The organism is Echinicola soli, assembly GCF_006575665.1.
Taxonomy (GTDB): domain Bacteria; phylum Bacteroidota; class Bacteroidia; order Cytophagales; family Cyclobacteriaceae; genus Echinicola; species Echinicola soli.
On record NZ_CP041253.1, the window covers coordinates 1,566,960 to 1,797,645 of the forward strand.

Below are 230,686 nucleotides of genomic sequence, written 5' to 3' on the forward strand. Positions count from 1 at the left end.
GAAGCCCTCATCGTCCAGAAAGGTGTCGTCCCCGGAAATCACCCCGAGTGCGGGCGTAAAGTTGAGGGCGGTGACAACATTGTCCAGCACTGCCCTGAAATCTTCCAGGGTTGTCGGGGTTACAATGGACTTTTCGGGCTTGGCCTCCAGGAATTCCTCACATGAGGACAGGAGGACGGTCAAACTTATGATCATGGTGATGGAATGGAAAATGTTGTTGTTTTTCATGGTATGTTCGGTTTGCAGCAATTGTCGGTCGTTATATTGAATCAAGCTACGGCCATTGGTAAACAGGGAAAGTCCCGGTTTCCCGTCTGGAAACATTTCCCGCCAGTGTGATGATGTATGGTTTACATATGAAGAAAGTAGCGGTAAGGGACTTTGTGGTACTGTGTTGCGGTAAGCAAATGATTTGCCCAACGGATTTCTGTAGATTTAAAAGCAGCCACTGCCCATTCTTCCCCTTAATGCAATTAGGTAGATTTTATTTACGGTTGAACATATAAATAAGTGGGCAGGGCTGCTCGTTTGAGGTTTTACAAATCAACACGGATTCCCAGGGAAATACTCCCCAGAGGTTTTGCACTCCTGTAATCCGGGTCAAGAGGGTCGTCCTTGGCCGCCTTCCAGATGATGCCCAAGTTGTTGGCATAAACATAGATTTCTGTATTCTTGAGGGGCAAGCCCTGGGGGCGGTAGCCCAGCCTGATATCCTGTAGCCGGATATGGTCCCCCTTCTCCACCAGGATCCCTGCATATCGGTAGAAATTGTCGCGATCGGTGTCTAGTCCGTCCGGAAGTGATGGGATATGTGTCATGACCTCGTCACCTGGGCGCTTCCACCGAATGCCATAATCTGCATGGGTGACATTGCCACGCAACAGTTCGTTGTAATCCACCGAATTCCGTCGGTAATGGTAACCGGAGCGGAAAGAAATGTTGACCGAAAGGGAAAGGTTGCCATAGGCAATATCGTTCCTCAGTGCCCCAAACAGGGTTGGCCGGGCCGAGCCATGGTAGTTGACCGTTTCCATCGTGGCGTTCCCGGTGATTGATGCGTAATCGTCACTTTTTTCGCCGTTTACATAGCCCAGCGGCGCGCCCATATCCGGGTCCAGTCCGGCCCAGGGGTAGCTGTAAATGGCGTAGAGCGGCCTTCCCTCCATCGGGGTAGCTGGCCCGCCACCGTCACCGTAGCGAAGATAGGTGGAAACATTGCTCTGGTAGCCGTAACGTGTGACCTTTTCGGATACCGTGCTCACCATCAGGTTGGTCGACCAACGGAAGGTGTCCCCGGTGAGGTTTTGGGACCTGAGCTCCAGGTCCATGCCATGGGTACGGGTATCGGCAAAGTTTCCCCTGAAGTCCAGAAACCCACTGGAGGCCCCTACGGGGGAGTCCCCGATCAGGTCGGTTCCCTCCTTACGGTAGGCCTCAACAGTACCGGAGAGCCTTCCTTCCCACAGTTCAAAGTCAAGTCCCAGGTTAAGGATACCGATCCTCTCCCATGACAGGTCGGGGTTGGGGGGATTGATGATCTGTGCCATGGGGAGCCCGGTTATCCTGTTGAGGTTGCCGCCCCGGTAGCGCGCTGTGGTATAGGCGGTGACCGATCGGTCAATGTTCCCGTTGTAACCATAGCTGAGCCTTACCTTGAGGTAATCCATGGCTGTGCCGTCCATAAAACCTTCCTCGCTGACCGTCCAGCTGGTCCCCACAGACCACAGGGGAACCCCTTTTTGGTTGGCATCTACCCCGAAGAGGTTGGACGCATCCTTCCGGGCACTGAGCGAAAGGCCAAACCTGTCCCTGAAGTGATAGCCCAGGTTGAGATAATAGGAAACAAACCTGTCCGTCTTTCCGGAGATGGCTTCCCCGGAAAGGATATTGGAAAGCCTTCCGGGATTGTAATAGGTCCGGTAACGTGTGCCGTAATCAACCGGTTGGCTGATCCCCAGGGCATCATCATAACCATAGTAACGGGCGGACCTTCCGTTGGAGGACAGGTCCTTGGCCTCGAAACCGGCGAGGGCAGAGAATTCATGTTCCCCGAACGTCCTTGCATAATCCAGCTGGCCCCTGAAGTGGTGGCTGCGGTTTTCGGTTATCCCCCAATCCAGGATGTCACCCTTGGGGACGGGGAATGAGCGCGTGCCGTCCCCGTCCACTTGGGTGAACTGGTTGACAAGGTCACGGACATGGAAGGTTTTCCGGGGATAGCGAAAATAATCCGTTTGGTCCCCTTGCCAGTATTGGTGGAGAAGAGAGGCCTTTAGCCCGGGCAATATCCGGTAGCTGGCCCTTGAGTTGAGTCTCAGGTCCATAAACCTGTCCCTGCCGTCAAGGAGGCCGATCTCCTGCAACGGGTAATACCGCCAATCGAGCAGACCGTCATCCCGGACCGAGGAGATGAACCGGCTGCTGTATCCCCTGATGACTGGGAGGGGCACTCCGTTGTTATCCCCAAGGGCCTCATAGGGATATACCGAAGGAAGTTCCGTGCCGGTAATGTCCATGGTCCGTATATGGGAGATCCCGGCCATGATCTCCAGCCTGTCGTCAAAAAGCCGCCAGCTGTTTTTGGCCATAAGGGTCAGCCGGCTCTCACTGTTCCCGCGGATGTTGGCCCTGTTGCGGTCATATCCGGCGGAGAATGCGTAGCGGTAACCTTCCGATCCCCCACGTATCCCCAGGGAGTACTGCTGTCGGATTTCAGGCCTGTAATAGTGCCTTTCCAGGTCTGATCTGCTGTCATGAAGGGAGAGGGTACCGAGCTTTTCCTCCAGCTCCCCATCGGATATTTTTCCGTCCCTGTGGGCGATCAGGGCCTCCACCGCCGGGGAAAGGGGAGTTTGGTTCGAGGAAAGTTCATACCGTCCATAATAGCCCTCTCCGAACAGCCTTTGCTCAATATCGACCATATCTGCAGAGGCAATGCGCGGACGGTAGAACGGGTCAGGTTGTTGGGCAACCGTAACATTGGCATTCAGTGAGATGCGGGGCGTGCCCTTGCGTCCCTGCTTGGTCGTGATCACAATAACACCATTTCCTGCCTGTGCCCCCCAGATGGAAGCCGCTGCGGCATCCCTGAGAACGGTGATGCTCTCCACGTCATTGGGATTGATATTCTCCAGTGGACCGTCATAGGGAAAGTTATCGATGACCACCAGGGGATGGGTTTCGGCAAAAAGGGTCGATCTTCCCCTGATGCTGATAGGGTCGCCCTCTGCGGCCGACCTGTTGAATACCAGACCGGGGGTGACATCCTCCAGCCTGTCGATCAGGTTGGTGCTGACCTTCCTGTTGACCAGCTCTTCATCCAGGGCAACAAAGGAACCTGTTGCCCGCTCCAAGGGGAGTTGCCGATAGCCAGTGGATACTACCTCGACGCCTTCCAGGTCCCGTTCCCCTGGCATAAGTAGGATTTCCACCTGTTCGGGTGCACTGTCAAAGTCCACTTCCAGCTCTTGTTTGCGGTAACCGACAAAACTAAAGGTAAGGGTGGAAAGGCCCGTCCCCGAAATAGTGAAAAAACCCTCTGCGTCACTTGCTGTGCCGGTTTGCGTGCCCTTGACCTGTACGGTGGCCCCGGGTAGGGCAGAGCCTGTAACGGCATCTTTAATCCGGCCGTGGAGCCGGTATTGGCCATCCTGCCCATGGGACTCATGGATGGAAATCAACAACCATATACATAGTAACAGTTTCTTCATGTTTTTAGCGTTCAATAGTGGTAAGTGTGTCTTTTTGGGAACCATTGGCAATCCGCTCAATTATCGTGATCAATGCGTCGGGATCCTTGGGAATGCCCCCCGTACGGTAGACCCGATGGTCCTTTCCCACCAGTACCTGGTGGGGATAGCTGAAAACGTTGAAGTGCTTGACCAATGGGTGGTCGGTACCCAGGGTGCAGAGGTTCAGGAGCTTGTCGGAGGTGTATTTCCCCTGGCTTCGGCTCTTGTCCCAGCGTTGTTTGCCGGGATCCGTGCTTATGGAGACCAGCACAACATCAGGGTTTCCACCGAAATGTTCCTCCAGTTTGGAAAGGGTGTTCCTATGGTAGGAAATGCATGCCTTGCACCCGGTGTACCAGAAATCCAACAGGAGGGTCTTTCCCTTAAGGCTGTCAAGGTTGAACTCCCTGCCGGAAGTGTCCATCAGCGTAAAGGAAGGCAGCTCGGTACCCGTCTGTAGTCCTGATACAAGTTCCAGGAGCCTTTCCCTGTACCAGCCTCCCCTGATGGTTTCCAGGGAAGCAAGTGTCCTTTCCAGGCCGTTGTCCATCTTTTTGCTTTCCCTGAAGAGGTAATAGGTGAGCAGCCGTTCCCTTAGCTCTCCGGAATAGTCGTCCATGATCGTTTGATGGGCTGAGGTGCCTTCCAACAATTCGATGGATTTAAGGCGGTTGAACTCGTGGGATGCGAAATGCGCCGAATACAGTTGTGTCACCTTACTAATGTCAGGCAACCGGAGGTCCTTTATATCCCCAAGAACGACATCCTTCAGGTCGTTCACCATTGATGTTCTTGAAGGATCACCGGCATAGGAATACAGTAGGAAAAACCGGTTGAAAACATGGGCTGATTTTCTGTAAATATAATCCGCGGTGAGGATCTCCCTGCCTGCTTGGGAAATGTTGGACAGGGTGTCCAGGTATTTTAGGCCAGGCAGCTTGGAAAGGGACCGAAAACCTTCTTCAAGCTCTTTCAGGTGGCCCTTGAAGTCAAATGGGCCGATGTGCACCGGAATGCCATACCGGTCGGAGTGGGCTTTCAAAAGCATACGGTTGTTGTCCCTTGCAAGTAGCTCTTCGGGGTCGGCAGTATTGATAGATCTGGACTTCCCAAACCTTTCAGCATTGTCGATCAGTGAAAGCCGGTATTGTGCGGTGAACAATTGTTCGGAGGGTCCGTTGAAGATGACCTGTCGCTTCTTGTCGTCCCAGAGCGCCCGTACACTATCCCCGGGAAAAACAAGGTTGTCCTTGAGCAAATATCCATTCTCAGACTGGATACTGATATGTGAAGGCCTTGAAATGGGTGGGGTGGCAATGGAAAATACCTGTCTGTGGGAGGTGCCGGTGATAAAGGTACCCTCCTCAACAGGTACCTTTAAGGTTATTGGCCTGAACAGGGCCATATTGTCCCAGATATATTGTTCATATATCTGGACGGTCAGGCTGTCATAGTCATGGAAGGAGTTGATCTCCCCATAGATCACTGCCGGGGCACCTTCAGGTGAACCTCCGGCAGTGGGAGGTGAAGCAACTTGTCCATATAATTCGCTTCCAAAAAGGCATAGTAATGCCAGGAAGCTAATAAATGTTTTTTTTTTCATGCTTTGTCAGGGTTTTGCAGAAGACGTCAATTATCCAGCCCCAACGGGAAACAATGGATAAGCATGGACCTATTTATATGGCCATGGTTTCTGCATATTTAGAAAATGGATTGTTGTATCTCCTTCAGCCGTTCCGGAACAGGGTGAAGGAGGTGATTCCCCAGGGATATAAGCTTTTTGATGGACCGATTATTATTGCTGGTCATCAAAAGGAAATCCATACTTTATTCAATACCGAAAGGGGGAGGTTTAATAGGATCTATGGAACGGGATTGTAGTGGCTATCTCCTCAATGGGGATATATATCAGAAAGATCTTAGATCGGGTTTTTGGGCTTTCTTTCGAAGAGGATATCGAAGATGGTAATGCGGGACTGGATGTGATGAAGTTTGTGGACACGGGGTACATGACTTCTCCTTTCAAGGAAAGTGGCAAACAATTGGCAGTATGTGTTTTTGAATATGCCCATAATTTCCATATATCATTATGAGCCCCGAAAAGAAAGTAGAATTACATGCTCAAAATATGGAAGGGCAGGCTATTCCATTATCCTAATGCCACAAGGTTCTGGTAAACCTATACTATATGGATTATAGTTCCGCACATTAGAAACAAGGAGTGCCCGCCCTATTTTTAGATAGGTGACGGACCACTCTTTGAATTCTCGCGCGGAAAATTTACCAGATTTTGTGGCGAGACTCAGTGAGCAGTTCCATTTTAGGTACTGCATTAAAATTAGCTTATAGCTAAGTTATATCAATATGATTGATTCAAATATACGATAAAATTATCAAAATGAAAATTTATAATTCTAATTTAAAAATTTTTCTTTTAATAATAACTACGTATTCCCAGATTGGTTTTAATGAAACCAAGAGACTCAAAAAAGAAAATTCAAGAATTTAGCATAGATGAGGAATTTGAAGAAATTGGTGCCTTGTTTAATCAGGGATTGATTAAGAAACTTTCTAGGCTTGAAGAGCATAAGCCAACTAACCTTTCAAAGAAGCTTCAAATGGGGTATAATACTTATACTGAAAGGCTCAGAAATCCTGAACTTTTTTCTATTGAAGATTTGATCAAATTGTCTAAGTTGGTCGGTACTGACTACCAAATAATTCTTAGAATCGTTCAAAAGGAAATTAAGGAGAAATATGGTGTTTAAGTGCAAATAGCGATCAAATTGACCCCCTATTGCTCATTCGACTTCCTTGGCCCATAAACCACGCTTATCTTTCATTACTTGTCTCTGAAGCTTTAACATTGGGCTGTATGGTCATGACGGTAGCTCACCTCATCTTTACCAGGGGGACATTTAAGAAAGTGCAATCTTTCAAATATACATAAGCCTGTGTACGGCCATAGGGATCATAGCGGCCAGCATCATATTCTAGCCAGACTTTCTTACCATCCAATAATTTATTATCATTAGCAGATGCTTCTTGGCTGAAGTATTCTCTCTTTTTATAGCTGGTAGTGAGAGGTTCAAGGGTATTCATGCCGATAAACCGGATTTTTTCTAGTTCACCATCTGCATTGAATGTCCAGATCCTCCTTTATGACTGTTTTAAGTGGTAAATAAAGGTGAAGAACCTCTGCCTTAATTCTTTTCAAAAACAGTCCACTTTTCATTGCCACTAATAGTCTACTTATTTTAAAAATTTAAAATTATAGACTATTGTAGGTTTAATTTAAATTCTTTACATTTGTTTTATGATGGATCTAAATAAGATATTCCCACTAAAGCTCAGGAGTGCGAGACGTATTCTTGGACTAACTCAAAAAGAGTTGGCTGTGTCTTCTGGTGTTTCTCATCACTCCATAGGCAAGTATGAGAAAGGGGTGAGATTACCCAGTAGTGGTGCTATGATGGATTTAGCGAAAGCATTGAAAGTAGAAGTTGGATATTTCTTTTCAGAGTCGCATTATCCTATAGAAGATATTGAAGTAGAGTATCGGGAAGGGTTTAAGATTGGTACGACTGATGAAGGATTTTTGAAGTTAGAAGCTCAAAAGTTTCTGGAAAAGTATATAAGTATTGAAGAGCTGTCTGAGAGTCGAAAGGATTTCGAGAATCCATTAACACATAGAGTGGTAATTAATACGTCCGAAGCGGAACAATCTGCTATTGAACTTAGAAAGAAATTAAAGCTTGGAGATTCTCCCATTCATAATTTGACTGATTTTCTTGATCGTATTGGGATCAAGGTCTTAATGCTTGATTATGGAGATAACTTTGAAGGTTTTTCGGCCTGGATCGGCAAAGTTCCTTTAATCGTAGTAAATCCTTCTGGTAAGGTTGTGCCAAGATTAAGATTTACTTTGGCACATGAACTGGCTCATCTCGTACTAACAATCCCCAAAGGGATACAGGGGAAAGATAGGGAAGCTATTTGCGACGCATTCGCCGGAGCATTCTTAATGCCAAAATCTGTTCTTATTGACCGAATAGGAAGAAATAGAAAGACTATCTCACTAGAAGAGCTTAGAGCTTTACAAGAGTCTTATGGGATTTCAAAACAAAGTTTGGGGCTTAGGTTGGTTCATTGTAAGATAATAGGGTGGAATGATTATCACGAATTGCTGCAAGTTGAAGACTTTGGTAACTATTCCAAGAAGGAAGAATCTGCTCGTTACTTCCAATTGCTTTATAAGTTGATTCTTGAGGAGACCGTTGACCGAGAGCAAGCACAATATCTTTCAAATGTATCTCCACAAGATTTTGAGACAAGATTAAAGCAAGCCGAAACAATAAAAATAACAGTTGATGGGAATCTTGATTAATAATATTGCTGCGATTAATCTACTATACCGTATGGGATTATTGCGGTATATGGAAGGATATGGCATTAGACTCTATACAGTGGACTTTGCTTTGGATGAAGTTACTTACATAGAACGCTTTTTATTTAAAACAGTGAAGAAGAACCATAATGTCACCGTTTTAAATTTGGAGGGTGAAGATTTATCAGAAGCCTATAAAATTAAAGCTTCTCAAAATCATCAGATTTCTATTGGTACAGCTTGCTCTATTATTCAATGCATCAACTTTGACATAAAGTTTTTTAGTAGCGACAAAAGAGCAATTCAAGCAGCTAAGGTCTTTGGAGTATCGCACAAGAGTGTTGAGTCTATCCTGGATTTGATAATAGACGAATCTATTGGGATCACTAACGAATCTAAACTTGAAATAGCAAAAGTATTTAATGAAATAGGAGTAAAAATAAAATAACCAGACCCTTGGAAGAATCTGGTTGAGAATCGTTTACGAGAAAGGTTAGCAACCTAATCTCAGCTACTTAAAGCTTTATAGATTCGTTTGTCATGATTCAAATCTACTAGCTTTTTAAACGAAATCCAACCAATTAGATTATTTCCCAAATAAAGAGTCATAAACGAATATTGTTGCTAAGGTAAATTAAGACTTTTGAAGCGTTTTGTACTACGAATATAAAAAGTACAGTAGGACTCGTGCGTGGTTACGAAAAAACCATACTCATTTTAAAATTGAAAAATCAATGAAAAATAAAATTGATATAGAAGCCTTCTACTTAGAAGGCAAGAAGGTAGAAACAGGATGTTTCTACATGATTAAGGTCACTAGTGATATTACTGGTGAGAAGGATAAGTTTCTAGTAGAAAAAGAGAAAGTAACAGGCAGAGAGATTCTATTGCTTTCAGACCATACTCCCCCTAAAAACTTCATTCTTAAGATAAAAGGGAAGAATAAGAGAACTATTGAACTCGATGATATAGTTGATCTTACAGAACCGGGTATCGAGAAGTTTATCGTGTACCCTGCAAGCTGTACAGAAGGAAGCCCCTCCCCAAGGAGGGACTTCCATTTATTTCCTGACGATCAAAAATTTCTAAGCGAAAAACAGTATACGTGGGAAGCCATTACTGAGGGTAGAGTCAACTGGATTCTTATCAAAGGATTTAAACTACCTAATGGACTCAATCATGCATCAATAGATATAGCAGTAAAGATACCCCAGCAGTATCCTAGGGCAGAAATAGATATGATATTCTTCCCTGCTAAAATATCAAGAGATAACGGTAGAGAATTCTCCAGACAGACGCCTACAACTTTCAGAGGGAAACATTGGTATCAATGGTCTAGACATAGGAACAAGAGAATATCTCCTTGGAAGCCCGGTGTGGACAACCTAGAGACCCACTTGGATTTAATGTATCATTGTCTTCAACAAGAAGCTGCATGAGAATGTTGAAGCTGTACGAGAAACATTATGATGCCTTAAAGCATCATTTGTTTCCAGGTGATGGATTAGAATCCATTGCCTTTGTTTTATGTGGCAATACATTCTCAGGAAATCGTAAGGTCTTTACTTCCCACAAAGTCAAATGCATTCCCCATGAGAAATGTAATTTACGCGCTGAGGATAGAATTGATTGGGATGTTTCTTTGATTCAGGACTTAATAGAAGAAGCAGAGGTCAAAGGATTGTCACTATTTAAAATTCATTCTCATCCCGGAGGGTATAATGACTTCTCTGAAGTAGATAATATTAGTGATAACAGTTTCTTTCCTACTCTTAATGCTGAAATTGACCAAGGAATAGAGCACGGTAGCATAGTGATGACTCCTGACGGAATGCTTGTAGGGAGAATTGTCATTGGGAGCACGGATTATCAGAGAATAGATGTCTTTCAAGTTGTTGGAAATGTAATTCATATTCAATCTGATAACGGCGTTTGTGTTGATCTGCGAGAAGAATATCTTCGAAATAGCCAAGCATTTGGAAGAGGGACTCAAAGTCTATTGCAGAAAATGAAGGTTGCGGTTATAGGATGTTCAGGAACCGGTAGCCCTACAATTGAACAATTATATCGTTTAGGAGTAGGTGAGCTAGTTATTGTAGATTTTGATACGATTGAACGTAAAAATCTCAATCGCATTCTTCATTCTAAGGTAGAATTAATAGGAACAAACAAAGCTTATGCTATTAAAGAAGCTTTGGATAGCACTGGTCTTCCTACTAAGATTACAATCCATACTGTAGATATTACAGAATCAGAATTAGTTATCTCAGATTTGAGCACTTGTGATTTGGTATTCGGGTGTACGGATTCAGTTCTCAGTAGAGATTTGCTAACAGCTATATCCAGTTTTTACCTGATTCCATATATCGACATGGGAGTTAAGCTATCCGCTGATGGTCAAGGAGGAATAAAGTCTATTTATGGGGTAATAAATTATATTTCCCCTGGTGACTCTTTACTTGAACGAGGGCAGTATACTCAAGAAGATCTAAGAGCTGAAGGTTTATTTAAAGATGATCCTGATGAATATAAGGGTCAACTCGATAAAGGGTATATTAGCAATGTGAATGTTGAGAGTCCAGCAGTAATTTCTGTGAATGTGAATATTTCATCATTTGCGGTACTAGACATGCTAGAAAGGATACATCCATACCGAGATGATGGCCCAGAAAGAGTGAAACGGGTTTTCGTGTCATTGAGTGATCTTGATATTACCATTAATTCTAAATTCGATTCCGACAAGTATTTAATGGATAATAGAGGACGAGGTAACGTTTATCCGTTGCTATACATGCCAAATCTTTCTAGATGTGAAGAGGCTACATAATTGGTTTAGGAAAAAGTTGGGGTGGTTGCTACCACCCCAATATTCTGTAGAAGAAAGAGCGGAGGATGAGCCTCCTGTCAAGTTGAATGGTAGAAAGGTTTATCTATTAGGTAGTCCAAATCCAGATATAGCATGCCTTAAATGTCCAGGAGGCTGTGGAAAGCTAATATTCTTGGATTTAGATGAGAATGCCTCAATTAAGTGGAGGATTGTAAAAAAGAACCGATTAACAATTCACCCTTCAATATGGAATACTCTTGATTGCACCTGTCACTTTTGGATTATAAGAGGTGAAGTTAAATGGTGTAATGATATATAAACTATCACTAAACTACTTTCGTGTGGTTAATAATGATTCAAAATACAATGTGTAATAGTTATTTCTTAAACTATTGAAGTGTTAATAAAATTTGTCATATTTTAGAATAAAAATTGGTAAAATTTAATTAACTTATAATATAAACTTTAAAAAAGATAATTATGGGAATTAAACCAGGGCCAAAAAGAACTGCCAAATCAACGGGAAAACCAGACAGACGTCAACGAGATAATAAGGAAACTCCCGGAAATACACCATCTCTAAAGCCGCACAAGCACAAGAAAGGGGATTAAACAAAAATTTTTGTTAAAATTATATATTCCGTGTCCATCTGCCGAGATGGAAGGTCTTTCAGATCACAGAAGCCACCACTCCCGGAAGGAATATCGAATATATTAGTGGATTCAGCTGGCTGCGGAATATCCAGGGTATCCCGTTAAATAGCTAACGTACTGTTATCCAGGGCGAAACATAACATAAAAATAAATCAAAAGCCCCGAAAATCGCCCTTTCAGGCTTTTTCCGGGCTTTTCTTTTTCGTATTTTGAGTTTGCTGACCAAAATACGATGAAAGATATCATGCAACTGCCAATTTCCAAAGACTTTGACGGGTACTCTCCAAAGTATCACTTTTTCAAGAATTCATTATTGGACCAGATCCACGACAGCCTTCCCTGGGAAGCGCTTTCGGCCCTGCTCCCGGAGGTTTCCACCGGGTGCGGTGCCCCCGCGCTGGTTCGGCAGCAAGGGCATGTTTGCTCTGACGTTCCTGAAGGCTTATCTCAACGTTTCCGACCGCCAGCTGATCGAACGGTTCAATACCGAAGGAGCCTGCAGTACTTCTGGAACAAGGTACTGGCCGACAACCAACAGGTCCGTGACACGGGCATCATGACCTGCGTCAGGGCCCATATCGAGGAACACTGCAACTAGGAACATCCAGAAAGTACTGTTGGCACACTGGAGACAGGATGTGGAAAACAGCCATGTCCTCCTTATTTTATCTAAGCGATATTAAACACTCTTCTGCAGCTCAATTTCTGGCATTTCATCATAGGTTTGGCCATTAAGCATTCGCCCATTTTTCTTTTTGTTTTTGCCGCCCCATTGTTTAAAGAAAAATGCCACCTCCTTACGGACACATTGTTCTTGAATATCCAGCACCCAATCAGGATCCATAGGCCGGGGTTTGTGTCCGCTCTCTCCGCCTACGATCACCCAGTCGATACCTTTCAGGTTAAGATCTGGCAATGGGCCGATCAAAGGTTCACAGGAAAGGAACTTGACCCTGGCACCACTTTGTCGGAGCAAGTCAATACGGTCAGTGACCCTTTTATCTTCCACGGACACCCCCATCCAAATATTATGTGTCCATTTGAGCTGATCACTATATTGAAGTAAGATATCAGCTCTTTTGGTAAGTACTTGGAAGACATGCTGTGGATTATCATTCATCACCTTAAAGACCTTTTTGATAAAACTTAAGGGAACATCCTTATGAAAAAGGTCACTCATAGAATTCACAAAGACTACCTTGGATTTTTTCCAAGTGTAGGGTGTATTGAGGGCATCTTCATGTGTCCGTATTTTGAAGCCATCCTTGTATTTTTCTATGCCCATGGCCATTAATCGCTTAGCCATCACCTCTGCATAGCAAAACTTACAGCCTTGGGATACTTTATCACATCCTGTGGTGGGGTTCCAGGTCATTTCAGTCCATTCGATGCTTGATTGTGCCATTGGTTAAATATTACTTTTTACTAAAATCTTTGCTAAGTTATCTTTATAATAATCATGTCCCAAATAAAAGGCTCCTCTTCGCGTTTTTTCTCCGCCAACTGGTGTCACATTTATTTTTCCTTCTCTTGAAAGTCTTTTTAATACATCATTTCCGTGTACAGTCCTGAAACCTTCATGAAGGATAAACCAGTAAAGATCTACATTAGTCCTTGGTATTTTAAGATGAGAAAGTAGAGATGCTTCCAGTTTATTGACACGAGCTTGGGATACTTGATCCACAAACAGAGACATTGACCCATTTGCATTAAAATCCCATCCACGTCCTTCGTTTTTATCCACCTGCCATTTGGCCTCTAGCATTTTTTCAAAGCCATATATATGACTTGTGAAAAAGAACAAACAAAAGTACTGGTTGGCTTCTCTTTTAATTATAAAGGTATCCACATAATATTCATTTCCTAAATGGGACCTAAATGCAGACTTTAAATTTTCAATAAAGTCAATGCCTGTGTGACTATTTGGCCATTCTCTCTCGGGAAGCAATTCTCTAATAAACTTTTTGAGACATTCCGGAGCACCTTTTCGTTCAAACCGAAACATAAATTGAGTTGGCAGAAAAAGTAATACTTCACTCTTCTTGCTTTCCAGTAATTTTTTAATGTGGTTTAAACTAATGTTTTTGTATCCGTAAGGGTCTATAAAAACAAAAGCTTTTTCTCGTTTAAGTTTATTAATCTGTCCAATTACGTCGGGAAGAATAGCTTCATATTCCTTTGAACTTATTTTTAAGTCTCCAAATTGGGGGTAATAAAGCTTCTTATCGTTGATATATTGCTCAACTTTCTGAATCTTATCTGCATCTATGTCATTAAACCAACAATGATATGATGAATTCTCAATGCCTACACTTTCATTCCTAAAAAACATATTTTTAATGGCCCTCATAAAAATAACGGGACTTCCTTCACCTCCATTTTCGTAAACACCAGACCCGCAAAACAAATCATACAAGTAGATATCAGCCACATGTTGTGATCTGCTAAGGATATTTAAATATTTCTGGATATAGGTATCTAAAAGTCTGACCTTGGCTTCAGAATGGTTAAGCATTTGAGTTTGTGATTCCTTCATTTTCAAAATAATAGTTTTCGAAAATGTTAATTACAAAAAAACTAAACAAAAATAAAATACCCAATTTAGGGTATTTTTTCTATTGAATAAATTATTTCCACTAAGTATAATCTATGGCTATACATAACTATTGGTATTTATAAACTATGGTCACTGGGCCAATTTTTTACGCTGATATCTGGCCAAAAATACGGGGAATTTTCCTAGGGGCATTGGGCCATCTCTCATGAAAATGATTGTATTCTGATGATATTAATACTTTGGTTTCTGTGCTCGTAGATGGCAAAAGCCCCTTACCTTCTAAACCTACCTGAACTCCTCTCCCCTATGCCAATCCAAGTTTTCTTGACTTGGAGAATGCCTTTTATTTTCAGGCAATAATATTGGTCTTTCATGTAATTTTTTAAGACCATGATCCGCATTGGTGCTTTCATCATATGCATTGGTCACCACCATATGGTAGTTTTCATAGACAGTAATCAGGCCCTGGTCAAAGGCTCGGTGCATCGTTGGAGAGAGTGCCGGCCCATTAGTAATGCGGTCATCCTGGGTTTGGCTAAAGGGTATAATATGACAGGCATCTACCATGCTTTTTACTTTGGCACCCGTGATCTGCATGCCAGTAAAGCAGCAGGTGTTTTGATAAACCCTCGGAATATGCTTTTTAAATAGGCCATTTCTCACAAAGTACTACTCTTCCTGCTGGATCTTGATCTTTAGTCTTTGCTGGGGCACATCATTGATAATATAGTTTTCTGAGCTTTCGTAATAGGCATCACTGTTATACCACAATTCTTTTTCAGGGAAATAATGTTAATCAATGCCTCCTGTAACTGGACTCTTGAAGCAGGGTCTTGCATAAGAAAAAACAGTTTTTCCTTGAGGTATCCGTAAGCGATGGTCTCTGCCAGTTTGTTGATGCTCTTGAACGGTGCCTCTAAGAGGCCTTGATAGGTAAAAGGGCTGTCCCTGGGCTTTGTCCTTTTGTAAATGATAAAAAGGCTGGGTAAAGTCTGCCCTGTGGTCACGAAATTCTACCAAATACTCTGAAAAGTAGCTACCAGATCGGCATCGACAAGGAATTGGTTTTGCGTGATCATTCCTCGCTCGATCAGGTCTATCAGCGTCAGCAAAAACACAGACTTATGTGGAGCAGGCCCTATTTTGGTACTGCCCTGCTTGATACGGTGGAATGCTGTTATGTATTTGGAAAGCCGGGTCATTCGAGGAATGAAGATAAGGGAAAGCGGTTTAAAATACTATAATCGCTTATTTTTTTGAAACTTGTATACTGAAGTAAAGTGGTCAGTTGAATTTTGAACATTTCTAAAAAAAAATCATAGTCCTCCGGGCAAGGAAACTGCTAAGGAGAAGGCAACCAAAGAGGGGCAAAGAGGAGACGTCTAGGGAAGGTCCAAATTTTATTTGGCGATATTGAAGGAAAAAGGGTAGGGGGCCCCTATGGATTCTCCCAGTCCTATCCCATACCTCGTTAGGGATACATTTACTTTTGGCTAAATTCTTAGAAAATGTGGTGTTACTTGGGGAGCGAGTTGATGGGCAATATACCCTATTTGGGGTGTTTTATATGTTTTGGGTATTCTTTAATTTAAGGGGTAAATTTTATAGAAATAATTATATAAGACATATCAAAGGTTAGGTGGAGATATCGAAGTTTTGGCTTCATTGCCACAATTTGCAAATTACAGATGAAAATAGAAATCTCAGCTAAATCATAATTTCACTTTCTATCTTACCCCAGGAAAATTCAAAAAACTCTAGGGACTTACATTAAATTTTTATTTTCCAGCATATTGTACAACCTCTCAATTAAGCGTAAATCCCTCAGGAAAAGGTTCGACATTTGTTCTGTTGGGGCTACAAAACCTCTTTCAATTGATTTTGGGGAGGTTTTTCTTTTAAGTGCCCAGCCCGCAACAGATGTTTAAAAAGAAAAATTACCCTTCCAGTATACGAATCAAATCCTCATTAATATAAAACACTTCACGTCCGTCTTTTATCGGGCTGAGTATTCTGGCATCTACCAATTCACTGAAATATTTGGTCAAGGTTGTTCTGGAGGAAATTTGCATCGCATCACCAATTAATTTTTGCTTGATGTAGGGTTGACTGAACAACAACTCATTTACTTCCTTGTTATACCACTTGATTCTTGATCTCGCATATTCCAACGTAGACTCCATTTGGTTAAGTATGCTGCTGATGAGTTGGTTCGTTAATATGGAGGTTTTCTCCACTGCGTCCAGCATATAAAGAACCCATGGCTTCCAATTTCCTCGCTGGGAGACAACACCTAAGTTATAGTAGTAGTCGTCTTTATGGGTGATAATATATTTAGAGAGGTATAAAACGGGCTGGTCAAGGAGACCCTTGTTGGCCAGATACAGGAGATTTATAATCCGCCCTGTACGTCCATTACCATCCGGAAAAGGGTGTATCGCTTCAAACTGATAATGGGCAATGCACATTTTAAGCAACGGATCTGTATCGAACTGTGCATCGTCGTTCAAATAGACTAGCAGATTATCCAATAGTCGCTCGATAATACCTTGCCCTCTTGGTGGTGTATAGATTACCTCTCCTGACCTAAATTCGCTTTGCCCCCTTTGGATAACGGTCAGTGAGTGGGGAGGTCGCAATCCGCTTGACGTGTTTTTGATCTGTCTAAAAATAGCTATGATGCTTTCCAAGTCAATGGTACGCTTTTCCTGGGTACGTCTATAACCCTCCCAAAGTGCTTCCCTGTATCGCAATACTTCCTTGGTCGCAGGGTTAGCATGCTCCTCCTTCACCGTGTCTGAGACGGCTTTATAGAGCTCGTCTTCGGTAGTAAAGATATTCTCTATAGCCGACGATGCCTTGGCTTCCTGAAGTGAAATCGTATTGATCAACATATACGGGTTTGGCAACCGCTGCACATTGCTGTTTGCACCAGCCAATGCTCGGGATGAAGTGACCAGTTTCTTTAATATATCTACGTCGTCGGTTATCCCTTTCGGAGGGAGTAAAGGTAGATCATTGAAAGGTTTTGTTCTATCGTAAACCATAATGTGTTCAATAATTACTCCTTAATTAAATACATGTGCAATGTAATGAAATAAAGTGGACACATTTATAGAATATGTTCATTTTTTGAAATAAAATGGACATACTTAGGTTTTCAGTCCATTTAATGAATAAGTCTGGTAGCCACCTAAAATCAAATCAAATCAACTTCCTTGACTTCAACATAACATACAGATTCTCCAGCAACCGCAAATCCCGTATAAAAAGGTTCGACATTTGTTCAACAGGGGCTACAAAAAACCCTTTATACGTTCAGTATTTGGGGTTTTTTCTTTTTGGGGGATGGATTGGGGGACGGTCTAGTAAAAAGGGAATGAAGCTAATTACCTAACCGCAGCTAATGTCTGCGGTTAGGTAATTATGAAATAAATTTTTTAAGTAGTCGTAAATGTTATATTGAAATCATTACTCATCATATCCTTTTGAATGTTAATGAGTTCCTGAATACTTTCATCAACCAAGTCAAACTCTTCGATTTCAAATCCGGAGCTTTCTGATTGCTCCCTTTTTGCTGCTTCAAGTTTGGAAAAAATTAATTCATAATTACTTGTTTCTGACATGTTCTTATTGGTTAAAATTGTAAAGGTTTTCTGAATTGAGACTCAATTTGCATCCTTAACTGACCCAAAATAGCAAAATTTCCACATCTTGGACAAGTATATTTGCTATTTTTTGGAAAAGGAATATTTCCATTTTTGATTGGAATATTTTTATCAAAATTACCTTGCAATATCTGTGACGATTTGCATTTTGGACAGGTGAATTTCACCTCAACGATTTGATTTTGTTTTTTCTGAGTTAACTCGGGAGGTGTTCCAGGGTTAACCGAGTATCGATATATTTGAGTGTTTGGAGTTTCGAATAGCTTATACATGTTAGTAGACTCTAAAGTCATTCTTAATAATGTATAATAATTTGTAATAGCATTGTCAAGTTCAGGAGTTTTGGAGTAATCGGTAATTAAAAGCCTCATTTTCTGAAAATCTTTAATTTTAATAGATCTTCCATGCGTTAACCAAGCCGAGTGATTGCAAAGCTTAGCTGCAATTTCTCTAGCTCGTTTTTCTTTCTCATCTGTTGTGACAGACTTTCGAGTTGAACTATGAGTTTCCCAATCTTGAAATTTATATTTTGATAGCCATTGGGTCACCAATTTTTGAGAGAAGTTTTGAGCATTTTCACAATGTTGTATTTCTCCCGGGGAAATGTTCTGTAATATAGGAATGTATGCCGGATTTAATTTTTTGGTTCTTTCTACTTCTTCTTTAATTTTATTGAGACCTGTTAAAAAGCCCTCTGCTGAATATCTTTTATTATGGTTCATTATCTGGGCATCAATTGGCCCCAGTGATGACGACGGGCCCATTAATATTTCGTCACCTGCCATTGAAAAAATAGTTCCAGCGCTTTTAGCCGAACCTGGTATTATTATTCCAACATGTTTGTATTTAGACCTAACTAAATCTACCAAATCTTCAACTACCTCAGCCGACCCACCAGGAGTTTCTAAAATAATATCAATAGCATTGCCCTTTAGGTTATTAAGCTGATCTTTGAATGGCATAATATCTGCGAATTCAATAGAGATTGGGGCATTGATTCTCGGGGATAGATCTGCTGCATAAACCAATAGATCTCTTCCTCCCCTCAACCTGGAAATCTCCTTTAACTGCTTTTTTCTTTCTTGATTAATTCCGTTAAAATCAAATCTCTTTTCAAGATATTCTGTATATTTGCCCATTGTAGTTTCTTTTACAAATAAATGTATGCCTATTTGAATAAAAATGAAATACCATGATCACGGTATTTTTTTGCTTTTTAAACCTCCGAAAACTCCGTTTTTACACCTTCCCAAAACTGGTTTCCCTATCCACTACCCAAATTGAATCGCCATCAAATACTACATGAAATCCCCAATCCCATAACCTTTTAATTTCTTCCAAGTTTTCCTGTATGTCCAACATCGTAACCTCTTTTCCTGTCCACTTTTTGCAAAAGTCTATCCTCTCCTGCATTTTATCGGATATTTCAACAGGGGAATCTTTACCAAGATACTCTTTATAATAAGCGTAGTTTTTTAGAAAATTAATCGGATACTTTTTCATAACAAACGATTTTGAATTAAACATTTTCAATGAGTATAACCCATTGATTTAAAAGGAAATATCAATTTAAGAATTTTTCAAAACCTGTTTGTTACCGCTGGTAGAACTATATTTTTATTCATCAAATAAGCGGCAAACAGCAAAAAGGGAGTAACAAGTCGTTACTCCCTTTATAAGGACGTCCACTACTACCGGCCCCTGCCGTCATTTAAAATGGCAGTATTCACCAAGCCATCAAATGACCATCAAACAAAAATAAATGTGCTTACTGGACACTTGCCCCGCTGCCGTAGTGAATCACTACAGCAGATATTCAGGTTTCTTCTATCTGGGGGACGGTGCAGGTGATCGAGTATCAGCTAATTTCCCCATTTAAGTCTGTCCAAGTTTGGTAATATGATTCAATATCTTTTTCGATTATTTCGAAGAGATTTTCGAATGATATAGCGTCAACAGGATGAACATACGTCTTCGGGTCAGAGAAATTTGTACCATTATCATAGAACATTTGACAATGCCATTGTTTTACTGATTTGGGAATCAGTTCAAATTCAAAGTTTAAATGAAGACTTTGTTCTCAGAATCCCTTTCTTCAGTGAACTTTAATTCAACTACATCAATAGGGACTTTTCCAATGGTATTTCTAATAGCTCTTTTTAATTCATCAAGACCATTGAAATTAGAAGAAATTTTTGCCGGTGTTATCATAGTTTTATTTTAAGATCTACCGCTTCCTCCGCAGCATGAACAGACTTCTCCGGAAGCCGCAAGAACATGTCTTTTTTCATTGAGCTTTTTAAGTTTTTCATCTATGTCATTTTTCCAAACTCCAGATTTTTTTTCCTTTAGGTCTTTTTCATAGCTTTCAACAGCCTCAAGAGCCTCTTTTAATTTTTGGTATACGTCTTGTTCTTTCATATTATAGTTTAGTTTGGGTTATTGTGTTTAAATCAGCGTTCTTCATTCCTTCGTAGGCCTTAGTGATTTCTGCTGTCATGAGACTTCTACAGGTTTTTTTTTGGCCTGGAATTAAATCATTAATGTTGATCAGGGTGTCGTATAAATCTTTATAAGAAGTCCAATAGGTTTGATACAGGATATTTTTTTCAATTATATCGTGGTTCCAAAGGGAAGCCGTTAGAGATAATGCATTAACTGCTTTAACAATGTCTGGACCTATAAGATTGTCTTTATCTATTTCACTTATATCTTGCCATGCCATGTGTAAATCAATTACTCCTTGTCGCCTGAACATATTTTTATTAGTGTTATTAGCTTTACCGGAAAGAAATACAGCTATGAGGCTAATGGCCAATGAAATTCCTGCTACAAACAAAGATGCAATTTCGAAACCTGTCATAATATTAGCCTAATAAATTATTGCTTTGATCTGTTTTCTTTAAGTCATCCTTAAATATACGTAGGGAAAGTAAATAAGGGAATACCCCTATTTGGGTATTTTTTTATTATTGGAGTTACTTTATATTGCACCGTCAATCTACTAGAAAAATAAAAAGAAACCTTAATGACTATTTCCGAAATATTAGAAAAACTTCCTAAAGTAAAGGAGGATAGAGGGTATTGGTTGGTTAGAACAAAAGGTGGGTTGTATTATGAGTCTTTCTTCGATGGGGAGTTTATTGCAGTTGGGTGGGAGAAAATAAAACTGTCTGATGTTGCAAAAGGAAAAACAGATAATAAAACAGGGTTTCAGATTTTAAGGGAAATAATTTCTAAACATTACCCAGACGAATCTAGGCCAGGTTATGCTGCTAACCAATTATTAAAGTTCGCCTATGATATTAAGAAAAATGACATTGTTTTAATTCCCAGTGAAAATTCGGATATAATTGCCTTTGGAGAAGTTGTTGAAACTCCAAGTTATTCAGATATATATAGCAACGATAAGTGTGCTTTTTCTAAGAGAAAGAAAGTTAGGTGGTTAAAAACCATTGGCAGGAATAAATTAGATCCTCATCTCTATAAATTGATGTTTTCACATTTAGCAATTTCTGACGCTTCGGGTTATGCCGAGCAAATCGATAAGGAAATAAGCTCTTTTTTTGTAAAGGGAGGTAAAGCCCATTTAGTTCTTGAGGTTCAAGCTGAGGAAGATATTCCAGCGAAAAACCTATTTGAGTTTGGACTTTATTCTCTCGATATATTAGATGAATTTTGCAAGGTTGAGAGCCTGAAAATTAAATCAGATGAGTTTAATGTCAAATTAGACGTGCAATCTCCAGGATTTATTGAAATATCTGGAATGGATATTTCTGGGATAGTTCTTTTAGGATTAATTATTGTTTCAATTGCTGGTGGGGGAGCTAGTCTAAAAATGAAGAATGTTAATTTTGGCATCAATACGGATGGAATTATTGAAAAAATTGGAGGATTTCTGAGGGTTAATTCGAATATAAAAGCTAAGAAAAAACTCTTGGAGAACCACACAAAAAATCTAGATATTAAAGATCCTGAAGAACTTATTAAGCTTTTTAAGGAGTTAAATAAAAAATGAATAAAATTCTTAACATACTGTCCCTTGTTGGTTCATTTATGGCAGTGTTTGGGGTTTTGTTCTTAATTCAAGACCTAACCTTAGGTAGCATAAATAGATTTTCTCGTATTATCATTTTGGAAATTCTCCCTTTAAAGTATTTGGTTTTTACTACTACCTCATTATTGTTCATCCTTAAGTTTATTGAGTTTTATACACCTAATAGAAATTGAGATCCTGAAGAACTTACAAAAAAAGGGCACTCACAAACTGAGCCCCCTTTCCTGACTGACATTTTAAAAAGTGGATTGATGTTTTATTTAGCGGTGGTGTGCTACAGATGAAGGAAATTCCACGTCCAATAAGTGCCATCATAAATCAAAAATGCCATTCTCCCCTTACCACTAGAAGAATCTAAGGGATATTGATTTACCAGACCTCCATGTAATATTTGTTTCCCGTTGCCCAAAACATCTATTGCCGCATTGTTATTCCTCCTAATCAACACCCATTTACCTGGATACGGGTTAGGTGGCAATGAAATGGAAACCCTTGATGTATTGTAGCTCGATAGGTAGGTGTCTTTATCTGAGCAGGTGTAATTTGTTGATACCTGTTTTACACTGAAATTTAATCCCCCTGCAAATAAGCTGTTGAACCAACCTCCGTAGCTTTTGCTGGCGTCACTTGATGTTCCATCCCATTACCCCTGCACTAACACCATTTGGATCTATATTTCTTTGATCTAATCTACCTCCAATACTGCAATTGTGTTTTGGTATACCCGCTGAAGCTGAAACCACATCTGATGCGCTACCGCTTGAAAACACCCCATTACCTGACATAACAGATGGTTTATCTATATCACCTGGGTTTGAGGCTTTAATACCAGCAATAGGATTTCCCTCAAAGTCACTGTCAATATCTTGATCGACCTCTACCGCCAAATCGCCATTTTCATTGAAGAACCTAATATTATGTACTGGATCATCGTTTTCATCATAAGCAATAATTTCGACTCTTTGGCCAGTATTTTCCGTTTTTAAACTTTCTACCCGAAGGTTTGTGATATCAGCATTTTCAGCAAACACAGCTCCCCTGACGGTTAATTTACCCGGCTCGGTAATTCCCCAATCAAGTCCAGTAGTTTCATCCCCTAAATTGAAAGTTCCCTGACTTAGGTCAAAGAACTGTATCCATCGGACGAACCCATGTATCTTCCTGTAGGAATTTTAATTTTTTATTTAGGCCGGTATTGTACCCAGTTTGAAGGGAGAAGCTGGTAGAGGTCTTTTTGCTTGTGGCTTTGAATTCTTTCAAAAACATCCTTGAGCCATTCAAACTCATTGACATTGTTCTTTTTGCAGCTGGCCATAAAGGAATACATGGCTGCGGTCATCTCTACGGCTTGGTGCGATCCGGCAAAAAGGAAGGCTTTTCTGCCGATTGCCAAGGGCCGGACAGCATTTTCCACAAGATTATTATTCAGCTCCATCTGTCCGTGAAGCGTATAGGCACTTAACCCCGCCCACCTGGAGCGGGCATAGTGTATAGCCTTGCCCAGCGGGCTTCCCGGCCTGTACCTGTATTGGTTTTCCTCCAACCACTTCCCAAGGTAGTAACTCCATATATCGGGATTAAACCCGGTGACAAGGTATCGACCGAAGTATGGGCGAAATACCTGGATCCGGAGACCAAAGATTGCTATCAAAATATGTTTATTTTTTTTAAAAAATGAACATATTAAAGGTTTCAGCCCATTTAATCAATAAGTCTGGTAGCCACCTAAAATCAAATCAACTTCCTCGACTTCAACATAACATACAGATTCTCCAGCAACCGCAAATCCCCCAGGAAAAGGTGCGACATCTGTTCTGGTGCGACTATTACCTTTTATCATAAATAGCAGTACATTAATATCTTATGGGCCTTTATTTTTTATATAGTGCCAAATAAGGCACACAGGGCTGGCTGTTCAGGACAACCCGAAAAAGGCTGGGGCGGTGTTCTCCCAGCTTTGTGACCATTTATAATCCGATGAACCTATGTCAAATCATTCCATTAGGCAAAGTCAGAATTGTATGTGTCATATAAGTAAGCGGATAAATTTTGGTAGGAGTGAAAAAAAATAGTTTTTATTTGGGGTCACTTCCTGAAGTTTACCCGTCACTTTTATGAATCGGTAGCATACCGGATTATGTTTAAAATAATCATTGACCCTAAAATTGTTCATGCCCGAACAAGTTGACCAGTTTGTTACTGGATCTTGCCACAGTTTTTAATTTCTAAAAATGATCAAAGGGTCGCCATTTCGACCTGATAGATCCCAATTGAGTAATTCAACCAATGACCATGCTGTTACAAATACATGTAGGGTAGGTCATGCTCAATCAGATCTATGAGGTTTTGTCATGCCGATTCCAAACATCCACTAACCCAAAATATCATGAAATACATCACTGAATGGGACACTTCTTAAGATGGGGAAAAATGCTTCTTGGCTTAACTGCCATGGAAAAAGCAAAACTTCCATTAAAGATGTTCTATCCCAAACACTTAAATTATGAAAAAAATATTACCCCGGCCTTTGCTAAAGCTGTCAAACTTTTTCTTGATCGGCTTTATTGTACAGCTGTTTATGTCGACTGTCTTACTGGCCAATCCAATCAATGCCCAAAGGGAAAGTCTTAAAAACATTGACATTTCCATTAAAGCAGAAAAACAGAAACTCAAGAAGGTTTTTTCAAACCTTGAAGCCCAATCCAATTTGAAGTTTTCCTATAATGAATCATTTCAGAATATCGAAGGTGGTTCGATCAATTTGGAACTATCGAACAGCAATATGTCAGATGTACTTAAGGCCATTGCACTTCAGTCTGATATCAATTTTCTACGGATCAATGATAACATCCATGTCACTGCAGCTGGGAATAAAAATAAATCTTCTGAACGATCGACACATGAAACTGTCTTGGAACAGGTCACCGGGACCATTACCGATCAGGATGGTCAACCAATTCCAGGGGTGACCATACGGGTAAAGGAAACATTGAGGGGGACGGTAACAGATATCGACGGAAAATTTAAAATAGAAGTTGCTGAAGGTGAAACGCTTACCTTCAGTTTTGTTGGCTTTCTCCAGCAGGAGTTAGTCTATTCTGGACAACAAAGCCTTAGCATTGAACTTAAGCAGGACCTTCATGCCTTGGATGAAGTGGTTGTGATCGGCTACGGAACCACGAAAAGAAGTGATCTTACCGGAGCAGTATCCTCAGTGGATATGGAAGAGCTGAAGGACATTCCAGTGGTATCCCCCCTACAGGCGATTGCCGGAAGAATTGCCGGGGTGAATGTGACCATTACCGAGGGGTCTCCGGATGCCGAAATGAAGGTACGGATTCGTGGAGGCGGGTCCATTACACAGGACAATTCTCCTTTGTACATTGTCGATGGCTTCCAGGTAAGCAGTATCAACGATATTCCACCTGCGGATATTAAGACCATAGATGTACTGAAGGATGCTTCGGCCACAGCGATTTATGGTGCACAGGGGGCCAATGGTGTGATCCTGGTCACCACCAAAAGCGGAAAAATCGGAAAAACTGAAGTGACTTTTAATTCCTATGTGGGCATGAGAGAGGTCTATAATCTTACTGATGTACTCTCTCCTTATGAATATGTCCATTACCAAAAAGAATTGGATCCAGGGCCATCCGTCACGGGAACTTCATTCTATGGAATGTACGGACTATGGGATGACGTGGATATTTACAAATCCAAGGGGGGTAATGACTGGCAGAAACAGCTTTATGGCAATACAGGAGTCCAGAAACATTTTGATGTAGGATTGTCCGGGGGAAATGAATCTCTCCAGTACCTGGTAAACTATACGCGGGATGATGAAAATTACATTATGCTGAACTCTGCCTATAAAAGAGACAATATAAGTATAAAGATCAACAAGCAAATCAGTGACAGGTTAAAGGTTGACCTGTATTCGAGAATGTCCAATACCACTATCACTGGCCCTAGTGTATCCAGTGGAAGGATGTTGCGGGATGGGGTGAAATATGCCCCGGTGAGGAGTCTTACCTATATCCCCGAGTCTTCCCTGGCCGGGACTGAGGATATCAATTCGGCGGAAGCATTGAGCTCCTTGAACGATCCCATTTATAATATTACCAATGAGTATAAAAAGCAATATCGGTTTAATAACATCTATAATCTCGGTGTCACATGGGACATTGTGGAAGGACTAACTTTTAGAACCCGCGGGACTTACAGTTTTAGCAAGGATTATACGGATAATATCTGGCTGAAGAATACTGGGGAAGCCAGTGCCAACGGCGGACAGCCTGTAGCCAGAAGAACGGATCAGAAAGGTCAGCGATGGAGCATCCAGAATACCTTGAATTATGATTTTTCCACTCAAGACGGGAAGCATGAGTTCAATTTCCTGATCGGTCAAGAGGTATACAATACCCAAAGGAACTCCATGAGATCAGAGTCTAAGTTTTTTCCAGGTGATTTTAATGCAAACAATGTGCTTGCAATGTGGAATTATGGAACCCCTCTGCCGACTTATACCGATATAGGAGAGCCTTCCCGTACCTCATCGTTTTTCGGGAGGTTTAATTATCTATTGTCTGACAAGTACATTTTTACCTTTACCGCTAGGGAAGACGGGAAGAATGTATTTGCTCCGGGAAATCGGTGGGGATTTTTCCCTGCTGGGGCCTTTGCCTGGAAGATTTCTGAAGAACGTTTTTTGAAAGGAAAATTGGATTGGTTGAGCAATGCCAAACTGCGCGTAAGTTATGGTGAAGTGGGCAATGCAAGGGTAGGATCCTACTGGAGGCAGCAGTACAGTTTTCAAAGTGGGGATAACCGCTTGATCTATATCGGAGAAACTGCACAAAGTGCCTTGCAGCCTTCATCGGTATTGAAAAATGAAAACCTCACCTGGGAAACTAAGGTGTCCAGCAATATCGGCCTTGACATGGCACTGTTCAATAACCGCCTAAATCTGACCATTGACATCTATAGGGATGTCACTAGGGATTTGATACTGGCAGTAGTCCTTCCTGCCAACTCGGGCTATTCATCCCAGTACCAAAATGTAGGAAGTACATCCAACAAGGGAATAGAAATTTCAGCTACTGGATACATTATCGACCGGGGTGACTTCCAGCTATCGGCAAATTTCAATATAGCATTTAACCGGAACAAAATCGAACAATTGGACGGTTCGGATTACCTGATCGCTTCTTCTGGATGGGGACTGGACCTGGGATCAGATGATTTTAGGGCACAGGTAGGAGAGCCCATAGGCCAAATTTATGGCTTCGTGGGTGATGGCATGTATTCGTTTGATGATTTCACCTTTGACGAGACCCAAAAGAAGTGGATCATTAAGGAAGGGGTGGCTGATGTGTCATCGGTCATTACGACTTCCGGCAATTATTTTGGGCCAGGACATATCAAGGTGAAAAAATTAAGCGGGGAAGGCTCCCAGATATCAGCGGATGAAGACCGTACAGTCATCGGCAATACCATGCCCAAACATACCGGAGGTTTTACCCTTAATGCAGTTTTAAAAGGTTTTGACCTATCGGCAATGTTAAATTGGTCCTATGGCAATGATATTTATAATGCCAACAAGGTCGATTATACCACTTTTACAGGAGCCAAAAGGTACCAGAACCTGAGCAGCCTGATGAGCTTGGACAACCGTTTTACTACCATCGACCCGGTAACCGGTTATAATGTAATGTTTGGAAACGAAGCTGATCCCGAACGACTCCAGGTACTGAACCAGGATGCAACGTTATGGCACCCGATTACCAACCGTTCTATCTTGACCGAGTGGGCAGTCGAGGATGGGTCTTTCTTACGGCTCAATACCCTTACGCTTGGGTACACCTTGCCCGAAAGTCTGACTACAAAGTTCCTGGTGCAAAATCTCAGGATTTATTTCTCGGGATATAACCTTGCCATCTGGACCAATTATTCCGGACAGGATCCCGAAGTGGATACCAGAAGGTCAACTCCGCTTACCCCTGGGGTGGACTATTCTGCCTATCCCAAGGCCAGAACATTTTTGGCCGGTGTAAACATCACATTTTAAAAAAGAACCAGACCATGAGGAAAATAATTATTGTTCTGTTTTCAACCTTCATATTGACATCATGTGAAGAGTTTCTGACCACTGAGTCACCTTCGTCACTAAGCTCCGAGGTGGTTTTTAACACCACTTCCATGACCAAGGCCGCTATTATGGGCGTATATTCCAAAATGACCGATAGTTATATCTATGGTCAGAAACTATCGGTAAATTGGCAAGGAGTATCAGATATCGAGAGCAACGGCTCCTTCAGTACGACAAACTACAATTCCAACTCCAGTGACTATGGAGCGGGGAATTTTTATGATGACAGCTATAACAGGACCACCATCTGGCAGAGGTTGTATGAGTTTGCCGAACTGGCCAATACCGCTGTGGACGGTATCAGGAATTCACCCATATTGGAAACCTCTCCAGCAGTAATGAAGGCCTATCTTGGGGAGGCCCTCACCATGCGGGCTATGGCTTATTTTGAGCTGGTACGATATTGGGGCGATGTGCCTTTCAAAACCCAAGCCTCCCAATCTGATCTCTCCAATGTATATATGGAAAAGACCGATAGGGATGTGATCTATGCACAGCTGCTGAAAGATCTTCAGGAAGCGCAGGAATACTTGCCATGGTTAAACCAAATGCCGGAATATTCTACCAGTGAGCGGATCACCAAGGGATTTGCAAAAGGCCTATTGGCTCGTGTGGCCTTATTTGCTGGGGGATGGTCTCTTCGTGACGGCAATACTTTTCCTGATCTCGACGTGGAGCACCATCCGACCATTCCCGAAACGGGTGGGTATTTTGTGGGCAGGTCCAATAATTGGAAGGAATATTATCAAATAGCTGCCCGCCAATGTGCCGAGATTATTGGAAGTGGGGAGAATCCACATGCCTTGGATTCCGAATATGAAAATATATGGAAATCGGTCTGTGGCCTGGAGCCTAATGCAGCGAATGAAAATCTCTTTGAGGTGGCCTTTGGTCTGGGCAACAATGGAGATATCGGGTCACTAATGGGGTATCCAGTGGATGGGAATTCCAAATACGGAACCCGTGGATTTGGGGGAGGTTATGTAACTTCTACAGCCTATTATTTCTATTCCTTTGATGATCAGGACAAAAGAAGGGACGTGACCCTGACATGGTTAAGGTACACCTCAGAAAACAAAGAGGACATGAGTACCAATCCGTTGGATGTCAAGTTTGCAAAATGGCGTATTTATTGGATGAGCGACAGTTATTTGAACCTGCACAAAACAGCTACGTCCAGGGTATCTACAGGCGTCAACTGGATACTGATGCGGTATTCGGACGTTTACCTGATGTTTGCAGAGGCCATGAACGAACTGGAAGGCCCTGACGCGGTGGACCCTATTGCAGGGATCTCACCTAGACAAGCATTGGAAAAGGTCCGTGAACGGGCATTTGGTGCCGGCTCGGACAAAATCAAAAATTATGATTCGGACTTCTTTAGGGCAATTGTTAATGAAAGGGCCTGGGAGTTTGGATGCGAATCTATCCGTAAACAGGATTTGGTGCGCTGGGGCTTGCTTTACGAAAAGATAGAGGAGATGAAAAGGACGTTATGCCTGATGCTCGACCACAACCAATCCGTAAACATCTTTGACAAGGTTTACAGTCCAAGCGACTTTCCGTCGACCGTCTATTTTAAGATGGAAAATAATGGTGAGTATATCGATACCGAGTCGGTCAACTATTATGGAGACCTTCCGGCAGATCCAGGAGGGGATTTCCAATCTGTGAGCTGGTTTCCAGAGCAGGCTGCCAAGCCGGAGGAAGGCAACAATACCAATTATATCGATTGGCCGGTTAGGACCTTGCTGGCAGCCACTGGGCTAAATCCGTCTTATGACTATAGTGATTTTATGGGTCAGCTTCGCCATGGTGATGAAATTCTATCTAATCTGGTGCAATTTGAGATGGGCAATAATACCTGTTATTATCGCCACCCATTTGCGATATACTATGAGGATATCTACGAGTCCAAAGGGTACCTGCAAAATTCCTTTGGCTATTGATGGTACATATTGGGAACCTAAAGATATAAAACGATGAAACTGAAAAATATAATGCTAGGGGTAGTGGCATTGCTATCTACCCTCATGTTTTCCTGTATGGATGACATCAATGACTGGCCAGTGGACCCAAGTCATAACAGGCTTTTCCGTTCTTTGGTGCTTGATGTAGTAGAGGCCTTGCCCACCGCGGTAGAGCTCAAGTACAATCAAGTGGTCGATGCCGATAAATATATTTTCGAATTTAGCGAGGATAGTTTGCAGTTCACTGAAATTGTGAAAACCGTGGAGGTACTGGCCGATACGCTGACTCCTTTTTCCGCTTCTACCCAGTCGACCAAAACAGAATACCGGACGGTTTTCGAAGAGTTGGACGGAACTACAGCCTATTCGGTGCGCATGTATGCTGTGGACATCAGCACAGGACTGGAATCAGGTTTTAATGAACTGTTTTTCGAAACACCTGCCGAACAACTGTTTACCTCTTATGTGGCCTATACTAATCGTTTGGAAATGGTATGGGCTCCTTCTGATCGGGTGACCACGTTGATATTGAGTGATCCATTGACTGAAGAAGTTTTGATCGAGAAGAGCCTTTCTCCTGAGGAAATTACTACAGGCAGGGCCGTATTTGAAGGACTAAGTCCTGGGGTGGAGTATATGGCCCAAATTTATAACAATGAGAAAGTAAGGGGGACCCTTTCGGTACAGACCAGTGGAATTGCCGGAGGGTTTGTGATCGATGTAAATGTCGGTGATGACTTGTCTACCGTCATAGAAAATGCAGTAAGCCAAGGATATTCAGAACTTATCCTTTCGTTCGCTGGGCAAGCGCCATATGAACTGGGTTCGTTTACTATTCCAAATGGGGTGACAGGCTTGAGTTTTACCGGTTCTCCTGATGTAAACGGAGAATTGCCCCATCTTAATTTAGAAGAGGTTAGGCTAAGTGATCTGAATTTTGACGATCTTATTTTCGAGAATGTAGAAGTCACTGGGGACTACGGACGGTATTTTATCTTTATCGGTGATGATGGGACTGAATTGGACGAAATAATTTTCAGAAACAGCAGGTTAAGTGATTTTAGGAGTATTGTGCGCCTGGGCAATAATCAGATTGATATAACCAATGTGTTGTTCGAAAATTGTCAGATCGACAATGTGGGAGGCTATGGAGTAGTCAATATTGGCGGCAGCACTCCTACGCTGGACACCTTGTCCTTCACCAACAGTACCCTGACCGAACTGGCTACCCAATTAATGGATGTCCGGAACAGTATTGGTGAAGTCCATATTGGCAACTGCACTTTTGTGAACCTGTCCACCTCAATGAGCCAATTGCTCCGAATGGACACCAACAACCTTCTACTATCAGTGACCACGACCAATAATATATTTGCCGGTAATAATGGAGGGGCGTCTGTCAATTCACTGAGCTTTGATATGGGACAGACCGGATTGAATGTTTCCTTTGGGGGAAGCTATATTACGACTGACCTTGAGATCAACAGGTACGATTTTGCCAATATTACGCTGTTTCAAGGGACTACCTACGAGCTGTTCTTGGACCCTGATAACAGAGATTTTACCCTCAATCCAGATTCAGGATTTGGCGGCAGAGGAGTAGCAGGAGATCCAAGATGGTGGTACAGTGAAGAGTAGACAAGATCCTGATCAGGGAAGTTCTTCATTGATCAAAGTAATGTGGTGTGTTTCGGGATTTAGCACGCAATTCATCGAGACAGGATGGTAACATTTTGATTGGGTTTTGAAAAGGAAAGGCTATCCGCATCTGCAGGTAGCCTTTTTGATTTTCTTGGCAGGAAATCATTGTATTGGATTATTATTAAGCATATGGGGTCATTGTAATAATTTATCCCGTCCTATTCCTGAGAGAGGGGATACATAAAAGTTCTCCCTAATGGGCCATAAAATCATAAATAGAACCATAAAATGACATTGTCAAAAAAATATGCTCCAGGCACAGGATATCGGAGAAAAGCATCCGGGAAAACAGTGGTTGGGATGGGGGCTCTCTTAGCTGTTTTTCTATTCCTGAACCAAGGCAGGTGCCAAAATTTATATAATCATTATGATGATGGTAAGGTAAAGGTCATCAAGGGAACCGTCCAACAGGATGTTGTCGTAGCCCGGGACGGGAGCGGAGATTTTATTTATCTGGCTGATGCCATTGAAGCGCTGAGGGTCTATCTTCCCCATCCGGTGACCGTAATGATCAGGCCGGGGATTTATGTAGAAAAGGTAGAAATCCCTGCAACACTGACCAATGTCACTTTCAAAGGAGCAGGAGCTGATCAAACGATCATCCGCTATGATGATTACGCAGGAAAGGCTAAGATAGGCACCTTTGATTCCTATACCTTAAAAGTGTCGGGAAGTTCCCTTAGATTTGAGGATTTAACCATCGAAAATTCAGCAGGTCCAGTTGGCCAGGCCGTTGCCCTCCATGCCGATGGAGACCGGTTGGTTTTCGAAAATTGCCGGTTTATAGGGAATCAGGACACCATGTTTGCCGCTGGTGAAGGCAGCCGGCAGTATTTCCGCAATTGCTATATTGAAGGAACGACAGATTTTATCTTTGGAGGGGCCACCGCGGTTTTTGATCATTGTATTATCCACTCAAAGAAGGATTCTTTTATTACAGCAGCATCCACACCCAAGCATGTCAAGTATGGCTATGTATTTAAGAACTGCCAACTTACATCAGAACATGAGGTAAAGAAAGTTTATCTTGGCAGGCCTTGGAGGCCTTATGCCAAAACGGTTTTTGTGAACTGTGAAATGGGAGACCATATAGTTCCCCGGGGATGGCACAATTGGGGAAATCCTGAAAATGAAAAGACCGCTTTCTATGCGGAATTAAATTCAAATGGCCCCGGTGCAGAGCAGGACCAAAGGGTGGCGTGGTCGGTCCAATTAGACGGCCAACATAGTACTGCCTATAGCCTTGATGAAATATTCAAGAGGGTAGAAGAGCGTTCGGATGGTGAATTACAATGGTATAAATGAAGTTTGAAACAAATAAACAATATCCAGGATTACATGGAACACGTAAAGAATATGATACTGGCAGTAAGTGTACTTTGCACAGTCAGCCTAAGCTGCACTACCGCCAAGGAAGAAGGTAATACCGATCATAAGGACTTAAAGCTATGGTATGACAGGCCTGCTGAAAATTGGAATGAAGCCTTGCCCATAGGCAATGGACGCTTGGGAGCCATGGTATACGGCACACCCGAAAAGGAGCATATCCAATTGAACGAAGAGACTTTTTGGGCCGGAGAACCGGGCAATAATGTACTTCCGGAACTCCAGCCACTTTTGCCTGAACTTAGAAAACTTATCTATGCAGGAAAACACAAGGAGGCAGAAGCATTGGCGATGAAAGCCCTCCCACGTCATGCCGATGAAGGGAATAACTATGGAATGCCTTATCAAACGGTAGGGGACCTGTACCTTGACTTTGGTGCACTTGACGGTTTTACGGACTACTATCGGGACTTGGATCTGGAAAAAGCGGTGACCACTACCCGTTTTACGACCAAGGGAACCCAATTCAAAAGGGAAACTTTTGCATCGCTTTCTGATGATGTTATTGTCATTCGGATTACGGCCAATAAAGGCGGGGCCGTCAGCTTCGAGATCGGTGCAGACTCTCCGCAGAAGAAATTCAATGTAGAGGCGCAGGACCAACAGCTCATTCTCACAGGAACTTCTGGAGGAGTGGACAACAAAGAGGGAAAGGTAAAGTTCAGGGGAGTCGTCAGTATTCTTCCGAAGGGAGGGGAATTGGCCAATAACAGCCACTCCATTGGTGTCAGCAATGCCGATGAAGCCTTGGTTTTTATTTCCTTGACGACCAACTTCGATAATTACAGAAATCTGGATGACAGCACCCTCGACAATGCCAGTCAAAAATTGAAAAATGCCATGTCAAAGGATTATGGTGAACTCAAATCCTCCCATATCGAAAAATACCAGGGATTTTTTAATCGGGTGAAATTGGACCTTGGAACAACGGATTCGGTAAGGAAACCCACCAATGTCAGACTGGAAGAATTTGGCCAATCAAATGATCCATCCTTAGTAGCGATGTATTTTCAATTTGGTAGGTATTTACTGATTTCAAGTTCGCAACAGGGAGGACAACCTGCCAACTTACAGGGAATATGGAACAATATGGTTTCGCCTCCCTGGGACAGCAAGTATACCATTAACATCAACACGGAGATGAACTACTGGCCGGCAGAGGTGACCAATCTTCAAGAAATGCATGAACCGCTTTTTGAAATGGTAAATGAGCTGTCCAGAAGCGGAAAGGAAACAGCCAAAGGCATGTACGGAGCCAGAGGTTGGAACGTCCACCATAATACCGACCTTTGGAGAATAACCGGGCCAGTGGATGGCGCTCACTACGGGCTTTGGCCAATGGGGGGCGCCTGGCTTTCCCAGCATCTTTGGCAACATTATCTCTATTCGGGCGATATCCAATTTTTGGAAGACAACTATGATGTATTTAAGGGAGCGGCCTTATTCTACCATGATATCCTCCAACCGGAACCTGAAAAAGGTTGGTCGATCGTAGTGCCGAGCATGTCTCCGGAGCATTCGCACCATGGAGGAACAACCATTGCGGGAGGGACTACCATGGATAACCAATTGGTTTTCGATGTGTTTACCAACTTTATCAAGACCGCGGAGCAGTTGGGAAAAGATGAGGAATTGGTAAAGGCCGTTAAGGAAAAATTGGGCAAATTACCTCCCATGCAAATCGGCAACTGGGGCCAGCTTCAGGAATGGATGCACGATTGGGACGATCCATCCAGTGGACACCGTCATGTTTCCCATCTTTATGGTCTTTACCCCAGTAACCAGATTTCGCCTTTCCAACATCCGGACTTGTTTGAGGCAGCAAAGACTTCTTTGGTAGCAAGGGGAGACAAGTCCACTGGTTGGTCTATGGGATGGAAAGTCAATCTTTGGGCACGACTGTTGAACGGCGATAGGGCTTACAAGCTTATCCATGACCAACTTACCCCAGCCATTACAGAAGATGGGGAGAATGGCGGCACCTATCCCAATCTGTTCGATGCGCATCCTCCATTCCAAATTGACGGAAACTTTGGATGTACCTCTGGGATTGCCGAAATGATTGTACAGAGCCACGATGGGGCTGTCCATTTATTGCCTGCACTCCCTTCCGCTTGGGAAAATGGTTCTGTGAGCGGTCTTCGACTCAGGGGAGGCTTTGTTTTGGAGGAGCTTACTTGGGAAAACGGTCAGGTCAAAAAATGCGTGATCCGTTCGACGATAGGAGGAAACCTTAGGATCAGGTCCGAAGGATCCCTTAGCATTGATGGTGGAAAACTTGCACAGGCCAATGGAACCAACACAAACGCGTTTTTTGAGGTAGCCCAAATAAAAGAACCATTGGTCCATTCAGGGGAAGGAGACGGTAAAGCGTTCATCAATGACACAAACCTGTATGACATTGAAACGGTCAAGGGAGAGGCCTATACCTTAGTTGGAAGCTAATATAGAAAGTGATTAAGTAAATGACTTTGGGTAGTTTCGTGTAATTATGACTATTTTTACTGTAAAAGGTGCCAATTCAATGGTACCTTTTACTTTTATGATTCAGGTCAATAAATCCTTTGGAAAATATATGGAGCTAATGGGGTCATTTTATCCAGGATAGCTGTCATAATGATACAAGGGAATGAATTGCAGAACTACCAAAAATGAAAGATACCCAAGATAACCGTCTGCGCCCGGCCCTGACCGAGAAGGGAACCACCCAATTTTATGGTCAAAAGATGATGACGTATTACGAAGAAAAGTCTGATTTTGACATTTGGAGTGCCTTTAAACTGGGCAATGAAGCAGCCTTTAACTACATCTACCGGAAGCATATGAAGGGGCTCTATAACTATGCTTATCAAGTTTCTAGGGACCAGGATATTGCCCGTGATGCGATCCATATCCTTTTTATAAGAATCCGGAACAAAAGACGCTCATTAGCGGATGTTCAAAATATCAAAGGGTATTTGATGAGGGCGATCTATAGGATTGTACTTGATGAGCTCGAAAAAAAGAAAAGGAAATTCCAAGTTATCGATAATTGTATAGAGGAACATTTTCCAATCGAGCTTTCGGCTGAGACCAAAATGATCAACTTTGAGATATCTGAGGAAAGAAGGGTACAGTTGGAGGACGCCATGAACCAATTGTCCAGTAGACAGCGCCAAGCTGTGTTGCTGATGTATAAAGAAGATCTTTCCTACAGGGAGATTGCTGAAATAATGGGAATGGAACAGGTGAAGTCTGCCAGAAAATTAATTTATAGAGCAATTTCAAGCCTCAAGGCATTCTTCTCCAATTGATGGAAGTTATGCCAGTAGTTGTCTTCTGACCAATTAGAGAACACCGAATTATGAAAAAGTACAGTGAGTTTGAAATAGAGGATTTCCTGACCGACGAATTTTTTGTGCGATGGGCCAAGTCGTCGGACAAAGAAGCGGCCCATTTTTGGGAAAAATGGATGGAAAACAATCCTGCCAAACGTGAAGTAGTGATGGAAGCCTACTATGTCGTGAGTTCGGTAGGCTATAAGGAAGAAATCCATGCATCAGATCAAGAAGAAATCGAATGGCTTGAAGGCATTCTGAAGCAGAGCAGAGGGGATGAAGAGGTAGTGGGAGATGTAAAACACGGCGGATGGGCTTGGTTCAGAAGGATAGCAGCAGGGGTGGTACTTTTTTTCTGTGCATTTTTTGGTTACAAAATGGTCACTGCACCTAAAAGGGTAGTTCCAGAGCCCATAGCGACAGAATTGATTTATAAGGAAAACCCAGCCGGCCAAAAGTCCACCTTTAAGCTGTCCGATGGTACGGTAGTTTACCTGAATGCAAAAAGCGACCTGAAATTTCCGAACAGATTCAGTGATTCCATAAGAATGGTAGAGCTCACCGGGGAAGCTTTTTTTGAGGTTTCCGAGGACAAGGAACGTCCCTTTATTGTAAAGACCCAAGGTGTGAACGTAAAGGTGCTGGGGACTTCGTTTAATGTGAAGAGCGATGCAGAAGTGGCGGTGGCCTTGGTAGAGGGTAAAGTCACTGTAAGTCGTGATACAGGTGGGCAAGTCCATTTATCCCCCAATGAAATGCTGACCTATAAGGAGGACGGGAAGGTATTGAAATCCTCATTTGATCCATTTGAGATAGTGGGCTGGAAGGACAAATACCTCGTGTTTAGGGAAGACAGCTTTTTGGAGGTAAAGAATAAAATTGAGAAGTGGTACGGTGTCAAGATCCAATGTGCCCGGGATTTCCAAAGTGATTGGTCTTATACGGGGCAATATTACCAAGAAAGCCTGGACCGTGTGATGGAGGGCATAAGTGCGACTTCAGAATTCAGTTATCAAATTAAGGACAAAAAAGTAATTCTTATACCTAATCCCAAATAACCATGGAAACAAACTATATGACCATACAGGCTTTACCTAAGAGGTAGGCAGCAATTTAGTGAATTGCTGCCTCCCCAGTCATTGTCTCAATCGCCAAATCTCGAACAAAGACTGGTTTAAATCCAAAACTTAAACCAAACCAATGTATGGAAAATAGAGTACTTAGGCAATTAATTATGCTATCAAAATATTTTGTACTGGGTTTTTGTGTGCAGTTGTTCTTTACTGCGTTTTTGCTGGCCAGTACAAGCAAAGCGCAAAAGGAGAGCCTTGAGGATATCAACGTATCCTTAAAGGTGGAAAACCAGCAGGTCAAGGAGGTCTTTCAAAAACTGGAGCAACAGTCCAACCTTAAGTTCTCTTATAATGAGAAAATACAGAACCTTACCCATGATGCCATTTCGATAGATATGCGAAACGGAAAGATGTCCGATGTACTGCGGGAGATTTCCAGTCAGACCAATCTTAAGTTTCTAAGGATCAACAACAGTATCCATGTGGTCAACAAGGACAGAGGGGATAGCAGTGTGGATGAGATTATTTCCGAAAGGCCTGTTTACCATGTGACTGGGATGGTGACCGATACAGAAAATTTTCCAATACCCGGTGCTACTGTCAAAATCAAAGATGGAACCCGTGGAACTGTGACGGATATTGACGGGAAATACCAAATTGATGCGGTAGAGGGAGATGTGCTGGTATTCAGTTTTGTAGGCTTTGTCTCCCAAGAGATACAGATCACCAATCAGACGGTAGTGGACATTGTCCTTGAAGAAGACCTTAAGGCACTGGAGGAAGTGGTAGTCGTTGGATATGGTGAACAGAAGAAGGAAACGTTGACCGGTTCGGTGGTCAGTACCAAAGGAGAGATCATCGCCAAAAGTCCAGTCCCCAATGTGACCAATGCCCTTCAGGGAAGATTGCCCGGGGTGATTGCCACCAATACGACTGGAGAGCCGGGCCGTGATGATGCCCAGATCCTCATTAGGGGCCGAAGTACCTTTGGTAATTCACAACCACTTTTGGTGATTGATGGTGTGCCACGACCAGGGCAAGGGCTGGGCCGGATAGATCCCAAGGAGATCGAAAGTATTACTGTGCTAAAGGATGCTTCCGCAGCCATTTATGGAGCGAGGGCCGCAAATGGAGTGATATTGGTCAAAACCAAACGCGGCGGAAAGGCAAAACCAGAATTTAATTTTAGCTACAACCAAGGTTTTAGCCAGCCTACGCGCATATTGGATGTGCTTGATGCGCCTACTTATGCACAGGTACGGAACGAAGCTGAATTCAGAAACGGCTCTACGACCCCAATCTATACTGAAGAGGATATCCAAAAATACAGTGATGGCTCTTCACCACTGACCCATCCCAATACAGATTGGGTAGGAGAGACGCTGAAAAACTGGTCCCTGCAAAACAAGGTGAACCTATCAGTAAACGGGGGGAGTGAGGATATCCAGTATTATATGTCCCTAGGAGTCCAAAACCAGGATGGGCACTTTGTCAATAACCCTACCCAGTACAGCCAAGTCAATCTCCGAGCAAATTTAGATGCAAACATTACCGATAATTTCAAGGTGTCTCTAAATTTGGCTGGAAGAAAGGAAGACAGGACCTATCCTTCTACCGGTACCTGGGTAAATTTTGTCAATATCCTTTCTGCCCCACCAGTATTGACTGCCCAATATCCAAATGGGTTGATAGCTGCCGGTAGGTTTGAAGAAAACCCCTTGTTGCGTGACCAGGCAGGCTACCTAAAGCAGGAGAGTTATCCTATTCAGACGACCTTGCTTTTGGATTATGAACTTCCCTTTATCGAGGGATTGACCTTGACAGGGTCCTACAGTTATGATTTTAGGAACGATTTTGAAAAAACCTTTCAGAAACCCTATAGCTATTGGGAGTATGACCCGGCCACAGGGCAGTACAATGAAGAAATGTCGAGTTATTATGCCAGTCCTACAGTAAGGGATTACTTTGATCGATATTTTGTTACTACTTATAATCTACGTGCCAATTATACCAGAACGGTTGCGGAAAACCACCATTTTAACCTACTGGTCGGAGTAGAGAGAGCAGAAACTAAGGGAAACAATGCCTCAGCGTTTCGAAGGAACTTTCCCACCACCGTCCTTACCGATATAGATTTTGGGGGAACGGATCTATCTGATCAGAGTACAAGCGGTTCTTCTTCCCTGACCAGAAGGGACAATCTGTTTGGGAGGTTAAACTATGACTACAAGGAAAAGTACCTGGTGGAATTTTTGTTCAGGTATGATGGGTCTCCAATTTTCCCTGCCGGGGACAGGTATGGATTTTTTCCTGGATTGGCTTTGGGTTGGCGTTTATCTGAGGAAAATTTCTTGAAAAACAGCGCTGCCGTAGACTTTATGAAATTGAGGGTTTCCTATGGTGAGCTGGGAAATGATAATGTAGATGATCCCTATGCTTACCTTAATGCTTATTCCATAGGAAATGCCTATACATTTGGCGGGAGTGATGTGTTGGGACTTACCCCGGAGGTACTTCCCAATTACGATTATACATGGGAAGTCCTTCGGACGGCAAACATAGGCTTGGAAGCCACTTTTTGGAATGCCAAATTGGGTGTGGAGCTGGATGTCTTCAAACAAAACCGTTCCAATATCCTTGCCCAGCGCCAGGTAAGCATTTCCAGTACCTTTGGCTTCCCGGGGCTTCCTCCAGAAAATATAGGAAAAGTGAGCAATCACGGATTTGAACTGGTACTTTCCCACCAAAATCATGTTTCCGGACTGCTTTACCGCATAAAGGGAAACATGTCCTTTGCGAGAAACAAATACGAATACTTTGATGAAGTTCCGGCCGGAGAAGAATACCAAAACCTCACCGGACGTCCCATAGGGTCACTGCTGATTTGGCCTACTAATGGCGTTTATAACACACAAGCGGAAATTGACAACAGCCCTCACCTGGACAATGCCAAACCGGGAGACCTTAGGTATGTTGACTATAACGGAGATGATGTCATCAACGGTGATGACCAATACCGCTTCGGGAAATCCACTACACCGGAAATTGTATTTGGTCTGGACCTGAATTTCCAATACAAAAATTTTGACCTGAGCACTTTCTTCCAAGGACAGGGAAATGCGGCCTATTTCCCGGGAATTACCAGTTTGGGCGGGCAGAGCAATGGCGCAGTGATCAGGGCAGAGGATCGGTGGACGACTGAAAATACCGATGGGGCGATGCCTGCAGCTGGAGGGAATTTTGCCCAGTTCAGCGAGTTTAATCTTTATAGTGCAGCCTTTGTCCGGTTGAAGAACCTGGAGCTGGGCTACAGTTTTCCCGAACACTTATTGGAAAAACTCAAGCTGAACAGATTGAGGGTATATACCAATGCATTTAACGTATTTACCTTCAGTGAAATCGACTTTATGGATCCGGAGGGAAGGGGGGACGGAAATGATCCCAATTCGACCAGGACCGATGCTAATTACTATCCACAGCTAAGGGTGTTCAATATCGGCGTTGATTTCTCATTCTAAAAACAAAACAAGATGCAACCAACAATCAAAAAATATAGTCTGTTCGTTATTGTGACTGCACTTTTGGTTTCCTGTAATGGGGAGTATCTGGATATTAGCCCTAGGGACAGGATCACAGAAGACCAGGTGTGGAGTGATCCCAGCTTGATCGAATTGTACGTCAATGGAATCTATGCGGGAGTGCCCCATGGATTTGAAACCCATATGTGGTCAAAGTATACAGATGAGGCCTATGGCGACAATACCTGGCTGAGAGGAGAGTGGAACCCGGACAACATTAGTAGTTATGGACAGTCCAGTAACTGGATCGATTATTATGAACAGGCCTATAAGTATATCCGAAGGACGAATGTGTTTTTCTCCGAATTGGACGGGACGCCACTGAGTGATTGGGAAAGGGCCGCATTGTCCGGTCAGGTGAGGTTTCTCAGAGCCTTTATCTATTCGCATTTGCTGTGGAGATATGGAGGGGTGTCCATTGTGGAAGATGTTTTTGAATTGGGGGATGAATATACCTTCCAACGGGATAGTTATGGAGAGGTGGTGGAGTATATTATTGGAGAACTGGAAAGTGTTTTGGCCAACCCTGAGGTGCCAGAGTACATCAGTCCGGGTGCAGACAGTTTTGGCAGGGTCACCAAGCATGCGGCAATGGCTCTTAAATCAAGGGTATATCTGTATGCAGCCAGCGCCCTGACCAATACCGGTAACAATATATCGTTATGGGAAAAGGCAGCATCCTCTGCCAAGGAAATTATCGATCTGGGAGCTTACCAGCTCCATGACAACTACTCCGACGTGTTTCTGGATGTGAACGAAGAGCTGATATTTGCCAGGACATTCAATAGCACCACCGGTCATGCGGCCACCTTCATCAATACCAATCATGTATATGGAGGATATGGTGGATGGGGCGGTAGAAATGCTCCCTCCCAGAATTTGGTGGACGATTATGAAATGGCGAATGGTCAGCCTCCCTATTTGTCTGATGGAAGCATCAACCCAGCGTCTGGATTTGATCCACAACAGCCATATGAAAACAGGGATCCACGTTTTTACCAGACGGTTATCTTTAATGGGGATGAATTCAGGCCAGCCGACAGGGGAAACGCAGGGCCAAAGTATGATGTCACTCAGGAAGCAACGGCCATTAACAATGGTGAGCCGGTAATTACAGGGACAGTGGGACCGGACAATTATAAATTGAACGGGGACAATTCCAGGACTTCATATAGCCTCAAGAAATTCATTGACCGTAATTTGGTAATCAGTAGATCCCAGGCCTATCCCCAGCCATGGATTTTCTTCCGTCTTGGTGAGGTATATCTCAATTATGCCGAATCCAGCTATCACCTTGGCGAGGAGGCAAGTGCAAGGAATTATGTTAACCTGATACGGGAAAGGGCAGGGATACCGCCATTGAGTGATGATGTCGTTGGGGAGGAGCTCCTTGGCAGGATTCGCAATGAAAGAAGGATTGAACTTGCTTTTGAAGGTCATCGGTTTTTTGATGTCAGGAGGTGGATGATTGCTCCGGAAACGGAGTCTAAGGATATCATGGGCGTTGACATATTCGAATTGCCGGACAATACCCTTTATTTTAAGGAAAAAGTATTGATCGAAAGACCGAAATGGCAGGACAAGTTCTATTGGATACCCATTCCAAGAGCTGAAATCAACAAGGACAGCGGCGTGGCCCAAAGTCCTGGTTGGGACTGACCTCTCACTTGTCTTGAAATATTGGTATCTTTATGAAAACCACTGAAAGGATAATTCTCTTTTTCGGTTCTATATGGAATACTGTGGGTAAATTATCCACGGGACTGTCCCACTTGTGCGGATAGATCAGGGGAATAGTTTTGTTCCTACCGCACAAAGCCCCTTGGAGGCAACCTGATTTTACCAAGCTTAAATGCCCAGCGGCATTGGCCAGGACTCCCTTCTCACTATTTTAGCCGACAGAAGTGTCAGCAGGGATGCTCCGTTAGGAGCATTAGCTTGGTAACAGAAATTGGATACAGCATCCTAACAGTGCCGTAGGTACTGACCATGAGCAAGGAAAACATATATCATTATCGACTGCATCAGGAGCATGGGCACCCAAATTCATCCGTCCGCGCGATGCTTCGATCTCCATAGCCCGCTAGCGCTCAGTTTACCCATAGTAAATCATATAGAACCTCTTTTTATAACATTTCGAGCAAAAAATCGCTCTTCGATTTGACTTTTTTCATGATTGTTTAAGGGAATATGTGTATCCGTAATGTAGCACGTAAGCAAATATTATAAAGGCTCTTATTGTTTTCTGTTCTTTTATTCAGGTGTGAAAATGCTTTCAAAAGGTCTTCATGAATGTAACGCATTTCCATTGATGAAAAGAACCAAAAATCTAGGCCCTGGAGCCTTTTTCAAATTGAGTGAATTTGGTATTCCGATTACAGTTTCGTTTGGCTCAATTTGATTTTGTGCCAATTGCCGTGGGCTAAAAATGGGTGGGTCTTGCTTGTCCACTGCGCGAGCTAACGCATTTTTTTAACGCCCCCATTCACTGTCCCAATCCCGGTCGACCGGGACCAAAGGCCGAATAATGGCTTCCCGATGAATATTTCGTTTCTTCGAGGCTACGTGCAAAGTCGCGGAAAGTCATATTAGGGAATAAAACTTTCAAGGTGGCGAATTAGAGATTGACAGAAGTCTTCCATAATGGGTAATTTAGTATGCTCTCCCAAAATACCTGTCCCGAGAACTTTTATAAAACTTGACTTTGCTGGCAGTTACTTTCGTTTCTATGATTTGGTATAGATGTAAACAGTTGTCAAACTACCCGCCCTGTAGTGAAGGTGATTTCTTTCTGGAACAGAAGGCTCGCATTTGGTCAAAGTTAATTTTTTTGGATTGATTTTAATGGGAACTTGTACCTGTTTCATGTTAAAATAATACTATTCGGTTTTTTAATTATTTGGGATTATAGTGTTTGTTTTGTTTATTGATATTTATGCAAAGGAATTGTTTTTTTAACAGATAATTTGGGTTTTTTATTGTCTGATTTAATGTTTATATATGTTTTTTTTATCTTGAGTACATTTGAGTGTGTTTGATATTCCAGTTTGCGTATATATGCGTATGCAAACCTTCTTTTAACGGTAATTTAATCCATTATTTTGTGTGAAAGGTTGTTTGGTGTAATTAAATGGTTTTCAGAAGGTAATAAATGACAGTTTATAACTAAATTAATAGAAGTACGCTGAATTGATTATTGCTTTTTATGAAGCAAATAAAATTGAATTCAGGTTTTGAGCAATTTGAATTATGGGGAAATTATTTAAAATAGTCGTATTTTTTGTGATTGTCTTGGGCATCATGGAAGGTCATGCCCAACAGCTTCCCCAATTCAGCCAATATATATTCAACGGCCTTCATATTAACCCGGGCTATGCGGGGTATAAAGAGGAAGGATATTTACAGTCCACATACAGGTCCCAATGGGCAAACTTCCCAGGTGCCCCAAAAACCATGTCGGTTACGGCGGATTTCAGTGCCAATGAGGGGACAATGGGTTTCGGCTTTTCTTTTTTGCACGACCAGTTAGGTCCCTCTAAGACAATCGGCGGAATGCTGACTTACGCCTACCATATTCAGGTGGGGTATGATGGTTTTTTTGGCTTGGGCATTAGTGCAGGGATAACTGACTATGGGATAGATTATAGCTTACTGGAGGCGGTGGATGAAGATGATGATATTATTCACCAGGGAATTGTCAATGTGCTTGATCCTAATCTTAACCTTGGGCTATTTTATCACACCCCCAATTTTTATGCGGGAGTCAGCGCCTATAATGTGATCAATAATAAAGTATTTGAAAAACAGGGAATTGGTCGAGGCTACCAGGCATTTCATTTTTACCTGACTGCTGGAATGATGGTACCAATTTCTGACAATATATCATTTAAACCTTCGGTCCTTGCCAAGGAGGTAAAAGGGGCTCCTACCAATGTAGATCTGAACGCTTTGTTCTTGTTTTATGAAAGACTTTGGCTGGGAGGATCGTACAGGACGAACACAAAAGCATGGAAAAGTAATCTTCCAGAGAATTTGAGCAATCGGAATGCGGTGGCACTTATCGTGGAAATCTATGCCACGGAAGACTTCAGGGTGGGTTATGCCTATGATGTAAATATGAATGTCCTGCAGAATCACAGGCATAACTCGCATGAAATATCCCTAGGATATTATTTGTCCCCAAAAACGGTCAAGATGAGGAACCAAAGATGGTTTTAAATATGAAGAAAGTCATCGCACTTATATCGGTTTTATTGGTGACATTGACAGCCAGCGGCCAAAGTTCAATGCTTAGGTATGCTGAACAGCAAAAAGAGCAAACGAACTACAAGGTGGCTGCAGAGGTGTATGAAAAGGCCTATAATAGAAGGCCCACCTATACTTCGGCCAAAAATGCTGCCTATTGTTATTCAAAGAATAATGAATACAACCTATCCATTGAATGGTGGAAAAAGGCATTTGTTTTTACGGATGAGTACACGGATGAAGACATCACGGGTTTCCTTTCAGCTGCCCAAGCCCTTGGCAAAAGGGACCAAATGGTGGATTACCTGACAAAAAATGGGATATCCCAAAAGGGATATGGACAGGAAGCCCCAAGGCCCACCACTGCCCATGGGAGTGAGGACAGGGTACAATACCTGGAAGCGATCAACAGTACTGCTGCCGATTTTATCCTGGCCAAGGATACGTATGGCAACCGCTACTTTGTATCGGACAGAGGTGAGCTGTTGGATAATGTTAGGGTGAAGAAATTGAGGTTTGATGTCAAATCCAGAGTGTACGATAGAGACATTTATGAGTGGACTGGCCGTGAGTATCTTAAGATTTATCGTCAGGATAAGGATGGCAACATTGGGGCGATCAATATGGCTGGAAGTGGGTTTATGCACATGAGTGATCCCAGCATCGTAAATATTGAGGGAGTGGATTATATGTTCTTTTCTGTCACAAGAGACTTGAAAGAAAAAAGGAAGTCCCGTGATTTTGTGATACATCCCGAATTGTATTATGGCCCTATTGATGAGAAGGGGAAGCTTCTTTTTGTCCAGCCTTATCCGCGAAATTTGCCATTATCATACGGATTGATCACCCCATACGCTGATGCAGAAACCAGCCGCCTATATTATGCTTCAAATATGGAAGGGGGCTATGGGGGCTACGACCTGTATTATGTTAATTATTACAAGGAAGGAGATCGATTGATTTTTTCCGCGCCGTCCAATTTGGGCGAGAAGATCAATACAACATCCCATGAAAGGGATCCGTTTGCTTATAAGGGGGACTTTTACTTCGCCTCAGAGGGGCATTCCAATTTTGGAGGAACAGATATTTTTAAGGCCAACTTGCTGTCAGGTGGGGTTTTTGGCCAAGCTGTAAACCTCGGCGAGAAAGTCAATTCAGTAAGTGATGATTTTGCTTACCGACAGTTTGGTGATGAAGAAATTTATATAAGCTCCAACAGAAAGGGAGAGGAGGGGCTGGATGATATATACAGGTTGCTTCCTGGCCGTAGGAGGTTATTGGTGAAGGTAATGGACTGTAATGGAAATGTTTTGGAAAATGTCCAAGTGGCCCTTCATCAAATCGACGGGGACAGTGTGGAATGGGAGAAGAAAGAGGAAGGGGAATTTCTAGCGGATTTGTCAGCGGAGCAAAGGTATAAGGTTGAAATAGATCTAGAGGACTACTTTCCGGTGGTCGATAAGAGTATCTCTAGTGTCGGATTGGATTCTGGGACAATCAAAAGAGCGTATTATTTGGCCAAGGTACCTACAGCTGATATAGCCATCACAGACATCATCTATTATGACCTTGATAAAAGCCTTATCAGAAGGACTGAGCATGAAATCCTTGACGATGTCGCTGAAGTTATGGAGATGTATCCACAGCTGACATTGGAAGTGACTTCCCATACGGATTCCAGGGCTTCTCATGGCTATAACCAGCGACTGAGTAAAAGAAGGGCAAAGGCCGTGGAGGATTATTTGAAAGGAAAGGGAGTTCCCCTAGAGCGGATAAATGCCAGGTGGTTTGGTGAAGAGCATTTAGTGGTAGATTGTCCAGATGGTAAGGATTGTAGTGAAGACCAGCATCAACTGAACAGACGAAGTGAGCTCGTCCTAAGGGTTTCGGTAGAGGATTGGGTAGATAACGAAAAGACGTACAAGGATTATTGTTCACTTACCAGTTCACTTGACGAACTGCTAAGCAAAGCCGAAGCCGACAAGCTGAAGTTTAGAGGAAGGGAAGTTCGCTTGAAAGGAGAGCAACTAATGACTTTGGAGCGTCTGAAGCTGTTTTTGGAAAAGAACAAGGAGGTAGCATTGCTATTTGTGGGTTCATTTGACCAAGAGCTTTTTGAGGACAGAGTATCCATGGCTTTGGTCTATTTGACAGCAAAGGGGATATCCCCACAAAGAGTGTCCAGGAAATGGTTTGAGGATGAAGATGAAATTGAGGCTGCCAAGTACCGATCCCGAATGGCTTCTTTTGATAATGGACTTAAGGAAGTAATAATTGAAATAGAATGATACCGCATAGATATAAAATATTGCTTGTTACGAACCAGGCTCTGATGATCTTGTGCATGATTTGTGGAATTGTCAATGCACAAACCATCAATTATGGTAAGGTGGTCATTAAAGAAGGAACCACAGTCTCCACGCTGTTTGCTTTAGAGAATAAGCCGGAAGCTACCTTGGTCAATGATGGAACCTTATATGTGTATTCCCATTTTAAAAATGACGGGATATTCAACTTTACCCAGGGAGGGTACGCTGGAATGACGAGGTTTGTAGGGCAGACTGGAATTCAGAAAATTACAGGCAGTCAAATTGCTGAATTGAACGATGTGGTTTTTGATAATGCCAGTGACCCATACGCCTTTCAATTGGAAGGTACACTTAGCGTAACGGGAAATGGTGATTTTTCACGTGGTATTGTCCAAAGTGATGGATACGGAGGCTTGATCATTTTTGAAAAAGGAGCCTCACACAGCAATACCTCCGACATCAGCCATATGGATGGATTTGTTCAGAAAATTGGAGATGAATCTTTTATTTATCCCGTCGGAGATGGTGGGTTTTATAGGCATGATGGAATATCCGCTCCATCAAATGACCAATATTCCATAGAAACCAACTATTTCTTTGAGGATCCCGATCCAAGTTACCCCCGAGCCCAGAAAGAAGCTAAAATCCAGGTCATTGATGACTCGGAGTATTGGGTTTTGAACAAAGTCGAGGGAGGGGATGAAGATGTGGACGTAATACTTTCTTGGCGGGATGTGACGACACCGGCATTTATTTTAGGAGAAGAAAAAAGCCGTCTTCATATCGCAAAATGGGACGAGGAAAATGAGCAGTGGATAGATATGGGAGGAGAGGTAGATCTGGCAAACTATACCGTCACCGCACCGGCAAAATTAGCTGCCACCGGCGTGTATACTTTTGCTTTGGTGCAAGAAGGGGCGACAGATCTTCAAGTCACCAAAACATCATTTGAAAAAGTGGTGTGGGAAGGGGATGATCTGGAGTATGAGATCCGAGTTCAGAATAACAGTGATATCAATGCCACCGATGTAATGGTGGTGGATAACCTGCCACCTGGAACACGCTATAAGGAAATGGTGGTAGAGTCCGCTTTTGGACTGTTGGAGTATGAGTTGGAAGTTAGTGGTCAGACCTTGATGTGGAGTGTTCCGGCATTTCTGGCCGGCGATGAAATGGTCATTACGTTGACCATAACCACAGAAGGAGAAGGAACCATTATGAATTCGGTAAAAGTGAATTCAAACGAAGAAGATACCAATCCAGAGAATAACGAAGACCAGGATATTAACAAGGTCAATAAGTTTTTCATTCCAAATGTCATTACGCCGAATGGAGATATGGATAACGACGTCTTCAAGATCAATGGTCTGAATAGATTTAAAGAAAACAGGATCACTATCTTTAACAGGTTTGGCGATCATGTTTTTGAAGCTGAAGATTATCAGAACGATTGGGCAGCAAAAGGCTTGGTGGATGGCACCTACTTTTATATGCTGGAGGTCATGCTTGAAAATGGCCAAAAAGATGAGTTTAAAGGATGGATCCAGGTAATCAGGACTCCAATTAAATAATTTGATAAGTATAATTAAGAAAATATACCAAAACGATATGAGCATGAAAAATTTACTTTTAGTGTTGTTGTTTTGCTTGGGGGCAAGATATGCAAGTGCTCAAGTAGGGATTGGAGCCGATGTACCAAATCCATCATCTCAATTGGAGATAGCATCATCAGATAGAGGTGTTTTGATTCCAAGAATTGGTCTAACGAGCATTACGGATACCGAGACCATAACAGGAGGGAATGTGGAGAGTTTATTGGTTTATAATACTACGGACAATGATTTGATTTCTCCAGGCTATTATTACTGGTATGAAAATAAATGGAGAAGATTGGGGGCTGATGACGATCATCCAAGTAATATAGTCTATGATCCGGAAAAGAACCAGTTCTTCTATATCAATGAATCTGGCGAACTCGTCGAAATAAGCATTGAGGAATTGTTAAATGAGACGGTGACGACGCTGGTGGACAACGGAGACGGCACCTATACCTACACCTCGGAGGACGGTACGGCGACGTTGGTGGACGTACCTTCGGAGATCATCAATCAGCTCACCACTGGCGAAGGAGACGTTTATGAGAGCATCACGAACCTTATAGAAGAAGTGGGCGGGAACGTGCACTATGACGGGACGACCAACGAGTTCACGTATGTTGATGCGAGCGGCGATGAGCAGGTGATCAACATAGAAGAGCTGGTAAAGTCAAACGAGACGGTGACGACGCTGGTTGATAATGGAGACGGCACCTATACCTACACATCGGAAGACGGTACGGCGACGTTGGTGGACGTACCATCCGAGATCATTAATCAGCTCACCACTGGCGAAGGAGACGTTTATGAGAGCATCACGAACCTTATAGAAGAAGTGGGCGGGAACGTGCACTATGACGGGACGACCAACGAGTTCACGTATGTTGATGCGAGCGGCGATGAGCAGGTGATCAACATGGAGGCGCTGGTAAAGTCAAACGAGACGGTGACAACGCTGGTTGATAATGGAGACGGCACCTATACCTACACCTCGGAGGACGGTACGGCGACGTTGGTGGACGTACCATCCGAGATCATCAATCAGCTCACCACTGGCGAAGGAGACGTTTATGAGAGCATCACGAACCTTATAGAAGAAGTGGGCGGGAACGTGCACTATGACGGGACGACCAACGAGTTCACGTATGTTGATGCGAGCGGCGATGAGCAGGTGATCAACATAGAAGAGCTGGTAAAGTCAAACGAGACGGTGACGACGCTGGTTGATAATGGAGACGGCACCTATACCTACACATCGGAGGACGGTACGGCGACATTGGTTGACGTACCTTCGGAGATCATCAATCAGCTCACCACTGGCGAAGGAGACGTTTATGAGAGCATCACGAACCTTATAGAAGAAGTGGGCGGGAACGTGCACTATGACGGGACGACCAACGAGTTTACCTATGTTGATGCGAGCGGCGATGAGCAGGTGATCAACATGGAGGCGCTGGTAAAGTCAAACGAGACGGTGACGACGCTGGTGGACAACGGAGACGGCACCTATACCTACACATCGGAGGACGGTACGGCGACGTTGGTGGACGTACCTTCGGAGATCATCAATCAGCTCACCACTGGCGAAGGAGACGTTTATGAGAGCATCACGAACCTTATAGAAGAAGTGGGCGGGAACGTGCACTATGACGGGACGACCAACGAGTTCACGTATGTTGATGCGAGCGGCGATGAGCAGGTGATCAACATGGAGGCGCTGGTAAAGTCAAACGAGACGGTGACAACGCTGGTTGATAATGGAGACGGCACCTATACCTACACCTCGGAGGACGGTACGGCGACGTTGGTGGACGTACCATCCGAGATCATCAATCAGCTCACCACTGGCGAAGGAGACGTTTATGAGAGCATCACGAACCTTATAGAAGAAGTGGGCGGGAACGTGCACTATGACGGGACGACCAACGAGTTCACGTATGTTGATGCGAGCGGCGATGAGCAGGTGATCAACATGGAGGCGCTGGTAAAGTCAAACGAGACGGTGACGACGCTGGTAGACCACGGAGATGGAACCTTTACCTATACCGATGAAACGGGAATATCCGTCACTTTTGATGCCAATACCACCTTAGTGACCGACAACGACGACGGAACATATACTATCACCAACGACAATGGAACAGAAGTGACTATAGATGTTGCCGGTGATGTTATCGAGAATATTCAAAATGAAGGTGGTATTTATAATGAGATCACTGATGTCATAGCCCAGAACGAAACGCTTACCAGTGCCACCTTTGATGCTACAACAGGCATCTTAACCTACAATGATGAAGATGGGGTTGCTACTCCGTTAGACTTAGGAGCGATGATTCCTAATTTCGAGACGTTGACTTCCATAACACAGGATGCAGCAGCCGGAACCATTACCTATGTAGATGAGGATGGAGAAGAAAATGTATTACAAGTCGGTGATTTAATCGCCCAGAACGAAACGCTTACCAGTGCCACCTTTGATCCTACAACAGGTATCTTAACCTATAATGATGAAGATGGGGTTGCTACTCCGTTAGACTTAGGAGCGATGATTCCTAATTTCGAGACGTTGACTTCCATCACTCAAGATGCAGTAGCAGGCACAATTACTTACACCGATGAGGATGGAGCAGAAACCGTTTTGCAAGTGGCAGATTTAGTCGCCCAGAACGAAACGCTTACCAGTGCCACCTTTGATGCTACAACAGGCATCTTAACCTACAATGATGAAGATGGGGTTGCTACTCCGTTAGACTTAGGAGCGATGATTCCTAATTTCGAGACGTTGACTTCCATAACACAGGATGCAGCAGCCGGAACCATTACCTATGTAGATGAGGATGGAGAAGAAAATGTATTACAAGTCGGTGATTTAATCGCCCAGAACGAAACGCTGACCAGTGCCACCTTTGATGCTACAACAGGTATCTTAACCTACAATGATGAAGATGGGGTTGCTAACGATTTGGACTTAGGAGCGATGATTCCTAATTTCGAGACGTTGACTTCCATATCACAGGATGCAGCAGCCGGAACCATTACCTATGTAGATGAGGATGGAGAAGAAAATGTATTACAAGTCGGTGATTTAATCGCCCAGAACGAAACGCTGACCAGTGCTACCTTTGATCCTACAACAGGTATCTTAACCTATAATGATGAAGATGGGGTTGCTACTCCGTTAGACTTAGGAGCGATGATTCCTAATTTCGAGACGTTGACTTCCATATCACAGGATGCAGCAGCCGGAACCATTACCTATGTAGATGAGGATGGAGCAGAAAATGTATTACAAGTCGGTGATTTAATCGCCCAGAACGAAACGCTTACCAGTGCCACCTTTGATGCTACAACAGGCATCTTAACCTACAATGATGAAGATGGGGTTGCTAACGATTTGGACTTAGGAGCGATGATTCCTAATTTCGAGACGTTGACTTCCATCACTCAAGATGCAGTAGCAGGCACAATTACTTACACCGATGAGGATGGAGCAGAAACCGTTTTGCAAGTGGCAGATTTAGTCGCCCAGAACGAAACGCTTACCAGTGCCAACTTTGATCCTACAACAGGTATCTTAACCTATAATGATGAAGATGGGGTTGCTACTCCGTTAGACTTAGGAGCGATGATTCCTAATTTCGAGACGTTGACTTCCATCACTCAAGATGCAGTAGCAGGCACAATTACTTACACCGATGAGGATGGAGCAGAAACCGTTTTGCAAGTGGCAGATTTAATCGCCCAGAACGAAACGCTGACCAGTGCCACCTTTGATGCTGCAACAGGCATCTTAACCTACAATGATGAAGATGGGGTTGCTACTCCGTTAGACTTAGGAGCGATGATTCCTAATTTCGAGACGTTGACTTCCATATCACAGGATGCAGCAGCCGGAACCATTACCTATGTAGATGAGGATGGAGAAGAAAATGTATTACAAGTCGGTGATTTAATCGCCCAGAACGAAACGCTTACCAGTGCCACCTTTGATGCTGCAACAGGTATCTTAATCTACAATGATGAAGATGGGGTTGCTACTCCGTTAGACTTAGGAGCGATGATTCCTAATTTCGAGACGTTGACTTCCATCACTCAAGATGCAGTAGCAGGCACAATTACTTACACCGATGAGGATGGAGCAGAAACCGTTTTGCAAGTGGCAGATTTAGTCGCCCAGAACGAAACGCTTACCAGTGCCACCTTTGATGCTGCAACAGGTATCTTAACCTACAATGATGAAGATGGGGTTGCTACTCCGTTAGACTTAGGAGCGATGATTCCTAATTTCGAGACGTTGACTTCCATCACTCAAGATGCAGTAGCAGGCACAATTACTTACACCGATGAGGATGGAGCAGAAACCGTTTTGCAAGTGGCAGATTTAGTCGCCCAGAACGAAACGCTTACCAGTGCCACCTTTGATGCTACAACAGGTATCTTAACCTACAATGATGAAGATGGGGTTGCTACTCCGTTAGACTTAGGAGCGATGATTCCTAATTTCGAGACGTTGACTTCCATATCACAGGATGCAGCAGCCGGAACCATTACCTATGTAGATGAGGATGGAGAAGAAAATGTATTACAAGTCGGTGATTTAATCGCCCAGAACGAAACGCTAACCACACTAGTTGATAACGAGAATGGCACCTATACATATACCTCCGAGGATAACACCAGTACAACCTTTGACGTAACTCAAACAGGAGCTGGTAATCCAAATGATAACGGTACAACTGGCGAAGCCGGTGACATCTATGTAGACGAGGGCACAGGCGATATCTACGCTCATAACGGGAGTGAGTGGGTACAGAACAGTGATGAAATCGATGTATTCGGGGGACAAATTTTCCATACTGAGGTAGATGGAGGTTCTACTGTTTTTAATGTAACCCGTACAGGAGTAGGAGACCCGAATAATATTACCGAACCTTCATTTGTTGCCACCGCCGGCGATGTGTATGTAGATGAGAGCACAGGGGACATCTATACCCGTGACGGTACGTCATGGTCACAGGCCTCTGGTCTCAGCGATATTTTGGAAGACAATGGGGACGGTACGTTCACGCACACGTCTGTGGACGGGATGGATATTACCTTTGATGCGAACACGACAAGCGTGAGCGAGGCTGACGGTGTGTATACCTTTACCGATGCCGCGGGTGTGACGATCACGACGATCGACACGAACGCGTCGGCGCTGGGCTTTGACAACGCTGCGAGCGGTTTGGCGGCAGATAACGTGCAGGCGGCGATAGACGAGCTTGTTGCGGGTACTGACGGCCAGTTTTCGGTGATCGACCTGGTTGACAACGGCGACGGAAATGTTACGCTGGTTAAGCCCGACGGCACCAGTGCGACGGTAGCCAAGTCCGACCTGACCGATAATGCCGACGGTACCTATACCTTTACCAACAATGACGGCATTGACGTGACGATAGTCACCACGTCCGTAACGGACAACACTGACGGCACGACGACCATTACCGATGTGAACGGTGGTACGGTGACGGTGGACAACGACGGTGTAGATAATGTGGACGATGCCGATAACGACCCAACAAATGAGATCCAGGACGCCGGGGGCGTTGACTACGACAATACGGCTTCCGGGCTTACGGCGACGGACGCCCAGGCAGCGATAGACGAGCTTGTTGCGGGTACTGACGGCCAGTTTTCGGTGATCGACCTGGTTGACAACGGCGACGGAAATGTTACGCTGGTTAAGCCCGACGGCACCAGTGCGACGGTAGCCAAGTCCGACCTGACCGATAATGCCGACGGTACCTATACCTTTACCAACAATGACGGCATTGACGTGACGATAGTCACCACGTCCGTAACGGACAACACTGACGGCACGACGACCATTACCGATGTGAACGGTGGTACGGTGACGGTGGACAACGACGGTGTAGATAATGTGGACGATGCCGATAACGACCCAACAAATGAGATCCAGGACGCCGGGGGCGTTGACTACGACAATACGGCTTCCGGGCTTACGGCGACGGACGCCCAGGCGGCGATAGACGAGCTTGTTGCGGGTACTGACGGCCAGTTTTCGGTGATCGACCTGGTTGACAACGGCGACGGAAATGTTACGCTGGTTAAGCCCGACGGCACCAGTGCGACGGTAGCCAAGTCCGACCTGACCGATAATGCCGACGGTACCTATACCTTTACCAACAATGACGGCATTGACGTGACGATAGTCACCACGTCCGTAACGGACAACACTGACGGCACGACGACCATTACCGATGTGAACGGTGGTACGGTGACGGTGGACAACGACGGTGTAGATAATGTGGACGATGCCGATAACGACCCAACAAATGAGATCCAGGACGCCGGGGGCGTTGACTACGACAATACGGCTTCCGGGCTTACGGCGACGGACGCCCAGGCAGCGATAGACGAGCTTGTTGCGGGTACTGACGGCCAGTTTTCGGTGATCGACCTGGTTGACAACGGCGACGGAAATGTTACGCTGGTTAAGCCCGACGGCACCAGTGCGACGGTAGCCAAGTCCGACCTGACCGATAATGCCGACGGTACCTATACCTTTACCAACAATGACGGCATTGACGTGACGATAGTCACCACGTCCGTAACGGACAACACTGACGGCACGACGACCATTACCGATGTGAACGGTGGTACGGTGACGGTGGACAACGACGGTGTAGATAATGTGGACGATGCCGATAACGACCCAACAAATGAGATCCAGGACGCCGGGGGCGTTGACTACGACAATACGGCTTCCGGGCTTACGGCGACGGACGCCCAGGCGGCGATAGACGAGCTTGTTGCGGGTACTGACGGCCAGTTTTCGGTGATCGACCTGGTTGACAACGGCGACGGAAATGTTACGCTGGTTAAGCCCGACGGCACCAGTGCGACGGTAGCCAAGTCCGACCTGACCGATAATGCCGACGGTACCTATACCTTTACCAACAATGACGGCATTGACGTGACGATAGTCACCACGTCCGTAACGGACAACACTGACGGCACGACGACCATTACCGATGTGAACGGTGGTACGGTGACGGTGGACAACGACGGTGTAGATAATGTGGACGATGCCGATAACGACCCAACAAATGAGATCCAGGACGCCGGGGGCGTTGACTACGACAATACGGCTTCCGGGCTTACGGCGACGGACGCCCAGGCAGCGATAGACGAGCTTGTTGCGGGTACTGACGGCCAGTTTTCGGTGATCGACCTGGTTGACAACGGCGACGGAAATGTTACGCTGGTTAAGCCCGACGGCACCAGTGCGACGGTAGCCAAGTCCGACCTGACCGATAATGCCGACGGTACCTATACCTTTACCAACAATGACGGCATTGACGTGACGATAGTCACCACGTCCGTAACGGACAACACTGACGGCACGACGACCATTACCGATGTGAACGGTGGTACGGTGACGGTGGACAACGACGGTGTAGATAATGTGGACGATGCCGATAACGACCCAACAAATGAGATCCAGGACGCCGGGGGCGTTGACTACGACAATACGGCTTCCGGGCTTACGGCGACGGACGCCCAGGCAGCGATAGACGAAGTGGTCACCAATCAGGGGAACGACAATGACGGAGTGATCGGCAACGAGGTACTTGACGCAACGGATGGCGGCTCGCTGGAAAGAAGCGGAGCGGGGACGAATACGGATCCCTTCACGCTAGATGTTTCCGACGGTGGCATCGGTACTACAGAACTGGGGGACAATGCTGTGACCTCTGCGAAGATCGCAGACAATGCTGTTGGATCATCAGAGATCGCTGCCGATGCGGTAACGTCTGCCGAAATTGCGGACAATGCTGTTAATACTGCCGAGATCACGAACAAGGCAGTGAGCTTGGCCAAACTGGCAGACGGTACTTCTACAGGCCAGTTGATGCAGTGGAATGGTACCTCTTGGGTGTTAGTCAGTAGTGAGAGCCAAAATAGTGAACCTTGGTTTGACCAAGCAACAAATACCGAAGCGACTGATAATACCCAAGATATTTACCAAATGGGAAAAGTAGGTATTGGCACGGACAATATGCTTGGAACCACAGATGATGATGTTGCTTTGGCGGTGAACGGTAAGATACTGACCACTTCCAATATTTATGCGGATTATGTGTTTGAAGATTACTATGAGGGACGGTCTGTTTTAAATGAAGATTATACGTTCAAAACCTTGGAGGAGATCGAAAAGTTTATCAACGACAATCGCCACCTCCCTGGTATTACCAAAATTGATGGACTGAATAAAACGGAGAATGGAGATTTTGTAATTGATGCGACTAAGCTTTCCGTTCAGTTATTGGAGAAGGTCGAGGAATTATACCTGTATGTCATTGAACAGCAAAGACTGATAAAGGAAAAAGATATGGAGATCCAATCGCTGCGGAAGAATTTAGAGAAAATGGATAAGCGCTTGGAAAAACTAGAAGAAGCTTTTTTTCAGGAATGATCAGATGGGTTGTAGTAAATAAACATCCATGATAGGAGTGAAATTCAAAAATATTGTAATGGGGGGGTTCATTACTATCCTTGAAACATTCGCTTAAAAAGGAATAGGTACAACAAACCCTTCTTAGTGCTAAACACGTCCGGCACTAAGAAGGGAGTACTGATCCCCAGACTTACCGAAACTCCGGTGACGGCCTTGGAAAAAAATTCCCAACTGAAGGATTGCTTATCTACAACACTGATAAGGGCTGTGTACAAATATATTTAGGAAGTGCTTTTGAATGTCTAACGATAGATTTCAGAGCGGAGCTTACAAAAGATGTTGGGGTACACGACAATGCCAACACCCAGGTAACTTGGAACCCTATAAGATGGGGCTACCGCTCGTACAGCCGGGACAGATTTGTGATAAAAGATGATGGAAATGTAAGCATACAGGAAGGTGCCGAAGGCTACTCTTGCAGCACTGAAAGGATATTTCCGGCAGGATCTTTAAACCAGGCGATTTGAGGGCCTTCTTCATTTCTACAGATACCCTTTGAATCAGTTTGAATGTGACCGGTATATTGTTCGAAGCGAATGCCCCTGGCAATGAGTTCGTCCACGGTTTTTTCGATATTGTCTACCGTAAAATTCAGGACTGTAAAGACGGCAGGCTGGTGGTCGGGTTTAGGATAGATAATGATGGGTTGATTGCCGGAAGTCTTTACTTCCAGTATGCCCATGTTGTTTTTGGTTACCTCGAGCCCTAATACCTCCTCATAGAATTTCTGGGTTTTGGCGAGGTCCTTTGCAGCAAAACTACTGAATGCAAGATTGGATTGTAACATGATTGGGTAGATTATTGGTTTAACTGACTTCTTGGACAAAAGAGACCATTTGTTTGATCTTAGGATTTTTGAATCCGCTGAATACGTAGGTGTCACAGAAGGCAAACCTCCTGACCTTATCACTTTCCATGATGATCGCCCCACGAACAGCAGCCTCTTTGCCATGGGTGATGACTTGTTCGATCTCTGATTTGGCGGGTGTGCCATCTGTCATTTTTTCCAAGGCATCTATAAATGCTGCTTTTCCAGTGAGTGTTTTATCTCCCATAATGGTCCATTCGATATCATCGGTAACTTGATCGGCAATATAGGTTACATCGCCGCTGGCGAATGCCTCGTTAAACTTTACTAAAATTTTTCCTTTTTCTGTCATGGTTATTTGGTTTTAGATTGTATTTGGAGCTGCATAGCGCAGCAATACGTTCCCGCAGGTAAATGGCTTACTTTCCAAGAGCTTTAGCTTCATGGCGCTATCCTGAAATAATGGCACCCCTTTTCCTAATATAACGGGATTTACGATGATTCGATATTCATCGATGAGATGGTATTTCATAAAGTGGTGTGCCAAATCAGCTCCTCCAAAAAAGACCATGTCTTTCCCTGGCCGCTCTTTCAGCTGTTGAATAGTGACTGGATCCACTTTGTCCATGATAGTGGCATTCCAACTGGCCTTTTGGAGTGTTTTGGAAAAGACCAGTTTGGGGGTTTCATTCATCACCTGTGCAAACTCCCCTTGCTGCTCAGGCCAATATTCCAGCATCAGCTCATAGGATTTGCGGCCATATATAAACGTATCCAGTGAGTTGAAGAAATCCATCATATAGGCATCCATTTCGCGATTCCATACGTGCCAGCTGATATCACGATGCTCACCTTCTATATATCCATCGAGTGAGATCATCATGGACAAGATGATATTACGTCGCGCTGGTGGATCAATGGACATTTGTATAGGATTTTTTGGTGAGCTTGCTTATGATCCGTTCAAGCTGGTAGACATGCCGGCGGGTATGGAAAACCGTAAACCAAAGCCATTCGAGTCGGGTAAAATCGCCATATTCCGGAATGGCAAATTCCCTGCAAATCCTCGTGACATCGACTTTTTGAAAAGCCATAAACTGTTCTAAACGCTTTTCGATTGCTGGAATCAATACCGCCTTGTCGATGGGGCCTTTATCAGGTAAGATTTCCACTGGAGATTCCATCTTGATGGTGAAATCCAAGAATAAGTTCTTTACTTCCCAGACTTTTTCATCAGGTTTGCGATGGCATTCCGATGTTTCGCCACTGAGGATGTCAGCAGCAGCGTAGGATTTTAGCAGATGATTTCCCACCTGTCCGGCCGTCCAGCTGCCTTCAAAAGGTACTGTGTTCAACTGCTCTTCAGATAGTGTGTTGAGCATGGTGACCAGTTGATGGCTGATTTCCTTGAGTGATTCAAATACGTCTTTTTTAGTGCTCATAATCAGTAGGGGTCAAGTGTATGGCAATGTGGTCGGTGTGATTTTTTATTGTGGCTGGAGTCTGAGATAGTAAATGCAGGACAGGTCTAAAATACCAAATTTTGCGATAGGAAATATGACCTGCCTTCCAAAACCATCTACTGCCCAATTAATGATTTTATACTTTTTCATGATCCGTTAATTAGATGGATCAGGTAAAAGCACCTGCCATTTTTTACCAAATTTGTCTCGGAGGACCCCGAAAGTATCGCCCCAAAATTGCTTCCTTACCGGCTCGTGCACTTTTCCGCCGTTAGCAAGTCGGTCAAAGCATCGATGTATTTCAGTTTCATCATCAAAGGTGAGGTGAATGCTCATGTCATTCCCAGGCTGGTGACCGTCCGGGCCTTGCATGTCAGTGGCCATCAGTACCAAGTCACCATTGCGAAGTTCGGCGTGCATGATTTGGTCCAGTTGGTCCTTTGGGGTTTGTTCGGCCATGGGGCCTTCTGCCATGGTCATTAGCTGGAGATCGCCTCCCAAGCATTGTTGATAAAAGATCATGGCTTCTCTGCAGTTGCCGTCAAAGCTTACGTATGGGTTTATCTTGATCATGATATTTATTGTTTTAGGTTCAATACAAACTTACAAGACTATTTATATAATACTGGTGTGTAAATACGACGTACTAAGGGGTTGAATACGACAGGTTTACTGACTATCTTAGTGGTATGAAACATGTAACTATCCTTGTCCCCAAGGGACACTTCAGCATGGTCAATATAGAAGGGACCCATCACGTTTTTAGCTGGGTAAACGAATGGTTGGCCCAGTTGGGGCGTCCGCCGTACTTTGACCTTCAATTGGTAGGCCTCTCCAAGCCTACCCTGCAAAGTACAGGTCTTTTTGAAATCAACCCTGGACGGCTAATCAGCGAAGTGGAAAAGACCGACTTGATCGTGATTCCAGCGATCCATGGAGATATTGATCAGGTATTGGAGGCCAATAGGCCCTTTATTCCTTGGATTATCAACCAGTACAAGGCAGGAGCTGAAGTAGCCAGTTTGTGTATTGGCGCATTCCTGCTGGCCGAGACGGGCCTTTTGGATGGTAAAAAAGTGGCGACTCACTGGCATTTTGCCAATGACTTTCGCAAGCGCTTTCCCAAGGCCATCATGGTGGATGATAAGATCTTGACGGACTCAGATGGTCTGTACACCAGCGGTGGAGCATTTTCTTTTACCAATTTACTGGTCTACCTTATCGAAAAATTCCAAGGCCGGGAAACGGCGGTGCTGGCAGCCAAGTCATTTATGATCGATATTGACCGAGACAGTCAGTCTCCTTTTATACTCTTTAATGGTCAAAAAGAACATTATGACGATGCTGTGCTTAACGCGCAAAAGTACATCGAGGATAATTTTCAGGAAAAGGTCACTGTGGATGATTTGGCCAGTAAGTTTGGCGTGGGCAGAAGGAGTTTTGAGCGGAGGTTTAAGCAAGCTACCAGCAATACAGTGGTGGAATACATGCAGCGGGTAAAGATCGAGGCAGCGAAAAAGGAGTTTGAAAAGGCCCGAAAAAATGTCAGTGAGGTAATGTACGATGTCGGCTATAGCGACACCAAGGCCTTCAGAACAGTGTTCAGAAAAATCACAGGACTTTCTCCCGTCCAGTACCGTAACAAGTACGCTCCCCAAGAGGTAAAGAAGACACTATTGTCCAAATAGCGAGCGTCAATTGGAGTAGGAGAATAAGGGGATCAAGTGAAAAGTTGGGATAGGCAGAATCGTTTTTTAATGGGACGCTGGTTAGGCAGATTTTCACTGATGTTTTTGGCTTTAAGTGCTCCCAAAATATAGTAATGGACACTTTAAATACTGGCGTCCGACTAAATTTCAAATATGATTAAAACTGTTTTTAAATAGAAATTTGGGGTTTTTATTCCAATCCCTAAAATGACGCCCATCCCCCCTTTAGGGGATTTAGGGGTGAAAACAGCTGGTTTTTTCAATTTGACGATTGTTTTCTCGGACTCCAGTACTTTAAATAGCCTTTTTGGAATACATTTAACCTGAGCGTCTATATTAAATCGAACTGAGGTTAGAACCATGATTTTCTCAATGACGGCTCTTGGTATGCCTGTTTTTCATCAGTTGGCATTGACTCCCGGGTTAAAAAAACTGTCATTGCGATGAGTATGCAGTAAAAGGGATATCTTCCATCCGCTAATTTTTCAATCGTACAATCTTCAAATTTTCAACCTTTTCACCCGTAAATTTCATTGAGGATGCCGGCCAACCTGATCCCACCAGCTAGCAGCTGCTCTTCGATCACAGGGAAGGTAACATAATCATATTCGTATGATAATCGCTTGCTCTCAGGGAGATCGTAAACAATTCCCCGTAGGTGTACTGCTTCTTTTAACCAATTGGCATAAGGGGCAGCCTGAAGTTCTCTTACAGTGGCTTTATCAGCTTTGCTGTTGAGGTGATTGGCAAGCTCGGTATAGCTCAGTTTTTGGCGGTCAATGACCTTGGTGTCCCACACCGTATGCAGGTTGGTGCTTTGGCCAAAATAGGACACTTCCACTTCGTTGCCACCTTTGTCCTCTCCGGTGCCTACATGGAGCGGTTGGTGGAGATCTCCCACGATATGGATAAGCATTTTTAGGTTTTCTTGCCTTTTGGTCAAAGAAAGGGGCTTGTTTTTCAGCTCATCGATAAGCTGCAACATGACGCCATAAGCATTGCCGTCTTTTTCCTGGATCTCAGGTTCATAGCCTTTGCTTTCATGGACGGTCAAGAAATGCCAGGTATAAGTATAGTCATATGTTTGGTCCGAACGGACTTCATCCATCCAGTTGGCAGCCATTGCCAAGGATGTTGGGCCAAGGATGGCCGCAATATTTCGATGCGCCTTTTTGCTGAGATGCCATTCGGCAATTTGTCCGACTACCCGGTGTCCTGTTTTTCCCCAACCAAAAGAATGGGAACTTATTATTGTGCACAGCACAAGTGCAAAGAAAAGTTTTTTCATGGTTCCCAATATTATGATTCCGACATTAGCTCATTAATGGCGATCCAGGCCATTAATCCTGCACCTACTTCCAATGCACTTTCATCAATGTCAAAGGTGGGCGTATGTACACCACTGGTGATACCCTTTTCTTCATTTCGAATTCCCAAGCGGTAGAAACAACCGTCCATTTCTTGGGTGTAGTAAGAAAAGTCCTCCGCTGCCATCCAAATGTCCAAGTCTTCCACATTTTCTTCACCAAGGTATTCTTGGGCGGCTTTGTAAGCCCTATCCGTTAGTTCAGGGGCATTTTTTAAGAAAGGATAGCCTTTTCTCACTTCAAAATCCACCGATCCTCCCATGCCTTCGGCAATACCTTCAGCTATTTTTACCATTTTTTTATGGGCCTCGGCGCGCCAGTCTTCGTCCAATGTACGGAAAGTGCCTTGGATATTGACTTCATTGGGTATGATATTGGTGGCTCCCAGTGCTTCGATACGGCCAAAAGACAATACAGAAGGAATCTTTGGGCTGGCGTTACGGCTGATTATTTGCTGTAGTGCTACGATGATGTGGGAAGCGATCAGGATAGGATCCACGAGGGTTTCTGGCATAGCACCATGTCCACCTTTTCCGATGACTTTCAGGTAAAGCTCGTCAGCACTGGCCATGTACATACCTTTGCGAAAGCCTACCTTGCCGGCATCGATCAGCGGCATGACGTGCTGGCCTACGATACCATTTGGTCGAGGGTTTTCAAGTGCTTTGTCCTTGATCATTAGTGAAGCTCCCCCAGGGATTTTTTCTTCACCGGGCTGGAAAATCAGCTTTACTGTCCCCTCAAATTGGTCTTTTACAGCATGAAGGATCCGGGCAGCTCCCAAAAGGGAAGAGGTATGCACATCGTGTCCACAGGCATGCATAACTCCTTCATTCTTGGATTTATAGGGGACTTTATTTTGCTCAATGATGGGAAGGGCATCCATGTCCGCTCGCAGTGCGAGGGTTTTTTTGGAAGGATTCTTTCCCTCGATCAGTGCAACCAGCCCCGTATTGGCCTTTCGCTGAATATCGGTGATGCCGATTTGCTGCAAATGCTCTTCCACATAAGCGCAGGTATGGTGTTCTTCGAAAGAAAGTTCCGGGTTGGCGTGGATATGTCTGCGGATTTCTATCGTTCGGTCAAGCTGGTCAGCAGCCAGCTTCTTGATGGTCTCTTTCAGCATACTGATTATTTCGATTCTTGGATTATTTCAGCTTCTTCCTCTTTGCCAAAGCGCTGTTGGATAATCCTGGCGCTGGGAAAGTCTTGTTTGATGGAGTGGAAGAGTGATTGGGCTTCGATGCGATTTATATATCTGCCGACCTTTACCAAGTACCGGGGCTGTTCGTATTCCATTTCTGCTTTTACCTGTGAAGGCAGCGTATTATAGAGCTTGTTTCTGGTAGAAAAAGCCTTCTCCCTGTCCACTCCACTATAGACCAAAATCGTAAAGCCGTTATAAACACCTCTATTGGCATTGCTTCGGGCAAAACGAGTCAGCGAAGCTTGGAGGTCACTGTCCACGGGATCTCCTGCTTCCGCACTTACGGGGCCATTGCTTTGGTCGGGTGCCAGGCTTTCCTCCTTGGGAAGGTCTGGATAGGTGGCTCGGTAAGAGGACAGGTTTTCTTCGTAGTTATTATAGCTAGCTGCTGATTTACTCATTTTGCTGCCGCCTGCACACCCTGCCAATAGGGTGACTACGAAGATGGAAAGATAGGCTATATTCTTTTTCATAGTGGTTTTTTAATCTTCTATAACAACACACTTGCCAGAACTGATATCCTGCTCAACACTTTTATATTTTACGTCCTTTTTAACGTTTCCATTGGAGTATTGTACCGAAACACGGTCATTTCGACCATAGGCTTTTTCTGACTTCCGTGGAGCAACTACTTGCTTTTGGGCGCCTCTGTTGGCGGCAGCAGCGGCTTGTGCAGCCCTGTTGGCATGAGGGTTCAAGGTGCTGTTGGCCTCTTCCTTGGATGCTTGGATATTTGGTTCAGCCTGTTGCGCTTGTGCGGCCCTTACCTGATCCGGGTTTTGCTTAGGGAGTTCTGCCTTGGCCAGGAATGAGATGACATCCTCGTTTAGTTTGCCCACAAAGCGTTTGAACATTTCAAAAGCCTCAAATTTATAGATCAACAACGGATCTTTTTGCTCATACACCGCGTTTTGTACGGACTGTTTCAAGTCGTCCATATCGCGGAGGTGTTCTTTCCAGTTTTGATCGATGATGGCCAGGGTGACATTTTTCTCAATTGCACGGATCAGGTCCCTTCCTTCATTTTCGATGGTGTTTTGCAGGCTACATACCACACCGATTTGTTTGATGCCATCTGTGATGGGTACCATGATTTCCTTGACAGTGGCGCCCCTGTTTTCATGGACATCCTTCAGTACAGGCAAGGCACGGTCGGTGACCCGCTGGTTTTTGGAGACATAATTTTTGTAGGAAGCATCGAAGAGCTCTTGGCTCAATGCAGCTGCTGGCTTGGACTTGACATCGTCTTCACTGAATTTGTAATCAATGCCCAGCGAGCTGTAAATGTTCATGCGGAGGCTTTCCATGTCTTCGGTGGATTTGGCCACTTCCACGATACCCTCACATACATCGTACATGACGTTAAGGATGTCCAGCTCCAGTCTTTCGCCCATCAAGGCGTTCTTTCTTCGCTTGTAAACCACCTCACGCTGGGAGTTCATGACATCATCATATTCCAGCAGGCGCTTACGTACACCAAAGTTATTTTCTTCTACCTTTCGCTGGGCCCTTTCGATGGATTTGGAAATCATGGAGTGTTGGATCACTTCACCTTCTTCCAGCCCCATACGGTCCATGAGTTTGGCGATGCGCTCAGAACCGAACAGGCGCATCAAGCTATCCTCCAGGGATACGAAAAATTGGGAGGAACCTACGTCTCCCTGACGACCGGCACGTCCACGGAGCTGTCTGTCCACCCGTCTGGATTCGTGGCGTTCCGTACCGATGATGGCCAGACCGCCGGCTTTTTTGGATTCTGGTGTCAGCTTGATATCCGTACCACGACCGGCCATGTTAGTAGCAATGGTCACCGTGCCCGGTTTACCGGCTTCGGCTACCACTTCGGCCTCTTTGGCGTGCTGCTTTGCATTCAGGACTTGGTGTTTGATTTTTTTGAGGGTCAACATCCTGCTGAGTACCTCGGATATTTCTACCGAGGTAGTACCCACCAGTACCGGTCTTCCGGCATCGGTCAGCTCATTGATTTCATCCACCACCGCGTTAAACTTCTCCCTGACGGTTTTATAGACTTTATCATCTCGATCATCTCGTTGGATAGGCTTGTTGGTAGGAATCACCACCACATCCAACTTGTATATTTCCCAAAATTCTCCAGCTTCCGTTTCAGCAGTACCGGTCATACCGGATAGTTTGTGGTACATCCTGAAGTAATTCTGCAGCGTGATGGTCGCGTAGGTTTGGGTGGCGTCTTCTACTTTTACGTTTTCCTTGGCTTCTATCGCTTGGTGAAGGCCATCGGAGTATCTTCTGCCTTCCATCACACGGCCTGTCTGCTCATCGACAATTTTCACTTTGCCGTCCACCAAGATATACTCGGTGTCTTTTTCGAACATACAGTAAGCCTTCAGCAGTTGATTGACCGTGTGGATACGCTGGGCTTTGACACCGTAATCCTTGATGATCTCTTCTTTGCGAATTAACTTTTCTTTATCATCTATGGATTCATCTTTTTCCATTTCGGCGATTTCTGTACCGATGTCCGGAAGGATAAAGAAACTGGTGTCTTCGTTTTTCTTGGTGATTACCTCGATACCATTGTCGGTAAGGTCCACGGTGTTGGACTTTTCGTCAATTGTAAACAACAGCGGTTCGTCCGCTTCCGGCATCATGCGTTTGTTGTCCTGGAGGTAATAGTTCTCGGTTTTTTGCAGGATTACCCTGATGCCAGGCTCAGAGAGGTATTTGATCAACGGTTTGTACTTTGGCATACCGCGGAAAGCTCTGAAAAGGGCCAGGCCTCCTTCTTTTTGATTACCTTCGCCGATCAGTTTTTTTGCAGTAGAGAGGTAGCCTTGTATCAGTTTTCGCTGCTCATCCACCAGAGTGGAAACCCGTGGCTTCATCTCATAAAATTCATGCTCATCACCTCTCGGTACGGGGCCAGAGATAATCAGTGGCGTTCTGGCATCATCGATCAGCACGGAATCGACCTCATCGATCATGGCAAAGTGATGTTTGCCCTGTACCAGGTCGTCCGCATTGCGGGCCATATTGTCACGCAGGTAATCAAAGCCAAATTCATTGTTGGTGCCGTAAACGATATCCGAGTTATAGGCTTTTCTTCTTCCTGTGGAATTAGGCTTGTACTTATCAATACAGTCTACCGTCAAGCCGTGAAACTCAAATAATGGTGCGTTCCACTCACTGTCCCTTTTGGCAAGGTAGTCGTTTACCGTTACGATATGCACCCCACGTCCGGCCAGGGCATTCAGGTAAGCAGGAAGCGTAGATACAAGCGTTTTACCTTCACCAGTGGCCATCTCGGAGATTTTACCCTTGTGAAGGGCGATACCACCGATCAGCTGCACATCATAATGGAGCATGTCCCAGATGATCTCAGTGCCAGCAGCTAGCCATTGGTTATGCCAGATGGCTTCGTCTCCGTTGATTTCCACATTATCTTTTCTGGCAGAAAGCTCACGGTCATAATCATTGGCCTTTACGACCAGTTTACCGTTTTCTTTAAACCTCCTGGCAGTTTCTTTCATTACTGCAAAAGCCTCTGGCAATACTTTTTCAAGTACCACTTCCAAGGCTTCATTACGGTCCTTTTCGACTTTGTCGATCTGATTAAAAATGGCGTCTTTTTCATGCACCTTATCCGGCGCTAAAGCATCAATTTCCTCCTTCAGGGAGGCTATTTTATCATCAAAGGTCTTTAATTCCGAATCGACTATTCCCTTGATTTCTATGGTTTTGTTTCGTAGTTCTTCATCCGTGATCGACGAAAGCTTATCGAAGGCTGCATTGATCGTTCCTACGTAGGGGTATAATTCTTTTATATCTCGGTCTGACTTGGTCCCGAAGACCTTGGTCAGCCCTTTTGCGATAAAGTCTAACATAGTAGTTATTATATTGTAATTGGGCTTAAAATTACTTTCTTTTTATAACAATCGGTAGTTTTTAACCGTTCGATTGGTGCTTGTTGTGAAATGTATTGCAAAAACCTGGAAGTTAGATGACCACAGTGCCTTTAAAAACCTGTTCAGCAGGTCCTATCAAAATGATATTTTTAAAACTTCCGTTTTCCGCTGCTGTAAATTTAACGGCAAGGTTTCCCCCCAGCGCTTTGATGTTAACTTGATTGATGTTTTGCTGAGAGCCAAAGACAAGGGCGCATGCGGTTACGCCTGTGCCGCATGAGAGTGTTTCGTCTTCTACTCCTCGCTCATAGGTGCGCACATAGATATGGTCATCCCCCAGGATCGAAATGAAGTTGACATTGGTGCCGTTTGGCCTATAGTCATCGCTGTATCGGATGGATGCTCCCGTATCCACTACGGGGTAATTTTCTACATCTTCCACAAAACGGACGTGATGGGGAGAGCCTGTATTGACGAAGAAATCGTTACCGGTATTTTCTATGGAAGCTACATTTCCCATGCCCAGCTCCACTTCCCCATCAGCAATGCGAGCATCATGTGGGCCGTCGATGGCCATAAAATGAGCTTGCTCCCTGACGATTCCAAGGAAGCTGGAGAAAGCAACGGCACAGCGGGCTCCATTTCCGCACATGCTCTGAGAGCCATCGGCATTAAAATAAATCATTTCAAAATCATAACCTTCCTTGTTCCGGATAAGGATAAGTCCGTCGGCACCAATCCCGAATTTACGGTCACAAAGTTGGCTGACGAGTTCCAGGTTTTGCTCATCAAAATACTCCGCCCTGTCATCGATCATCACGAAGTCATTCCCTGTACCTTGATACTTGTAAAATGATATTTCCATATCCTCCTTATAAATTGAATAAAGTAATCCTGCTTTGTCAAATTAAGAAAGTGCCTTAAAGAGATCCCTTCCCGATAGCTCGGGACAGGCTGTTCCTCGGGATGACAACGTGTTTTGTCCCCGATACATCGGGAAGGAATCTCCTAATATAACCGTAACATGACAAAGTAGGAGTAAAATGGATGGCTCAAAAACCAATCCATTTCCCGTTTATCCTACAAACATAACCAACTTGTCATTAATTCAGACAAATGGTCTGATTATTGGTTTTATTTTATCATGTAAATAGTTAACTTGCTGAAATAGCAATAGAAAATAAATAGAAATAAAAGTACTGAATTACAAAATATTTTCGAAACAAAATTTTATCAGTAATGAAGAAAGTTTCATTTAATCCTTCCAGAAGGACTTTTATAACACAGAGCACCAAGGCCACATTGGCAGTAGGAATCGGCAGTAGCGCTATCGGGTCGGCTTTCTTGACGGCCTGTGGGGCGTCCAAGGAGGAAGAGGAAGCTGTTCAGTTGAGCACAGGTTTTTCCCAAGCTGGCTTGGCCTACGACTATGCCGCCCTAGAGCCGAATATAGATGCCACTACCATGGAAATCCACTATACCAAACATGCCGCAGGCTATGCCCGAAAGCTGAAGGCGGCCTGTGAAGCAGAAGGTGTGGACATGAGCAAGCCACTGGAAGAGACGCTTATGAAAGTGTCCAATTACACCACTGCCATGCGAAATAATGGTGGAGGACACTATAACCACGAACTATTCTGGAGCATCATGTCTCCTGAAGGTGGCGGAAAGCCAGCAGGGGATCTTGCAGCAGCTATCGATGAGGCGTTCGGTAGCTTCGATGCCTTTGTGGAGCAATTCGAAGGTGCCGCCAAAGGGCGTTTTGGATCAGGTTGGGCTTGGCTGGTAGTCGATGCCAATAAGAAACTGAAAGTGGGTTCTACCCCAAATCAAGATAATCCACTGATGGATGTTTCAGAACTCCAGGGGATCCCATTGATGGGGATCGATGTGTGGGAGCACGCCTATTACCTTCATTACCAAAACGAGCGTGGCAAATATGTTTCGAATTGGTGGAATGTGGTTAATTGGTCTGCTGTGCAAGAGCGTTACAATGCTGTTGTGTAATGTAAACTCAATTCATGTTGATAATAGAAGCCGAATAGGAAGTGTCCTGTTCGGTTTTTTTTTGGGTGAATGGTGAACTGCTTGGTAAGGTGGGATCAAGCAATATTTTTGGGGGATGAGAGATTTCCAGGTGGTTTTGATAAGCATGTTTCTCTTTAATGTAGCAATAGGAATGTGTACCCTATTGACCTGATTATAAAATCAGTATAAATCCTTCATTGCGAACGCAGAGCAACGGAGTGAAGCAATCTCGTTTTCTTAATATGGGATTGCCACGGCTCCTTCCCCAAATCCCACCCTACGCCCTGTTTAGCACCAGACAAGCTGGCAGTGACGGTATTTTAAATCGAGTTTATTATAAAAAATCAGCGCAAACCTTATTAATCTGCACCATCTGCGTGCTATCGAAACCAACCCTAATCTCCCCAACTTTTTAGCTTAATCCGTAATGCGGGGCCAGATGTCCAGGGATAGAGTACGTGGTACAAAAAAACTGAAAGAATGGAGAGCGGAAAAGGAAATCCATATAGCCGCCAGACAGGTTTAATAGTGGTGACCACTGCGGAGGCTGAGCAGTTTCAATGTCTCCGGGTTTAAAAGCACCAACTCTCCCCATATTAGCCACTGGGAGATATTTTTTTTTAAGATATAAAAATGGTCGTTTATATAGATTGTGGCAAATCGTTGATGAAATATAATTTTTTAATTCAACTGTTTTCGTATAAAAAAAATGGTTTTTAACGGGTTGTTTTTGGCATTTTATTTGCGCAATACGGGACATTGCAAAACCAACTATTATGATAATCATGAAAAGTACAATGAAAAACTGCGCCAAATGGATAATGCCCTTAAGTCTTGGGCTTGTAATGATGGCCTGCTCTGATGATGAAGAAACACCCAAAGAGGGGTACAGTCAGGTAACCTTGAAATCTACAGCTGAGGGCAATTCGGAATCCACTTCAGAAAACAACCGAGTGGATGTAAGCGGAATGAGCATTACTTCATTTCAGGTGGGAACCCGGGATATGGAGATGAAGTATGTGTCTCAGGCGGGGATCGATGCCGGGATCAGCATTGGCAACGGCATTCTGGAGACTAATATCAGTGCCGAACTGGGGAGCCAGGTCTCGCAGGAGAAAAGCCTCACCCTTGTGGCTGATGGCGAATCCCAGGTATCGGTCATCGGTGAAGGAGAGACGCCAAACGGAAGTTACACAGAGGTGATTTTCAAACTTTACCAGCACTCCGAAGCCAGTGCCGAAAGTGAAATGAAGGACAAATCCATGCTCATCCAAGGTGAAGTGGAAGGGAAATCCACTCAAGTGTGGTTTGCGGCTGAGAAGCAGCTGAGGGCTGTGGCCGAATCGTCTCAGGGGTATGAAGTGAATGGCAATACTGACATGACAGTGGTATTTGATCTGGAAGCAATGTTTGCCGGTGTGGAAATGGATGCTGCCTTGGATGCCAATGCCGATGGCGTCGTGGAGATCGGCCCGGATAATGTGGACGGCAATGCCGCCCTTTACAGCAAGATTGAGAGCAATATAGAAAGTGCGATAGTACTTAAAAATCAATAATTGGATAATCGGTTTTTTAACACACCAGACCAGAGACCGGTAATTTTGCCGGTCTCTTTGTATTTGTGCATTATTTGCCTTTTTTTGTTTCCTCAATTATACTAACTGTTGACTTTATGAAAGATCCCAAGACGCTCAGTGCCGTAGCGGCATTTCACGAAACCTTTAAACATCCAATTCTAGAAGTGCCTACTATTCCAGATGAGAAGCGGTCCAAACTCAGGGTTTCCCTGATTGCCGAAGAGCTGAAGGAATTGGAAGAAGCCATCAAAAATGATGACCTTGTAGAGGTAGCGGATGCCTTATGTGACATACAGTATGTATTGGCAGGTGCTGTGCTGGAGTTTGGGCTGGCGGATAAGTTCAAGGAGTTATTTGATGAAGTGCAGCGCTCCAATATGAGCAAGGCCTGTAAGTCTGTCGAAGAAGTTGAGGCCACCCTTTCCCATTACCAAAATCAAGGTGTCGAATGTTATTATGAACAAGAGGGAGACCTTTATCTGGTATTCAGAAAGGAAGATCGCAAAACCTTGAAGTCGGTCAACTATTCTCCAGCAGACCTCAAGGGCATTCTTTCAAAATAGGCCTATACGCCAAAATCACTTTTACTAACCATTAACACCACTTAATGATGATCTGTTCTTCTAAATCCATGTATGCGCTGGTATGTGGTTTATTAATAGCTTTTAGCAGCTATGGCCAAGAAAGGGCCAGAGATTATGGTTTTACCTTTGGTGTATTAGTACCAGGAAAATGGAATGCCATCACCGATGTAACGGGTGTGAAAGTGGGGCATCAGACACTGGTCAACGGTGATAGTGTTCGTACCGGAGTAACCGCTATTTTGCCCCATGGGGGCAATGTTTTTCAGGAAAAAGTACCCGGAGCAGTGTATGTGGGCAATGGCTTTGGCAAGTTGGCGGGCACTACGCAGGTGGAAGAATTGGGGAATATCGAAACGCCAATCGTGCTGACCAATACCCTGAGCGTGGCCGCAGGGATCGAAGGCGTGATCGACTATACATTTTCCAACCCAGAAAATGCTAATGTCCGGTCCGTCAATGCTGTAGTGGGAGAGACCAACGACGGTTATCTCAATGACATTCGTGGTCGTCATGTAAAACCAGCCGATGTCGTCACAGCCATCCAATCTGCCCGGTCAGGGGAAGTGAAGGAAGGGAATGTCGGCGCCGGAACAGGCACCATCTGCTTCGGCTTCAAAGGCGGAATTGGTACTGCGTCCAGAAAGCTGCCTACTGAGATGGGAGGGTACACTGTAGGCGTTCTGGTTCAGACCAATTTTGGAGGAGTCCTGCAAGTCGATGGGCTTCCCGTGGGAAAGGAGCTTGGCCAATATGCATTTAAAAACCAACTGGAATCGGCTGATGGCTCTTGTATGATCGTCGTGGCCACCAATGCACCTGTCCATGCCCGCAACCTAAAACGAATGGCGAAAAGGGCCATTATGGGGTTGGCCAAAACCGGTGGAATTGCCTCCAATGGCTCTGGAGATTACGTAGTGGCTTTTTCTACCGCTGAAAGCTTGAGGATTCCCTATGATTCCAATGGTGAAGAGCGGCTGTCAATGGAAGTGATCAACAACGATTATATGAGCGGACTTTTTCTCGCCACCATCGAAGCCACTGAAGAAGCCATCATCAATTCCCTTTTTGCTGCAGAAACCATGAAGGGCTATCAAGGCCGTGAGATCGAGAGATTGCCAGTGGAGAAGGTGTTGGAGATAAAGAGTGGCAGTGATCGGTAGGCAGTGGTCCGTCAACAGTAGCATTACCTGGACATGGATGTTTTTTCATAATAACTACTGAAGAAAACCCAGGAAAAGACCTGTTGTTCCGATAGCTGTGCTGCGGAATCACGAGCCTTGAGTTTTTACACAACAGCACCTGCGTTGGTCATTTCTTTGGAAAGGAAACCAAGATTATTACGGGGCAAACAATATTTCCGGAGAGCGGTTTGGCATTCACCACATAGGACCAGTAAGAGTGAATTCTCCTTATCGGTTTATGTGTGCTTTCAGTGCTCTTGGGTCTTGGCCAGTTGACTTGTAGTTGCCTCCTGTTTTTACGTTTGCTCAAAAAAGTGCCAGCGGCACGAATGATTTTGAAGCAATTTCAGGTCGCAACACTTGTGCGCTCCCGAAATAGTTCGGGACAGGCTGTGGTGTAGAGGCTAATGCCTATTTCGGGTTTAATGCTGTTTAGATAAGGGGATTTTCCAGTTCGAAAGGCGGTCATTGAGGGAATCATGGTTTTAATTTTAAATTTTAGCACAATAGATGCACCGCGGCGGGGTTTCCTCCATAGGCGGACAGGTTTGGTTCTTTTTTGACCTGTAGCAAAAAAGGGGCAAAGGTAAGGGGATGAAAACCACGCTGGAATTTAGCAAGAGAAATAGTAAACAGCCATCCCAAATACTTACTAACTAAACGGTATTAGTTTTGGGTTTAGGCCATTTCCCTGTCCCAAATCCCTCATTTTATAATTTTTAACAACCCCTCTATTTGTTTTTACAAGAAGCAATTCTATATTTACTTTGTAATTCAAAGTACTTTCTATGGATCAGCAAAAATACATCGATGACTTGCGGGAAATTCGCGAGATCATGAACAGGTCTTCTAAGTTTATTTCCCTAAGCGGCATGTCGGGCATAGCTGCGGGGATTATTGCGCTTATTGGAGCATATATAGCCAATACAATGGTCTATTCTCAGCTGGATGAAGGGGCTATCAATGATGTCGCCACGGATAAAATGCCCTTACTGTATCAGTTAATGTGGGTAGGTGGCTTGACACTGGTGTGTTCTGTGGCCGCAGGGGTATTGTTTACCAGAAATACGGCGAAGAAGAAAAAACAAAAGCTCTGGGATCATCAGACTAAAAGACTGTTGATCAATCTGGCCATTCCGATTTTGTCAGGTGGGATTTTCTGTGTGATCCTTTTGCTGCACGGACAATTGGCGTGGATTGCTCCGCTGACCCTGGTGTTTTATGGATTGGCTTTGGTCAATGCCAGTAAGTACACCTTGGGTGAAATCCGTGGTTTGGGATTAGCAGAAATAGCTTTAGGTTTGCTTGCTGCCTGCTTTACGGGATATGGAATTTGGTTTTGGGCGGTAGGTTTTGGGGTGCTTCATATTGTTTATGGATTGGTCATGCAATTAAAATACAAGTCGTGAAAGAGCTGTTAAAGGATCTTAATAAAGCCTTTGAAAATAAAATCAGGTTAGGAATAATGTCTGCCCTGGTGGTCAATGACCATTTGGACTTTACGGCATTAAAGGATTTGCTGGGGGTGACGGACGGTAACCTGGCCAGTCACCTTAAAACCCTGGAGAAGTACCGTTATATCCGCTACACCAAAGAGTTTTTGGACCGTAAGCCTAACACCAAATATTCGGCCACGGAAGAAGGGATTGAGGCCTTCGAGAAGCACATTAGAGCCATCGAACAATTATTAAAATAAAAAAATTTACCTATGTACTTTGTAATTCAAAGTACTTTTAAATCTAATTTATCATGAAAAACGAAAACACAGTATTTGAGAAAATTGGCAACTGGGTCAGTCATTCGGTTACCTTGAAATTATTGGTCATCACCATTTTGGTTTTATTATTATTGATCCCATCATCTATGATAATGGATTTGATAGCAGAGCGGGAAGCCTTAAGCCAAGCTGCGACTGAAGAGGTAAGTATGAAGTGGGCAAATAATCAACAGCTAAATGGCCCAGTGCTGACGATTCCTTTGGTATATGAATACAAGGAAAAGGAAGAACTCAAGGAGGTCGTAAAGTACCTATATCTCTTGCCTAACAACCTTCAGGTAGACGGAGAGGTGGTGCCGGAAAAACTAAAACGGGGGATCTATGAGGTGATCGTGTATAAGTCACAACTGGCAGTGTCGGGGAGTTTTGACCTGATGGAAAAAGTAGACCGCACCAATCTGAAGCAAATTCAATACGGTAAGGCATTTTTGACCATTGGTATTTCGGATTTAAGAGGGATCAAAGAAGAACTTGCCGTGGATTGGGGTGGAGTGGACTGTCAGGTAAAGCCTGGCTCAAAAGTCCCTTCCATTATCACACAGGGAATTACGGTGGATTTGCCCAATCTGGAAAGCAGCATGGGCACTAAGGTTCCGTTTCACTTTTCCCTTAATTTGCAGGGCAGCAGAAGCATATCTTTTGTGCCTGTGGGAGGAACTACGGAGGTAAATGTCAATTCTCCCTGGCCTTCTCCGAGCTTTTACGGCAATTTTTTGCCGGATCAACGAAAAGTTACCGGTCAAGGTTTTGAGGCCAGATGGAAGGTACTTCAGCTAAACAGAAACTTTCCGCAAAGTTGGGTAGACGAGATGCAGGGAAGTAATCTTCAGGCAGCGGCCTTTGGGGTGGATTTGATTTTTCCAGTGGATGATTACCAAAAATCCATACGCTCTGCAAAGTATGCTGTGATGACTATTTTGATGACGTTTTTAATTTTTTTCTTAGTTGAGGTCCTGAATAAACGCAAGATTCACCCTTTCCAGTATGCGCTGGTCGGTCTTGGGCTTTGTTTGTTTTATGTCTTGTTGGTATCGATTTCAGAGCACACTGATTTTAATACCGCCTACGCCATTGCAGCGTTTGGTGTGGTGGCCATGATTGTGCTTTATTCGTTGACGGTGTTCCGGAAGAAGAAGCTTTCGCTGCTGCTGTTGGCCGTATTGGTGGGGGCGTATAGCTTTTTGTATGTGACCCTGCAGTTGACAGATTATGCCCTGCTGATGGGAAGTGTGGGGCTTACCGTGATGCTGGCCATGACCATGTATTTCACGAGGAATATTGATTGGTACCAATTGAGCATCGGAAAAGAGGAAGAGAAGGGCTAGGGCTAGCGTGCCATGAATACAAATGCCAAGGTGTTTAGTACCTGTTGTATTTTTTCCATTTCTAAGCTGTTAGGTCTAAGCTTAAACAAAGCGAAGTGCTGCCCTTTGCGAATCAGGAGGGCAGCATTTTTTCACTTCTTCCTTCCTTCGTGGAATGTAATCCAAATATGAAGGCTAATTCCCCATTCTTATGTGCAATACAACCATAAAAACCTTTTATAAGGTCTTTTCATGGAAAATAATTTTTTATCACTGATGGAATCAATAATTTAATGGGTTCGAATCAAGTAATACCCTATAGAATATGAATAGACGCGAAGCAATGAAACGGACTGCCCTGATGTTTGGCAGTGCACTTTCGGTGTCCACTTTTGCTGTATTTCAGCAGGGCTGTACCCGTTCAAAAAATGCCATAGCGGGAGTTTTCAGTGATGAAGACACTAAGATAATGGCAGAGATTGGGGATATCATTATCCCGGAAACACCCGATTCCCCTGGAGCCAAATCCGTGGGAATTGGAGCTTTTATGGTGAAGATGCTGGAGGATTGTTATTCCCAGGAAGACCGGGAGAAGGTCTCCACAGCATTGAATTATTTTGAAGGCGAAAAGGATTTCTCTTCATTATCAGCAGATAAGCAAGTGGCGGCAGTAAGTGACTTGGACAGCCAAGTATATGGCAAAAGCAATGAGCTGGATGAAGGTCTTATGAGGGGCTATAAGATCATGAAGGAGTTGACTCTCTTTGGCTACTTCAGTTCTGAGGCCGGCGCCACGCAAGCCCTTCGCTATGAACTGGTACCTGGACGCTATGACGGCTGTGTCGATTTGAAGCCTGGCGACAAAGCCTGGGCGTAACCAAAAAAAAACAATCAATATGAATCTTAATATCAAAGCAGATAAAGAAAATACCTATGATGCTATTGTCGTAGGGTCAGGAATCAGTGGCGGCTGGGCTGCCAAGGAATTGTGCGAAAAAGGCCTGAAAACGCTGGTTTTGGAGCGGGGGAAGAATGTGGAACACATCAAAGGTTATCCCACCGCCAACCTGAATCCTTGGGAACTCGATCACCGTGGTTGGGCCACCAACGAAAGCAAAGAACAGCACCCGATCCAAAGTAAGTGTTATGCATTTGGAGAAGACACCCAGCAGTTTTGGGTCAATGATCTCGAAAATCCGTACAATGAGGTGAAGCCATTTAACTGGCTCAGAGGCTACCATGTAGGTGGCCGATCCCTGATGTGGGGAAGACAGTGTTATCGGTTGAGTGACATCGACTTCGAAGCCAATGCAAAGGATGGCTATGGGGTCGACTGGCCGGTGAGGTACAAGGACCTGGCCCCTTGGTACACCTATGTGGAGAAATTTGCCGGGATCTCCGGACAAGCAGAAGGGTTGCCTCAATTGCCAGACAGCCACTTCTTACCTGCCATGGAAATGAACTGTGTGGAAAAGCACGTGGCAGCACGTGTAAAAGAAAAGTTTGATGACAGGATCATCACCATTGGTAGGGCCGCACATGCCACAGAAGCTATCAATGGTCGAGGCCCATGTCAATATAGAAATCTCTGTGCAAGGGGCTGTCCTTTTGGGGGCTACTTCAGTAGTAATTCCGCCACGCTTCCGGCTGCCATGCAAACGGGAAATATGACGCTCAGGCCTTTTTCCATCGTGACAGAAGTGCTATATGATAAAGAGACCGGCAAGGCCAATGGTGTCCGTATTATGGATGCAGAAACCAAGGAGTACACCGAATATTATGCTAAAATCGTCTTTCTAAATGCCTCTACCTTAGGGACTGCGTGGATCCTGCTCAATTCTGTTTCAGATGCCTTCCCCAATGGTCTGGGCAATGGCAGCGAGCAGGTGGGACATAATTTAATGGACCATCACTATGGAGTAGGCGCTTCCGGGACCATCGAAGGATTTGGGGACAAATACTATTATGGACGAAGACCAAATGGCATCTACGTGCCGCGCTTTAGAAACATCAGTGAAGCCACCAAGCGGGATGATTATGTTCGCGGTTTTGGCTATCAAGGAGGTGCCGGGCGTGGGCGCGGTCAAGGTGGCCCAGCAGGAGTTGGAGCTGACTTTAAGCTTTCCAAGACACAGCCTAGCGATGACTGGAATTTTGGGATTGGATCTTGGGGTGAGCATTTGCCTTATTATGACAATAAAGTAAGTCTCAATCATGAGAAGTTGGATGCCTATGGACTTCCAACATTAGACATTGATTGTGAATTTAAGGATAACGAGCAGGCCATGCGTAAGGACATGCGCCAAAGTGCCATCGAGATTCTGGAAGCCGCTGGTGCTAAAAACATCAGTTCTTACGATAGCGCACCCCCTCCTGGACACTGCATCCACGAGATGGGTACGGCCAGAATGGGGAAAGATCCAAAAACGTCTGTCCTCAATGCCTACAATCAAATGCATGAAGTGCCCAATGTATTTATCACTGATGGCGCATTTATGTCATCTTCAGCCTGTCAAAACCCGTCACTGACCTATATGGCATTTACTGCAAGGGCCTGTGACCATGCGGTGAAAGAACTGAAAAAGCAGAATTTGTAAGCGGAGTTTCCTATTTGGCCATGGATAAAATAAATGAGTATGCCTCCTGCTTTTTATCCATGGCTATTTTTATACCAAATAATAAATAGTCTTTACGTCCAATGATCCAGTTACTCATGAAAATCCTTTCGGCTACATTGATGATATTCCTGAGTATTTTAGGGATCGTGGTGGTGAAAGTAAGCGATGACCCGACGATCGTACTTTCTTCGATTAGAGGTGAATACAGTAAGTTGAAATCGGTCAATGTCCCATTGGATGATGAGGTTTCAGATGAGGTGGAGGTGACCTTTTTAGGTGATCATGCGGATTTTTTTTCCATCAAAAAAATGGAAACCTCAAAGGGTGCTTTGATGGTGGACGTCCAGTTTACGCCAAGCATGGAATTTATTGGTCTTGCAGAAGCGGTCATGGAAGTAACGTCGGGAGATGAATTATTGACAAGCATGTCGGTTCGCGGCTTGAGTACAAAAGCCCTGGAAGGAGAAAATGAACCGCCTTTGGCTTTGGTAGTTCAGGCTCTTGGCTGGAACGTCGACTTAGGATGGACTGACCTTGCCAATCATACCAAATCTGAACTGCAAGGTGATGAATTGCTTGTAAAGTATTTTAGAAAAGCAGAAGGTGCAGAGATGGTAGAGATGATACCGGTAGCACGATACAGTCCACCTTTTATGCTTCCGTTTGGGTATTATGAGATGGGCAATGAAGCTCCTGTTTTGGAAGAGGTAGGGGTGTTGGCAAATAGTGGCAGCTATCCGGAGCACCAAACCCTATTCCCATCCCTCGAAAAAGGACAAACTTCATTTGATCCGGGTACGCTGTCTTTTGGTTTCTATACCACCAGTCCGAGCCATGTGGCCTATTCTGAGGATAGCTGGAATCAATCGCTTCATCCGGATCATGCCGTACATGCATGCAGAGTATATGCCGTAAAGGATCATGAAGGGAAATTGGTGGATAATCAATATTTGGTATGCTTTGAAGAAGCCGCCAACGGGGATTATCAAGATTACGTCTTTTTGGTGAAGCATGTGGTTGCAAAATAATTTTTTAGTATCATAGTCCTTTTAATTTCATGAGAGAGGGTATTTGAATTCGACTAAATTGTCCGTTTGACCTAGGGAAAAGTTTTCATTTTTAACTTTATTGACTCAATGGCATGTGACTGGTTTTTTTAGATAGATGATTCTTTTGGTTTTCACTTGTTAATTGTTAAAATTACTAAAACATTAAACGTTTGTTTAACAATTTTATCAAATGAACTTTGCATCATGGAGCCCAATGAAAAAAAGGTAAAAATCATGGAAGTAGCCGAAAAGCTCTTTGCTAAAAATGGCTTTTCGGCTACTTCTGTTAGGGAAATATCCAAAAAGGCAGATGTGAACATCGCTATGATTTCTTATTACTTTGAGAGCAAAGAAAAATTGCTGGAAGCAATATTTCACTATAAGGGGGACTATCTGAGGGTTATGGTAGAAAACTTACTTCAAAAGGATTCCTTTACCCGTTGGCAAAAACTGGATTGGCTGGTAGATGAATATGTGGACAGGTTTTTAGAGAATCAATACCTGCACAGAATTATCCTACGAGAGAGTGGCTTGCACAGCAAAGGAAGCTTGAGGGAGTTTATTGACAAGCAACGTTATGGACATTATAAAATGGTGAAGGAGTTTATCGAAAAGGGCCAAGTGGACGGAGAATTTAAAGAGGGTGTCGATTTATTGATGCTCTATTCCTTGCTACCGGGAACCACGAAGCATTTGCTTTTTCATGAGTCATTTATGAGGCATGTAGTCAAGGCAGAGTCAGGCAGGGAGATTGATCTGGAGGATCTCAAGATCAGGACGCAGTCATTTCTGAAAATGACCCTGCGAATGCTCCTTCAAAAAGAATAATGGCCATTGTTCAGGCCCTGGCATTGGTGATGAATACTGTGTTTGCCTGAAATGTGGAAATTGACTTATCGACCGGGTAAAGCATCAGTTATGTTACTGGTACTAATTTTATAACCTATTTTGCCCTTCACTGGTTAGGGAAATTTACATGTTTAAGTGTATTTTTTATAATATCCATATAGCCTAAATTTGGAGTAAATGATCTATTAGTGTGTATAAACTTTTTTAAAATGAAAACATTAAAGAAACTACTCCTCCTTACCATCGTGCTGCAGGTAGCCAGTTGTAGTATGGTCAGGGATGAAGATGGATCGGATCCCACTGATCCCGAAAATCAAACGGAAGCTGAAATTCCGAGCAACCTTCACTTTGCCTTTAAAACAGAAGATTGGGAAAGGCAAATAGACTGTACACATCTGGACCTGGATGCTACCAGCAGTGAGCTATTGATGGCTACTTCCCAGTCCACCGGTTCGAAGTTTTATTTTGTAGTACCGGCTAGCAGTAGCGAAATGGCAAAGGCTGCAAATTTGGGGAAATATCCCATTGGAATAGAGGAATATTTTTCCATGGCGCTGATTTTACCCATGAGCCAAGGCAGTGAAACAAGATTAAAATCTGAAATAGGATCTAGTGAATCCGATTCATTTAATGAGGTCGTATCGATTACCCTGGACAGTTCAGAAGGAGCCTTTGATTTTTATAGCGTTAAGGGCAGGTATAAAATGAAAATGGAGGGCATTGAAGATGAGGCATTGAACAAGACCTGTTCCGGTACCTATCACTTTAAGATTAGGACGGCAAGAAATTGATTTTGCGATTGTTTTGATTTTACCTCTGCTTAAGGCCTAGCGGTCTTGGGCAGGGGATTTTTCATGATGTAACTAGCTTTTGAGCCCAGACAATATCCTGGCCTTGCCTTGTAGATCTTGATGTACTGTGACCTGTTGATAGCCCAAATCACTAATCAGTTGCTCCATTTCCGAGGCAAAAGCCTCGTTAATTTCAAAATATAGTTTACCACCTTGCTTTAATGCTTCCAAGCCTTTGGTGGCAATTGTGCGATAAAAGATCAAGGGATCCGCGTCTGAAACAAACAAGGCCAGTGAAGGTTCATGCTCCAGGACATTTTTATGCATGTAGGCTTTTTCCAGTTCACGCACATAAGGTGGGTTACTGACCAGGATATCCAGTTCTCGGGCAGGAATAGGATCAGTTAGGATGTCCACGGCTGAAAAAGTTACCTTGGCGTTCAGTTTAAGGGCGTTGGTACGGGCGATATGTAAGGCTTTCTGGCTGATGTCTATCGCAAAAACTTCAGGCTGCGGCATTTCTAGGTAAAGCGTAATGGGGATACAGCCGCTACCAGTTCCAATATCCATGATGCGAATCCCGCCTTTGGGATTTTCTTGCAGGATCAAATGGACCAGCTCCTCGGTTTCATTTCGGGGAATTAGCACTGATGGATTTACCTTGAAATCCCTGCCATAGAAAGGCGCTTCTTCGAGAATATACTGGATGGGTTTACCCGTCTGAAGTTCATCTATGGCAGTGTAAAGTGACTGTGGGACATGCTCAAGCTTCTTGTCTTGGATGATATCTCCCCTCTTGACTTGCAGGAAATGTTCCAATATCCAAAAAGCAATGGATTGCGCTTCTGTATCTGGATAGTCTTTTTTTAATCCGTCCGAAATGGTTTGGTAAAGGGTTCTTGAACTGGTCATGTAAAAGGAATGGAGAGATAAAGTGAGCAATTACTAATTTATAAATCCCAAAGAATAGCGTTAATCCACATTGGATGATGATTTCAGTATTGACCAAAACCTGGTGACCTTTGGGCACGGTTATGAGAATAATTCCAGCAAGGAGTCTTTGGTCAATGTGCTCAATATGCTGCTTCCTTCGCCGATGATATCCTTGGATAGTTTCATTTTTGCTTCTTGTAGATGGAGGATTTTTTCTTCCACGGTGTTTTTGCAGACCATCCGGTAGGCGAAAACATTTTTTTTCTGCCCCATACGGTAGCAACGGTCAATAGCCTGGTTTTCTGTAGCGGGGTTCCACCAAGGATCCACAATATAAACATAATCTGCCGCGGTAAGGTTTAGCCCGGTCCCACCAGCTTTGAGGCTGATCAGGAATACCCTGTTTTCTTCGTTTTCCTGGAAGATTTTCACCCTTTTCTCGCGTTCCTTTAAGCTGGTTTTACCATCGAGGTAGGTATAATTTACATTTTCTTCCTGTAGCTTATCAGTGATCAGTTCCAACATTTTTACAAATTGGCTGAAGATGAGTATTTTATGCTTGCCGGTTTTTTCCAGAATATGTTCCAGCAGCAGGTTGATTTTTGCAGACTCTTGGACGGGTTCCCCATTTTTTACCAATGCGGTCGAATCACAGATTTGGCGAAGCCTGGTAAGCCCTTCCAGCACGTAAAAATTGGTGTTATCTTCACCATCTTCTTCAAGTTTTCCCCTGAGAAAATCACGGTATTCATTTCTATAGGCATCATAGAGCTTGCGTTGGACAGCTCCCATTTCGCAATATAGGTATTCCTCAGTTTTGTCCGGTAGTTCAGTGAGCACTTCCTCCTTGGTACGTCTTAGGATAAAAGGAGCGACTTTTTTGCGGAGTTCTACAGCCAAATGGCTCTGATCACCTTTTTTCAGTGGGTTGGCGTAATCCCGCTTGAAGGCTGCAAAAGTGGTAAAGAATCCCGGGTTTACGAAGTTCATCTGGGCAAAGAGCTCCGCGATATTGTTTTCGATAGGCGTGCCGGACAGGGCGATTTTAAGGGGGGATTTAAGTTGGGTCAGGGCGCGGTGACGTCTGGAGGAGACGTTTTTGATGGCTTGGGACTCGTCAGCCACGATCAGCTGAAACCTGATGTTTTTAAGTAACTCAATGTCGTTGATCACCACGCCGTAGCTGGTGAGCACTACGTCATGTTTCTTAAACTCCGCCGGATCATCGTAGCGCTGTCCATGATGGATAAAATAGTCCAGGTGTGGGGCAAATTTGTCAAGTTCATTTTTCCAGTTGAACAAAAGCGTGGTGGGCGCCACTACCAGAACGGGGGCGGATTTTTTGCCTTCTTTGATTTGACATATCAGGGATATCAGCTGCAGTGTTTTGCCCAGTCCCATATCATCTGCCAAAATACCTCCCCAGCCGTAATCCTTCAGGAAATTCAACCAGTTCAGTCCCTCTTGTTGATAATGCCTGAGTTGGGCATTTAGCTTTTTGGGCGGGGGGGTGTTTTCGATTTCCTTAAAGGAAGCCAGTCGTGCTTTTTTTTCTGCGATTTCTTGAAGTAATGCCTTGTGCTGCTCAGGATCTGCAAGTTCATCTACCAGTGAAAAGTGGGTTTTGGCCACTTTTAGGGTGTTTTTGTCTTGCAAGGAGGAGCGAAAGAGCTTTGCGAATTTCTCCATCCACTTTTCGGGAAGTATGCCGATGGATCCGTCACTGAGCTCGATGTAGTTTTGGCCGGATTCCACGGCTTTTTTGAGATCTTTGAGTTTTACCTTGTTATTTCCAAAGGCCACTTCCAGGTTGGCCTCAAACCAGTCAGGCTTAGTGTCCAGGTTGAAGTCTACTTGGGCCGGGTGGGGAGAAAACTTAAAGCCCTTTAGCTGGTCCAGCCCAAAAACCCTGACGCCGGATTCTTTCAGCTTCTCAAATGCATCAAGGAACCAGTAGTTGTCCATAAACTGGTCAAAACTCAAATAAAAAAAGCCTTGAAGCCCTTTGTGGGCAAAGGCCGGGTGCATTTTTTGGATGTCCTGGACGAGTTGTTCTTCCTCTTCCAAATCCGGTAAGTACACCTTATTGTTTTCATGATCTATGAGTGTGCCGTTTTCCAAGGGATAGGAAAGCAGTCCTTCCTTATAGCGGACGGCTGGTCTGAAAAGGACAAAATTGCCCATTTCTGAAATATAGAGGTGCCTTTGTGGTTTTTCTGTAGGTTCATCGATTTCGATTATTCCCGCTTCGTAGTTTACTTTAAAATCTTTTGCCAGTCGATGGATAAGGCCTCGTTCCATTTCGGGTCTGTCTTTTTCGGTAAAGCGAATGATAGGAGTAGACAGGAAATACAGTAAAGCCTTATGCTCCTTTGGGGTTGGGAAGTAGGCCAATCTTTTCTGATGAATGAGTAAAAATAAATCATAAATAACGCACTGCTCATCCAGTTCATCGACAAAGAACCGTTCGTTTTCTACTAATATATAAGGACGTAAAAGGTAGGTAAATTCTTCACGGGAAAGATTGAACTGCAAGTTTGCTGTTACTGCAGTGATTTTTTGTAGGTCTTTAGGCCTGGGCTTGTAGTTGTAATAATGGACCGATGGCGCTAGGAGATGAAAAGGCAATTCCTTGCCTATACTTAGGATAGCGAGGAATTTTTCATGAAGTGTGATTAACGTGTTGTCATCATTGCTTTTAGCCAACAACTTGTTCATGCTGGTCAACTGCGGAATTAGCTCCTTGATCCCAGTGGTAGGTGCCAATGATGCATCCTCTGGATCGTACACCCAGTCAAGCTTGGTCTTTAGTTCCTCCGGAGCACGTTTTGTTCCCTTTCCTTTGATAGCCTTGATACAGGACAGTTTACTTGAGTAATTGTTGATGAAAAATGCGATTCCGGCATTGTACGTCCCGGTGTCACTGGACGTGTGGTTCAGTAACTGCTCGCCCGAGCTCATGCTGTTCAGCGCCGAAAATAGCTCCTTGTCCATCGACTCAATCAGTGGTGAAGTATTGAATAAGCCTTCTAGTCGGCCTTTTGGATATACATTGAGCAAGTCCCCAGACAGGTTGATCTCAAAATAATCTTCAAAGCTTCCTGTTAATTCTTCCAGACCGTGTTCTGCCAGTACATATTCCATTATTTTGGCTCGTTTTGCAGGAATCGCGTAGTTTAGTTCTTTTGAGGATTGCTTCATTCGCTGATAAAACCATACCAAGGCGTTTTTTATCAGGATATCCTTTTGATAATTGCAGGATAGGGTGATGTTATCTTTATGAATCTGGATTGTAAGTTCGTAATGGTGGGAATAATCGGTCAATAGATAGACGAGACGATTGGTGGAGATCTTCACATCTTCTACTTTACAATGCCATCCCCTGTAGTTTTTGATAAATTCTAAATTTGAAAGGAGGACATTTGGGGCATCAGGGTCAAAGGCAATCTCCATTGGGCTCAGTGGATTTTCGGATTTTACTTTTGATGTTTGGGGGAGTCGGATATTCCCTTTCTTCTGAGCCGAAAGGTATAACATTGCCGCAGCAGTATGCTTGCACTCACCATTGTCCTCAAAATAGATACATTCACATGAGCCCACTTCTTTTCCCAAAAAACCTCGCTGAAATTGGCTGGCTTCTTCGAGGTTGATCTTAACCTCATAATGAGGTTGGATGTTTCCTTTGACGAAAAAATTAAGCTCCCGATTATGTGTATTAACACTAACTAATTCACAATCATCATTCCGAAAAAGTTGCTCTCCTCTTTGGTATATAGTGGGGTCTAGGAGTCTCAATTCCTCTTCCAAACAATTAATTTCCTGTCTCGATAGCTTCATTTTTTTTAAGATAAGACTGAAAAATCTCTAGATGGTTATAGCTTGCAAATTAAGATGAAAAAACGAGCTGGAAAAGTAGCGTCAGATCAATAATTCCCAGAATTGGATGCAAAAATATCCATACCACATCTCATAAAGGCAGCAGGCCTAAGCCTGCTGCCTGGAATATTGAGACTTCATGAAATGCCTTCCATGTTGTGTTGATAATAAAGAAAATACTACCATTTGCCTTTTTTCTGATCCTTGGGATGTATCCCATAGTGCTTTTTTACTTGGCCTGGAGGCATTTTCTTTTGACTTTTCTTATAATGGTGCCCATGATTTCGGTGGTGGGCCACACAGGAAGTCGTCAGTATTGCGGACCCTGTAAGAAAGAGCCCTGCAAAGCAGATGTTTAGTATAAACCGTTTCATATTTGCTTAAAAACCAATAATCAGGCCAATTTGATGGTTTTTGCCTGATTATTGGTTTATGGGTCACTCATAATCTTCCCTAAGACAGACAAATTGAAAAATATCACCGACTTTATCATTTTTGATAAAACCTCCTTTGAGGATGGCTTCTTCTTGGAATCCTGCTTTTTGCAAGACTCTCATGCAGGGAATATTGAAGTCATAGACCGTGGCAAAAACCCGCTGGACTTCAAAGTTCTTGAATAGATAAGGGACAAAACGTTTGACTGCCTCCGTGGCAATTCCCTGTCCCCAAAACTGCTCTCCAAGCCAAAATCCGATTTCCATATTGGTGCGGAGTTCATTTTCTCCTTTGTGGATGCCTATGGCGCCCACGAGTGTACTGTCTTTCTCGATGGCAAAATTTTGTGGAGGATTGAATTTAATGTTGTGCTCGATCCAGAAACGGGCATCATGAAGGGTGTAGGGCTGGGGAAAGCTATCTTTCAGGTTTTTGGCGATGGCAGGATTGTTGGCCAATGGGTACAGTTTGTGGAAATGCTGTCCGCCCCAGGTATTTAGCGTGATACCATTTTCTCCTTCGATTTTCATATACAGCGTTTGATTTTTTTGATGAACTAAATGATTTTGCACCCACTGCATAATTCATACCTAAATTAGGATTTGCAGAAAAAAAAATCAACGTGAAAAACGCCCCATGGAAGTTAGTCTTCCATGCCACTGTTTTTGAGTCTTTCAGCATTTTCCGCAAATCGCAGTGCACTTGTAAATTCTTCAAGATTGCCATCCATGACATCGGGAAGGTTATAGACCGTTTTGTTGATACGGTGGTCCGTTACCCGGCTTTGTGGATAATTATAGGTCCTGATCTTATCCGATCGGTCACCACTTCCTACCATGGATTTTCGCTGGGCACCTACTTCTTCGTTATGTTTGGCCAGTTCGATCTCATATATCCTGGACCGGAGTACCTTGAGGGCTTTTTCGAAGTTTTTGATTTGTGACTTTTGGTCCTGACAGGTGACCACGATGCCCGAAGGTTCGTGGGTAAGCCTTACGGCCGAGTAGGTGGTGTTTACGGACTGACCACCGGGGCCTGATGAGCAGTAGGTGTCCTTCCTGACATCGTTCATGTCGATTTCCACATCTACGTCTTCCATTTCGGGAAGTACTGCGACGGTAGCAGCAGAAGTGTGAACTCTTCCTTGTGTTTCTGTGGTGGGAACCCGCTGGACACGGTGGACGCCAGATTCGTATTTAAGCATACCAAATACATCGGCTCCTGAGACAGTACTGATGATTTCTTTATAACCTCCAGCAGAGCCAAAGGTAAGGTCAAGCACCGTAAGGTTCCAGTTTTGCTTTTCGGCGTAGCGTTCGTACATGCGGAATATATCTCCTGCAAAAATAGCCGCCTCATCACCGCCCGTGCCACTCCGGATTTCCAGGATGCAATCCTTGGAGTCATTCGGGTCTTTGGGGATGAGCATTTGTTTTAGCTCCTTCTCGTATTCGGTTTCCTTTTCCTTCAGTTCGTCTAGCTCCGCTTTTGCCATGTCCCTGAAATCAGGGTCTTTTTCGGTTTCAAGGATCGCTTTCGAACTTTTTATATTGTCCAGTACCAGTTTATATTCGTCAAATACTTTGACGATCTTCTCCAGGTCTTTGTATTCTTTGGTGAGCTTGGTGTATTTGCTCATATCGGACATTGCATCCGGCTGAATGATCAGCTGTCCCACTTCCTCAAATCGGTCTTTGATGTGCTCTAATTTATCAAGCATATAGTTTTTGGTCTTTGCAAGGACAAAATTAAGAAAATAAGTGACACGGCGATAACCATGGCCGCTTCATTCATCAGGTTAAATAATCCACTATAAAGCCTCGAAGGAGCAAAGGTTTTTCTTTGACATTGGCTGGTGCTAGTCCGCATTTTAAAATGACGACTTCCTGAACTGGCATTGGTAATGCCCATATTGCCAAAATGATTCTTCCCGGATCAAAAAAATAAATGGTTCTATATGGAATACTGTAGTTAGATTATCCACGGGACTGTCCCACTTGTGCGGATAGATCAGGGGAATAGTTTTGTTCCTACGGCACAAAGCCCCCTGGAGGCATCCTGATTATACCAGGCTTAAATGCCCAGCGGCATTGGCCAGGACTCCCTTCTCACTATTTTAGCCGACAGAAGTGTCAGCAGGGATGCTCCTTAGGAGCATTAGCTTAGTAACAGGAATTGGATACAGCATCCTAACAGTGCCGTAGGTACTGACCATGGGCAAGGAAAACATATATCATTATCGACTGCATCAGGAGCATGGGCACCCAAATTCATCCGTCCACGCGATGCTTCGATCTCCATAGCCTGCTAGGGCTCAGTTTACCCATAGTAAATCATATAGAACCAAAAAAATAGTAAGATTACCAAAGCTTCATTTCCTCAATGTTTAAGAAATATTCCTCCCCGTATCCCCGCAACTTGGTGGTACTATCCTTAATTGCATGGTTAGCCACTTCCCTTTCCTGCCTGGTTTTTTCTCAGGCCATTTAGAGGAAGAAAGCGCATAAAACTGGCTTTGGTGCCGTTAATACCCTAACTTTGGAGGGACTAAAAGAGGATCATGATGCGAATTTTATCCATAATAATAGCTGGATTGTTGATTTCCTGTGGCTCACGCAAAAAGGTGGACCGTGAAGTGTTTGATGCCGTCAATGAGTCCATGGAAATCAAAAAGGTCAATGAAGTGGATATCATCAACCTGGCCATCAAATGGGGCAATGAAATAAGTGCAGAAGCCCAGCAAGAGTTGATGGGGAAATTGAACAAGTCGATCAACGAAAAAGGAGTGGCCGGTGCAGTGGAATTTTGCAATGTGGAGGCACTACCTTCGCTAAATGAAGTGAGTAAGCGGCACAAGGTGGTCGTAAGAAGGGTTTCCCATGACTTCAGAAACCCTGCCGATCAGCCTAATGAGGAGGAAGAGATGTTGCTGGAGGCTTATGAGTACAATGAAGAAAATGGGGTGAAGAACTCTGCAAATGTGCAGGAAATCGGAAATGGTGAAATCCTACTCTATACAAAGGCCATTAAAATCCCAGGAGAAATGTGCTTGAATTGTCATGGTGATCCAGGCGTGGATATTGGGGAAGAAACCTTAGAGAAGTTAGACGCCTTATATCCAGAAGACAAGGCCAAAGGTCACAAAGTCGGAGAACTCAGGGGAATGTGGAGCATTGCCATTCCGAAAAAAGAAGTGGTGAAGAAACTGTAAAGATTTGATTTAGCGTATCAAGTAGCTAGAGGCAAGTATAAAGAAAAAGGTTCTCGGTTACTCACCTTGCAGGGGAAGTTAGGTGGGGTGAGCCAATAACCAGGAGGAACAGTTTACCGAACACCGAAACACTAAATCTCCTCCCCGATCATTTCTCCGATCCAGTAGGGCTGCTGCATGGATTGGAAGATGATGGTGCCACCATCGGCTTCTACGAAGGTGGCATGTTTGATGTTGATGAATTGGCTTTCTGAAGCGGTTTTCATCTCGATGAGGGTGCCTTCCGGTGCGTGTAGCTGGATGGAACTTTGCGGAAACCATTTTTTGAAGGATTTGTCCCTCACCGGAAAATAGCGGATGGGGCCGTCAAAGACCACGATATTCACCAGGTCTAATTTTTTTTCCAAATGAAAAAGCTGTTTATGGTCGTAGCCAATAATGTTTACGGCTGGATGCTTGGTAGCGATAAGGTACTCGAGCCCTTCTTCCAGGAATTTTTCCTGCTGACATGTCAAAAAGCGTAGGGGATACTGTTCTTCCAGAAGTTTGACATGCTCCTTTTGGTATTCGCTAGAAGCTAAGATTACATCAATTTTAATTCCCCAAGAGCGTACCATGTCTACCATCGGCTCGGCCACCAACACGGTGGGTACCCACTCCAATAATGGTGCGATCTGCTCGTAAGACAGCCGGGCAGTGTCCAGGATGAGCATGGCAGGTTCTTGCTGCTCTTTCACAAAATGATGCGATGACATTATCAGGTTGTTTTGAAAATGTTTTATTTTCAAAGTAACGATAATTTCTTTGAAGATGGAAGTTTGAAATACTTCAAAAACCGTTCGGAAAGATTTTAACGGTGAGACCGTCTTTTCCACATGAATAACCCTTTGATGAATCATAATTACTGCTAGTTTTTTTATACTTTTATGGGGCAAAAGCCATCCGCAATATTACGCGGTAGGCAGAATTGGGGAGCAGTGAAAGATCTTCCCATGTCACCAAAACCACTATTCAAATGGCATTGACAAAACCGTTTAATTTCAAGCAATGGATTGACGATAACCGACACTTGCTTAAACCGCCAATCGGCAATCAACAAGTGTATAAAGGGAATGAAGATTTTATCGTGATGGTCGTGGGAGGTCCTAATTCCCGGAAGGATTACCATTATAATGAAGGCGAGGAATTTTTCTACCAACTAGAAGGGGATATCGTGCTGAAAGTGATCGATGAGGGCCAGCCAAAGGATATAGAAATCAAGGAAGGGGAAATTTTTCTTTTGCCACCAAAAGTGCACCATAGCCCCAGAAGACCAGCCAATACTGTTGGACTGGTAATAGAACGGTACCGAAATGAAGGCGAAGAGGATGGTTTCATTTGGTATTGTGAAAACTGTGGAAATAAGCTTTACGAAGAATATGCGGCGGTGACAGATATTGTGACTCAGCTGCCACCGATCATGGAGCGCTTTTGGAGCAATCCTGAAAACACTACCTGCACATCGTGTGGAACCAAAATGGAAAAATAGTACCGTTTCAGTTAACAGGAAAATATGACTGCATACCGCTATAGCCTGGCTTTTGCCCAGGAAAGGGACCGTGAAGACCCCCTCAGGAAATTCAAAAGTCGATTTTACTTTCCTAAGGTAAATGGAGAGGAAGTTATTTACTTTTGTGGTAATTCCCTGGGACTTCAGCCAAAATCAGTCAAAGGGTACCTTGAGCGGGATTTGGACAGTTGGGCGACCAAAGCCGTGGATGGCCACTTCGATGGAGAAGATCCGTGGTTTTCTGTCCATGAAAGGTCCAAAGCCGCCTTGGCGGAAATAGTAGGTGCGAAAAAGCACGAAGTGGTGGCCATGGGCAGTTTGACCAGTAACCTTCATACGCTGATGGTGTCCTTTTATCAGCCAGGAGGTAAGCGGCATAAAATTCTGACAGAAGCGGGAGCTTTCCCTTCAGACATGTATGCACTGGAGACCCAGGCAAAGTATCATGGGTTGGATCCGAATGAGACAATCATCGAAGTGGCGCCCAGAACAGGGGAGCATACCCTAAGGACGGAGGATATTCTGCAAGCGATATCCGCACATAAGGATGAATTGGCTTGTGTGATGATGGCGGGGTTGCAGTATTATACTGGCCAGGTGTTTGACATGGATGCGATTACCAAGGCCGCTCATGACGCAGGGGCTCTGGTGGGGTTTGACCTTGCCCACGCGGTGGGGAATGCCCCTTTACGGTTACATGACTGGGGAGTGGACTTTGCGGCGTGGTGCAGTTATAAGTACCTGAATTCGGGGCCGGGAAATGTGGCAGGGATTTTTGTGCACGAGCGACATGGTGATAACCCGAAACTGAACCGTTTTGCAGGCTGGTGGGGGCATGATGAAAAGGTGCGCTTCAAGATGGAAAAAGGCTTTGCTCCCATGTATGGAGCCGATGGCTGGCAAACATCCAATGGTAACGTCCTGGGAATGGCGGCACACCAAGCTTCATTGGATATTTTCAAAGAGGCAGGGATGGCACACCTAAGGAAAAAAAGCGTACAATTAACAGGGTTCTTAGAATACCTGATTCGTGAAATAAGCGGTGATAGCGGAGTGCTGGAGATCATTACACCAAGTGCTGAAGAGGAGAGAGGATGCCAATTGTCACTGTTGATCCATAAAGGCGGAAAAGCCGTATTTGATGAATTTTACCGAAACGGGATTGTTGGGGACTGGCGAAACCCCAATGTGATCAGGATCGCTCCGACCCCCCTTTACAATAGCTTTGAGGATGTGTTTAAATTTGCCAAAATCCTGGAACAATCCTTATCGAAATTCGCTTAATAGACCAAACCTATTGCAAACCTATTAATATATAAAACCCATGAACAAGAATGATGTCAGCATAATTGGTGCGGGACTGATTGGATCATTGCTGGGGATCTACCTTCAGAAGAAAGGGATCAATGTTTCTATCTATGAGAAGCGGCCTGATCTGAGGGATAAAAGGCATGCCCCAGAGGGGCGTTCCATCAATATGGCGCTTAGTGACAGGGGATGGAAGGCGCTGGATAAGATCGGCCTTCGTGAAATGGTAGAGCCTTATGTGATTCCGATGTATGGAAGGAGAGTCCATGATGAGCACGGTGAGACCTCTTTCTTGTCCTACGGCAAAGAAAACCAAGCGATTTATTCCATCTCAAGGGGTAAGTTTAACCATATGCTCGTGGATGAAGCGGAGAGGTATGGAGCTAAAATGAACTTTAACCATACTTGCGAGGAGATCAATATTGGAGAGACTTCTTTAACAGTGATCTTGCCAGACGGAACAAAAGAACATCGTGAAACTGACGTAATCATAGGTGCAGATGGGGCTTATTCTTCTCTGCGAGATGCGATGCAGCGACAGACAAGGCTAAACTATAAGCAAGAGTACATCTCCCACGGCTATAAGGAGCTGACCATTCCGGCTACGGCTGATGGTGAGTTTGCGATGGATCCCAATGCCCTTCATATCTGGCCAAGGGGGCAGTTTATGTTGATAGCTTTGCCCAATCCTGATAAATCCTTCACCTGTACACTTTTTTTGCCTTTTGAAGATGGAAAAGTATGTTTCGACAAGATCAATGATGAAGGTGACTTGGAGAGCGTGTTTAAAAACTATTTTGCTGATGCCTTTGTGTTAATGCCTGACCTGAACAAGGAATACTTTGGTAACCCCACCTCTTCTCTGATCAATGTGGAGTGTTTCCCTTGGCTGGCCAATAAGTCAATGCTGATCGGTGATGCCTGTCACGCCATGGTTCCTTTCTTTGGCCAAGGGATGAATTGTGGCTTTGAAGATTGCTTTATCCTTGATGGACTTATAGAGAAGTATGGAACTACTTCTTGGGAATTGGTTTTTGAGAAATTCCAAAAAGTCAGAAAACCAGATACCGACGCCATCAGTGAAATGGCCAGAAATAATTTTACCGAGATGAGGGACAGCGTGGCCAATCCTCGTTTCCTTATTCGTAAGAAAATAGAGGCGAAGCTCCATGAACTGTTTCCCAATGAGTGGATTCCCCTCTATACGATGGTGACGTTTTCGGATATGAAATATGCAGATGCGTATGCCCAGGGAAGGCTTCAAGATGAAATAATGGATAAAGTAATGGAAGATCCGATGATATTGCAAAATTGGCAACAAGTGGATTATGGATCGATCATTTCACAGATAGAAACCGCTAGAATGGTATAACGCTGGGTGTTAGGTGCCAGATACCATGTCGCAATAATCCGGTTATGGCAAGATAGCTTTGTGGTCTTGGGAGCCTTTGGCTTTGTCTATCCTAAAGATGTCGAAGGACCAGGCCGCAAAGCTACGATTGTTTCACCACTGGGGGAAATACTTGACTTAAGACTGAATACTCGTTACTAAAGAATGCGTCAGGGCCTGAATTTTGTTGACACTTTTTACCTGCTTTTCCTTATCCACTTATAATGGGCGTTAGCGTAAAGGAGATGCCTTTGGCGTCATTTTTACGACTATGGGAATTCGCGTTGAACTGAAAACTTCATTGAAAACTGAATAAGCCTGCTTGTTACCATACAAGCCCTCCGAGGGTTGATTTTGCTCCCAAAGAACCCCACTTAACCTCCCGGGAGAGGAAGACAAGACTCTCACATTTCCATACTCAATACTCATGTCTCATTATCCTCACCGATAACGGTTTTTCTTGAGAATCTGAGCGTCCATGGAGATGCTGCCAGGGCCAGAAAGGAACAGAGAGGTAAATGTAGCCAAGTAAAGTAAGCCTATTTCCTTGTCGCCGAAGGGATCATCTCCGTGGATGATAAACACGGCCACGATCATGGTGATCATAAGAGGGATCAGTGCCAACCTGGTCATAAAACCAAGTGCCAGCAAGATAGCGCAAAAAAATTCCGCGAAAATAGTCAACTGTAAAGATACTGCAGGCCCAACCCCAATTGGGTCAGGGAATTTGGTCAGGTATTCGCTGAATTTAACAATTTTTGACCATCCATGAGTCATCATCAACGCAGCAGCACCCACTCTGAGGAGTAAAAGTGCCAAACTGCCAGATATAGGACTGTTGGAAAAGAGTATCTTTTTCATATTTTTTTACTTGATTATATAATGTGTTTATTCTAAAACGTAGGTTTGGTATATCTATTGGAACGAAGGTTTTGTGGTTTTATTCCCACAGGCCGTCGGGATAGTCTCCTTGGTCATGAAGACGCTTTAAAGCGGATACCACCACCGGCTTATCCTCTGGATACGTCACACCAAACCACGTTTTACCGCCTTCCAAAATGGCGATATTGGCTTTTTTCTCCTCAATGAGTGTATTGGCTACAGAAGGGATGTAAAATTCCGACTTGATGTTGTCTTTGTTTTCGGGGAGGAATGCTTTCCAGATTCTGTGAGCCTCTTCGAAAAACGAAGGATGGAAGCCCCAGCAGTTCATGCTCACGGGAGTGTCCGGTGCTATTACAATGGGGTCTTCTTCCTCTCTGCAGATGATTTCATCTTTCTCGCGGGCAATGCCAGTGCGTTCTGTCATACCGATAAGCTGAAAATTCTCATTGGTCTCGCAGACCCCACGACTGACGGTGCCGTTTTCGGAGAGTACATTTTTTATCGCATAACCTACCATGCAGTGAAGGTCTTCTTTGACGTCTTCCTTCAGGAATTTGCCCAGTGCTTGGAAGGCTTCTTTTCCATAGAAATCATCCGCATTGATCACGGCAAATGGTTTGTTGATGGCATCTTTGGCACAGAGTACAGCATGGCCGGTTCCATAGGGTTTTTTCCGATCAGGAGTTTGGAATTCCTCTGGTACGAGGCTGTCCAGGGATTGTACGACAAAGTCTACGGCTATTTTTCCTTCAAGTTTGGGCAAAAAGATCTCTTTCACGGTTTCCAAGATCTCTCTTCGTACGATGAAGACCACTTTCCCAAAGCCCGCACGAATAGCGTCGAATATGGAGTATTCAATGATCGTTTCACCATTGGGGCCAAATCCTTCGATTTGTTTATTTCCTCCGTATCGACTGCCGATGCCGGCAGCCAGGATCAAAAGTGTAGGTTTATTCATGAAGTTAAATGTTGAATTTGGTTTATCCGGTTTGTTTTGGAACTTAAAATTAAAACAATCTTTATTAACAGCCCATAAACCGTGCTAAAATTTGAAAACCAGATAATCGGTGTTGGTTTTAACCATTTTGAGCGTAAAAGTTGATTTTTTCCAGTTATCAGGTTATTTATAAGCCATATTTGTATAAAAATGCAAAAATAATTGTTTTTATAGTAGTGTGAGACGTCTAATTTATTAAGTTTGTATCCGATTACGATAAAATCGGTTATAATTACAACCAATCAGTTTGTCAGTTAACTAAAATGAAAAAAGTAGAAGCAATTATTAGAACATCTCGATTTGAGGTGATTCAGCAGTGTATTGCCGCACTAGGAGTGAAGTTCCTAACTTTTTATGAAGTAAAAGGGATGGGACTCGAGCACGCAAAAATCGAAAAGTACAGAGGGGTTGCTTATGAACCCGCTTTTATCCCTCGGACAAAATTAGAAATCATGGTTACCGAAGAATTGGTAGAACCTGTTATCAACTGCATCCTCAAAGAAGGCCGCACTGGGCAGATAGGTGACGGGAAGATTTTCGTGACCGATGTGCTGGAAGTCTACAGAGTGAGGAATGATGACAAAGGGGCCGATGCGCTGTAGTGAATTGAACTTTACCAATTCAATTTTATCCTAACAAACTAGAAGTAACCATATAAATTACCCATTCAGATGAATCAAGAATTATTTACCATCAACAATGTGTGGATGATGGTAGCCACTATCCTGGTATTTATCATGCACTTAGGCTTTGCCTCTTTGGAAGCCGGACTTACCAGGGCCAAAAACACCGTCAACATTCTCTTTAAAAATACTATTATCCCAGCCATGGGGCTATTGACTTATGGCTTTGTTGGATTTAATCTAATGTATCCGGGAGAAGCTTTTACAGGAGGCTTTTTCGGATTGAGTGGTTTGGGGTTGAGCTTGCCGGAAGGTTGGGACACCTTTAGGTATAACGAGGGCTATACCTTCTTTACAGACTTTATCTTTCAGGCCATGTTTGCCGCCACTGCGGCTACGATCGTTTCCGGTGCCGTAGCGGAGCGTATAAAGCTCGGCCCATTTATCATTTTCTCTACACTTTATGTAGCAATCTGCTATCCCATTGTAGGTATGTGGAAGTGGGGTGGAGGCTTCTTGGATAGCCTGGATACTCCATTCTATGATTTTGCAGGCTCTACCATCGTCCACTCTGTAGGCGGATGGGGAGCACTGGTAGGAGCCTACTTGCTAGGCCCAAGGATCGGTAAGTATACCGCTAAAGGCATGAATGCCATTCCCGGACATAATATTCCGATGGCAGTAATCGGTGTGTTCTTGCTTTGGTTTGGATGGTTTGGCTTTAACGGGGGATCTGTCCTTACCGCTGATCCCGGTACTGTTTCAAAAGTGTTTGTGACCACTTCGATAGCTGGTGCTGCTGGAGCTTTTGGTGCCTTGCTTTTCTCCTATATCAAATTCAAGTCCTATGATATCACCATGGTGCTGAATGGCATCTTGGCAGGATTGGTAGGTATTACGGCTGGGGCGGACCTGATGGGCGTTGGTGAATCTGCCATCATCGGTTTTGTGGGTGGTTCTCTGGTGGTTTTTGCTGTGGTCTTCTTTGATAACGTGAAGATCGATGACCCCGTGGGAGCCATTTCTGTCCACCTCGTTGGGGGCATTTGGGGGACATTGGCAGTAGGGCTTTTTGGCGATCTTGCTGGATTCTCCCAGGTAATGTCCCAATTGATCGGTATTGGAGCTGTAGGCCTATTCTGTGTGATTTTTAGCTTTGTGGTGTTCTATGCCATGAAGAAAACAGTCGGTATCCGTGTACATGAGCAGGAAGAAGTGGAAGGATTGGATATCAATGAGCACAGTATGCGTGCATATCCTGACTTTGCCATTAAGGAATAAAACATTTGAGTGTGTCATTATACTTCCAACCCTAACAAACCGAAGCCCCGCTGAATTGCTCCGCGGGGCTTTTTTTTATCGATCTCGGGTTTAAGGCCTTTTATCATTTTAGGGTTTTGTATTAAAAAAATGTGATTATACGGAATTGTGCAAGTAATCAAATTCATTAGAAGAAAGGCCATGAATTACACGGATTGCTACGAATTTTTTATGTTAATCATTGATTGGTATAAGGCAGTTTGCTGAATATGCTCAAACTGGCAGAAAAGCATATAATCATATAAAAAAACACCCACCTCTGATATAAGAGGTGGGAATTAACCAATAGATAGACTAAAGAAAAATCGCTAGCGAATGAAAAATATGAACTGAGAATCTAAATCTAAGTCGATATGGGGTTAAAATCAAAAAATATGATGCGCAACTATACGCAAATGCTTAAATATTTGTCATTGAGATTTTTGCCTGATTGAAAGTCACGTGTTAAGGGTTTTTATTACCTATAATCGGCAATTTTTTTTAGCCGATAGAAAAGTGTAAATAGAGATAGTTTTTTTGAAATCTGCTTTAGGCGGATGAGGCGGAAAAGTTGGGGGGCTGGGCATACCTGTCTAAGCATCAGTTAGGACGGAAGCTGTTTTATATGGAACGAGGGTAACGCTGATCCGCCCCGGCGGGACAGGTTGGGCAGATTTTTGCTGATATATTTTTTCCGGATTTTAGGAGGATTTGGAAATGCAAAGTGGAGACAGACCGAGCGCTGAAAGCTTGTCTGGAGCCAAGCAGGCTTGTCTGGCGCAAAACAGGCTTGTCTGGAGCCAAGCAGGCTTGTCTGGAGCCAAGCAGGCTTGTCTGGAGCCAAGCAGGCTTACTTGGAGCCAAGCAGGCTTGTCTGGCACCAGATAGAGCGTCACATTCATAACCATGGGCAACACCCATGGTAAATAGCCGAATATAATGTTTGCTGTTTTAGCTGAAATCACCTGGCCAATGCCCATAAACTCACGCTAAAACCCATTCCATACAGTTAGGGCATAATTCCAAACTCTGCAGGCATAGGGCATTCTTAAAAAGTATTATGAATTTTAGCTGCCTTCATAAATATTGCTTGATTCCTTTAGGTCTTGTTTTTGTCAGAATCAAAAAGAAATAGGCTGCCCTAAACCTTAGAGCAGCCTTCCTTGAGGTATAAATAATAGTTGGTCTTCGTTTTTTAATTTACAGTTCCGATCTCTACTTCCAAATCAGCCGCCATTTCCAATTCCACAGGATCCAATACGGTGATTTCGCCGTCTACTGCAGGAACATCATAAAGTGTATCTGCTTCGTATTCTTCAGTAGGCTCAAAAATGACGGTATAGTTTCCTTCAGCAAGTCCCCTCAGGGCGAAGGCACCAGATTCATCAGCAAAAGTGCTGACAGTGTCTTCATTAATGATGCCGTAGATTACCGGATGGGCCTCTACGGGAAGTACTTTCCCTTCGATTGAAGCGGATTGCTCTGCTACCACTCTCAAGACAGGCTTAAGGATATATTGTCCAGAGTTACCTGCTTTAACAATGGATTTTGCCGCGTCAAAATCGATGACCAGATCATACTGGATGCCTGCCATTAGCTCTTGGTCAAGCTGAAGTTTTAGCCCACTTTGTTGGGCACTTGGTGTAGTCAATGGGGTCTCTTCACCATCTATAACCAAATAATTGTCCTCACCTAATACCAGGCGCAACTTGGAAATCGAACCTGCAGAAATCTCTTCTGATCCGATAAAAGCTTCATTTCCATTGACCAAGGAAAGGAGGTTGATATATGCATCTTCTTCATCGTAAGGGATATAAATCCAGCCGTCACCATCTTCGTCTTCACCACCAGGTAAGAGCTCTACCCCCAAAACATCAATCCATACTTCATCATAATCCGCTGGTGCATCCACGAGCGATACATTTACCGTGGCTGTTCCTTCCATCGATTCCTTATCATCTGAGTTACAAGACGCCATTACAAGCAATCCTGCAAGTCCGAAGAGCCAATTTTTGAAGTGTAAAATTTTCATAACATAGTATTAGTTGGTTTAATATCAGGGTACTTCACAATTAGTGTGCCATTGAGGTGTTGTTTATGATGGTTTTTACTAGTTTCACGTATGGATTTTAATTTTTCATTGATTTTTCCAATCGTACTAACCTGAAAAAGTTCCAAGGATTTTTTATCCAATTAGGTTATTAATGAATAGTTGGTAGCCCAGTCCTATCACGATACCGCCAATAATGATGAATGGTGAAGGGATTTTGGTAAATTGGAGCATAAAATAAGTGATGGCAATGGCTGCGATGTTAAAGAAATTGGCAGGCATTGGCTCGAAGAGCAGATAAGCAGCGGCGATCAGCATACCACAGCTGACGGCATTGATCCCTTCCAGAGCGGCACGAACGGGCCGGTATTTCTTCAACTCGTCCCAAAATCTAATGACAAAGAAAATCAGGAAAGTGCCAGGCAGAAATATGCCTGCTGCAGAAACCAACCCGCCTATTATAGCTCCTCCTACTCCCAGTCCAGCACTTCGCATGGACAGGGCGCCTATGTACGAACTGATGCTGAAGGTGGGGCCTGGGACACCCTGTGAAATAGCATATCCGGTCAAGAATTCTTCAGAGGTAAGGTAAGCCTTGAATTCTACAAATTCAGTGTAGAGATAAGGGACCAGCACCTGTCCTCCCCCAAAGATCAAACTGCCGTTACGATAGAAATTCTCAAATAATCGGATAGGAAGAATTTTCGTAAAATGTCCCAAGGTCGCCGCTAAAATCAATACACCTCCCCAAAGCAGGAAGTTTGCCCACTGGATCCTGATGCCGCTTTTCTCTTCGATTTTAGGTTGTTTGTTAAATTTCAATGAGGTGGTGATGCCGCCGGCCACCAGCATAAATGGAAAAATGTAAGGCGAATTATAAAAGAAAGCCACAAATGCCGACAACAGCATCAGCACCATTGCTTCAGTGGTTTTTACCATCTTGCCAATGGTTTTTTGCGCGGCATAAATGATAAAACCAATAGCCATGGGCTGGATAAACTTGGCAAAATCCAGCGAACCTTCGGTTTGGGTCTGAAGGAAATCCACTAAAATAGCGGCTGCTGTCATGATGATAGTGGCCGGCAGTATCCATACCAAAAGCGATAGGTAAGCGAGGTTAGGGCCTCCTACCCGGTAACCAATAGCTGAAATGGTCTGTGTGGAAGTAGGGCCTGGCAGTATCTGGCAGAGGGCATGGAGTTCCCAAAGTTCCTCCTCGGTGATGTAGTGTCGTTTCTTGACCATGATATCCAGTACCATGGCCAAGAAGGCCTGCGGTCCACCGAAAGCCGTTACTGAAAGGGTGATGACATCCTTCAGGTAAAGGTAATATTTTACTTTGCGGATGGTCACCAGCGCCTATTTGCGAAGCCCTAATTCCCGAAGCCTCTCTTCCAGAAATTCACCTGCAGTAGCATCTGGAAATGCTTTTGGGTTTGCCCCGTCCACACAACTGTCCAGGCAGGCGAGGTCCATTTCTGATCTTGGGTGCATAAAAAACGGGATGGAATAGCGGCTGTTGTTCATCTTTTCACGGGGAGGGTTGACCACGCGGTGAATCGTGGATTTTAGTTTCCTATTGGTGAGCCTTTCGAGCATGTCCCCTACGTTGACGACAAGCTGGTCCGGAAGGGCTGTGATGGGGATCCATTGGCCATCTTTTCGAAGCACTTGAAGACCGTCCGCACTTGCACCCATTAGCAGTGTGATCAGGTTAATGTCACCGTGCTCCGCTGCACGGACAGCATCTGCAGGAACAGAAGCAGGATCTTCGATGGGGAAATAATGAATGGGGCGTAAAATGGAATTGCCGTGGAGTACTCTGTCCTCAAAATACATTTCATCAAGCCCTAAATGTAAGGCAATAGCCTGTAGCATGGCTTTCCCTGCAGCTTCGATGGTGCCAAAGACTTCCAGCGCCGTGTCTTTGAAGTCTGGAACTTCCTCTGGCCATACATTAGGAGGATAATCCTTTTTGAGCGGATCGGAATCAGGGATTTTGGACAATTCCTGGCCCACATGGTAAAATTCCTTCAGATCCCCGGTGTTTCTGCCCTTTGCATGTTCTTTTCCTTTCCCCGTATAGCCACGCTGATAGCCGATTTCTGGCCGCTCGTACTTGGATTTGATAGTGTCTTCCTGTGCAAAAAAAGCTTTGATCGACGCATAGAGCTTGTCTTGAAGTGCTTGGGTGAGCCCATGGTTTTTTATGGCTACGAAACCAATGTTTTCGTATGCATCACCAAGTTTGTGTACAAATGCCTCTTTTTGTTCAGCATTGCCCGAGGTAAAGTCGGATAGGTCCAAGGAAGGGATTTCTTTATAAAGGATTTCGCTCATGACTGGATTATTTTATCCTGCAAGGTAAATATTTTATAGTAAAATTAAATATCTTTAACTTAACCCAATTGTCCTCCAGCTATGAAAAACAACTTATATATTTGGTTTATCTGTAGTGTTTTTTGGCTCTCTTGCACATCAGACTCCAAAAAGGAAACGACCAGTGATCCTAACGAAATCGCCCAAACAACCACCCTAGAGGAAAAGGATATATCTTTTCGCTATCAGATGCAAGGAAATTCTTATCCGGATGCCATGTTGGAGCTTCATAATCCACTTGAAAACGAAACGTTCGATGTGGGCGCTGTGCCTTTTGAGTTCAATATTAAAAATTATCCATTCGAACACGGTAGAAATGGATTTCAGCTGAGAATGATCATTAACGGAGCAGATCCTATCGGGTATAATATGCCAATTTTCAGAAAAGAGTTCGAAACGGGTACTTATAAGGTGCTGGCATTTTTGGTGGATGATGATGGAATGGCACTTAAGGAATACGGAAATTACGTGGAGCGGGATTTTGTGGTGGGAAAATCAGCCCCCTTTCCGGAAAGTGATGATCCCTACATTGGTGTAAACCTTCCTGAAAACGGAACGGAATACCAAGCAGGGGAGGATGTTGTGGTGGACTATATATTGGTGGGAGGGGATTTGGAAGAAGACGGTTTACGGGTAAAAGTTACCGCCGAGGGACAGGAGTTTGTGACCGATGAATTAGGTGTTATATACATTGATAATTTGTCCAACGGATCACACAAGATCACGATAGCTTTGGTGGATGGTAGCGGTAAGGAACTGTCAGGAATATTTTCCAAGAGTATCAAGGAGGTGGTGGTGAAGTAAATTCGGTGGCTACATCAAGTTCCTTAAAACTTCCAGTGATCGCACCTCGAAAAAAGTGTCCAAGTGTAGTTTATAAAAGGTCAGTAAATCATCAAGTAAACTTTTTCTAACAGATGGGGGTATTTTTATGGAAGGATCAAATGGGTTTTTTAGTAGTTGAGTAAAGAATTTTTTTTCTTCCAGGGCGAAGGATCCATCATTTACATCAGGATGTACTTGTTCAAAGAATTCCCCAGCAGAATCAGGGGCAAACCCCAAAAAACCAGAGGTTTCCAGTAAGAACGAAAGAGGATAAGTGCTTAAACTAATGGGCTCACTGTCCAAAAAAGTGACCGATTGATAGATGAAATCAAACAGGTATTCATTTTGATAGTTTTCATAAATTGATTTGCTTAAGATTTCCCCCACAAACATGGCCACTCCGGAACGGTAAAAATCAAACGGTATTCGCTGAAATGGATAGGCCAATTTCACTTCCGAGATGCGGTTGATAGAGGCATTTTCTTTGTCGTAAACAACCAAGTCAAGTAGGCTGAGTGGCTGATAAAGTGCCATTTTTGATTTTGACCTTGCGCTTCTGACCCCATTGACAATATAGCTCTTTAGCCCTAAATCCCGCGTAAAGATCTTCACGATGATGGAAGATTCACGGAATTTTATGTAGTGGATGACGATGCCTTGGGTTTTCTTGATCATAGCTTGCGATCATTGTCTTAAGACTTGTTTTCGTAGAAACACTTTCGACAACGGGCCTCGTAGCTGTCTTTTTCACCGAGTACGACTTTTTCCTTGGCCGGTGTTAGCCGGTAACTGTACGAAGCCAAGTCGCCACATTTCATGCAGATGGCATGCACTTTCGTGACATACTCAGCACTGGCCAAAAGCTGTGGCATTGGGTCAAAGGGTTTCCCTTCAAAATCCATATCCAAACCAGCCATGATCACGCGTTTACCCGCAATAGCCAGTCTGTTGGCCACACGTACGATCTGCTCATCGAAGAATTGGACTTCATCGATTCCTACTACGTCGCATTCCCCGGTGAGCAACATGATGTCATCGGCGAATTGGACGGGTGTAGACCTGATCTCCGTTTCATTATGTGACACCACGTTACGTTCATGGTAGCGAGTGTCTATGGCAGGTTTGAAGATTTCCACTTTTTGCTTGGCGATGAGGGCCCTGTTTAGACGACGGATAAGCTCCTCTGTTTTCCCAGAAAACATCGATCCGCAGATCACTTCAATATGCCCTTTTTTATTTTTTGGGTTATTATTCCCTATAACTGGTTCTATGAACATAATTTTGCAATGTTAAGGAAAATTACGGAACAGTAGCTGATGATCGTAGCTTATTCGCCGTAATCCATGTGTGGCAACTTGTACCGTTCATTGACACGGATGCGGAGGGTGCCTTTATTTAGGCGAGCCTGGCATGTTAGCCGTTGGTTAGGCTTAAGCTTTCCCAGTTTTTGAAAATAAGCTTCCCTTTCGGTGAGCTCGGAAAGGTTTTCCATCCCATCTTCCACGATCATCATGCAAGTGGTGCAGCGTCCTTTTTTTCCACAAGCATGCATCCAATCTACATAATTATCATGGATAATTTCGATAACTTTGTAATCGGATCCTTTTGAGGAAATCTCCTTGTGGTATAAGTTTTCAATTATTATTTTAGGCATCAATCTCGAACGACTACAGCAAATAAAACTACTAATGAACGATAAAATTAACCTCAATTATTTAGAAAACTATGCCCATGATATATCAGAAAAGATATGTTCTGAATATTTCGGTACCAAAAAGTACATGTCTGGGCAGGAAATCATCCAATTGACCCCCAGTTCACAGGTTAATTTTATGGTGATCAAGACCTTATTTGAAAAGTGGAACGAGGAGATGGAGAAGATGAAGTCCAATCCCTATTTTGACTATAAGGATATAGCAGTGTCCGAAGCATTAAAGGAATTTATGAATGTGCTTTCTCGTGCGATCAAGATCGAGCACACCCATTTTTTGCCGCTGCTGGAAGTGGCGGTGATCGATACGGTACTCTTGGCACTGGATCCCATGGTTTACTTTTGGGGGGAGATTGAAAAATGCAAGGGGGATAGCCCCCATGGCCACCTAAAAGCTTCCAAAAAGTACATCAAATGGCATGAAGAGTTGCTGAACGAACTGATGGAAAAGGGAGGACATGGAGACGCCGAGGTGTACAAAAAATCCCTAAGTGACTCCTATCAGCAGTTACAGGAAAAATTAGCATCCCCAACCGTCCTGCTTGAGAGCTTGGCGCAGGCCTTACCGATTGACTGGGAACAGCTGGTTCCAGAAGTTGGGGAGCCAAAAACTTCAACATCCGCTGAGGAAGAGCAAAGTCAAGATAATGCTGACGAAGATCAAGCAGAAATGGCTGATTCGCAGGAAAAAGTGGAAGTTTCCCTTGAAAGTGGCTCATTGGCAGCCCAAGAAGGGGGGATTGATCCGGCCTTGGCATGGGCGAGATTTGAATCGGAGCAAAGCGGTGTACTGAAGGGATCCATATCATCGATGGATGAAGGGGTGGCCATTAACCAGCGGTTTATGTTTACCAAAAAACTCTTTGACAGCAATCCTGACCTGATGGGACATGCCTTAAAGTCCATTGATGAATGTGACAGTTTTGTGGAAGCCATAGAACTCGTCAACAAGCGCTATGTAACGAGGCTGGATTGGGATAAGGATTCTGATGAGGTAATGGAATTCCTACAGTTGATTTACCGGAAATTTGACGAAAAGTAGTCTTTAATTCATTCTTCCCAGCAACTGGATGCGGTGGGAATCCAGTTTGATAAAGATAAATAGCAGGATGGTGAATGACCATAGCGAGGAGCCTCCATAGCTGAAAAATGGCAATGGGATCCCTACTACGGGAAAGAGTCCAATCGTCATGGAAATATTGATCATAAAGTGAAAAAGTAAAATGGATATGACGCAGTAGCCATAAACTCTCGAGAAACGTGTCTTTTGTCGCTCAGCCAAGAAGACCAGCCGGATCAGTAAGGCTGCAAATAGGAACACCACCACCAGGCTACCAATCCAGCCAAATTCTTCTCCAAGGGTGCAAAAGATAAAGTCAGTATGCTGTTCTGGCACGAAATCAAATTTCGTTTGGGTGCCTTCCAGATAGCCTTTTCCCCAAAAGCCACCAGAACCGATCGCGATTTTGGACTGCGTGACATTCCAACCTACACCTAAGGGATCAATGTCAGGGTTAAAGAGCACCATAATCCTGTTTTGCTGGTGTTGGGGCAGTTTGGAAACGACCAAGTCAAGACTGTATGAATAAGCAATGATCGCGATTCCGATCAAGCATAATGTCACGATGCGCTGCCAGTTTTTCTTGCCCAGTAAGATCAGGATAAGGGTAAGGCCGGCCACCGGAAGTGCAATGTATAGATTATTGTCCACCGCCAGCGAGAGTAGGGATATAGCGATAAATACCAATGCAAAGACATAGTACTTCTGCGGCATTCCTTCCCGGTAGAGCATGATGAAAAATGCCATGTAAACCATCGCCGTACCAGTATCTGGCTGAAGCATGATGAGTGAAACAGGCAGCAAGATGACGAGAATAGCTTGAAGTTGGAATTTGGGCTGGCTCAGATCAAAGGAAGGTTTTTCGATGAATTTGGCCAAGGCAAGTGCTGTAGCAAATTTGGCAAATTCCCCGGGCTGCAATCGGAATGGCCCTATTTCAAACCAGGCTCGCTGTCCATTGATCTCCTTTCCGATAAAGGGGGTAAGCAAAAGAATAAGCAGGAAAATTCCATATAGAATAAGGCTAAGATTATCAAAGAGGCGATAGTCAGCCACCATGATGACCGTAATCAAGAGCACGGCCGTACCGATCCAGACTAACTGTTTTCCGCTGTTAATGCTGAAGTCGAAGATGCTTTTGGCTGCCTGCTCATCATATACCGCAGCATAGATATTAAACCAGCCGATCATCACCAAAGCTCCGTAGAGCAATATGCTCAGCCAGTCAATTTTATTGATATATAGGTCGTTTTGTCTCACGTTAGTCTCCGAAATCTCCGACCAGTACATACTCCTCGAGTGCCGGTCTTTCTATATGTCCTCTCAAATATTTTTCAATCATCAAGCTGGCGGTACTGGCAGCCGCTCGTCCTCCCCAGCCTGCGTTTTCCACGTAAACGGCAATAGCGATCTTGGGGTCCTCTTTTGGTGCAAACGCTATGAAAACCGAGTGATCTTCCCCGTGAGGGTTCTGGGCAGTCCCTGTTTTTCCGGCAATGGTGATGTCCTTGATAATAGCACGCATGGCTGTGCCATAAAGTGCTTCCGCCATGGCATTCTGTACCATGTCAAAATGGTGGGCCGCCACGCCGACATCATGTTTGGTAGTATATTCCTCGGGGATTTTACCTGGATCCCCATTGATGGCTTTGATGAGGTGTGGAGTATAATAATAACCCTTATTGGCAAATATTGCGGCTAAGTTGGCCATTTGGAGAGGTGTTACCTCCATCTCTCCTTGCCCTATTGACAGGGAATAGATGGTGCTGTATTTCCATCTGCCTTTTCCATAAATCCTATCGTAAAGTGAGCTGGAAGGAACACTGCCACTGTTTTCATATGGTAAGTCTACCCCAAGTTCATGGCCAAGTCCAAATTTTTCCACGGCTTCGTGCCACTTGTCCAGACCGATCTGTGTATCTGTATAGGTGTTGGAGGATATTTCCTGGTTGATCATTTGCCTGAAGGCCTGATAATAGTAAGGATTACATGAATTTCTAATAGCGCCAAATAAGTTGACAGGACTCGGGTGATTGTGGCAGGCCACCAAGGCTTTGTTACAGGCATAAGTAGTGTTTGGTGTCAAAGTCCCCCATTGTAGGCCGATTAAAGACTGGACTACTTTGAAGATTGACCCTGGAGGATATTTTGCCTGAATTGGCCTGATGAATAGTGGCTTGGTCGTGTCCGATAGCAAAATGTTGTAATTTTTACTGTAGGCAGCACCAGCGAGCAAGTTCGGATCATATACCGGTGCGGAGATTATGGATAGGATCTCTCCGGTCTTTGGTTCTATCGCCACCACAGAGCCCCTTTTCCCTTTCATAAGTTTTTCGCCGTACTGCTGTAATTGCATATCGATAGTAGATTGCAGATTCAGTCCTGCCACAGAGGCGGTGTCTAATGTGCCGTTTTTGAAGGAGCCTTTGTCTACACCTCGGACATTGACCATTTTGTATTTGGCTCCCTTTTTACCCCGAAGGATCTTTTCATAGTAAGATTCCAGTCCAGAGTGACCAATATAGTCTCCTTGGTTATAATAATGTAGCGAGTCCCTTTCCATTTGACGGGGTATTATCTCAGCGATGTATCCCAGTGCACTTGCAGCGATGGAGTCAGGGTATGCCCTTACCGATCTGGTCATGACGAACAAACCCGGGTAGTCGATCAGGTAATCCTGGATTTTCGCAAAATCGGTAGTCGAAATTTGCTTGATGAGCGGGGAAGGTTTTACCCATGAGTATTTTTTTGCAGCAGTGTACCGTTCGATAAGTTTTTGCTTTTCGATCTGAAAGATGTCACAGAATTTTGCTGTGTCCTTAATGCTGAACTCCTGTGGAATGACCATCAGGTCAAACACAGGATTGTTATAGACCAAAAGTTCACTGTTTCGGTCAGAGATCAAACCCCTGTAGGGGTAATCTATTATTCGCTGGACGGCATTTCGCTCGGCACGCCTCAGGAAACTATCATCGACCACTTGGATCATAAACAATTTACTCAGCAGGATTACCCCAACGATAATGATAACGATGACGATGACACTGTGTCTGTTTTCGTTCATTTAGATGCCTCTCCTTTTCTTATAGAACAAAACCTGAACGATCATTCCAATGATAAACGTAAAAACCGTGCTGCTCAGCGTTTTGTAAATCATCGGAATATACAAGGAAGTCCCTAGATTATCAATAAGAAAGAATGTCAAGTGATGCAGGAGGATAAGTGGAAGGCTGTACACCAAAAACCAACCTATGCCCATGTTGAGCAGTGTTGGTGGAGTGTTAGTGTCATAGCCGCCGGTGGGCGTAATGACCGTAAGCCAGGGTTTTCTAAAAAAAGCCATCATCACTGCACTAGCGGTATGGATACCCAAACTATCGTAAAATATATCAATCGAAAAGCCCAGGACAAAAGCAATTACCATTAACGGGATGGTCTTGATTTCAATGGGAAGCAATAACAGATAAATGGCATAAAGAAAACAAAAAGCCACGCCAAAAAGCACCAAGTTTTTCAGCACCAAAACTTGGATGATAAAATATAGAAAAATACCTCCGATAGAAGCGATGACTGTTCTGCTATTCATTGATGATTTCGGTGATTTCTTGAAGGGAATCCAATTCCACTTCCCGATTGTTTTCTACAAGATATACATATGTAAGCGTGCTAAAGTTTGCCGCCAATTCTATGGTAATATCCAGATAATTTGTTTCTGTCCCATTGCTGACCGAATCCACCGTTCCTACCAGAATCCCTTCTGGGAATACGGCATTGTAACCAGAAGTGACCACAGTGTCGCCGTGGGTCACTTGTACGTGCCTAGGGACGTATTTGAGTTTGGCTTTTTGCGGATTTTTACCGTCCCACTGGGTAGACCCAAAGACATCTGTGGATTTTATCTTTGAAGAAACCAAGAGGTCGGTATGGAGCAAGGAAATGACTGAGGCATAATGACTGCTGACACCTTTTACACGTCCCACGATGCCATCACCATTGAATACCCCCATGCCTTCTTTGATGCCGTCTTCAGCACCTCTGTTTAAGGTGATGTGGTTATTCCGCAGGTTAATGGAATTATTGATGACCTTAGCTGATCTAAATTCATAGGTGCTTTCCATCAGACTGTCCAGGGGGATGTTCACACTGTCCTTGACAGGGCGCAAGTTGGCCAGCTGCTTCATCAGCAGTGCATTCTTTTTAGCCAGTTCTTCGTTGGACCTGCCCAAGGTAAAGTACTCGGTGAAATTATCTTTGGTGCTTAGAAACGCTCCGGTAAAGCTATTGGAGCTGTTAAAGAAGACGGCTCCTTGTGGTGAATTATAAGAAACGATCAACCAAATGGCAACAGTTTCCAGCGTGATAAACAGCAAGAAGGCCCTTATACTATATAGAAATAATAAAATGCGTTGCATTCAGTCATCAGGTCATCAGCACGGTTCGGAAACTATTTATGTTTTTCAGGGCGGTGCCGGTTCCTCGCACCACTGCTCTTAGCGGATCCTCTGCAATATGGATAGGCAATTTGGTCTTTTGATGAAGTCTTCTGTCCAGGCCTTTGAGGAGCGCACCACCACCTGTGAGATGAATGCCGTTGTCATAGATGTCTGCAGAGAGTTCAGGAGGTGCTATTTCAAGGGCCTTTAATACGGCTTCCTCAATTTTGGAAACCGACTTGTCCAGTGCGAAGGCTATTTCGGAATAGGAAACTTTGATGACTTTAGGGATTCCCGTCATCAGGTCGCGTCCACGGATTTCGTAGTCTTCTGGTGCATCATCCAACTCGGTCAGGGCAGAACCAATGGCGATCTTCACTTTTTCAGCAGAGCGCTCACCGATCAGCAGGTTATGCTGCCTTCTCATGTAATCCAGGATGTCTTTGGTAAAGGTGTCGCCTGCCACCCTGATGGATTGGTCGGCGACGATTCCGGAAAGGGCGATCAGTGCAATCTCTGTAGTACCACCTCCAATGTCGACGATCATCGAGCCCATGGGTTTTTCAATATCAATTCCAATACCGATGGCTGCCGCAATTGGTTCGTAGACCATGTACACTTCTTTGGCACCAGCGTGTTCGGCAGAATCCCGTACGGCTCTTTTCTCTACTTCCGTGATCCCTGAAGGAATACAGATGACCATGCGATGGGATTGGGGAAACATACCTTTTTTGTGCCCAGGGATCATTTTGATCAGGCCACGTATCATTTGTTCGGCTGCATAGAAGTCGGCAATCACGCCGTCTTTTAGTGGACGCACGGTCTTGATGTTTTCATGTGTCTTTTCATGCATGTTCATCGCTTCCCTTCCCACAGCCAAGATCCTATTGCTGGATTTGTCAATGGCGATAATGGAAGGTTCGTCCACTACAATTTTTTCTTTATGAATTATAAGGGTATTTGCCGTACCTAAATCTATTGCTATATCACTTGAGAAAAAGTCAAATAATCCCATCCTGGTAGTTTTACTTAGAATTTACGTTTGAGTTGATCGTTTAAAGTTAGCATTAACAATGCTTAAATAAAACGAGGGACGACAAAATTATTACCTTAATTTGGATTTCTAATAGTGACCACTGACTTTTTTTAAGTCACTTGCACAGAGATACAAACAGCTCCGATGCCGAATTTCAAATTAGGGAGGTAAATAAGCGTTTTTTGGGTGATGCCAGATTGCCGAACCAAGCTTTGGCCTGAACAAGCAAAAAGCAGTCCAATTGTGTCGCTGGTCAGAAATTTGTCGCTGTTCGGGAGGTATAATCCCGAGCCAAATGAACCGGATTTGAAAGCCGGGGAGTTTGGCCAAATAAAAATCCCCAACAGGACTGTTGGGGATTGGGAAATTATTTTGGCAGGATATTTTAGTGCTTGAAGTGCCTTATTCCTGTCATCACCATGCTCATGCCTGCCTTGTCACAGAAGTCGATGCTGTCCTGGTCCTTAATGGAGCCACCGGGCTGTACTACTGCTGCGACCCCTTCTTTAGCGGCGATCTCCACGCAGTCAGGGAATGGGAAGAAGGCATCGGATGCCATTACTGAACCTTTCAGTTCAAAGCCAAATGATTTTGCTTTTTCGATGGCCTGCTTCAGTGCGTCTACACGTGAGGTCTGGCCTACACCGCTGGCAAATAATTGATCCTTGTTACTTAGTACGATGGTGTTGGATTTGGTATGCTTACACACTTTGGCGGCAAATACCAGGGCATCTTTTTGCTCTTCGGTAGGTGCTACTTTGGTAGCTACTTTGAAATCTTCCTTGGTTTCTGTGGACAGGTCCTTGTCTTGCTCTATAATGCCGTTTAATAAGGTTTTGATCTGCTTGGTACCACCTACTTTGGTTTTCTGGAGCAGGAGGATCCTGTTTTTCTTGCCTTTCAGTACTTCCAGGGCATCTTGGTCAAATGCAGGGGCGATCAGCACCTCAAAGAACAGGCCGTGCATTTCTTCCGCAGCTGCCCTGTCCACGGTTTGGTTGGTGATCAGGACGCCACCAAATGCAGAAAGGGTGTCTGCTTCAAAGGCTTTTTGATACGCTTCTTTTACTGAGGTTCCTTTTGCCACGCCACAGGCATTGTTGTGCTTTAGGATGGCAAAGGCTGTTTCTCCATCAAATTCGGCCATTAAGGCTACTGCGGCATCCACGTCTACGAGGTTGTTATAAGAGAGCTCTTTACCGTTCAGTTGGTCAAAAAGATCGTCCAGCTTGCCATAGAAATGGGCTTTTTGGTGCGGGTTTTCGCCGTAACGTAAAGCTTTTGAATTGTTTTCGCTTACTTTCAGTGCTGGAATTTCTTCGGTTTGGTTAAAGTAGTTGAAAATATGGGTATCGTAATGTGATGACACTTGGAATGCCTTGGCGGCAAAGTATTTTCTGTCTTCCAAGGTAGTGCCCCCTTGGTTGTTTTTCAATCGCTCTTCCAGTTCGCCATATTGGTCGCGGGAAGCGATGATGGTAACATCTTTAAAGTTTTTGGCCGCGGCCCTGATCAGGGAAATGCCTCCGATATCGATCTTTTCGATAATATCCTGCTCTGAAGCACCGGAGGCTACTGTTTCCTCAAAAGGATACAGGTCCACGATCACGAGGTCAATGGCAGGTATTTCAAATTCCTGAGCCTGGGAAAGGTCTCCTTTATCTTCTCTTCTGTGGAGGATACCTCCAAAAACTTTTGGGTGGAGGGTTTTTACTCTTCCCCCAAAGATGGAAGGATAGCCTGTTAGGTCTTCTACAGCAGTTACTTCCGCTCCTTGTTCTTCAATGAACTTTTGTGTACCTCCTGTGGAGTAGATCTTTACGCCTTGTTCTTTTAGCTGGGCGATGATCGGTTCAAGATTGTCTTTATAAAAGACCGAGATAAGGGCAGATTCTATTTTCTTAACAGCCATTTTTTGAAGTATTGAATGAAATAGGTTTGCGTAATTTTGTTTTAAACTGCAAAGGTAGGAAAATCAGTCTATTAAAGCAGGCTTTCGATGACTTTTGGAAAATATTTGTGTTCTAAAGCATGCACCTTGTTGGCAATATCCTCAGGACTGTCTGTTTCTTCCACTTTTACGCTTTCTTGGAAAATCACCCGGCCATCATCGTATTTTTCATTCACATAGTGGATGGTGATGCCTGTTTCCTTTTCGCCTTTATCTTTGACCGCTTCATGTACACGCATGCCGTACATCCCTTTGCCCCCAAATTTTGGCAGCAAGGCAGGATGGATGTTGATGATCCTTTCGGGAAACTGTTGGATCAGTCCATCTGGTACTTTTAGCAGAAAGCCAGCCAAAACTACTAAGTCAATTTCCAGTTCTTCGAAGGTCTTTTCGAGCACTTCCTCATCCATTTCTTTTCTGGTGAAGGAGATAAAGGGAATGTTATGGTTTTTTGCTCTTTCCAGCACATAAGCATCTTTTCTATTGGATGCGATGATGGCAACTTTTCCTTTGGTGGAGCCATCAAAGTGCTTGATGATTTCTTCAGCATTGCTGCCGTTTCCCGAGGCGAGTATGGCGATTTTTTTCAATTGAAAACCAGGTTTATGTACGTTGAACTACGTTTTGTGGACAATAATAATGTTAAATTATGATTGACCCGAAATATGTATTTGCCGATCTATGTCACCGTGTATTTTAGGGCGTACTACATCGACGGGCTTTGGTGGTCAATATAACCTGTCCATCCCAAAAGTACAAAAGCTACTTTACCAGTGGATGAGTAGCCTGATATTTTTCTTTGGACGGATTGGCCAACGGTATTGCGTAAACCAAGTGGTGCACCAGATTTTACGTTTCTATAAAAAAGCCATGCTGATCACTCCTGTCAACATCAGGAGCTTGGAGAGGTTGCTGAGCCTGGAGAAGTGCGTTTTGCGATCAGCATGGTAAATGAGGTACATAAAGTAAATGAATAATATGCCGATCAGCCCAAAGTAAAGGTAGAGCAAGTTTTCGTCTATTTTATATGCTACTACTAGAATGGAACCTACAAATATGGCCGCTATGATAAAGATGATGTTTTTCGTAGCACGAAAGCCCAAGACTACCGGCAATGTCTTACAGCCATGTTTTCTGTCTCCTTCCCGGTCTTCTATGTCTTTGATGATTTCACGGATGAGGTTGATAAAGAAGGCGAAAATAGCATAGGTGAGCACCAGCAGTTCTGACTTTTGATAATAATAACCTACGATCCAGATGGCCAGTGCGGTCAATAGAGCAACGGCCAAGTTGCCCACAAAGGGCAGCCGCTTTAGGGAGTTAGAATATATCCAAAGTAAAAAGGCCGCCATAAAATGAATACCTCCTGCTTTTAAACTGACCAAGCATGCCAATCCAATGCCGACAAGATTAAGAAAAGTGTGGAGAAACATCACCACTCTGCGGCGCATTCCCTTGCCGATGATGACTTCATCTGGCTTGTTTATATAGTCGATCTTTACATCATAGTAGTCATTTATCAAGTAGCCAGAAGCGGCTATCAAGATAGTAGACGTGACCAGCAGATAGATTTTAGGATCCAGAAGGGCAGGAATACCTGATAAGGTTTTTTCTACCAGAAAGTAGGCGGTCATCAGCTGTGCGAAAGCCATCATCAGCAGGTTATCTGCCCTGATGATCCTTAAAAAAGCAGCAAATGAAAAAGCTTTTTCAGCTGATGGAGAGTGATTCATAACCCAAAAATACGCGAAAGTCTCATATAAGTTCCGTATCACACACCTTTTCATAAAAAAGAAAAAACCATTCGCTATTGAACGAATGGTTTTTTTGATTAATAAACCCCTAATTAAAATTATAATTATGCCCTAAATTTAGGGAAATTACTTTATTATACCGTCCTGTACTGTCTTGTAAATTATAATGGTGTACGAAAGGGCTACTTTTCCAAACTTACTTGCCAGTTCCAGGCATCACGTAGTGCATCTTCTAGTCCGTACTGAGGTTCCCAGCCCAATATATTGGTGACTTTGTCTGTATTGGCCCACACTTTTTCGATATCGCCGGATCTTCGTGGGCCGATTTCGTAATTGAGCGGTTTTCCACTTACTTTTTCGAAGGCCTTGATCACCTCCATGACGGTATTGCCATTCCCTGTGCCCACATTAAAAAGGTCAAAGAAATTGTCTGGTTGGGCAGCAAGGTAGTGGATGGATTTAACGTGTGCATCTGCCAGGTCCATCACATGGATATAATCACGAATACAGGTGCCGTCTAGCGTATCGTAGTCGTCACCGAAGACCGTGATTTTTTCCCGGATGCCGGCACCAGTCTGTGTTATAAAAGGGATCAGGTTTGCCGGCACTCCCAGCGGAAGTTCCCCAATGAGTGAAGAGGGGTGGGCACCTACAGGGTTAAAATAGCGCAATGCTGCGACTCTCGTGGCGGCACCGCTTTTGATATGGTCTGTCAGGATATCTTCACAGATCTTCTTGGTATTTCCATATGGGCTTTCGGCATCTTTCCTTGGAGTGGATTCCTTTACCGGAAGCTCATCAGGTTGGCCATATACGGTACAGGAGGAAGAAAAAACGATGTCCTTTACGCTGTGGTCTTTCATGACTTCCAGCAGTATGATCAGGGAATTGATGTTATTGCTGTAATAGGTGAGCGGGATTTTGGTGCTTTCCCCTACTGCTTTGGAGGCAGCAAAGTGGATGACCCCTTGAATGTCATTTTCCCGGAAGACAGATTGCATGAATTCACGGTCGTTACAATCGCCCTCATGGCATTTTACAGGAGAGCCCAGAATTTTTTCTAGCCCAATAAGTACGTTTTTGTTGGAATTGGAAAAATTGTCAACGATGATGGGCTCATAGCCGGCATTAACGAGCGCTACAGCCGTATGGGATCCGATGTAACCTGCTCCGCCTGTGATTAAAATCTGTTTCATGAAATGAAGTTGTTTTTACTAGGGATAGTGAGTTGACAAATGATGTAGTGACAAATATAATTTAAACCCATCAGGCATGAAATTTTTCTTGGTTTTTAATGGCTGAAAACTAATTTTTTTAGTTGGAAGTTAATATCTTACAGGGGGCTGCTAGGGTCGAAAAATGGAAAAAGTAACTTTTTTCTATCCCTGTACCAAAAAAGAATACAACCCAAATAATAACAACAGTAGTATGATGAATTTTCAATTGACAGAAAACCAGTCCATGATTGCGCAGATGATCAGGGATTTTGGTGCAAAAGAAATCGCTCCTTTTCGAAAGGAATGGGACGATGACCAGATTTTTCCGCTTCCACTTTTTAAGAAATTGGGAGAACTGGGACTAATGGGAGTGCTCATTCCGACGGCGTATGGGGGAAGTGGTTTTGGATATTTGGAATATGTGACTGCGATCATGGAACTGGCCAAGTTGGATCCGGGAGTAGGACTGTCCATGGCGGCACACAATTCCCTCTGTTCAGGGCATATTATGCTCTTTGGCTCGGATGAGCAGAAGCAAAAATACTTGCCAAAATTGGCTTCATGCGAATTTTTAGGTGCTTGGGGGCTCACCGAACCAAACACGGGTTCGGATGCTGCCAATATGAAAACTACCGCGAAAGAGGATGGCGATTATTTCATCCTCAACGGAGCCAAAAACTTTATTACTCACGGCGTGTCCGGAGATATAGCAGTAGTTATCGCCAGAACGGGTGAAGTGGGAGACAAGCATGGCATGACGGCCTTTGTTATTGAAAAGGGCACTGACGGATTCCGTGGTGGCCGAAAGGAGGATAAGCTAGGCATGAGAACTTCCGAAACGGCGGAGTTGATATTTGAGGATTGCAGGGTGCATAAATCACAAATATTGGGAGAAGTAGGAGAAGGATTTATCCAATCCATGAAGGTGTTGGATGGTGGCAGGATTTCCATCGCAGCACTTTCATTAGGAATTGCCGAAGGAGCTTTTGAGGCAGCAGTCAGCTATTCCAAAGAACGATATCAGTTCAATAAACCGATCAGCTCATATCAAGGAATTTCATTCAAGCTGGCAGATATGGCGACCAAGCTGGAGGCGGCCAAGTTGCTGACATTTAAGGCTGCTGACCTGAAAAACCGAGGTGAATACGTGACCTTGGCCAGTGCCAAAGCCAAGTACTATGCATCAGAAATAGCAGTGGAGCTGGCCAATGAGGCGGTTCAGATTTTTGGTGGCTATGGATTTACCAAGGATTATCCTGTGGAAAAATACTACAGGGATGTCAAGCTTTGCACCATTGGTGAAGGAACTTCTGAAATCCAGAAAATAGTGATTGCCAGAGAGCTTTTAAAGTGAATCTTACGTTTTGTCATTAATACGACGGGGCTCGATCAGGGGGAATCGCTTTTGGATGAGCGATTGCGTATTCCACTAGCTATACCATTCTAACAATGCCTTTGTCCCCGATATCCACCAGCCTGTCCTCCCGAAATCCTTCGGGACAGGCTGGTGGATATCGGGAGGGCAGGCTATTCCGATCCCGATACATTGGGAAGGAATCTCTTATTTAAAATTGAGATTCCTCCTCAAGTCGGGATGACAACGCATTAGAAATTGTGGTTTATACAACATTTTTTTTAAAAGCGATTTCCCTGGTCTTGGCAGACGGCTATTTTTCCATATTAAAATATAGCGTAACTTTGCGGAAAATATTCCGCCTCTTCATGCAAAAAAACGCCCGAAAAAACATCATCTACTCCATCATTCTACTTTTGGTGGTATTTCTAGTTTACCTTTATAGACAAAATCAACAAGCACCCCAGGCTCCAGAACCTGAAAAGGATGGGAAAAAAACCATAACCGGCAAGACCATGGGGACGAGCTACCGGATTGTTTACTTGGATGAGCAGGGTAGGGATTTTAAATCAGCAGTGGACTCCTTATTGGAGGTCTTTAACCAAGCTTTGTCTACATATATTCCTGATTCTGAACTAAGTAGATTTAATGACGGAGACACGTTGACCTTCGAATCGGTTTACCTTCCGACGGTACTAAAGACCAGCAGGGATATTTTCCAGCGCACGGACGGGGCGTTTGATCCCACGGTAGGGCCGTTGGTAAATGCTTGGGGTTTTGGCCCAGAAGGGGCCCAGTTAAAAGACAGTGTGAATATCTTCAAGCTACTGCGACTGATAGGGTTCGAAAATATCGAGTTTGATACCGAAAAAGTTTGGAAAACACAGCCTGACACATACCTGGATTTCAGTGCTATCGCCAAAGGTTACGGAGTGGACGTGGTAGCCGGATACCTACAGGATGAGGGTGTCGAAGATATGTTGGTTGAGATCGGGGGGGAATTGGTCGCCCGGGGTACCAATGAAAACGGGGAACTCTGGAAAGTCGGGGTGAACCAGCCCAGTGAGGATGTCAGCTCCAATGAAATTTTCAGCATCATAGGCCTGGATAATAAAGGTATGGCCACTTCAGGAAACTACCGTAATTTCTACTATAAAGATAGCGTGCGGTATTCCCATACCATCGATCCCAAGACCGGTCAACCTGTCAATCACAGCTTGCTCAGCGCCACGGTAGTAGCAGAAGACTGTATGACGGCAGATGCCTTCGCTACTGCTATGATGGTATTGGGCACAGAAGAGGCCATTGACCTTCAGAAATCCCAAGATAATATCGACGTTTTTTTGATTTATAGTGATAGCTTGGGAATGCAAACGTATATCAGTGAAAAACTCAAGCCTTTTGTTTCTTATATCAAAGGGGAAAAAGAATAAGCATGGCCACAAAAATTTTGATACTTTTTTTATCGGCGTTCTTGTCAGGGCTTTTGGCAGTGGCGATACCCAGCTGGAAGGAGAAAAACTTCAAGATGATTTTGGTCTTTGCCGGATCGTATCTTTTTTCCATTACAGTGCTGCATATTCTTCCCGAGCTTTTTGCCAATCCAGCGTCTGCCTATTACATGGGGCTTTACGTGTTGATTGGTTTTTTGCTGCAGCAGGTGCTGGAATTTTTGTCATCAGGGATAGAGCATGGTCATATCCATCACCATGGCCATGGGAAAAATACCGTTTGGATGGTCATGATCGGGCTGTCGTTGCATGCGTTTTTGGAAGGGACATTGCTAAGTCAGCAGCCTTCGTTGAGTGGCCATCATCATGGGACAGAAACATTGCTTTTTGGGATAGTGATGCACAAAGCTCCGGCAGCCTTTGCCTTGGTAGCGGTGCTTTCCGGTAGCTTGAAGCGAAGTTCGGTTTTAGTGCTGTTGGTTATTTTTGCCCTGGCCTCACCGATGGGGGTGCTAGTTTCAGATATAGCCTTTTCGCAGCAGTTCCTGGCAGCAGAGGCGATGGATGTGTTATTTGGCTTGGTAGCCGGAGGGTTTTTACACATTTCGACGACCATATTCTTTGAAAGTAGCCCTCACCATAAGTTTCATCTTACACGGTTGTTAGTGAGTTTATTCGCAGCAGCCCTCGCCATCGCTTCGGAATATTTGATTTGATATTATTTGGCTGGATTAAATAGAGGCTGTTTCGTAAATAAATAGGTTCTATATGATTTACGGTGGGCAACTTTTTACTTTGTTTGACCTGAGCTCGATTTTAAATACCGCCACTGCGAGCTTGTCTGGTGCCAAACAGGCTTGTCTGGTGCCAAACAGGCTTGTCTGGTGCCAAACAGGCCTGTCTGAAGCCAAAGGCAGGCTTGTCTGGTGCCAAACAGGCTTGTCTGGTGCCAAAGGCAGGCGTGTCTGAAGCCAAACAGGGCGTCGGATAGGATTTGCAGGAAGGAGCAGAGGCGAACTGCCACGCCCTTTCCCTACGCACTATCCATTACAAAAGGGCCTGCCTGGTGCTTGACGGCTCGTAACGTAGGAAAAACCGTCATCGCGAACGGAGTGAAGCGATCTCGTATCTGAAAACGAGATTGCCGCCTCGCAAGCTCCTCGCAATAGCCTGTCCCGATACTTTCGGGGACGTTATAACCGTTTTTAATCAAATGATATTAATCGAGTTATAATGCTTTCGATCCTTAGCGCCCTAAAGGATTTGGACTAAACCTGTCCAGCCCTTTCTAACAAAAAAATCAGCACAAATCTTAATAATCAGCACCATCTGCGTTCTATCCGAACCAGCCACAATCCCCCAACTTTTCCACTTCTTCCAAAGCCTTAGCATCTTGTGGCTAAACTAATTAACTACCAAAGTGGACAACTTGGTTCTTGAGAATGGATTTTTCTTGTGGTCTTAGTCATGTTATGATTGTCATTTTGTTTAATAAATATAAAAATACATTAGACAAAAGTTTGTTTATTGTTTAAATAAAATTAATTTTGATTAAACAAAAAGGTGAAATATGACAACTTTAGAATTCAGTTATTCGATAAATGAGCATTCTAAGTCATTAAAGCCATTTGCGCTTCGGCTTACCAAAGACGCTGATGATGCCAATGATTTGCTGCAAGAAACCATGCTAAAAGCATATACGAACCGGGACAAGTTTTCGGATGGCACCAACCTTCGGGCATGGTTATACACCATTATGAAAAACACATTTTTTACACGTTACCAGCGGATGATGAGGAGAGCCACTTTTGTGGATACTACCGATAATCTTCACTATATTAATTCAGGGGATATCTCCATAGAAAACCGGGCGCAAAGCAAATTTGCGATGGATGACATTAATTTTTGTATCAATCATCTTAATGCAGATTATAGAACGCCCTTTATGATGTATTTCAAAGGGTTTAAATACCAAGAGATAGCAGAAGACCTCAATTTGCCGATAGGTACCGTGAAAAACAGGATACACCTGGCCAGGAAGATTTTAAAAGATAACCTAAAAGTCTATAAGACGAATTAAATGGGTAAAGAAGAGGCGATCGTCATTGGAGCTGGTTTTGCGGGTATAGCAGCAGCCACCACCTTGGCCCATCAAGGCTTTAGGGTCACTGTGCTGGAAAAAAACGACAGTGCAGGAGGAAGGGCACGCAAATTCAGTTCTGCTGGCTTTACTTTTGATATGGGGCCTAGTTGGTATTGGATGCCGGATATTTTTGAAAAATATTTTGCCCGTTTTGGTAAACACCCCAGTGACTATTATAATTTGGTACGTTTGGATCCCTCTTATAAGGTTGTTTTTGGTGAAAATGACGAATTGTTGATGCCTGCCAATTACGAAGCACTTCAGGCACTTTTTGAATCGTTGGAGCCAGGGGCGGGAGAGCGTTTGCAGGTGTTTTTGGACCAGGCAGCGAGGAAATATAAAGTGGGCATTCAAGATTGGGTATACAAGCCTTGTCAGAGTGTTTGGGAATTTGCCCAACCCGGAATATTCAATGACTTTATCAGGTTAGACCTGTTCCAGTCGATGCAAAAGCATGTTCGCAGTTTTTTTAAACATGAAAAGCTGGTACAGATCATGGAATTCCCAGTGCTGTTTTTGGGACAGACTGCCAAAAAAATTCCAGCCCTTTATAGCATGATGAACTATGCGGATTTGGTGCTGGGTACTTGGTATCCAATGGGAGGAATGCATGAAATCATCAAAGCCATGGTCATTCTTGCTGAGGAAAAAGGGGTACGCTTTGAATATAATGCTGATGTTTCCCACATCAATATCTTAAATGGGATGGCCACCTCTGTAGTATTAAAAGATGATCGGAAGTTTTATGCTGACGTGATTATTGCAGGGGCAGATTATCACCACGTGGAGACAAAGCTTCTGCCACCAGGAGCTAGCAATTATTCGGAAGGTTATTGGGATAAGCGAACTCTTGCCCCTTCGAGTTTGATCTTTTACCTGGGGGTGGATGACCGGATAGACCATTTACAGCATCATAATTTGTTTTTCGACGAACCTTTGGCTCCTCACGCATCAGCTATTTATGATAAGCCTGATTGGCCAGAGAAGCCATTATTCTATGTTTGTTGTCCTTCCAAAACTGACCCTTCCGTGGCACCAGCAGGTAAGGAAAACCTCTTTATCCTGATTCCGCTGGCGCCTGACCTGGAGGACACCGAAGAAAAAAGGGAGGCCTATTATAACCTGGTCATGAAGAGGCTCGAAAATCATACTGGGCAGGCTATTCGCGAAAAAGTTTGCTACAAGCGCTCTTACGCCCACAGGGATTTTATCAATGACTATAATGCTTTTAAGGGAAATGCATATGGATTGGCCAATACCCTTGGGCAGACGGCGATGCTCAAACCTAAAATACGAAATAAAAAGGTCAGCAACCTTTTCTATACAGGACAGCTTACCGTTCCTGGTCCCGGTGTGCCACCTTCCCTGATATCGGGTCAGGTGGTGGCCGATGAAGTTACCAAAGCGTATCTATCCACATCACTTCAACATTGACATATGAATGCACTAAATCTATATCATCAGACCACGATGGAATGCAGTAAGCTGATTACCCAACGCTACAGCACTTCTTTCAGTTTGGGAATCAGGACTATGGATGTGAAATTTCACAAGCCGATTTATGGTATTTACGGCTTTGTGCGTTTCGCTGATGAGATCGTAGATACCTTCCATCACCAGGACAAGGAATTTCTGCTTCACAAATTCAGGCAGGATACTTATGAGGCCATAAAATTGGAGTTTTCCCTCAATCCGGTGCTTCATGCCTTTCAGATGGTAGTGCATATGTATGGCATCACAGTAGATTTAATAGATGCTTTTTTGGATAGTATGGCTATGGATCTGGATTTTAGCACCTATAGCGATAGCAAGTACAAGGAGTATATTTATGGATCGGCAGAAGTGGTGGGACTGATGTGTCTAAAGGTGTTCTGTGAAGGTGATCAGGAGACCTATGAAAAGCTTAAGGCACCCGCATGTAAATTGGGCTCAGCATTTCAAAAAGTGAATTTTCTTCGGGACATTAAAAGTGATTATGAAGAAAGGGGAAGGGTATATTTTCCTGGAGTGGATTATTTGACTTTTGACCAGAAGACTAAGCAGGCAATAGAAAGGGATATTCAGAAAGATTTTGATGAAGCTTGCATTGGCATTACGCAATTGCCTTCCGGGGCAAAGATGGGTGTGAAAATTGCCTACCTATATTACCATAATCTTTTCACGAAAATAAAACGACTAAAACCCCAGACCATTACCGCCAAAAGAGTACGGATTCCCAATATCAAAAAGCTTTCAATGCTGATGGGTATGTATTTCGGGACGAAGCTGGGATTTGAGTAGCCATGATGATGGAGCACTATTTGTATTTAACTTTAAATATTGGCACGATACTTTTTCCGTTGCTTTGGTCATTTGAGCGGAAGGTTTCCTATTACAAAAAATGGAAATATCTCTTCCCTGCGATGATCATTACTGCGACGGTTTTTTTGGTTTGGGACCATTGGTTTACCGAGATGGAAGTTTGGGGGTTTAATGACCGCTATCTGACGGGAATCCGTTTAGGGAACTTACCACTGGAGGAATACTTGTTTTTCGTGACCGTGCCATTTTCCTGCATTTTTATTTATGAAGTACTGCTGTATTATATGCCCCATGATCCTTTGTCACACTATGTCAAGCCCATTACTTTAGGATTTATCGTGCTGCTTACGATACTGGCAGGAGTAAATTGGGACAAGTGGTACACTTCTGTTAACTTTTCCTTTGTGTCCATGGTTTTGGCTGTCCATTATTTTATGTTTCGTTCCAATCTTTTGGGGCGATTTTATGTGTTTTATTTAATTCACCTGATCCCTTTATTATTGGTAAATGGTGTGCTGACCGGTGGGTTTACGCCTGAACCGGTGGTCTATTATGACAATACGGAAAACTTGGGAATCCGTGTTTTCACGATTCCCATTGAAGATTTTATTTATTCGATGGGCTTAATGCTGATGAATGTCTCGCTCTACGAATTTTTCCGCCAGCGGAAAACAATAGTAGCTTCAATTGGTTAGTAAGATATGAAGGATCTCACCGTTCATATCGATCAACATTCAGGCTTTTGCTTTGGGGTAGTGTATGCCATAGAAATGGCAGAGGACATCCTCGATGAGGAGGGGCGTCTCTATTGTCTGGGGGATATCGTCCATAACGACGAGGAGGTGAAGCGATTGGTCAACAAAGGCCTTAAAATCATCGATCATGGCAGCCTTCATGCCCTGCGTGGCGAAAAAGTATTAATCAGGGCGCACGGTGAGCCACCATCCACCTATCAGTTGGCCATCAAAAATGACCTTACCTTGATCGATGCGAGCTGTCCCGTGGTGTTGAAACTTCAGCACAGAATCAAAAATGCCTATGATAAAAATGAACCGATCTATATTTATGGAAAGCATGGACATGCCGAAGTAGCAGGCTTGCTAGGGCAAACCAGTAACGAGGCAGTGGTATTTCAAGATGTGGAAGAATTGGATTTTGAATCGATGCCTCCTAAAATCACCTTGTTTAGCCAAACCACCAAAAGTACCGATAAGTTTTATGCCATCAATAAAATGCTTCGTGAAAAGGGAATAGAAGTCCAGACCAATGACACTATCTGCCGACAGGTATCCAATCGCGACAAAGAGCTCAGGAGCTTTGCATCCAAGTATAATAAAATAGTTTTTGTCAGCGGCAGTAAGTCCAGTAATGGAAAAGCGCTCTTTGAAGTCTGCAAACAGCAAAATGAATTTACATTTTTCGTGTCCCATGCAGATCAAATCGATCCGGGTTTATTCCTGCATGGAGATTCTGTGGGGATTTGTGGAGCCACATCCACGCCCATGTGGCTGATGGAGGATGTAAAGCAAAGACTGCTGACCTTTTGATCTTTTTAAGTACCTTGTTACCTTAAATGCCCTTATCTCGACCTACATATCGTCCGGTAGATCCAGTCGGAACCATGATTGCCCTTCTTATCATAGGACTTTGGGGGCTGTCCTTGATGCTATTGCTATATTGGGAGCTTGATTTTACCAATCCATTGGTTTATGTGGCGGTCCTGTTTCAGATGCACTTGTATACCGGTTTATTCATTACAGCGCACGATGCTATGCATGGCAGTGTCTCGAAACATCCTGCCATAAATAAGGTGATCGGTTGGCTTGCAGCGATCTTGTTTTCCTATAATTTTTTCAATCGGTTATTGCCCAAACATCACCAGCATCACCGTTTTGTGGCCACAGGAGCGGATCCAGACTATCACCAATCGGACCATTTTTGGAAATGGTACTGGAGTTTTATCACGGCTTATTTATCTCCCCTTCAGCTGGGATTAATGGGAGCGACTTTCTGGGTGTTAGTGGTTTTCTTTCCCGTTCAGAATTTGATTTTGTTTTGGATGCTGCCCGCCATCATGTCCACTTTCCAGTTATTTTACTTTGGTACTTATCAGCCTCATCGTGGAGTACACCAAAACAAGCATAAGTCAGGAACGCTGCCCAAAAACCATTTTTGGGCATTTTTGAGCTGCTACTTCTTTGGGTATCATTTTGAGCATCATGACTCTCCAGGGACGCCATGGTGGCAGCTGTGGCGGGTGAAATAGCCATGAGAAACTTGGTAGTGTATTCCTAAGGTTTCATCGTTTTGATGTACTTTTATGTCTTGATCTATATTTCTTCTTGCTGATGATGCTTCGCAATACAATACGTTTGTCCAAGTTAGTATTTAGCTTGTTATTTTTTTTACCGGCTTTTTCAGCAATTGCCCAGAAAGCCGACACGGCGATAGCCGATACATCCGATCCGGCGCTCCACGATAGGCTGCTTAACACCACAGATGATGTACTGGAATGGATGAGTACAGATACGTGGTCATTTATTCCCGTTGTGACTTATTCCCCGGAGACCAGTCTGGGATTAGGGGTAGGTGCCATCAAAGTGTTCCGCCCCAAAGAAGGTGCTTCTCCAGCACTACGGCCTTCTTCCATGCCTATCACGTTTATCTATACCTTAAAGAAACAGGCAGTATTGGAGATGGACCTGGATTTATGGAAGAACGATAACAAGGATTATTTCAATGCAAGCCTTGAACTGGCCAATTACCCTTTTGAGTTTTACGGAATCGGTAACGATATGCCTGCGGATAATCAAGAGCCCTACTCCAGCCGCTATCTTTATGTGCGTTTAAACTATATGAGGAGGCTGTTACCCAATGTGTACCTTGGCCCTTGGCTGGAATTCAGAACGGAGGATGTTTATGAAAAAGTGCCCGGAGGATTGCTGGCCAGTGGTGCCATTCCCGGCAGCGATAGCCCACAGGTAGCGGGGCTGGGGCTAAAGCTCAATTATGATTCCAGGAATGATATTTTTCAGCCCAGCAAGGGGTCTTTCCATCAAGTGTCCTGGATCACCAACGAATCTTTTTTGGGCAGCGATTATTCATATCGCCGTTATGAGGTAGATTTGAGGAAGTACTTTTCCGTTTGGGAAAATAAAGTTCTGGCAGTGCAGGGCTATTGGAGTTTTGTGGACGGAGTGGCCCCTTTTCAGCAGACATCCTTATTGGGAGGCAGCAAGCGGATGCGCGGATATTTTGAAGGCAGGTACAGGGATCAGCTGGCCATGATCTATCAAGCCGAACTACGGCTGCCCATTTACAGGAGCTTGGGCATGGTGTTTTTTGGCAGCACAGGCCAAGTGGCTGAAAAGACGTCCCAATACAGCGTTGACCGGTTTCACTATGGTGCCGGTTTTGGGTTTCGTTACCAGCTGATGGACGAAGGGATCAATATCCGTATTGATTTTGGATTTGGAGATCAGACGGCTTTCTATTTTGGCTTAAACGAGGTTTTTTAATTGGTCTTGCTTATCACCTATCAAGGATACATGAATTTCTGTTGGCTACTTAGGTAATTCACTAATGGACTTTTGATCAGCAGTCCATTTAGATCAAGAAATTCCAAATAGAGGGAGAAGATTTCCTTTTCAAGGTCTAAGCGTATTTGTTGTTTTTTGATAATGTTCTCCTTTACTTTCAGTAAGACCAAAGGGGAAATTCCTTCTATGGATCTATATTTTTTCAAAGACTCTTTTTCATTGCTTTCCTTAAGAATGGTTGTTAATAACCTGTGTTTATCAAATAGTACATCTAACTGTAAAATGATTTCTCTTATGCTTTCGTTTAATTCAAATTTGAGCTCATCAAGTTCATTTTTTTCTTTTACTATTTTGATAACCCGTTCATTAAGGCTTCCTTTGGCCGCCAATCCGATTGGGATTTTTATCCCCATGCCCACACTGAAGTCTTTTCTGAATGTGTCATTCAGGTCATCTCTGTAGGAAGCCTCGAAAAATTTTATGGGATTTTTGGCCGAAGCTTTCTTTTGCTGGTACTCTAGTTCAGCTAAGTTTACATTTAGGCTTTGTTGTTCATAATAAAAATTAGTGTTATCTATCCCTCCGCTATAGGACTTTACGAATACCATAATGTCATCCACTGATATCAGGTCCTTTTCTTCTAATTCAAGTGTCCCTTGGATTCTTAACAGTCTCCCAATCTCTCTGGAGGATTGCATAACGTTGTTTTCGAGATCAACTAGATCTATCTGTAGTTTGTGAAAATCATTTTCGGCTTCTAAGAGTTCTTGATAATCAAAATCAAGATTATTGGCTAGTTTTTTTAAGGTATTGATTCGGTCTTCCAATAGATCCCTTAATTCCAATTTCCCTTGCAAAACCCGCTGGTTCTTTAGTAGGGATATGATTAATTTATATCGGTTTTTAATCAACTAACCACTCTGGTTTTGGTTTTAGCAATAGATTGTTATCGGTCAAGGACAAAGTGTCTTTGCAATGCTTTATTCCAAAGCATGTATAGTTCAATGGCTAAACGTTTTGATTCTCGCTTATTCAAATAAATACATCAAGCTCACTTGTGCTAAAAAATTGGTACGGTCCCATCCTGCCACAAAATACTGGCTGGGGCTGTTTTCCAGGTACCATTTGTAATTGAGCGTATGGATATATTGGAGCTTTCCAGAAAGCAAGAAATTATCCAATTTCCAGTCAGCGACCAAAGAAGGTGTCAAGTCGATGTATTTGCGTCTCCAGTCTTTGATGATCTCGTAGGTTTTATAGTAATAGTCGTTGTTATAGACAATACGCTCTACTTGAAGGCCTATTTTGTTATAATTATGTACATAACTTGCTTCGACGAAAATCACATTGCTTCCAGGGCCATTTCCTGCTCCCAATACTTGGCCCAAGTGGGTATAGCCGTGTCTCACATAAGGGTGGGTATACCAGGAATTATAAGATATGATGGCGTCGCGAACGGTCTGTCCGGTTTGGGTCATCTCCGAACTGATCTGGATATAGGCATCTTCTTTTCTAAGGGGAATAAGGTTACTAAAGCCAAAGGTAAAGGCACGGTTCAGGTCAGGATTAACCAAAAAATCCCTTAATTGCCTGCTGTTGCCATTGGAACCATATTCGCCATAAAATTCAAACAGTCCACCATGGCTCATCCAGCGGAAATAGCCGGAACTAAATTGATTGCGCTGATCACGGTCCGGATTCTCGATATTCTTAGGCCCTTTTTCACCATTAAAAATAGGCAGGTAATCTCCAAAGCTGTCCATATCATTATGGTACATTTGGGAAACGCTGCTATAGCCTACACTTAGTCCAGGCACCCACTTGGGTTGGTAGCTGACCGTGATCCCTGAAAGGTACCTCCAGTCTTCATCCCTTTTGGGGATATAAGCAGGGGTGTTTTTGTATATCAAGCCAGCATTTGGAGGGAGGTATCCTGAGTTCTGTAATCGACCCGAGATAAGTTGTCCCTCAAAATGGCCAATGTTCGTTTTTATTGGTTTTTTTGTTTCAATGGTTGCATGGAAAAAGCCTGGAGCATTATTGCTCATCAATAATGAATTGCGCTTGCCTGGTCCCCACCAAATATTTTCCGTAGATATTCCCGCTGAAAACCCACGATAGGAATACTTAATGCTGGATTGGCCGGGAAGAAATTTGGTATATGATCCTGTGCCAAATCGCTCAGGAATGTCACTGGTATTCAGCCACTCATAATAATCCATATAATGATAGCCGTTGGTTTTGTCGGGGAATCCGATGAAGTCCTTGTTTTGTGCACTTATCAATTCCGGTTGGAACTGTACCGTAAGGCCTCCATATTTTAGGTATACACCACCACTCAGTAACACTTGAAGTCCCTTGTTTGGAATCATGGCGCCATCATTGATGCCAAATGCGTACTTGGAATTGAACTGGGATTTAAAAAATATCGGCATTGGTTTAACTACTAATTTCCCATTATCAAAAACCTGCCTATCATTATAGCCATACAGTTTGCCATAGATACTGCCGTTTTTGGTGAGTGCTTCATCCAAGTCATCCATATTGGGCGTCAGGGGACGAAGGTTAAACGAAAAATGTTTGTCAAATTTCCCGATCAACTGCTGTCTTCTCAAGTAATCTTCCAGGAAAGGGGCATTTAGGTTAGCCGTCTGGGCCAATGCCGCTATGGGCAAGGTGGCCAAGAGCAAGAAGAAAATCGCTTTGATACGGAATGGCATTATAATGTATTTTGATAGCTTCATTTACTTTACAGAAAGGGCACTCACTTCGATTTTTGATATGGACCAGCTTTCATCACAAAGGGGATCAGGGGCATTTTCCTGTAGCAGTTGGTCTCCACACTTGATGGTAAGTGAAGGACCGGTATGGGAGACCAGCTTGCTGATCCTGTACTTGGTGGTCCAGTTTGGCGTATCGGCGTATTGGCAAAGGCCAGGCAGGTCTGTCTCCAAGGCTCCTGTTTTTGGGTCATTGTGCCGACCATATTGATCAGGATAAGACTGAAATAAACAATAAGATGAGGAGCAGGGAGAGTTGGAGAAGGTAGTGTTTAGAATTTGCACGCCGCCTACTTCCATGAACCAATAGTCTGGTCCGCTGACCCCTGTGTTGTTTCCATCCCAGCTGTCATGTGTCAAAAGTTCGATGACCACGCGAACAGTATTATGGCCTGGCAAACCGCTGACAGCGATGTTTACCTCTTCACTGTTATAATTTCCCAAAACGGTATCTTCCTCGAATACCATCAATTTGCCATTTTCTATGCCCGAAAGGCTGGCAGGCGAAGAGAAATTATTTTCATATACCAATACCTCGTTCATCAACTCCTCCTGATGGCAGGAACTGGTCAAGGTAAAGACGGTTATGAGCGAAAAAAATACTACAAACTTGGGTGTAATATACTGCATGAGGTAATATAACTGGAATTAATTATTCATTTACTGATTTTATCCATTGAAGGACAGTTAATTGCTCTATTTATTATAAGCACACAAATATAAGGGAATTTCAAAGAATGTTTTCGATCTCTCCTTTGTAAATCCGTTGATTTAGGAAAAGGAGGAATTTGGCAACCCATTATATGCCCCGCCAAAGACAGATTGCGTATATTCGCAGGCATGTACAGACCAGTTTTTCCCTATACCCCCAAATGCCATTGATATGCTCCAAATCACGCTGATCGCTGGTGCTCGACCAAACTTCATGAAAATAGCTCCCCTAATTCATGCCATTCATGATTTACAAAATTCAGGTCATGCTATAAAGTACAGGCTGGTGCATACCGGGCAGCACTATGACCATAAAATGTCAGGGGATTTTTTTGAGCAACTGGAAATTCCCGATCCTGATGCCAACCTTGGCGCTGGAGGAGGATCACAGGCCGAACAAACGGCGGCGATCATGATTGGTTTCGAAAAGGAATTGACAGCCAACAGGCCCGATGTGGTGCTGGTGGTAGGAGATGTGACTTCTACCTTGGCATGCAGCATTACGGCAAAGAAGCTTCTGGTCCCGGTGGTACATGTGGAGGGGGGAATTCGTTCCGGTGATATGGGCATGCCTGAAGAAATCAATAGAATCGTCACCGATAGTATTACCGACCACTTTTTCACTACTTCTGAATTGGCCAATGATAACCTGAAAAAGGTGGGTGTGGAGGATCATAGGATCCATTTTGTGGGGAATACCATGATTGATACCTTGCTGAAGCAAAAGCCGAGGTTTCAAAGGCCAAAAGGAGGGGTATTCGATGGGCTGGATAAGGGGGATTATTTTGTGCTTACACTCCACCGGCCGGCTAATGTTGACGAAGAGGCAAAGCTAAAGGCTACCATAGAAGCAATTTTAGCAGGAACAGGAAGCCATCCGGTGCTATTTCCCGTTCATCCCAGAACGGCCAAAATCCTCAAAAATCTTGGAATTAAGCATCCAAGGCTTCACTATTTGGAGCCGTTATCTTATTTGGCATTTAACTATTTGGTACAGCATGCCAAAGGAGTCATCACCGATTCGGGAGGGATTACGGAAGAGGCATCTGTGATGAATGTGCCCTGTCTCACCCTTCGTGACAATACCGAGCGGCCCGAAACCATCCATCAAGGAACCAACGAGCTGGTAGGAACAGATCCTGATCGGCTAAAGCCCTTTCTCGAAAAAATCCTGGCAGGTGATTGGAAGCAGTATCAGGGGATACCCATGTGGGATGGGCACGCTGCCGAGCGAATTGTGAAGGTGCTATATGAAATTTACCATTGACAGGCAAGCTAATGAAGGCTTGACATCGATTTCCTGCATCTGGTCAGTCCAGGTAATACACCCGTTTGACACGACTGCTGATATTGGTAAGGAGCTCATAGGGAATGGTGCCAATTGCCGCAGCTTGTTCTTTTAACGATAGCCCTTCTCCATAAATGATGACTTCATCTCCCTCATGCACATCCATTCCGGTGACATCGATCATGGTCATGTCCATGCAGATATTGCCGATCACCGCGGCTTTCTGACCATGTATGAGTACTTTTCCGGTGCCATTGCTGAACCTCCTGTCATATCCATCCGCATAGCCTATGGCGATGGTGGCGATTTTGCCATCATGGGCCAGGGTTCCTTTGCGACTGTACCCGATTGTTTCTCCTTTTTTAAGGAGCTTGATTTGGGAGATGGTCGTTTTAAGAACGCTTACGGGCTGGAGGGCATTTTCATGGAGGCCGTTTACCTCTACGCCATACAGGCCAATTCCCAGCCTTACCATGTCCATTTGATATGCTGGGTAACGAACGATTCCAGCAGAATTTAGAGCGTGCATTAAAGGACTGTAGCTTAGAAAAGACTGGATGATGGAGCACATGGACTTAAATAGGGATAACTGCCGCATGGAAAAATCCTCGTGTGCAGCATCATCTGCTCCTGCCAAATGGGTGTAAAGGCTTGCTATTTCCAGTTCTGGATAATGAAGGATCAGGGAACGGAGCTCTTCCACGTCCTCTTCTCCAAACCCCAACCGGTGCATACCTGTATCCAGGTCCAAGTGAATTCTGATGGAGGTGTTGTTTGACCGGCAGTATTCGCCGAGCTGTCGGAAAAAGGACAGGCTATAGACCACTGGCTCCAGGTGGTGCTTGATCAAATTCCCAAAGGATTCCTGTACTGGATTGAGCACCATGATGGGCAGGTTTATTTTTTCCTGTCGTAAGCTTACACCTTCGTCTGTATAGGCCACGGCCAGATAATCAGCATTTAGCTTCTCCAAATGATGTGCGATTTCAGTAGCACCACCACCATATGCAAAGGCCTTTACCATGATCATGGTTTTGGTGGACGGTTTTAGCAGGCTTTTGTAAAAAGTGAAATTCTTTCTCAAGGCGTTCAGGTTGATCTCCAGGACTGTGCCATGAATACGCTCCTGAAGCGCATCGACAACACGTTCAAATTGGAATATTCTGGCACCTTTGACCAAGATGAGGTCATCTTGGAAGGATATTGTCGGTAATTCCTTCAGTAGATGGGCGGTGTCATGGAAGAAGTGGACTTCGCAGGGAGGATCCGCTTTTAGCTGACAGATGTCTGTGCCTACAGCCAGTAGCATATCCAGTTGATAATGGCTTATCAGTTCGCTTACATTGCTGTAAACAGCGGCTTTGTCGCCTGCCTGAAGTAAATCTGAAAGAATAAGGATTTTCCGTTTTTTTGGGCGCTGGCTGTCCATGAACTCCAGTGCGATATCAAGCCCTGCCAAATCGTTATTGTAAGTGTCATCGATAAGGAGGCACTGGTGAATCCCTGTTTTGAGGGTTAATCGCATATCCACGGTATCCAGCGCTGGAATGGATTGTTGGATTTGGGCTTCTGATAGCCCCAATACTAAACTGGCTACAATCGTATGGCGAAGGTTTTCCAGTGAAGCTTCATCAGAGAAGCGACTGTGGAAGGTGTAGAGTCCCAGGTCTGGTTTGATAAGGGTGATCTTGCTGCCTTCCTTTTCTTTTTTGGTGGATAAGGTATAGTCTCCACCGGGCTGTTCTGACCATGCCACCAGCCGGTCAGCCGGAAAGTGATTTCGTAAAAAGCGATGGATGGCCTCATGATTCTTCCGGTAGATGATCAGCTGTGCATCCTTAAAGAGCAGCAATTTCTCTTTTAGTTTTTCCTCTTGGTCGTAAAAGCCATCTGCATGTGCGGTTCCGATATTGGTCATAATGCCGATATTCGGCTGGATGATGGCTTGAAGGTTGGCCATCTCGCCTGGTTGGGAAATGCCTGCCTCTATGATGGCTGCCTTATGATGCTGTTCGATACCGAAAACTGATAAGGGGACGCCTGTTTGGCTGTTATAGCTTTTTGGGCTTTTGGCAATGTCAAAATGGTTTGCCAATACTTGACCGAGCCATTCTTTGATGATGGTTTTGCCGTTACTGCCCGCGATGCCGACCACGATGCCTTTAAATTGAAGTCTGTTCCATCTGGCCAAGGACTGTAATGCTGCCAAGGCACTTTTGACCACAATTACGCTGCTAGCGCTCAAGGTGGTGTCAGCGTCCTTGTGCTCTACGATAAATGTCCGAACACCTTTTGTATAGGCATCCGTCAGAAAATCATGTCCATCTACTTTAAAACCTTTTAATGCGACAAAAAGGGTCTGGTTCCCATGGATGATCTTTCTGGAATCCGTACTGATATGATTTACCAAGGAGGGCTGCCCCTGCTGAAGGATTTCCCCTTGGGTGATTTGAAGCAGTTCGTTGAGCGAAAGCGTATTTACCATAATTTATAAACGAGGGTGATCATCAAAATTGGATCGTGAACTGTGTGAACTTTAGGAAAGTTTTGCCCCGTTGGGAACTGGCAGGTCTACCGTGGCCAGGACCACATGGCCATGTTCGTTATGGAAACCGGTTACCAGGATTTCTGACATGATATTGGCAATCTGTTTTGGCGGAAAATTGCAAATACATACCACTTGTTTTCCTATGATGTCTTCAGCTTTATAGTTTTCGGTAATTTGTGCGGAGGATTTTTTTATCCCTAAATCACCTAAGTCCACCTGTAATTTATAGGCTGGTCTTCTGGCTTCTTTAAAGATTTCGGCACTGACAATGGTTCCAATTCTGATATCAACCTTTTGAAAATCAGAGAACTGAATTGTTTGCATATTATTTAATAATTTGTATATTTGGAAACCTCGAATTCTATAAGAATAATAAAATATTGTTAAAATTATATTTTACGATGTTCAAAACTAACCAAATTCTATCTAATTACTACAAGGTTATCCTTTTGGGGATAGGTTTTGTGGTTTTTTATTCCTCAGAGGTTAGTGCACAAGAGGTGAGGGACTGTGATCGCGACAGAAATTTTGAAGAAGAAGCAAGGGCACAGGAGAGTGAATTTGCGGAAGCCCCTTTTGAAGAGTATAAACCTGAAAAAGTTACTTCCTCCCAACCAGCCAAATCTTCTGTAAAGAAGAGAAAGGAAAACCCAATCTATAAAGCGGGTGGTGAGCAGGAAGCGAAGAAAGAAGAAATGTCCACATTATCATTCAATCTTTTTCTGTACATCGTGGATCGTTTCAAAGAAGATTAAACAAGAACCCATTTTACAATTAACAATAACCCAAGGCGAGGAGGCTTTTATCGGCCTCCTCGCTTTTTTTAGGTACCACTGTCTTTCCACGAAAGAAGGGCAGGCTATGAACCAAGTAATATTTCTGTGGGATGAGAGATTTCTAGGTGGCTATGGTAAGCATATTTCTCTTTAATTTAGCAATAGGAATGCGTGCTCCAGAAAAAAATCAGCGTAAATCTTATTAATCTGCACCATTTGCGTGCTGTCGAAACCAACCCTAATCCCCCCAACTTTTCACTTGCCCCCAGGCTATCACGAGCGAAGCGAAGTGATCTCGATTGCAGGTATAAGAAGATTATTTACTGCGTTCACCATGACGGATTACTTATGATACAGCTCTTTTTTTGGATAAGATTGCTTGTGGTGATTACTTGTTCTTTTTGGCTTCCTTCATAGGATTGCTGCCGCTGGCAGCTCCACGAGGGCCACTTTCTCTCTTGAAGAGCTCGAATCGGGAAGGAATATTCCTTCTGGGGAAATAGTTGTTTTCTTCGTCGATGTCGGCAGTTTCCCTATATGGATCCAAGACGATGCTGTCCACTTCTTTTTTGGTAGGGAAAACTTTGGTTATTTCTGATTCGTTTTTTCTCCAGATATAAGCAGGTATGCGCTGTACTTCGGAAGATCCATCGGTATAATTAAACTGAATGATCAGGGGCATGACTAGACCGCCAATATTTTTAAAGGTCAGTTCGTAGTAGTTCAGCCCATTGTTAAAGAGTTTTTTTTCCTTTTCATTAAGGCTGGAAATGAAATCCTTGTAAGCTCTTTCATCACTTGGGCTTACTGAGAACCTGTCGTAACTGCTGTAGAAGTCTCTAGTGGAAGGATCTTTTTCCAGTACGGTTTCAGGAACATCTTTTTCGTTTCGGGTTTTGGTCAGGTAGCTTTCATATTTTTCGTATTCTTCGGCATCAGCTTTTTTCTTTTCCTCAGGGGTTCTGTTGTCCAGCTTGTACCACTTTACATCAGCAAGGGAAATGTCCACCGGCTCTGTGCCGAAGAACCAGCCTCTCCAGAACCAGTCCAGGTCTACCCCGGATGCATCTTCCATCGTACGGAAGAAGTCGGCTGGGGTGGGGTGTTTGAATTTCCATCGCTGGGAATATTGCTTAAAGGCAAAGTCAAACAATTCACGGCCCATCACTGTTTCCCGCAGGATATTAAGGGCAGTGGCCGGTTTGGCGTAGGCATTTGCACCAAACTGAATGATATTTTCAGAATTTGTCATGATCGGCTCTAGGTATTGCTTTTCGCCTTTCATGTAATCTACGATTTTATGCGCTGGGCCTCTTCTGGAAGGGTAGTTACGATCCCATTCCTGTTCGGCAAGGAACTGCATAAAGGTGTTCAAGCCTTCGTCCATCCATGTCCATTGGCGTTCGTCGGAATTGACGATCATGGGGAAGAAGTTATGGCCCACTTCATGGATGATGACAGATATCATACCGTTTTTGATGGCTTCGGAATACGTGCCGTCCTTGTCAGGCCGTCCGTAGTTAAAGCAGATCATGGGGTATTCCATGCCGTTTGAAGCTTCTACCGAAATGGCCGTAGGGTAAGGGTAGTCAAATGTCCTGGCAGAATAAGACTTTAAGGTATGAGCCACTACTTTGGTAGAATATTGCTCCCAAAGTGGGTTGGCCTCTTTGGCATAATAGGACATGGCCATGACGTTCTTGTTGCCTACATCCACCGCCATGGCATCCCAGATAAACTTACGCGAGGAGGTCCAGGCGAAGTCCCGGACGTTCTCCGCTTCGAACACCCAGGTTTTGGTGTCGGAAGCTTTTCCTTTTTCGAGTTTCTCGGCCTCATTCTGAGTACGGATGATCACAGGCTTGTCAAAAGTCTCCTTGGCCTGATTCCATCGGTCCAGCTCTGTGTCGTTCAGTACCTGATCTGGGTTTTGGAGTACGCCAGTGGCGCCCACCATATGGTCAGCAGGTACGGTGATGCTTACTTTGTAGTTGCCGAAGGTAAGGGCAAACTCTCCACTACCATAGAATTGTTTGTTTTGCCAGCCTTGGAAGTCAGAATAGACCGCCATTCTGGGAAACCACTCTGCCATCGTGTAGAGGTAGTTGCCATCCTCTTCAAAATACTCATAGCCGGGGCGGCCACCGATGAAGCTGGTTCTGTCGTGGATGTTAAAGCTCCAGTCCACGGTAAATTCTATTCGGTCGCCAGCTGTAAGCGGTTCGGGCAGGTCCACGCGCATCATGGTTTTGTTGATTGCTACGGGGATGTCATTGCCTTGGGAATCTTTTACGCTGTGGATTTTGTACCCCAGGTCCTGGTCGTGCCAAAGGATGGATTCCAACTGGCGCATGGACATTCTGTCTTGAATTTTGCTAGTAGATGCTTTGTGGCTGTCGGCGTCCTTGGCACGCTGGTTTTGGTCCAGCTGGATCCAAAGGTAGCTGAGAGCATCAGGGGAATTGTTTATATAGGTGACGGTTTCCGTGCCTTTGATGGTTTGGTTTTCGTCATCTAACGCTACACTGATGTCATAGTTGGCCTGTTGCTGCCAATACAAATGACCTGGAGCACCAGAGGCTGTCCGGTAAACATTCGGAGAGCGGAGCATTGGGCCAAGCTGTTCGAAGCGCTCAGCGTGATTTTGCTCACTATGCTGTGCCATGGCCTGGGTAATGAGCACCAGGGAGGCAGCAAGGATGTGAATAAATCTTTTCATATCTCTCTTATAATTTGGGTTCTCGGATTAAAGGTTCTTCTAAAATTTAAAGAATGTAAAATTCGCTTGTCCGAAATCTTTGTTTCGGACATCAGGGGCATTTCCTGCCTTGACTGCCCACTGGAAGATACCAATTTCGATGCTACCTTACGGCAGAAGCCTTTATTCAAACTTACCGGTTCTTCGTACCTCGTACTTCTCTCTTCGTACTTTATCACTTACTTCCCTCTTCGGACACGATGCATCCAACACTTATCTACCAATATACTTTATCCAGCATCATCATAATGGACATTCCCAACACGATGGAGGAAATGACCAGTGCCCATTCTTTTCTATTGGTACCAAATATACCAATAGTAATTGAAGAGATCACAATGAAGATACCTACGATGATGAGCTGGCCGGCTTCCAGACCAAGGTTAAAAGCTAGCAAAGGCTCCCAGATGGAGCGCTCTCTGCCCAATAGGGACCGTAGGTAGTTCGAAAATCCAAGGCCATGGATAAGTCCAAAGAAGAGAGCAAAGGCATAATTCGCCTGGATGCCACTTCCGCTGGACGGGCGAGGCTTTAGGATATTGAAGAAAGCAGTAACGGCAATGGTCACGGGAATGAGGAATTCGATCAAGTTGGAATTTACATTGAAAATCCTGAGCGTGGCCAGGGCCAAAGTGATGGAATGACCAATGGTAAAGGCCGTTACCAAAATGAGGATTTTCTTCCAATCACGAAGCAAATAGATGGCACATAGGGCGATCACAAACAGAATGTGATCAAAACCATTAAGGTCAAGGATATGTTCTATACCGAGCTTGAAATATGCTTGAAACTGACTCATGTAATAATTTGTTTGTCCTCTTGCATGATGATTATCCGACCGGTGATCTTGCCGTAGTGTGCGCCAAATCACGTTCGTAATACAAGAAGGGCTTAGTATTTAATTTGGGTTTGGAAAAACTGGATGTAATATTAATGTTAAATTCGCATAAAAAATAACAATCAAAGCGTAAATGTTCTATAATTATATATTCTCATTCATGATAGGATGGGTGGCGTATTTTCATCCTTTTTATATCAGTGTTACCGATATAAACTATAATGAAGCATCCCAAAGCCTGGAAATTGCCCAGAAAATTTTTTGGGACGATCTTGAAGTGGCCTTGGGAAATGAAGCTGGTAAATCAGTGGATTTTATGGATCCCCAGGATCCCGATGAGTTATCCCTGATGATCAAAAACTATTTACTGAAGCACAATATGATATCTGTCAATGGGAAAAAAGCCTCGCTGGAGTATTTGGGCTTCGAAGTGGAGGAAGATGCTGCCTGGTTTTACTTGGAGGCAAAAGGCATCAGCAAACCTGGGGAAGTCGAAATTTCCAATGAAATTTTGATCAGTGATTACCCAGATCAGCGGAATATGGTAAATTTTTATGTGGATGGAGAGCCAAAGACCTTGATATTGTATGGGGATAATGAAAGCGGAAGGCTGGAGTTTTGATAGTGGTTTGAGAGGTTGTAAGTTTATAAGTTGTAGTAGCAATTGACCGTTCTCGGATCAAGTGGAAAAGTTGGGATAAATGCAATTCAAGTGGCCATCACCTAAAACATAGGGTGAGCAGCTAAGTCGATTGGGGAAGTATATTCCTATTTGGTTAACCTAAAGACATTCTCCCAGAAATATGCTTTGATCCCCGTTCCCTGAGCGGATCTGTTTAGCCGGATAGAGCCGAAGGGCAATGTACATTTTGTCTTATAATGATCAATGTACTTACCTGATTATAGTTGATCGGATTAATTATTAGATTTCATTGTCAAACATAGTAATAACTGATTCATCCCTAGATGGGATTTTAGACCAATTCCTTTCAAACTCCTCCGGACTTTTGCTCATTTTCGCTATAACGAGGGCTACAACCACCCATAACGAATTGTGCCTGTCTGAAGCCAAGCAGGCCTGTCTGGTGCAAAACAGGCTTGTCTGAAGCCAAGCAGGCTTGTCTGAAGCCAGGCAGGGAGGGACAGCTTGTCCCGGAGGCTATCGGGAACGAGGCAGGCTCGTCTAAAGAGAAGGAGATTGCTTCACTCCGTTGCTCTGCGTTCTCAATGACGTTGCCGACAAGAGGAATTTTGTCTCAGGTCTCGCATCTCAAGACTTACGTCTAGACACTGGCTACTTGCATCTAGCCAATGCCCAGTATCCGGTAGTTAATATCTCACATCAGATGATACTACCCTCTCATCACCCACTTCATAAAGGCCTTGATGATCCCAGAGGTTTTAAGCCCATAAGGAGGGTAAAGTAATTTTGGTAAGGTCTTGCCCGTTCGCTGTTTCAGAATTGATTTTTCATTGCTAAATGCCAGGAATCCCGCATGTCCGTGTGAACGGCCCATGCCACTGGGACCTATTCCACCAAAGGGCAGCTCGGAATGAAGAAACTGGATCGCACAGTCATTGACTACCAAGGCCCCACTACTGGTGGTTTTCCTGACCTGTTCGGTAACCAGGTCCTCTGTTGTGAATAAATAGACGGCAAGAGGTTTGGGCTTTAGTTGGATCAGCTGAATGACATCATCTATCTGGTGATATGTGATGATAGGCAGGATAGGACCAAAGATTTCCTCTTTCATCAAGTCCATTTCTTCAGAGACTTGGCTCACCACTGTAGGTTCCATGAATTGGTGGTCAAGAGAGTTTTTACCGCCAAATTCCACATGTGCGCCCTTAGTTTGGGCATCTTTAAGGAGGTTTTGGAGTCGGACGATGTGTTGTGCATTGATGACTCTGCCATAGTCAGCGTTGCGGTCAAAGCCTTTGCCGTTGGTATTATACATGTGGTTTACTTGCTGTTTGAGGGCTGCTATGAAGTCATCTTTTTGGGATTCATGTACAAAAAGGTAATCAGGAGCGATGCAGGTCTGTCCGCTATTGATAAATCTGCCGATGGCTATTTTTTTGGCGGCATCCTGCAAATCAAATCCCTGATCGATGATCACTGGAGACTTTCCGCCCAATTCCAGGGTGACACTGCTCAGGTTTTTAGCGGCCGCTTTCATGACGATTTTTCCTACACCAGTACTTCCGGTGAAGAAAATATGATCGAAAGGCTGTTCGAGAAGTTCTTCGGTGACGGGAATCCCTCCTTCAAAAATCGCCACATCTTCTACTGCAAATAGCTCGGTGACCATTCTCCGGAGCAGTGCAGCAGTGTGTGGGCTGTGCTCTGAGGGCTTCAGGCAAACACTACATCCTGCGGCAATGGCAGATACCAAGGGGGCTACGGTGAGGTTAAAGGGATAATTCCAAGGAGAAATAATCAATACAGCTCCCTTTGGTTCAGCTTGGATATAGGCTTGGGTACCCAGCATGTGAATGGGTTGTTTTACTTTTATCGGAGCAGACCATTTGGCCAGGCTTTTTAGCGCGGCATTGAGCTCCATCACCACAAAGCTGGTTTCGGTGACAGCTACTTCGGCAGTAGGTTTATGGAGGTCCGCATAGAGTGCCTTTTCTATTTCCTTTTGATTTGATCTGATCCATTCTTTAAGCTGTTCCAGTTTTTTGATCCTGCTGGAAAGTGCTGATTGTTGGTTTTTTATCGCTTTTTGCTTTTGGATATGAACGGTCTTTGGGATCATGGGATCAGATTTATTGGTTGAATTTCAGTGCTTTAGATACTTCCGTACAAGATATAAAATAAAGTCTAAACAGATAATATCGGCGGTGATCATTGTGAAAAAATCCAACTATATAGTTTTTTAATTATGTTTTTTGAATACAGTCATATCCTTTATGTATATATAAAAATGTATTTTAATTTAAAATAAATGCTGTTTATTTTGCAAGGTATTACAATAAATAGCATATTTACATCACATAAATGTATTTGAAATGCATAAACTTGTTGTGAAGGTGTTTTGAATGTGTTTACGATTGGAGGTTCCTTTTAGTATTACATTTTTGAACCTGACGATTTTAAAAGAACTACGATAAACTCTACTAATTATGAAAGCACTTTTATCCAGCTTTTTATTTTGGGCTGCATGCTGTTTTGCTCATGCTGCTGTTGGTTTTGGCCATGAGTCCAGGGAAGAACCCATTTATCCCTTTGGAGAAGAGGTCCATCTCCTTTTGGAAAAGACAGGGCACTATGAAGATAGTAACGAGGATGGAGAATTTAGTGCCGGCGACACGATTTTTTATTCCTTTTTGATCAAGAACGTCTGTACTGGCACGATAGATCAGATCAGTGTGGAAGATCCGCAGGCCACTGTCGAAGGCGAGCCAATTACCTTGGCTCCTGGGGAAGAAGACAGTACGACTTTTTCAGCGTATTATGTACTTTCCCAAGAGGATGTGGATGCCGGAGTTTTTAAGAATACAGCAACCGTATCGGGAAAACTGCCTTCTGGAGAGGTGACGACGGCCAAGGATGAAGATATTCAGGATATTTATGTAAAGGGCTCCATCAAGCTGGAAAAGATCGGGACATATATAGACACCAATGGAGACGGTGTGCCCAATGTAGGCGACCATGTCCATTATTCATTTGTGGTGAAAAACAGCTGCCATGTCACCCTTAAAAATGTCCATGTGCTGGATACTATGGTGGACGTTGCCGGAGGGCCGATTACCTTGGCTCCCGGTGAAAAGGATAAGACCACTTTTAAGGCTACATATGTCATTACCCAAGAGGATGTGGATCGTGGAAAAGTGGTCAACAAGGCCACAGCAGAAGGGGAAAACCCACAAGGGGAGCTAATAACCGACTGTGATACCTATACGGTGATAGTAGAAGGGCCTGATGAGACTGTCATGTTTGAACTGACCAAAGCAGTGGATGTCACCGAGGCTGTGCTGGGCCAGCAACTGACCTATACCATTTCCATTACGAACAATAGCCAAGTGGAGATCAGGGATGTCACACTCACTGATCACTTGCCGGCAGTATTCACCTTGGTGTCTTCCTCTCTGGAACAAGAAGCCGATGGTGGCTGGATCATTGAATCCATGGAGCCTGATGAACAATTGGCAATAGAAATAATTGTGATGGCTACCCAAGTGGGGGAAGCCGTCAATGTCGTGGAACTAACAGTGGGGGATTACCAGATCGAAGCTGAGGCTGAAGCAGTAATCATTACCGACCATAATGTGGATATGGCCATTTCCAAAACATCTAATGCGGCCAGGATTTACCAAGGGGATGAATTCAGTTACACGATCACGGTGCAAAACAATGGCGAGGGTACAGCCACGGGCATCACGATCGTGGATGAACTTCCTGACTTAGTGGGCTATGTCAGTAGTTCGTACCTGCTTTCATCAGAAGGGATGGAACCATTGTTGGAGCAGGAGGGCAATACACTACGATGGAATATCGCTGAATTCCCGGCAGGTGAAAGCATGGTGATTACCCTTACGGTAAAAGCCAAAGCACTAGGAGAATTGCTGAACGAAGTGAGTGTAGAAAGCGCCCATGAGGATGTAAATCCTGCTGACAATACAGATAAAGACTATAATACCATTGCCGAATTTTTTATTCCCAATGTATTCACCCCCGGTACCAAGGATGATATCAATGATTACTTTGTGATCAGGGGATTACAGCAATTTAGCCGTAACCATATCGTGATCATGAACCGCTTGGGAGACCATGTTTTCGAAAAGGAAAACTATCAAAATGACTGGGATGCCCAAGGGCTCAATGGCGGGGCTTATTTCTACGTCTTAAAGGCGACCGACCCTCAAGGCGATTTCCATGTATTCAAGGGATGGGTGCAGGTAATCAAGCATACCTCTTCCAACCAAACAGAACGATAACCATACCGATCATGAGAAAAATTTTTACCGTTTATTGTCTATGTTTTTTTGCATGGACATTCCTTATGGGAAGTGAAGGGCGCGCCCAGCAGCTTCCGCAGTTTAGCCAATATATTTTCAACGGCCTGAATATCAATCCTGCTTATGCAGGCTATAAGGGGGTTCCCTATATTCAGTCGACCTATCGTAGCCAATGGTCCAATTTTCCAGGCGCTCCCAAGACCTTTTCACTGTCCGCTGACTTAAGTGCCAATGAAGGTACCATGGGATTTGGGGCATCCATTCTGTCAGATAAGCTGGGGCCTACGTCCACCTTCTCTGCACTGCTGACATATGCCTATAGGTTACAGACTGGCTACGATTCGTTTTTGAGTTTTGGACTTAGCGGAGGGCTGTCCGAATATGCCATAGATGGTACGATGCTGAGCCCTGACGAATATAATGATCCTGATATTCCGGAGGGAAAAGTAAATACCTTTACCCCAAATATGAATACGGGGATTTTCTTTCATACCGCCAGGTTCTATGCAGGATTCAGTATGTTTAATATGATTGGTAAAAAAGCGCTTGAAAGAGAGGATATTTCCCTGGCTTATCATGATTTCCACTATTATTTTACGGCAGGTACGATGATATTTGTTTCTGATGAAGTGCAGTTCAAGCCTTCCGTACTGGTCAAAGAGGCCAAGGGAGGCCCCACTAATTACGATATCAATGGCATGTTGCTGCTGATGGAGCGGCTGTGGCTGGGGGCATCCTATCGGTCAAACTTGGGGAATGGCAGTAAAAATTTGCAAGAAAACCTCAATAATCGAAATTCTATAGCAGCAATTGTGGAAATCTTTGCAACTAAACAGCTTAGAATAGGGTATAGCTATGATCATAATGTAAATATTTTGAGTAACTTAAGGAATAATTCCCATGAAATTTCAGTGGGATATTATATTATTCCTGGAGATGTTAGAGTACATAACCCAAGATGGTTTTAAGCATGAACAAGATTTTTAAAGCAGCATTTGTTATCATTTTTGCGTTGCTGGTGTACGAAAGAAGCTATGGCCAGCAGGCACTTTTGCGGTATGCGGATAAAGAATATGGACTATTGCATTATCAAGAATCCGCTGAAGCGTATGAACGGGCTTATGAAAAGCGTGGGAAATATCGGGCTGCCAAAGGCGCCGCGATCAGCCATGAAAAGATGAACGATTATCAGTCCGCCTATGAGTGGTGGCAGAAGGTTATCGGCTTTGAGGAGGCTGTGACGGATGATTATGTCCATTTTACGGCAGCAGCCAATTACGAAGGCAAACTCGAGGAGGTAAAGGCGGCACTGGACACATTGCCGGACCGTGAAGGTTTGGATCCTCTCAATTTGGATTCGCTTCAATACTGGTATGCCTCTTCCTCAAAAATGGCACTGGAACCTGTGCCGGGGATTAATAGCAATGCTTCCGACTATGGTTTGGTGAAGGATGCTCAAGGCAATATGTACTTCACTTCTGATCGGGGTAAAACAGGCAATGCGAAAAAATCCGCTGTGCGACTTGACCTGTCCGGAAGGATGAATGAGGATATTTATGAATGGACGGGAAGGGATTTTTTGCATGTTTATAAAGCGGATAGCACAGGAGCCATTAGCTCCTTGGAAGTTCCTGTGCCGGATAGTTACCACTTTGCGGATCCTTTCTTCGTAAATGGGGGCAAAAAAGTATTCTATACCGTCACTAGAAAGGTGAAGCGTCAGAATGGAAAAAAAATTAAACCTGCCAATAGCGTAAACCCAGAGATGGACTATGGCCAGCGGGCCGATTCCTATATTGATTATCACTCTGAATTGTACTTCAGCCAGGTAGGCGAAGACGGGAAGTTTGCCGATTATAAACCTGTTCCTTGGAATGATGCCACAGGGTATTCGGTGATCACACCTTTTGTGGATGAAGAAGCAGGAAAGCTATACTTCGCCTCGGATATGCCAGGAGGTTTTGGGGGGTATGACATTTATGAAGTGAGCTTTGATGATGATTTTAACTTTGGCACCCCCGAGAATCTGGGAGAGCTGATCAATAGCGCTGAAGATGAGCGGGATCCGTTTTTGATGGATGATACGTTTTATTTTTCATCCAATGGTCATTTTGGCTTAGGGGGATTTGATCTGTTTAGTGCAGGCTATCGGAGCGGGACATTTTCGGGACTGAAAAACCTCGGGATTCCCTATAATTCGCCGCGCGATGATTTTGGATTTCTGTTGGCTGATGGTGGCAAAATGTACCTCTCTAGTGATCGCAGTGGTGGTGCAGGGCTGGACGATATTTATACCATGCAGACGATGTTGATGCGCTTTCTTGGCAGGGTGGTTGATTGTGAAGGAGGGCTGGTCAGTGATGGTTTTATGGCTGAGATGATCAAGAAAGATGAGCAGCGGGCATTAACGCTCGATCGGGAAACGGCAGGTGAAATCAAGCGTGACTTGGAGCCTGGGGAAGATTATGCCTTAAAGATAAGCAAGCGAGGTTATTTCCCCGTTTATGATGACCAGATCAAGGCAGAAGCCGAAAATGGACTGGTTGAGCGAGAGTACACGCTAGTTCCCATACCCTATAGAAGGACAGTATTCGTGGATCTGGTGTACTACGACTTGGACAAAGCGGTCATTCGGTCTGATGCCATGGCTGTGTTGGATAAGGTGGCTGAGTTGATGGTTTCCCAGTCTTACCTGGATTTACAGGTACGTTCCCATACTGATGCCCGGGCATCCAATGATTACAATGAAAAGCTCAGCAACTCGAGGGCCGATGCTGTAGCAGCTTATTTGGAAGGTAAGGGTATTTCGTCAGAGCGGGTTCATGAGGCCTGGTACGGAGAGGAAGAATTGGTCAATAATTGTGGCGACGGTCAGCCCTGTCCAGAGTGGAAGCACCAGCTCAATCGCCGCAGTGAATTAGTGTTGATGGCATTTTCTGAGGAGGGCAAGGAGTACGAACTGCCTGCCGACCTGAAGGATTTGTGCGAGACGCCAAACCTCGGAGTTACGATGAATGTGCCGACTATTTATTTTGACTTTGACAAATACATCCTTCGTCCCGAGAGTGTTTCCCAATTGGACAGAGTGGCCCTGCTGCTAAAGGAACGACCTGAAATGGAGTTGGCATTGGCAGGTCATACCGATATCCGGGGTTCTGAAAGCTATAATGAAGTGCTCTCTGAACAGCGTGCCGAGGTAGTCAGGGATTATCTGATCAGCTTAGGGATCGAGGAAGGCCGGATTAGTTATAAATGGTATGGCAAAACCCGTCCGGTACATGATTGCTCCGGTAGTCCGTGTACAGCGGCCGATCACCAACTTAACCGACGCACAGAGATCATGCTAATGCTGGATGGATTAAATATCAATGATACATCCAGTCCTGCTTCCACTGGTGAAGGAATGTCTGCCTTACCCAAGGCCACCGAAGAAATTTATCTCATTTCAGGTGTATTTAGCTCCAAAGAAAATGCAGAGGAGTACCTGAAAGTACTTGACCAGAAAGGTTTTGACCAAGCAAAATACTTCTTTAATACAGACGATCAGCTTTTTTATTGTTATGTGACCACCTTTGATAGTTTTTATGATGCTTCCAAAAGGCTGGAACATTACAAGTCCAAAGGCCTGGGAAATGCTTGGGTGAAGAAGATTTAGAGACGTCATACTTTTACCATAGCAAGAAAATCTTTTATAATGATAATAGGATAAATTAGCTCAAAAATCAGCATTTTGTCACTTTAGACGTAGAAATGTCATAAAGTAGGCGCCTTTACGACATGATCAAAACGAAGGTATATCCACTAATTTTGGGGTAAACAAAATGCTATAGGCTATGGAAGAAAATAGTATTTCATCAAAACTAAAAGGGCTTAGGTCAAGTAAAGGGATTTCTCAGGAGTTGCTGGCAGAAGAGGCGGGAGTAAGCCTGCGGACAGTCCAGCGCATAGAGAGTGGTACTTCAAAACCAAGTGGATCTACTTGCCAGCGTTTGGCCGAGGCATTAGGTATAAGTCCCGATGTTTTTATCGATCCCAATCTAATGGAGAACACGGATTTTCTAAAAAAGCTAAGCTTGTCGGCGCTATCATTTATCCTTTTCCCATTACTGGGAATTTTAGTACCTTCTGTACTTTGGGTGCTTTACAAGGATAAAGTTAAAGGAATTGATGAGGTAGCAAGACCGCTCATTAATTTTCAAATTACCTGGACACTTTTATGCGTGTTGCTTCCTTTTTTGATAATGCCTCTGCTGTTTGTATTATTGGAGATAGCAATGGGGGTGTTTGGGCTGCACATTGATTTGTCTTTTATCAGTTTTTTTGAAGCTAAATTGATATGGTTTCTAATGTATGTTTACAATGCTACGGTGACAGTAGTCAATACATTTAATATCCATGACAATAAGGCGACCAGATACTTTCCCACAGTCAAATTTTTGAGGCTCAAGTAATAGAAACGAACACGATGGTCTAAGTCTAAAAAAGAGGTGCCCAAACAATTCTTTATTTTGGTAGTTACACTTTAAATAGAAGTAATATGGATACCACCGGAAATGTTTCAAGCAAAAAGGTCAATTGGTTTTACCTATTGCTGTTTGTGACCGTAACGGTTTTGATGGGCAGTATTTCAGGAATTGCCAATGTGGGAAATATCACCACTTGGTACGCTGATCTGGAGAAACCTTCTTTCAATCCACCCAACAGCCTTTTTGGACCTGTTTGGTCGGTGTTGTACGCGTTGATGGGGCTAGGTTTTTACCTGATCTGGAATGCGCCGAAATCTGCGAGGAGAAAGCGTGCGATCCAGGTTTTTGCTGTGCAGTTTGTACTGAATTTCTGCTGGAGCTTTATCTTCTTCCATTTTCATTTGATCGGGTTGGCCGTTGTTGAAATCGTGGTGCTGCTAGGTATGATCATTTGGATGATCGTGTGCTTCAAGGCTGTCAGCAAGTGGGCGGCCTATTTGCAAATCCCTTACCTTCTCTGGGTCGGCTTTGCTACATTGCTCAATATCAGCATTTGGTGGCTTAATTCTTGATTAAAGAAAGGTATGTGATCCAACCTTCTAACCTCAGTTCGACGGTAAAATGAGGTTTGAAGCGTTGACTTTTATGGTGTTTTTAGAACACCCCCTGAAAGGGTGCTTAATCCAGCCCAATGAAACGCATTGGGTTAAATACGTGGGGATGACACTACCCGCGGCCTGCAGGGGTAGCTAAATAAGTGCTTGCAGTGTTAAGAAAAGTAACAAATCAATAAACCGTATACATGGGACACCACCAGCTGTTTTCCGAGCAAAAAATTCCGGCCACTGTGGAAGAGGTATGGGATTTTATTTCTTCTCCACAAAACCTCAAAGTCATCACTCCCGATCATATGGGATTTGATATTACCTCCAAGCACCTGCCCGAAAAGATGCATCCGGGGATGATCATCAGCTATAAGGTAAGCCCAATACTGGGAATCAAAATGAACTGGGTGACAGAGATTACGCAAGTGAGGGAAAAGGAATTTTTTGTGGATGAGCAACGCATCGGGCCGTATGCGATGTGGCACCATCAGCACCATCTAGAGCCGATAGAAGGTGGGGTGATAATGAAAGACATCGTTACTTATCAGCCACCATTTGGCCCTTTGGGGACTATTGCCAATGTAGTTTTTATCCGAAAGCAACTGGCCTCCATTTTTGCCTACAGGTTTAAGGCCGTGGAGGAAAAATTCGGAAAGTTTGGATGACCTTTTACTTATAATTTAACGCCGCGAACCATTTCCTTTTTGCCTGGAGGGCCAGGAAGCGTTTCTACCTTCAGTCCCACTGCCGCAAGATCCCTTTTCACTTGACCTTTGGCGCAGTAGGTGACCAATACCCCTCCGGGGTTCATTGCGTCCACTACTTTTTGCAGGAGGTCTTTGGACCATAACTCAGGCTGCTTGCTTGGTGCAAAGGCATCAAAGAACACCACATCTGTAGGGTACAGCTGTACATCTTCTAAGGTGGTTTTGTCCTTTTTCATGTTGAAATATGGAGTGATGGCATCACCTTTATTCCAAGCCGCCTCGTGTAGTTGGTCGAAAAATCCTTGGTAGTTGCTTATATCCTCGTCGATACTTTTATAGTTGAGTTTGGAGTATATATCTTCCCCAATAGGAAAGGGCTCAATGGTGTGGTAAAGTAGTGGAACCTTGTTCTGTTCGGCCCAAACAAGTGCCAGCCAGGCATTCAGCCCCGTACCAAAACCTACCTCAAAGACCCGGATGGGTTTTTGATGAGGGTGGTGGGTAAACCAATAATCCAAGCCATAAAGAAAAAATACATGAATGGATTCCCGATATGCGCCATGAAAAGAGTGATACGTCTCATTGAGTTCAGGAACATAGAGGGAGTGGGATCCGTCTTCCGTTTCGATCAGTTTGATGTCTCTGTCCATGTCAGTTATTTTTATAGATAAGTGCCACACAATACGCAGAAACCCCTTCCTGTCTTCCCACAAAACCGAGTTTCTCTGTTGTGGTGGCCTTAATGGAGATATCATCCTCAGCGATGGCCATGACTTCAGCCAGGCAGGTCTTCATGGTGTCAATATGCGGGTTTACTTTTGGGAGTTGGAGGCAGATGGTGGTGTCCAGATTACCGATTTCGTAACCTTTTTCACGGATCATTTTCATTACATCGGCCAATAGGATTTTACTGTCAATGCCTTTGTATTCAGGGTCCTGATCCGAGAAGTGGTGGCCAATGTCCCTCAAATTGGCAGCCCCCAGTAGGGCATCGCAGATTACATGGATCAGGACATCAGCATCAGAGTGGCCTACAGCTCCTTTGCTGTGTTCGATTTTAATCCCTCCCAGCCAAAAATCGTAGCCTTCCTGTAGCTGGTGCACATCATAACCAAATCCAATTCTAAATTTATTCATGGGGTGAAGATAACGGATTTTGCCCAAATTTTCGAAACGATTGGCATGGTAAATCAGGGAAGGTGTGAATGTTTAATTAACCCGAAAAGCAAAGAAGTTATAACTACAAGGATTTTGTGTTAAAAGCCAAGGAATAAGATATGGGTAAGCCGCAAAGTCACCAAGGCACTAAGTTTTTTTGGAGAAACAAAGGAGCAGACTGCGCGACACTTCCCAACAAATCTACTTTGTGACTTCGAGCCTTCGTGGCGAAAAAGCAGGCCACATATTGTTCCGACGGCTGTACTGCGGAAAAATGAGCAGTGAGTTTTTAGCTCAACACGTGTTAAAGTATGGGCAGCATAGAGTGTTCGATCTTTTCTATTAAGTGGTAATCAACGCCAATTTGTCTGCCCCCGCAGTTAGGTGGGCTAGCTTGGTAACGAGTAAGATATGGGTAAGCCACAAAGTCACCAAGGCACTAAGTTTTTTTGGAGAAACAAAGGAGCAGACTGCGTGACACTTCCCAACAAATCTACTTTGTGACTTCGAGCCTTCGTGGCAAAACAAGCAGGCCACCTGTTGTTCCGGCAGCTGTACTGCGGAAAAATGAGCATTGAGTTTTTAGCTCAACACGTGTTAAAGTATGGGCAGCATAGAGTGTTCGATCTTTTCTATTAAGTGGTAATCAACGCCAATTTGTCTGCCCCCGCAGTTAGGTGGGCTAGCTTGGTAACGAGTAAGATATGGGTAAGCCACAAAGTCACCAAGGCACTAAGTTTTTTTGGAGAAACAAAGGAGCAGACTGCGCGACACTTCCCAACCAATCTACTTTGTGACTTCGAGCCTTCGTGGCAAAAAAAAGCAGGCCACCTGTTGTTCCGGCAGCTGTACTGCGGAAAAATGAGCAGTGAGTTTTTAGCTCAATACGTGTTAAATTACGGTCTTCATAGAGTGTTCGATCTTTTCTATTAAGTGGTAATCAACGCCAATTTGTCTGCCCCCGCAGTTAGGTGGGCTAGCTTGGTAACGAGTAAGATATGGGTAAGCCACAAAGTCACCAAGGCACTAAGTTTTTTTGGAATACAAAGGAGCAGACTGCACGACACTTCCCAACCAATCTACTTTGTGACTTCGAGCCTTCGTGGCAAAAAAAAGCAGGCCTCCTGTTGTTCCGGCAGCTGTACTGCGGAAAAATGAGCAGTGAGTTTTTAGCTCAACACGTGTTAAAGTATGGGCAGCATAGAGTGTTCGATCTTTTCTATTAAGTGGTAATCAACGCCAATTGGTCTGCCCCGCCGTTAGGTGGGCTAGCTTGGTAACGAGTAAGATATGGGTAAGCCACAAAGTCACCAAGGCACTAAGTTTTTTTTTGGAATACAAAGGAGCAGAGTGCACGACACTTCCCAACAAATCTACTTTGTGACTTCGAGCCTTCGTGGCAAAACAAGCAGGCCACCTGTTGTTCCGGCAGCTGTACTGCGGAAAAATGAGCAGTGAGTTTTTAGCTCAATACTTGTCAAATTGCGGTCTTCATAGAGTGTTCGATCTTTTCTATTAAGTGGTAATCAACGCCAATTTGTCTGCCCCCGCAGTTAGGTGGGCTAGCTTGGTAACGAGTAAGATATGGGTAAGCCACAAAGTCACCAAGGCACTAAGTTTTTTTGGAATACAAAGGAGCAGACTGCACGACACTTCCCAACAAATCTACTTTGTGACTTCGAGCCTTCGTGGCAAAAAAAGCAGGCCTCCTGTTGTTCCGACAGCTGTGCTACGGAAAAATGAGCATAGAGTTTTTAGCTCAACACGTGTTAAAGTATGGGCAGCATAGAGTGTTCGATCTTTTCTATTAAGAGGTAATCGACGCCAATTGGTCTGCCCTGCCGTTAGGTGGGCTAGCTTGGTAACGAGTAAGATATGGGTAAGCCACAAAGTCACCAAGGCACTAAGTTTTTTTGGAATACAAAGGAGCAGACTGCACGACACTTCCCAACAAATCTACTTTGTGACTTCGAGCCTTCGTGGCAAAAAAAGCAGGCCTCCTGTTGTTCCGGCAGCTGTACTGCGGAAAAATGAGCAGTGAGTTTTTAGCTCAACACGTGTTAAAGTATGGGCAGCATAGAGTGTTCGATCTTTTCTATTAAGAGGTAATCGACGCCAATTGGTCTGCCCTGCCGTTAGGTGGGCTAGCTTGGTAACGAGTAAGATATGGGTAAGCCACAAAGTCACCAAGGCACTAAGTTTTTTTGGAATACAAAGGAGCAGACTGCACGACACTTCCCAACCAATTCACTTTGTGACTTCGAGCCTTCGTGGCAAAACAAGCAGGCCACCTGTTGTTCCGGCAGCTGTACTGCGGAAAAATGAGCAGTGAGTTTTTAGCTCAACACGTGTTAAAGTATGGGCAGCATAGAGTGTTCGATCTTTTCTATTAAGAGGTAATCGACGCCAATTGGTCTGCCCCGCCGTTAGGTGGGCTAGCTTGGTAACGAGTAAGATATGGGTAAGCCGCAAAGTCACCAAGGCACTAAGTTTTTTTGGAATACAAAGGAGCAGACTGCACCACACTTCCCAACCAATCTACTTTGTGACTTCGAGCCTTCGTGGCAAAAAAATCAGGCCTCCTGTTGTTCCGACAGCTGTACTGCGGAAAAATGAGCATTGAGTTTTTAGCTCAACACGTGTTAAAGTATGGGCAGCATAGAGTGTTCGATCTTTTCTATTAAGTGGTAATCAACGCCAATTGGTCTGCCCCGCCGTTAGGTGGGCTAGCTTGGTAACGAGTAAGATATGGGTAAGCCGCAAAGTCACCAAGGCACTAAGTTTTTTTGGAGAAACAAAGGAGCAGACTGCGCGACACTTCCCAACAAATCTACTTTGTGACTTCGAGCCTTCGTGGCAAAAAAAAGCAGGCCACCTGTTGTTCCGGCAGCTGTACTGCGGAAAAATGAGCATTGAGTTTTTAGCTCAATACGTGTTAAATTACGGTCTTCATAGAGTGTTCGATCTTTTCTATTAAGTGGTAATCAACGCCAATTGGTCTGCCCCGCCGTTAGGTGGGCTAGCTTGGTAACGGATTGACATCGAATTCATGGTCGAACTGAGGTTCATAGGACACGATAGGGGTAAATTCAGCTAGTCGGCTTTCCGGTCCCTTCACTATTTTAATAGCTGATTAATAGTAAGCCACAAAGATTCTCGAAGACGCAATGAATCGCTAAACTTTTAAAGGTGAAGCCTTAGTGTCTTGGCGGCTCATGTAGATTCTGGAGACTGAAAACTGTTGGCATCTGCCTACTGCTTATTGCTTTTATAATATAGCACAGAAGCATTGGATTCTTTGATAGTGGTGCGTGCCATGTCGGAAATTTGGTCAGCAGCGATGGCTGTTTTTTGGTCATATTCTATCTGGTAGATATCCGGTGATCCCAGTTGGGTATAATAGGCAAGGGTCATGGCCCTATTGATCAGCTGAATGGATTCATAGGTTTTCATGGCTTCCGCCTGGTTTTTTACTTTGTTGAGGATTTCTTGGGATATGGTGTTTTCAATGAATTCGTGGACCACTTCATCCAAGACCTTTTCGGCCTCCTCTGCCGTTTTTCCTTTTTCCATTTTGGCAGAAAAGATCATAAGCCCGGGATCCAAGGCTCCTAAAATATAACCGTTGCAGGAAGCAAAGATACCGGTGTTTTTGACCAGTTTTTGCTCCAGTAGGGAAGATCTGCCAAAACCTAGAATATCAGTAATCAAGTCACATTCGAGGTAGCCTTTTTGCATTCGTCCGGGCATGTGATAGGCTTTGTATAATGCATCAGTAGGGACATCTGCAGAATGGAAAAGGCTTCTTTTTTGGGTTTGCTTAGGTTCTTCCGAAATGGCGACCGGCGATGTTTTGACTGGAGGAATAGGGCCAAACCATTTTTTTGCCATCTCTAGCACTTCTGTTTCTTTTACATCACCAGCGACCACAAGAATGGCATTGTTTGGTGCATAATGGTATTGATAAAAAGACCTGATATCTTCTTCATCAAATCCCTCGATGTCTTTGATATCCTTGCCAATGGTGGGCCATTGGTAAGGATGTAAGTCATAGCAAAGGCCCCTCATCAGGTGCATGGCATCACCATATGGCTGATTCAGGTACCGCTGCTTAAACTCCTCAATGACCACTTTTCGCTGGGTTTCGATGGTCTTCTTGCTTAGGTTTAGCTGTAACATCCGGTCCGATTCCAGCCAGAAGGCCGTTTCGATATTGTTCGCCGGCAAGGTGATGTAGTAATTGGTGATGTCGGTATTGGTGAAGGCATTGCATTCCCCTCCCACACGCTCCAGGGCACTGTCAAATTTGGGAACATTCTTGGACCCTCCAAACATCAGGTGCTCGAAATAATGGGCAAGGCCTGTTTTTCCAGAGACTTCGTTGCGAGAACCTACCTTATAGATGATATTAGTGACGGCCATCTTGGTGCTGTGATCTGGATGGATCAGTACCTGTAGGCCATTATCTAATACGTAATGTTCGTAATTAATCATCGATTTGTATTGCGGATTTCCAAAAATATCTACGACTTAAATAGTCTCCTAGACTGCTTTTTGAAAATGCTTGTGAATGAGTTTATACAAATAGCAAAACAACGGCTAATATATTTCTATTAGCCGTTGGCTGTAACAAATCTAAGAAATTCCCCGAACATTAGTGCTTCAATGCCCTAAATCGCCTCACCTTGGTAGCCTGCCGCTTTCAGGGCAGCTTTTACCTGGGCTTCAGTAGCATTGCCCGTAACGGTTAGTTTTTTTTGTGGGTCATCGAGATCTACTTTCCATTCACTGTTTGGAAGGGCATCCAATTTTGGGGTGATGGCTTCGATGCATCCTGCGCATTTGATATTCGTTTTTAGTTTGATCATGAAATTATACGGTTTAAAGTTAAAATGTTAAATGTTGGATAGTACTGTCAATAGCAAGTACAGACCTACGATTCGACAGCATCCCACGCCAGACAGCGCTCTACTAATCATCCCTTTTTCAGTCGTAGGCTGTTGGTGACCACAGAGACAGAGCTCAGTGCCATGGCGGCACCAGCGATCATGGGGTTCAGCAAGAAACCGAATGCAGGATAGAGTACTCCTGCGGCCACAGGGATACCGATGGTGTTATAAATAAATGCCCAGAATAGGTTTTGACGAATGGTTTTGACCGTCTTTTTGGTGAGTGTAAGCATCTCGGGCACTTGTCTCAGGTCACCATGTAGAAGAGTCACTTTTGCCACGTCCATGGCGATGTCTGTTCCTTTGCCCATGGCAATGCTGAGGTCGGCAATGGCGAGTGCTTCACTGTCATTGATGCCGTCTCCGATCATGGCTACCTTGTGTCCGGCAGATTGCAAAGCGCGGATATAATCGGCTTTTTCGGATGGGAGTAAGCCTGCTTTATAGTGTTTGATATTCACCGCTTTGGCAATTATGGCAGCTGTCTTTGCCTGGTCTCCGGTAAGCATGTGTACATCCAATCCCATTTCTTGGAGCTCGGATATGGCGGCTTCCGAGCCAGGTTTGAGTTGGTCGGTAATGCGGATGACGGCAATGAGCTTATCTCCTTTTGCCATGTGGATGACAATTTCCCCATTGGAAAGGCCATTTTCTTCAGCTTCCGTGAGTGACGGGTCGGGTTTGAATCCATTTTCGAGCAACCAGCTTTTTTTACCGATTGCATAAGAAGTTCCTCCAACAATAGCAGTAACGCCATTGCCGGTATGGGACTGAAATTGGTCGATAGAGGCTTTTTCATCTCCTTTTAGGTGTTGGGTTACGGCCATTGCCAGCGGGTGTTCACTTTTGGCTTCCATGGCCAAGAGCACTTCCCGTTCCTTTTGTGGCTGGATAATGTCAGGGCTGAATTGAAGTGCTTTCACTTCCGGTTTGCCGGAGGTGATGGTGCCGGTTTTGTCCAAGATGATGGTGTCCACGGCTTGACCTGCCTGGAGGCTTTCGGCATCCTTGATGAGCATTCCCAGGGACGCTCCTTTGCCAATACCGGCCATGATAGCCGTGGGGGTGGCCAGTCCAAGGGCACAAGGGCACGCAATGACCAAGACAGTGATAAATGCCAGCATTCCATGTAACCAAGGGCTGTCTGCACCGCTAAATCCCCAAACCACAAGCGAGAGCAGTGCAATGGCAATGACCACTGGCACAAATACGGCCGTGATTTTATCCACCAGTCCCTGGACAGGAGCTTTGGAGCCTTGGGCTTCTTTGATCTTTTGGATAATCTGCGAAAGGACGGTCTCGTGACCTGCCTGCTCCACGACAAAGACAAAGCTGCCCTGCTGGTTGATCGTGCCTGCAAATACCTTTGATCCCCGCTCTTTTTCTGCCGGAAGAGGTTCTCCTGTAAGCATACTTTCGTCTACAAAACTACTGCCGTCCGTAATCTTCCCGTCCAATGGGATTTTCTGGCCAGGTTTTACCAGGACCATTTCGCCTGGAACTACTTCGCTAGCCTTTTTGGTCTGTTCTTGGCCATTGGCAAGAATGGTGACTTCGCTGGGCTGTAGACCTATTAGCTTTTTGAGGGCTTCAGTGGTGCCCGCTTTGGCTCCTGATTCCAACATTCTGCCCAACAGAATCAGAAAAATAATGACCCCAGCTGCTTCAAAGTACACATGCGGTTCAATTCCCCTTTGTGCCAGCCATTCTGGAAAAAATGTATTGAACGTGCTGTAAAGATAGGCCACGCCAGTACTGATGGCTACCAAGGTGTCCATATTGGCCGCGCCGTGTTTGGCCTGGCGAAGCGCGTTGGTAAAAAACTGTCTGCCAAATACGAAGAGTACGGGAGTGGTCAACAGCCACATGATCATATTGGCATAGGGAATAGTGGGGATAAACATACCAATGACGAATACCGGAACGACCAACCCGCCTGCAGCAAAGGTGTTTTTTCGGAGCTTTTGATACGCTTCCCGTTGAAGGACTTCAGGATCTTCTTCCTCGTTTTGCTGAATCAGGAGGTCGTAGCCAGCATCACGCACAGATTTTTGGAGGAGGCTTGGATCGAAATTTCCCTCCAATTCCAGAAGTGCGGTATGATTGGCAAAGTTGACACTGGCCTTTTTTACGCCCTTTTGCTTGTTCAATGTCTTTTCTACGGTATTGGCGCAGCCTGCACAGGTCATCCCTGTCACAGGCCATTCTATTTTATTGCTCATTTTATAATGTTCTAAATATATTTTTGGAATTCACATCTTCGGATACAAAGTTACAAGAGGGGGAGAAGGATGGGTTACATAATTTTTGATCAAATTAAACTGCGGCTGTAAGATTCCGGTTTTCAAGAAAAAAATCCCGAACTTTAAGGGGCTTATATCAGTTTAACCACCTAAAGCCCTTTTTCAGCGCATCAAAAACCTTCAAAATTTATGTTGAAATCTACTGTAGAGCCCGAGTGTACCGGGCAGTTTTCACCATTGTTTATCGACTATATTCGGCAGCAAGAGAAGCTTGCACCTTTCTACAATGCTTTTCCGAAGTTGGAGAATTTCGGGTCAGTAATCCAAAACAGGCAATTTGATTCTTCCAAGCGAGCGGTGCTAGCGAAGGCATTGAAAGAGCAGTACGAGGGGGTCGAAATAAGTGAGAAGGTGGCGGAAAATGTCGCCGCATTGGAAAATGGCAAGACTTTTACGGTGACCACAGGGCACCAGCTCAACCTTTTTACCGGTCCGCTGTACTTTATTTACAAGATTGTGTCTACGATTAACCTTGCCAGGCAATTGGGAGAAGCTTATCCTGGATACCGCTTTGTGCCGGTGTATTGGATGGCGTCGGAAGACCATGATTTCGAAGAGATCAATTACTTCCATTACGATGGAAAGCAATACAGCTGGAAGACTGCCCAAAGGGGAGCAGTGGGGGATTTTGAATTGGATAAGTCTATGGAGGAGCTGCTAAAGGAGGTGAATTTCGTGCCTGAATTTTTCAAGGAGGCTTATCGTAAAAACACCACCTTGGCCGAGGCAGTGAGACAGTATGTCAATTACTTATTTGGTGACAAAGGTCTGGTGATCGTGGATGGCCATGATCGAAAGCTGAAGGAACTCTTTGCCCCAGTCATCAAGAAAGAATTGGTCTCGGGAAAAGCCAATGACTTGGTTAATGCACAGACGCAAAAATTGAAAGATTTGGGTTATAAGAGTCAGATTTTTCCTCGAGAAATCAATTTTTTCTATCTTGACAAAGGTGTCCGCAGCCGGATCGTGAAATCGGAAGCAGGATTTGAAGTGCTGGATACCGAGAAGGTTTTTGCAGCCGAGGAGCTGCTGAAGTTGGTGGACGATGACCCTACTAAACTTAGCCCAAATGTAGTGTTACGCCCCCTTTATCAAGAGTATATTTTGCCCAACATCGCTTACCTTGGAGGGCCTGCAGAAGTGGCCTATTGGCTACAGTTGAAGGGTGTTTTTGATCATTATCAGGTCGATTATCCAATGGTGATGCCACGGAATTTTGCCCTGATCAAAACGGTAAAGGCACAGCGGAAAGCAGCAGCTCTAGAGCTGTCCACTGAGCAGTTATTTGCGTCTTTTGACGACTTAAAAAAAGCATATGTAAAATCCCACGCCCATGCTGACTTGGATTTGGTGGAGGAAAAGAAAGCACTGGCGGCAGTTTTTGAGCAATTGGGAGGCGATGCTGCAGCGATTGATCCGACCTTGGAGCCGGCGGCAGAAGCAGCAAAAGTGCGGGCACTCAAAGTGTTGGAGCATTTTGGCAAGAAACTGCGGCAAGGAGAGGAAAGGAAGATGGATGTGGCCCTTCGAAGGATAAAGGAAGTCAAAGAAATCCTATTCCCAGGAGGTACGCCTCAAGAGCGAAAGTGCAATTTTATGGAATTTTACCTTGCCGATGAGCAATTCATAGAGCGCCTCTATTCACTTTTTGACCCGTTGGATTACCAATACATTATTTTGGAACAGGATGAGTGAAAAAGGCCGGCTTAGGAGATACTATAAACAGAAAAGGAAAGCATTAGGTCCTGTTCGTAAAGCTGATCTGGATGCACAGGTAGCCGGTCAGGTACTGGATTATGTAAAAGCTCATCGGCGGTTTCAGCATTTTCATATATTTCTGCCTATTTCCAAATTGACAGAGATCAATACGTTTCCCATTGTTCGTGAATTGTTGGCTGATGGTAAGCACGTGTATACCTCTGTCACCGATCATGTCAATGGGGGCATGAAGACGGTGGAAATTTTTAGTAATACCCAGTATATCAATGATAAATGGGGGATTCCTGTGCCCATAGAGGCGAAAGAGGTAATGGAAAAGTGGATAGAAATAGTTTTTATCCCCCTTTTGGTATGCGATTTGAAGGGGAATAGGATTGGATATGGAAAGGGATTTTACGACCGATTTTTATCTCGCTTATCGCCCGAGGTGTTTAAGGTCGGTTTATCTTATTTTGTTCCTGAAATATCCATTGAGGCAGAACCACATGACATTTCATTGGATATTTGTATTTTGCCGAGTGGAATTATAGAATTCAATTAAACCATCTATTATTAAATTATTCTTCTATGTTTAAGAAAGCAATTATTGCAGCTTTTATGGTTGCGTGTATGGTCGTCAGTAATCAAGCTGAAGCCCAGACGTATTCTACTGGTGTCGGCTTAAGAGCAGGGGTTTCCAATGGCTTGACTGTAAAGCACTTTATTTCCTCCGATGAGGCGATAGAGGGAATGCTGCACACCCGATGGAAGGGACTGATGATTACCGGACTTTATGAGAAACACAAGGATATCCGTGAAGTAAGGGGCCTAAAATGGTTTTATGGAGGAGGTGCCCATATCGGTACGTGGGGCGATCGCAGTGACCCTCCTTTTCGGGATTATGATGACAGCTATACGGTGTTTGGTATTGATGGAATCATCGGATTGGACTATAAGTTTGTCGATGCGCCGGTGAACCTATCGTTGGATTATAAGCCCGCCTTTAACATTACCAGTGACGTAGGCTGGTGGGGTGATGAGATAGCCCTGTCTATTCGCTTCACATTTCATTGATGCAGTGGTAGCGCAGTTTCCTATGTTGTAGAATTGGGGAATTGTTGAATTGTCGAACGGTAATTTATTGGAGACGTTATGGTGTAATGAACCGCCGACCCTTGTTACAGTTCGACAATTCTATCAAACTTTAGAACATTATAACTTTTAAACCTTTTCCATCTTTGAACCTAAAACCTATAACACCATGACCAATCCTATTTGGATAATGACTTCTGCATTTGATCAGCTTAGTCTGGATGAAGTGATCAAAAAGGCCAATGAAACAGGAGTTCAGGGACTTGATGTGTGCGTATTCCGAAAAGATGGCACACGGGATGATTTTGTGGCGACACATTTGGATTATGATCATTTTACCCTTGATACTGCCAAGGAAATCGTGGATAAATTTAACCGTGCCCAGCTGCGGCTCTCGATTGGGGCTTTTGACAACCTTATCGGTGGCGATCCTGCCCAGCGGATAAAAAACCAAAACCATTTGCTGAAGCTTATCCGAATGGCACACCTGATGGGGGGAGATGCCAATGATGTAAAAGTGGGGACTTTTGTGGGCTATAACCATGAACTGGGCAATCAGGAGAATGGTTTTGAGAAAAATCTGGAGGAGTACGTCAAGGTTTTCGGTCCCATCATCAAGTATGCGGAGGATTTGGGAGTGACGGTGTTATATGAAAACTGTCCCATGGAAGGTTGGCGACCCGCGGGCTATACAGGGACCTTCAATAACCTCCCTGGTGTACTGGCGGCGCGAAAGCTGATGTATGCCATGATCCCCAGCAAGGCGCATGGTGAGATTTATGACCCTTCACACGATGTGTGGCAACATACCGACCCCGTAGAAGTGATCAACCATACGGACATGGATAGAGTTAAGCGCATCCATGTAAAGTCTACCCGAAACAATGCCGATCCTTTCTGGGGCAATATGTACCCGACCCAATTAGTGGACAAGTCCCTGGCTGATCGTGCTGGTGTGCCCACCGCCGGGCATGAATGGGATCGTCACCATTATGAAGCCACCTTACCGGGTTTTGGTGTAGGAGACAGCATGGATTGGAGACGATTTATCACTACGCTGCAAGAAAAAGGCTTTTCAGGGCCTTTTGAAATCGAAAATGAAGCTGGACTCTCCAAGGGAACAGGGAATATGGCCGCCATCATGCAGGGCTACAAGGCTACCGTGCTCAATCTCAGTCCACTGCTATGGCCGCTTACAGAAGCCGGATACCAGTATCCGATCGAGGATTTTAAGGAATTGAACGCTTTGGCTGGAAAAGATATCCCGGTGCTGACGATGGAGGATTTGGGGTAGTTGGTGAAAGTGTTACGCTGATGTACGGGGTTTTGGCCTTCATCAATCGCTATTCTTTTTGCACTTTTAGATGATAAAGAATTAATTGGTCGTATTCTGTTTCAGACTGGGAAGGATCTTTCATGACAATAACTTCACCTGTCTGATTTACCACGGAAGGGTAGTGGATTTCCCTAGGAAAAGAAACCCCAGGATTGAGTAAGTCCATGGAGTGGTTGTAGATGGCTGCAAAAAATGGATCCATTTTCTTCAGTTTTAACTCTTTTTCAGGATCATTAGTACCGATGCTTTGGGTTTGGGCAGCAGTTATTCCTTTGCGATAAACGACGATAATGTTATCCTTGGTAAATAAGATATCACTTATATGGCCAGGTTGGATATGTTCATTCTTGTCAAAGAACTGCTCGCTCTCTGACATAGGGATACTTTTGTAGCTGACCATTTTTTTACTGGCACCGTAAAGGAAGTGTCCATTATCAAATCATTTCCCTCTTCGCGGTAGACATAAATAGCATTTTCTAGCCAAAGGGATACGAACCATTTATCCCTAAATTTTCGAATGACAGGAATATATATACCATGATTCTTCCCGTCACGATAAATGGAATTATTGGGGGATTTCATGGTCGATTCGAGTTGGCTGCTTAGTGTATCATAAGTTTCAAGGAGGGGTGTTTTATAGAATTTTCTCCCATGCCATCTTCAAAAATGTCACTGGTAAGTGGTTTGAGATAGCGATAACCGTTTTTTTGAAGGAAAAATGTGCAGGTAGGAAAAGAAAAATAAGAAACTATGAGCATACGGAATTTCATATTCTTGGAGAATTTGTCCTTCTTTCCCAAATTGGACAAATCCTCTTTCCATGGCGTATAAACCTGAGTTCGACTCATAATTAGCATCAAAAACGTCATAGCGAGGAAGTATAGCCTGTCCCGAGCTATCGGGAACGCGGCAATCTCGTTTTCAGATACGGGATCGCTTCACTCCGTTCGCGATGACGGATTTATATTGATTTTATAATCTACACATTCCTATTGCTACATTAAAGAGAAATATGCTTACCAAAACTACCTGGAAATCTCTCATCTTCCAGAAATATTGCTTGGCCCTCAAAATGAGCTAAAAAGGAGGCAAGCGAAAAAGTTGAGGGCATGAATCCCTTTATTTTAATAGGATTTACTTTTTGTTTTTTTGTCACAAAGATTCTAAGACCCAAAGCTGTTTGTTTTCCATGAAATTTGGAATCCGCCTACAAAACACTTCGTGTCTTGGCGACTTCGTGGCGACATACCAAATGAATATAAATCTTCTCCCGTCCCCAGAAATATTGCTTGATCTCCGTTAGCGCTCAGTTTACCCATAGTAAATCATATAGAACCATATTTTTTTCATTTATCAGAAATACTCCAAAAATAAAAAAGCCCCGCTGGGCGGGGCTGATATGTTTAGGCGAGTTTTACGAAATATTTATTGAGTACTCCCAAGTAAATTTTTGAAAACGTTTTATAACACCAATCTTTAAATTCCTGAACCTCATTAGGCGTCAGCATGTTGAGGCCCTTTCTTAACTCTTTCTCGAAAAGTTTCTTGTCAAAACTCACCTTGAGCAAAATGGTTTTAACATATTCTATCATGGCTCATCTATTTTTATGTTAGTTAAACAATACTAAAATTGATACGACAATACTTTGAATTTGTTGCGTTTAAAATATACTCGTTAATTTGCAACCTAAAGCATCTCGGTACCTATGAAAAGAACGAAATTATACTTTACTCTAGTATTCATCTGGACGATGGTTTTATCCTATGGCTATGCCCAGGAAATAAAAGTGAAACTGGGTCCTGATGAAATAGGGTTGAATGAAACGTTCAGTGTAAAAATAACCATTTCTAATGAAAAAATAAAGTCTTATGATCAGTTTCCGGAGATCCCCGGATTCCAGAAGCAAGGGGTGTCCCAGTCCTCTTCCATGAACGTGATCAATGGCCAGGTGAGCAGCACCAATAGCATTGTCCAATACTATAGACCGCTTAAGAAAGGGGCGTTTACGCTGTCGGATTTCAGTGTGCAGATCAATGGTGAAGCGGTGGAAGCCCAAGGCAAAATCATTAAGGTGACCGAGCCAAAGCAGTCCCGGCAAAGCCAGCGTCAGCGAACGGATCCTTTTGATGATTTCTTCGGTGGAGGTGATCAGCAAGAACAAGAGTTTATTGAACTTGATGATGAGGCTTTCTTTGCCATGAGCGTCAATAAGGACAGTATTTACGTGGGAGAAGGCTTCAATGTCAGCCTTGCCTTTTACATGTCGGAGTCTAACCAGGCACCGTTTGATTTTCACGAACCGGGCAAACAACTGGAAGAGATTGTCAACAAAATAAAGCCTACCAACGCCTGGGAAGAAAATTTCAATATCACCAATATCCAGCCAGAGCGAGTGACCATCGATGGGAAAAATTGGACACGCTTTAAAGTGTATGAATCGACCTATTATCCTTTTAATGAGGGGGAGGTAAACTTGCCTTCCATCGATTGGGAAATGATCAAATATAAGGTCGCCAAGAACCCTACCTTCTTTGGTAATAATCGCCAGCAGGATTTCAAGACTTTCCATGCTCCAGGCAAGACGGTTTATGTCAAACCGCTGCCTCCCCATCCACTTAAAAACGAGGTAAGTGTAGGGGTGTACAGGCTACGCGAAAACTTTGAAACCAAGAAAGTGGAAACAGGGGAAGGGGTGACCTATGATTTTGGGATTACCGGTGAAGGGAATATCAGTACCATCAAGGCTCCCAAAAAGAAAAATATCCAAAAGCTCAACACCTACGATCCAAACGAACGCCAGCAGATCAACAGAGGCCGCGGGCGCGTGACCGGTATCAAGCAGTTTGAGTATTACATCACCATCAATGAGCCGGGAGAAGTGAAATTGGCAGATCACTTTGAGTGGGTTTATTTTAACTCCGATAAGGCAGCATACGATACGTTAAGGCCCAAGGCGGTTTTGAACGTGGTGGGAGAGAGCAAAATCAACCAGTCCATTTCGAGCACCAGACTCGGCGGGATTTATGATTTAATAGAACTTGAAGACAATAAGCTTTTAAACGAACGATATAAGTATTATTTTTCGGCTTTTATCAACATACTATTGGCCGGAGCAGTGGTTTTGCTGGTCGTATTGATTATTAAAAAGAGGTAATGGGTAATTCATTTGGAAAAGTATTTAAGATAAGCACTTTCGGCGAATCGCATGGAAAGGGGCTAGGAGTGATTATAGATGGCTGTCCGGCAGGTTTGCCGATTGATGAGGAGTTCCTCAGACAGGAGCTACAGCGCAGGAAGCCTGGCCAATCCAAAATTACCACCCAGCGGAAAGAGGAAGATGAATGCCAGATTCTTTCCGGTGTTTTTGAAGGAAAAAGCACAGGGACGCCTATTGCCATCGTGATCATGAACACCGATCAAAAAAGCAAGGACTACTCCCATATAGCCGATAAATATCGGCCATCCCACGCGGACTATACCTATCAGGAAAAATTCGGTGTCCGCGATTACCGTGGAGGGGGCAGAAGTAGTGCCCGTGAGACCGCCGCCCGTGTGGCAGCAGGTGCCGTCGCAAAGCTTTTCCTGAAGCATATAGGGGTAGAAATCAATGCCTATGTTTCACAGGCAGGTCAAATCAAATTGGAGAAGCCTTATCAAGATCTGGATTTTGCTGAAATAGAAAAGAACATTGTTCGCTGTCCTGATCCGGAGGTTGCGCAGGACATGATTGACTATATAGATGAGATCAGAAAAAACAGGGATACTGTCGGTGGTGTGGTCAGCTGTGTGGCGAAGAAAGTTCCTGTAGGACTTGGTGAGCCAGTGTTTGACCGCCTACATGCGGAGCTTGGCAAGGCGATGCTGAGCATCAATGCGGTGAAAGGCTTTGAATATGGTAGCGGATTCGAAGGGGTGACCATGCTCGGTTCTGAGCACAATGATGCTTTTTACATGGAAGGCAATAACGTAAGAACAAAGACTAATCACTCAGGAGGTATCCAGGGTGGTATCTCCAACGGAGAAGATATTTATTTCCGTGTGGCGTTTAAGCCAGTGGCCACCATCATGAAGGATCAGGATAGTGTAAACCAGGCAGGAGATCAGGTGACGGTTTCCGGCAAAGGTCGTCATGATCCATGTGTGGTTCCCAGGGCAGTACCAATCGTGGAAGCAATGGCCGCTTTGGTCCTAGCGGACTTCTTATTGTTAAAGCGATTGAATAAATTGGATGTTTAGGAATTTAACCCAAATAGTATGCTAAAAAAGATACCCCTTCACACGCAAATCATCATTGGCCTGGTTTTAGGGTTGGTGTTTGGTTTGATCGTGATCAAGACGCAGATGTCTCCGGATTTTACAATGGATTATATCAAGCCCATTGGCACTATTTTTATCAATGCGCTGAAAATGATCGCAGTTCCTTTGGTGCTGGCCTCACTGATCGTAGGGGTGTCCAATTTGGGGGATATTACCAAGTTGGGAAGAATTGGTGGTAAGACCATCGGCGCTTATATGATGACCACTGTCATTGCGGTAACCGTTGGGTTGGTGTTGGTAAATGTCTTTGCCCCGGGCAAAAGCTTACCCATAGAGACCAGGGAAAGGCTGATGGAGCAGTTTGATGATGTGGTAGGAGATAAATCTTCCCAAGCCGCAGAACTGCAAGAGCAGACGCCTTTAAAACCATTGGTAGAGATGGTCCCTGAAAACGTTTTCCTCGCTGCTTCTGACAATGGCAGCATGCTTCAGATCGTGTTTTTTGCGATTATCATGGGGATTGCCTTGCTGGAGATCCCCAAGTCTAAAGCGAGTCCTGTCATTGCCTTTTTTGACGGGCTGAACGATGTCATCATCAAGATCGTCGGCTACATCATGTTGATCGCTCCATATGGGGTGTTTGCCTTGATGGCTTCCCTAATTGTGGAGATTGCCGGGGATAATCCGGAATCAGCGATAGAGCTGTTGTTTGCCTTATTAAAATACAGCTTGCTGGTGGTGGCGGGGCTATTGTTGATGGTGGTATTGGTATACCCGACCATCCTGAAGCTCTTTACCAAGGTGAAATATAAGGACTTCTTCTCAGCACTTAGGCCAGCACAGTTATTGGCATTCTCTACAAGCTCCAGTTCTGCGACCTTGCCGGTAACGATGAAGCAGGTGGAAGAAGAGATCGGTGTTTCAGAGGAAGTCAGTAGTTTTGTCCTTCCCCTGGGCGCCACGATCAATATGGACGGGACTTGTCTTTATCAGGGTGTTGCGGCAGTATTCATTGCCCAGGCATTGGGACTGGACCTTAGCCTTACACAGCAATTGATGATCGTGCTGACCGCTACGCTGGCATCCATCGGCACGGCAGGCGTACCCGGTGCGGGCTTGATCATGCTTTTGATCGTATTGGAATCGATAGGGGTGCCCTCAGCAGGTTTGGCGCTGATCTTGGCACCTGACAGGATCTTGGATATGTTCAGGACAGTGGTGAATGTCACCGGTGATGCTACCGTCTGTACGGTGGTGGCCAGTACAGAAGGGGAGTTGCCCGACGGCCTGATCAGAGAGGCTAACCCATTGACATCTACATCAGATTCATAAATTTGCAGTAGATAAGGAACTTATCACCGGTTTTGCTGTTTGAATTGCTAGAAACCGTCACTAAAGAATCGTTACCATCTACTTTGGAGGTAACTGTGGTAGTTCCTGATGGCCAATTTGAAACAATAAGAATTTCGCAAGAAAGCTAAAAATAATAATCATGTTACAAGCGCAGAAAAAGCCAGTACATATCTATCTGGAAGCAAATCCCAATCCGAATTCGCTGAAGTTTGTGGTAAACTTCATGTTGACGGACGAGGGGGTGAGTTTTGACTATCCGGATGAAAAGAGCACAGAGAATTCCCAGTTAGCAAAAGAGCTGTTTAATTTTGCCACTGTGGAGCGGGTTTTTATCACGTCCAATTTTGTGACGGTGACCAAAAAGAACGATGTGGAGTGGCCGGAAGTACAGGACTTTATCCGCGACCACATCAGACAATATCTGGAGTCCGGTAAGCCGGCCATTGATGTGGTGCTGGACAAGGATCCCTTGTTTGATGAGAACGATAGTGAAGTAGTCAAAAAAATAAAGGGCATCCTTGATGAGTATATTCGTCCGGCTGTAGAGCAGGATGGTGGAGCCATTATTTTCCATAGTTTCCAAGATGGAGAGGTAAAGGTGCTTTTGCAAGGGGCCTGCTCGGGATGTCCTTCGAGTACCGTGACCCTAAAGGCGGGAATCGAAAACCTACTTACCAGGATGCTTCCCGATGATGTGAAGACTGTGGAGGCAGAGGGAATTTAAAGAAATAAATATATAGTTCAGGTCATTCACAATAGTGGATGGCCTTTTTTTTGCTAATAGCTTATAAATAACTTTTGGTAACGTATGTTGAAGAAAAACTGGACTTGGGTGATTTTGGGAGTGTTATGCCTTGTCATTCGTTATTTTGCAGTCCGGTTTCCCGAGGCAACAGAGCGCATCTATTCTCGTGAATTTTTCCCAGCTATTCGTAATATCATAGATATTTCTATTTCCCGTTTGCCTTTTCCAACCGTTTACCTTTTCTTTTTGGGCGTATTGGCGTCGTTGGGGCTGTTCATTTGGAAGGTGGGAAAACGTGAGGGATGGAAGGGTAAATTGTTGTTCAGTGGTCGATGTGTGCTGAATTTTGCTGGTTTTCTGGTCTTTTTCTTTTTGGTACTCTGGGGATTTAATTATCAGCGGGTGCCTATTTTTCAGCAGTTGGGCCTTAAACCAGTGGCCTTAGAAAAAGAGACCTTGGTAAATGAATTGGTGCTGACCCGGGATTTGCTCCATCAGATTCGTCCTAATATTTCCGATGATACTTTGGCGATAGGGAAAACCTTGCCGTATGATGAACTGGAAAATGTGGTGCGGGCCAATATCCGTGAAAACCTATATATGATGGGGCTTAATTTTACAGGTCATCCAAGGACTAAGGAGCTTTATCCTGGCGGACTGCTGAGGAAGCTTGGGATTTTGGGCATTTACTTTCCTTTTGTGGGGGAAAGTTATATTGACCCTACTTTACACCCGTTGGAAAAGCCTTTTACGATTGCACATGAAATGGCCCATAGCTATGGTGTTACCAATGAGGGCGAGGCTAATTTTATCGGCTGGGTGATTTGTAGCCATAGTGACAATCCGCTTTTGCAATATTCGGGACACTTGAGGCTGTTGAGCTATCAGCTGAATGACCTGTACCGCTTGGACCCTGCTGGATATCGGCAGTTTTTGACCACGATGGATAAGGGACTAAGAAATGACTTGATCGATATTTCGGAAAACCACCGGCAAATCAAGGCCTTTTCGCTGGAGCTGAGTAGACGGTCAAATGACCTTTTTTTAAAAGCCCAAGGCGTCAAAGCAGGTGTGAAAAGCTATGCGCAATTACCTATGCTGGCCTATGCTTGGAGAAATAAGTTGAAGGGGAAGTAATTAGTATCAAGTACAGGGTTTTTTCCAGCGAATGATAAACCGGGCTTATAACAAAATCGATCATCATCAGTTCCTTTTTCTAAGTGGATTAACCCGTAGCGACCAGCCGTTTCTTTTTTGGTTTTTTATTGCCGATCCACACACCGGCAATGACTGCTATCATGCCAATGAAATGCCCGGGGAGAAACATCTCCCCATCCAATACGCCCCAAGCAATGGCCACGATGGGGATCAGGTAGGTGACCGTGCTGGCAAATACAGGGCTGGCAATTTTGACAAGGCCATTGAACAGGATCAGGGAGACGGCCGTTCCCAGGACTCCGAGAATGGTCAGATAACCTGCTGCCAGTGGTGCGCCTTCTCCATGGACCAGCGTATGTGTGAAATCGGTCTGAAAGAGAAGGTAAGCTAAGGCCACAGGAAGTGCTAACAACAACGAAATAGCTGTGATTTCCACGGGCTTCAGTGCTTCAAACCAATGCTTGATAATGTTCAGATTGATACCATAGCATATGGTTGCTAAAATGACCAATAGTGCATAGGCATTGATAGCGGAGAAACTAGTGATGCTGCTGCCTTCTTTGACACTGATGAGAATGATGACACCGATGAAGGCAATGAGCAAGCCAAGGCCATTTCTGACGGTTATCTTTGCTCTAAAGAACAATGCCCCTATAACAACTACAAAAAGAGGAGTGAGGGCATTGAGGACTCCGGTGATGGAGCTGCTGAGCTGGGTCTGTGCCTTCGCGAAGAGAAATGCAGGTAGAAAACTACCTACCAGGCCCACTACCATGAGATTACCGATTTGCTTCCTGCTCAGCTTGAGGATCCTCGGCAGGGAAAGTGGGAGCAATACAGTAGCGGCCGACACAATGCGGTAGGCGCCCACTTCACCTGGGGAAAACACCATTAATCCCTTTTTGATCAGAATAAACGAGCTTCCCCAAACCAGTGAAAGAAAACCTAAAAGCAGCCAACTTCTTAACGGTTGGTTTTCAGTAGTGTTTGATGTCATATAGGGTTGAGTTTTTCAGGTTGAAAATCTGCCAAAAGTCAAGTTTCTCCATAACACTTCATTGAAATGGATAGTTGCAGCCTAAAGAAAGTTTTTTTGCTTTCCTGATGGAGTTGTATTGGATCAATATGCCGCTAAACCCGGATTCAATGCTGTTTAGCTAAGAGCAGACCGTGACAAAGCTGTCATCTCGCCGCGGCGAGGGAATCTCGCTCATACCACAATGATTGAAAAGATCCTTTCCCGATCTGTAGGAACAGGCTCTGTCGTCAGGATAGCCTGCCCCGCATGACTGTCGGGGACATCCGTTAACTAAACGGCATTGAGACCGAATTATGCATTAAACAAAGCAGGCTGTGAACGAATGCCCACAGCCTGCTTTTAACGATAAATAAGTTTCTATGCTTTATTCCACCGTAACTGATTTGGCCAAGTTTCTTGGCTGGTCCACATTGCAGCCGCGCATCACAGCAATGTGATAGGAAAGCTGCTGAAGCGGAACCACGGAGATCAGCGGGACAAAGGCTTCATGGGCCCTTGGGATTTCGATAACGTGATCGGCCATTTTCTTCACTGATTGGTCTCCTTCCGTGACCACCGCGATGATCTTTCCTTTACGGGCTTTTACCTCCTGGATATTGCTCACCACCTTTTCATAAGAACTGTCCTGTGTGGCGATAAATACCACGGGCATTTCCTCATCGATCAGGGCGATAGGGCCGTGCTTCATTTCCGCTGCAGGATAGCCTTCCGCATGGATATAAGAGATTTCTTTCAGCTTTAGCGCCCCTTCCAGTGCCACCGGGAAGTTATAGCCCCTTCCCAGGTAAAGGAAGTTCCTGGCGTCTTTGTACTGTGCGGCGATCCGTTCTATTTGCTCATTGAGCTTCAGGGCTTTTTCGACTTTTGCAGGGATGGCTTCCAGTTCACTGAGAAGCTCCATGTACTTGCTTTCAGGAAGTGTGCCACGCTGATAGCCGAGCATCAGTGCCATCATCGAGAGCACAGAAATCTGTGCAGTAAAGGCTTTGGTAGATGCCACGCCGATTTCAGGACCTGCATGGGTGTAGGAACCGGCATGAGTCGAGCGGGCAATAGATGAGCCCACTACATTACACACCCCAAAGATCGTTGCTCCTTTTTGCTTGGCCAGCTCGATGGCCGCCAGTGTATCTGCCGTTTCTCCTGATTGGGAGATGGCAATGACAAAGTCACGGCTGTTGATCACCGGATTTCTGTATCGGAATTCCGAAGCGTATTCTACTTCCACAGGGACACGGGCAAATTCCTCAAAGAGGTATTCTGCCACCAATCCTGCATGCCAGCTGGTACCACAAGCCGTGATGATGATCCGGTCGGCATTTTGGAACTTGTTCATATAATCCCTTAAGCCGCCGAGAATCAGTCGGCCAGCCCTGGAGTCCAGCCTTCCCCGCATACAGTCTGCAATGGATCGTGGCTGCTCATTGATCTCCTTGAGCATGAAGTGTTCGTAGCCACCTTTTTCGATAGCTTCCAGCTCCATGTCCAGTTTGTTGATATAAGGGTGGGTTTCGATGTTTTCGATCGTTTTGATCTGCAGCTTGGCGTCACGGATGACCGCAATTTCATAATCGTCCAAGTAGACCACTTGATTGGTGTATTCCACGATTGGCGTGGCATCAGAAGCCAGGAAAAACTCGTCTTCACCTACACCGATGACCAGTGGAGACCCTTTTCTGGCAGCAATCAAGGTGTCAGGTTCCTCTTTGTTCATCAAAACAATGGCATATGCCCCTACAATCTTATGAAGAGCCAGTCTCACGGCCTCTTCCAGGCTACAGTTGTTGTTTTGATGGATATCCTCAATAAAATTGATAAACACTTCCGAGTCAGTATCACTGTGGAAGGTGTATCCTTTATTGATAAGGTCGGTTTTAAGGACTTCGTAATTTTCGATGATGCCGTTATGGATCATGGCGAATTTTTCCGATGAGGAGTAATGCGGGTGGGCATTGACATCATTGGGTTCGCCATGGGTGGCCCATCGGGTGTGTCCTATCCCGATGTGAGAGTGAAGGTTAGGGTTGCTTTCGATGAAGTTTTCCAACTCGGAAACTTTCCCTTTCTTCTTGTAAACATTGAGTCCGGTGTCATTCAGTAAGGCCACACCGGCACTGTCATAGCCTCGGTATTCGAGGCGTTTTAGGCCTTTTATGATGACAGGCAGGGCTTCCTGCTTGCCAACATAGGCAACAATTCCACACATAAAAATTACTTATTAGGGTCCGAATTTAATTTTAAATTATATCATGATCGATTATCTAAGTTTAGAATAATAGATTTTGAGTGTTATCGAGTTTTGGTTGACGATGTATTCTCGGAGAGACCTCGTGAAGTTACTGTTGGTAACCACATTGCTTCCAGATAAGCTAACTGTCCCAGGATAAAGCAGTAAGTCCGTCCGCATCACATCAGTTCTGTATAGCGCATCGACATAATCAGTGATACCACTACGGGGAAGAGGCGGTGGGCCATAGATGTAATCTTCCGTATTAAAGGCAAGCGGATTGGTGCCGCCAGATGTGACCGCAGGGACTACATTTCCATTCTCGTCAGTGGTAGTTTGAGGTGCAATGCCTAATTGAATACTGTAAGGGGCACCATCTTCTTCTCGTCGAAGAATTTTATTGGTATCATCCGTAAAGTACTGAATGAGCCCTTGGATGGGCAGTTTACTGTCCGGGAAGTTTTCTGTCGGTCCCATGGAGAGGATGGCGCTGTTGAAGACTACATTATCCACAGTGTCCAGGAAGTTGGACAAGGGCTCCATGTCCAGCTTTACCATATGTCCAAGCAATGCTTTGCTTCCCACCAGAGTGCCTACATCGTAAGCCTTGTTTTTTTCCGTCACGATTTCGGTTGGTGTACCCGTTGGGTTATTGGTGACACCATTAAAATGCCTTGAAGAGCTGGTGAAAATGGTGTAAACACTGGATACAGTGTCTTCTTCACTGTTTCTGTAATACAGTTTGAAGCCAGTATCTGTCCCAGGGGTTACATGGATGGTTGTTTGTTGTGCTGGAGATCCTTTCAGGGCAAAACCCGGGAAATAGTCCCTGAACGAAAAGATATCGTCAAATACCGGGTCTTCATCTTTGATCTTGGTAAACAGGTCCGTGGCCAATGTCTCATCCAAGTTCATGAATACGATGGTGTCTGAATTCTCCTCAAGCATAAATGAACCAGCCGCGAAAGGAGTTTCCCCAAATGCCAAATGGTCAAAATTATAATAGGTAGTATCCAGAATTGGTTCTGTCAGCTTGTGGGCGGAGAAGCTTTTGGCTTCGTCCAGGTCTTCAGCTGTGAGCGATCTGATGTCCAGGCTAAACTTGGCAGAATCCAAGATGGCATCACTTTCTGGTTTTGTGGCGGATGTGCTGAAGGCCATTCTACTATAGGCGGTTGCCTCCGTTTCGCCAAAGTAATCACTGATGTCACCACCTGCTACGAGTGTTCCCGGATTAGTGGTATTGAGTGAATCAGTAGATACCAAATAAGCAGAAAGGGGTATTTCTGCATAGAAAACCCCAATTCTGTTTGCTTCTGGATCAAGAGCCAATCCGATATCAGATGGATCGGTACATGCATTGATCAATGGCGTAGAAAGTAATAACAGTCCGGCGAGCTTAGCCTGCCAGGTCTGTATAGATGTTGTAATAACTTTCAAAAAGTTGTTCTTCTTCGTCTTCGTTGTTAATATCACACTTTTTGTCTTTAGAGCACTCTTCAATAATTTTGTTCAGACTTTCGGAGATTTGGTCACCTTTGATCACCACGTCGGCATATTCCATACCGATTTTCAAGAAGCCTTCATAGTCTTTTGACTTCAATGGGGCCAATATGCTGTCATCAATGTCGACCATTTTGACCTTCTCCAACAAATCATCATCAAATTTATGATTAAATCCGTTATTATAAATAGTGAACACTGATTTTGTGTTTTTAAATAACGGTTCATTTTTGTAAGTGGTTTTCAGGTACAAAGGAATCAAGCTGGTCATCCAGTCATTGCAGTGAACAATGTCAGGTGCCCATCCCAGTTTTTTGACCGTTTCGATAACGCCTTTGCAGAAGAAAATGGCCCTTTCGTCATTGTCTTCATAGAATTTTTCCTGCTTATCATGGAAAACGCTTTTACGCTGGAAATAGTCTTCGTTATCAATAAAATATACCTGAAGCTTTGCGTTAGGAATGGAAGCGACCTTAATGATCAATGGTTTCTCCTCTTCCCCTACAGAAATGTTGATTCCTGAAAGCCTTACTACTTCATGCAACCTGTTCTTTCTTTCGTTGATCAAACCAAATCTCGGAACAAGAATACGGATTTCCATTCCTTTTTCCTGCATTGCCTGTGGCAAAGCCCTAACGAAGTTAGCTACCTCTGAGGTTTGAAGAAATGGATTGATTTCACTTGCTACGTAGAGAATACGAAGTTTGGACATATCTTGTTTTTTTTGTTGAGGGATAATACGGGACTACAAAGATACAAAAAAAAATACAAAAACCCGTTGATATTGTCTAGAATAATTTACTTTTGCTCCTATTTTGCTAAGTGTAAATGTATAGTCGTGAAAATTCTAAAGACCAAGCAAGAGGTAAAACAACAGTTAAATGGTTATCGAAAGGCAGCCCAGACGGTTGGCCTGGTGCCGACGATGGGAGCGCTACATGATGGTCACTTAAATTTGGTGAAAAATGCCAAAAATATGACTGATGTAGTAGTGGTTTCCATATTTGTCAATCCCACCCAATTCAATAATCCAGAGGATTTGGAAAAATACCCCAGAAGGGTAACAGGGGATTTGGCCTTGTTGGAGAAAGAGGAGGTTGATTATGTGTTTCTTCCTGAAGTGGAGGAGATGTATCCACGGCCCTCTGCATTGACATTTGATTTTGGGGATTTAGAACGGACCCTGGAAGGGGCTTTCAGGCCGGGACATTTTAATGGGGTAGGAGTAGTAGTGTCGAAGTTGTTTCATATCATCTGTCCCGATAAGGCGTTTTTTGGGCAAAAAGACCTTCAACAGGTGGCCATTATCCGAAGAATGGTGGATGATCTGTCTTTTGACGTGGAGATGGTGGTGGTGCCTACTTCGCGTGAACCGGATGGATTGGCCATGTCTTCCCGTAATGGGAGGCTGACATCGGCCGACCGCAAAAGAGCCCTGATCCTTTTCGAATCCCTGGTGCTGGCGCGAAAGGAACTTTTAGCAGGCAAGCCGTGGTTTGAGGTACAGGACAAAATATCACACAAATTTAATTTGGAGCAGGGAGTGGAGTTGGAATACTTTGAGCTGGTGAGGACAAAAAGCCTTGAATTGGTATCAGAGATAGATATTTCACAACAAAACGAGTCCCAAGAATACTCCATCTGCACCGCAGCTAACGTCGGTGATGTGAGGTTGATCGACAACTTACCAATTTAATCCTTAAATTTGTGGCAAATTTAGAAAGCAATGCAAATTCAGTTATTGAAATCAAAGATTCACAGGGTCAAGATTACGCAAGCGGAACTTCATTATGTGGGAAGTATCACTATTGATGAGGATTTGATGGATGCAGCTAACATGATTGAAAACGAAAAAGTGCAGATCGTTAATGTCAATAATGGTGAGCGGCTGGAGACTTACGTGATCAAAGGTGAGCGCGGCAGCGGTATGGTCTGCCTGAATGGTCCTGCAGCCAGAAAAGCGCAAGTAGGTGACGTGGTGATCATTATTTCTTATGCTTCCATGGACTTTGAAGAGGCGAAGAAGTATAAGCCAGTGGTTATATTTCCGGATGACTCCAATAAATTGATCTAAGTTGAGACTAACAGTAAAGCAATGGATCCAAGTGGTCATATCCCTGGTGGTGGCCATTTGGATTTTTTGGTTCTTATATAAAGATGTAAAAATGGAAAGCCTGTTGGAAGCACTTCAGCAGGCTTCACTGTTTTGGATCTGCATGTCTATTGGCATTTCGATCCTGGGATTTGGCGTGAGGGCCTGGCGGTGGAAATTGCTCATTGATGCAGATCTGGAGGAGAGGCTCCCTACTTCGAGGGCTTTTTGGGGCCTGATGATAGGTTATCTTGTCAATATGCTGATCCCTCGTGCTGGTGAAGTAGCCCGGTGCGGGGTACTTAAGAAGACAGAAAAACTTCCCGTTAGTAAATTGCTCGGTACGGTGATTTTGGAGCGATCAGTGGACCTGTTGTTTATGTTGGGGGTTATTTTTTTGGCTTTTATCCTCGAACGCGAAGTTTTTGTGGGATTGGCCAATGATCTGGTGTCCTTGGAAGCCATCAAAACCGGCTTACAGGAATATATGCCTTTGTTGATCAGTGGTGTGGTTTTGTTGGGAATCGTTTTTTATTGGGTGTCCCATCGATATCGTGACCATGGATTGGTAAAGAAGTTTCATCACTTTATGCGTGAGCTTATAGGAGGGCTAAAGAGTGTACAGCGTATGAAAAACCGCTTGGGTTTCTGGCTTTCCTCAGTCGGGATTTGGATAATTTATTTCCTCATGATGTATTTTATTGCCATTGGGATGCCCAGTACTGCCAATTTGTCTCCATCCGCTGTGCTGATGGTGATGGTGATGGGGAGTATTGGGATGGTGGCACCAGTCCAGGGTGGAATTGGGACCTTTCATGCCTTAGTAGCTTTTATTTTAATGACATATGGTCTGACTGAAGAAGAGGGCAAAATATTTGCTATTATCGTCCATAGCTCCCAAGTGCTGATCGTGCTGGTGGCTGGTGTCATCAGCTTACTGGTAGTGGCAAAAATTTCTGTCATAGCAAAACCACAAGCGGAGCATTTGCGTAATAATTAAGCGTTTAAAACAAACAAAAATATGTTACTGATTCTAATTGTCGTTGTATTTGGGATTTTGGGCTTTGTGATTAGTCGGAAGCTCAAGAACAAATTTAAAAAGTACTCTCAGACGGCCTTGGAGGCCAATCTTTCAGGAAAGGAAATAGCCGAGCTGATGCTGGCTGACCACGGTATTCATAATGTTGCGGTAAACTGTGTGGAAGGCAAGCTGACCGACCACTATAACCCTCAGAACAAAACGGTGAACCTCAGCCCAGATGTTTATTATGGCAGAAATGCTGCGGCTACTGCTGTGGCAGCCCACGAATGTGGCCACGCCGTGCAGCATGCCCGGTCGTATGCTTGGTTAGGCCTGCGCTCTGCGATGGTGCCTATTCAGAACATCAGTGGTAAAATCCTCAATTTTGTGCTGATCGCTTCCTTGTTTGGAGGACTGGCACTGTTTAACCTGCCGTGGGAAATGGTAGGAGTGATTGTGGTAGGCTCCTATGGGGTGATTACCTTGTTTACCTTGGTGACCTTGCCCGTGGAGTTTGATGCGAGTAGAAGAGCCTTGGCTTGGGTGAAGGAAAGAAATATCGTCACGCCATCGGAATATGAGATGTCGAAGGACTCCCTTAAATGGGCAGCCATGACCTATGTGGTAGCGGCGATGGCATCCTTGACTACGTTGGCCTACTATGCTATGATCTTCTTTGGCGGAAGAGATTAACAAGAGAACAAAGAGTTTCATGATGGTGTCGGTAAAACGTCATTGCGAACGCAGAGAAACGGATTGAAGCAATCTTCTTCTCTTGGGATGAGACTGCTTCGTCGTTCCTCCAGGCAGGATCGAAGTGACGGTTTTTGAAGAAAAAAGTAAGAGAAAAAGTGTCAAGTAAATTCAGAACGTGACATCAAGATTTAATAGAAAGGGCTGCTTTCCAGTGGGAAGGCAGCCCTTATTTATATAATGGTGTTGTTTACTCCTTTGGGATTACAAACGGACCAAGCCATATCCATATTTCTGGGGCCGGGGAAGGTTTCCATTCGTTTGGTATGTCGCCACAAAGTAGCCAAGACAGGAAGTGTTTTGTAGGAGGATTCCAAATTTCAAGTCTCCCATCTCAAGTCTAACGTCTCATATCTAAGCCTCTCCTTAGCCTTGAGTAACAAACTGGTAATCGGCAAAGTCCACTGCGACTTGATCCAGGAGCGAAGAGACTTCAGCATAGGTGTCCGCCGTGACCATTTTGGTGCGGTAGGGTTTGAAATTTGGCATGCCGCGGAAGTAATTGGTATAGTGTCTTCTCATTTCCAGGATACCGAGTTTTTCACCTTTCCATTTGACAGAAAAGTCCAAGTGTTTTTTGGCAGTATTGATGCGTTCTTCCAGGCCTGGTGCGGCAAGTTTTTCTCCCGTTTCGAAATATTGCTTGATTTCATTGAAAATCCATGGGTAGCCAATTGCCGCACGGCCAATCATCATGCCGTCCACGCCAAAGCGGTTTCGGTATTCCAATGCCCTTTCGGGACTGTCGATGTCGCCATTGCCGAACAATGGAATGTGGATTCTTTGGTTTTCCTTGATCTTGGCCAGGTAAGTCCAGTCGGCTTCACCTTTGTACATTTGCTTTCTGGTACGTGCGTGAACGCTGATGGCCTGGATGCCTACGTCCTGAAGCCTTTCCACGACTTCTACGATCCGGATGGTGTTATTGTCCCATCCAAGGCGGGTTTTTACGGTGACGGGGATATTGACGGCTTTGACGATCTCGGCGGTCATGCTCACCATTTTATCAATGTCAAGCAAAATGCCAGCACCGGCACCTTTGCAGGCTACTTTATTGACAGGGCAGCCGTAATTGATGTCCAGAATGTCCGGTCCGGCTTGTTCGGCTATGGCGGCAGCTTCCCTCATGGAATCAATTTCATTTCCGAATATCTGAATGCCGATAGGTCGTTCGTATTCAAAAATATCCAGCTTTTGGACACTTTTGGCCGCATCCCTGATCAGGCCTTCCGAGCTGATGAACTCTGTGTACATCAAATCCGCACCATTTTCCTTACACACCGCTCTGAATGGTGGGTCACTGACATCTTCCATCGGTGCCAGCAGTAAGGGAAATTCTCCCAAGGCTAAGTTTCCTATTTTTACCACGATTGATTTATAATTTTCCTGTAAATTTACCCCAATTATGGAGATTTATAAAACCCAAAGCCAAATTGCTGCAAAACACAACTGGTTATTGTCTCTAGTTGTCCTTGTTTTGATCACTTTTGGCGCACTTGCACTGACTCAAGGGATTGCATTGGTAATTATCCCTTTTCTATTTAATATTAGCTATGAAGATATCCTGCCCTTGTTTACCGGAGAGCTGGAACATCCTAACGGCCGGATGGCCATGCTGTTTCTTCAGGGCTTAGGTGGAGGCCTGGCTTTTTTCCTTGCTGGATGGTTGTTTTCTCATATTGTGGAAAAAGCCAGCCTTGGATGGAAACACCAATTTGCCCGTGTAAAGTTCACTTATCTTTTGCTCCTGATACCGCTGCTGTTTGGCTTCGTGTTATTTGATGCAAAAGTGATCGAGTGGAACATGAATGTGGAGTTTCCGCCGTTTATGGAGGGATTTGAAACGTTTGCCCGTGAAATGGAAGATCAGGCAATGAAAATGACCATGTTTTTGACCGATTTTCAGACCTTAGGAGAGTTCTTAGCAGGGGTGCTGGTAATCGGTGTTTTGGCAGGAATAGGGGAAGAATATTTCTTCAGAGGAATATTGCAGCCAAAACTGCACCGTTATTTTGGCAATGCCCATGCAGGGGTGTGGCTGGCAGCTTTTGTTTTTTCTGCGATTCACTTTCAGTTCTATGGATTTTTCCCTCGTTTACTTCTTGGAGCACTTTTTGGCTACTTGTATCTGTACTCAGGAAGTTTGATTTATCCCATAGTGGGGCATGTGCTGAACAATACATTCACCATTGTCATGGTCTACCTGAACAAGTTGGGGATGGTGGAATTCAACATAGAAGACCCAGAGGGCGTTAACTGGTATACGGTGCTGCTAGGGCTGATGGTCTTTATCGCCTGCATGCGACTTTTTGTTCAACAAGGAAATAAAAATAAAACTTTACATGGAGAAGTGGCAGAAGGTTTTTGAGTCGGAGTCGGTCGTCAGGGCCGAAATCGTTAAGGGAGTACTTGGCGAACATGACATCACCGCGATTGTACTGAATAAAAAGGAATCTGTGTACCAAATCAACGGGAGTTATCATGTGATGGTAACTTCTGAGAAGGCCTTTGAGGCTGCTAATTTAATCAAGAATGAGATATCGTTTTAATATTTCCAATTATAGTGAACTGGGACAGCGTATCATCACGGCCTTACTGGGAGCAGCGGTCATTGTTTTAGGATGCATGTACAGTGAGTGGGCTTACTTTTTGATTTTCGGAACGATTCTGGTTTTGTCACAGCTGGAATTTTACAAACTATGTGGGCTGGACGGGATGCTTCCCCTAAAGTCTTTCGGTACTTTTTTGGGCTTTATGATTTTTGTTATGACTTTTTTTGTGGAGATGCAGCACCTGGATGATAAGTATTATTTTCTTATCTTTCCCATGATATCACTGATATTCTTTATCAAGCTCTATCGTAAATCGGATAAAAAACCATTTACAGGTATTGCGTTCACGTTTTTGGGGATATTTTATGTGGCAGTGCCCTTTTCTTTATTGAACTTAGCTGCGTTTTCAGTGGATAAAACCTTCCACTATGAAGTAATCGTGGGATCGCTTTTTATCCTTTGGGCCAGTGATAGTGGTGCGTATTTTGCTGGAACAAAATTCGGTAAAACGAAGTTGTTTGAGAGAGTGTCCCCCAAGAAATCCTGGGAAGGCAGTTTGGGAGGAGCTGCTGCTGCGATTGTGACAGCCTACTTGCTCAGTTTAAACTTTGCGGTAATCCCTCAGTGGAAATGGTTCTGCATAGGCGGCATTATTGTTATCGCAGGTACATATGGTGATCTGATTGAGTCGTTGTTTAAGAGGAGTATTGCTATCAAAGACTCAGGAAGAGGGCTTCCCGGACATGGAGGATTTATGGATCGTTTTGACGGATTGTTAGTTTCGGCTCCTTTTATCGCGGCATTTTTGAAAATATTTTAAAATATATAGTTCTATTTTGAAAATGTATCTAATATTATATCAAATTTAGTCTCTACATAAACTAAAACCCAATTATGGCTTATATCGAACCGGCTCCGATTAAGGATAAAGAAAATCCATTGGAGTCAATGATGGAGAGGTTTAATATTGCAGCAGAGAAGTTAGGGCTTTCTGAAGAGGTCTATAATGTGCTGAAAAACCCCGCAAAACAAGTGATTGTATCCCTTCCGATCACTATGGACAATGGCAAAATCAAAGTTTTTGAAGGTATTCGTGTGGTACATTCCAATATTTTGGGCCCGGCAAAAGGGGGAATTCGGTTTGCTCCGGACGTGCATATCGATGAGGTCAGGGCGCTGGCAGCATGGATGACGTGGAAGTGTGCGGTGGTGGATATTCCCTACGGTGGGGGAAAAGGCGGTGTGCGCTGCAATCCGAGAGAAATGTCACCAGGTGAAATCGAACGGTTAGTCCGTGCCTATACGCTTGCGATGATTGATGTTTTTGGTCCTGACAAGGACATCCCTGCACCTGATATGGGGACCGGTCCCAGGGAAATGGCCTGGCTAATGGATGAATACTCCAAGGCAAAAGGAACCACAGTGAATGCCGTCGTGACGGGCAAACCACTCGTTTTGGGAGGCTCGCTGGGGAGAACGGAAGCTACGGGACGTGGCGTGATGGTGTCCGCACTGGCGGCCATGGAAAAACTCAAGATCAACCCGTTCCAAGCAACCTGTGCGGTCCAAGGTTTTGGCAACGTAGGTTCTTGGGCTTCGGCATTGCTGGAGGAAAGGGGGCTGAAGGTCGTGGCGGTTTCGGATATTTCTGGTGCTTATTATAATGCCAACGGTATTGACATCCAAAAGGCTATTGCCTATCGTGATGGCAATAAAGGGGTTTTGGAAGGATTTGACGGGGCTGAGAAACTGTCAGATCCCTTAGGGTTGCTCGAATTAAAAGTAGATCTACTGGTGCCTGCCGCTGTGGAAGACGTGATCACCAAAGCTAATGTAGACAAAATCAATGCACGTTTGATCGTAGAAGGAGCCAATGGACCGACCTCCTTTAACGCCGACAAAATCATCAATGAAAAGGGCATCATGGTGGTGCCGGATATCCTGGCCAATGCTGGCGGGGTGACGGTATCGTACTTCGAATGGGTACAAAACCGTCTCGGGTATAAGTGGACCGCTGAAAGGGTAAACAGAAGGTCAGATAGGATCATGAAAGAAGCCTTTGACCAAGTGTATAAGACTTCTGTAAAGCATGAGGTGCCAATGAGGATCGCTGCCTATATCGTTGCCATCGATAAAGTAGCGCAGACGTACCAGTTCAGGGGAGGATTCTAACAGGCCTGATCGGTTATATTATATATTGTGAAAAATTATTCAAATGGCTCCGGTGGTGAACTTTCATGTCCGGTGCCATTTACATTTTCGCCCCCAATAGGGACATGTTACCAGCACTCTGGTATTTACCGTCTAACCTGAGTCCATGAATTCGATGTCCATCCGTCTACAACCTTCCTCAACGCCCTGCCTGGAGCAGACAGGCTCGCAGTGACGGTTTTTAAATCGAACGGAGGTTACTAATAACGTAAAACCATAATAGTTAAAGGCAGCACCACCGGTGTCTAAGACATGAGGTGCTTGGCTTTTAGTTTTTAGAAGTATCGAGCATTAAAGACTTAGTGGCCTGGAGCCTTTTCGGCCAATCTTTTATCCTATAAAAGCTTAATATTTAGACCAAAATTTCCCAGTCCCCAGAAATAATGCCTTCCCCTGTGCTGAAGGTATATTCATTTTTTTCTTTAACATACCGAGAAATATTGGCAAATTGCAGCAGAATTTAATTTGGGTCAGCAAGGTTGTTTGTAATAAAGGAACTAAAATTAAATTCAAAACATTGATTTATATTGAATTAACCCCATACTGATGACGATACATAAAGAAGGACGAAAATTATTGTTCTGGATGTTGGTAGTGCTCGCGGGTGTCAACTTTGCGACGCATCAATTAATGCCAGGGCAGGACACCGTATTGAACTTGATTTTACTGGCCAGTATCATTATTTATTTGTTGGTACTGCAGTTTTTCAGAAATCCTACCATTCTGATGCCAGAAGATGAGCAACTGGTTTATGCTCCAGCGGATGGAAAGGTAGTGGTGATCGAAGAAGCGCAGGAAGATGAATTCCTAAAAGAGCGGAGAAAGCAAATTTCCATCTTTATGTCTCCTGTAAATGTCCATGTTAATCGATCTCCTGTAAGCGGTATTGTGGAGTACTTTAAATACCATCCCGGTAAATACATGGTGGCCTGGCATCCTAAGGCAAGCTATGAAAACGAGCGGTCTACCATGGTGATCAGACACACTAAAACAGGCGTGCAATTATTGGTAAGGCAAATTGCCGGTGCGGTGGCAAGAAGGATCAAGTACTATGTGAAAGAGGGTGATCCATTGGTCCAAGGAGGAGAGTTTGGCTTTATCAAGTTTGGTTCCAGGGTCGATGTGTTTGTGCCCTTGGATGCTGAGATATTGGTGAATATTGACGATAAGACCAAGGGAGGCATGACACCATTGGCGAGGCTAAAATAGCATGATTTTATTAAACAACTTAAAAGCGGCCAGTTTCCAGTGAAGGGAAATTAGCCGCTTTTTTTGTAGGGATTAACTCTTGCCAATCGTAGTATCTGGGGTCAAGCGGAAAAGTTGGGGGATTAGGGTTGGTTTCGATAGCACGCAGATGGTGCTGATTAATAGGATTTTCGCTGATTTTTTTATACTGGAGCATGCATTCCTATTGCTACATTAAAGAGAAATATGCTTACCAAAATCACCAGGAAATCGCTCATCCCCCAGGAATATTGCTTGGTCCTATATCTGAAGCCGAAGTTGCCACTTAATCCGAATGATTATTCTTTTGACAATCGGTATACACCTTTTTGCTCTTTTTGATAAAGCTCTCCCAAGGCGGGGATGTGTTCTATTATTTTCTCGAACAGGCCTTCCTGATCATAAATAACAGTTGGTTTCTCGCGTAAAAAATTCAAATAAACTTCGACCATATTTTCGTGGTCTGTGTAATCTGTGAGCACACGTTTGGAAAGCCGGTAATTAAGGTAGGGGCTGGCAAGGGAAGCGTGTTGATATGCACTTATCTCATCACCAAGCACAACGATCCTTTTGGCGTACGGCTGTACGGTTTCATCCAAGGTGTAATTCCATGTCTTGTTGGATTGGATTTTATAAACGGTCCATGTGTAACCCACCGCTGGGATGAGCAGTATAAAAGTGTAAAAAAGGAAACTCAGCTGTTTTCTATTGGTCAGATGGATAAATATCTGTGCGATAAAGTAGGTCAGTCCCGGCAAGATGATGACCATTTGGTAAGGAGTCCTTCTGTTGGCAATGAAGACTGAAAAGATGGCGAAAATGGTATAGAGCAGCATCAACTGTTTTTGTTTTTGCTGATTGACGGTGATACTGGTCGTGACCGTGCCCACAAAATAGCCAATAACGGCAAACAGCAGTGGTGCGACTAGCAATGTCAGCAGGTCGATATAGGTCACATGTGGGTAGCTGCTGGTAATTCGCGTAGCCAAAACAAATTCCGTGATAAACTCAGGCAGTCCACCAATCCAGAAAAAATAGATGCAGCATAGCACAAATGGTTGGAAATAACCTACCAGGGAAAGGATAAGTTGGTTAAAGCTAAAGCCACTGACGGTAATGCCGGCTACCAAAAGGAAGGGCAAAAACACGATCATTGGAAAGTGGAAGCATACGGCAATGCCTCCAAAGAGACCTACAAGCAAAATGGATTCAGTATTTTGCTCATTTAACAGGGTCTGGGAAAATAACTGGCCCAGGGCAAGTATGATGAAAGTCGTTCCCATCAGTGCCGGGGAAAGTGTCAGCAGGTCAAATGAGAAGTGGAAAAGTACCAACATGACCAGGGCTGGAACATAGGAAGTATTGTCAAAGGCTTTGTACAGGATAAAGAGGCGATTGACATAGTATATCTGAAAGAGGATAATACATGCTGCCAAGAGCTTATACATCCACCAAGATCGACCTACCAGAAAATCGATTGACCAATAGATATAGGCCGATAGCGGCCCAATGTCATCTACGATATCAACGTACAGGTAATGACCGTTTCCGAGACGTTCTCCTACCAGCATCCAAGAAAGCTCAGGGCTTAGCAGCGGGATATTCATCAGCACATAAGGAAGGCTGAGTGCTATAAAAAGCAGTGCGATACCTAGGATTCTGAACGGATCGTTGATTTTGAAAAAACTAAGCAAGGGTAATATCTGTTGATAGTTATGTATTCTGAACGTACGAAATTAAAGGTTAGTCGATTAAATCACTAAATTTGTACCGATAATTATTCAATATGGAAAGCAAGAGACAACAAAAGTATTCAAAGTTAATTCAAAAAGAACTGGGAGATATCTTTCAGCGGGAATCCAGGCCATTGGTGGGCAATGCCATGGTCACGGTTACCAGAGTGCTGATGAGCCCGGATCTAGGAGTGGCCAAAATCTACCTAAGTTTCTTATTGGCCAATAACAAGGAGTTGTTAGAAAAAATCGATGAGCACAAAAAGGAGATCAGAAAGCACCTTGGCAAGAGGATTGGCAAGACGGTGAGGAGCGTTCCTGAATTGGTCTTTTACCCGGATGACTCTTCTGCCTATGCACAGCACATGGACAAGGTCATCGGAGATTTGGATATTCCCCAATCATCAGATGATGATGAGGAGGAAGATGACTAAAGAATGGTTTTTTAGAAACCGTTTTTTTCAAGCCCAAAATTGAAGTATCTTAGGTCAGTGGTGGACTGTGGATGGAGGATGAGTTTTTGCTGATCCCAGATGATGGGGCCTTTCCTCCGATCATAAAAAAATGAGTAACTGCTCACCGACCAGTTTGCCCTATTTAAATAAGCGTTAAATTATTCACCTTTAACCTCGATATTACCATTCAGTGAACCTTTCCTTTTTTATTGCATCCCGGTATTTCAGAAGTAAGAAGAAACGGAATTTTATCAATATCCTCTCCAGGATAGCGATGATTGGTGTGGCGGTGGGAACCATGGCACTGGTGATCGTGCTTTCCGTGTTTAACGGATTGGAGGATTTGATCAGGGGGCTGTATGCCTCTTTTGATGCGCCACTGAAAGTAGAGCTGGTGAAGGGTAAGTCTTTTGAAGTGAGTGATGGTTTTTTGGATAGTTTAAACGCTTTGGGGGGCGTGGAGGCCATCACAGAAGTAATAGAAGACAATGCCCTGCTGAAGTATGGCGAAGACCAAATGGTGGTGACCATGAAAGGGGTCAGCGATGAGTTTTTGGATGAAGAGCGGTTTGACCAAGGGTATTTTGCTGGCGAGATGACCTTGGGAGATGTAAAGCAGCCCAAGGCCATCATGGGTAGAGGTGTCAGCTTTATGCTAGGGGTGGATCCCAAAAATGAGTTTGAACAGCTGCGGATGTTTTATCCCAAGGCACCTAGGGCAGGAACGATCGACCCCAGACAGATGTACAATTCCGGTAGGTTGGGGCTGGCGGGAACTTTCGCTTTGGAGAAAAAATTTGATGATAATTATGTGGTAGTGCCCTTGACTTTTGCGAGGGATATCATGGGGTATGGGAATAAGCGCACCGCATTGGAAGTGAAAGTGGCTGCGGGTGCTTCCGTATCACATGTAAAGGCCAAAATGCGGGAACTGCTTGGGGATGATTTTACCGTAAAGGATACGGACGAGCAGCATGCGGGATTGCTTAGGGCTATCAGGATTGAAAAATTATTCGTATTTATCACCCTGACTTTTATTTTGGCCGTGGCCTCATTTAATATATTCTTTTCCCTTAGCATGCTGGCCATCGAAAAGAAGAAGGACATCGCTGTCATGATCGCTATGGGAGCGACTGAAAAGCTGATTCGTTCCATTTATATCAAACAAGGGGCTATTATAGCGTTTTCTGGGGCGATCGTAGGGCTAGTGTTGGGATTTTTGGTTTGTTGGTTGCAGGATCGTTTTGGGCTGGTATCACTTGGAGTGGCGAGTTCTGTGGTGGACAGTTACCCTGTCAAAATGATCTGGACGGATTTTCTATGGACGAGCCTTAGTCTTATTGTCATTACATTTTTTGCCGCCTACCGACCAGCTAGCATCGCTGCAAAGGTCAATACAGTAGAGCATTTGTAAGCCTTTTAGGGGGAAGTTTTAAAACACCGTCATAGTCACGGATCAAGCAATATTTCTGGGGGCGGGAGAAGATTTATATTTATTTGGTATGTCGCCACGAAGTCGCCAAGACACGAAGTGTTTTGTAGGCGGATTCCAAGTTTCATGGAAAACAAACAGCTTTGGGTCTTAGAATCTTTGTGGCAAAAAAACAAAAAAGAAATCCTATTAAAATAAAGGGATTCATGCCCTCAACTTTTTCGCTTGCCTCCTCTTTAGCACATTTTGAGGACCAAGCAATATTTCTGGAAGATGAGAGATTTCCAGGTGGTTTTGGTAAGCATATTTCTCTTTAATGTAGCAATAGGAATGTGTAGATTATAAAATCAGTATAAATCCGTCATTGCGAGGAAGTATAGCCTGTCCCGACCTATCGGGAACGTGGCAATCCCGTATTAAGAAAACGAGATTGCTTCACTCCGTTGCTCTGCATTCGCAATGACGGTATTTTAAATCGCGTTTATTATAAAAAATCAGCGAGAATCTTATTAATCTGCATCATCTGCGTGCTATCGAAACCAATCCTAATCCCCCCAACTTTTCCGCTTGATCCATAGTCACCGCTTCAACCCTGATTTTACGGTTGAACTTAAGTTTCTGAACAAGCGAGCACCTCGGGAAAGGATTGTTGTATCCCGAGGTGCTCACGTGTTTTTTGGTTAATTCAGGTTATGAAGGGTGTTCCTGATTATTGATAACTAAATGTTTTTTCAAAATCCAGCCTTGCCATTCTGTAAGCTTTGTTGTATTGTCCCAAAACCACCATTTGATGGTTGGAGACTTGCTTGCAGGCCAAAGGTTTCGTGAGAATGTGGGGGTCACGGCTGAAGGGCAGTGATTCTTTCTTTATGTTTCCATGCCAATCCAGCTCGACCATGGCGATCAAAACGTCCTTTTGAGTGGCTTTGGGATTAAAGTGTACTGGCTCACAAACTCCTTCACATAGATTTTCAGGGTGGTCATTAAATACCAAGTAGACTTTGTCGTTCAGGACAGCCGTAGCGTAGGATGAAAAAAAGCTGTATCCTTCAGGGGATACTTGGTTTTTACGGATTTGCTCGGTCCACATTACTTCACCATCAGGGGCAATGCTCACCACGGCGATGGTGTTAAATGCTGTTTTGGCAGTACGATAGTTGGTGCGGGGATTAAAGCCTGCCGTCTGGGTGGCTTGTTCTGCAATGAGAATGGCACTTCCATCGCCACGGAAGGTGATGTCATTCAGGCGGTAGGCGTACAATCCTTCTTGCTTCTCTTCTTTGGTGGCTTTATCATTTTCTGCCAATAGAATGGGTGCAAAAGGTTTAAAGCTTTTTTGGATCATTTTTGGTCCCGCGAAGGTGAGAAAATAACTGCCGGCGGATGTTTGACCATCGGTGGTGGTAAAAAAACCGGTACACACAAGTTGTGATTTTTCATTCGTCCCGATCTGCATTTTGGTCAGGTGTTTTCCATCCACTTTGGGGAATACTTCAGCGATGGTAGCTCCGCTGTTGGTGATGGAGGTAATGCTGAATTGATAATTGGGCTCCCAAAATTTTTCCAGCGCTTTTTCACTATCGGCGTACTTTTTCAGGATAAATACATCACCCGATCTGGATAAGTGGTAATTCATGATGTGATAGTAACCAGTCTCCTGAGATGCTTTCAGTTGATGCTTCCATTGTGGACTTAGATTTTTATCCAACACCGCAAAATGAAGCTGGTCTGGGGTGTTCTTAGTCCCAGCCTGTGTAAATGTGCTCAGAAGGAAATTGCCTCCCGCTGAGAGTTTGAGATAGAAGGCGGGATGTTCAAATTTAGCTTTTCCACTTTCTGGAATACGTTGTAATACAGCAGGTGATTGGCGAAGGGTCAGGGTGGATTTGTCAATTTCATCCGCCAACAGGACATTGCTATTATCCATAGAGGTGCTGTAAAAACAATAGAGTTTGCTGCCTATTTGTAGGATGCGTTCAAATTTTACAGGTGTTTTTGTGTCCATCACTTGAAGCTGACGAAAACTTCTGAGCTCCATTTGATTATTGTAAAACTCCAGGATTGGAAATCCTTCCATTCCTCTCAATTCATCACTAAGTTTTATTTTGGTTACAAAGATGCCGTTTTTGTCATGAGCTACGATCTGGTTGGGCATCATATTGTTTTTTGTATAATGCTGGCTGCCCAGATGTATTTTAGTGCTGCTGCCTGATGTAGATTGTGCTTGAAGCAGCGTAAGAGAAGTGACGAGTAGTAGAAGTGTTAACGTTGTTTTCATAAGGGCTTGATTTTAAGTCAAATATCTGTATAAATTAATCAAAATACAAAAAAATATATTTGAAATACATTTATATTGATTTAAATATAGGTTTTTAAGCAGGTTTCGGTTTTTTTATGCCGAGTCCGTTGTTACCTATTGATTATGTGTAATCGAAATGATTGGGTGATCAAAGACTACATGACAAAATTATACCTTTAATTAACAAAAAATGTATTTTCACATACGTATATGTACGCACATTAGGTAATTTCTTTAGAGATGGACAGCAGGGAGGGGCCATAGAGAAAATAGCTATGGTTGGGGAGATGTTTTGAGATCAGGGATTGGAGTTTTCCGAAGTCTTTGCAGGATGGGGAAAGCGATAAAGGACTTAAATATCAGGTAAAGAGGCCGTTTGACCTAAGAGATGCTCTTTTTAACTAGTAGAGTATACAAGGAAATTTATATTGGTGATTATTGCCTTAATTCATCTCTTTTTTCTATTAAAAGTTGAAATAATTATTTACTTTGCAAGCTAGTACATTTTAAAAATCACACCTCTCCGGGTGGTTTTGGCTCGATAGATTAGTAGAAAAGATTATGAAAGTTTCTCCGGACAAGTCTTTTGAAATTATATATTCTCTTTTTAGTCATGAATATTTAGGAATCCTTTTTGAATCCTTCGTAATTCAGCATGATGAGAAAGGTAGGCTATCGTTTGCCTATCAAAATATAGCTACCCAAAATGCCAAGGAATTTGCTTCAGGGCTGGATAGTAATGATTATGAACTGATCGAATTGATGGACAGCATGCAGCATGATGCTATTGTAAAGAAATTCAATAGCAAAAAGCTAAAGCCAAAGGAGTTTCTCAGGAAAGTCTTTGAGACCAATAGTGAGACTACTGCCAACAGGGAGATTCGTCGATTGATCGAGATCAGGCTTGAGGGAATCAGGGCAAAGATACTGGAGCGGATAATAGGTAAGCGGCTTTTTGAAATGGGAAATGACGGCAATCCGATCTGGAAGGAAATCAATGTGATGAAAGAAAAGGCCTCGGTGCTGTTTCATTTTCGTAGAAACGAGGAGAATACGCATTATTTTCCTACGATCAAACATGATGGAGAAAAGTTGGATTGGCAATATAAAGGAGGTTATCTTCTTTGCGAAGAACCCGCCTGGCTGGTAGTAAACGGTAATTTGTATAATTTCGAAAAAGGCGTGGACGGCAAAAAACTGAAGCCTTTTTTGAACAAGAAATTTATCGTCATTCCAAAAAATGTGGAACAATCATACTACGAAAAGTTTATCACACAGTTGGTGGCTTCTTTTGATGTCTATGCCAAAGGTTTCGATATCAAAGTGCAGCGGAGCAATCCTGAAGCCCTTTTGAGCTTGAGTGATTTGCCGGGAAATGGAAATGGAACCGATTTATTTGGCAATGCCCAAGCGGAAGAGGGAGAGGATAAGATTGTTTTTGACCTGCGCTTTCAGTATGGGGACTATTCCTTTCGTTCAGAAGAAAAAAAATCCAATAATGTGGAGTTGGAACAACAAGGTGACAATTACATTTTCCACAAAGTCATCCGGGACCTGGAAAAGGAAAAATCTTACGGGGACTACTTAAAGGGCCTTGGCCTGCCCGTCCGTACTTCCCGTTTTTCGCTTGGCAAATCAAAGGCCTTTGATTGGTTAAATTCAAATAGGGAGGCACTAGAGGATATGGGGGTGAAGGTCCTCCAAAGTCAAAGCTCAAAAGGTAAGAAGTATTTCATTGGTAATGCATCCATTAAGGTGGATATAAAAGAAAATATCGACTGGTTTGACGTGGATGCCATCATTAGTTTTGGTGCTTATGATGTGCCTTTTGCGCAAATCAGAAAGTTATTAGTAAAGGGTAAATCGGAATTTGAATTGCCCAATGGGGAAATAGCGGTCATTCCAGATAGTTGGTTTGTTAACTATTCGGAGATTTTTTCCTTCCTCGAAGCAGGAGAACAAAAGGATGAAAAGATGATGCTTAAAAAACATCATATAGCCTTGGCCCAGGAACTCCAAAAAGGAAATCTCATTCACCTTACCTTGAGCAGGAAACTCGAAAAGCTGAAGGACTTTTCTGAAATGGAGTCTTATGAGCTTCCAGATACCTTCAGGGGGACACTTCGCCCATATCAGAAGGCTGGCTATGACTGGCTACGGTTTTTGAATGAATATAATTTTGGGGGATGTTTGGCCGATGATATGGGGCTTGGTAAGACTGTCCAAACATTGGCGATGTTGGCCTATGAAAAGAAAAGAACGGAAGGCGCAACCTCACTGCTGGTCATGCCTACTTCGCTTATCTATAACTGGGAAGTGGAAGCACGCAAGTTTACACCTGATCTGAAGGTCTTGGTATATACGGGATCACAACGGATCAAAGATAGCAGCAGGTTTTCGAAATATGATTTGGTGTTGACCTCCTACGGAATCACTCGGTTGGATGTGGATATTCTGAAGGACTTTTTCTTCAATTATATTATCTTGGATGAATCCCAAGCTATCAAAAACCCTAATAGCATTATCTCCAAGGCTGTCAACCAGCTGGTGTGCAGGCATCGATTGATCCTTACGGGTACACCGGTGGAAAATGGCACAATGGACCTTTGGTCGCAGATGAATTTCATTAATCAAGGGCTATTGGGTACACAGGGTATGTTCAAAAAGCAGTTCCTGCAGCCCATTGAAAAGAAAAATGACATGGACAAGGCCTCCAAGCTTCACGCCATGATCAAGCCTTTTGTCCTGCGAAGGCTGAAGACCCAAGTGGCGACCGACCTCCCTGAAAAAGTAGTGAATATAAAATATTCCAATATGACTGCTGAGCAAGAGAAAGCTTATGAGGAAGTGAAGAGCTACTATCGTGAGAAGATTGTAAAGGAGATGAGTATTCCGGGCATGAAGCGCCAGGCTTTTACGCTCCTGAGAGGGTTGACTCAGCTCCGGCAGATTGCCAATCACCCAAGATTGACCGATACTACCTACACGGGGGATTCAGGCAAACTGGAAGATATTGTGCATATGCTGGATTCTACCGCAAGAGAGGGACATAAGGTGTTGGTATTTAGTCAATTTGTGAAGCATCTGGCTATCGTAAAAGAGCATTTGGACGAAAGTGGTATTGCCTACTCATATTTAGATGGAACGACTAAAGACCGTCAAGCGCAGGTGAAGGAATTTCAGGAGGATGATAAGGTGAAAATTTTTCTTATTTCCCTCAAGGCAGGAGGCGTAGGCCTCAATCTGACCAAGGCAGAATATGTTTTCTTGCTAGACCCATGGTGGAATCCTGCGGTAGAAGCACAGGCGATCGATAGGGCGCACCGAATTGGACAGGAGAATAAGGTGATGATTTACAAGTTCATAACACATAATACCGTGGAAGAGAAAATCATGGCCCTTCAGGAACGTAAAATGGCCCTAGCCGATGAACTTATCAGTACTGAGGAAAGCTTCATGAAGAGCTTGGAGAAAGAGGATATTGAGGCCCTGCTGGCATAGGGGATTTAAGTAGTAAGTGGCTGGTATCTAGACGTAAGTATTGAGATGTGAGACTTGAGACATGAGTATTGAGACAACATTGTACCGAGGGCTGTGCCCCGGTACGGTTAGCATGGAGCTTGTTCTGACCATTGTAGGTAGACGGTATTTTAAGTCGAGTTTAGGTTAATAGCATTGTCCCCTACCTGAATGAAGGAGCGAAGATAGCAGAGATGAAATAAAGATATTTTACCATGGCAAAAGCAATATTTTTCAGTTAACTAAATATCTTAGTGGCTTGGAAACTTGATAACCCACTAAATATCAATCAGAAATTTTTAACGTATTATGGAGTCCGCAATATTAATCATCCAGTGTAAGGATCAGAAAGGTATCGTAGCTGCGGTGTCGCAGTTTTTATATTTTCATAATGGCAATGTTCAAGAAGTAGATCAGTACATTGATAGTGAAACAGGCGATTTTTTTATGCGCGCCAAATGGGAACTAAAGAGTTTTGCCATTCAGAAAGACCACATCCAGCGGGTGTTTTCAGAGACTGTTGGAGATAAGTTTGAGATGAACTTCACCTTACACTTTAATGACCCTAAACCCAGAATGGCCATTTTTGTGTCAAAGCTTTCCCACTGCTTATTTGATATTGTGTCGCGGTATTATTCGGGCCAGTTTGATGTAGAAATACCGCTGGTCATTTCAAATCACGACAGCTTAAAACCCGTAGTGGAAGCATTTGATATTCCTTTTTACCATCTGCCTATTACCAAGGAGAACAAGCAAGCCCAAGAAGAAAAGCAGTTACAGTTACTGAAGGAGTACAACGTGGATTTTATCGTCTTAGCGAGGTACATGCAGATTTTGAGTCCTGCCTTTATTGCTTCTTATCCTCATAATATTATTAATATTCATCATTCCTTTTTACCGGCATTTGTGGGGGCAAAGCCATACCATGCTGCCCACAAAAGGGGTGTAAAGATTATCGGTGCGACGGGTCATTATGTGACTGAAGAGCTGGATGCAGGCCCAATCATCGAGCAGGATATCGCCAGGGTAAAACACCACAACACCATCGAAGAACTGGTGCAGATCGGCCAAGATGTCGAAAAGGTCGTACTCTCCAAAGCGATTAAATATCACTTGACCAAAAAAGTCATGGTCATGGGGAATAAAACAGTTATTTTCAATTAACCTTTGACCCTTGATCAGGAAGGAGATAGGTGGCTCCAGGAGAAAAGCTGTCAACGTCTAAGTCAACAGCTTTTCGAGTAAATGAGCGTTGTGTTGTGGTTTATATCCCGAAATGAGGTTATACTAATTTGCCTGCTCAAATTCCACGGTGATGTTTCCATCAGCATCGTAAAATACCATCCTGTTGGCAGTGGTGGTATATTTTTTACTCATTTCCAAGGAACTTAGGTAGGCTGTCTGAACAGTTTTTCCATCACAATTTTTAGAGTCGGTGTAGAGCGTGGAAAATTTGATTTTTTCAGAATTATAAACTGCTTTTCCACGGAATTCATCACATGGAGCCTGACCGTTGACTTTCTGTTCTTTGTCAAAATTCAAGGTAAGGTTAGCTAATTGTTCCTGTGTGGCAGGAGCGCCGTTGATGGATCTGACTTTCCAAGTGTACTGGCCAATATCATCGGATCCACCACAAGAAAACAAAGCTAATGAAAGTAAACCAGCGCAGACTAGCGTTTTGAATAAGTTCATTTTTTAATAGATTTTTATGATTAGGAAAAGATTAATATCTCTATTATAATTATTATATTCTCAATTAACTGAATAGATTAATGGGAAAAGTACAATAAAATCAGAGATTCAATGTGGTTAAGACCACAAATACCATACTTAAAAGCTTGCTTATGACAATTATTCATGTTAAAAAATGATAAAAAAGCACCATTAATATAAGTTGATAGCCCTACCTTATTTAATAAACAATCTTACGGGGGATGTCATGGGGCAGTCTTGTCAGCAGTTCATAATTGACTTGCTGAGTGGTTTCGCTAAATGACGCTACGGTGATTTCATTGCTTTTCTGTTTTCCGATGATGACGACTTCATCACCTTTTTTGACATCTTTTAGGTCGGTGATGTCTACAGAGATGGAGTTCATGGTAACGGTGCCGACTACAGATACCATTTTACCTTGGATGAGCACTTTCCCCAAATTGCTGAGCATTCTACTAAATCCGTGGCAATAACCAATCGGAATTAAGGCGATTTTCATTTTACGGTGTGCCATAAATGTGGTGCCATACCCTACAAAATCCCCCATGCCCACTTCCTTGATGCTCATGATGGAGCTTTTCCAGCTGATAAGCCTTTTGAGCGGATTTTTCCTGTTGGCGGCGAGCTGTTTGAATTTGCTCATATAGGTTTCCTGACTAGGCCAAAAACCGTACTGCAAAATCCCGATCCTGACCATGTCCATGATGGTTTCGGGATAGCTTAAGGATGCGGCAGAGCACGCTGTATGGTAGGTGCCGAATTTGATCCCATGGCTGTCAAACCAGCTTTTAAAGTTTCGGTATTGTTTGATTTGGTTTTGGACGCGGATGTAGTTGGCGATGCTTTCTGCTCCCGCATAGTGCGTGCATAGTCCAGACAGTTCCAAGTGGATACCGTGTTCATAAATGATGTCCGTGAGAAATTCCTTTTCGTTCCATTCAAATCCTGTCCGGTGAAACCCTGTTTCTACTTCCACGTGGATTTTGGCAGGGATTTTGACTTTTCGAGCGGTTTTGATAGCGGCCATCAGCCGGTCAAATTCAAAAACAAAAAAGCTGATCCCTTTCTTGATGATCCATTCCAAATCATGGTTGTCCACCATGCCCATGATCATGATATTGCTGTCCTTTTGGCGAACATTGTGCACACGCATGGCCTCATCTGTACTGAAGGCACTGAAGTGACGGATCCCTACATCTTCTGCGATTTTAACGATGTTTTCAATGCCGTGTCCATAGGCATTTCCTTTGATGACGGCTGAGATGATGGTGTCATCACCCACTTGGCTTCTGATGAATTTTATGTTTCTGCGATAGGCAGATTTACTGATTTCTATGCGTGAAGTGTGCCTCATGTTTTGGGTGATTAACCAAGATTTTAGATTTATCGGTTGATTTGATGGATGATTTGGCCGAAAATGGCGACTCCTGTCGCAATAATAGTATCAGGGAAGTCAAAGTTACTGTTGTGTAACTGTGGCTGAGACTTGCCGCTCCCCAATCCAAAGAACATGGTGGGGGAATCGATGGAAAACTGACCAAAATCTTCTGACCACCTGAAAGGGTTACGAATGTGTTTTGTCTTGAGATTTAACTTTTTAGCTGCTTGGTTGACATGTTCCCAAGCCAAATCGTCATTGACTGTGCTGGCAAAGCTCTCCGTGTAGGAAATGTCAATTCCCAAATGGTGGGATTTGGCAATCACTGCTACTAGTTCCCCAGCAAACCTGGTAAGCTGCTCCATGGTTTTATCGTCATAAGTGCGCAGTGTGGCACGTATAGTGGCTTCTCCAGGAGTAGTGCCGAAAGCAATTTCGCCAAGCACAGCATTGATCACAGTGATCAGGCTGAAGCCATTCATGCTTTCGGGAAGCGCTTGGAGTCCAGCGATGATTTTGGCCATGGCAATGGCCGGACTATTGCCGTTTTCGGGGTGGGCAGCGTGAGAGGTTTTTCCTTTAAGGTGGATGACCATGCCTTTGGAGGCTGCCGCAAAAGCGCCTTTCTTAAGGACAATCTCGTTTTTTGGATAGCCCGGAAGATTATGAAGGGCAAAGGCAAAATCAGGTTTTATCTTTGGGAATCGCTTATCCTTGATAACTTTTTCGGCACCTTCACCAGTCTCTTCGGCCGGTTGGTAGAGTAGGATCACGCGGCCTTTAGAAATGGGATTTTCAGCAAGGGTCATTCCAACACCTGCCACAATGGCCATATGCCCATCATGCCCACAGGTGTGGGATTTCCCTTCCACTATACTTTTATGCTTGGCAGTGCTCTCTTCTGAAATGGGAAGGCCATCCAGTTCACAGCGGATCATGGTGGTTGGGCCTTTTCCTTTCCCTTCATAGATAAAAGCCAGCCCATTGCCCCCAATTTTATCGATGACTTTATCAGGCTTTAGCGGCTCAAAAAAATCCTTGATTCGATGAGCTGTAGCGGCTTCATCATTGGAGAGGTCAGGGTGCTGGTGGATATCCTTTCGAAGTTTGATAAGGGTATTGATGTCTTCTTTTTTCATATCTGGAAAAGTTGCTGAAAGATTCAAATTAGAATTTTCTGGCCGATTCTTCAAGTAATCAGCTGGTTTAGATGTTAGTATCTATTATTTATAAGCAAAAAGCCTTCCTGATTTTTTTTGACTCGTATTCAATTAGTTAATGGAAAGGTTTGAAAAATAATTTTTTTGGCCGAACTTATTTACCAGTAATATTGCTTGACTATTTTATCCTAAACTATATTAACCTATGACTGCAGAACAAAAACAAGCCTTGACTGAAGAAATCGAAAAACTCCAAGGATCATTGACAGGAGATATGTTTCAGGATATGGAGATTCGGGACAAGATCCATAATCTGGAGATGCAGCTTAAAGGCACCAAACCAATGGACAGCCATTTTGATTGTATTGGTTGTGGGAGCTGATATACCATAGCGTAATAGGCCTACAGAAAGCCGGAAAGGATTAGCCTCTCCGGTTTTTCTTTTTTGTGGGGAGTGATGAAGCAACAGCCGTGGCTAAATGTATAAACCTGGTTAAAGTATTGAAGTACCGATAGCCGATTAGAAGAAATTTCTCTGTGGTGTCCTATGTTTCTTCTATGTGGTTATCCTCAATTCATTTTCCAGAGAATTTAGTGGATGGCATTGAGTTAATAACTCAATGCTCGTGGTTCCGCAGCACAGCTGTCGGAACAACAAGATTTTTTAGAGAATCCTTGGTGTCTTGGAGCCTTCGTGGCGGTATGAATAATGATTGGAAACCTTACCTTTCCCTCAGAAATATTTAAGGTAAAGGAAAAATTTGGTTCTCTTTTTTATGAACTAACAAAACCTTTTGTATATTTGCATCGTTAAGTCGTTACAGACAAGAGGAAGAAATATGAAGTTATCATCTGAACAACAAGAAATTATAGAACGAATCGGAGTCTTTTTCGAGCGAAAAGGGCATCAGCCGATTTTGGGTAGGATCATGGGGTTGTTATTGGTGCTGGATGAGGCTGAGGCGACATTTGATGAAATCCAGGAATACCTTTCTGTGAGTAAAAGTGCCGTCAGCAATGCACTAACACTGCTCCAAACCCAAAACAAGGTGGAATATACCACTAAACCGGGTGAAAGAAAGCGGTATTTTCGACTAAAAGTAAGGAACTGGAGAAAGGACATGCAAGAAGATATGCAGGGTATTTTCAGGATCAATATGCTGCTAAAGGATGTGATGGCGATGCGTTCTCAAAAGAACATGGAATTTAATACGTGTATCGAGGATTTTCAGCAGTTTATCGAATTTATGCAGGAGGAAATGCCAAAATTGATAGAAAGATATGATCGGCTGCATAACAGCTGATATATTTTTTGTTCGTAGAGTTCTTTTTTTACAGAACAAAGTAATTAATAAGAAATTAACTATAATTTATTAAAATGAAGAAACAACGTTGGATCGGACTTATTTTGGTCTTTTTCGTGGGCAGCAGCCTCATGGCCCAAGAGCCGGTAGGGGATGGTGAAGTGCTTACACTTCAAGAAGCCATTCAGCTTGGGCTGAAGCACAACACGGAAATTAAAAAAGCGCAGTTGGATGAGAATGCTGCAGATCATCAGCGAAAGGAAATCACTGGTACTGGTCTTCCCCAAGTGGATGCCTATGGTGATTACAACAATTTTCTGGATGTATATCCACAAGCGATTCCCGGAGGCGTGTTGGATCCCAATTCAGATCCGAGTGACATCAATGTAATAGCTTTTGGTGTCCCTCAAAGCGTGAAAGCCGGGGTACAAGTGAGCCAGCTGATTTTCAGCCAATCGTACTTGGTAGGATTGAAGGCGGCCAGGACTTCCGAGGAATTTTACCGGCTGATGACCCGGATGACCGAGGAAGATATCATTTATGATGTGGCGTTGAATTACTATTCGGTGATTTCTACAGCATTGCAGATGGATAACCTGCAGGCCAACCACGACCAGCTAAAGCGGCTAGCGGATATCATCCGGTCACAGTACGAGAATGACTTGGCCAGAAAAGTGGATTATAACCGTGTGAAGGTAAACTTGACGACGTTGGAAACCGAAATGGATAATCTTGAGATTGCCATCGAGCAGCGGCAGAATTACCTGAAATTGGTCATGGGGATTCCTGTAAATACTGAGATCAAATTGGCCCAGTATGATTTTAAAGACAGATCCTTGCCCCTACAGGCACTTCAGATGGATGCTGACCTTAGTCAGCGGTACGATCTGAAGGTCCTGGAAAAGCAGCAGGAGCTAAATGACCTGAATGTCGATAATATCAAATCAGGGTATTATCCGACGCTATCTGCTTTTGCTGATGTGAACTATAACGCGTTTTCCAGTGAATTTGACTTTCTATCCACTGGCCATGTTTGGTACAGGGGGGCATTGGTAGGGGTGAAGCTGTCATTGCCGATTTTTGATGGTTTTCAGAAAAAACATAAAATCGCCCAGGCACGAGTGGAAGGTCAAAAAATCAAATATGACCAATACATGGCCGAGCAAAATGCGGAGGCAGAATACCTGAATTCAGTCAAAAAACTCAATAACAGTATTAAGAGTCTCCAAGCGCAAGAGTCCAATCTGGAATTATCCGAAGATGTCTTCAGACAGACCGGCCAACTATACCGAGAGGGGCTGTCTCCGCTGACTGATCTATTGGATGCAGAGACTTCACTGCGACAGGCCAGATCAAGTTATTACCGACAGATCATCAATGTAAAAACAGCCGAAGCGGATCTCTATAAGTCCACGGGGCAGATCGAAAAAATCATCAAATAAATTTAACCCGGATGATGCATTGGAACTTGGTAGCGAGGTTTTAAATAGCAAAGAATCGGGAAGTTTTATGATTGACTGCGTAGCACCGCTACGGTGAAAGCATAAAACTTAGTGTAGCGACTGATTCAAAGCTATTTAAGACCGCAGTAGATTTTCTAATGAATGATCAGGGTTTAAACATCACATAGGAAGATACTTCCTCAATTCTATATCATCAACAGCTATGAAAAAGTTTATCACACCTTTAGTACTCGTAGCCATTGCGGCAGCGATTGGTTTTACGCTCTTTAAGAACAAGCAGGAAATGGAGGTCAAGGCAGAACAGGCCATGAAGACCAGTGAGTCTATTCCGGTAAGGACCGAGGTGATCAAAAAAACCGAGCACAAAATTTCCTTTACTTCGAACGGTACTTTCGAGCCGAGCCAAGAGCTGACGCTCAAGTCTGAGGCCAATGGAAAGGTACTGAAGATCTACAAGAAGAAAGGAGATTACGTCCGTAAAGGTGATGTGATCGCTAAGCTGGACGATGAGTTGATCCAGTCCGAGCTGTCCATAGCGGAGGTGAAGCTCAGCCAAAACCAGAAGGACCTGGGCCGCTACGAAAACCTGGCGGGAACAGAGGCCATTACTGAGAAGCAACTGGAGGAAATTCGCAATGCCACCAAAATGGCCGAATCGCAAGTGAAAATGAACAGAAAGCGATTGGCCAATACGGTGATTACCGCACCTATTTCAGGTTATATCAATGAGGACTATATCGAGATCGGAACCTTGATGAGCCCTGGGATGAATGTAGTGGATATTGTAAATGTGAAACCGCTTAAACTGGTCGTGAATGTTTCTGAGATGGAGATTGCCAGGATCAGTGAGGGAGATACAGTAGGGGTGAAAGTAGGCGTGTTGCCGGAGAAGGATTTTACCGGAAAAGTGAGCTTTACCAGCAACAAGGGTGATGCGTCCTTACGCTATGAGGTGGAAATTGCACTGGAAGAAGAAACCGAGCAGATCAAGCCGGGAATGTTTGCCTATGCATCATTTTCTTATCCCGCAGAGGAAGCCATTTTGATCGATAGAAAGGCACTGGCCAACGGCGTGAAAAACCCGGAAGTATACGTGGTGGAGCATGGCAAAGCAGTACTGAAAAAAGTAAAACTTGCCCAAGTAGGGGACAATAAGCTGGTATTGCTGGATGGCCTGAAGGAAGGAGAGAAGCTGGTGACTTCTGGCCTGATCAACTTGAAAGAGGGCACAGCTGTCTCAGAACTTTAATTCGAAAAATCAAGAATCATGCAGATTACGAAAATATCCATAAAGCGGTCCACCATCGTGGTGGTGCTGTTTACGATTTTGACCTTGCTGGGGATTTTTTCCTATACCCAAATGTCTTACGAGCTGCTACCAAAGTTCAGTCCCAATGTGGTAACGGTATCCACCGTCTACCCCGGAGCGGCACCCTCGGAGGTAGAAAACTCGGTGACCAGAAAACTCGAAGATGCCCTGGCGGCACTGGAAGGTATAGATGTGATGAAATCCACCTCATTGGAGAGCTTCTCGATCATTACCATCGAATTGGATGACGATGTGAATGTGGACTTGATCCTTCAGGATGCCCAGCGGGAAATAGATGCTGTCTTGGGCGACTTACCAGAGGATGTGGATCCACCATCATTGGGGAAATTCAGCCTGGATGACATGCCCATCATGCAGATGGGGGCCTACTCTAACTTGACTGCAACGGAGTTTTACGACTTGATGGACCAACGGATCCAGCCCATGATCTCACAGATCGATGGTGTGGCGCAGGTAAATCTACTGGGTGGTGCAGAAAGAGAAATCAAGGTAAACTTGGACCAAAATAAGTTGAATACCTATGGAATTTCACCATTACAAGTAAACCAGGCGATAGCCCAGGCAAATTTGGATTTTCCGACTGGGAAATTAAAAAGTGATAAAGAGCAAATCCTGATCCGACTGGCCGGTAAGTTTACGAATGTGGATGAAATAGGGGAATTGGTGGTGACCTATACCGATGGTTCTCCCATCAAAATCAAAGATGTAGCCGAGGTGGTGGACTCCAACAAAGATGAGGAGGTTCTCAGTAGACTAAATGGTAAAAGTGCCATTGGTATCAGTATCCAGAAACAGTCCGATGCCAATGCAGTGGACGTGGCGGAGCGTGTAAACGAGTCACTGGTACAGCTGGAAACCACTTATGCAGGGGATGACTTGCGATTTGAAATTTCACAGGACAGCTCAGAGTTTACCCTTGAAGCAGCCAATGCAGTGATCCATGATCTGATCATCGCCGTAGCGCTGGTAGCGGTGATCATGCTGTTGTTTTTGCACAGTTTTAGGAATGCGATCATTGTGATGATTGCTGTGCCGGCTTCCATTATTGCCACGTTTACCGTGATGTATTTGGCGGGATTTACACTAAACTTGATGAGTTTGCTGGCCCTGTCACTGGTGGTGGGTATTCTGGTGGATGATGCCATTGTGGTGATTGAAAATATTTACCGGCACATGGAAAAAGGCAAGTCGGCCATCCAGGCTTCCTATGACGGAATTCGTGAAATCGGTGGTACGGTGACGTCCATTACTTTGGTAATTGTGGTGGTATTTGTGCCTTTGGCGATGACGGGCGGTTTGATTTCGGGGATCCTTACACAGTTTAGTATCACTGTGGCGGTGGCCACGATGATGAGTTTGCTGGTAGCCTTTACATTAATTCCCTTATTGACCTCTCGCTTCTCCAAGCTGGAGCATCTCAATCCAGACAGTGTGTTTGGAAAAATCGTCAATGGCTTTGAAGGATTCTTGGATGCCTTTATTGCGTGGTTGACGGGAATTCTTAAGTGGGCTTTTAACCATAAGATCATTACGCTCGTGGTTACGTTTGTGCTATTTGTTTCTTCGTTCCTTTTAGTGGGATATGGCTTTATCGGAAGTGAATTTGTAAGCCAGGGAGACAAAGGGGAGTTTATCATGCGCTTGGAATTACCCAAGTCAGCTACCTTGGAGGAAACCAATTTTACCACACGGGAAGCAGAGAATTACCTGTCCAAAAACCCCATGGTGACCAGCGTCTTTACGACTGTGGGCCAGACTACGGGGAGTATGTCAGGAAGCCAGGCCACTCCTTACGCCGCCGAGATAACAGTGAAAATGGTGGATGCAGAAAAAAGAAACCTTACCGCTCCGGAATTTGCAAGGGAAATGGAGATCGCGCTGGAGGAAAATATCGTGGGAGCAGAATTCACCGCAGTGCCCATCGGCATTACGGGGACAGCCAATGATGCACCGATACAGATCGTGTTATCGGGGCCTGACCTGGACACCTTGAAAAGTTTCTCACAGCAGGTACTGGCTGAAGTGGATAAAGTGCCTGGAACACGTAAGGCAGAAACCTCCATGGAAGACGGTAACCCAGAAATCCGCGTGGAGGTGGACCGGGCAAAAATGGCCGATTTGGGCTTGGATATGGCGATGGTCGGTGGCACCATGCAGGTGGCCTTTAATGGTAATACCGATACGAAGTACCGTGATGGAGATTATGAATATGACATTAACATCCGGATGGATGAGTTTGATAGAAAATCCGTGACCGACATTGAAAACTTGGCATTTGTCAATACCAGGGGGCAGACCGTATTGCTCAAGCAATTTGCCAGTGCTATTCCTTCTGAAGGGCCAAGTGAGCTAAACCGTCAAGATAGGATTACTTCCGTGACGGTCCAGTCTCAAGTCTCAGGAAGGCCTACAGGTACCGTCGGTGCTGAAATCCAAGAACGGATAGCCAAACTAGATCTTCCCAAAGAAGTGACTGTGGCTTACGAGGGTGATATGAAAATGCAGGAAGAAGGTTTTGGTAGCTTGGGAATCGCCTTGCTCGCTTCTATACTCTTGATTTACCTGATCATGGTGGCACTTTATGACAACTATGTCTTCCCCCTCGTGGTGATGTTCTCCTTGCCGCTGGCCGTGATTGGAGCGTTGTTGGCACTGGCAATGTCCAGTTCAGCATTGAGCATATTCAGTATTCTGGGACTCATTATGTTGATGGGGCTTGTGGCTAAGAATGCGATTTTGCTGGTAGACTTTACCAATCAGCTGAAATCAGCAGGACTTGAAGTCAAAGCAGCCTTGGTAAAGGCAGTGGAAATCCGTTTCCGTCCGATTCTAATGACCACACTGGCGATGGTATTCGGGATGTTGCCGATCGCCTTGGCTTCTGGAGCAGGGGCGGAATGGAAGAATGGCCTTGCTTGGGCATTGATCGGTGGATTGATCTCCTCCATGTTCCTGACCATGGTCGTGGTGCCTGTGATCTATTACATTTTTGACCGGATCCTTGCTCGATTCGGTAAGGACAAGAAAGAGGAAATTGTCATCGAAGAAACTGAGCTTTCAGAGTCTGAATCTGAGGTGGCCGAATATGTTTAATTATAGTTAGTTGGTGATTGATGATAGTCGGTGTGGTTTATGGGGAGGGCATGGCCACCGTGGAGAACGGAAAGCTCAGGAGCCTTTCATATGGCCGCACCGGTTTCATCCAATCACTCAGGGTAAAAGGCTTGTAAAGTGTCATTTTATCGAGAGAAAATTTAAGTGCTGAGACAAATTGCTGATTTGTCTCGTCTAATAAAGAAAAGTTAAAAGCCATGAAAACAAATAATTATACAAAACTAAAAGCCATTATTGCGGTGATGGAGAAGTATGGCATCACACCTATTTCCAAGGTCAAGCGCTCTGATTTCGTAGAGGACATGGGCTTTGATCAGGTCTATCTGAACGGCCTGATCTTCGATGTGGAGGACGCGCTGCACCTGGAGCTTACCGAGGAAATGGCGCATTCCCTGAGAAGCCCCGAAGAGCTTATTCGGCACATGATACAATATCAAAACTAATCACTCTGAAAATGGCCGTAACTTCCAAGAGGGGAGTAATGGCCAAGTTGCGAGTGTATGAAAAGTATGGCTCTCTAAATGCATTTTAGTGGGTAAATAATAAATTGCCTGATTTTTTTACAATTGTTTCGCAATACTTGTAAATGGAGCATTTTCTGATCTGCCTTGAGGCATTTGACGTTAAGAAATCAAAGAAGTGCGATGGAAAAGGCACAGGCTTGCCTATAGATCAGCTTTTAGCCTGTCAAGTAAATAAACCTGCTTACATCTGTAGTATTCGCCAGAATCATATTTCATAAAATGACTATCGGTAATTTTACCCGTAGTGGTACCATTCCAAAATGTGATTTGGAAAGTTAAGGGAGTCCCTTGGTGAGACCGGTTTAAGAAAAATGAGCAGGCCGTTAAGAAAATGAATTAGCTCGTGTCGTGGAACAGCGAGATCCATTCATTTTCAGGCCGGAGCAGTTTTCTTAGATTAAATTGGGTAACGTATTGTCCTCACTGGAAAACTTGTCCTTCCCAATTTAAAGGGCTCACCACCGGACTGGATTTTTGGTCCTTTTCATCAATGGAAATGCGTAGCATTCATGAAGATCTATTGAAAGCAATTTTATACCTGAATAAAAGGACGGAAACACAATTTATTCAATTATGCTTGGCTACGTGTATGATTGCGGAGACTCATGTTTCATTTATTGATTTTGTAAAAATTAAAGTTAATATTGGTGACAAACTACAGATTATTAACAATGAAAAGAATGTTTACTTTCTTAGATTGCCGATATATGGGAAAACTCAAGGTGGCAATGGTACTAGTACTGTTGATGTGTAATGTAGCCGAAGCTTTGCCTCAGGAGAAAGTGCTTAACCTAAATAGACCAGGGCGCGAAGCATGGTTTTCGTCACTTGGATTTGGAATGTTCATCCATTGGAGCATGGATGTGCAGCTTGGCACGGTGATTAGCCATAGCATGGTGGGGGCTTCCGATGATTATTTGGAACGCTATATTACAGAACTTCCCAAAACGTTTAACCCGCAAGAATTTGATGCCGAATCCTGGGCAAAAGCTGCGAAGAAGGCTGGTATGAAGTACGTTGTATTTACTGCCAAGCACCATAACGGTTTCTGTATGTATGATACCAAAACGACCGATTTTAGCATCATGAATACTCCTTATGGAAAGGATGTTACCAAAGTGGTGGTAGATGCCTTTAGAAAAGAAGGCTTGGCGGTAGGGATCTACTTTTCTCCAGAAGACTTTTACTTTTTGCATCAGCAGGGAAACACCATTTCACGCACCTTACCAACGGCCAAAGCAGCGCATAACGAACCACTAAATGATTATGTGAAGGATCAGATGCGAGAATTAATGACCAGTTATGGAGATATAGATATAGTGTTTTTAGATGCCTTGGACCAGTATGCCAAGACGGAGATCGCAAAGGTTTGCTGGGAAGTAAATCCGGAGGTAGTCGTGACACGTGGAGCCATTCCCACACCGGAACAAACAACGCCTGATTCACCAATGGCATCTTGCTGGGAGGCGTGCTATACCCTAGGTGACCAATGGCAATACCGGCCAACAAACGAAAGGTACAAAACGGCGGAGCAGACCATAGAAAAGCTGATAGAAATACGCTCCAAAGGAGGGAATTTCCTCTTAAATTTTGCCCCTGATGCGGCTGGTAACTTACCCCCTGATCAGGCAGCGGTATTAAATGAATTATCTCTTTGGATGTTTATTAACGACGAAGCTTTCCGAAACACCATACCGCTAAAGACCATCAGGGAAGGTGATATTTGGTTTCTCAAAAAGAAGGATCAGTCAACGATATATGCATTTCTTACGGAGGATAACTGGGAGTTAGGAGATCGAAGGACCTATATCTTAAATTCTTTCAAAGCTACTCCAGAAACTAAAGTTTCAGTATTGGGACAAAATAGTGAAATCTTGGAATATCGCCCTAAAGTCGATGTTTCCTCTTCCTATAAGGAAATAGAAGATGGGTTGGAGATTTCCGTGGTGCGTGCCCAGCGTATCTATAATGACCGAAAATGGCCGAATCCAATTGTGGTAAAACTGGAGAACATAGCGATAAGATAACACCTTCCTACGATTTGCATGATTCGAAAAGCAAAGTAGTATTGGTTGAGGTTTATAAGAATATTGATGTCCATCGACTCAATGTACCGGGAAATAATCTTTCGGGTGAATCAGCAGATTTTATTGTTTCTGCTTTTTGCCTGAAAGCTTTCCCGTCATTTCTGGTTTTACAGGAAGACTTACAGCCCAAAAACCTCATTTAATTGGCCAATTCTAAATCCTTTTTCCAGCACTTTTCGGGCAGCAGAGCTGTTTAGGTCGATGACCGGATTGGTATGGTTAAAGTGAATGAAGATGACTTTGGCTTTGTCAGCTTTGGAAAGCACCTTGAACTTTTCCATGCTTTCGATGATAAATGGATGGGGAATTTGGGTGATATCGCGTGTATTGATTTCTTCACCGCTAAAGAAGGTGGCGTCCAGAAACGCATAGTCCACTTCCTTGATTTGCGACAGAATGTCTTTGTCCCACTTTTGCCATTTGTCAATATCGGGAATAAAGAGGGCGTTTTTGTTAGGGCCTTGGATTTTGAACCCGACTGTTTCGGTGAATTCGTCACGATGGGGAACAGTGATGGGGGTCACCTTGATATGTGGCGTGAGCTGGATGGGCTTTTCGTTTTTTAGCAGTATCAATGAGATATTTTGCTGACTGACCAATTGGCTCCAAGGGCCATTTTCTTCCAGGTAAGTTTTCATTCTCGGCATAGCAAATACAGGCACACTGTCCGCATTCATAGCTTCCTTGCCCAGATACATCAAGCCAGTGTAATGTCCTATATGCCCATGGGTCAGGAAAATGCCATCAGGCATTTCGCTGGGGAATTCCTGCCCAAAGTTTTTCAGCATTTTAAGTTGCTGTGCAATGTCAGGAGTAGCTTCGAAGAGGTACTTTTTTTGAGCATGTTGGTCATATAGTCCCAAGGAAATCACCATTCGACTAGGACCGGGGGTTTTGAACAAGTCTTTGCAGCAGCTTTTTTGACAGCCAATATGCGGAGATCCACCATCTTGGATGGTACCCAAAAGAATGATGGACTGCTGCGGAATATCAAGCTGTGCTTTGGTTATATCGGAGGCTTCTGCCACAGGATATTTTTGAGGGCGGCTACATGCAAGCAAGGTAATTATTAAGATGGGAAGTAAAAGAAATCTCATATTGGCACTCTTTATGCAATGTAAGTTAGTATATATCTTTGACCCAGTATTAAGAATTTGTCCTAAAGCATTTATATACGTGAAAATAACCTAGATCATGTAAATACCTGTGATTTTTATTGAAAAGAATAGAGTACAGGAAATGAGCGAGTTTTTTGTTATCTTCATGATAAAGAAGTATCACTGGGAATAGTTGGTGTTTGGTAAACAAACGCTCAAGAAGTAAATGAAATTTAATATCTAAATCATACCATTATGAACAACAGATCATTTTTAGTAGCGGTAGCCTTGGTACTAGGGCTGGCTGCTTGTGGAGGAAAACAAGCTTCCGAGACCACAACAACCGAAAGTATGGAAAGCCATGAAGCACCAATGAAAAAAGAGGTTTCCTTTACAGTGGCAGAAAAGTACTTTATGAAAAACGATGCTCCAAGCTTAACCAATCCCAAGATCGAGACGGCCGAGGAGTTTGCGAAGTATTTTGGATCTGCAACAGTGATGGGAGAAGATGGAAAGCCTACTGCTATCGATTTTCAGACCCAATACGTGATTGCCGTAACCAAGCCGGCCACTAATATGGCTACAGAGCTAAAGCCGGTAAGCTTAGTCGATGAGGGTGAAGGCGATTTGACACTTTCCTACAAAGTGGAAGAGGGCGAGGCCCAAAGCCATTCCATTAAGCCTATCATGATCGTAATCGTGAGCAAGTCTGCTGACGGTGAGGTGAGTGTGAAAGAGGTGGATTAATTTCGGGTTAAAATACTGAATTTAGCATCATTTGTACCCCGGGATAAGATATTCTGGGGTATTTTTTTGTCTTAATGCCAATAATCATAAACTTTGTTCCTTATCCTTTTATTATGTTCCGATATTTTGTGCTTTATAAGCCATTTGGCATCCTGAGTCAATTTAGTGGGGAAGCCCACACCTTAAAGGTTGTTGGTGATTTTCCAAAGGACGTATATCCTGTGGGAAGACTGGATAAGGACAGCGAGGGATTGCTCCTACTTACCAACGACAAGGTGCTCAACCATTACTTGCTCAATCCGCAGTTTGGGCACCAGCGGACCTATCTGGCCCAAGTAGAAGGGGTTCCTGATGCAGAAGCATTGCGGGCACTTGAAAGGGGGGTGCCCATAAAGGTGGATGGGAAAATGTACCACACCAAGCCCGCAACGGCCAGGTTAAAAAAAAATGCTCCTCTTTTACCCGAAAGGGATCCACCCATTCGTTATCGTAAGACAGTTCCGGATTCATGGGTGGAGCTGAGCCTTATAGAAGGTAAAAATCGCCAAGTCCGCAAGATGACCGCAGCAGTGGATCATCCCACCCTTCGCTTAGTAAGATGGTCCATGGAAGGATTGGACATAGGGGGCTTTAAAGTAGGCGAGGTACGGGAGATGGAGCAAGATGAAATTTATCGCCTACTGAAAGTAGGGCTATCTAAGCTAAAGGCAAAAGCGCACATGGGGAAGGGGGATGGTAAGAGGCCGCCCTTTCCTAAAAGACGAAAGGGGCGGTAAAACTTCTGATTTTCGAGGGCTGTTAAATTGTGTTAAAAGGCAATTTATTCTAAATTAGGCTTCTTAATTTAGCAAGGTGGCTGTCCACCAGCGATTTCATAAACTAAGCAAAACATAAATCAACTCAGTATAATGCATCAGGAAAAGATTCAGGACGCGATCAAGGAGGTCAGAAAAGTGGTAGTGGGACAGGACCGGATGGTCAATCGGCTATTGATCGGGCTTTTTACCAATGGGCATATTTTATTGGAAGGTGTGCCGGGATTGGCCAAAACCTTGACAGTCAATACGCTCGCCAAAGTCCTTCACTTAGACTTTAACCGTATCCAGTTTACCCCCGATTTATTGCCTGCTGACCTGATCGGCACGATGATCTATAATCAGCAGAATGGAGACTTTGAGGTGAAGAAAGGCCCTATCTTTTCCAATCTTATTTTGGCCGATGAGGTGAACCGTTCACCAGCCAAGGTTCAGTCAGCACTGTTGGAGGCCATGCAGGAAAAGCAGGTGACCATTGGTGAGACGACCTTTCAGCTGGACAGGCCGTTTTTAGTACTGGCCACTCAAAACCCGGTGGATCAGGAAGGAACATACCCTTTGCCAGAGGCGCAGGTGGATCGATTTATGATGAAAGTGCACATTGATTATCCTGGCAAAGCCGATGAGCTGGAAGTGATGCGACGGATGGCCAACATGAGTTTTAGCTCAGATGTGCATCCGATCCTTTCTAAAGAAGATGTCTTTGAAATCAGGGATAAGATCAACCAAGTGCAGATATCCGAGCCGTTGGAAAACTATATCATCGAACTGGTCTTTGCTACGCGTTTCCCAGAACAATATGGGCTGAAGGAAGAGGCAAAGTACATCCAGTTTGGGGTGTCGCCGCGGGCAAGTATCAATCTCAACCTTGCTTCCAGGGCAGTGGCATTTATGGATGGCAGGGATTATGTGCTGCCAGAGGACATCAAGGATGTGGCCGAAGATGTGCTCAATCACCGGATTATTTTAAATTATGAAGCCGAAGCGGACAATGTCAACACAAGGGATTTGATCCAGATTATTTTGGATAAGATACCAATTAACAAATCCGTAACATTGAAATAACCGCTATAATCTTATTATGCAAAGCCTTTGATCCGTCAAAGGCTTTTTTTTTTACTTTTTGTTAATTCAATATTAAAAGACCGGATCTTTTTTAAAAAATACATAATTGGAAAAATTCCATGGCGAGGAAAAATTGATTCAGCTTTGTGGAGCGAAAACAAAAAAAGCAAACAAACTAAATCAATTTCATATCATGAAAAAACTCAATCTACTCTTTTTAATGTTGATCGGAGCATCGGTGATGTTCACGTCTTGTGGTGAAGATGACCCAACTCCAACACCGGATCCAGATCCAGAAGATGAAATGGTTCTAAGTGAAAACATTTCAGAAGACATGACCTTGGAGTCAGGAAATGTATATACCCTAGCCAGCAGAGTTTCTGTATTGGACGGTGTGACCTTGACAATCGAGCCAGGTGTAATCATCAAAGGTGAAGCTGGTTCAGGAGCAAACGCCACTGCATTGGTTATCGCCAGAGGTGCAAAGATCATGGCAGAAGGCACGGCTGATCAGCCTATTATATTCACTACCGTGGCGGATGAAATCCAGCCAGGTGAAATTTATCATGAAGATGGTCTTTCTCCTGAGCAAAACGGCCTTTGGGGTGGACTATTGATCTTGGGTAAAGCGCCTATTTCGGTAGGTGGTGATAATTCTGAGACTCAAATAGAAGGTATTCCACCATCCGATACGAATGGTCTATACGGTGGATCAGATGTCGAAGATAATTCTGGTGTAGTGAAGTATGTATCCATTCGTCATGGAGGTGCCAACATCGGAGACGGTAACGAAATCAACGGTCTTACTTTAGGAGGCGTAGGCTCTGCTACAGTAATTGAAAATGTAGAAGTTATCGGTAACAATGATGATGGTATCGAATGGTTCGGTGGTACGGTAAGTGTTAAAAATGCGATCGTATGGAATGCAGGTGATGATGCCATCGATGCTGACCAGGCGTGGAATGGCACTTTGGATAACTTTATCGTTGTTAATGCCGGAGACAAGTCCTTTGAGCTAGATGGACCGGAAGGTTCTTATGTAGATGGAAATTATACCTTGACAAACGGCTCTATTATCGCCGGTGGAGCAGCAGGCTTGGTGGACAATGACGAAAACACAAATGTAAACATGTCCAATATCTACTTCACTAGCCTGGTGGAAGGTCAGACTTTTGACGAGCTGCCAACTGTAGATGGTGAATTCAGCAGCTTCGAAGTAACCCTTCCTGAAGGTGGTACAGTAGCTGACTTCTTCTTGGGTGGATCGGCCGCCTTCACGACTGCTGTAGCAGAAGGAGAAAATACGGTAGGTGCTGACAAGTCTGTTTTTGCAGGATGGTCTTGGACTTCCGTATCAGGTTCTCTGGACATTTTGAAATAATACAATCATCCAAATAAAGAAGGGATCGTGCTCGATCCCTTCTCTTTACTTTTTCAACTTATAATCGTTCGCTGTAACTTAATAATTCTAAAAAAATGAAAAAGATCTTTGTAGCCTTTACCTTATTGGTATTTGCTGCGCTTCCCCAACTCGCTTTTGCCCAGCAAGGGACAATTCGAGGAAACATTATTGACGAAGGTTTAGGAGAACCTTTGATCGGGGTTTCTGTTTTGGTCAAAGAAACACAAACCGGTGCTGTTACGGACCTGGATGGAGCTTTTGAAATAAAGCTTGCACCCGGAACTTATTCGCTTGTAGCGTCTTTCATTTCTTTTAATAAAGTAGAAATCAGTGAGGTAGAAGTAAAAGCCGGAGAAGTCACTGTACTGAGTGACATCAAGATGGGAGAAGCCACTGAAGAATTGGAGTCCGTAGTCGTGTCAGCCAAAGCCATCAGGACCACTGAGGCTGCCTTGATGACCGTAAAACGTAACGCTGCCAATGTCATTGATGGGATTTCTGCCTCTACATTCCGCAAGATTGGAGACAGTGATGCTGCGTCTGCCATCAAAAGGGTGACAGGGGTATCCATCGAAGGAGGAAAGTATGTTTATATCCGTGGATTGGGAGATCGATATACCAAAACCGTATTGAACGGAGTGGATATCCCAGGACTTGATCCGGACAGAAACTCCATCCAAATGGACATTTTCCCGACCAATGTAGTCGATAATATTATCGTCTCCAAGTCATTTACCAGTAACCTGCCGGCGGATTTTACAGGGGGCATTGTGGATATCGAAACGAAAGATTTCCCAGAAGAAAAAACATTCAAAGTAAGCGCAAGTGGAGGCTACAATCCTTCCATGCACTTTAACAGTAACTACCTTCGTGTGAACGGTAGTAGCACCGACTTTTTAGGCTTTGACAATGGTTACCGGGATATTCCAACAGGTGGTAGTACAGATATTCCTCAGTACGCCCAAGTGGTAGGTAATCCTGATGGTCCAAGAGGACAAGAGTACCAAAGCATCCTTAGAGGATTTAACCCGACCATGGGAGGTTATCGTGACCGTAGCTTAATGGACATGAGTCTAGGACTGTCTTTTGGTAATCAAGTGGCTGTGGGGAATGACAATAAGCTGGGTTATAACCTGGCATTGACCTACAGCAATGAAACTTCTTTTTTCCAAGATGCTCAGTATAACCTATTTGGTAAACCAAGCAATGCGGGAGAGTATGAATTGACTCCACTAGAAACCCAAATCGGTGATTACGGTGTGAATAATGTTCTGCTGGGTGGAATGGCCGGAGTGGCTTATAAAACAGGCCTGTCCAAATTCAAATTAAATTTCCTTCGCCTCCAAAACGGTGAATCCAAAGTGGGGCAGTTTGCTTTTGAAAGCACAAACGTTGGAACCGTTTATGGTGCAGACCAGTACAATATAGAATACAGTGAGCGTTCGTTAACCAATATTCTGTTAAGTGGTGAGCATAAAATGGGATCTACCAATGATTGGGAACTGAACTGGAAACTGTCTCCAACAAGATCGGTAATCAATGACCCGGATGTGAGGGTTTTACGATTTAGGGATACCAATAATTCTATTTCTACAGAGGTGGGGCTTCCTGAACGTATTTGGAGAAATCTGGAAGAGGATAATCTAGTGGGTAAAGTGGATGTAATAAAAAATTACACCTTCAGGGATAATCCAGCCAAATTTGGTTTTGGGACAAGCTATACCTACAAGCAAAGGGATTTTCTGATCCAGAGCTTCCAGTTCCAAATGGGAGATAACAATAATACGGATCCTTTTTCAGGTGATCCAAATGAGGTGTTTACCGAAGATAGACTATTCTCTTCTGATCATGTAAACGGTATCCGTTATGATCCGTTGTTCTTGCCAAACAACCCCAATGAGTACAATGCCAGCATCAACAACCTTGGGGTGTATGTAAATACTGAAATTAACCCTTTGGAAAATCTTAAGGCCATTGTCGGGGTGAGAATGGAAAAATATGAGCAGTATTACACTGGAATCAACCAGTTAAGGACAATTGAGTATAACAATGAGAAAGTACTGGATGATACGGACTTCTTCCCTACCCTTAATTTGATCTATGATCTGGGAGAAATCCAGAACCTGCGTTTTTCTTACTCCAGAACCATTGCAAGGCCTTCTTTTAAGGAAATGTCTTTTGCTGAGATCCTTGACCCCATTACTGGCAGGACGTTTATCGGTGGACTTTTTGAGGAAAAAACCAATGGCGGTACAGAAGTACTTTGGGATGGTAATCTCCAATCTACGCGAATTCATAATTTGGATGCCCGATGGGAAATGTTCCCGAAGCGTGGAGAGATCTTCTCTGCCAGCCTTTTCTATAAGAAGTTTGCCAATCCAATCGAAATGGTGCAGTTCCTCTCTGACCCGGGATCTTTCCAGCCAAGAAACGTTGGGGATGGCCAAGTGGCAGGGGTAGAACTCGAAGTGAGAAAATCACTGGATATCATCACTCCGGCAGCAGAGAACTTCTTCTTCAATGCCAACTTGACCTTTACCAAATCCACTATCCAGATGTCTGAGTCTGAGTTAAGGTCCAGGGAGATCTCTGCCAGAGAAGGTGAAGAAGTGTCTTCCACAAGGGATATGGCCGGACAGGCTCCATATATTATCAATACTGGTTTGGCCTATGAAAACTGGGAATCCGGATGGGAAGCTGGTGTGTATTATAATGTTCAGGGTAGTACCTTGTCTTATATTGGTTTTGCTAACCGAACAGATACTTATACGGTGCCTTTCCACAGCCTGAACCTTAACATCAACAAGTCTTTTGGTCCTGATGAGCGGTTCCAAACAGGCCTGAAGGTAACGAACTTGCTGAATGATAAAAAAGAAGAAGTGTTCCGCTCTTACAATGCTGCTGACCAAATTTTCACCAGCCTTTCACCAGGCACGGAGGTCAGCATCAAGCTAGGGTACTCCTTCTAATAGTCTAGCCTTCAATAGTTAGTTAATTAACCTTTATAATACAAAAACGTGGGTAGTGATATCCACGTTTTTTTTGTTTTATACCCTTTAGAGAAGAAGCTGGTGACGCTTATAAAGCTTATTATGGTCGATAATCTAAGGATTTGCTGGTGTTCATGATTTGGTTTTATTTTGACCGTTTATTCTTAAATATCCAAAGGACTGTCGCCGAAAAGGAATCGAAGGAAATGTCCACTTGAGCCTAAAGATTAATGCTGAAGGAAAGTTGACACGGATTGATGTGATGAATCCTGAAGATGTGGATTTGAGCTTGCAGCATGAGGCAGTTAGCGTAATGTCGCTGTACCCTTGGGGTTTTAAACCTGCTTTGGACAGATCAGGAAGTCCAGTGGAAAGCCCATTAAACCAGCCCATTAATTTTAGGTTTCCATAACCTCACATTATAAATAAAATGCCCCATGGCTCTTTCTCCACCACCATTTTTGAAACCTTTTAACCTTCCAATCTCAATCGGTTACTTGGTTTTCTTGCGTCTGGCGTATTTGCCTTTCGGGCATTGGCAGTCGGCGATCATGAAGCGGGCTCCGCGTCTGGTGCCATCTTCCAAGGTGGTCCAGGCAGAAGCCGTGGAGGAAAAGCTGGTGCCATAGTCATCATCGTCCTTGGTACGGACCCTTCCTTGGGTTTGAATGGTAAGTTTAGAGGCCAGCTGGTTATGGTTGGCTTCTATCAAGTTTAGGCTAACGGTACTTTCATTACTGACGGGAATAGGTCCTCTTGGATGTGGAGATGACAGTGTTGGCTTGCTGACATTGTCGCTATTGGCTTGTCTTTCCAGATATCGTTCCAAGTTGGATTTTACCACGTACTTCACACCTAGCTTTTTATGGGCAAAGGCCAGGTCTTCGGCGGTTTTAACGGACTTGATGCCGTTTACCAAGAGATCATATTCCAGTTCGTACCAACGAAAGACATGTTGGAATCCTTGGTCTTTAAAGAGTCCTATTATGATATTGTTCAGCCTAGCGTTTTCTTCAATGGAGAAAGAAGGCAATGAGATGTCCACCACTATCGTGTCCTGCTTATTCATGCAAACAGTGCAATATTGGTTTTTGATGATGGTGGACTTGGTCGAGCACGAAAACAACAGTAGTCCAAGCAATGCCAGGAGAACGGTAAGGATAACGATTTTATTCATACTCAAAGAAATAAAAATTGCTCCTATTAAAACAGGTGAAAGATTGCAATCCTTACTGGTTTATTATCATAAAATAGGTAATTAATGATCGCAAGTGACGAGAGGCTTACAGGGCAGGATAAAGTCCTGTAATTTTCCGACCTATCAATCCTCAAATTTTTCAATATTCCAACTACTTTACACCACTTTCGAGGATTTTTTTATCTTTGGAAGACCCGAGCGGTTTTTTGTTGGAATTGTGCACGGTGGCGTACGTTCGATGGTTTTGTATCAAATTGATTTTTCTTAAAACGTTCAGAGATCATGTTAAAGAAACTTAGCAAATTAATAGGTGCCGCCTTGTTGGTGCCTATTGCCAGTTGGGCGCAGGTGGATGCCAAGATTGCCCAATACCCCGATGTGTCTGACACCCATATCACCTTCAGCTATGGCGGTGACATCTGGATGGTTCCCAAGGCAGGAGGACTGGCCAATCGGCTGACCACCTCAAAAGGAACGGAGTCTTTCCCTAAATTTTCACCAGACGGTACCAAAGTGGCATTCAGTGGAATCTATAATGGCAATACAGATGTCTATGTGATGCCATCACAAGGCGGCGTGCCGGATCGTTTGACCTTCCATGGTATGAGCGATCGAATGGTGGACTGGTACGGTGATGGGGAGCACGTATTGTTTGCCTCCTCCCGTGAAAGCGAGAAGCAGCGGTATAACCAGTTTTATAAAGTATCAGTGGATGGTGGATTGGCCGAAAAGCTCTCGGTTCCCTACGGGGAATTTGGAATGATTTCGCCAGACGGTAAGCAAATTGCCTACACACCTAAAAGTAGGGCGTTTAGGACATGGAAGCGCTATAAAGGAGGAATGGCCACGGATATTTACACCTTTGATCTAGCGAACCATGCCTCTGAGAATATCAGTAATAGCATTTATAATGACGAATTCCCCATGTGGACGGCCGATAAGATATATTTCCTGTCCGATCGTGGAGCGCATCAACGTAACAATATTTACAGCTATGATTTGGCTAGTAAGGACATTGAACAAATCACGGATTTCAGTGATTTTGATGTACTGTTTCCAAGTATTGGAAAGGAAGAAATCGTATTTACCGCGGGAGGCAAGATTTATTTGCTGAACTTGGCTTCTGAGGAATATGCAGCAGTGAGCATTCAAGTGAGCACCGATGTAGCTTCACTAATGCCGCGAAAGGAAAATGTGAAGGATTTCATCCAAAATGTATGGCCGAGCTACGATGGTAACCGCGCCGTGTTCGAGGCGCGCGGAGAGCTCTTCTCAGTTCCTGCCAAGGATGGTCCAGTAATCAACCTTACACAATCTTCCGGTGTGGCGGAGCGCTATCCTTCTTGGTCACCGGACGGACGCTATATGGCGTATTGGAGTGATCGGTCCGGTGAGTATGAGCTGACGATCAAAGACCTGAAAAATGGTGGCGAGGAAAAGGAACTTAGTGCATATGGAGCAGGTTATCGCTATCAACTCTATTGGTCACCGGATAGCAAAAAGCTGGCTTTCGTGGATAAGGCCATGGACATTTATGTCTACGATAAGGAAAAGGATAAAACCACCCATGTGGACAAGCAGAAATCCCTGTTTCAATATGGTCTTGATAATTTTTCAGTTTCCTGGTCACCGGATAGCCGCTATTTGGCATTTGAAAAGAATCTCACCAATCAGCACAATGCCCTTGCGGTATTTGATACGGAAGCTGGGGAACTCCACCAGGTGACCTCAGGCTTTTATAGTGATAATAATCCCGTTTTTGGACCGGAAGGAAAATATTTGTACTGCTTGACGAACCGGGATTTTGATCCGGTGTACAGTGACTTTGAAGGCACTTGGGTCTACGCCAATGCCACCCAATTGGCAGCGATTCCTTTGAGCAAGGAAACGGCTTCTCCATTGGCACCGAAGAATGATTCTACCTCAGTGAAGGAGGAAGAAAAATCAGATGAAAAAGACAGCAAAAGCAAGAATGATAAAAAGAAGGAAGAAGGCGATGAGGAAGAAAAAGAGAAAGCCGTAAAAATTGATTGGGATGGTTTGGAGCGACGGCTGGTGGTTTTGCCGCCAGCAGCAGGTAATTATAGCAGTTTGGGAGCAGTAAAGGGCAAAATACTTTACCTAAAACATCCCGTCACTGGTTCCGAATCCCATCAATCAGAACTTGTCTATTATGATCTGGAAGAGCGGGAATCCAAGACCGTGATGGGCAATGTCAGCGGATACCGCTTGACGGCCAATGGGGAAAAGGCCCTGGTAGTTTCCCAAGGTGCTTTTGGCATCATCGGCATTGGCGAAGGCAAAAAGCTGGAGGATAAAATGCCTACGGACAAGATGGAGATGACACTGGTGCCCAAAGAAGAGTGGCGACAGATTTTTAATGATGCCTGGCGCCTGGAGCGGGATTTCTTCTATGACCCTAACATGCACGGAGTAGACTGGGAAGCCATGCGTGACCATTATGGTAAGTTGATCGATAATGCGATCACCCGGGAAGATGTCAACTACATCATTGGAGAACTGATCGGGGAGATCAGTGCATCCCATACCTACAGGGGCGGGGGAGATACAGAAAGTGCTTCTGGCAAGTCTGTTGGTTATTTGGGCATCGACTGGGGCGTGAAAGATGATGCCTATTATGTGAAGAAGATCATCCGAGGTGCTCCATGGGACAATGAGGCCAGGTCGCCGTTGGATGAAGCTGGCGTGGATGTGGGTGAAGGGGATTTTATTCTTGCGGTAAATGGCGTGCCATTGGATATGGAAAAGGATCCTTGGGCAGCCTTTGAGGATTTGGCAAAGGAGACCGTGGAGCTGACCGTAAATGACAAGCCCAACCTGGACGGTGCGAAAAAGATAATGGTTAAGACACTTGGCTCGGAAACACGGCTAAGGAACCTGGCTTGGATAGAAGCAAACAGAAAGCGTGTTGAGGAAGCTACGGATGGTAAGATCGGCTATATCTATGTCCCGAGTACAGGCTATGACGGACAGCAGGAATTGGCCAGGATGTTTTATGCACAATTTGACAAGCAAGGCCTGATCATCGATGAACGCTTCAATAATGGAGGTCAGATTCCGGATAGATTTATCGAATTACTTGACAGAAAGCCGTTGGCCTTTTGGGCAGTGCGGGATGGTGAGACATGGCAGTGGCCACAAGTCGCCAATTTTGGCCCGAAAGTAATGCTGATAAACGGCTGGAGTGGATCAGGTGGTGACGCATTTCCGGATTATTTCCGCAAGGCAGGTCTTGGCCCACTTATCGGGACCAGGACTTGGGGAGGGTTGATCGGCATTTCGGGAGCTCCTTCCCTGATTGACGGAGGCTCGGTGACCGTACCTACTTTTAGGATGTTTGACCCTGATGGCGGTTGGTTCAAAGAGGGCCATGGCGTAGATCCTGATATTGAGGTAGCTGAAGACCCTACTGCATTGGCCAATGGCACCGATCCACAATTGGAAAAAGCCATAGAGGAAACACTTAGACTGCTGAGAGAGCATCCCCCCATCCAGCCGAAGGTGCCTGAATATGAGGAAAAATAATCCTGAACAGATCGGCAAAGAAGAAAATCGATGTTCATGAATATGACATTATAAGCTTATTTACCACTTAATCATGCCATGGCTGCAAGTCGTGGCATGATTTTGTTATAGCTAATTGAAGAACCTGTTTATTTTTAGTAATTTAAATGATAATACCACATATACTCATATGGTTTTATTAATCCTTTACCTGACGCTGGCGATAGGGGTGTCTTTTTTGTGTTCCATGCTGGAAGCAGCGCTACTAAGCATTACACCTTCGTACATTGCTACACTGCAGGAAAAAGGAAAGGCCTATGCCAAGCAGCTGATGGTGCTAAAAGAGAATATCAACCAACCCTTGGCGGCCATTCTATCCTTTAACACTATCGCCCATACGGTGGGTGCTGCAGGAGTGGGTGCGCAGGCGGTGGAGGTTTTTGGCCAGCAGTATTTTGGCTATATTTCCGCAGGCCTGACCATTGCCATCTTGGTGTTTTCAGAAATCATTCCCAAATCCATCGGTGCTAACTATTGGAAACAGCTGGTGCCTTTTATTGGAGGAATCCTTAAGGTGATGATCTATGGACTTTATCCGCTGGTAAAGGTTTCTGAATATTTAACACAGTTTTTTAAATCCGATGACCAGCATACCACCAGTCGTGAGGAGTTGGCAGCCATGACGACCATCGCCACCAAAGAAGGGATATTTAGGGAAGATGAGTCTAAGATTATTCAAAATCTCATCCGGTTTAGATCGATTTTGGTCACCAATGTCATGACCCCAAGGACGGTCACTGTAGCCATGGAGGAAAATGAAACCGTGAAGGATTTTTATGCCAAGTCTGATTCGAGAAGGTTTTCGAGATTTCCGATTTATAACAAAACTATTGACGATATCACAGGTTATATCATGAAGCATGATGTACTGGCACAGCTTGCCGAGGATAATTTTGGCAAAAAGCTTGCGGAGCTTAAGCGTGAAATCACCATTGTGTATGAGCATTATCCGATTCCGTCGGTTTTAGAAACTATGCTAAATAAACGTGAACACATCGCTTTGGTCGTCGATAAATATGGCGGCATGTCTGGTATCGTGACGATGGAGGATATTTTAGAAACACTGCTGGGCATGGAAATTCAGGATGAGAGTGATGAGGAAAGGGATATGCAAGTATTGGCCAGAAACAAATGGGCCGAACGAGCCAAGAGGATGGGGCTTATCTTCGATACCCCGGGCGAAAATATCGATTGACGAAAATAATTTATAAACAATTTTCAAAGGAGTTTTTATGGAAAAGCAATACCCCAGTAGCATCATACTGGCAGCAAAGTTAATCGTCCTGTTTCTGACAGTGGCCGTCGCCTACTTTTTAAAAAGTGTGTTGGTGCCTTTGATGTTTGCATTGGTAATATCTATTATGTTATTTCCATTATGTAGCTTTTTGGAAAGAATAAAACTGCCAAGGGCGGCAGCCTCCATCATTTCGGTCATTGTGGCGTCCATGATTCTTTCAGGGCTGTTGTATTTTATAGTACACCAGGTAATTGTTATTGGAAAGGACGGCCAGGATATTGCCAATAATTTTGGTAATATCTATGATAGCATCCAAGGTTGGTTAGAGTCCACATTTGGCCTGCAGCCAGGGGAATTGACACAGCGAATCCGTGAGGAGGGCCAAAAGTCCCTTTCCGGTGTAGGAAAATACCTGACATCTGTTTTCAGCTCAGCCGGCGGGACACTTGCCAATGGCATCCTTGTGCCACTCTACACATTCTTTTTCTTGTATTACAGGGATTTCTTTAAAGATTTCCTCATTCAGGCTGTCAAAGGAGCTTCCGCAAGTAAAATGGTGGATACGATCGATAAAATTTATCATGTCATCCAGAGCTACCTTTTGGGGCTGGTGATGGTCATGGGGATCATTGCAGTGCTCAATACGGTGGGCTTATTGCTCATGGGATTGGAATACGCTTGGTTTTTCGGTACTCTTGCAGCAATATTGATATTGATCCCTTATATCGGGGTGGCCATCGGTTCTGTTATTCCAGCCCTTTTTGCGCTGGCTACGATGGACAGTTATTGGTACGCGCTGGGTGTTATTGGCTGGTTTCAGGTGGTACAGTTTCTGGAGGGGAATTTCATTACACCAAATATCGTAGGAGGAAAAGTAAGCCTTAATCCGCTGATTGCCATCATCTCACTGCTTTTGGGTGGGATGTTATTTGGATTGGGAGGATTGATTTTGGCTATTCCTATGGTGGCTGTGATGAAGATTATTTTTGAAATGACCGATGCTACAAAGCCATTTAGTTTCTTGATTGGTGAGCCTGATGCAGACCATCTAAAGAAAGATTCTTACGAAAAATTACTCGATAAACACCAGCTGAACAAAGAGAAAGAAGAAGAATAAGTTTTATAACGAAAGACAATAGAAACAAAAAAAGTTATGACAAATATCATTCGTATTATACTGGCCGTGATATTACCTCCCTTGGGGGTGTTTTTCACCGTGGGATTGGGCAAGTCCTTTTGGATCAATGTCCTCCTGACGTTGTTGGGATTTATTCCGGGGATCATCCATGCGATATGGATTATTGCTAAGCAAAGTGAGTAAGCATCCAATGGTTTAGAAGCCCAATGATATCATGAAGTTGACAAGGAAAAGGCTGGCGCATATTGTTTTTGAATCCGATGATGTCGCCTCCAAGCGTTTTGACGTGATACTGTTGGTGGCGATTTTGGGCAGTGTGACGATAGCGATTTTAGATTCTGTAAAAGCATTGCACAATGCATATGGGACGGTGTTTTATCTCTTAGAGTGGGGTTTTACCATCCTTTTTACCGTTGAATACTTGCTGAGGGTCTGGCTAAGCCGACGTACGACAGGCTATGTCTTTAGTTTTTACGGAATAGTGGATCTACTGGCGATCTTGCCCACTTATCTTAGCTTGGTCGTGGCCAATAGCCATTTCTTGGCAGTGGTCAGGGCACTGCGGTTTTTGAGGGTACTAAGGGTCCTGAAACTCGGTCGATACCTGCGAGAGGCGCAAGTACTGACCGAGGCATTATATAATAGCCGATTAAAGATCCAGGTATTCTTGGGATCTGTCGTGACCATCGTTTTGGTAATGGGCACGGTCATGTTTTTTATAGAAGGGCCGGAGAGCGGGTTTACCAGCATCCCAACAGCCATGTACTGGGCTATCGTCACTTTGACGACGGTAGGGTATGGTGACATTTCTCCTGCAACTCCACTTGGCCAACTTATGGCTTCATTGATCATGCTGTTGGGCTATGCGATCATCGCGGTTCCTACGGGGATTGTCACCTCTGAAATATCAGCTTCTACAAAGCGTAGCAAGCAAGATCAGCGGTCTTGCCATACCTGTCATGCTACCGGGCATGATGAAGACGCCTATCACTGCAAATATTGTGGAACAAGACTTTGATACTAATTAAAACCGAAATATATCATTTGTTTTTTGCCAAGTTGGCCTAACTTTGCCGCATTTAATTCAGAAGTATGAATCTTGATAAGAAGCTGATCAAACAAATCATCGAAAAAGTAATCCTGGTACTTAGCTTTGCTGGATTTGCCTTGGTGATTTATGAGGAAGGTTTTGAAAAGCCGCTTTTGACCGAAGCAGATTCTCATTTGCTGCTGAAAATCATGTTGTCGTCCATTTGGGCAGGTTACCTTGCCTTGTACTTTTTGATCAAATCCAAAACACCTTTTAGCAATAAACGGATTTCGGAACTGGTGGCCATATTGATCATCAGTGGTATCCTCCTGTTTATCTTTACAGATTACGCCATTCCTGGGCTGGATGTGGTCACCCAAGCGACGACCGACCGGTTCTTGGTGGATTTACTGGTAGCAGGGGTGTTTTTGATTGAGCTTTCCAAAGTGAGTTTGGGCGTTAATGAATTGCAGTTAAATCCTCCGCTGATATTTATTCTCAGCTTTTTGGTGCTGATCTTGATTGGCACGGTACTGTTAATGCTGCCAAATGCAACCAATGGCCCCATTCACTTAATTGATGCCCTTTTTACTTCCACAAGTGCGGTTTGTGTTACCGGCCTTATCGTATTGGATACAGCCAAGGATTTTACCCTATTCGGACAATTGATCATTATGCTGTTGTTCCAGCTGGGAGGTTTGGGAATGATGACTTTCACGAGTTTCTTTGGCTTCTTCTTTCGCGGGAGCTTTAGTATCCAAAACCAGCTTTTCCTAAAGGATTTTATCAATGAGGATAATTTTGGAGAGATATTCAGTACACTGATGAAAGTCATCCTATTTACGTTTCTGGTGGAGGGCGTTGCTGCGATACTGATATTTTTCTCATTGAATAGCGATTTGTTCAGTGGTGTAGGTGAAATGATATTCTTCAGTATCTTTCATAGTATTTCCGGCTTCTGTAATGCAGGGTTCAGCATCCTGAGCAATGGCCTTTATGAGCAAGGCTTCCGGGATAATTATAATATGCAGCTTATCATTGCTGTTTCTATTATTTTGGGAGGTATAGGTTTTCCTGTAGTGCTTAATTATTATGGTTACTTGAAGCATTTCATCCGGGGGATGTTTAGAAAGATCGTTTTCAAGGAAAGCTATCGACATTTGCCCAGGGTAGTCAATATTGGAACACGGTTGATTGTACTGACGACAGGGGTTTTGATTTTGGTAGGCTTTGTTTCCTATTGGATTTTGGAAACAAACCATACTTTGGCGGGATTAGACACCTATGGGAAGCTCGTGACCTCGTTCTTTGGGGCAGTGACGCCCCGGACGGCAGGGTTTAATACTGTGGACATGTCGGTACTTTCAGTGCCTACAGTGCTGATTTATTTGCTCTTGATGTGGATAGGGGCTTCTCCAGGTTCCACCGGAGGGGGCTTGAAGACCAGTACCTTTGCAGTGGCCATTTTAAGTTCCTTCAGCATTGCTAAAGGGAAAGACAGGGTGGAAGTGTTTAGAAGGGAAATTTCCAGTAGTACGCTCAGAAAAGCTTTTGCGGTGACATTTCTTTCTTTTATGGTCATTGGAACAGCGGTTTTTGCCTTGATGTTGTTTGATAGGGATTTGCCATTGATGAGTGTGGTTTTTGAGGCTTTTTCGGCTTTTTCCACGGTGGGGCTAAGTCTTGGCATAACAGGGGACTTGAGCTTTGGAAGTAAAATGGTATTGATACTGACCATGTTTATTGGTAGGGTAGGGATACTCACATTGCTGATTGCCATTAGCAAGGGGGTTAAGAACTTGAGTTATCGCTATCCAGAAGAAAGTGTCTTTATCACCTAAGCATACAAGGTGCCAAGTATCAAGAAGTGGGTTTCAATAATGTCTGTAAACAGTGGGCCGTGGATGATTGGCCCAATAACGTAAGAACTAACAACTAAGGATATGAAATTTATCATAGTAGGAATGGGGAATTTTGGGGCTTATTTAGCTGCCCGACTGACCGATAAGGGCCATGAGGTCATCGGTGTGGACAGTGATATGTCCAAAATCGAAGGGGTCAAGGAAAAGGTGACCCATACCATCTGCATGAATGCCACCGATAAACAGGCTGTCAAAAACCTGCCGATAAAGGATACTGACGTCGTGCTGATCGCTATTGGTGAAGATATGGGGGCATCTATTATGGCCACTGCGGTATTTAAGGAGTTGCAGGCCAAACGGATTATCAGCCGCGCCATTACCAATACCCACGAGACGGTAATTAAGGCCATCGGTATTGACGAAATCATCCACCCAGAGGAAGAGACTGCCGAGCGATTGGCCAAGAAACTGGAGATGAAAGGAGTGATCGACAGTTTTGATATTTCTGACGGTTTTAATATCGTAGAACTCAATGCTCCAAAAGAATTTATTGGCAAGACCATCGGCGAAACAGATGTGAGAAATCGCTTTAATGTCAATATCCTAACCATTATCAAGATCAGAAATCGACCAAATCTTTTCGGAGATATGCAGGAGCGTCAAAAGGTCTTGGGTGTGGTCAGTGGCAGTACGGTCATTGAAGAGAACGATATACTGGTACTTTTTGGTGATTTCAAGGATATCCAAAAAGTGTTGGACTTAAACGAGGAGTAGAGATTGGGAAATATTTGATTGGACGCAGTTGCTGGAAGGCGTGGTTTTGGGGTAGTTTCAAACTACCCCCCGCAGCCATTCACTACAGGCATCCTAACTATTGTTTTTTTGTGAAAAAAGGGATCATTTTTTCTCGTGTGACGAAGGAGTGCTCAAATTATGGATTCTATATGATTTACTATGGGTAAACCGAGCGGTAGCGGGCTATGGAGATCGAAGAATCGCGTGGACGGATGAATTGGGTGTCTATGCTCCTGATACAGTCGATAATCATATGTTTTCCTTGCCTATGGTCAGTAGCTACGGCACTGTTAGGATGCTGTCTCCAATTTCTGTTACCAAGCTAATGCTCCTAAGGAGCATCCTTGCTGACATTTCTGTCGGCTAAAACCGTGAGGAGGGAGTCCTGGCCAATGCCGCTGGGCATTTAAGCCTGGTAAGATCAGGATGCCTCCAGGGGGGTGTGCCGTAGGAACAAAACTATTTCGGACCAAGCAATATTTCTGGAAGATGAGAGATTTCCAGGTGGTTTTGGTAAGCATATTTCTCTTTCATTTAGCAATAGTAATGTGAAGATTATAAAATCAGTATAAATCCGTCATTGCGGATGCAGAGCAACGGAGTGAAGCAATCTCGTTTTCTTAATACGGGATTGCCACGTTCCCGATAGCTCGGGACAGGCTATACTTCCTCGCTATGACGGTATTTTAAATCGCGTTTATTATAAAAAATCAGCGCAGATCTTATTAATCTGCGCTATCTGCGTGCTATCGAAACCAACCCTAATCCCCCCAACTTTTTCGCTTGATCCACTATTTCCCTGCTCTTTCCGCACTTGTTGGACAGTCCCGTGGATAATTTACCCACAGTATTCCATAAAGAGCCAAAAAGAATTGAGGTATTGCCCTAAAGGGATGCTCCAATGTCATTAAGTTAGTAAAATGTATCGGTGAAAAAACCCATTGGATCAGTGAGACACTTATGTGGATCGCCTTTTGATCCATGATGTCGCGTGTTTTTCTGTTTCTTGAGCTTACTTTCTTATCAAAAACACCGTCAGGCTTCTGGGACCGTGGGCTCCGATGACCAGTGACTGCTCGATATCGGCTGTCTTGGAGGGACCTGCGATGAACACTCCGTAGCCATCATCTGCCACATTGACCTTTTCATAGGCCCTGTGCATATCGGTGAGCAAGGTTTCTTCGCGGATAACAATGATCAAGTGCTGGGCGATAAAAGGAAGCACTCGATGGACGACATTTTTTTCTGGCATCCAGATGGCCCCATTTTCAGATACGCCAAATTCCCCTTTCAAAACAGCAAGTTCGACATGTTCCAGGTCGTGCGGATCGGAGATTTTACTTACGTCCACATTCCCTTTTACCTCTTCCACCAATGAGGCGATAAGTAGGTCATTGGAGTAGTGTTCCTTTACGAAAGCATCCAATTCTTCCATAGAATTCACCACTTGGAGTTTGCCGCCATTGCCCGTCAATCCTTTTTCGTACCGATCTACGAGATTCTCCTCTTCAGGAAATGTAAGAAAATCCGGTAAAGGGGTGGCTTCAGGCTTGTTGTTTTTTATTGCTGCTAATATGGCTTCCTTGCTGGTCATTGTTTTCTGTTTTTCTTATACCATTCCTTAAAACTCTCCTTGGGGACTTCTGGTAGGTCCCTGTGTTTCCCCCACACGTTGATACTGCTGTAGACCAAACTTTTGGGGGTGATCTTCAGGGCTGTTCTGACTGCTTTTCCTGCCAGGTCGTAGAGGACAGGCTTCCCGAAGGTCATTCCGGCCACCTTCATAGACAATTTTTTGCTGGTGTCCATATTGGTGTTTTCGGTAATCACCTGGCGCCATTTATAGAGCTGTTCATGGATATTGATCTTGACAGGACAGACATCCGAGCAGGAGCCACACAGGGTGGAGGCAAAAGGTAAGGTGCTATGTTTTTTGAGGTCCCTTCCAGGAGAGAGGATGGAGCCTATAGGTCCTGGGACGGCATAGTTATAACTGTGTCCTCCACTTCGTCGGTAGATCGGACAAGTATTCATGCATGCCCCACAACGAATGCACTTCAGCGAGTTTTTAAAGTCTTCCCGGCCTAGTTGCTCAGTTCTGCCATTGTCCACTAGGATGATGTAGAGCTTTTTGCCTTTGGCAGGTCGATGGAAATGGGAGCTGTAGTTGGTGATACTCTGTCCCGTAGCGCTTCGCGCTAAAAGGCGAAGAAAAACACCCAAATCGGCGGCTCTTGGGATGAGCTTTTCGATGCCCATGCAGGCGATGTGGACATCTGCCAAGTGTGTGCCCATATCGGCATTGCCCTCATTGGTGCAGACCACAAAGCCACCCGTTTCGGCAATGCCGAAGTTGACACCGGTGATGGCCGCATTGGCTTCTACAAACTTCTTGCGCAAGTGCTGTCTCGCGGCCTCTGTGAGATAGTTAGGATCGCTGGCGCCTTCTTTAGTGCCGATATGGTCATGGAAAATCTTTCCAATATCCTGCTTTTTTAGGTGGATGGCCGGTAGTACGATATGGCTGGGCGTCTGCTTTGCAAATTGGATGATGCGTTCACCCAAATCCGTGTCCACCACATCGTAACCTTTGTTTTCGAGGTAATGGTTCAGGCCGCATTCCTCGGTCAGGATGGATTTACTTTTGACAATGTCTTTGACCTTGTTTTCCTGAAGGATGCGATAAACATGTTCATTGTGCTCCTTGGCATCCCTGGCCCACAGTACTTCTACACCATTCGCTTTAGCATTGGCTTCAAATTGTTCCAACAACTCTCCCAGATGGGAAAGTACATAGTCTTTGGTCGCTGAAGCCGTATCCCGCAGCGTCTCCCACTCGGGAATTCCCTGGGCAGAACGATCCCTGTTGGAACGCACATGCCAAAGGGTTTCGTCATGCCAGTGGGTCCTGGCGTCGTCTTTTATAAATTCTGCCGCTTCTTCGGCGTGGGTCTTTAATTTCATGTTTCCATTATATTATGCTGTTGTCTCTGACCTGCCAAGTGTTGGTAGGAAAGAGCGGGAATATCCATCTTAGAACTTCAATATTTCTAAGTGTCTATCCTGTTTTAGCGAGTCGGAGACTCAAGTTTACAAAGTGCCAAGTCGTAGACTTGCCACAACTGGTTATTTGTACTTCCCTGATTATAGTTGACCGGATGAATTATTAGATTTCATTGTCAAACATAGTAATAACTGGTCCATCCCTAGATGGAATTTTAGACCAATTCCTTAACTCCTCTGGACTTTTGCTATAAGAAGAGCAGCAGCCATCCATAACGAATTGTGCTTGTCTGCCCCAATCTACCCCGCCTAACCTCCCCTGCAAGGGGAGGGGCAAATTGTCTCAAGTCTCACTACCCGTTACTCTCCACTTTATTTCCGTTAAGGATTTCGGCGATGTGCATCACTTTGATGGGGCTTTTTTGGCGTTTGAGCAGGCCTTGCATATGCATCAGGCAGGA

Annotated in this window: 187 protein-coding genes (2 of these 187 only partly in view); 106 read left to right on the plus strand and 81 right to left on the minus strand. The window is 44.1% G+C overall.

The annotated features are described in order from the left end of the window. From FKX85_RS06590 to FKX85_RS06600, 3 genes are all read right to left on the minus strand, one after another. On the minus strand, positions 1 to 228 hold the start of the coding sequence (locus tag FKX85_RS06590; protein ID WP_168196224.1) for a RagB/SusD family nutrient uptake outer membrane protein. Its footprint begins 1,125 nt before the window's first position; the window shows 228 of its 1,353 coding nt (coding positions 1-228); the start codon lies at positions 226 to 228; its stop codon lies off the left edge, out of view. A gap of 308 nt (positions 229 to 536) precedes the next feature. Beyond that, positions 537 to 3,710 (minus strand): SusC/RagA family TonB-linked outer membrane protein, encoded by a 3,174-nt coding sequence (locus tag FKX85_RS06595; protein ID WP_168196225.1) that lies wholly within the window; start codon positions 3,708 to 3,710, stop codon positions 537 to 539. 4 nt (positions 3,711 to 3,714) lie between these two features. Beyond that, complete coding sequence (locus FKX85_RS06600) at positions 3,715 to 5,334, minus strand: TlpA family protein disulfide reductase (RefSeq protein WP_141613976.1); 1,620 nt, start codon at positions 5,332 to 5,334, stop codon at positions 3,715 to 3,717. Positions 5,335 to 5,387: 53 nt separating this feature from the next. Here FKX85_RS06600 and FKX85_RS06605 point away from each other — a divergent pair, with 53 nt between their 5' ends. The 3 genes from FKX85_RS06605 to FKX85_RS06615 all read left to right on the plus strand — a co-directional run bounded on the left by FKX85_RS06605 (position 5,388) and on the right by FKX85_RS06615 (position 6,499). Next, on the plus strand, positions 5,388 to 5,612 hold the full coding sequence (locus FKX85_RS06605; protein ID WP_141613977.1) for a hypothetical protein: 225 nt from the start codon (positions 5,388 to 5,390) through the stop codon (positions 5,610 to 5,612). A 14-nt stretch (positions 5,613 to 5,626) separates the two neighbouring features. After that, positions 5,627 to 5,824: a hypothetical protein gene (locus FKX85_RS06610; protein WP_141613978.1), complete on the plus strand. Its 198-nt coding sequence runs from the start codon at positions 5,627 to 5,629 to the stop codon at positions 5,822 to 5,824. Positions 5,825 to 6,199: 375 nt separating this feature from the next. Continuing rightward, complete coding sequence (locus FKX85_RS06615) at positions 6,200 to 6,499, plus strand: hypothetical protein (RefSeq protein ID WP_141613979.1); 300 nt, start codon at positions 6,200 to 6,202, stop codon at positions 6,497 to 6,499. A gap of 124 nt (positions 6,500 to 6,623) precedes the next feature. On the opposite strand, the gene FKX85_RS06620 is transcribed toward FKX85_RS06615, so the two are convergent. After that, entirely contained in the window at positions 6,624 to 6,884 is a 261-nt protein-coding gene (locus tag FKX85_RS06620) for a thermonuclease family protein (RefSeq protein ID WP_317130679.1), read from the minus strand. Between the two features lie 163 nt (positions 6,885 to 7,047). On the opposite strand from FKX85_RS06620, the gene FKX85_RS06625 reads away from it, so the two are divergent. The 6 genes from FKX85_RS06625 (at position 7,048) to FKX85_RS06645 (ending at position 12,197) form a co-directional block, all read left to right on the plus strand. After that, a complete protein-coding gene (locus FKX85_RS06625; RefSeq protein ID WP_141613981.1) occupies positions 7,048 to 8,118 on the plus strand; it encodes a helix-turn-helix domain-containing protein in 1,071 nt (356 codons plus the stop codon). Continuing rightward, positions 8,102 to 8,566 carry a hypothetical protein gene (locus FKX85_RS06630; protein ID WP_141613982.1) on the plus strand — a complete coding sequence of 155 codons (465 nt, stop codon included), beginning with the start codon at positions 8,102 to 8,104 and terminating at the stop codon, positions 8,564 to 8,566. Before FKX85_RS06625 ends, FKX85_RS06630 begins: the two co-directional genes overlap by 17 nt. Before the next feature lie 286 nt (positions 8,567 to 8,852). Continuing rightward, positions 8,853 to 9,557 (plus strand): multiubiquitin domain-containing protein, encoded by a 705-nt coding sequence (locus FKX85_RS06635; protein WP_141613983.1) that lies wholly within the window; start codon positions 8,853 to 8,855, stop codon positions 9,555 to 9,557. After that, positions 9,554 to 10,945: a HesA/MoeB/ThiF family protein gene (locus FKX85_RS06640; protein WP_141613984.1), complete on the plus strand. Its 1,392-nt coding sequence runs from the start codon at positions 9,554 to 9,556 to the stop codon at positions 10,943 to 10,945. The genes FKX85_RS06635 and FKX85_RS06640 overlap by 4 nt, the downstream gene beginning before the upstream one ends. Beyond that, on the plus strand, positions 10,929 to 11,264 hold the full coding sequence (locus tag FKX85_RS21870; RefSeq protein ID WP_394345001.1) for a DUF6527 family protein: 336 nt from the start codon (positions 10,929 to 10,931) through the stop codon (positions 11,262 to 11,264). The genes FKX85_RS06640 and FKX85_RS21870 overlap by 17 nt, the downstream gene beginning before the upstream one ends. 567 nt (positions 11,265 to 11,831) lie before the next feature. After that, a complete protein-coding gene (locus FKX85_RS06645) occupies positions 11,832 to 12,197 on the plus strand; it encodes a hypothetical protein (protein WP_210416912.1) in 366 nt (121 codons plus the stop codon). 81 nt (positions 12,198 to 12,278) lie between these two features. Here FKX85_RS06645 and FKX85_RS06650 read toward each other — a convergent pair whose 3' ends face one another. The 11 genes from FKX85_RS06650 to FKX85_RS06695 all read right to left on the minus strand — a co-directional run bounded on the left by FKX85_RS06650 (position 12,279) and on the right by FKX85_RS06695 (position 20,687). Next, entirely contained in the window at positions 12,279 to 13,004 is a 726-nt protein-coding gene (locus FKX85_RS06650) for a DUF5131 family protein (protein ID WP_141613985.1), read from the minus strand. 3 nt (positions 13,005 to 13,007) lie between these two features. Beyond that, on the minus strand, positions 13,008 to 14,135 hold the full coding sequence (gene tcmP, locus FKX85_RS06655; RefSeq protein WP_141613986.1) for a three-Cys-motif partner protein TcmP: 1,128 nt from the start codon (positions 14,133 to 14,135) through the stop codon (positions 13,008 to 13,010). Between the two features lie 306 nt (positions 14,136 to 14,441). After that, positions 14,442 to 14,819, minus strand: coding sequence for an HNH endonuclease (locus FKX85_RS06660; protein WP_262711625.1), 378 nt, complete (start codon positions 14,817 to 14,819; stop codon positions 14,442 to 14,444). A gap of 350 nt (positions 14,820 to 15,169) precedes the next feature. After that, positions 15,170 to 15,358 (minus strand): hypothetical protein, encoded by a 189-nt coding sequence (locus FKX85_RS06665; protein ID WP_141613988.1) that lies wholly within the window; start codon positions 15,356 to 15,358, stop codon positions 15,170 to 15,172. A gap of 735 nt (positions 15,359 to 16,093) precedes the next feature. Further along, entirely contained in the window at positions 16,094 to 17,203 is a 1,110-nt protein-coding gene (locus FKX85_RS06670) for a Fic family protein (protein ID WP_141613989.1), read from the minus strand. A gap of 393 nt (positions 17,204 to 17,596) precedes the next feature. Then, positions 17,597 to 17,782 (minus strand): hypothetical protein, encoded by a 186-nt coding sequence (locus FKX85_RS06675; protein ID WP_141613990.1) that lies wholly within the window; start codon positions 17,780 to 17,782, stop codon positions 17,597 to 17,599. An 11-nt stretch (positions 17,783 to 17,793) separates the two neighbouring features. Then, positions 17,794 to 18,963: an SDH family Clp fold serine proteinase gene (locus FKX85_RS06680; RefSeq protein WP_141613991.1), complete on the minus strand. Its 1,170-nt coding sequence runs from the start codon at positions 18,961 to 18,963 to the stop codon at positions 17,794 to 17,796. A gap of 100 nt (positions 18,964 to 19,063) precedes the next feature. Beyond that, entirely contained in the window at positions 19,064 to 19,351 is a 288-nt protein-coding gene (locus tag FKX85_RS06685; RefSeq protein WP_141613992.1) for a hypothetical protein, read from the minus strand. 534 nt (positions 19,352 to 19,885) lie between these two features. Next, complete coding sequence (locus tag FKX85_RS21415; protein ID WP_168196226.1) at positions 19,886 to 20,035, minus strand: hypothetical protein; 150 nt, start codon at positions 20,033 to 20,035, stop codon at positions 19,886 to 19,888. 9 nt (positions 20,036 to 20,044) lie between these two features. Then, a complete protein-coding gene (locus FKX85_RS06690; protein ID WP_141613993.1) occupies positions 20,045 to 20,245 on the minus strand; it encodes a hypothetical protein in 201 nt (66 codons plus the stop codon). Position 20,246: 1 nt separating this feature from the next. Next, on the minus strand, positions 20,247 to 20,687 hold the full coding sequence (locus FKX85_RS06695) for a hypothetical protein (protein WP_141613994.1): 441 nt from the start codon (positions 20,685 to 20,687) through the stop codon (positions 20,247 to 20,249). Positions 20,688 to 20,852: 165 nt separating this feature from the next. Here FKX85_RS06695 and FKX85_RS06700 point away from each other — a divergent pair, with 165 nt between their 5' ends. Continuing rightward, positions 20,853 to 21,842, plus strand: a complete 990-nt coding sequence (locus tag FKX85_RS06700) for a restriction endonuclease (protein WP_141613995.1) — start codon at positions 20,853 to 20,855, stop codon at positions 21,840 to 21,842. Between the two features lie 662 nt (positions 21,843 to 22,504). Here FKX85_RS06700 and FKX85_RS06705 read toward each other — a convergent pair. Continuing rightward, positions 22,505 to 22,912: a hypothetical protein gene (locus tag FKX85_RS06705; RefSeq protein ID WP_141613996.1), complete on the minus strand. Its 408-nt coding sequence runs from the start codon at positions 22,910 to 22,912 to the stop codon at positions 22,505 to 22,507. 149 nt (positions 22,913 to 23,061) lie between these two features. After that, positions 23,062 to 23,532, minus strand: a complete 471-nt coding sequence (locus tag FKX85_RS06710) for an IS66 family transposase (protein WP_229239788.1) — start codon at positions 23,530 to 23,532, stop codon at positions 23,062 to 23,064. Between the two features lie 852 nt (positions 23,533 to 24,384). Between FKX85_RS06710 and FKX85_RS06715 the strand changes: the two genes are divergently transcribed. From FKX85_RS06715 to FKX85_RS06775, 13 genes are all read left to right on the plus strand, one after another. Continuing rightward, positions 24,385 to 27,948: a SusC/RagA family TonB-linked outer membrane protein gene (locus FKX85_RS06715; RefSeq protein WP_210416913.1), complete on the plus strand. Its 3,564-nt coding sequence runs from the start codon at positions 24,385 to 24,387 to the stop codon at positions 27,946 to 27,948. Between the two features lie 14 nt (positions 27,949 to 27,962). After that, positions 27,963 to 29,978, plus strand: coding sequence for a RagB/SusD family nutrient uptake outer membrane protein (locus FKX85_RS06720; RefSeq protein ID WP_141613997.1), 2,016 nt, complete (start codon positions 27,963 to 27,965; stop codon positions 29,976 to 29,978). Between the two features lie 33 nt (positions 29,979 to 30,011). Further along, positions 30,012 to 31,637 carry a DUF5123 domain-containing protein gene (locus FKX85_RS06725; protein ID WP_141613998.1) on the plus strand — a complete coding sequence of 542 codons (1,626 nt, stop codon included), beginning with the start codon at positions 30,012 to 30,014 and terminating at the stop codon, positions 31,635 to 31,637. A gap of 291 nt (positions 31,638 to 31,928) precedes the next feature. After that, the gene (locus FKX85_RS06730; protein WP_229239789.1) at positions 31,929 to 33,005 is read left to right on the plus strand and encodes a pectinesterase family protein; all 1,077 of its coding nucleotides are present in this window, start codon (positions 31,929 to 31,931) and stop codon (positions 33,003 to 33,005) included. A 33-nt stretch (positions 33,006 to 33,038) separates the two neighbouring features. Further along, the gene (locus tag FKX85_RS06735) at positions 33,039 to 35,531 is read left to right on the plus strand and encodes a glycoside hydrolase family 95 protein (protein WP_229239790.1); all 2,493 of its coding nucleotides are present in this window, start codon (positions 33,039 to 33,041) and stop codon (positions 35,529 to 35,531) included. Between the two features lie 206 nt (positions 35,532 to 35,737). Then, the gene (locus tag FKX85_RS06740; RefSeq protein ID WP_141613999.1) at positions 35,738 to 36,379 is read left to right on the plus strand and encodes an RNA polymerase sigma factor; all 642 of its coding nucleotides are present in this window, start codon (positions 35,738 to 35,740) and stop codon (positions 36,377 to 36,379) included. 50 nt (positions 36,380 to 36,429) lie between these two features. Then, positions 36,430 to 37,461: a FecR family protein gene (locus FKX85_RS06745; protein WP_141614000.1), complete on the plus strand. Its 1,032-nt coding sequence runs from the start codon at positions 36,430 to 36,432 to the stop codon at positions 37,459 to 37,461. A gap of 146 nt (positions 37,462 to 37,607) precedes the next feature. Continuing rightward, the gene (locus tag FKX85_RS06750) at positions 37,608 to 40,994 is read left to right on the plus strand and encodes a SusC/RagA family TonB-linked outer membrane protein (RefSeq protein ID WP_141614001.1); all 3,387 of its coding nucleotides are present in this window, start codon (positions 37,608 to 37,610) and stop codon (positions 40,992 to 40,994) included. 12 nt (positions 40,995 to 41,006) lie between these two features. After that, positions 41,007 to 42,713, plus strand: a complete 1,707-nt coding sequence (locus FKX85_RS06755) for a RagB/SusD family nutrient uptake outer membrane protein (protein ID WP_141614002.1) — start codon at positions 41,007 to 41,009, stop codon at positions 42,711 to 42,713. A gap of 1,590 nt (positions 42,714 to 44,303) precedes the next feature. Then, a complete protein-coding gene (locus FKX85_RS06760) occupies positions 44,304 to 45,272 on the plus strand; it encodes a PorP/SprF family type IX secretion system membrane protein (RefSeq protein WP_141614003.1) in 969 nt (322 codons plus the stop codon). A 2-nt stretch (positions 45,273 to 45,274) separates the two neighbouring features. Beyond that, positions 45,275 to 47,587, plus strand: a complete 2,313-nt coding sequence (locus FKX85_RS06765) for an OmpA family protein (protein WP_168196227.1) — start codon at positions 45,275 to 45,277, stop codon at positions 47,585 to 47,587. Further along, the gene (locus FKX85_RS06770; RefSeq protein WP_141614005.1) at positions 47,584 to 49,179 is read left to right on the plus strand and encodes a T9SS type B sorting domain-containing protein; all 1,596 of its coding nucleotides are present in this window, start codon (positions 47,584 to 47,586) and stop codon (positions 49,177 to 49,179) included. The genes FKX85_RS06765 and FKX85_RS06770 overlap by 4 nt, the downstream gene beginning before the upstream one ends. Before the next feature lie 43 nt (positions 49,180 to 49,222). Beyond that, positions 49,223 to 57,685, plus strand: a complete 8,463-nt coding sequence (locus FKX85_RS06775; protein ID WP_141614006.1) for a beta strand repeat-containing protein — start codon at positions 49,223 to 49,225, stop codon at positions 57,683 to 57,685. Between the two features lie 451 nt (positions 57,686 to 58,136). On the opposite strand, the gene FKX85_RS06780 is transcribed toward FKX85_RS06775, so the two are convergent. The 5 genes from FKX85_RS06780 to FKX85_RS06800 form a co-directional block, all read right to left on the minus strand. Beyond that, entirely contained in the window at positions 58,137 to 58,514 is a 378-nt protein-coding gene (locus tag FKX85_RS06780) for a VOC family protein (RefSeq protein WP_141614007.1), read from the minus strand. 19 nt (positions 58,515 to 58,533) lie between these two features. After that, positions 58,534 to 58,887 carry a nuclear transport factor 2 family protein gene (locus tag FKX85_RS06785; protein ID WP_141614008.1) on the minus strand — a complete coding sequence of 118 codons (354 nt, stop codon included), beginning with the start codon at positions 58,885 to 58,887 and terminating at the stop codon, positions 58,534 to 58,536. 12 nt (positions 58,888 to 58,899) lie between these two features. Beyond that, positions 58,900 to 59,460 (minus strand): dihydrofolate reductase family protein, encoded by a 561-nt coding sequence (locus tag FKX85_RS06790; RefSeq protein ID WP_141614009.1) that lies wholly within the window; start codon positions 59,458 to 59,460, stop codon positions 58,900 to 58,902. Beyond that, entirely contained in the window at positions 59,450 to 59,977 is a 528-nt protein-coding gene (locus tag FKX85_RS06795; protein WP_141614010.1) for a DinB family protein, read from the minus strand. Before FKX85_RS06795 ends, FKX85_RS06790 begins: the two co-directional genes overlap by 11 nt. A 177-nt stretch (positions 59,978 to 60,154) precedes the next feature. Then, complete coding sequence (locus tag FKX85_RS06800) at positions 60,155 to 60,571, minus strand: VOC family protein (protein WP_141614011.1); 417 nt, start codon at positions 60,569 to 60,571, stop codon at positions 60,155 to 60,157. A gap of 116 nt (positions 60,572 to 60,687) precedes the next feature. Here FKX85_RS06800 and FKX85_RS06805 point away from each other — a divergent pair, with 116 nt between their 5' ends. Further along, complete coding sequence (locus tag FKX85_RS06805) at positions 60,688 to 61,686, plus strand: GlxA family transcriptional regulator (protein ID WP_141614012.1); 999 nt, start codon at positions 60,688 to 60,690, stop codon at positions 61,684 to 61,686. A gap of 538 nt (positions 61,687 to 62,224) precedes the next feature. On the opposite strand, the gene FKX85_RS06810 is transcribed toward FKX85_RS06805, so the two are convergent. The 5 genes from FKX85_RS06810 to dapF form a co-directional block, all read right to left on the minus strand. Continuing rightward, the gene (locus FKX85_RS06810; RefSeq protein WP_141614013.1) at positions 62,225 to 62,995 is read right to left on the minus strand and encodes a S1/P1 nuclease; all 771 of its coding nucleotides are present in this window, start codon (positions 62,993 to 62,995) and stop codon (positions 62,225 to 62,227) included. An 11-nt stretch (positions 62,996 to 63,006) separates the two neighbouring features. Next, entirely contained in the window at positions 63,007 to 64,200 is a 1,194-nt protein-coding gene (locus FKX85_RS06815) for a M20 metallopeptidase family protein (protein ID WP_141614014.1), read from the minus strand. A 5-nt stretch (positions 64,201 to 64,205) separates the two neighbouring features. Then, positions 64,206 to 64,754, minus strand: a complete 549-nt coding sequence (locus FKX85_RS06820; RefSeq protein WP_141614015.1) for a hypothetical protein — start codon at positions 64,752 to 64,754, stop codon at positions 64,206 to 64,208. 9 nt (positions 64,755 to 64,763) lie between these two features. Next, positions 64,764 to 68,144: a preprotein translocase subunit SecA gene (secA, locus tag FKX85_RS06825; RefSeq protein ID WP_141614016.1), complete on the minus strand. Its 3,381-nt coding sequence runs from the start codon at positions 68,142 to 68,144 to the stop codon at positions 64,764 to 64,766. A gap of 112 nt (positions 68,145 to 68,256) precedes the next feature. Next, positions 68,257 to 69,030 carry a diaminopimelate epimerase gene (gene dapF / locus FKX85_RS06830; RefSeq protein WP_141614017.1) on the minus strand — a complete coding sequence of 258 codons (774 nt, stop codon included), beginning with the start codon at positions 69,028 to 69,030 and terminating at the stop codon, positions 68,257 to 68,259. Between the two features lie 374 nt (positions 69,031 to 69,404). Between dapF and FKX85_RS06835 the strand changes: the two genes are divergently transcribed. From FKX85_RS06835 to FKX85_RS06890, 12 genes are all read left to right on the plus strand, one after another. Next, positions 69,405 to 70,172 carry a superoxide dismutase gene (locus tag FKX85_RS06835; RefSeq protein WP_141614018.1) on the plus strand — a complete coding sequence of 256 codons (768 nt, stop codon included), beginning with the start codon at positions 69,405 to 69,407 and terminating at the stop codon, positions 70,170 to 70,172. A gap of 806 nt (positions 70,173 to 70,978) precedes the next feature. Continuing rightward, on the plus strand, positions 70,979 to 71,749 hold the full coding sequence (locus FKX85_RS06840) for a hypothetical protein (protein WP_141614019.1): 771 nt from the start codon (positions 70,979 to 70,981) through the stop codon (positions 71,747 to 71,749). Between the two features lie 116 nt (positions 71,750 to 71,865). Further along, positions 71,866 to 72,333 (plus strand): pyrophosphohydrolase domain-containing protein, encoded by a 468-nt coding sequence (locus tag FKX85_RS06845; RefSeq protein WP_141614020.1) that lies wholly within the window; start codon positions 71,866 to 71,868, stop codon positions 72,331 to 72,333. Between the two features lie 47 nt (positions 72,334 to 72,380). After that, positions 72,381 to 73,514 carry a P1 family peptidase gene (locus FKX85_RS06850; RefSeq protein WP_394345009.1) on the plus strand — a complete coding sequence of 378 codons (1,134 nt, stop codon included), beginning with the start codon at positions 72,381 to 72,383 and terminating at the stop codon, positions 73,512 to 73,514. A gap of 809 nt (positions 73,515 to 74,323) precedes the next feature. Continuing rightward, positions 74,324 to 74,944: a hypothetical protein gene (locus tag FKX85_RS06855; protein ID WP_141614021.1), complete on the plus strand. Its 621-nt coding sequence runs from the start codon at positions 74,324 to 74,326 to the stop codon at positions 74,942 to 74,944. Then, positions 74,941 to 75,231, plus strand: coding sequence for a winged helix-turn-helix domain-containing protein (locus FKX85_RS06860; protein ID WP_141614022.1), 291 nt, complete (start codon positions 74,941 to 74,943; stop codon positions 75,229 to 75,231). Before FKX85_RS06855 ends, FKX85_RS06860 begins: the two co-directional genes overlap by 4 nt. 53 nt (positions 75,232 to 75,284) lie before the next feature. Then, a complete protein-coding gene (gene creD / locus FKX85_RS06865; protein ID WP_141614023.1) occupies positions 75,285 to 76,637 on the plus strand; it encodes a cell envelope integrity protein CreD in 1,353 nt (450 codons plus the stop codon). 304 nt (positions 76,638 to 76,941) lie between these two features. Further along, positions 76,942 to 77,493, plus strand: coding sequence for a gluconate 2-dehydrogenase subunit 3 family protein (locus FKX85_RS06870; RefSeq protein ID WP_141614024.1), 552 nt, complete (start codon positions 76,942 to 76,944; stop codon positions 77,491 to 77,493). Between the two features lie 19 nt (positions 77,494 to 77,512). Continuing rightward, positions 77,513 to 79,213, plus strand: coding sequence for a GMC oxidoreductase (locus FKX85_RS06875; RefSeq protein WP_141614025.1), 1,701 nt, complete (start codon positions 77,513 to 77,515; stop codon positions 79,211 to 79,213). 101 nt (positions 79,214 to 79,314) lie between these two features. Then, entirely contained in the window at positions 79,315 to 80,262 is a 948-nt protein-coding gene (locus tag FKX85_RS06880) for a hypothetical protein (protein WP_141614026.1), read from the plus strand. A gap of 225 nt (positions 80,263 to 80,487) precedes the next feature. Further along, positions 80,488 to 81,111 (plus strand): TetR family transcriptional regulator, encoded by a 624-nt coding sequence (locus FKX85_RS06885; RefSeq protein ID WP_141614027.1) that lies wholly within the window; start codon positions 80,488 to 80,490, stop codon positions 81,109 to 81,111. A 230-nt stretch (positions 81,112 to 81,341) separates the two neighbouring features. Then, positions 81,342 to 81,923, plus strand: a complete 582-nt coding sequence (locus FKX85_RS06890; protein ID WP_141614028.1) for a hypothetical protein — start codon at positions 81,342 to 81,344, stop codon at positions 81,921 to 81,923. 72 nt (positions 81,924 to 81,995) lie between these two features. Here the strand turns inward: FKX85_RS06890 and prmC are convergent, their stop codons facing one another. From prmC to prfA, 4 genes are all read right to left on the minus strand, one after another. Beyond that, positions 81,996 to 82,835, minus strand: a complete 840-nt coding sequence (gene prmC, locus FKX85_RS06895) for a peptide chain release factor N(5)-glutamine methyltransferase (RefSeq protein ID WP_141614029.1) — start codon at positions 82,833 to 82,835, stop codon at positions 81,996 to 81,998. 120 nt (positions 82,836 to 82,955) lie between these two features. Next, on the minus strand, positions 82,956 to 86,693 hold the full coding sequence (locus FKX85_RS06900) for a DEAD/DEAH box helicase (RefSeq protein ID WP_141614030.1): 3,738 nt from the start codon (positions 86,691 to 86,693) through the stop codon (positions 82,956 to 82,958). 476 nt (positions 86,694 to 87,169) lie between these two features. Then, positions 87,170 to 87,697 carry a GNAT family N-acetyltransferase gene (locus tag FKX85_RS06905; RefSeq protein WP_141614031.1) on the minus strand — a complete coding sequence of 176 codons (528 nt, stop codon included), beginning with the start codon at positions 87,695 to 87,697 and terminating at the stop codon, positions 87,170 to 87,172. A gap of 113 nt (positions 87,698 to 87,810) precedes the next feature. Next, positions 87,811 to 88,887, minus strand: coding sequence for a peptide chain release factor 1 (prfA, locus tag FKX85_RS06910; RefSeq protein WP_141614032.1), 1,077 nt, complete (start codon positions 88,885 to 88,887; stop codon positions 87,811 to 87,813). A gap of 840 nt (positions 88,888 to 89,727) precedes the next feature. Here prfA and FKX85_RS06915 point away from each other — a divergent pair. Further along, on the plus strand, positions 89,728 to 90,378 hold the full coding sequence (locus FKX85_RS06915) for a Tll0287-like domain-containing protein (RefSeq protein ID WP_141614033.1): 651 nt from the start codon (positions 89,728 to 89,730) through the stop codon (positions 90,376 to 90,378). Positions 90,379 to 90,509: 131 nt separating this feature from the next. Here FKX85_RS06915 and FKX85_RS06920 read toward each other — a convergent pair whose 3' ends face one another. Then, positions 90,510 to 91,133, minus strand: coding sequence for a thiamine pyrophosphokinase (locus tag FKX85_RS06920; protein WP_141614034.1), 624 nt, complete (start codon positions 91,131 to 91,133; stop codon positions 90,510 to 90,512). 260 nt (positions 91,134 to 91,393) lie between these two features. On the opposite strand from FKX85_RS06920, the gene FKX85_RS06925 reads away from it, so the two are divergent. The 3 genes from FKX85_RS06925 to FKX85_RS06935 are packed head-to-tail and all read left to right on the plus strand — an operon-like array spanning position 91,394 to position 94,607. Next, entirely contained in the window at positions 91,394 to 91,906 is a 513-nt protein-coding gene (locus FKX85_RS06925; RefSeq protein WP_141614035.1) for a 3-hydroxyanthranilate 3,4-dioxygenase, read from the plus strand. 24 nt (positions 91,907 to 91,930) lie between these two features. Continuing rightward, positions 91,931 to 93,211 (plus strand): kynureninase, encoded by a 1,281-nt coding sequence (gene kynU, locus FKX85_RS06930; protein WP_141614036.1) that lies wholly within the window; start codon positions 91,931 to 91,933, stop codon positions 93,209 to 93,211. A 40-nt stretch (positions 93,212 to 93,251) separates the two neighbouring features. Beyond that, complete coding sequence (locus FKX85_RS06935; protein WP_141614037.1) at positions 93,252 to 94,607, plus strand: FAD-dependent oxidoreductase; 1,356 nt, start codon at positions 93,252 to 93,254, stop codon at positions 94,605 to 94,607. A 459-nt stretch (positions 94,608 to 95,066) separates the two neighbouring features. Here the strand turns inward: FKX85_RS06935 and FKX85_RS06940 are convergent, their stop codons facing one another. After that, the gene (locus tag FKX85_RS06940; protein WP_141614038.1) at positions 95,067 to 95,486 is read right to left on the minus strand and encodes a DoxX family protein; all 420 of its coding nucleotides are present in this window, start codon (positions 95,484 to 95,486) and stop codon (positions 95,067 to 95,069) included. A 79-nt stretch (positions 95,487 to 95,565) separates the two neighbouring features. Continuing rightward, positions 95,566 to 96,468, minus strand: coding sequence for a nucleotidyltransferase family protein (locus FKX85_RS06945; RefSeq protein ID WP_141614039.1), 903 nt, complete (start codon positions 96,466 to 96,468; stop codon positions 95,566 to 95,568). Positions 96,469 to 96,770: 302 nt separating this feature from the next. On the opposite strand from FKX85_RS06945, the gene FKX85_RS06950 reads away from it, so the two are divergent. Both FKX85_RS06950 and FKX85_RS06955 read left to right on the plus strand, forming a co-directional pair. Continuing rightward, positions 96,771 to 97,109, plus strand: coding sequence for a P-II family nitrogen regulator (locus FKX85_RS06950; protein ID WP_141614040.1), 339 nt, complete (start codon positions 96,771 to 96,773; stop codon positions 97,107 to 97,109). Positions 97,110 to 97,178: 69 nt separating this feature from the next. Next, positions 97,179 to 98,411 carry an ammonium transporter gene (locus FKX85_RS06955; RefSeq protein WP_141614041.1) on the plus strand — a complete coding sequence of 411 codons (1,233 nt, stop codon included), beginning with the start codon at positions 97,179 to 97,181 and terminating at the stop codon, positions 98,409 to 98,411. A 719-nt stretch (positions 98,412 to 99,130) separates the two neighbouring features. On the opposite strand, the gene FKX85_RS21420 is transcribed toward FKX85_RS06955, so the two are convergent. From FKX85_RS21420 to FKX85_RS06970, 4 genes are all read right to left on the minus strand, one after another. Continuing rightward, positions 99,131 to 99,409 carry a hypothetical protein gene (locus FKX85_RS21420; RefSeq protein ID WP_168196228.1) on the minus strand — a complete coding sequence of 93 codons (279 nt, stop codon included), beginning with the start codon at positions 99,407 to 99,409 and terminating at the stop codon, positions 99,131 to 99,133. Positions 99,410 to 99,624: 215 nt separating this feature from the next. Then, complete coding sequence (locus tag FKX85_RS06960; RefSeq protein ID WP_141614042.1) at positions 99,625 to 100,461, minus strand: DUF4382 domain-containing protein; 837 nt, start codon at positions 100,459 to 100,461, stop codon at positions 99,625 to 99,627. Between the two features lie 153 nt (positions 100,462 to 100,614). Next, positions 100,615 to 101,832: a chromate efflux transporter gene (gene chrA, locus FKX85_RS06965; protein ID WP_141614043.1), complete on the minus strand. Its 1,218-nt coding sequence runs from the start codon at positions 101,830 to 101,832 to the stop codon at positions 100,615 to 100,617. A gap of 6 nt (positions 101,833 to 101,838) precedes the next feature. Further along, positions 101,839 to 102,819: an isopenicillin N synthase family dioxygenase gene (locus FKX85_RS06970; RefSeq protein WP_141614044.1), complete on the minus strand. Its 981-nt coding sequence runs from the start codon at positions 102,817 to 102,819 to the stop codon at positions 101,839 to 101,841. Positions 102,820 to 102,900: 81 nt separating this feature from the next. On the opposite strand from FKX85_RS06970, the gene FKX85_RS06975 reads away from it, so the two are divergent. Further along, positions 102,901 to 103,662 carry a hypothetical protein gene (locus FKX85_RS06975; protein ID WP_141614045.1) on the plus strand — a complete coding sequence of 254 codons (762 nt, stop codon included), beginning with the start codon at positions 102,901 to 102,903 and terminating at the stop codon, positions 103,660 to 103,662. Between the two features lie 9 nt (positions 103,663 to 103,671). On the opposite strand, the gene recO is transcribed toward FKX85_RS06975, so the two are convergent. Genes recO through FKX85_RS06990 form a run of 3 tightly spaced genes read right to left on the minus strand, consistent with a single transcriptional unit; the run spans position 103,672 to position 105,337 of the window. Continuing rightward, a complete protein-coding gene (gene recO / locus FKX85_RS06980) occupies positions 103,672 to 104,358 on the minus strand; it encodes a DNA repair protein RecO (RefSeq protein ID WP_141614046.1) in 687 nt (228 codons plus the stop codon). Between the two features lie 17 nt (positions 104,359 to 104,375). Then, positions 104,376 to 104,960, minus strand: coding sequence for a thymidine kinase (locus FKX85_RS06985; RefSeq protein ID WP_141614047.1), 585 nt, complete (start codon positions 104,958 to 104,960; stop codon positions 104,376 to 104,378). A 50-nt stretch (positions 104,961 to 105,010) separates the two neighbouring features. Beyond that, positions 105,011 to 105,337 carry a 2Fe-2S iron-sulfur cluster-binding protein gene (locus tag FKX85_RS06990; RefSeq protein ID WP_141614048.1) on the minus strand — a complete coding sequence of 109 codons (327 nt, stop codon included), beginning with the start codon at positions 105,335 to 105,337 and terminating at the stop codon, positions 105,011 to 105,013. Positions 105,338 to 105,371: 34 nt separating this feature from the next. Between FKX85_RS06990 and FKX85_RS06995 the strand changes: the two genes are divergently transcribed. Next, positions 105,372 to 106,436: a hypothetical protein gene (locus FKX85_RS06995; RefSeq protein WP_141614049.1), complete on the plus strand. Its 1,065-nt coding sequence runs from the start codon at positions 105,372 to 105,374 to the stop codon at positions 106,434 to 106,436. A 3-nt stretch (positions 106,437 to 106,439) separates the two neighbouring features. On the opposite strand, the gene rodA is transcribed toward FKX85_RS06995, so the two are convergent. The 9 genes from rodA to galE all read right to left on the minus strand — a co-directional run bounded on the left by rodA (position 106,440) and on the right by galE (position 116,824). Continuing rightward, positions 106,440 to 107,714: a rod shape-determining protein RodA gene (gene rodA / locus FKX85_RS07000; protein WP_141616728.1), complete on the minus strand. Its 1,275-nt coding sequence runs from the start codon at positions 107,712 to 107,714 to the stop codon at positions 106,440 to 106,442. Between the two features lies 1 nt (position 107,715). Further along, positions 107,716 to 109,518: a penicillin-binding protein 2 gene (gene mrdA / locus FKX85_RS07005; RefSeq protein ID WP_141614050.1), complete on the minus strand. Its 1,803-nt coding sequence runs from the start codon at positions 109,516 to 109,518 to the stop codon at positions 107,716 to 107,718. Then, the gene (locus FKX85_RS07010; protein ID WP_141614051.1) at positions 109,519 to 110,040 is read right to left on the minus strand and encodes a rod shape-determining protein MreD; all 522 of its coding nucleotides are present in this window, start codon (positions 110,038 to 110,040) and stop codon (positions 109,519 to 109,521) included. Beyond that, positions 110,033 to 110,866: a rod shape-determining protein MreC gene (gene mreC, locus FKX85_RS07015; RefSeq protein ID WP_141614052.1), complete on the minus strand. Its 834-nt coding sequence runs from the start codon at positions 110,864 to 110,866 to the stop codon at positions 110,033 to 110,035. Before mreC ends, FKX85_RS07010 begins: the two co-directional genes overlap by 8 nt. Positions 110,867 to 110,873: 7 nt before the next feature. Then, a complete protein-coding gene (locus FKX85_RS07020; protein ID WP_015265297.1) occupies positions 110,874 to 111,902 on the minus strand; it encodes a rod shape-determining protein in 1,029 nt (342 codons plus the stop codon). A 406-nt stretch (positions 111,903 to 112,308) separates the two neighbouring features. Then, entirely contained in the window at positions 112,309 to 113,835 is a 1,527-nt protein-coding gene (gene purH / locus FKX85_RS07025) for a bifunctional phosphoribosylaminoimidazolecarboxamide formyltransferase/IMP cyclohydrolase (protein WP_141614053.1), read from the minus strand. Between the two features lie 71 nt (positions 113,836 to 113,906). After that, positions 113,907 to 114,464, minus strand: a complete 558-nt coding sequence (gene purN, locus FKX85_RS07030; RefSeq protein ID WP_141614054.1) for a phosphoribosylglycinamide formyltransferase — start codon at positions 114,462 to 114,464, stop codon at positions 113,907 to 113,909. A gap of 267 nt (positions 114,465 to 114,731) precedes the next feature. Further along, positions 114,732 to 115,607, minus strand: coding sequence for a geranylgeranylglycerol-phosphate geranylgeranyltransferase (locus tag FKX85_RS07035; protein WP_141614055.1), 876 nt, complete (start codon positions 115,605 to 115,607; stop codon positions 114,732 to 114,734). Positions 115,608 to 115,810: 203 nt separating this feature from the next. Then, positions 115,811 to 116,824 (minus strand): UDP-glucose 4-epimerase GalE, encoded by a 1,014-nt coding sequence (galE, locus tag FKX85_RS07040; protein ID WP_141614056.1) that lies wholly within the window; start codon positions 116,822 to 116,824, stop codon positions 115,811 to 115,813. A gap of 235 nt (positions 116,825 to 117,059) precedes the next feature. On the opposite strand from galE, the gene FKX85_RS07045 reads away from it, so the two are divergent. The 3 genes from FKX85_RS07045 (at position 117,060) to FKX85_RS07055 (ending at position 120,366) form a co-directional block, all read left to right on the plus strand. Continuing rightward, positions 117,060 to 118,199: an acyl-CoA dehydrogenase family protein gene (locus FKX85_RS07045; RefSeq protein WP_141616729.1), complete on the plus strand. Its 1,140-nt coding sequence runs from the start codon at positions 117,060 to 117,062 to the stop codon at positions 118,197 to 118,199. A gap of 368 nt (positions 118,200 to 118,567) precedes the next feature. Continuing rightward, entirely contained in the window at positions 118,568 to 119,632 is a 1,065-nt protein-coding gene (locus FKX85_RS07050; protein ID WP_141614057.1) for an FAD:protein FMN transferase, read from the plus strand. Positions 119,633 to 119,634: 2 nt separating this feature from the next. Further along, complete coding sequence (locus FKX85_RS07055) at positions 119,635 to 120,366, plus strand: ZIP family metal transporter (RefSeq protein ID WP_141614058.1); 732 nt, start codon at positions 119,635 to 119,637, stop codon at positions 120,364 to 120,366. A gap of 100 nt (positions 120,367 to 120,466) precedes the next feature. On the opposite strand, the gene FKX85_RS21425 is transcribed toward FKX85_RS07055, so the two are convergent. Then, complete coding sequence (locus tag FKX85_RS21425) at positions 120,467 to 120,625, minus strand: hypothetical protein (protein ID WP_168196229.1); 159 nt, start codon at positions 120,623 to 120,625, stop codon at positions 120,467 to 120,469. A gap of 595 nt (positions 120,626 to 121,220) precedes the next feature. Here FKX85_RS21425 and FKX85_RS07060 point away from each other — a divergent pair. From FKX85_RS07060 to FKX85_RS07090, 7 genes are all read left to right on the plus strand, one after another. After that, a complete protein-coding gene (locus FKX85_RS07060; RefSeq protein ID WP_141614059.1) occupies positions 121,221 to 121,730 on the plus strand; it encodes an RNA polymerase sigma factor in 510 nt (169 codons plus the stop codon). Next, positions 121,731 to 123,227 (plus strand): phytoene desaturase family protein, encoded by a 1,497-nt coding sequence (locus FKX85_RS07065; RefSeq protein ID WP_141614060.1) that lies wholly within the window; start codon positions 121,731 to 121,733, stop codon positions 123,225 to 123,227. It abuts the gene before it with no gap. A gap of 3 nt (positions 123,228 to 123,230) precedes the next feature. Next, a complete protein-coding gene (locus tag FKX85_RS07070) occupies positions 123,231 to 124,073 on the plus strand; it encodes a phytoene/squalene synthase family protein (RefSeq protein WP_141614061.1) in 843 nt (280 codons plus the stop codon). A gap of 8 nt (positions 124,074 to 124,081) precedes the next feature. Beyond that, positions 124,082 to 124,789 (plus strand): lycopene cyclase domain-containing protein, encoded by a 708-nt coding sequence (locus FKX85_RS07075; RefSeq protein WP_141616730.1) that lies wholly within the window; start codon positions 124,082 to 124,084, stop codon positions 124,787 to 124,789. A gap of 6 nt (positions 124,790 to 124,795) precedes the next feature. Then, positions 124,796 to 125,641: a 4-hydroxy-3-methylbut-2-enyl diphosphate reductase gene (locus FKX85_RS07080; RefSeq protein WP_141614062.1), complete on the plus strand. Its 846-nt coding sequence runs from the start codon at positions 124,796 to 124,798 to the stop codon at positions 125,639 to 125,641. A gap of 74 nt (positions 125,642 to 125,715) precedes the next feature. Continuing rightward, entirely contained in the window at positions 125,716 to 126,360 is a 645-nt protein-coding gene (locus tag FKX85_RS07085) for a fatty acid desaturase (RefSeq protein ID WP_229239792.1), read from the plus strand. Between the two features lie 106 nt (positions 126,361 to 126,466). Then, positions 126,467 to 127,612: a BamA/TamA family outer membrane protein gene (locus tag FKX85_RS07090; protein WP_229239793.1), complete on the plus strand. Its 1,146-nt coding sequence runs from the start codon at positions 126,467 to 126,469 to the stop codon at positions 127,610 to 127,612. Between the two features lie 20 nt (positions 127,613 to 127,632). On the opposite strand, the gene FKX85_RS07095 is transcribed toward FKX85_RS07090, so the two are convergent. From FKX85_RS07095 to FKX85_RS07105, 3 genes are all read right to left on the minus strand, one after another. Further along, entirely contained in the window at positions 127,633 to 128,544 is a 912-nt protein-coding gene (locus FKX85_RS07095; RefSeq protein WP_168196230.1) for a TolC family protein, read from the minus strand. A 117-nt stretch (positions 128,545 to 128,661) separates the two neighbouring features. Then, positions 128,662 to 130,353 (minus strand): capsule assembly Wzi family protein, encoded by a 1,692-nt coding sequence (locus tag FKX85_RS07100; protein ID WP_141616731.1) that lies wholly within the window; start codon positions 130,351 to 130,353, stop codon positions 128,662 to 128,664. Between the two features lie 24 nt (positions 130,354 to 130,377). After that, a complete protein-coding gene (locus tag FKX85_RS07105; RefSeq protein ID WP_141614066.1) occupies positions 130,378 to 131,043 on the minus strand; it encodes a hypothetical protein in 666 nt (221 codons plus the stop codon). Between the two features lie 253 nt (positions 131,044 to 131,296). On the opposite strand from FKX85_RS07105, the gene wecB reads away from it, so the two are divergent. Then, entirely contained in the window at positions 131,297 to 132,391 is a 1,095-nt protein-coding gene (gene wecB / locus FKX85_RS07110) for a non-hydrolyzing UDP-N-acetylglucosamine 2-epimerase (RefSeq protein ID WP_141614067.1), read from the plus strand. A 43-nt stretch (positions 132,392 to 132,434) separates the two neighbouring features. On the opposite strand, the gene FKX85_RS07115 is transcribed toward wecB, so the two are convergent. Beyond that, positions 132,435 to 134,897 (minus strand): bifunctional UDP-N-acetylmuramoyl-tripeptide:D-alanyl-D-alanine ligase/alanine racemase, encoded by a 2,463-nt coding sequence (locus tag FKX85_RS07115; protein WP_141614068.1) that lies wholly within the window; start codon positions 134,895 to 134,897, stop codon positions 132,435 to 132,437. Positions 134,898 to 134,948: 51 nt separating this feature from the next. After that, positions 134,949 to 135,284: a tRNA-binding protein gene (locus FKX85_RS07120; protein ID WP_141614069.1), complete on the minus strand. Its 336-nt coding sequence runs from the start codon at positions 135,282 to 135,284 to the stop codon at positions 134,949 to 134,951. Positions 135,285 to 135,361: 77 nt separating this feature from the next. On the opposite strand from FKX85_RS07120, the gene FKX85_RS07125 reads away from it, so the two are divergent. Next, positions 135,362 to 135,715 carry a hypothetical protein gene (locus FKX85_RS07125; RefSeq protein ID WP_141614070.1) on the plus strand — a complete coding sequence of 118 codons (354 nt, stop codon included), beginning with the start codon at positions 135,362 to 135,364 and terminating at the stop codon, positions 135,713 to 135,715. Positions 135,716 to 136,124: 409 nt separating this feature from the next. Here FKX85_RS07125 and FKX85_RS07130 read toward each other — a convergent pair whose 3' ends face one another. Both FKX85_RS07130 and FKX85_RS07135 read right to left on the minus strand, forming a co-directional pair. Continuing rightward, on the minus strand, positions 136,125 to 138,455 hold the full coding sequence (locus FKX85_RS07130; RefSeq protein ID WP_141614071.1) for a M1 family metallopeptidase: 2,331 nt from the start codon (positions 138,453 to 138,455) through the stop codon (positions 136,125 to 136,127). A 256-nt stretch (positions 138,456 to 138,711) separates the two neighbouring features. Next, positions 138,712 to 139,293, minus strand: a complete 582-nt coding sequence (locus FKX85_RS07135; RefSeq protein WP_141614072.1) for a HupE/UreJ family protein — start codon at positions 139,291 to 139,293, stop codon at positions 138,712 to 138,714. Between the two features lie 199 nt (positions 139,294 to 139,492). Here FKX85_RS07135 and FKX85_RS07140 point away from each other — a divergent pair, with 199 nt between their 5' ends. Next, on the plus strand, positions 139,493 to 139,954 hold the full coding sequence (locus FKX85_RS07140) for a DUF6702 family protein (protein WP_317130674.1): 462 nt from the start codon (positions 139,493 to 139,495) through the stop codon (positions 139,952 to 139,954). A gap of 730 nt (positions 139,955 to 140,684) precedes the next feature. Here FKX85_RS07140 and FKX85_RS07145 read toward each other — a convergent pair. After that, a complete protein-coding gene (locus tag FKX85_RS07145; RefSeq protein WP_141614074.1) occupies positions 140,685 to 142,094 on the minus strand; it encodes an aldehyde dehydrogenase family protein in 1,410 nt (469 codons plus the stop codon). Positions 142,095 to 142,461: 367 nt separating this feature from the next. Between FKX85_RS07145 and FKX85_RS07150 the strand changes: the two genes are divergently transcribed. The 6 genes from FKX85_RS07150 (at position 142,462) to FKX85_RS07175 (ending at position 150,033) form a co-directional block, all read left to right on the plus strand. Next, positions 142,462 to 144,276, plus strand: a complete 1,815-nt coding sequence (locus tag FKX85_RS07150; RefSeq protein WP_141614075.1) for a DUF7507 domain-containing protein — start codon at positions 142,462 to 142,464, stop codon at positions 144,274 to 144,276. Positions 144,277 to 144,287: 11 nt separating this feature from the next. Beyond that, positions 144,288 to 145,265, plus strand: a complete 978-nt coding sequence (locus FKX85_RS07155; protein ID WP_141614076.1) for a PorP/SprF family type IX secretion system membrane protein — start codon at positions 144,288 to 144,290, stop codon at positions 145,263 to 145,265. 2 nt (positions 145,266 to 145,267) lie between these two features. Beyond that, positions 145,268 to 147,952, plus strand: a complete 2,685-nt coding sequence (locus FKX85_RS07160) for an OmpA family protein (RefSeq protein ID WP_168196231.1) — start codon at positions 145,268 to 145,270, stop codon at positions 147,950 to 147,952. A 178-nt stretch (positions 147,953 to 148,130) separates the two neighbouring features. After that, positions 148,131 to 148,748, plus strand: coding sequence for a helix-turn-helix domain-containing protein (locus FKX85_RS07165; RefSeq protein ID WP_141614078.1), 618 nt, complete (start codon positions 148,131 to 148,133; stop codon positions 148,746 to 148,748). 86 nt (positions 148,749 to 148,834) lie between these two features. Then, the gene (locus FKX85_RS07170) at positions 148,835 to 149,335 is read left to right on the plus strand and encodes a TspO/MBR family protein (RefSeq protein ID WP_141614079.1); all 501 of its coding nucleotides are present in this window, start codon (positions 148,835 to 148,837) and stop codon (positions 149,333 to 149,335) included. Between the two features lie 230 nt (positions 149,336 to 149,565). Next, complete coding sequence (locus tag FKX85_RS07175) at positions 149,566 to 150,033, plus strand: SRPBCC family protein (RefSeq protein ID WP_141614080.1); 468 nt, start codon at positions 149,566 to 149,568, stop codon at positions 150,031 to 150,033. Between the two features lie 8 nt (positions 150,034 to 150,041). Here FKX85_RS07175 and mnmD read toward each other — a convergent pair whose 3' ends face one another. The 5 genes from mnmD to FKX85_RS07200 form a co-directional block, all read right to left on the minus strand. Beyond that, complete coding sequence (gene mnmD / locus FKX85_RS07180) at positions 150,042 to 150,725, minus strand: tRNA (5-methylaminomethyl-2-thiouridine)(34)-methyltransferase MnmD (RefSeq protein WP_141614081.1); 684 nt, start codon at positions 150,723 to 150,725, stop codon at positions 150,042 to 150,044. 1 nt (position 150,726) lies between these two features. Next, positions 150,727 to 151,212: a 2-C-methyl-D-erythritol 2,4-cyclodiphosphate synthase gene (gene ispF / locus FKX85_RS07185; protein ID WP_141614082.1), complete on the minus strand. Its 486-nt coding sequence runs from the start codon at positions 151,210 to 151,212 to the stop codon at positions 150,727 to 150,729. Between the two features lie 3,273 nt (positions 151,213 to 154,485). After that, positions 154,486 to 155,727 carry a M16 family metallopeptidase gene (locus tag FKX85_RS07190; RefSeq protein WP_141614083.1) on the minus strand — a complete coding sequence of 414 codons (1,242 nt, stop codon included), beginning with the start codon at positions 155,725 to 155,727 and terminating at the stop codon, positions 154,486 to 154,488. Between the two features lie 176 nt (positions 155,728 to 155,903). Further along, positions 155,904 to 156,101 carry a heavy-metal-associated domain-containing protein gene (locus FKX85_RS07195; RefSeq protein WP_141614084.1) on the minus strand — a complete coding sequence of 66 codons (198 nt, stop codon included), beginning with the start codon at positions 156,099 to 156,101 and terminating at the stop codon, positions 155,904 to 155,906. A 107-nt stretch (positions 156,102 to 156,208) separates the two neighbouring features. Next, positions 156,209 to 158,404, minus strand: a complete 2,196-nt coding sequence (locus FKX85_RS07200; RefSeq protein WP_141614085.1) for a heavy metal translocating P-type ATPase — start codon at positions 158,402 to 158,404, stop codon at positions 156,209 to 156,211. A gap of 210 nt (positions 158,405 to 158,614) precedes the next feature. Between FKX85_RS07200 and bshC the strand changes: the two genes are divergently transcribed. The 4 genes from bshC (at position 158,615) to FKX85_RS07220 (ending at position 162,569) form a co-directional block, all read left to right on the plus strand. Then, entirely contained in the window at positions 158,615 to 160,180 is a 1,566-nt protein-coding gene (gene bshC / locus FKX85_RS07205; protein WP_141614086.1) for a bacillithiol biosynthesis cysteine-adding enzyme BshC, read from the plus strand. Next, positions 160,173 to 160,745: a 5-formyltetrahydrofolate cyclo-ligase gene (locus FKX85_RS07210; protein WP_141614087.1), complete on the plus strand. Its 573-nt coding sequence runs from the start codon at positions 160,173 to 160,175 to the stop codon at positions 160,743 to 160,745. Before bshC ends, FKX85_RS07210 begins: the two co-directional genes overlap by 8 nt. A 26-nt stretch (positions 160,746 to 160,771) precedes the next feature. Further along, positions 160,772 to 161,257, plus strand: coding sequence for a hypothetical protein (locus tag FKX85_RS07215; protein WP_141614088.1), 486 nt, complete (start codon positions 160,772 to 160,774; stop codon positions 161,255 to 161,257). Between the two features lie 187 nt (positions 161,258 to 161,444). Then, the gene (locus FKX85_RS07220) at positions 161,445 to 162,569 is read left to right on the plus strand and encodes a sugar phosphate isomerase/epimerase family protein (RefSeq protein WP_141614089.1); all 1,125 of its coding nucleotides are present in this window, start codon (positions 161,445 to 161,447) and stop codon (positions 162,567 to 162,569) included. A 49-nt stretch (positions 162,570 to 162,618) separates the two neighbouring features. On the opposite strand, the gene FKX85_RS07225 is transcribed toward FKX85_RS07220, so the two are convergent. Both FKX85_RS07225 and FKX85_RS07230 read right to left on the minus strand, forming a co-directional pair. Further along, positions 162,619 to 163,011, minus strand: coding sequence for a hypothetical protein (locus tag FKX85_RS07225; protein ID WP_141614090.1), 393 nt, complete (start codon positions 163,009 to 163,011; stop codon positions 162,619 to 162,621). 1,003 nt (positions 163,012 to 164,014) lie between these two features. Continuing rightward, positions 164,015 to 164,203: a hypothetical protein gene (locus FKX85_RS07230; RefSeq protein ID WP_141614091.1), complete on the minus strand. Its 189-nt coding sequence runs from the start codon at positions 164,201 to 164,203 to the stop codon at positions 164,015 to 164,017. Between the two features lie 114 nt (positions 164,204 to 164,317). On the opposite strand from FKX85_RS07230, the gene FKX85_RS07235 reads away from it, so the two are divergent. From FKX85_RS07235 to FKX85_RS07255, 5 genes are all read left to right on the plus strand, one after another. Next, positions 164,318 to 165,766, plus strand: coding sequence for a BatD family protein (locus tag FKX85_RS07235; protein ID WP_141614092.1), 1,449 nt, complete (start codon positions 164,318 to 164,320; stop codon positions 165,764 to 165,766). After that, a complete protein-coding gene (gene aroC / locus FKX85_RS07240) occupies positions 165,766 to 166,848 on the plus strand; it encodes a chorismate synthase (RefSeq protein WP_141614093.1) in 1,083 nt (360 codons plus the stop codon). Before FKX85_RS07235 ends, aroC begins: the two co-directional genes overlap by 1 nt. 18 nt (positions 166,849 to 166,866) lie before the next feature. Further along, the gene (locus FKX85_RS07245) at positions 166,867 to 168,201 is read left to right on the plus strand and encodes a dicarboxylate/amino acid:cation symporter (RefSeq protein WP_141614094.1); all 1,335 of its coding nucleotides are present in this window, start codon (positions 166,867 to 166,869) and stop codon (positions 168,199 to 168,201) included. Positions 168,202 to 168,361: 160 nt separating this feature from the next. Then, positions 168,362 to 168,946, plus strand: a complete 585-nt coding sequence (locus FKX85_RS07250) for a NifU family protein (RefSeq protein WP_141614095.1) — start codon at positions 168,362 to 168,364, stop codon at positions 168,944 to 168,946. Between the two features lie 84 nt (positions 168,947 to 169,030). Continuing rightward, positions 169,031 to 170,104 (plus strand): DUF3810 domain-containing protein, encoded by a 1,074-nt coding sequence (locus FKX85_RS07255; protein WP_141614096.1) that lies wholly within the window; start codon positions 169,031 to 169,033, stop codon positions 170,102 to 170,104. A gap of 88 nt (positions 170,105 to 170,192) precedes the next feature. Here FKX85_RS07255 and FKX85_RS07260 read toward each other — a convergent pair whose 3' ends face one another. From FKX85_RS07260 to FKX85_RS07275, 4 genes are all read right to left on the minus strand, one after another. Then, the gene (locus FKX85_RS07260; RefSeq protein WP_141614097.1) at positions 170,193 to 171,122 is read right to left on the minus strand and encodes a DMT family transporter; all 930 of its coding nucleotides are present in this window, start codon (positions 171,120 to 171,122) and stop codon (positions 170,193 to 170,195) included. Positions 171,123 to 171,528: 406 nt separating this feature from the next. Then, positions 171,529 to 173,370 (minus strand): glutamine--fructose-6-phosphate transaminase (isomerizing), encoded by a 1,842-nt coding sequence (glmS, locus tag FKX85_RS07265; protein WP_141614098.1) that lies wholly within the window; start codon positions 173,368 to 173,370, stop codon positions 171,529 to 171,531. Positions 173,371 to 173,421: 51 nt separating this feature from the next. Next, the gene (locus FKX85_RS07270; RefSeq protein WP_141614099.1) at positions 173,422 to 174,831 is read right to left on the minus strand and encodes a DUF4270 family protein; all 1,410 of its coding nucleotides are present in this window, start codon (positions 174,829 to 174,831) and stop codon (positions 173,422 to 173,424) included. Continuing rightward, positions 174,791 to 175,606, minus strand: coding sequence for a glycogen/starch synthase (locus FKX85_RS07275; protein ID WP_141614100.1), 816 nt, complete (start codon positions 175,604 to 175,606; stop codon positions 174,791 to 174,793). The genes FKX85_RS07270 and FKX85_RS07275 overlap by 41 nt, the downstream gene beginning before the upstream one ends. Before the next feature lie 126 nt (positions 175,607 to 175,732). Here FKX85_RS07275 and panC point away from each other — a divergent pair, with 126 nt between their 5' ends. Genes panC through FKX85_RS07295 form a run of 4 tightly spaced genes read left to right on the plus strand, consistent with a single transcriptional unit; the run spans position 175,733 to position 178,700 of the window. Further along, positions 175,733 to 176,590: a pantoate--beta-alanine ligase gene (gene panC, locus FKX85_RS07280; RefSeq protein WP_141614101.1), complete on the plus strand. Its 858-nt coding sequence runs from the start codon at positions 175,733 to 175,735 to the stop codon at positions 176,588 to 176,590. 30 nt (positions 176,591 to 176,620) lie between these two features. Further along, the gene (gene panD, locus FKX85_RS07285) at positions 176,621 to 176,968 is read left to right on the plus strand and encodes an aspartate 1-decarboxylase (RefSeq protein WP_141614102.1); all 348 of its coding nucleotides are present in this window, start codon (positions 176,621 to 176,623) and stop codon (positions 176,966 to 176,968) included. Between the two features lies 1 nt (position 176,969). Beyond that, entirely contained in the window at positions 176,970 to 177,986 is a 1,017-nt protein-coding gene (locus tag FKX85_RS07290) for a lysylphosphatidylglycerol synthase transmembrane domain-containing protein (RefSeq protein ID WP_141614103.1), read from the plus strand. Between the two features lie 21 nt (positions 177,987 to 178,007). Next, positions 178,008 to 178,700: a zinc metallopeptidase gene (locus tag FKX85_RS07295; RefSeq protein ID WP_141614104.1), complete on the plus strand. Its 693-nt coding sequence runs from the start codon at positions 178,008 to 178,010 to the stop codon at positions 178,698 to 178,700. A 426-nt stretch (positions 178,701 to 179,126) separates the two neighbouring features. Here the strand turns inward: FKX85_RS07295 and dusB are convergent, their stop codons facing one another. After that, the gene (dusB, locus tag FKX85_RS07300) at positions 179,127 to 180,128 is read right to left on the minus strand and encodes a tRNA dihydrouridine synthase DusB (protein WP_141614105.1); all 1,002 of its coding nucleotides are present in this window, start codon (positions 180,126 to 180,128) and stop codon (positions 179,127 to 179,129) included. A gap of 37 nt (positions 180,129 to 180,165) precedes the next feature. On the opposite strand from dusB, the gene FKX85_RS07305 reads away from it, so the two are divergent. The 5 genes from FKX85_RS07305 (at position 180,166) to FKX85_RS07325 (ending at position 184,732) form a co-directional block, all read left to right on the plus strand. Further along, the gene (locus tag FKX85_RS07305) at positions 180,166 to 181,128 is read left to right on the plus strand and encodes a CPBP family intramembrane glutamic endopeptidase (protein WP_141614106.1); all 963 of its coding nucleotides are present in this window, start codon (positions 180,166 to 180,168) and stop codon (positions 181,126 to 181,128) included. Then, a complete protein-coding gene (locus FKX85_RS07310; protein ID WP_141614107.1) occupies positions 181,103 to 181,309 on the plus strand; it encodes a putative signal transducing protein in 207 nt (68 codons plus the stop codon). Before FKX85_RS07305 ends, FKX85_RS07310 begins: the two co-directional genes overlap by 26 nt. Then, positions 181,293 to 182,132 (plus strand): phosphatidate cytidylyltransferase, encoded by an 840-nt coding sequence (locus tag FKX85_RS07315; protein WP_141614108.1) that lies wholly within the window; start codon positions 181,293 to 181,295, stop codon positions 182,130 to 182,132. Before FKX85_RS07310 ends, FKX85_RS07315 begins: the two co-directional genes overlap by 17 nt. A 74-nt stretch (positions 182,133 to 182,206) precedes the next feature. Then, positions 182,207 to 183,484: a Glu/Leu/Phe/Val family dehydrogenase gene (locus tag FKX85_RS07320; protein WP_141614109.1), complete on the plus strand. Its 1,278-nt coding sequence runs from the start codon at positions 182,207 to 182,209 to the stop codon at positions 183,482 to 183,484. A gap of 585 nt (positions 183,485 to 184,069) precedes the next feature. Next, positions 184,070 to 184,732, plus strand: coding sequence for a phosphatidylserine decarboxylase family protein (locus FKX85_RS07325; protein ID WP_141614110.1), 663 nt, complete (start codon positions 184,070 to 184,072; stop codon positions 184,730 to 184,732). 317 nt (positions 184,733 to 185,049) lie between these two features. Here FKX85_RS07325 and FKX85_RS07330 read toward each other — a convergent pair whose 3' ends face one another. Beyond that, complete coding sequence (locus FKX85_RS07330) at positions 185,050 to 186,444, minus strand: hypothetical protein (protein ID WP_229239794.1); 1,395 nt, start codon at positions 186,442 to 186,444, stop codon at positions 185,050 to 185,052. A 92-nt stretch (positions 186,445 to 186,536) separates the two neighbouring features. Between FKX85_RS07330 and rbfA the strand changes: the two genes are divergently transcribed. Together rbfA and FKX85_RS07340 are read left to right on the plus strand one after the other, a co-directional pair. After that, positions 186,537 to 186,917, plus strand: a complete 381-nt coding sequence (gene rbfA / locus FKX85_RS07335) for a 30S ribosome-binding factor RbfA (RefSeq protein ID WP_141614111.1) — start codon at positions 186,537 to 186,539, stop codon at positions 186,915 to 186,917. A gap of 211 nt (positions 186,918 to 187,128) precedes the next feature. Next, the gene (locus tag FKX85_RS07340; RefSeq protein WP_141614112.1) at positions 187,129 to 188,352 is read left to right on the plus strand and encodes an FtsX-like permease family protein; all 1,224 of its coding nucleotides are present in this window, start codon (positions 187,129 to 187,131) and stop codon (positions 188,350 to 188,352) included. Between the two features lie 727 nt (positions 188,353 to 189,079). On the opposite strand, the gene FKX85_RS07345 is transcribed toward FKX85_RS07340, so the two are convergent. Next, positions 189,080 to 190,648, minus strand: a complete 1,569-nt coding sequence (locus FKX85_RS07345; protein ID WP_141614113.1) for a hypothetical protein — start codon at positions 190,646 to 190,648, stop codon at positions 189,080 to 189,082. 582 nt (positions 190,649 to 191,230) lie between these two features. Here FKX85_RS07345 and FKX85_RS07350 point away from each other — a divergent pair. Both FKX85_RS07350 and purU read left to right on the plus strand, forming a co-directional pair. Next, on the plus strand, positions 191,231 to 194,170 hold the full coding sequence (locus FKX85_RS07350) for a DEAD/DEAH box helicase (RefSeq protein WP_141614114.1): 2,940 nt from the start codon (positions 191,231 to 191,233) through the stop codon (positions 194,168 to 194,170). A gap of 327 nt (positions 194,171 to 194,497) precedes the next feature. Then, positions 194,498 to 195,352, plus strand: a complete 855-nt coding sequence (gene purU, locus FKX85_RS07355; protein ID WP_141614115.1) for a formyltetrahydrofolate deformylase — start codon at positions 194,498 to 194,500, stop codon at positions 195,350 to 195,352. 123 nt (positions 195,353 to 195,475) lie between these two features. Here purU and FKX85_RS07360 read toward each other — a convergent pair whose 3' ends face one another. The 3 genes from FKX85_RS07360 to FKX85_RS07370 all read right to left on the minus strand — a co-directional run bounded on the left by FKX85_RS07360 (position 195,476) and on the right by FKX85_RS07370 (position 198,418). Continuing rightward, positions 195,476 to 195,880 (minus strand): META domain-containing protein, encoded by a 405-nt coding sequence (locus tag FKX85_RS07360; protein WP_141614116.1) that lies wholly within the window; start codon positions 195,878 to 195,880, stop codon positions 195,476 to 195,478. A gap of 220 nt (positions 195,881 to 196,100) precedes the next feature. After that, on the minus strand, positions 196,101 to 197,255 hold the full coding sequence (alr, locus tag FKX85_RS07365; RefSeq protein ID WP_141614117.1) for an alanine racemase: 1,155 nt from the start codon (positions 197,253 to 197,255) through the stop codon (positions 196,101 to 196,103). A gap of 29 nt (positions 197,256 to 197,284) precedes the next feature. Next, positions 197,285 to 198,418, minus strand: a complete 1,134-nt coding sequence (locus FKX85_RS07370; RefSeq protein ID WP_141614118.1) for an amidohydrolase — start codon at positions 198,416 to 198,418, stop codon at positions 197,285 to 197,287. Between the two features lie 226 nt (positions 198,419 to 198,644). Here FKX85_RS07370 and FKX85_RS21430 point away from each other — a divergent pair, with 226 nt between their 5' ends. The 7 genes from FKX85_RS21430 to FKX85_RS07400 all read left to right on the plus strand — a co-directional run bounded on the left by FKX85_RS21430 (position 198,645) and on the right by FKX85_RS07400 (position 208,201). Next, positions 198,645 to 198,821 carry a hypothetical protein gene (locus FKX85_RS21430; protein ID WP_168196232.1) on the plus strand — a complete coding sequence of 59 codons (177 nt, stop codon included), beginning with the start codon at positions 198,645 to 198,647 and terminating at the stop codon, positions 198,819 to 198,821. Positions 198,822 to 199,278: 457 nt separating this feature from the next. Next, positions 199,279 to 199,743, plus strand: a complete 465-nt coding sequence (locus tag FKX85_RS07375; protein ID WP_141614119.1) for a GbsR/MarR family transcriptional regulator — start codon at positions 199,279 to 199,281, stop codon at positions 199,741 to 199,743. Between the two features lie 74 nt (positions 199,744 to 199,817). Further along, positions 199,818 to 201,185 carry a TolC family protein gene (locus tag FKX85_RS07380; protein WP_168196233.1) on the plus strand — a complete coding sequence of 456 codons (1,368 nt, stop codon included), beginning with the start codon at positions 199,818 to 199,820 and terminating at the stop codon, positions 201,183 to 201,185. A 223-nt stretch (positions 201,186 to 201,408) separates the two neighbouring features. After that, entirely contained in the window at positions 201,409 to 202,455 is a 1,047-nt protein-coding gene (locus tag FKX85_RS07385) for an efflux RND transporter periplasmic adaptor subunit (protein ID WP_141614120.1), read from the plus strand. Between the two features lie 18 nt (positions 202,456 to 202,473). Next, positions 202,474 to 205,629: an efflux RND transporter permease subunit gene (locus FKX85_RS07390; protein WP_141614121.1), complete on the plus strand. Its 3,156-nt coding sequence runs from the start codon at positions 202,474 to 202,476 to the stop codon at positions 205,627 to 205,629. Positions 205,630 to 205,847: 218 nt separating this feature from the next. Then, entirely contained in the window at positions 205,848 to 206,093 is a 246-nt protein-coding gene (locus FKX85_RS07395; RefSeq protein ID WP_141614122.1) for an acyl carrier protein, read from the plus strand. Positions 206,094 to 206,881: 788 nt separating this feature from the next. Further along, a complete protein-coding gene (locus FKX85_RS07400) occupies positions 206,882 to 208,201 on the plus strand; it encodes an alpha-L-fucosidase (protein WP_141614123.1) in 1,320 nt (439 codons plus the stop codon). A 179-nt stretch (positions 208,202 to 208,380) separates the two neighbouring features. Here FKX85_RS07400 and FKX85_RS07405 read toward each other — a convergent pair whose 3' ends face one another. After that, on the minus strand, positions 208,381 to 209,358 hold the full coding sequence (locus FKX85_RS07405; RefSeq protein ID WP_141614124.1) for an MBL fold metallo-hydrolase: 978 nt from the start codon (positions 209,356 to 209,358) through the stop codon (positions 208,381 to 208,383). A gap of 255 nt (positions 209,359 to 209,613) precedes the next feature. Between FKX85_RS07405 and FKX85_RS07410 the strand changes: the two genes are divergently transcribed. The 6 genes from FKX85_RS07410 (at position 209,614) to FKX85_RS21875 (ending at position 216,789) form a co-directional block, all read left to right on the plus strand. After that, positions 209,614 to 210,105: a hypothetical protein gene (locus tag FKX85_RS07410; RefSeq protein WP_141614125.1), complete on the plus strand. Its 492-nt coding sequence runs from the start codon at positions 209,614 to 209,616 to the stop codon at positions 210,103 to 210,105. Positions 210,106 to 210,218: 113 nt separating this feature from the next. Further along, entirely contained in the window at positions 210,219 to 210,881 is a 663-nt protein-coding gene (locus FKX85_RS07415) for a pseudouridine synthase (protein WP_210416914.1), read from the plus strand. 132 nt (positions 210,882 to 211,013) lie between these two features. Continuing rightward, positions 211,014 to 211,985 carry an AAA family ATPase gene (locus FKX85_RS07420; RefSeq protein ID WP_141614126.1) on the plus strand — a complete coding sequence of 324 codons (972 nt, stop codon included), beginning with the start codon at positions 211,014 to 211,016 and terminating at the stop codon, positions 211,983 to 211,985. A 193-nt stretch (positions 211,986 to 212,178) separates the two neighbouring features. Then, positions 212,179 to 213,366, plus strand: a complete 1,188-nt coding sequence (locus tag FKX85_RS07425) for a hypothetical protein (RefSeq protein ID WP_229239795.1) — start codon at positions 212,179 to 212,181, stop codon at positions 213,364 to 213,366. A 95-nt stretch (positions 213,367 to 213,461) separates the two neighbouring features. After that, positions 213,462 to 216,356: a TonB-dependent receptor gene (locus tag FKX85_RS07430; protein ID WP_141614128.1), complete on the plus strand. Its 2,895-nt coding sequence runs from the start codon at positions 213,462 to 213,464 to the stop codon at positions 216,354 to 216,356. Positions 216,357 to 216,537: 181 nt separating this feature from the next. Continuing rightward, complete coding sequence (locus FKX85_RS21875; protein WP_141616735.1) at positions 216,538 to 216,789, plus strand: TonB family protein; 252 nt, start codon at positions 216,538 to 216,540, stop codon at positions 216,787 to 216,789. Positions 216,790 to 216,870: 81 nt separating this feature from the next. On the opposite strand, the gene FKX85_RS07440 is transcribed toward FKX85_RS21875, so the two are convergent. Continuing rightward, on the minus strand, positions 216,871 to 217,554 hold the full coding sequence (locus FKX85_RS07440; protein WP_141614129.1) for a hypothetical protein: 684 nt from the start codon (positions 217,552 to 217,554) through the stop codon (positions 216,871 to 216,873). A gap of 303 nt (positions 217,555 to 217,857) precedes the next feature. Here FKX85_RS07440 and FKX85_RS07445 point away from each other — a divergent pair, with 303 nt between their 5' ends. The 8 genes from FKX85_RS07445 (at position 217,858) to FKX85_RS07480 (ending at position 227,589) form a co-directional block, all read left to right on the plus strand. After that, positions 217,858 to 221,121 (plus strand): S41 family peptidase, encoded by a 3,264-nt coding sequence (locus FKX85_RS07445; protein ID WP_141614130.1) that lies wholly within the window; start codon positions 217,858 to 217,860, stop codon positions 221,119 to 221,121. Between the two features lie 169 nt (positions 221,122 to 221,290). Then, positions 221,291 to 222,355: a hemolysin family protein gene (locus FKX85_RS07450; protein ID WP_141614131.1), complete on the plus strand. Its 1,065-nt coding sequence runs from the start codon at positions 221,291 to 221,293 to the stop codon at positions 222,353 to 222,355. Positions 222,356 to 222,392: 37 nt separating this feature from the next. After that, positions 222,393 to 223,514 carry an AI-2E family transporter gene (locus tag FKX85_RS07455; RefSeq protein WP_141614132.1) on the plus strand — a complete coding sequence of 374 codons (1,122 nt, stop codon included), beginning with the start codon at positions 222,393 to 222,395 and terminating at the stop codon, positions 223,512 to 223,514. Positions 223,515 to 223,550: 36 nt separating this feature from the next. Beyond that, positions 223,551 to 223,718 (plus strand): YqaE/Pmp3 family membrane protein, encoded by a 168-nt coding sequence (locus tag FKX85_RS07460; protein ID WP_141614133.1) that lies wholly within the window; start codon positions 223,551 to 223,553, stop codon positions 223,716 to 223,718. 31 nt (positions 223,719 to 223,749) lie between these two features. Then, positions 223,750 to 224,553: an ion transporter gene (locus FKX85_RS07465; RefSeq protein ID WP_141614134.1), complete on the plus strand. Its 804-nt coding sequence runs from the start codon at positions 223,750 to 223,752 to the stop codon at positions 224,551 to 224,553. Positions 224,554 to 224,627: 74 nt separating this feature from the next. Next, entirely contained in the window at positions 224,628 to 226,406 is a 1,779-nt protein-coding gene (locus tag FKX85_RS07470; RefSeq protein ID WP_141614135.1) for a TrkH family potassium uptake protein, read from the plus strand. 102 nt (positions 226,407 to 226,508) lie between these two features. Then, the gene (locus tag FKX85_RS07475) at positions 226,509 to 227,201 is read left to right on the plus strand and encodes a potassium channel family protein (protein ID WP_141614136.1); all 693 of its coding nucleotides are present in this window, start codon (positions 226,509 to 226,511) and stop codon (positions 227,199 to 227,201) included. Positions 227,202 to 227,349: 148 nt separating this feature from the next. Further along, positions 227,350 to 227,589, plus strand: coding sequence for a hypothetical protein (locus FKX85_RS07480; protein WP_141614137.1), 240 nt, complete (start codon positions 227,350 to 227,352; stop codon positions 227,587 to 227,589). A 645-nt stretch (positions 227,590 to 228,234) separates the two neighbouring features. On the opposite strand, the gene FKX85_RS07485 is transcribed toward FKX85_RS07480, so the two are convergent. The 3 genes from FKX85_RS07485 to FKX85_RS07495 all read right to left on the minus strand — a co-directional run. Next, positions 228,235 to 228,816 (minus strand): LutC/YkgG family protein, encoded by a 582-nt coding sequence (locus FKX85_RS07485; RefSeq protein ID WP_141614138.1) that lies wholly within the window; start codon positions 228,814 to 228,816, stop codon positions 228,235 to 228,237. After that, positions 228,813 to 230,186 carry a lactate utilization protein B gene (locus tag FKX85_RS07490; RefSeq protein WP_141614139.1) on the minus strand — a complete coding sequence of 458 codons (1,374 nt, stop codon included), beginning with the start codon at positions 230,184 to 230,186 and terminating at the stop codon, positions 228,813 to 228,815. The genes FKX85_RS07485 and FKX85_RS07490 overlap by 4 nt, the downstream gene beginning before the upstream one ends. A 392-nt stretch (positions 230,187 to 230,578) precedes the next feature. Continuing rightward, a protein-coding gene (locus tag FKX85_RS07495; RefSeq protein ID WP_141614140.1) for a (Fe-S)-binding protein crosses the window boundary here: on the minus strand, positions 230,579 to 230,686 show its end. It continues 627 nt past the right edge of the window; 108 of the gene's 735 nt are visible here — the last part of the coding sequence; its start codon lies beyond the right edge, outside the window; the stop codon is at positions 230,579 to 230,581.

Excerpts from the sequence above, each read along its gene's own strand:
- FKX85_RS06595 (WP_168196225.1), bottom strand. The coding sequence starts at position 3,710 with ATGAAGAAACTGTTACTATGTATATGGTTGTTGATTTCCATCCATGAG.
- FKX85_RS06600 (WP_141613976.1), bottom strand. The coding sequence starts at position 5,334 with ATGAAAAAAAAAACATTTATTAGCTTCCTGGCATTACTATGCCTTTTT.
- FKX85_RS06605 (WP_141613977.1), top strand. The coding sequence starts at position 5,388 with ATGGATAAGCATGGACCTATTTATATGGCCATGGTTTCTGCATATTTA.
- FKX85_RS06610 (WP_141613978.1), top strand. The coding sequence starts at position 5,627 with ATGGGGATATATATCAGAAAGATCTTAGATCGGGTTTTTGGGCTTTCT.
- FKX85_RS06615 (WP_141613979.1), top strand. The coding sequence starts at position 6,200 with ATGAAACCAAGAGACTCAAAAAAGAAAATTCAAGAATTTAGCATAGAT.
- FKX85_RS06625 (WP_141613981.1), top strand. The coding sequence starts at position 7,048 with ATGATGGATCTAAATAAGATATTCCCACTAAAGCTCAGGAGTGCGAGA.
- FKX85_RS06630 (WP_141613982.1), top strand. The coding sequence starts at position 8,102 with ATGGGAATCTTGATTAATAATATTGCTGCGATTAATCTACTATACCGT.
- FKX85_RS06635 (WP_141613983.1), top strand. The coding sequence starts at position 8,853 with ATGAAAAATAAAATTGATATAGAAGCCTTCTACTTAGAAGGCAAGAAG.
- FKX85_RS06640 (WP_141613984.1), top strand. The coding sequence starts at position 9,554 with ATGAGAATGTTGAAGCTGTACGAGAAACATTATGATGCCTTAAAGCAT.
- FKX85_RS06645 (WP_210416912.1), top strand. The coding sequence starts at position 11,832 with ATGAAAGATATCATGCAACTGCCAATTTCCAAAGACTTTGACGGGTAC.
- FKX85_RS06650 (WP_141613985.1), bottom strand. The coding sequence starts at position 13,004 with ATGGCACAATCAAGCATCGAATGGACTGAAATGACCTGGAACCCCACC.
- tcmP (WP_141613986.1), bottom strand. The coding sequence starts at position 14,135 with ATGAAGGAATCACAAACTCAAATGCTTAACCATTCTGAAGCCAAGGTC.
- FKX85_RS06665 (WP_141613988.1), bottom strand. The coding sequence starts at position 15,358 with ATGACCCGGCTTTCCAAATACATAACAGCATTCCACCGTATCAAGCAG.
- FKX85_RS06670 (WP_141613989.1), bottom strand. The coding sequence starts at position 17,203 with ATGGTTTACGATAGAACAAAACCTTTCAATGATCTACCTTTACTCCCT.
- FKX85_RS06675 (WP_141613990.1), bottom strand. The coding sequence starts at position 17,782 with ATGTCAGAAACAAGTAATTATGAATTAATTTTTTCCAAACTTGAAGCA.
- FKX85_RS06680 (WP_141613991.1), bottom strand. The coding sequence starts at position 18,963 with ATGGGCAAATATACAGAATATCTTGAAAAGAGATTTGATTTTAACGGA.
- FKX85_RS06685 (WP_141613992.1), bottom strand. The coding sequence starts at position 19,351 with ATGTTTAATTCAAAATCGTTTGTTATGAAAAAGTATCCGATTAATTTT.
- FKX85_RS21415 (WP_168196226.1), bottom strand. The coding sequence starts at position 20,035 with ATGATAACACCGGCAAAAATTTCTTCTAATTTCAATGGTCTTGATGAA.
- FKX85_RS06690 (WP_141613993.1), bottom strand. The coding sequence starts at position 20,245 with ATGAAAGAACAAGACGTATACCAAAAATTAAAAGAGGCTCTTGAGGCT.
- FKX85_RS06695 (WP_141613994.1), bottom strand. The coding sequence starts at position 20,687 with ATGACAGGTTTCGAAATTGCATCTTTGTTTGTAGCAGGAATTTCATTG.
- FKX85_RS06700 (WP_141613995.1), top strand. The coding sequence starts at position 20,853 with ATGACTATTTCCGAAATATTAGAAAAACTTCCTAAAGTAAAGGAGGAT.
- FKX85_RS06715 (WP_210416913.1), top strand. The coding sequence starts at position 24,385 with ATGAAAAAAATATTACCCCGGCCTTTGCTAAAGCTGTCAAACTTTTTC.
- FKX85_RS06720 (WP_141613997.1), top strand. The coding sequence starts at position 27,963 with ATGAGGAAAATAATTATTGTTCTGTTTTCAACCTTCATATTGACATCA.
- FKX85_RS06725 (WP_141613998.1), top strand. The coding sequence starts at position 30,012 with ATGAAACTGAAAAATATAATGCTAGGGGTAGTGGCATTGCTATCTACC.
- FKX85_RS06730 (WP_229239789.1), top strand. The coding sequence starts at position 31,929 with ATGACATTGTCAAAAAAATATGCTCCAGGCACAGGATATCGGAGAAAA.
- FKX85_RS06735 (WP_229239790.1), top strand. The coding sequence starts at position 33,039 with ATGGAACACGTAAAGAATATGATACTGGCAGTAAGTGTACTTTGCACA.
- FKX85_RS06740 (WP_141613999.1), top strand. The coding sequence starts at position 35,738 with ATGAAAGATACCCAAGATAACCGTCTGCGCCCGGCCCTGACCGAGAAG.
- FKX85_RS06745 (WP_141614000.1), top strand. The coding sequence starts at position 36,430 with ATGAAAAAGTACAGTGAGTTTGAAATAGAGGATTTCCTGACCGACGAA.
- FKX85_RS06750 (WP_141614001.1), top strand. The coding sequence starts at position 37,608 with ATGGAAAATAGAGTACTTAGGCAATTAATTATGCTATCAAAATATTTT.
- FKX85_RS06755 (WP_141614002.1), top strand. The coding sequence starts at position 41,007 with ATGCAACCAACAATCAAAAAATATAGTCTGTTCGTTATTGTGACTGCA.
- FKX85_RS06760 (WP_141614003.1), top strand. The coding sequence starts at position 44,304 with ATGGGGAAATTATTTAAAATAGTCGTATTTTTTGTGATTGTCTTGGGC.
- FKX85_RS06765 (WP_168196227.1), top strand. The coding sequence starts at position 45,275 with ATGAAGAAAGTCATCGCACTTATATCGGTTTTATTGGTGACATTGACA.
- FKX85_RS06770 (WP_141614005.1), top strand. The coding sequence starts at position 47,584 with ATGATACCGCATAGATATAAAATATTGCTTGTTACGAACCAGGCTCTG.
- FKX85_RS06775 (WP_141614006.1), top strand. The coding sequence starts at position 49,223 with ATGAAAAATTTACTTTTAGTGTTGTTGTTTTGCTTGGGGGCAAGATAT.
- FKX85_RS06780 (WP_141614007.1), bottom strand. The coding sequence starts at position 58,514 with ATGTTACAATCCAATCTTGCATTCAGTAGTTTTGCTGCAAAGGACCTC.
- FKX85_RS06785 (WP_141614008.1), bottom strand. The coding sequence starts at position 58,887 with ATGACAGAAAAAGGAAAAATTTTAGTAAAGTTTAACGAGGCATTCGCC.
- FKX85_RS06790 (WP_141614009.1), bottom strand. The coding sequence starts at position 59,460 with ATGTCCATTGATCCACCAGCGCGACGTAATATCATCTTGTCCATGATG.
- FKX85_RS06795 (WP_141614010.1), bottom strand. The coding sequence starts at position 59,977 with ATGAGCACTAAAAAAGACGTATTTGAATCACTCAAGGAAATCAGCCAT.
- FKX85_RS06800 (WP_141614011.1), bottom strand. The coding sequence starts at position 60,571 with ATGATCAAGATAAACCCATACGTAAGCTTTGACGGCAACTGCAGAGAA.
- FKX85_RS06805 (WP_141614012.1), top strand. The coding sequence starts at position 60,688 with ATGAAACATGTAACTATCCTTGTCCCCAAGGGACACTTCAGCATGGTC.
- FKX85_RS06810 (WP_141614013.1), bottom strand. The coding sequence starts at position 62,995 with ATGAAAAAACTTTTCTTTGCACTTGTGCTGTGCACAATAATAAGTTCC.
- FKX85_RS06815 (WP_141614014.1), bottom strand. The coding sequence starts at position 64,200 with ATGCTGAAAGAGACCATCAAGAAGCTGGCTGCTGACCAGCTTGACCGA.
- FKX85_RS06820 (WP_141614015.1), bottom strand. The coding sequence starts at position 64,754 with ATGAAAAAGAATATAGCCTATCTTTCCATCTTCGTAGTCACCCTATTG.
- secA (WP_141614016.1), bottom strand. The coding sequence starts at position 68,144 with ATGTTAGACTTTATCGCAAAAGGGCTGACCAAGGTCTTCGGGACCAAG.
- dapF (WP_141614017.1), bottom strand. The coding sequence starts at position 69,030 with ATGGAAATATCATTTTACAAGTATCAAGGTACAGGGAATGACTTCGTG.
- FKX85_RS06835 (WP_141614018.1), top strand. The coding sequence starts at position 69,405 with ATGAAGAAAGTTTCATTTAATCCTTCCAGAAGGACTTTTATAACACAG.
- FKX85_RS06840 (WP_141614019.1), top strand. The coding sequence starts at position 70,979 with ATGAAAAGTACAATGAAAAACTGCGCCAAATGGATAATGCCCTTAAGT.
- FKX85_RS06845 (WP_141614020.1), top strand. The coding sequence starts at position 71,866 with ATGAAAGATCCCAAGACGCTCAGTGCCGTAGCGGCATTTCACGAAACC.
- FKX85_RS06850 (WP_394345009.1), top strand. The coding sequence starts at position 72,381 with ATGATCTGTTCTTCTAAATCCATGTATGCGCTGGTATGTGGTTTATTA.
- FKX85_RS06855 (WP_141614021.1), top strand. The coding sequence starts at position 74,324 with ATGGATCAGCAAAAATACATCGATGACTTGCGGGAAATTCGCGAGATC.
- creD (WP_141614023.1), top strand. The coding sequence starts at position 75,285 with ATGAAAAACGAAAACACAGTATTTGAGAAAATTGGCAACTGGGTCAGT.
- FKX85_RS06870 (WP_141614024.1), top strand. The coding sequence starts at position 76,942 with ATGAATAGACGCGAAGCAATGAAACGGACTGCCCTGATGTTTGGCAGT.
- FKX85_RS06875 (WP_141614025.1), top strand. The coding sequence starts at position 77,513 with ATGAATCTTAATATCAAAGCAGATAAAGAAAATACCTATGATGCTATT.
- FKX85_RS06880 (WP_141614026.1), top strand. The coding sequence starts at position 79,315 with ATGATCCAGTTACTCATGAAAATCCTTTCGGCTACATTGATGATATTC.
- FKX85_RS06885 (WP_141614027.1), top strand. The coding sequence starts at position 80,488 with ATGGAGCCCAATGAAAAAAAGGTAAAAATCATGGAAGTAGCCGAAAAG.
- FKX85_RS06890 (WP_141614028.1), top strand. The coding sequence starts at position 81,342 with ATGAAAACATTAAAGAAACTACTCCTCCTTACCATCGTGCTGCAGGTA.
- prmC (WP_141614029.1), bottom strand. The coding sequence starts at position 82,835 with ATGACCAGTTCAAGAACCCTTTACCAAACCATTTCGGACGGATTAAAA.
- FKX85_RS06900 (WP_141614030.1), bottom strand. The coding sequence starts at position 86,693 with ATGAAGCTATCGAGACAGGAAATTAATTGTTTGGAAGAGGAATTGAGA.
- FKX85_RS06905 (WP_141614031.1), bottom strand. The coding sequence starts at position 87,697 with ATGAAAATCGAAGGAGAAAATGGTATCACGCTAAATACCTGGGGCGGA.
- prfA (WP_141614032.1), bottom strand. The coding sequence starts at position 88,887 with ATGCTTGATAAATTAGAGCACATCAAAGACCGATTTGAGGAAGTGGGA.
- FKX85_RS06915 (WP_141614033.1), top strand. The coding sequence starts at position 89,728 with ATGATGCGAATTTTATCCATAATAATAGCTGGATTGTTGATTTCCTGT.
- FKX85_RS06920 (WP_141614034.1), bottom strand. The coding sequence starts at position 91,133 with ATGTCATCGCATCATTTTGTGAAAGAGCAGCAAGAACCTGCCATGCTC.
- FKX85_RS06925 (WP_141614035.1), top strand. The coding sequence starts at position 91,394 with ATGGCATTGACAAAACCGTTTAATTTCAAGCAATGGATTGACGATAAC.
- kynU (WP_141614036.1), top strand. The coding sequence starts at position 91,931 with ATGACTGCATACCGCTATAGCCTGGCTTTTGCCCAGGAAAGGGACCGT.
- FKX85_RS06935 (WP_141614037.1), top strand. The coding sequence starts at position 93,252 with ATGAACAAGAATGATGTCAGCATAATTGGTGCGGGACTGATTGGATCA.
- FKX85_RS06940 (WP_141614038.1), bottom strand. The coding sequence starts at position 95,486 with ATGAAAAAGATACTCTTTTCCAACAGTCCTATATCTGGCAGTTTGGCA.
- FKX85_RS06945 (WP_141614039.1), bottom strand. The coding sequence starts at position 96,468 with ATGAATAAACCTACACTTTTGATCCTGGCTGCCGGCATCGGCAGTCGA.
- FKX85_RS06950 (WP_141614040.1), top strand. The coding sequence starts at position 96,771 with ATGAAAAAAGTAGAAGCAATTATTAGAACATCTCGATTTGAGGTGATT.
- FKX85_RS06955 (WP_141614041.1), top strand. The coding sequence starts at position 97,179 with ATGAATCAAGAATTATTTACCATCAACAATGTGTGGATGATGGTAGCC.
- FKX85_RS21420 (WP_168196228.1), bottom strand. The coding sequence starts at position 99,409 with ATGGGCATTGGCCAGGTGATTTCAGCTAAAACAGCAAACATTATATTC.
- FKX85_RS06960 (WP_141614042.1), bottom strand. The coding sequence starts at position 100,461 with ATGAAAATTTTACACTTCAAAAATTGGCTCTTCGGACTTGCAGGATTG.
- FKX85_RS06970 (WP_141614044.1), bottom strand. The coding sequence starts at position 102,819 with ATGAGCGAAATCCTTTATAAAGAAATCCCTTCCTTGGACCTATCCGAC.
- FKX85_RS06975 (WP_141614045.1), top strand. The coding sequence starts at position 102,901 with ATGAAAAACAACTTATATATTTGGTTTATCTGTAGTGTTTTTTGGCTC.
- recO (WP_141614046.1), bottom strand. The coding sequence starts at position 104,358 with ATGATCAAGAAAACCCAAGGCATCGTCATCCACTACATAAAATTCCGT.
- FKX85_RS06985 (WP_141614047.1), bottom strand. The coding sequence starts at position 104,960 with ATGTTCATAGAACCAGTTATAGGGAATAATAACCCAAAAAATAAAAAA.
- FKX85_RS06990 (WP_141614048.1), bottom strand. The coding sequence starts at position 105,337 with ATGCCTAAAATAATAATTGAAAACTTATACCACAAGGAGATTTCCTCA.
- FKX85_RS06995 (WP_141614049.1), top strand. The coding sequence starts at position 105,372 with ATGAACGATAAAATTAACCTCAATTATTTAGAAAACTATGCCCATGAT.
- mrdA (WP_141614050.1), bottom strand. The coding sequence starts at position 109,518 with ATGAACGAAAACAGACACAGTGTCATCGTCATCGTTATCATTATCGTT.
- FKX85_RS07010 (WP_141614051.1), bottom strand. The coding sequence starts at position 110,040 with ATGAATAGCAGAACAGTCATCGCTTCTATCGGAGGTATTTTTCTATAT.
- mreC (WP_141614052.1), bottom strand. The coding sequence starts at position 110,866 with ATGCAACGCATTTTATTATTTCTATATAGTATAAGGGCCTTCTTGCTG.
- FKX85_RS07020 (WP_015265297.1), bottom strand. The coding sequence starts at position 111,902 with ATGGGATTATTTGACTTTTTCTCAAGTGATATAGCAATAGATTTAGGT.
- purH (WP_141614053.1), bottom strand. The coding sequence starts at position 113,835 with ATGGCTGTTAAGAAAATAGAATCTGCCCTTATCTCGGTCTTTTATAAA.
- FKX85_RS07035 (WP_141614055.1), bottom strand. The coding sequence starts at position 115,607 with ATGAATCACTCTCCATCAGCTGAAAAAGCTTTTTCATTTGCTGCTTTT.
- galE (WP_141614056.1), bottom strand. The coding sequence starts at position 116,824 with ATGAAACAGATTTTAATCACAGGCGGAGCAGGTTACATCGGATCCCAT.
- FKX85_RS07045 (WP_141616729.1), top strand. The coding sequence starts at position 117,060 with ATGAATTTTCAATTGACAGAAAACCAGTCCATGATTGCGCAGATGATC.
- FKX85_RS07050 (WP_141614057.1), top strand. The coding sequence starts at position 118,568 with ATGCAAAAAAACGCCCGAAAAAACATCATCTACTCCATCATTCTACTT.
- FKX85_RS07055 (WP_141614058.1), top strand. The coding sequence starts at position 119,635 with ATGGCCACAAAAATTTTGATACTTTTTTTATCGGCGTTCTTGTCAGGG.
- FKX85_RS07060 (WP_141614059.1), top strand. The coding sequence starts at position 121,221 with ATGACAACTTTAGAATTCAGTTATTCGATAAATGAGCATTCTAAGTCA.
- FKX85_RS07065 (WP_141614060.1), top strand. The coding sequence starts at position 121,731 with ATGGGTAAAGAAGAGGCGATCGTCATTGGAGCTGGTTTTGCGGGTATA.
- FKX85_RS07070 (WP_141614061.1), top strand. The coding sequence starts at position 123,231 with ATGAATGCACTAAATCTATATCATCAGACCACGATGGAATGCAGTAAG.
- FKX85_RS07075 (WP_141616730.1), top strand. The coding sequence starts at position 124,082 with ATGGAGCACTATTTGTATTTAACTTTAAATATTGGCACGATACTTTTT.
- FKX85_RS07080 (WP_141614062.1), top strand. The coding sequence starts at position 124,796 with ATGAAGGATCTCACCGTTCATATCGATCAACATTCAGGCTTTTGCTTT.
- FKX85_RS07085 (WP_229239792.1), top strand. The coding sequence starts at position 125,716 with ATGATTGCCCTTCTTATCATAGGACTTTGGGGGCTGTCCTTGATGCTA.
- FKX85_RS07100 (WP_141616731.1), bottom strand. The coding sequence starts at position 130,353 with ATGCCATTCCGTATCAAAGCGATTTTCTTCTTGCTCTTGGCCACCTTG.
- FKX85_RS07105 (WP_141614066.1), bottom strand. The coding sequence starts at position 131,043 with ATGCAGTATATTACACCCAAGTTTGTAGTATTTTTTTCGCTCATAACC.
- wecB (WP_141614067.1), top strand. The coding sequence starts at position 131,297 with ATGCTCCAAATCACGCTGATCGCTGGTGCTCGACCAAACTTCATGAAA.
- FKX85_RS07115 (WP_141614068.1), bottom strand. The coding sequence starts at position 134,897 with ATGGTAAATACGCTTTCGCTCAACGAACTGCTTCAAATCACCCAAGGG.
- FKX85_RS07120 (WP_141614069.1), bottom strand. The coding sequence starts at position 135,284 with ATGCAAACAATTCAGTTCTCTGATTTTCAAAAGGTTGATATCAGAATT.
- FKX85_RS07125 (WP_141614070.1), top strand. The coding sequence starts at position 135,362 with ATGTTCAAAACTAACCAAATTCTATCTAATTACTACAAGGTTATCCTT.
- FKX85_RS07130 (WP_141614071.1), bottom strand. The coding sequence starts at position 138,455 with ATGAAAAGATTTATTCACATCCTTGCTGCCTCCCTGGTGCTCATTACC.
- FKX85_RS07135 (WP_141614072.1), bottom strand. The coding sequence starts at position 139,293 with ATGAGTCAGTTTCAAGCATATTTCAAGCTCGGTATAGAACATATCCTT.
- FKX85_RS07140 (WP_317130674.1), top strand. The coding sequence starts at position 139,493 with ATGATAGGATGGGTGGCGTATTTTCATCCTTTTTATATCAGTGTTACC.
- FKX85_RS07145 (WP_141614074.1), bottom strand. The coding sequence starts at position 142,094 with ATGATCCCAAAGACCGTTCATATCCAAAAGCAAAAAGCGATAAAAAAC.
- FKX85_RS07150 (WP_141614075.1), top strand. The coding sequence starts at position 142,462 with ATGAAAGCACTTTTATCCAGCTTTTTATTTTGGGCTGCATGCTGTTTT.
- FKX85_RS07155 (WP_141614076.1), top strand. The coding sequence starts at position 144,288 with ATGAGAAAAATTTTTACCGTTTATTGTCTATGTTTTTTTGCATGGACA.
- FKX85_RS07160 (WP_168196231.1), top strand. The coding sequence starts at position 145,268 with ATGAACAAGATTTTTAAAGCAGCATTTGTTATCATTTTTGCGTTGCTG.
- FKX85_RS07165 (WP_141614078.1), top strand. The coding sequence starts at position 148,131 with ATGGAAGAAAATAGTATTTCATCAAAACTAAAAGGGCTTAGGTCAAGT.
- FKX85_RS07170 (WP_141614079.1), top strand. The coding sequence starts at position 148,835 with ATGGATACCACCGGAAATGTTTCAAGCAAAAAGGTCAATTGGTTTTAC.
- FKX85_RS07175 (WP_141614080.1), top strand. The coding sequence starts at position 149,566 with ATGGGACACCACCAGCTGTTTTCCGAGCAAAAAATTCCGGCCACTGTG.
- mnmD (WP_141614081.1), bottom strand. The coding sequence starts at position 150,725 with ATGGACAGAGACATCAAACTGATCGAAACGGAAGACGGATCCCACTCC.
- ispF (WP_141614082.1), bottom strand. The coding sequence starts at position 151,212 with ATGAATAAATTTAGAATTGGATTTGGTTATGATGTGCACCAGCTACAG.
- FKX85_RS07190 (WP_141614083.1), bottom strand. The coding sequence starts at position 155,727 with ATGATTAATTACGAACATTACGTATTAGATAATGGCCTACAGGTACTG.
- FKX85_RS07195 (WP_141614084.1), bottom strand. The coding sequence starts at position 156,101 with ATGATCAAACTAAAAACGAATATCAAATGCGCAGGATGCATCGAAGCC.
- FKX85_RS07200 (WP_141614085.1), bottom strand. The coding sequence starts at position 158,404 with ATGAGCAATAAAATAGAATGGCCTGTGACAGGGATGACCTGTGCAGGC.
- bshC (WP_141614086.1), top strand. The coding sequence starts at position 158,615 with ATGTTGAAATCTACTGTAGAGCCCGAGTGTACCGGGCAGTTTTCACCA.
- FKX85_RS07210 (WP_141614087.1), top strand. The coding sequence starts at position 160,173 with ATGAGTGAAAAAGGCCGGCTTAGGAGATACTATAAACAGAAAAGGAAA.
- FKX85_RS07215 (WP_141614088.1), top strand. The coding sequence starts at position 160,772 with ATGTTTAAGAAAGCAATTATTGCAGCTTTTATGGTTGCGTGTATGGTC.
- FKX85_RS07220 (WP_141614089.1), top strand. The coding sequence starts at position 161,445 with ATGACCAATCCTATTTGGATAATGACTTCTGCATTTGATCAGCTTAGT.
- FKX85_RS07225 (WP_141614090.1), bottom strand. The coding sequence starts at position 163,011 with ATGGTCAGCTACAAAAGTATCCCTATGTCAGAGAGCGAGCAGTTCTTT.
- FKX85_RS07230 (WP_141614091.1), bottom strand. The coding sequence starts at position 164,203 with ATGATAGAATATGTTAAAACCATTTTGCTCAAGGTGAGTTTTGACAAG.
- FKX85_RS07235 (WP_141614092.1), top strand. The coding sequence starts at position 164,318 with ATGAAAAGAACGAAATTATACTTTACTCTAGTATTCATCTGGACGATG.
- aroC (WP_141614093.1), top strand. The coding sequence starts at position 165,766 with ATGGGTAATTCATTTGGAAAAGTATTTAAGATAAGCACTTTCGGCGAA.
- FKX85_RS07245 (WP_141614094.1), top strand. The coding sequence starts at position 166,867 with ATGCTAAAAAAGATACCCCTTCACACGCAAATCATCATTGGCCTGGTT.
- FKX85_RS07250 (WP_141614095.1), top strand. The coding sequence starts at position 168,362 with ATGTTACAAGCGCAGAAAAAGCCAGTACATATCTATCTGGAAGCAAAT.
- FKX85_RS07255 (WP_141614096.1), top strand. The coding sequence starts at position 169,031 with ATGTTGAAGAAAAACTGGACTTGGGTGATTTTGGGAGTGTTATGCCTT.
- FKX85_RS07260 (WP_141614097.1), bottom strand. The coding sequence starts at position 171,122 with ATGACATCAAACACTACTGAAAACCAACCGTTAAGAAGTTGGCTGCTT.
- glmS (WP_141614098.1), bottom strand. The coding sequence starts at position 173,370 with ATGTGTGGAATTGTTGCCTATGTTGGCAAGCAGGAAGCCCTGCCTGTC.
- FKX85_RS07275 (WP_141614100.1), bottom strand. The coding sequence starts at position 175,606 with ATGTCCAAACTTCGTATTCTCTACGTAGCAAGTGAAATCAATCCATTT.
- panD (WP_141614102.1), top strand. The coding sequence starts at position 176,621 with ATGCAAATTCAGTTATTGAAATCAAAGATTCACAGGGTCAAGATTACG.
- FKX85_RS07295 (WP_141614104.1), top strand. The coding sequence starts at position 178,008 with ATGTTACTGATTCTAATTGTCGTTGTATTTGGGATTTTGGGCTTTGTG.
- FKX85_RS07305 (WP_141614106.1), top strand. The coding sequence starts at position 180,166 with ATGGAGATTTATAAAACCCAAAGCCAAATTGCTGCAAAACACAACTGG.
- FKX85_RS07310 (WP_141614107.1), top strand. The coding sequence starts at position 181,103 with ATGGAGAAGTGGCAGAAGGTTTTTGAGTCGGAGTCGGTCGTCAGGGCC.
- FKX85_RS07315 (WP_141614108.1), top strand. The coding sequence starts at position 181,293 with ATGAGATATCGTTTTAATATTTCCAATTATAGTGAACTGGGACAGCGT.
- FKX85_RS07320 (WP_141614109.1), top strand. The coding sequence starts at position 182,207 with ATGGCTTATATCGAACCGGCTCCGATTAAGGATAAAGAAAATCCATTG.
- FKX85_RS07325 (WP_141614110.1), top strand. The coding sequence starts at position 184,070 with ATGACGATACATAAAGAAGGACGAAAATTATTGTTCTGGATGTTGGTA.
- rbfA (WP_141614111.1), top strand. The coding sequence starts at position 186,537 with ATGGAAAGCAAGAGACAACAAAAGTATTCAAAGTTAATTCAAAAAGAA.
- FKX85_RS07345 (WP_141614113.1), bottom strand. The coding sequence starts at position 190,648 with ATGAAAACAACGTTAACACTTCTACTACTCGTCACTTCTCTTACGCTG.
- FKX85_RS07350 (WP_141614114.1), top strand. The coding sequence starts at position 191,231 with ATGAAAGTTTCTCCGGACAAGTCTTTTGAAATTATATATTCTCTTTTT.
- purU (WP_141614115.1), top strand. The coding sequence starts at position 194,498 with ATGGAGTCCGCAATATTAATCATCCAGTGTAAGGATCAGAAAGGTATC.
- FKX85_RS07360 (WP_141614116.1), bottom strand. The coding sequence starts at position 195,880 with ATGAACTTATTCAAAACGCTAGTCTGCGCTGGTTTACTTTCATTAGCT.
- alr (WP_141614117.1), bottom strand. The coding sequence starts at position 197,255 with ATGAGGCACACTTCACGCATAGAAATCAGTAAATCTGCCTATCGCAGA.
- FKX85_RS07370 (WP_141614118.1), bottom strand. The coding sequence starts at position 198,418 with ATGAAAAAAGAAGACATCAATACCCTTATCAAACTTCGAAAGGATATC.
- FKX85_RS21430 (WP_168196232.1), top strand. The coding sequence starts at position 198,645 with ATGACTGCAGAACAAAAACAAGCCTTGACTGAAGAAATCGAAAAACTC.
- FKX85_RS07375 (WP_141614119.1), top strand. The coding sequence starts at position 199,279 with ATGAAGTTATCATCTGAACAACAAGAAATTATAGAACGAATCGGAGTC.
- FKX85_RS07380 (WP_168196233.1), top strand. The coding sequence starts at position 199,818 with ATGAAGAAACAACGTTGGATCGGACTTATTTTGGTCTTTTTCGTGGGC.
- FKX85_RS07385 (WP_141614120.1), top strand. The coding sequence starts at position 201,409 with ATGAAAAAGTTTATCACACCTTTAGTACTCGTAGCCATTGCGGCAGCG.
- FKX85_RS07390 (WP_141614121.1), top strand. The coding sequence starts at position 202,474 with ATGCAGATTACGAAAATATCCATAAAGCGGTCCACCATCGTGGTGGTG.
- FKX85_RS07395 (WP_141614122.1), top strand. The coding sequence starts at position 205,848 with ATGAAAACAAATAATTATACAAAACTAAAAGCCATTATTGCGGTGATG.
- FKX85_RS07400 (WP_141614123.1), top strand. The coding sequence starts at position 206,882 with ATGGGAAAACTCAAGGTGGCAATGGTACTAGTACTGTTGATGTGTAAT.
- FKX85_RS07405 (WP_141614124.1), bottom strand. The coding sequence starts at position 209,358 with ATGAGATTTCTTTTACTTCCCATCTTAATAATTACCTTGCTTGCATGT.
- FKX85_RS07410 (WP_141614125.1), top strand. The coding sequence starts at position 209,614 with ATGAACAACAGATCATTTTTAGTAGCGGTAGCCTTGGTACTAGGGCTG.
- FKX85_RS07415 (WP_210416914.1), top strand. The coding sequence starts at position 210,219 with ATGTTCCGATATTTTGTGCTTTATAAGCCATTTGGCATCCTGAGTCAA.
- FKX85_RS07420 (WP_141614126.1), top strand. The coding sequence starts at position 211,014 with ATGCATCAGGAAAAGATTCAGGACGCGATCAAGGAGGTCAGAAAAGTG.
- FKX85_RS07425 (WP_229239795.1), top strand. The coding sequence starts at position 212,179 with ATGAAAAAACTCAATCTACTCTTTTTAATGTTGATCGGAGCATCGGTG.
- FKX85_RS07430 (WP_141614128.1), top strand. The coding sequence starts at position 213,462 with ATGAAAAAGATCTTTGTAGCCTTTACCTTATTGGTATTTGCTGCGCTT.
- FKX85_RS07440 (WP_141614129.1), bottom strand. The coding sequence starts at position 217,554 with ATGAATAAAATCGTTATCCTTACCGTTCTCCTGGCATTGCTTGGACTA.
- FKX85_RS07445 (WP_141614130.1), top strand. The coding sequence starts at position 217,858 with ATGTTAAAGAAACTTAGCAAATTAATAGGTGCCGCCTTGTTGGTGCCT.
- FKX85_RS07450 (WP_141614131.1), top strand. The coding sequence starts at position 221,291 with ATGGTTTTATTAATCCTTTACCTGACGCTGGCGATAGGGGTGTCTTTT.
- FKX85_RS07455 (WP_141614132.1), top strand. The coding sequence starts at position 222,393 with ATGGAAAAGCAATACCCCAGTAGCATCATACTGGCAGCAAAGTTAATC.
- FKX85_RS07460 (WP_141614133.1), top strand. The coding sequence starts at position 223,551 with ATGACAAATATCATTCGTATTATACTGGCCGTGATATTACCTCCCTTG.
- FKX85_RS07465 (WP_141614134.1), top strand. The coding sequence starts at position 223,750 with ATGAAGTTGACAAGGAAAAGGCTGGCGCATATTGTTTTTGAATCCGAT.
- FKX85_RS07470 (WP_141614135.1), top strand. The coding sequence starts at position 224,628 with ATGAATCTTGATAAGAAGCTGATCAAACAAATCATCGAAAAAGTAATC.
- FKX85_RS07475 (WP_141614136.1), top strand. The coding sequence starts at position 226,509 with ATGAAATTTATCATAGTAGGAATGGGGAATTTTGGGGCTTATTTAGCT.
- FKX85_RS07485 (WP_141614138.1), bottom strand. The coding sequence starts at position 228,816 with ATGACCAGCAAGGAAGCCATATTAGCAGCAATAAAAAACAACAAGCCT.
- FKX85_RS07490 (WP_141614139.1), bottom strand. The coding sequence starts at position 230,186 with ATGAAATTAAAGACCCACGCCGAAGAAGCGGCAGAATTTATAAAAGAC.